The organism is Paenibacillus ginsengarvi (genome assembly GCF_003626695.1).
Lineage (GTDB): Bacteria > Bacillota > Bacilli > Paenibacillales > NBRC-103111 > Paenibacillus_AB > Paenibacillus_AB ginsengarvi.
The window spans coordinates 115,344-346,029 of record NZ_RBAH01000002.1; the positions used below are offsets into that span (position 1 = coordinate 115,344).

Below are 230,686 nucleotides of genomic sequence, written 5' to 3' on the forward strand. Positions count from 1 at the left end.
AGGCTTATCCCGGCAGTCATTATGAGAGGTGGGCCTGGCTCATTCAAGCGCCGGACGGAGAAAACGCCTATGTCGTGGATCACTTTCTCGTCTCTAAGGGGCATAGGTTCGATTACAACACTCACGGTTTGGACCTGTCGCTGGATCGGGTCCTGTTCGAGGGGATCGAGAGCTGGGAGCCGCTGTCAGGTACGCTTGCCGGTGCGGATGTTCCGCTATACGGGCAGCCGGGTTACGGCTGGATGAAAGCCGTCCGCAAGGCGAAAGCGGGAGAAAGATTGTCCTGGACGTATCCGTACGGAGACAGCTCGCTCAAAATTACCGCATTAAACGGGAAGGAGCGGGAGCTGATCTGCTGCTTGGGCGAGAAGGGCGGACAAGAAATGAAAAAATCGCCTTGGGACGCCTATGTTTTGCTAAGGGATGAACAGGACGAGCCGGAGGGACACGCCGCATCATTCGTTACTGTGATGGAGCCTTACAAAGGTACGCCTTTCCTGCGGTCCATTTGCGCCATGGAGCGTGTTGCCGGGCATCCTGCGTCCGTTTTCGATGCTATGGGCATTAGCATCACGCATCCGGACGGCAGTCGGGATATCGTCATCTCTGCGCGGCATCAACTTGGTCCGGTTACATTTCGGGACGAAACGGGATTGCTGCATACGACCGATGCTCAAATGCTGTTGATCCGTTATCGCGATAACCGTCCGGAGCTGATCGAAGCGGCGGGATTCACGGTGATCGAGTCGGGAGGTTTGAGATGGGAACGTGCCAACTCGACATGGCAGGGAACTGTCGCTTCGGTCGATGCGGAGCTAAGGCAGATCGAGATCGAATTCGCCGGGGAAACGCCCGACCTGGCCCAGCTTCAAAATGCCGTTGGGTTTATAAACGGTGATGGTTATAAGAAACCGTCTCCGTATTATATCAGGGAACCCCGATTGGAAGGGAACCGGCTCGTGTTCCATACCGATATTACGCTGTTCCGGGGAGAAGAAGGCTGGCAGGGCACGGAAAAAGCGCGCGTGCAGCAAGGCAAGCAGGCCATAGATTACATGGGCAAACGAATGCTGGTCGATGTATGGGTCGGTGACCGGTTTTCGCTTAACAACCGGATCTGTCTCGGTTTCGGTGCGAAAGCGGACTAGAGTTCTCCGCCAGACTCGAATATATGAAGGACCCGACTTCGTTATAGAGTCGGGTTCTGCTGCTTACTTTGAATAAGGAGGGATGTTGAATGAATGAGAAGCTGCTTGAGGCGAAGCTGGAGCTTGCGAAAACTGAAATGGGACTATTCCCTTATCAAACGGTTGAAATCATAACCACAGGCTGTGAGAAAGATGTTGTAATTTTGGACCAAAAAACAGTCATTTCATTTTATCGTGATGGGCTTCTGCTAGCTCCATATCGCGTAAGGCAGGAGCTGGTTCGCAGACTGGGGAATGCAGGGGCAGCTTTGCCCGAATGCTTATATAGGTCTCCAACCCACGATTTCGTGGTAGAGACCTATGTGCCTGGGAATCGAATTACCCCTGAGTATGTAAAGGAGCATCCTGAACATGCAAAACAAATAGGAAGGGCAGTAGGAAGGGTTTTAAGTCAGCTCCATATGGTGTCAAGGCAAGGCTTGGACTTGCAAACCGGCTTTGTGCAGGATGTTCGGGATGACATGGAAGAAGGAATCAAGCTTCTGAAGACTAGACTTTCCAAATACGAGATGAGTCAAGTTATCGATTTTCTGAATAGGTATTACGAAATTTCCGCCTCGGTTCAGACTTGTGTCGTGCACGGTGATTTCCATTCAGACAATATGGTTTGGGACGAAATGAACGGTCGCCTTGGGGTTATAGATTGGAGCGAGGCCGGAATCGAAGATCCGGCTCTGGACTTCATGTACACGTGTTATTATCCCGAATCATTCCGTCATGCGGTGTTCGAGGAGTACGGTTCGAAAGACAGCTCTTTATATGATAGAAGCCAGCTCTATGACAGGATTTACGGATTGTATGATATGGTTGAAACGCTCCAAAATAACCCGCGGAAACCGGATTTTCAAAAGGGGTATAGCAGATTTTTTGAGCGTTGATAGATTAAGGAGGAGCATCGTCTCGCGGTGGCGGCAAAGGCCGGAAAGCGCCAATCGGTAGCATGTGTAAGTTGTCTGCCAGGGCTGTAACGCAACTTATTCTTCCTCTGGGCGTCTAAAAGGCATGGGTATTTTTTACAAATCCACTAAAAAGAAATACACGAAAGGAGCTTCCTTGTGGCTAAACGAATAATCCTGTTCGTTATGGGTATGGTCATCCTGATCGCCTGCCAGCCGGGTACAATCTTGGCGGAGTACCAACCCAAGGCGTTCGTGTATCCGCCGGATACGCTTCGCATTCCCGGCGCAATCACCCTACTTGCCGAGACTCCTTATTATGCCAACCCGTCAGATACGGAAGCCCCGATCGGATCTTTTTCTTCGCAAGCCGAATTACGTGTTCTGGCCGGCGCATATACATGGACTCAGGCTCAAAGCTGGTGGAAAGTAGAATCTCCAAACGGTCCGGTCTGGATCTATCCCCTTCCATGGACCCTGGTCATACCGCCGCCGGAAAGAGTGATGCTCTTCAAAGATACTTCGCTGTATGAGGAGCGCAAGGTTACTTCAGCGTTTGTTAACACAGCTTCTTCTCAGGAAATGAGAGTAACCGAAGCCGATCCGATGTGGTTTTACACCAATGATCCGAACGAGAAGCATTGGCTGCGGATTTGGGCCGGGGATTTGGGCGAACGGTGGGTGTTTCTCCCGGTTAACCAGATCGGCTATATGAAGCCGGTCGATTATTATGCGTACTACATGAATCAAACACTGCTTGATAATCCCAATTATTCAGGACCGCTTGTGTCCAAGGCGGGCCCGATATTCCCCAGCTTGCTCAACCAGACGGTCCATGTAACCGGTGAATATGTGACCGTATATGCCACTAGCTACCTAATTGAGACCGTAGAAGGCGTGAAATATGCAAAGGAAAATGGGAGGAAAGTCATTCGTGGAAAGGAGTCGCTAACGGTAAAGTCCGATACACCACTTTATGCGATCCCCGGAGTTTCTGCGGCTTGGATGCCGATTTTACCGCCGCAAACCGTGGAAGCATTCGAGAAAATGGAGGACGCTCCTTTGTACCATATTCGTACGGAAGTAGGGGATGTCTGGATCAATACGGAGGACTCCGAACCGACCGATTGGGTCGAGCCCGACTATTCTATCGAGCTGAGAGGGACGCATGCGCTGTATCGGTTTCCCAAATCACAATTCCAGATTCGGGGGGCTAGTCTGGAAGGGCGAACCGTTCAGCCGAAAGGATACTGGCGCGATGCGGACGGTACGGACTGGTACCTGCTCGAAACAAAGCTAGGCAACGTCTGGATCACCTCGAACCCGGTGCAGGATCGTTTGCACCCTAGAAATGGCACTCCTTCCACATACGTAACGTACAAACAAACGATTCTGGATACGGTTCAAGTCAAGGGGCGCGAGCTTACGGTTGGAAAGACTCCAATCGGATACATGTCGGAGGATCAATTAACCTACTTCTCGCTGGATTATTTGATACAACGCTTCGGATATGAGCAAGAAGAAGGACTTCTAGCTGATATTGCGATCCGGTCAATCCAACCGTCATCGCAATACTCCATCCGTTTGAATCCACAAAGTGGGGAAGCGACGACCTACTGGGCGGATCAGGAGGCGGAACGTTTTACCCTGCAGCACTCCCTTGTAGTTCAAGACGGACACTACTGGATTGAAGGGGAAGATGCGCAGCGGCTGTTCGGGTTATCGATGGATTGGTGGTCGAGCGGTGAGACGTTTTATTTGTTCAGCGACGAGTACGAGGTGGAGCTATCTCCGTTACCGAAATCAGCTCGCGTTTCTGGGCTGAATTATATAGTAAATCGCTACGAGAGGCCCGTCGGCCCGCACGATGCAAAGCCTAAGGAGCCGCTGCAATTTTTAATCACTAACCGGACCCTATCTTCCTCAGCTCAATGGGATTATTCAGAGACAGTGTCTGTTGCCGGTAACCTTCCGCGAGTTAACCGGATTCAACAAAAGGGAGTCATTCCGGTGACGGAAGGAACTAATCAGTTGCATATTGTAGTTAAGATCGGTTCAAAGATTTTAGCTAATCAAGCGGCAACGATCGCGGGTGAGAACTAGAGTAAGAGAGGGAGACGTTTTCGATTACGCAGACAGCCTATGGAGCAGCTAGGTCGCCGATTATTTCGGCGACCTTTTTGCGGATCAAATCATTTATGGTGAAGCATCTGGGACAAGTCGAATGTAAAATAAACTTGACAAGAAAATGGGTTTAAATTACATTATGTATAGTTCATTTTACATTAGGAGGTCCATATGTCCTATCAAGAGAGAAAAATAGTCGTTTCCATCATCAGCAGTTTACTCATCTTCAGCATTTATACTTTGTACGTGGTCCAACATGCCGAAGAGGGCAGCATGACTTCGGACAGCGACTTCAGTTTCTGGGGCTCCTTCATTCTGGTGCTGCTCCCGGTGTCGATTGCAGCCAAAATAATGATTCATATCGTGTTCGTCATCTTCAATAAGGTTGCTACGAATGAAGATGGGCCTTCTTTTGAAGATGAGCTCGATAAGATTATCGATTTGAAGGCGGACCGGATTTCGCTTTATGTGTTCTTCCTCGGATTTATACTATCCATGATTCCGCTTGTTACGGAGCTCCCCACTTACTTGACGTTTCTTGCGCTTATCTTTTTCGGTTTTTTATCCGATCTGTCGGGACGTATCGCGCAGTTATATTTTTACAGAAAAGGAGTTTGACATGGGCAAGGATGCGATCAGCAATCAGATACGGACGCTTCGCTTTTTTCATAACGAGATGACCCAGCAGCAATTGGCCGATCGGGCCGGGGTCACCAGGCAAACGATTGTGGCTATTGAAAAAGGGAATTATTCGCCTTCCCTGGAACTGGCTTTTCGCATTGCGCGCGTGTTCGGAAAGTCCATCGAAGAGGTTTTTCAATATGAGGGGAAGTAATAAACCGTCCCGCGAACACCTGCCAAGGGCAGTAGGAGGAGAGCCTATGATGCGGAGTAAGCGTTCAAGTTCAGGTAGAAAGTCTGCGGTTATTACCGGGGTATTACTCCTATTCGGGTTGATTGCAGGTATATGCAGCGTTGTTCCCGTTATAGACGGACCCGCTTACCTACTCAAGGCTTCAGCAGATGAAAATCAGGTACTGTTGGGCGCGTGCTCCCAGTTACTCATGGTTGCGGCCTATGTGGGGGTTCCTATTACGTTGTATCCGATTATTAGTAAGGCTAATAAAGGCTTGGGTCTTGGAGCGGTTGCTTTCGGCATTGTTGCTGGAGTGTTCATCATTATTGGAGTAATCCTGCTTCTATTATTGCTGACCTTAAGCCACGAATTTGCAAAAGTCGGAGCTCTGAACGGTTCGTATTATCAGACTCTGGGCGGATTGCTGCGGGAAGCGCGCGATTTGGTGAACCATGTGGCAACGACATTGGCATTTGTTATGGCTATGTTTTTGTTTAACTGCGTATTTTACCAAACCAAAGAAATTCCGCGTTGGTTGTCCCTTTCAGGGATGATTGGGTCGGTCTTGTCCATAATGGCCAGCTTGTTGTTCATGGTTCGCTTCATTGGTTTGGATGCAGTCTACATGCTGTTGAATGGGCCTATAGCCCTTCAACAATTGGTTTTGGCTGTATGGCTGATCATAAAAGGATTCAACCGAGTGAAACAGGAATCGGAAGGTGCGGCGATATGAGCAGATCGGAACGTTTTTGGGACAAAGCTGCTAAGAACTACGATCAATTGGAAAAAGAAAGATGAACAGACCTACAACCGAATAATCCAAAAAACGAAGGCGTATCTGAATGTAAGCAACACAGTTATGGATTACGGCTGCGGGACCGGACTGATAGCCATTGAACTTGCAGAACATGTGAAAGCGATTCATGCGATCGACACATCTTCCTCAATGATCGAAATGGCGGATAAGAAGGCAAAAGAGCGAAACATCGCTAATATAACCTGTGCACATACTGCGATTATGGATACGAGATATGAGGCGGGCTCATTTGATGTGATCCTAGCCTTCCATGTGCTGCATTTATTGGAGGATGAGCATACAGCACTCCACAGAATAAACGAATTGTTGAAACCGGGAGGATTACTGATTTCCGCAACACCATGTATGGGGGAAAAGAAGGCACTGAGTATCTTATTATCGCTCGCCGGTAGGGTCGGTTTAGTGCCGAACATAAAATCATTTCAAATACGCAGCTTAATCGATACGATGGAGAAAGGGGATTTTTCAATTGTCGAATCGGTTTGTTTGAACGAAAGTTCTCAGGAATATTTCATTGTTGCCAGAAAGATTGAATAAGTTGCGTGCCGATCACGTTCGCGAGCTAGCGGGATCACCTCCATAAGCAGCACAGATAACCTTATTCCGCACCCTATTCAGGGTGCTTTTTGGTTTGCTGTGTGAAGGGCACCGCACAAAATGCGGCGGAAACTCGAAACATAATCCCATTTTGCGAATCGGCGGCTCCTGATACTATGGCGTTAGCCCGAAGAATTTGAAGTCAAACGCTCACGTGCCTGGGAAGGAGGATAGCCGTAATGCTGCTGGAATGCCCGGCTAAACGAGTAGGCGTCGGGATAAGAGATCGTCAAGGCGATTTCCGTGAGCGTGAACGTCGTTTCTTTCAGGTAATGCATCGCCTTCTCCATCCGCAGCCGCTGTAAAAACGCCTTCGGAGAACAGCCCATCTGTGCGGTAAACATGCGCGTGTAATGAGAACGCGTCATCCCTGCATGACGGGCTATGTCCTGGATGCGGATACCGTTAGCATAATGCGTATTCATAAATTCGATACTGTCTGTGAGCCATGACGTGCTCGGGGCGTTCTCGTATCCGCGCTGCCGGGACTGCACGAGCAGCTCGTCGAACCAGCCGATGAGGTGCAGCACAAAATGCAAACGATCCGACTTTTCTTCGGATGCGAAAACGTGCTCCATCGATTTCATATGAGGGATAAGCCGGGTTTCATCCCAGCCGGCCAAACAGGGGCGCTCCATGGAAAATCCGATCCGGTTCAGCAGCGACAGAGACTGTTTCCCTTCGAATGTAATCCATGACGTCCGCGGCGGTTCTTCGGCCTCGGAGTAATAGTACTGATGCAGAATGCCGGGGATGAGACAAAACATCGAGTTTTTGCGCAGAAGCTGCTCGTTGCCTCGATAATCGATGAAATGAAGGCCTCCTTGTTCGACATAAACAAGGGCAAACGAAGGAATGGCTCGCGATCCGTTCCGGTAACCCGGCTTCGCTATCGAGTATCCGGTGCTGGTCGGCCAGATGCCCCACATTTTTTCAAGCGGCGTCGGTCGGTGCAGCCAAATGGTTTTCGTTTCTGTCGGGTATTCGATCATGGGCTCCTCCTGTGCATCATATGCAGGCGATTCGATGATTCGTAGAGCGCTTTCATTGTAGCATACCGATTGTGGATGCAACAGATCGAAGGTGAAAAAAGCGCTGAACCAAGGAGGAAGGCGGCATTTTAATTGAATGGTAAAGGGGGAGTAATGCCATGACTTTGGTTATTAAAAGAACAGCGTCGCTAGGTTTGCTGACACTATCAGTTATGCTTATAGGAGCCTGCGGCAGCGGCGGTAGTGGCAGCGGTGCTGCAAACAGGGAAAGCACGAATGGGAACGGCAGCCCTGCGGCAGCTTTGAAAGAACCGGTGAAGCTTACGATCTACTATCCGTGGAGCGGCTATCCGAAAGAAACATTCATGGAGACATACGGCAATTATATGGTCCAAAAATATCCGAATATTTCGATCGAGTATATCCAGAGCGGCCGGGGAACGACAATGGATGAATTGATTGCATCCAAGGCGGAGCTTGATCTGATCATGACTACGTCAAACGCTTATCAGTCTTTGCAGGACCGCGGATTGAATGGAGATATTACGGAGCTGGCCAAGAAGTATCAGTATGATTTCAACAAGCTGGACGAGACCGTATACGAGCTGACGAAGGCGTTGGAACCGGGGAAAATAGCCGGTTTGCCGCTCAAAGTGAATGCACCAGGATTTTTTTACAACAAAGATTTGTTCGACAAGTTCGGCGTGCCCTATGTGAAGGACGGCGTGACTTGGGACGACGTATACGAAACCGCCAAGAAGCTCACTCGCGAGGACGGCGGAATCCAGTATCGGGGATTCGGCATCCGTTCGACCAACTTCATCACCTTCAACCAGCTGTCGCTGCCCAGACTGGATGCCACCTCGAAAGCCGTGTTTAATAACGGCGAATGGAAAAGCTTTCTCGACAATTTTATCCGCTTCTTCCAGTTGCCCGGCTTTGCGCCGACGAAGGACGCCACGGGTATTGCCGGGGCTGCTACGAATATGTTCTTGAAGGATCGCACGCTCGCCATGCTCGTGCAGATGAATTCCGATTGGCCAAAGGCGGAGCAAGGCGTGCAAATGAATTGGGACGCGGCAACGTTCCCGGAGTTCAAGTCGCATCCGGGCGTCGGCCCGCAGCCCGAAGCCGTCTATTTTGTCGTGCCGAATACGAGCAAAAAGCGGGATGCCGCCTTCTTGGCCATGGCGGCTTTGACCGACGAGGAGCTGCAGTTCAAGGCGGCCAAAAGCGGAGCCGCGCCCGTGCTGAAAAGCGCGAAGTGGCGGGACGTTTATGGTTCGGAGGAGCCAAATCTGAAAGGGAAAAACGCAGTCGCACTCGTACCGAAGAAATATGCTCCGACGAACGGCATTAATCAATACAACGTAATCGCGGAAACGAACATAGCCGCTACCGTGAATGGCGTCATATTGGGTGCAACGGATATGAATTCCGCGCTGCGCGTGGCGGAAGAAGCGACGAATAAGGCTATCGAAGAGAAGCTTAGGGCGAAATAAACGAGCCTAACCAAAAGAAGAGGAGTGTTTTCGGATGGAGACCAAACCGCTTACGTACCGGTATGAATTTGAGGGAAACGAGCTGCAAGGCATTCGCGATTGCACGGAGGAGCATGGATTTGCGATCGTTAAACAATTGCTGTCCGTGAGCGCAATCGAACGTTTAAAGGATGAAGTACGCCGTGTGATCGGGCCCATGTTCCAAAACGATACGATTTTGTCCATAACCGATCCGGCTTTTATCGAGAAAAGCCCGGTAATGGCCGAGCTGATGGCTTTCGAGCCGCTTATGCGCATCGCAAGCTACCTGAATGGCGGAGAGCCGATCACGTTAAATCGAAGCGCAGCGATCTACAAAAAGCCGGGCGCGGCGGGAGATGCAGCGAAATCCGGAGTACATGCTTGGCACACGGACTGGGATCCGCTCGAGCATCCATATGGGGCGAATGCGGTGCTCAACAATAGCGGCGCTGCCTCCCTCTGGTTTTATTTGACCGGAAGTTCCCCGCAAAACGGCGGGCTGGCGATTTTGCCGGATTCGCATACCGAGGATTGGGCCGGACCTGCCGGATTTGAATTTACGCCGGGACGCAAATCGTTTTACCGAACCGGAACTGAAGCGGTTCCATATTGCGGCATGGATGCGCCCGGCATGATGCCGGTTTTAACCGAGCCGGGAGATCTCGTTATCTTCGCCGAGCGCACCTATCACGGCGTATATGCACACCGGGGCACCGAAGACCGGCTAAGCTGCGGGCTAAGCTTCCGTTCCTCGGCTCGCGAACTAGGTCCCCTCTGGCCCGTGCCCGAATCGGCGCGCCGTTTTATCGAAGCTTGTCCGCCGGAAAGAAGACATCTGGTTGAAGGGTATACAGGATTTGACGGATCTTGGCGTTCAGGCCTGAATGAGTAAACACGGAAGATAAGCTTTTCGTCACGAGGGCGGCTGGTCAACATCCGACACCCTGGCGGTGAATAAAACCAAGAGACTGAAAAGGATGGCTTACTCAGCTATCCTTTTTTTTCGTAAAGCTTGACAAACGTCCTCCAGTACTATATTTTGATAGTAACAGTTTGATATTATCAATTTGTTACAATCGAGGTGGAGATACATGGACTTACTGGACCGTGACGGATTAACGGAGAAGCAGTTTTTGGAACAATACCGTGCCGGGGATTACGAGCGCCCGTCTGTGGCTGCTGATATGGTAATCTTCACCGTCACAGATACGGATGAGGACAATTATCGGAAGCTGCCTGAGAAAGAGCTGAGGGTTCTACTTATTCAGCGGGGAGGGCATCCGTTTCTTGGCAGATGGGCGCTGCCGGGCGGATTCGTGAGGCCAAACGAGACTACGGAGCAGGCGGCCCAGCGTGAGCTGTGCGAGGAGGCGGGCGTGGATCACGTGTACCTGGAGCAGTTGTATACGTTTAGCGACCTCGGACGCGATCCGCGAACATGGGTTATGAGCTGCTCCTATATGGCACTGATCGACAGCGGGCAAGTCCAACTGAAGGCAGGAGACGACGCAGATAATGCGGCATGGTTCAAGGTGAGCTACCGGCTGCTACGAGAGCAGAAGGAACTGACCGAAACCGGATATGTCCGAACGGTTCGTCACGAGCTGAAGCTGACTTCCGGGCACGGGGAGCTGACGGCCGTAGTGGAGCGCACTGTGACGAACGAGGAGAGGTCCACGGCGGGTTCGTTTACTGTCATTTCCAACGACGGGCTGGCGTTCGACCATGCTAAAATAATGGTTTATGCAATCGAACGTCTGCGCGGGAAAATTTCCTATACGGATATTGCTCTGTATCTGATGCCTGAGTTGTTCACCTTGACGGAGCTGCAGCAAGTATACGAGGTGATCATGGGCAAGGAGCTGCTGAAAGCGGCGTTTCGCCGCAAAATCGCGCACCTTGTCGAAGAGACGGATCATTATACGGAGAATGCCGGGCACCGTCCATCGCGGCTGTACCGGAAAAATCAGGAGGGTTTACAATGATATACGACATAAATAGTTTGAGGAACGCTTGGCAGGCGGGCAATAAGTTCAAGTTTTTGTTTTTCTGGGGCCATACGCCGCCGAATGACGGGAGTGTGAATCAAAGCTGCTTTAGCCAGTGGTGGATATGTCCGTTCGTTGTGGAGGGGATACAGTATTCCTGCGCCGAGCAGTACATGATGGCCGAGAAAGCACGCATGTTCGGAGACGAAGAGATGCTCGCCGCGATTATGCAAGCGAGGCACCCCAAAGAGATGAAGGAGTACGGACGAGCTGTAAAAAACTTCGATAAGGATGCCTGGGAGAACGGGTGCTACGGGATCGTAAAACGCGGCAACCGGACCAAGTTCTCGCAACATGCAGAGCTCGCGGCGTATTTGAAAAAAACGAACAAACGCATATTGGTGGAAGCAAGCCCGCGCGACCGCATCTGGGGGATCGGGATGGGCCAATCGAATCCGGATGCGGAGAACCCGATGAAATGGCGGGGACAAAACCTGCTCGGTTTTGTATTAACCGAGGTGCGGGATGAATTACTGAAGTTAGAAGGGGAAGGGTATGAATCGGAAGGAAATCGCGATTGAGACGCTGCGTTTCACGGAACAGGGATTTTACGAATATGCCGGGCAGCGGGTAAATTTCGCCGCAGAGCAAGCCCGCTCGGAGGTAAACAGCCGCTTGATAACGCCTGAACAAGGGCGGGAGCTTGTAAGAGCGGTTCAAGTGCCGGCAGAGGGCGATCAGGCGGATCGGCTCGTTGTCAATCAGGCGACAGTGAAGGCAATTCTCGACTTTGCGGCGGCGAGGAAGGAACGCGTCGGCGTCCTGAACTTTGCCAGCGCCAAAAATCCCGGTGGGGGCTTCTTGAACGGAGCGATGGCGCAGGAGGAGAGTTTGGCCGCATCGAGCGGATTATATAAAACGCAGCTTCGACATGAAACGTATTATACGGCCAATCGCAACTGCAAGTCGATGATGTACACGGACTATGCGATCTACTCGCCGGATGTAGTGTTTTTCCGCGACGAGCGGTTCCAACTGTTGAAGCAGCCGGTTACGGCTTCGGTGCTGACGCTCCCGCCCGTGAATTTCGGTCAGGTTCTGTTGAAGGGGGAAGACGGCGGGCAGGCGGAGCGTATGATGAAGGAGCGGATGCGTCTCGCATTGGCGATATTTGCCCATCAAGGCGATCCAAATCTGATCCTGGGCGCTTACGGCTGCGGCGTATTCCGCAACGATCCGGTGAAGGTGGCCGGCTGGTGGGAGGAGCTGCTGCACGAAGAGGGCTATGGGAAGCTGTTCGGCAATATCCGCTTCGCCGTGCTCGATACTTCGAAGAGCGGAGCCTGCATTCGCGCTTTCGAACGAGTGTTCGGGTAAGCCGTAAAATTAACGAAACAAATCATCACCTCCGTTTGAGGCCGCAGGCTGGACGGAGGTTTTTCATTTTCCCGAAACCCCGCGTCCCCCAAGGTTTCCCGACGCTCCACAAATATTGCGATGCGATTCAAATATTGTTTGTTGTCCCCGGCAGGAGGCGGACCTTATGATGGGGGCATGCGAACGGCCGTCGCGAATCCGATCAGGCAAAGGGGAGACCAATGAGCGCTAGTGAGGGGCCTTTGATGCTGAAACGCGTCCGAAGGCGCGATAACGTACATTTATACTTGATCATGCTGCCTGTTCTGCTTCACATTTTTATTTTCTCCTACATTCCAATGTACGGAATCATTATCGCATTTCAAAATTATTATCCCGGCCGACCGTTTTTGTCGTTTGACGGAAGCGTCGATTGGGTCGGGTTCAAGCATTTTATCGATTTTTTTACCGGCCCTTATTTTACGAGACTGATGCGCAATACGTTTGTTCTCAGCTTTTTTTTCCTGATTTTCGGGTTTTGGGTGCCGATCCTGTTCGCTTTGCTGCTGAACGAGCTGCGCAGCGGTCTGTTCAAAAAGTTTGTCCAGACATCCAGCTATTTGCCGCACTTTATTTCGAACGTTGTCGTGGCCGGGATGGTGTTATCCTTCATTGACCCGGCGGGGATCGTGAATTCGTTCATCAAATGGCTGGGAGGAGAGGCGATAGCGTTCGGTACCGAACCGAAATATTTTGCCGCGATCTACACGATCTCGACGATCTGGAAATCGTTCGGCTGGAGCAGCATTTTGTACTTGGCCGCGATGTCGTCCATCGACCCGCATCTGTACGAAGCCGCCAGGCTCGACGGGGCGAACCGGTTTCAGCAGATGCTTAGGATTACGCTGCCGTCGATTCGTCCGACCATTTTCATTTTGTTAATTTTTGCGATCGGAAGCTTGTTCTCGGCCAACAGCGAATTTATAATGTTGATCTACAACCCGTCCTTGTACGAAACGGCGGACGTCATCGGCACTTATTTGTATCGCGACGGCTTGCTAGGCGGCAATTTTAGCTCAGGAGCGGCTATCGGTTTGTTTACGGGTATTCTGAACTTTACGCTGCTTTTTTCTGCAAACGCTTTAAGCCGCAAATACAGCGATTACGCCTTATGGTAAGGAGGCCGCGAACAGGATGATCCCAGCACTGAAACGCAACCGGCAAACCGGATATGCCATACGGCAAGGCTCGCGGGCGATGGATGTTATCTTTTATATACTGGCGCTGCTTGTTTGTCTGGCGACGCTGTATCCGTTCTACTTCGTCGTGATCATGTCGATCAGTTCGCCTTCGGAAGTGGCGGCGATGAACGTGTTCTGGTACCCGAAAGGATTTTTCCTCGGCTCGTACGAACTGATTGTCGGCGATGCGAAAATGTGGCGCGCTTATCTCAACACGCTCGTGTATGTGACATGCGGGACGGCGCTAAATTGTCTCATGGCCGTACTGGGCGCTTATCCGCTGACGGTGCGCAGCTTGGTTGGGCGGAAATGGCTCGTGAGGTATTTGCTGATCCCGATGTATTTCGGCGGAGGGCTCATTCCCGCTTACCTGCTCGTCAACAAGCTCGGCCTGTACAACACGATGGGGGCGATCATCATCCCCGGAGCCGTGGGCATATGGAACATTATTCTCGTCCGCACTTATTTCCAGACGATACCGGATTCGCTCAAGGAATCGGCATTTGTGGACGGAGCTTCCCATCTGCAGCTGCTTTTCAAAATTATGATACCGGTTTCAAAACCGATTATGGCTGTCATTGCGATCTATACGATAGTGGGGATCTGGAACAACTGGTTCGATGCTCTCGTATATTTGCCGAACGAGAAGCTGCATCCGCTGCAAATGTACTTGTATCGCGTAGTCGTCCAGCAGACGGTGGATCTGAAGATGCTCTCGATGGAGGATGCTCGCAGCGCCGCCGCCAACATGCTGACGAATTTGCAGCTCAAATACTCGATTATCGTCTTTACGACGCTGCCGGTTTTGTTTACCTATCCGTTCTTTCAGAAATATTTCGTCAAAGGAGCCATGCTCGGCTCATTAAAAGAATAGGCTTCACAATTACGATAACAAGCGATGGAGGATTTGCCCATGATTCCGACGAAACGAAAATGGATCGCTATGACCGCCGCCGCTCTGCTGACCGTACTTCCACTAGCGGCATGCAACGACAAGGACGGCAAGTCCGGCGAAGCCGGCAGCGCAAACGGAAGTGAACCGGTGAAGCTGCGCATGCTGGGGCCGTCCGGCTCGAACAAATATATCCGCTTCGAGGACCGCGAGAAGTATCCGGTGTGGAAAGAAGTGCAAAAGATGCTGGACGAGGCTAACCTGCAGCCAGAATACGAGCTCGTTCCGAACGAACAGTACAACGTTGTGATCAAAACGCGAATGGCTTCCGGAAGCAAGCTGCCCGATATTGTAAACGTATCCGCGCTCGACAATACGACGCTGCTGAATCTGGCGAAGCAGGGCGTCATCGTCGACCTGAACGGGCTGATCGACAAATACAGCAACGGCAATATCAAAAATATGTACACGAAACTGTTCCCGTTCGCGAAAAAAACGACGACGTCCCCCGACGGTAAAATGTACTGGTTCAGCAACCTGCATATCAAGACGTATAAAGAGAAGGAGCTCGCGCCGGTGGCGCTGACGATGACGCTCCGCAAAGACTGGCTCGATAAGCTGAATCTGAAAGTACCTACTACCGCCAAGGAGTATATGGATACGCTGAAGGCGTTCCGCGAACGGGATGCGAACGGCAACGGACAGGCGGACGAGGTGCTCGTCTATGACCCGTCCAATTTCTCGGGAGCGATCGCCCAATGGTTCGGCCTTGGCACCGACATTACGGCTGTCGACGTCGAGAGCAAAAAAGTCGTTTCCCCGTGGTACCAGCCGGGAGTCAAGGACTATTTCGCGTTTATTCAGCAGCTGGTGAAGGCGGGCATTCTGGATACGAGCCTGATCGGCGCCAAGGGAGAGCAGATTTTGCAGAAGGTGACGGAAAACAAAGTCGCGTCCTCGCACGAGTACAACCTCGGTATGCTGAGGGAGCAGCAGATGAAAAGCGGCGAATATCTCCCTCTCATGCCGCTTAAGGCGGTGGACGGCATTACTCCGGCCGCGCAGCTGGAGCCGCCGCATCTCGTCTGGCAAAAATATGCGATTACGAAGGATGCGAAAAACCCGGAGGCGGCGATCCGCTTTTTCGATATGATTTACTCTGAGAAGTATGCCGACCTGCTGTATTGGGGCATTGAAGGGGACACGTACAAAAGGGACACCGACGGCTCGAAAATGTATATCAACATCGGCTCCGACGAGGAAAAAGCTAAAGCGGGAAAAGTGAACGGCAGTCCGCTATTCGGCGACACCGTCTTCCCGCGGGTGCAGTTCGCCAATTTAGAATTCGAACTGAAGCAGATTCCGGCGTATAAAGCCGAGCACGAGCTGAAGATGCTGAAGTATAAGCCTTACTTCGTCAATATGAACCAAAATTACTTGGCGATCCCGGACGACAAGCAGTTGGAGGAGAAGACGAAAATTTTGACCAATTTGACGACGTATTCGACAGAGCTGGCGACGAAGCTGGCGCTTGGCCAGAAATCGCTGGATCAATGGGACACGTACATGGCGGAGCTGAAAAAGCTGGGACTCGACCGCCTGATCGAAATCGACCAGCAGCTGCATGACCGGTACAACAGCTTCAACTGAAGCGATTCGTCAAGAATAGTACACACAATAACCGATCTTTAGGCAGGTGAGATGTTATGGCCCGTAACCGGCTCGGCGGCGGCACGTTTCGCAAAACGTTCTTATCCTATACCGCGATTCTGATTATCCCGATTCTCATCTTTTGCGCGATCAATGTGTACAAAGGCGCATCGGAGGAACAGCGACGAATGTACGACAAGCATCGGGAGGACGCGAAGCGGATCGCAGATAGCGTAGATAACAAGCTGAAAATGCTCAAAGGCATCGGCGAAGTATACGCCGATGAGGCATGGGCGAAAAAGCTGATGCTGGACGCTGACGTTTACGATAACGAAATCGATCTGCTGAAAGATCTGGAGATCCGCAAAGATCTACAGAACGCCGCCTACGGCTCGGGGATAGCCTCGTTCGCCTCCATCGTATATCCGGCAAAGCGGATCGTCGTTTCGCCGTGGGGCGTTTATGATTCGGATTATTTTTTCACCAAGGTGGCGTCATTCGACTCCGATCCGCGCAGCACGCTGTGGAGCACCGCCTTGCAATACCATATTCTCAAGCTGCTGCCGCGTGTGGAGATGAAGCTGTGGGGAGAGGCAAAGACCGTCGTTCCCGTGCTTCAAAGCCTGGAGGTCGTCAACGAACCGCGGGCCGTACTGGCGCTGTTTATCGACAGCTCTTACATGTCGTCCTTTCTCCGCCAATATATGGGAGGGACGGGGCCGGCCGGTTTGTCGGTGATGGCGAACGGCATGCCTGTATTTGAATACGGCGGCGGAGATGAAAGTTCCGGTCGGCCGGGAGAGGAGTATGATACGTTCGCGCTTTCCTCGCAAGTGAGCGAATGGGAGTACGTCATCTCCTATCCCAGCGAACGGATGATCGGCATCGACAGTATGCTCGCTTCGCTGATGGCGGCCGCGGTCTCGATCGTGATCGGCACGATGTCGGCGTATGTCCTCGCGAAGCTGAGTTACCGGCCATTAGGCATCCTGCTCCACAAGCTGTCGAATCGGGCCGGGATCGATCCGCTCCGTAACGGGAAAGGGCTTGTATCGGAGTATAATCTGATAGAAACGTCGATCGACCGGCTGCTGAACGAGAACGAATCGCTGCAGCAAGCGGTGCAGGATTACAAAAGCGCGGCCAGGTCCAATACGCTGCTCCGGCTGCTGAAGGGATACTTCAAGGAAGAGCAGCAGGCGGAACGGCTGATGCAGATCGGACTACGCTATACGGAACAGACGTACTTCTGCACGATGCTGATTGATTTCCGGACCGTGTACGAAAGCTTCGATATGGAGGCGATCCGCAAAATCGAAATTATCGCCTTCATGGCCGTCGAAAAGAGTATGAGTGCGCGCCGGATCGATTACCAGCTGTTCGAGGTCACGAATGCGGAAAAGGCGATCATCGTCTCGGCTGGGGCGCCATTCGGCGGCGAAAGCGCAATCCGCGACATCGCGTCCGAGGTGATGGCCGACATCCGGGCTAACTGCGGCAGCAAGCCCGAGGTGCTATGGGGAACGATCGAGCAAGGGCTGCTCGGCATCAGCAAGTCGTACTACGTTGCCAGCGAGAAGCTACATTACTTGCTGTTCTCCAATGGAAATGATGGCGGAGCCGACGGTTCCGTGCCCGCGATCGAATATTATTATCCTACGGATTGGGAAGTGCAACTGATCAATAACCTGAAGATCGGCAATCTGGACACGTGGATGCAGATCGTCGACGAAATCCGCGAGGAGAACGAGAGTCGGCAGCTGTCGGAAGCGTGCATCGCCAAGCTGATCTCGTCTATGATGGAGACGATGCTGCGGGTGCTGAACGAGCTCAATATCGATGCCGAGTTGGTTTCACGGCAGTTCGCCAGTAAGCTAAGGGAGAATAACGCCGATGGGCTGTGGGGGTATGTGTACGAGGTCGGCACCTTGATATGCGAGCGGATCCGCTATTCGAACACGCCATCGGCGATGGAGCGGGGGAACGATCTGCTTCAATACGTGAACAGCCATTACACGAGCGCCGACATGTCGCTGAAGAAGCTGGCGGAAAAGTTCCACCTGTCGGTTTCCGGCGTATCGAAAATGTTCAAGGAAGTGACCGGCATAAACTTCTACGATTATTTGTGCCGGCTTAGAATGGAGCTTGCCAAGGAGCTGCTCCGTGAGAAAAAGGGCGAGCTCGGTCATATCGCCCAGTTGGTCGGTTACGAAAACGTTTATTCCTTCAAGCGGGCATTCGTCCGTTATGAAGGGATCAAGCCGGATGAATACGTGCTTCTTAGTATATAGCGAAAAACAGATTAGACCCGTATCAGCTAGCTCAAGAAAGAAATAGGGAGGCAGCTGGTTTTTACGATCGGCTGTTTTTCTCATCTATCGGGAGTTATCTTAAAATGTTGTTGCGAAAAGATATAGAAATGATCTATGTTATAACGTATATTTGTTTATTTCATTTATTTCACAGTGTGCCTCATAATTGCTTAGGGGGTGACAAACTTGTCAGGGATGTCAAAGGGAGGTACAAACTTTGAAAAAAATCGATACAGTACTTTTTGATTTGGATCAAACATTGCTTGATAAAGATCAGTCATTAATCAACTTCGCAAAATACCAATATGAAGAGTTCTCATTGGTAAGATTTATTTCCGACAAACAAGATTTTGTAGATAAATTTTTTGAACTAAACCATATTGTGATGCCCAAAGAAGAAGTTTTTGAAAAGTTAGCGGACATTTTCAAAATTGAGAAGAGTTTAAGCACGGTCTTGCTTGATGATTTGAATAATAATTTTCATAATGACTGTGTCGGATTTCCTGGACTACACCAAATGCTTGAAACATTAAAGCAACAAAGCTATAAGCTCGGAGTAATCACAAATGGCAGGGATTTCTACCAAAGAAACAAAATTAACGCTCTAGGGATTTTGGATTATTTCAATGAGATCCTTACATCAGGTGCCATTCATATAAAGAAGCCTGACCATGCAATTTTTCACCTCGCCTTAACTAAACTTAAGTCATCGAGCGAATGTTCGGTTTTTGTTGGAGATAATCTGAAGTCCGATATTATTCCAGCGATGGAACTCGGTATGTATACCATCCTTAAAACTAAAAACTATGATCCATATCCCACTGCATGTTGCGACAATTTGATGGATATTCCCAAATTAATTAAGCATTTTTGCTAGAAAAAGGTGAGGAAAAATGATTCAAATACGGAGAGCGAATAGCAATGATGCCCCAAGGATTGCCTCGATGGTAGCGAAACTACTGACAGAACTAAGAGGATCAAGTGTTGAGGAGCATTCTTTAACCAGTGTAGTGATGGAGTGCATGACTACGGATTCGTACATCGCTTTTCTAGCTTTTTCAGAAAATAAAGAATGTATTGGAATCATATCTGTTTCACAAGTAAGAGCAGTATACGCTGGTGGTTTGATTGGAATCATTCAAGAATTATACGTACAACCGGAAATGCGTTCTATGCATATCGGCCACAAACTGGTAAAGACAGTAGTCGATTATGGCGTTAGCCGACAATGGAAGCGAATCGAAGTTGGAGCACCGAACCAATCAAATTGGCAAAAAACCTTTGACTTTTATGTCAGGGAAGGTTTTAGCGCAATAGGACCTCGCTTGAAAAAGATCTTATAGTCTCGTTGTTTAACGCGATGCCGCCTCTTCGTCCTCTGGCAGCGATTTCATTGACAAGGCCTCGTTCCGGTATTCCCTGGCCGTTTTGCCGGTTACTTTGCGGAACGTCTTGTTGAAAAATCGATAGTTGTTAAAAACTATCCGCGCTGCGATCTCCGTTATAGTAATATAAATAGAAACAATTTTTATAAATTATGGCAGGTGGTGAAAGAAATGATTCAGTATACAAGTCTTATAGTGTTTGTCAGCCCGTTCTATAGGGACAAGGATATCATGCATGATTTGAGTCATATTGAAAGGATCATCCTCTCGGCAAAGAAACTGATGAAATTTTACCCCGAAATCACGGATGAAGATGTAATTGTATACGGGTGTTATTTTCATGGATTTGTTTACCTGAGAGAAGACTTAATAAGAGAGTACTTGTCCGAGCAGGGATTACATGCGGACCAGGTCGAAAAAATCGTTACAGTTTCATGGGAATCGCAAAAGGACGAAATCCCGCAAACGTTGGAAGGAAAACTGTTACACGATGCCCATATGATCGAAGGCGGCAAAACCTATCTAATCGTTAAATCCTTATGTACAGGGACGGCTAGAGGGCAAACCTTGGAAGAGACTCTCGACTATTTCGAGCAAAATGTTCTTGGCCATGGGGAGTGCTATTTACCGGAAGCGAAACCTGTTTACCTCGAAATGCAGCGGTTCGCGAGCGATTTTATCCGCGATCTTCGTGAAGGGTTGAGACCAGAGTAAGCAAGCTAATCCTTTCTCCTAGAAACTGAAATCAGTATCCCCAAGTCCGCAAGAAGCAGATTTGGGGTTTTTGGCATGATCAGTTTTAAAGCAAGCTTCACCGTTTTTTTCGGGTTAAAAGACAAAAACGTCGTGCTAAAAACCAAAGAAACGTTATGCCGTCATCGATATAATGACCTTAACGCCGGACTTTTCACATTAATCACGCTCTATTCATAGGAGGGAAAAGCAATGTCTACACATGGAAACGAATCGGATATGCAAAGCGGAGGCGGGATCAACCTCCCGGTTTCCGGGCCCGATACCGGACTCAAGCTGAGTAGAAGAAAATTGCTGACTGCGCTCGGGGTGGCGGGGGCCGCCGCGGCCACGGCGGAAATGCTGGGGTTGGGCGGTGTCGTATTGGGGAGCGGCGGTACGGACGGGGTAACGGATAACGTATACGGCAATGGGCCTAAGAAACATCATCCCAAGCTGCTGAACGCTAGTTTTGTCATTTCGGTTACGATAGCCGAACTCAGACAACTAACAGTTCCCGAAGAAGATGAAGTGTACTACGTTAGCGACTCCGGCAAGGAGGGATGCTTCTATTACGACTCCGCAGATTCCTCATCCCTGGACAATACGGGAACCGTATTGGTCTCGACCGGCGGAGCCAGATTCAAGCGAATCGTCGCGGGTAACGAGATGAACGTTTCGTGGTTCGGCGCTGCAGGGGATGGGATAACGGATGACGCTCCCGCCATTCAGGCCGCGATCGATGCGGTACCGGCAGGCGGGGGGACTCTGATCATTCCATCGACGGCGTCATTTTATGCGTTGGCAAGCCAAGGAATTATACTGGAGAACCGGAATCATATCGCCATATTGTCCTCTGGGGCAACGCTCAGATTCAAGGACGGCACGCCGGACATCCAGAACAGGGACATGAAGTTCAGCAACATGCTTATGAAAAACTGCCGGCATATTCGCCTGGAAGGGCTTGTCCTGAACGGTAACTTGTCTGGCAGGCAAGCGCATTCCGGCGCGGAAAGCTTTCATTCCTGCCTGAGCCTTGTCAAATGCGAGGATGTCCAAATCCGCCATTGCGCGTTTACGGAAGGGATGACCGACGGAATATACGTGAGCGGGATTTACTCCGGTCCCGCTTCTACCGGCTCGGTTGCGGTCAGCAAGCAGATCCTCATCGATTTTTGCGTCCTTACCTATTGCCGCAGAAACAACATTTCGATCGTGGCGGCGGACGGCGTAACGGTTTCGAATTGCCGCATCAGCGATGCCGGCAAAATTCAAGGCACAGCTCCGAAAGCCGGTGTAGATATCGAGCCGAACAAAGGCTGGTACGGCAGCTGTCAAAACATCGTGCTCCGCAACAACACGATCGAGAACAATGAGGGTACGTACGGGGTAACCGTCGGAGGCAGCGGCAGCCAAAACGTGGTGGTGGACGGCAATCGGATAGCCAAAAACAAAACGGGACTGAATTTCAACAATAATGCGGACGCGGCGGACAATACGAACGTATTGGTGACCCATAACACGTTCAGCGGGAATATCACGGGCATGCGAATGGTCCGTAAAAATGTGGATACGATTAGCGGCAACCTGTTCATCGATAATACGAGTATCGGACTCGTCATGTACACTTTAATCGACGGTTTGTTGATCACGGGCAACAAATTTGTCCGCAACGCCAGCTACGGCATAAGCGGAGGTTATCCGGCGGCCAGCTCAGAGAACAATATTCTCTCGGTGATCATATCGGACAATGTGTTCCTGGACAACGTGTCCGAGTCGACGGCGTCTTCGGGAGGCGTTTCGGTCAGGCTGTATATGCGCGACGCGGCATCGGTGGCGATTTTCAACAACAATACGCAGTTCAATTCGCCGGGCGCCGTTTACAAAATGAAAGGGGTATCGATCGACAAAGACTGCAACGCCCGGGCAACCGGCAACACGTCCTGGAATTTGTACGATAATGACAAACCGCATGACCGTTTTGTCGGAGCGGGCAATTATGCGGTAGTCGCCGCTGCTCCGATGCCGTAAAGCAGTCGAACGCGAAACCCTATATTCCATATAGAAGGATTGATGGATGATGGCAAACGAGAATACCAGCTCCTATTATCTGGTGAAGGAAGGGAAAGCGCAAGCGGTCATCATTAGGTCCGCCGGTAACCTTGGTCAAGAGGCGGTCAAAGAATTTCAAGCCGATATCCTCCGAGCGACTGGGGCCGCGTTGCCGATCGTCGATGCGGACGAGCTGCGAAACGTCCCCGAAGGGTTTGTTTATGTGCAAATCGGTCCCGGGCCGCTGATGGAAGATGAATCCGGTAACGAAGGAACGGCCAACCAGGTTCAGGAGACATATCGCATCGTTTCCAAAGGGAATCGGTTGTTGTTCTCGGGCGGTTCGAATGACGCCATTTTATGGGCGGTCGCCTATTTTCTCGACAGGCATATGGGTGTTCGCTGGCTTTGGCCGGGCGACTTGGGCACCTTCGTACCTCGAACGGACAGCATCGCATTGCCGGAACTTGACATAACCTCCCGGCCGGAGCTGGAAATGCGCCAGTTACGCGTGCGCAAGTCGGCTCCGCCGGAAGGCCATCATTGGCTCCGTCTGCACGGGATGGGAAGCCGCACTACCTATGCGTTCGGACATGCGTTTACGAAATGGTGGGACAAATACGGGGAAGAGCACCCCGACTATTTTGCGTATCCGCCCGAAGGTCAGCAGCAAGTACAGCCCGGCCGGATCAAGCTGGATATCAGCAACGAAGCGGTCGACGAGGCGATTATCCGGGAATGGCGGGAGGCGGGAACACCGGCCAACTGGAACGTATCGCCTAACGACGGGAGCGGTTTTTGCGTAAGTCCGGGCTGCCTCGCGATGGATGTTCCGCAAGGCCAATCCGTGACGGCCATATGGCGGGCCGAAGGCCAGCTAACGGCGCGTTACGTCAAGTTCTGGAACCGGCTGATCGATAAAATGCGGGCGATCCGCCCCGACGTCACCTTGACTACCTTTGCGTATAGCTGCTACAAATCGCCTCCGCCTCCGGGTATAACGCTGAAGGATGGATTTGTGCTGCAAATTGTCGGCTTTTACAACGACTACGAGCAGTGGAAAGGCTGGTTTGACGCAGGAGCGAAGCTTTTTTTGCGGCCGAACTGGTGGCATTCCGGCGCGATCTCGCCCAACCTGCCGCTGCATGCGCAAGGCGAGTTTTTCAAATTCGCGGAGCGGCGCGGGATGCTCGGCTTCGATTTCGATACGATGTTCGGCTATTGGGGAACACAAGGTCCGAATTATTACTTGATCGCGCGACTGTCGGCACGCCCGGATTTATCCGTCGACGACGTCATTGCGGAATATACGTCCGCTTTCGGTAAAGCGGCGCCCGCGATCCAGGATTATCTCGGCTACTGGGAGCGGTTTTCCGAAGAAGCGGGCTTTAACATCCAGCTGTATCCGAAGGGCCGTTATGAGGCGCTGGCCGCTCAATTCGATCTGCCCCGTTCGACGCTGAATGGTGGCTGGTACATTTTGCCTTATTTGATGACCGATGACGTGTTGAATGAAGCGCGGGCGATTTTGAATCGCGCGGAGGAGCTTGCGAGTGGCGAAGGGGAGGCAGGCGCACGCGTCGCATTTCTGCGCGACGGGCTCAAGCATGTCGAATGGACCCGCGAGGTTGTCCGCTACGGGTACGAGAAGAGCCGGCCGAGCGGCGCAACGAAAAACGAATTCATTAGGCTGCGCGAGCGGCTGGATGCATTCAGAAAAGAGCTGTCCGAGCGTCATGTCATCTGGCTCGGCACCTTGAACGAATTCGAGCAACTGAGAGGGATACCGACCCATGAAAGCCGGACGACCGGCTGGGACGAGCAAACCTCGAGCGGTCCCGGCGGCAAAGAGATGGACGAGCAAGTGCTCGGCATGTAATGGTTCTACGCGGTATCTGGCTTTTATTCGCAACGACGAAGAGATTGCATTCCGCCAAAAGCGGATGCAATCTCTTTTTTTGGAGATTCTCGAGCACAAAACGCATCAACTATGGTACGAATTGTTTTTTAAAATGAAACAAAATTGCAACTAAAATAATAATAAAAATGAAAGTATACTGAATATAAGTAAAACCTAACTTTCATTCAAGAGAAGGAGAACCACATTCATGACCGACTTCCATACTGTCAAGTATTACAAACCGACACCGGCCTCCGCCAATCCGCAAACGATCCGGGCGGATCTATGCATTTATGGGGCGTCCTCCGCGGGAATCGCCGCAGCCGTGCAAGCTTCGCGATTGGGGCTTAGCGTCGTCATCGCGGAATTCGGTTCGCACATCGGCGGTTTGACGACCGGCGGGCTGGGGGCTACGGACATCGGCAACAAAGGAGCAATCGGCGGCATTTCCCGCGAGTTTTACCGCGCTCTTGGGACTCACTACGGATCGGACGAAAACGGCGGTACGCACTGGCTGTTTGAGCCGAAGATCGCCTCCCGCATATACAAGGAATGGTTGGAGGAGACTCGGGTGGCCGTATATACCGAGCGTCATTTGCAGCGGGTCGATAAGGTTGGCGGACGCATCAAGCGTATCGTCATGGAAAACGGCGACGCGTTCGAAGCGGGGATGTTCATCGACGCCACGTACGAGGGCGACTTGATGGCGATGGCAGGCGTCTCGTATCACGTCGGCAGAGAAGCGAACGAAGTATACAAGGAGACCCTGAACGGCGTTCACTTCGGCCACCCGAACCACAACTTCAAAACATGGATCGATCCGTATGTCGTACCCGGCAAGCCGGACAGCGGACTGCTGCGCGGCGTAACCGATGCCGAGCCGATGGCGCAAGGTCAGGGCGACTCCTGCGTGCAGGCCTACAATTTCCGGATATGCCTGACGGACGATCCGGACAACAGGCTGCCGTTTCCGCAGCCCCCGCATTACGATCCGGACGACTACGCTTTACTCGCCCGGTACATCCAGTCCGGCATATGGGACGCGCTCAGGCTGCACAAAATGATGAAGCCGACGCGCAAGACGGACTTGAACAACTTTGGCGCCGTATCCACCGATTTTATCGGACGCAATTACGAATGGCCGGACGGCGACTATGCGACCCGGGAACGGTTATTCCAGGAGCACTACAACTACAATTTGGGGATGCTTTATTTCCTGAACCAGGACGACAGGGTGCCGCTCTCCATCCGCCAAGAAGCGGCGACATGGGGGCTTCCCGCCGACGAATACGTGCAGAGCGGAAATTGGACGCCGCAGCTTTATATACGGGAAGCGAGGCGGATGATATCGGATGTCGTTATGACCGAGCGGCATTGCCGCAGCTTCGAGAAGGTCGCGGATTCGGTCGGTCTGGCCGCCTACACGATGGATTCCCATAACTGTCGAAGACTTGTCGTGGGCGGGCGCTGCATCAACGAAGGCAATGTGGAAACCGCGCTGGTCGCACCGTTTCCGATTTCTTACCGTTCGATCGTGCCGAAAGGTGACGAATGCATCAATTTGATCGTACCGGTCTGTTTGTCCGCCTCGCATATCGCGTTTGGCTCGATCCGGATGGAGCCGGTGTTTATGATATTGGGACAGTCGGCGGCGACGGCTGCCGCATTGGCGCTCGAAGGGCAAAGCGCCGTCCAGGACGTCGATTATGGGAAGCTTCGCGAACGGCTGCTGAGGGACGGACAAATATTGGATTGGTCCTGAGACACGCCGGTTCACACGCATAATCTAGGAAGGGGAACGTTGAAATGGAATTGGCGATGAAGAAGATGGATCGCGTCATTGAAATCGACAACATGGTAACCTTCCATTACCGGGAACTTCCGAAGCAGTTTTCCAGCCAAGATCAGCCATATCCTTACTGGGAGATGATGTACGTCGACAAGGGCGAATTCGCCGTGGTTTCGGGCACAGGGGCGGCGCAGTTGAAACAAGGGGACATTGTGTTTTACCCGCCCGGGGAACGGCATGGCGGCACGGCACACGCTCGCACGCCGCCCAGTCTGTTAATTGTCGGATTCGAATGCGCATCGAAGGCGATGAACGATCTGCCGAGATCCCCCTTCCGTCTAGGCGATGCCGAACGCCGCTTGCTGGCCGATATCGTCAGGGAAGGCTTGTATCCCCTTGAGCCTGTTGCGCCGTTTCGCCGGCAGGAGACCGCCGTCCGTTTATCCCGCTCGTCGATCGGACGGGAGCAGCTGGTGAGAAATCAGTTGGAAATATTGCTCATTCGCCTGTTGCGCCACAACGCCTCTTCGGCAGGGGACGGCAAGCTTTCCTCTGTTCAAAAGGAGCATCAGGAAACCGATATCGCGCAAAAAGTCGTTGATTACATCGAACGAACGGACATTTCCGAGCTTTGTCTCGACCGCATCTGCCGCAAGTTTGCGCTCAGCCGTACGCATCTCGGCACCGTCTTCAAGCGTTCGACCGGCTACAGTGTCATGGAGTATGTCCGCAAGCTGAAAATTGCCAAAGCAAAGGCGCTGATCCGCGAAGAAACATACAATTATTCGCAGATCGCCGAGCTGCTCGGCTATTGCAGCATCCATTATTTTTCGAAAGACTTCAAGAAGTGGACGGGAACTGCCCCGTCGGAATATGCGAAGTCCGTCCAAGCACGCATCTGAAGCGGATTTGGTTTTGAGCAAACAAAGTACCAGCCATGACGCGGGCTGCCGATACGATCGGCGGCCTGTTTGGCAATTGCAGGAAAGTAAATTTAAAACAGTATGTTCCAAAGAAATCGTCAAGTATCTATTGTAAGGTTGAGGGAAACCGGGAGGCGGGGGAGTCGATCAATTCGATGTTGGATCAGGGAGGTGATCGCTATAAAATACGAAAATGCGGGTGACGTTTTACCGGAACATCTGTTGGAAGAAGTGAAGAAGTATGCAGCAGGCAAACTGTTATATATTCCCCTCAACAATGAAAAGAAGGGCTGGGGCGAGGTTTCCGGATATCGCCAATTTCTTGTCAGGCGCAATCAATTCATCTTGAACAAGTTTCTTCATGGCGTCGACATTCGCGAGCTTTCCGCAGAGTTTTTTCTTTCCGAGGAGACGATCAAAAAAATAGTGTACTCCAAAAAAAATTCGAACAAATTGGAGTATTATCCAACTATAAAGTCATCCATGGAGTATTCGGAAGCAGGGATGCTGGAAGAATGGATTCATACTTACTTGCTGTTTGACCGCCGTAACAAAGTTTTTTCCGATGGCTTGCGGCTGCTTTACAGATATTATTTGGGTCCAATCCTGATGCCGCTATCGTTATTCGTTCGATCTAGCGGACCTGAGGCGCATATGAAATGGAAGGTACATCCCGTAGTTTTCGAGAATAAAGTCGCATGTTGGGCGGATAAAATCCTGCACAACGAAGATACACCGCCGCTAATCATTAATTTTGAAGAAGGCGAGTTTGAAATCAATTGCAACAATCCTTTGTTTGAAGCGTTGAGGCGAGCCGAGGTGAGGGAGTACCCTGTTATCATCTGGATTTCGGAAAAAACGAGCCACGAGCTTTTTCTAAAGGACTATTCCGTCTATTTATAAGTTTCTGTCGAGAACAACTTAACTCATTCCAGTCATATTTTTCAGAGTCTTCCACCTCTATCATTAGTCAGGTAATCAGTTACCCGGGGATAGAGGGAGCTCATGCAAAAATACGGGGTACAGACATACTTTTTCGCAACGGTAACACCTGGCTTGGAACCTTTCTGGCAGATGAAATCAATGAGCTTGGCATAGTTATACGGGCGATGACTTTAGAGCGAGGTAAAGTCGTATTTCAAGCGTTCGGAGAAATAAGCCGACTGCAAAAACTTCGCTGCGCCGATAATCTTCCTTATGGATTCGCGCCGATCTCGACGGAACCTTATGTAGGCTATCTATCAAATGGACGGACGCACAGTTCCGTTATAGGGGAAATACCCGCTACTTCACCCAAGGCAGCATCAGACCAACCGTAGCAGCCGGGCTCGTGAGAATCAGCAAGCCGGGTCCAAACGATGTGTTTTATGATCCGTTTTGCGGCTCGGGAACGATACCGGAAGAACGCGCGCTGTTTCCCGCCAGAAAAATATTAGCAAGCGATTATAAGCGAGAGGTCATATGGACAGCGGAGCAAAATTGCGAGGGAATAGCCATTGTATTTCAAAGCGATGCGAGGCAAACGCCCTCCCGCTCCGAAAGTATAGATTGTATCGTAACCAATCCTCCTTGGAACAGGCAGATTGCGGTAGAAGACTTGCGTCATCTTTATGCCGCGTTTCTGGCTGAAGCCAAAAGAATTTTGAAACCAAACGGAAAGTTGTGGGTGCTTACGGACTGTCACGAGGAACTGACAATGGCAGCTCGGGAAAACGGATTGTACCGAAACGCCGTGTGCGAGCTTAGTCTTCATGGCCTTCATCTTAAAGTTTATGAAATACGAAAGACCAGCCCCTAATAGGGCTGGCTGTATTCTAGATGGGGCAGTCGAAGGACAGAACAAACATAATGGGGGAATGAGCCATGGAACAATTGCTGCCTGAACGACTTCAATATACCGCAACCGAAGCCCGAATAGTTGCCGATCGCGGACAAATTGAGGATTGGATTCACTTGTACTTGAATTCAGCGGGTCATAACCCGAAACTGTCAGAGGGCCTGAAGCTGCGACAAAGACATTGGGTCGGGCCCATTCTTGTAGATGTGGATCGTTTGCAGCGCTGCCACGGACCCGAAAACGAACCTGACATGGAGTATTATTCATCTGTTGATCATTGGGAGCACAAAGTGAGTCGATATGAACAAATGTTTCGCAGCGGCTGGGATGCCCCGCCTCCAATTGTTGTACATCATCAAGGCAGACTAAGCGTCCGTGACGGCAATCGGCGCACAGCCGCACTTAAACGGGCCGGTATCCGGGCATATTGGGTCATCATCTGGGATGACGATAGCGTGGAAAACATTTTGAACTTTTTGCGCGAATGCTATTAGCTCTTGTTTTGCTGCTACCAAGCAATCGATTGAAAATGCACAGCATCCTTATCGCATTTTGTCCAATTTTATTACAACTGGACAGCGTTACGTCGTTGTATAGGATGGAAGGACATGGTAAACTGGCTTCACCTCCAACTGCTCAACAGCAGGCGAGCCGTTGGAGTGTTCCATTTTCGAAACAGGCAGGAGTGAATGCGATGAAGACGTATGCCAACATCCCGTATGCAGGTGTAGACGATGGGCTCCGGTATATGGATGTGTTCGTGCCGGAACAAAACAAAACCGAAGGCGGTATTCTGTTCATCCACGGGGGAGGGTGGTCAGCGGGTAACAAGGAGAAGTTTCACTCGTTGGCCGCGTTTTTTTGCAGCGAAGGCTACACATGTGCTTCGATGAGCTACCGGTTGAGCGGCCACAGTACGTTTCCGGCACAACTAGAGGACGCGCACCTCGGCATGGCCTACATGAAGCAGAACGCCAGACCATGGAAGCTGGATCCGGAGCGTATCGTCTCGTTTGGTTCCTCGGCCGGTGGACACTTGGCACTCCTGTTGGCGCTAGTCCCTCCAGGCAGCCCGCTCGGTCATAGCGCGCAGTTGGCAACTGATGACACGCTTCCGCGTGCGGTTGTGGCATACTGCCCCGTCACCGATCTGAAGAAGGAAAAGGCATCCTATGCGAAATTGATGGGGGAGCCGTACACGAACGCCAACCAACGGTATTTGACGGCTTCGCCGATCGATTTGCCGCAGCCAACAACGATTCCGATGCTCGTGATCAACGGCGACGGTGATACCGTTACGCCGCTAGAGGCATCCGAAACCTATTGCCGAACTGTGCAGGAAGCTGGCGGTGATGCTCGACTTGTCGTGCTGAAGGGAGTCGGACATGGTTTCGGTTATGGAGTGACAACGGAAGCACAGCAGCAAGCCGTTTATCATGTCCGGCAATTTTTGCACGACGTTTTCCCGGTATAGGATCGGCAATCCGATTCCGAAGCGAAAAAACGATGCGCAGAGAACAACAAGTGTGTCTATTTCGACATGCTTTTTTTTGTTTTCTCTAAGAATTCGGCTTTCCGACGGCTGTTCATTACCGGACTGAGTTCGTATTTCACTTATTTATCACGCTGCCGTGTTTCAACCTATGGAGCCTTACAAAGAACTGACTATGAAGAGACCTTTTAAAGACATGAAGAAAGCCAAAATGTAATTGACTGCGCTTTCAAAAACACGTAATTTATTTATAGGGTCAGTTTAGGGTTAACGAATTTGACCGCTATTTTTCGAATGACTCGAAATCGGAAAGGAGAGTCAGGCCAACCCGTATGGAAGACAGGTCAGCAAATAGCTGGGGCGTTAGAACGATTTATTGGAAAATCATGTGGAACAGGAGTCAATGAGGCATGGTGGCGATTAGAGCAAAAAGCAGGCCGTTGGCGGTGTTTTCGTTTATTCTAATCCTGATGTCGGGCTGCGGAGGCGCACTAAACGGAGAACAGAAGCCAGATCGACGGGAGGCGGAGGCGGAAAAGCCGAAGGAGCCGTATACGATGAAAATTTATGCGGCCGGCGTCGCAGAAACCGAATTCGACGACCGGTTCCGGCAAGTACTCAAGCAGAAGTTTCCGCATATTACTGTGGAATACTTCCCGGGCGTGAAAGGAGCGACACTTCCGAATCTGGTGGCTGAGGGCAACATCCCCGATCTGATTCGCACCGACGTTCCGACGCTGCGGACCGCCTATCTGGATCTGAGTTTAGGCTACGATTTGAACGATTTCGTCAAGAAGTACAAATACGATTTGAGCCGGTTTACCTCAGTGTTTATCGACGAAATCGTCGATGCCGGACGAACCGGTGCGTTATACGGCTTGCCGGTGCCGCCGTATTTTCCGCAGGCGCTGTATTACAACAAGGATCTGTTCGACAAGTTCGGTGTTCCTTACCCGAAGAAGACCGGTATCACATGGGATGAAGTATACGATCTGGCGAAAAAATTGACGCGTGTGGAAGGCGGCGCCGTATATCGCGGCTTCAGTTCCCACCCGGGCAATACACTGCGCGATAACCAGTTTTCGTTGCCGATTCTCGATCCGAGCGCGGATCAACTGGCCGAACCGGAGAAATGGAAAGTGCTGTTTAATAATTTGCTGCGGTTCTATGAAATTCCGAACAACACGATCGAATCAACCGCCACCTTGGACGGATCGGCTTTCGCCAAAGGCAACGTCGCGATGATGACCAACCAGCACAGCGTGTATTTGAAGCTTCCACCGGAATTGAACTGGGATCTGGCCGCTTATCCGACTTTGGAGGGGGCACCCAAGCTGATGCCGCAGCGAGGTCCGGCTTATTGGTCCATCTCGAATACGAGCACGCACAAGGAGGATGCATTCGAGATGATCATGGTCATGCTGGCAGACGAGGTGCAGATGGCCGATTCGAGGAAAGGGATTACGACTACGCTGAACAGTCCAGTAATCAAGAGCGCTTTGGGTAAAGAAAGCCCAGTTTACAGCACGAAAAACATGGACGCGGTCAATGTATACCCGCCGATACCTTACACGAAGAAACGAAAAGCCGGGCTAACCGATGTACCAGGGTTAACGCTGCAAAACTTGCAGAGTCAAACCTTTGTCGACGTTGCGATGGGCAAAATGGACGTCAATACCGCGCTGCGTCAACTGGATGAGAAGCTGAAAGCGGAGCTCGCCAAAGAAAAAAGCAAGTAACTGAACGTTCCGGCTTAGCCGCCGGCAGACGCAAGAGTCGATCTGTTGATCGCTTTGGGAAAGATACCCTGCGGACGGATGAACTGGGATGACGCGTACGAATTGGCAAAGCGGTTATCTCGTACCGGCAGAGAAGCTATTTATCACGGATTTGTTGCTAGCTAAATGAGTCAACGGGGATTGGCATGTTGGAGGGTGACGGCTCAGAGCATACATCAGGAAGATGCGTATTCCGGACCATTCCGTATGAATGGGGCGAGTACGATTGCACCAATCGCCAAGAAGCTTTGCGGCTGGCGTCCATGGCTCATTCAATCGATGAAATGGGGGAGTTATTGACAGTGCTGAACAAAATACTGCAATCTATGTTGGCTTTTTGTATGGTCGTTTCCATGCTGATCGTGGGCGTATCGTCCGCTTCAGCGCAAGCGAAAGCGCCGTCTAATCTTCTTATCAATCCTGGCTTCGAGATGCCTGGGGGGGAGACGACGCCGATCCCCGGTTGGACTCTCAGGTCGAAGTCCGCGGGGATTTCGACGGAAGTAACCGATGCACGAAGCTACGAGGGAACAAATAGTCTGCTCGTGAACGATCAGTCGGCGACTGCAGCGAATGTGACCTACAGCGATCCGATCGAAATTAACGGCGGCGATCATTTGCGCCTGCATGCAAAAGTAACCGGCGCGAGCGGAACCATCTATTTGGGAATCCGAACGTTTAAAAGCCCGGAAGACAATGTTGTCGGGGGCCAACTGGACAGCAAGTACGTTAGCCTACTGCCTGCATCCGAATGGACGGAGTACACCGTCGAGGCAGTTGCTCATAAGGATGCGGCATATGCCAGAGTGCTTATTTACACCGCGAATGCATCGACAGGGAGAGCGGTTCTGGATGACTTGCATTTTAGTGTCGAGGAGGTTGAAACGATTCCTTTTGAGCTGGTAAATCTAGGCCAGACTGTGCATAAGCTTGTCTTTAACCGTGATGGCGTTTATACGGATTCCTCCGGAAAATCGGTCTTTTATGTGATCCAGGATGGTGATCCGAACATCCTGCTAATTCTCGACGTGGATACGGGGCAAGTGATACGTTCGGTTCCGGTCGTGGACACGGTAGATGGGGTAGAGCATAAGGGTGCATATTTGCGCGGCTTTACCATTCAACCGGACGGGACCGTCTATATGGCGGGCACACCTTCAACGCTGTTCAAATACGTACCTGGCGAAGATCGGGTTCATTACTTAAAGAAGCTTCCGGGTTCCGCTACATTCAGTCTGAAGAACGGTCCTCCCGGAATTTTGGTAGGCGGTACGTATAACCGAAACGAATTGTTTGAGTACAACATTCTTACAGACGAACTGACGAATCTCGGCCGCGCAACGCCTGATGAGGCTTATGCTTATTCCGTTGCATATGATCCGGAACACAATGATTACTATATCGGGATCGGCTCTCATGCGCATCTGATTCGATATGACCGGGATACCGGGGAGAAGACCGAGATTCCGCTACCCGTCCGTTTTCCGGATGCTCAGTTCATCTGGGATATGGACGTTCGGCAAGGAAAGATCTTTATGCGGATTACACCGGGGAAATCACTGGCATACGATTTGTCAACCGGGCAGTTTGAGGAGACGGATGCGGTCATTACCTCCCGACTTGTTTCTCCCGTATCGCCTGAAGGAAACCGGGTGTACTTTTCCGACGGTTCCAAGCTTGGATATTACGATTTTGGCAGCAAGCAATACTCGTGGCTACCGGTTGAACTGGAAAATGCCCTAAACATGATGGGTTTTGCCAAACTGTCCGATCCGGAATACCCGGGCTATACCTTGATCGGTATGATGGACGGCTGGATGCTGCATTACAATCTTCAAAACGGAAAATCCAGAAAGCTGCGCGTGCCCGTTTCTGGCGAGGCTTCCACCTTGCAAACGGTCGCAAAAGGTAACGATGGAAGAATGCACACTAGCGGCTACATAACGGGCGGCAACGCAATCTATGACCCGTTGACCGGGGAGAGGGAAGAATATTCGAAGCAGGTAGTCGGTAAGGATAACGTTGTCCCGGGCACTCAAACCGACCGAATCTTCAGCTATAAGGACAAAATCCTTTTTGCGACGTACGGCAACGCCAATATATATGAGTATGATCAATCCAAGCCATGGAACAGACAGGATCCGGTCCACCCGAATCCGAAGATCTTGTTCTCCGTTTCCGACTATCAGCAAGATCGTCCGACGGCGGGTGTAATTGTACCGGATTTAGGAAAATACGTGGTTGGCACCGTTCCGGATTACGGCATGTTGGGCGGAGCGCTTGTTGTCTATGACTTGGAAACGAACGAACGTGAGGTATACCGGAATGTGATCGATCAGCAAAGCGTTACAGCGGTCACTTATAAAGACGGGCTTGTCTATGCCGGATCGAATATTTGGGGCGGCCTGGGCATTCAGCCGACAGAGAAGGAAGCAAAGCTTTTCATCTGGGATATTAAGAAGAAGGAAAAAGTATTTGAGATGGTACCGATCCCGGGAAGAAGAGGAATAACAGAGCTGATCGTTGGTCCGGACGGCATGATCTGGGGGTCGGCTGAGGGCGACTTGTTCATCTTTAATCCGGAGTCGAGACAGATCGTCTATACGGGGCCGCTCGTCTCCCGTTCGTACGGAAGCGCGGTGTGGCGGGACGCACAGTTTGTGATTGGTACGGATGGAAATGTATATGGCGTACAGGCCAACCAGTTTTTCGTCATCGACGCGGTGACGAAGCAGAAGCAAGTCATTCGCAGCGTAGGCAAGCGTAACTGGCTGGGGCAGGACGATTTCGGACGTTTCTATTTGACCGAGGATACGGAACTGCTCCAGCTGACGATTCCCGGGCTTGTCCTGCGGCCGACCGGGGCACGGCTGGACGTTTCGGTAACGGCGCTAACCTACGGCAAAACGGCGGATATCGCCATTACCGGTCTGCTGGAGAAAGGAAGCACCGTTCAACATATGGAGAGGCGAAATCCCCAGTACTTCAGCAGCGATCCGTCGGTTATCGGCTTCGAAGACGGCAAGCTGGTCGCCGGGCGCCCCGGAACCGCAGAGATCTGGGCGCGCGTCGTGATGGACGGCAACGTAGTCGAAACGAACCATGTCGCCATGACGGTAACGGCAACGGTGGATACGCTGGAACGTTCGCTGAACGCGTTCGTTCAGGCCGGCGAGATCCGGAACGCATTGGCAAGCCAGTTGACGAATGCTCTCAAGCAAACGCGCCACTTTCTGAACATGGACGAACGCGACAAGGCGTTAAAGCATCTTGAAGATTTTCACAAGCATTTAACGAATCCGGCGATGGCGGATCAAATGACGCAGCTCGCGAAAGACACTCTACTAGCGGACGTCCAGTGGCTTATAGCGTCTTGGCAGCCGGAATAATAGGCAGCAGGCAAAGCTCTGTTGCCGCTTCTTGCAACCTCCCCAAGCCTTGACGGTTAGGGAGGTTTTCTTTCGATCCGGAGGAGTACACTATCAGCAGAAGCAGGCTCTTCCTGATGGCTTCTTCCGAAGCGGAGTTTCTCCAGTATGAACGCGATCAGCATCCTTTTCCTGCGCGGAGCCTACCGCCCGGGAGGAATCAAGGTCTATATACTCTTGCAAAAAGCCCAGTAATTCGGTGTAATAGTAAAAAAAGAGGAGGTGATAGAAATTATGGGAAACCGGACGTTCTTGAGCGTTACCGCGGACACAGGTGAGGGGCAGTATGAAGACGTAGCCTTTGAGACGAATAATTTTCTTGCACCTTTATGGTTCAGTCTCGTCAGTCCGGAGCAGTATCAACGTTATCGCGAACGGCTTTTGACTACCTGGAATGCAGTGAAACCCCATCTGGACAATGAGGACCTTGAGGATGTACCCGAGTGGGAAGCATTCGCCAACGCGTTAAATTGGCATATTCCGTGGAAAGAAGCCGCAGCGCAATTGCGACAGAGCTTGCCTGTTACGTTGGCGCGGTTCCCGGCGCTCGGACCTTATATGTCAGAATGGTTGGAAACTTTATTTACACATGTGCAAACGTATCAAGCTCCTGTCGTTCATTTAGAGCTGGCCCAGTATTTTGATTTTTACACCGATCCGCTCCCTTTTCTGGAGCATCTTGAGGATTGCCTGCATCTTTGGTGGCGTCCGGACGAGATGGGGTTCGAGCGCTGGAACCAAACCATGACTCCGTATCAATGGGGAGGCGAGCATTTACCCAAGATAGCGAGGACGGGGGACGACCGGATAATAACGGAAACCGCGGTTACGCCGGAGCCGGTGGAGGCGCGGATTGCTGAATCTGCTTCTACAAAGAAACGTTCCTCGAAACGTTCGGAAAATTTGTATTTGTGGCTGCTTGCTATCTTATCGGCGGCGCTTTTTATCGGAACATTGCTGTTGACCTCGAATGCGTGGCTTTCAGTGCTGGCGTTCCTTGTTCCCTCGATCTGTATCGTTTTGTGGGAGTTGTTTATTCGTCCTAAGAGGCCTCCTTCCGTCAGAAAAGAAAGTCCGGTTCCGTCGCTTGCGGCAAACAGGATCGCATATTATGATGGGGATTCGCCGATAAAGCTTCAAGGCATCGAAGCTGTCAATAGGGTTGGAAACGAAGCTTTCACTGTCCTCTGGCATCATATTTTGCGAGCAGAAGTTAGTCGGCCGAATCAGATCGAGCTTGTGCTACATGCTGAATTTGAGCGTTTGTATCCGTCGCCTGCGGTTGTTCCTATGAACGCCCATTTGTCAGCCGAACAGATTGCTTCTGCCGCTGCTTGTATGACCAAGCTTTCACGGTAATAAGATCGGGTAAGTCGAGCCGTATCTGATCTTATCGATAAAATGATAACGAAAAGAGGAAGATCGTGGAAAAGGGTCTTTTGGAACAGCTGGAGCTTTGGCATAAAACGAGGGAATACGGAAAAATCGAAAAACGGATTTTGCAAATTCCCGAGATGGAGCGGGATTATGAGCTGCTCAGTCATTTGGCAAGAGCCATGAACAATATGGAACGGTACGAGGATGCGCTGCAATTGCTGCTAAAGATGAAAGATCAAGGCGAGCAGGACCCTCTTTGGCACTTTCGTTTGGGCTATTCCTTTTACTACCTGAAACGATATGAAGAAGCGGAGAAGGCGTTCGAATTTGCCAGCAACCTGGACCCGGCGGATGAGAGTGCCATGATGTTCTTAGATTGGAGCCGGCAAGAAAGCAAACGCTTGAAACAGAAAGGAAAGCAGTCTGTGCGGGCAAAACGCGAACAGAGCAGCGATACCGGGAAAGAAAAAGACCCCTCTACACCTAATTTGGAGCCGTTTCAGTTAGTGGAACATGAAAGTGGACGCATGTCCGTGATTTTGAATGTGGGTACATATAAAGAGGGGATTTTTCAAGAAAGAGCCGATGAAGGGTTTGAAGGCAGCGGTTACGATTGGGGGTCTTTGGCGGCCGTGTTTCTTGCGGAGAGGATGCCTCAGTTGGCGAGCCTCGTACATTTCGACCCGGAAGGCAGCATGTTCTGTGCTTATGCGGACGATCGGGAGGCCTTGCAAAGCTTTGCGATCGCATTTAAAGAGGCTTGCGAGGACGATGCCGTGATCCGGGATTTATTTTCACGAGCAGAATTGGACTGATCCAGTGGGAATAAGGAATAGAGCATCCAAAAAAGAACCTGGGCAGATTTACCAGGTTCTTTGTATTGCGTACGAATAGTCATGATGGTATAATCAGTTCACGACTGTTTTAATTGCGTTAAATTCGCAAGTATCGCATCTTACAATTTAAGTGTAACATGACGGACAGACTCATGTCAAACGTTTTTCTCAATCTAATGGTTAGGAGAGATGTGGATGAGTTCGTGGGTTCTTGGCTTCCAGGAAATCGAAAAATCGCAGCTTTCGCTCGTCGGCGGAAAAGGGCTGCATCTAGGGGAATTGTCCAACATTCAAGGTATACAAGTACCGGAAGGATTTTGTGTTACAACGGCGGGTTATCAAAAAGCGATTGGACAAAACGAAACATACCGCGACTTGGTGGAGCAGCTAAACATGCTGCGAGCGGAAGAACGGGATCGAATTGCTGAAATTAGCGGGAAGCTGCGTCAAATCATTATGGAAGCTGCGATCCCTTCCGAAGTCGTGGAAGCAGTTGCCCGGTCTCTCTCCAAGTTTGGCGAAGAACATGCTTATGCAGTGCGGTCGAGCGCGACTGCCGAAGATTTACCGCATGCCTCTTTTGCTGGTCAGCAAGATACTTTTTTAAATATGATCGGCCTGGATTCCATCTTGCAGCATATCAGCAAATGCTGGGCCTCCTTGTTTACGGATCGAGCCGTGACCTACCGGATACAGAATGGATTCGATCACAGTTTAGTTTATTTAGCGGTTATTGTTCAAAAAATGGTTTTCCCGCAGGCCTCGGGGATTTTATTTACCGCCGATCCTATTACTTCTAACCGAAAAATACTGTCCATTGATGCCAGCTTTGGACTTGGAGAAGCGCTGGTCTCCGGTCTCGTATCCCCCGATTGTTACAAAGTGCGGGGTGGGGAAATCGTCGAGAAGAGGATCGCAGCCAAAAAATTGGCTATCTATGGAAGGAAAGAAGGCGGAACAGAGATAAGAAAGATCAAGCCTGATCAAATGATGTCTCAAACGCTAACGGAGCAACAAATTATACAGTTGGCGCGTATCGGACGTCAGATTGAATCTTATTTAGGTTGCCCGCAAGATATCGAATGGTGTTTGGCTGATGATACCTTTTATATCGTCCAGAGCCGGCCGATCACTACCTTGTACCCGATCCCTGAAGTCAATGATCAAGAAAATCACGTCTATCTATCGGTTGGTCATCAACAAATGATGACAGATCCCATAAAACCGTTGGGGTTGTCTTTTTACCTGCTAATTACCCCTGCACCTATGCGTAAAGCTGGCGGGAGGTTGTTTGTTGATGTTGCATCTAGGCTACAAACACCTGTCGGCCGGGAATCCTTATTAAATGCCATGGAATCTGATCCGCTCATAAAAGGCGCACTCCTGACCCTAATCGAGCGAGATTTTATAAAATTGCTGCCAAGTGATCAAACGACACCGATTCTGAGCAGAAGTCATACCGATACACCGGCGCAATTCGAGAACGATCCGGCGATCGTTTCGGATTTGATCAAGCGCAGTTTAACATCGATAGAAGAATTAAAGCAAACCATCCAAACGAAAACGGGGCCGGAATTATGTGCTTATATACTGGAAGATATCCAGCAATTAAAGAAGATTTTATTTGACCCCCAAAGCTCGGCTGTCATTATGGCAGCCATGAGTGCATCAGCTTGGATTAACGAACATATGGACAAATGGTTGGGGGAAAAAAACGCGGCCGATACGCTTTCGCAATCCGTACCGGGCAATATTACGTCGGAAATGGGCCTGGCGCTTATGGATGTCGCGGATGCGATTCGTCCTTATCCGGAAATCATCGGCTATTTACAGCATACGAAAGAGGACGACTTTCTGGATGAGCTGGTTCAGTATGAAGGCGGAGCTGAAGTCCGAGAGGTTATTTCTGCGTATCTTGACAAATACGGAATGAGATGTGCCGGTGAAATCGATATATCGAAAACTCGCTGGGGTGAAAAGCCTTCGGTGCTTGTCCCCATGATTCTTAGCAATATCAAAAACTTTGAGCCAGGCGCCAGCAAGCGTAAGTTCGAGCAAGGACGACAGGAAGCTTCGATAAAAGAGCAGGAATTATTGCAGCGCTTGAAGCAGCTGCCCGACGGTGAGCATAAAGCCAAAGAAACCAAACGAAGGATCGACCTGATCCGAAACTTCATCGGGTATCGGGAATATCCGAAGTACGGCATGGTTAGCCGCTATTTCGTCTATAAGCTGGCATTGCTGAAGGAAGCCGAACAACTCGTCCGAGCCGGTGTTATTCAGGAAAAAGAAGATATATTTTATCTTGCTTTCGATGAATTACACGAAGTTGTCCGCACCCATAAACTGGATACCGGGATGATTCGGAAACGAAAAGACGAGTATCGGTTATATGAAAAACTAACTCCGCCGCGTGTGATCACTTCCGATGGCGAAATCGTAACAGGCAAGTACAAACGAGACCATATCCCGTCCGGGGCGCTTATTGGTCTGCCTGTTTCTTCCGGAGTGATCGAGGGACGCGCGCGTGTTATTTTGAACATGGAAGAGGCCGATCTGGAGGAGGGGGACATTTTGGTTACCTCCTTTACCGACCCTAGCTGGACGCCTTTGTTTGTGTCGATAAAAGGACTGATCACCGAGGTTGGCGGGCTGATGACCCACGGAGCCGTGATTGCGCGCGAGTATGGCTTGCCGGCCGTTGTCGGAGTGGAGCATGCGACCAAATTGATTAAAGACGGGCAACGAATACGTGTGCATGGAACAGATGGGTTTGTAGAGTTTTTGTAAATCCCGAGTCTCAAGGCTTTACCGGGCAAACGATGCCTCAGTACAGCGCTTTTCAGTTCAAGGAGCCTCAAGTTGGGGCTTCTTTTTGTTTTACTGATTGACCATCTTTGTGTCGTATTTTGTATGCAATTATTAATTATTTGCTTCTATTGGCTCAATATTATGAGTTTGTAAAGGTATTGACTGGGAACATTCTCGAAAGTAAGATTAAATTGCATAATATCGAACAAATATAAACACATAAGCGCATAAGATTAAAGAAACGGATTCCATTTGCGCGAACAGATTGTATTTAACCTCTAGTTGTGCATTTAAAAAGAAAAAAGGAGCGACGTATGAAAACTTCGATGTATCCCAAAACCATCTCGGTCCTTGCCGTCACCATCGCATTGGCCGGTTGCGGACAAGGTGGAGGTCAAGGTGCAGCGCCTGCCGACGGCAAAGCACCGGTCGAAAGCGTGGAGGCATTCACGAAAGAACCGGTAAAACTGACTCTCTACAATAACGGGGCAGGCATCAATACGGCAACGGACTTACAAAAGGTAATCCTGGACCCGGTGCAAAAGATGTATCCGAATATTACGATCGAGCTGCTTGCAGGAAAGAAATTGGAGGATCTGATCGCCGCCGGGGAAACACCGGATATCATCTCGACCAGCAATTTTTCTCTAGATACCTATATCGGCATGGGCTTAGGTTCGGATTTAAACCAGTTCGTTAAAACATTCAAAATCGATCTCAACCGTTTTGAGCCGGAAACGATCAAAAACCTTCGGTTATATGGTAAAAACGGGGAAATCTATGGATTTCCGTTCGCTATGAACTACGGTATGACCGCATACAACAAAGATATTTTCGATAAATACGGCGTCCCGTATTTAAAGGACGGCATGACTTGGGAGCAAGTCATCGATTTGTCCAAAAAAATGACTCGCAGCCAGGATTCGACGCAAATTCTCGGAATCGACCCTGGCTTCCCTCAGCTTTTTTCGCGCGCTTACTCCATCCCTGCAACGGTTGACGGTAAAGCGGTGCTTGCGACCGACGGGTACAAAAAAATGTTTTCCTATCTGCGGAGCGTTTACGATATTCCCGGGATGGTCGAAACGAAGACGAATTATTTGAAGGACAATATCGATTTTTTCACCAAAGAGCAAAGGGTGGCGATCAAGCCTTATTGGATCTCGGCTTTTACATCCAGGGTGCTGCCGCTTGTCGAACAGAACCAAAACTTCAATTGGGATATGGTTTCCTTCCCCAGCTTTGCGGATAAGCCCGGGTATGGCAGGGAAGTCGATTTCCATCTGCTGATGGTGACCCCCGCCAGCAAAAACAAAGATGCGGCTTACCGCGTGCTGCAAGCGATCCAAACGACGGAAGCGCAATCGATGATTAATAAATTCGGGCGTCTTAGCGTCTTGAATGATCCGGCCATTCAAAAAGATTTTGCATCCGATTTGAAAATTTTCGAGGGAAAAAACTTGGCGGGCATATTCTCTGTCAAGCCGGCGCCGCTTCCGCGCGGCAGCATGTATGACTCCAAAATGTATTCGATCCTGAACGAGGCGAATAAAGATATGATCACGGGCGGAAAGGATATTAACACGGTACTGCGGGAAGCCGAGGAAAAAGCGAATAAATATATCGAGGAAGAGAAGCTGAAGCAGCAAAAATAGCCGAACGAGACTAGCGACAAGTTTGGAATACCGGACAAAAGTTACTTAATAATAAAACTGCTGCTATTAAACAGGCAGCAGTTTTATTTGCAGTTCAAACGGTCGTATATAGTAACCATACGCTGAGCATGAATATTAATCCAAAGGCAAATAAACGGTAAAGGTTGTACCTTGCTCAGGCTCACTCACTACGCGGATGAACCCGCCGTGAGCTCTGATCAAGTGATGAGCGATCGATAATCCGAGCCCCGTTCCGCCTGTATGCCGCGAACGAGCCTTTTCCACGCGATAAAAACGATCGAATAGGTGATTAAGGTCTTCGGCTGGAATACCGATGCCGGTGTCTGCCACTGAAACGCATGTATAGGTTGCAGCTCGATCGAGGACCTTGTCTTCCATTACAACCGAAATCTTCCCGCCTTCCGGCGTATAACGGATTGCATTCGTCAACAAATTGATGAACACCTGCGTGATCCGTCTCGCATCGGCCATTACCGTTATCGGCCTTTTGTTTGAATAGAAGCGTATTTCCAGTCCCTTCTCCTCAGCCTCCATATTCACATCGTCCACGATTTGTTCAAGTTTTGCCGCCAGATCGATCGGTTTGCAATCCAAGGCTAAACGGCCCGCTTCCGCTAATGATAACACATGAAGATCTTCCACAAGCAAACTTAAGCGGATCACTTCATCTTGGAGTCTAAGCAGCATTTCCGGAGGTGCATACTCACCGGACTGTTGAGCGTTTTCTAATTTTAGCTGCATGATAGACAGCGGAGTTCGAAGCTCATGAGCGACATCGGCTACCAATCGTCTGCGGGCGTCCTCAGCTTCCCGAAGGCGTAACGTCATATCGTTGAATGTCTGGATGACTTTGCCGTATTCGTCTTTTGATTGTACAGGAACGGACACGTCCAGATCTCCCTGCGCGACGCGTTCGATAGCAGCAACGAGCTTTCTAAGCGGGAGCGTCAGAACTCCCGAAATCCATAAACTGAGGATCAGCCCGGCTGCTATGAAAAATACCCAATTAAGAAATGCGAATGTCTCCATCTTGCCTGAAACGTAAGTCTTTATAATCTCGATTTGTTCCCCAGGCGTTACATCTAAATAAGCTGCACTCATTTCTTCCTTACGAAATTGATCGAACACGGACTCCATGTAAGCCTGTTTGGTTAGTGCATGAACGCCGCCGATAATAAGAACAAGCAGTCCTATATAAAGAAAAACTTTTTGACGAACCGTCAATGTCATGATTGTTCACCGAATCGGTAACCGAAACCGTATACGGTTTGAATATATCGAGGATTGGCAGGATCGTCACCCAGCTTGCGGCGAAGATTCCGGATATGGGAATCCATCGTTCTTTCGTATCCCATATACTCGTCCTCGAGTGCGGTTTTTAACAACTGCAGGCGGCTGAAAACCATCCCGGGCCGCGAAGCGAGCGTGTACAAAACTTTGAATTCCGTCGGTGTCAGCTGGACCTCCTGACCGTCCTTGAATACTTGACATTTGGCCTCGGAAATGACCAGGTTGTCTCTTTCAAGCAGCATCATCTTGTCCTCAGGTCCGCGCAAGCGGCGAAGTAATGCCCGGATGCGCGAAGAGAGCTCGCGCAGGCTGAAAGGCTTTGTCAAGTAATCGTCCGCACCGATTTCCAGACCGACAATTTTATCCGATTCATCGGATCGTGCCGTGACCATGATGATGCCGCAATTCGATGTTTGCCTTAGTTCGCGGCATACGTCGATGCCGCTTTTCTCAGGGAGCATCCAATCCAGCACGACGAGATCAGGTCGTTCAGACCGGGCAATCGCGAGCGCTTCCTTGCCGGTGCAGGCGGTCAATACCCGAAACCCTTCGCGCTGCAAGTAGTTTTGCATCTCCTCAAGCATGCCCGGTTCGTCCTCCACAAGCAGCAATTTGGGCTCCATTCCAATCACATCCTTCCAATGTAGTCTGCTTCCGGTGCAAGAGCACCACTTACCCCAAATTATACTTGGATTCGAAAGGATCTTGAAGAAATCCACACAAAAAGAGGAGCATCTGCATAAGTACTCGACATTTGTTGTTTAAACTGGCTGTGAAGCGATTGAGGGAGGAGGATACAGTAGTTATAGTCGATACAGGGGATGGAATCATTCAATTCGGATACGAAAGCGAGGATTTAAAGATGAGCAACCTATCTGTAGACCGCAAGGAATCTAAAGCCGAGGATCGCACGGTGGAGCGGACCGCTCTTTCACCTCTTGTGGTTGTAGCGCGTTTGGTATTTAAGGCTGCTGTAAAAATATTTGCAATTTGCATTATGATCCAGGTGTTTCTTGCCGGTCTCGCAGTGTTCTGGAGCCCGGCCCAATGGGCAAGCCATACTGGCTTTGCCAGACTTTTGATTCTTGTTTCGATTCTCTTACTCGCGCTATCGTTTATCGCTCGGCTTCCGCTATCACTTCGAATGCGCAGTGCGGGTTTGTTCGGCATCATTATTTTGATTGCGGTCAGCGCCAAATTACCGTCTGGAATTGGATATTTATCCGCTCTTCATCCAGTACTCGCTCTTTTGTTGTTTTTTGGAACGGTGTCCCTCATACAGAAGACCGATGTCATCACAAAACAAAAAGAATCTGCGAAACAAAGCGGTTGAGCTGTATTATGGATTGCAAATCTTAAAACGAATGGAGGGGACAGATGCCGCCCTAATCGATTTGAGTTTATACTTGTCTTTCTATTCATTATCGCATCTGGAGTATCACTGCATTTGGTTGCTTATGATTATGAGAACAGAACTCATTGGTTTCGCATCCTTGTAATTGTTCTATACGGGATGTCCGGAATCCTGATTCTCACTATTATTTTTCCAAGACAATGACTTCAGTCCGTAAAGAACTTTAATTTAAACGAATTAGGAGGCGAAAGAATGTCATCCATCAAGGTACGTTACATTGTCGACGATGTAGATACGACTATCGCATTTTACACGCGGTATCTGGACTTCATTGTCAAAGCACATCCTGCACCTGGGTTTGCCGTTTTGCAGCGAGGTGACTTGAATCTTCTTGTGAATGCCAAAAGTGGTCCAGGCGGAGCCGCTCAAGCGATGCCGGATGGGCGAAAACCGGAACCCGGCGGCTGGAATCGGATTCAAATCGAGGTTGATAACCTGAACCGCTTAGTCGAGACATTGCGTAAAGCCGGTTTAAGCTTTCGCAATGATATTGTCACAGGTTTTGGCGGCAAGCAGATCTTACTGGATGATCCGGCAGGGAATCCTATCGAACTCTTCGAGCCGCCGAGCAAATGATGGAAAGGAGGAGTAGCTAAACAATGAAAATGAAGCTGGTTTTATACGTAATGCTTTGTGCAGTTCTGTTTATTCCGACGATTGCTTATGCTGAAGCGGCCAACGGAAATGTGGGGTATGGAGTGACCACTCCCGGGCGACTCTGGGCCACTATAGACGCGGTGGCAGGGCTGATCGCAGCAATCTTCGCTGGATTGTCTCTCGCACGCTCCGCCGGCCGTTTCCGCACGGGCGCCGGTAACGGGCGACGCGGGGCCATCCTATCCGGGGTGGCGGGGCTGATCGTCATAACCTATGCCATGCTGCATCTGACCATTTACACTGGTGATTTCGGTACCGGCGACGGGCGGGCAGGAGCGATCATTGCCATTGTGATGGGGCTGATCGGCATGGGCCTCGCGGGGCTAACTATCGCCCGATCCCGCTGAGTCGGCTGATCCTTTCCGCAAGGAGAGCGGAAGCAATGAAAGCCGTACGGCTCATTCCGCCCGTCCGTGTGACCCGTGCGGAGACGATCGAAACGTTGAGGCGGGCAATCGCCTCTCCACATAAGTAATGGTCAGGAAGCCACCACACCGCTGAGCGGCCGATGGGGGCTTTTGACTTTTCCTAAATGAAATATGAATTGACAAATCTGGTGGCGGCATTTACACTAGCCTTGTCGCGGTTGTATCAGACTTTTTTGTTTAGGCAATATGGTCTGACCATATGATGTGTTGAGTCTTGAAACACTAAATTACCTATAAATTATGAAGAGAGTGCTTGTTATGGGTCTTCCGGGGGCTCCTCCAAAAGTATTCGGCGTTGCTGCAACGCTTCGCTTCACTTTTGGGGGACCTGGTTAAGGGAATTGCCGCAGCTTATCGCGGACTACTGGACAGACCATATTATGGGGGGAACCATTCAAACTCGAATGAACTGGCGATGAAGGAGAGTTGAACACATGTCAAAAGCGGAAATCGAATCTTTCAATTGCAAAAACGTCTGGGCGCCGGAATATCTCGGAGCAGCCTTCGGGCCGGAAAGCAGCGCGGTACTCTTGCCGGACGGTGCGATCCGGTTCTTCTATACGGATAAATCATGCAAGCCTTCAATCGTCTATTCGCGAACCTCCTCGGACGGCGGAACAACATGGGGGGAGCCGCAGGCGGAGTTTCAGACCCCTTCGGTCGCATATCCGGAGCCGGACAGTCCCCTGATCGATAGTCAAACCTGGTATGCGACCGCATCTTTGCTCGATCCATACGGGGAGATCCATGTGATGTTTCAAGTTTATTATGGAGCCGGAATGATCGGGGTCACGCGTTTTATGGACGTTTACCACATCCGTACAACCGATGGGCGAACCGCCTGGGCAGCCCCGGTTCCGATCCGCTCCAGAATATGGTGCGGCGCGGCGAAAGGATTGACTCTCATTCAAAGGGACGCGGGCTGGCGACTGATTGCGACTTTTGGCGAATGGATCGTCCCGCGGATTCCGGGGGTAGGGGAACTCAACAGCCGTGTTTATTATTCCGACAATAACGGTGAGACCTGGTTGGAAGCGCTTTATGAGGACGGATTGCCGCTGCGCTCTCCGATATCCGACGATTTCAACGGTGCAAACTATGGGGCGATCGAAGGCTGTGTCGTCGAAATGTCCACGCAAGCGCTGCACATTTATTTAAGGACCCAGACGGGGTATCTATACGAATCGGAATCTGCCGATTCGGGCGGCACATGGTCCATAGCCAAGCCTTCCCGTTTTCGCAGCTCCAGCTCGCCCGCGTATGCTGTCAGGCTGAAAGACGGCCGGGTCATCCTGTTTTGGTGCAATCAGCCGCAGCTTCCGAGAATGGAAGCACCGGGAGGAGGTGTTCTTGGTATATACAGCGGCCGGGATGCGCTGCATGCAGCCATCTCGGACGACGGCGGAGCCACCTGGAAAGGCTACAGGGAGGTGTATCTGGATCCGAAACGAAACGAGCAGGCGGTGAAGGGCGATGTCGGGGTTTCTTATCCGGACGCGATCGAAACGGCGGAGGGGAACATTTTTTTGACATGCGGTCAGGGCAATACAACCGCGATGTTTCGTTTTCGTCCGGAATGGCTTTATGAGACGCGGCATGAGGACGATTTTTCGCAAGGTTTGGACGGATGGTCGACGTTCACCGCTCACTACATGGAGCAAGAGACGCCCGGGCTAGGCAAGAAGCCGATGAGGTCCGAAGGAGCGACACTCGTAGAGCATCCGGAGCGGATCGGCTCGAAGGTGCTGCATGTGCGCAAGGCAGAACCGCAGAAGGCCGCAGACGGCGCCGTCTGGAACTTTCCGGGAGGAAACGGAAACGCCGGAACCGTACAATTGCGCATGAAATTCAACAAAGGCTTCAGCGGCGCCTGGATATGTTTAAACGATGCTTTTTATGACCCGTGGTATTCGGATGGCGAAACCAACGCAATATTCAAGCTGAAGGTAAGCCCGGACGGAACGATCGAGAACGGAGAACGCTTGGAGCTTGACCGGTGGCATACGTTGTCGCTTTCCTGGGATTTGAGCAGGCGGAGCTGTGAAGTTTTGGCGGAAGGCATGGGAACAGTCGTCACGTTAACGCAAATCAATCAGCCGGCCGATGGGGCCCCGATCTGTTACTTGCGATTGAAATGCACCGCAGCCGAGCTTTCGGCGGACACCTTCGGTTTTAACGTCGAATCGGTGTCGTCCGATACGGGTGCAGACAAAACAACAATGATCCATCTTGCGCCAGATGGATCAAATTGACGGGCCGGATTATGCAAAATAGATCAAAACGAGGCTGGGGAAGCATGATAAGATACAGGTATAACACCGAGGGAGGTTGACCTGGCGGCGAGCAGGAGCATACAGCAAAGCAACTGAATGTGTCCAGGGAGCAAATATTATTTGTCGCGCCTGTTCCGGGAAATGACGGGGATGACCATCGTGAACTATTTGTCCTACCGCCGCATCAGTTTGGAGCATTTTAGCCGCGTGTTCAAAAAACATGTTGGCGTCTCACCGGATCATTACCGCAAGGAAGGATAAAACTGCATGGAAGCTGCGGCTAACGGATATGTGGCACAATGGCAACGGTTGTTGTCCTTGTGTCTTTTGTTTTAAAAAAGGAGTCGCAGGGTGCAAAGCCGAATAAACAAACAGGCGGCAGCGGTACTGTGGAAGGAAATTCGGCTGCATCATGCTATCCTATGGATCGTAGAGTGGAGATTGTGCGCTTGAAGGATCGGGACGGACCGGTGAGGGGGGACAGTTGTGACTTTGAAGGTGGGAATAGTGGGCATACGCGGATTGAGTGCAGCGCTCGGGATTCAATCGTACGATGGCGACGCGGAGGTTGTCGCCGTGTGCGATCTACAGGAGACGTTTATGCGGGAACGGTCGGCGATGTTCCGAATTCCGCATACGTACCGCGTGTATGAGGATATGCTGGCGTCAGACATTGATGCCGTCTTTGTCGCGACCCCGATGCACCTTCATGTGCAGCATACGATTCAGGCATTGGAAGCGGGCAAGCACGTGTTTTGCGAAGTAACGGCGGGCGTGACGATGGACGAACTGTGGTGGTTGAAGGAAGCGGTGGAAAAGCACGGCAAAGTGTATATGATGGGTGAAAACTACTGCTACATTCCGCAAAACCAGCTGATTGGGCAAATGATTCGCGAAGGCCGCTTCGGCGAGGTGTATTACGCCGAGGGCGAATATTTGCACAACAACCGGAAGCTGGCTTACGGCTACAACCGGCGCCAACGCGAGCTGGATCCGTGGGCAGATCGAACGTCCTGGCGCCATTACTGGCAGCTTGGAAAACGAGGCAACTTTTACCCGACGCATGAGCTTGGGCCGCTGATGCAATGGTTTCAAGGCGACCGGATCGAAAGTGTCGCCTGCTTCGGGAGCGGCTCCCACACGGCGCCGGAATTCCGGCAGGAAGATACGTCGATTACGATGGTCCGGCTGCGCAGCGGCAAGCTGTTGAAGCTCCGGCTGGACTGTATCTCGAACCGTCCCATTGTATACAGCTACTTTGCGGTGCAAGGGACAAAAGGGGCGTACGAATCGCCGCGCGGTCTCAATGACAGTCATAAAGTGTATTTTCACAAAGAAGGAACGGATCGGGAAGAAGCCGTGTGGGAGCCGCTGGAAAACTATTATGAGGAGTTGCCGGAACGGTACCGCAATGCGACACCGGCGCAAAAACGGGTAGGGCACTGGGGCGGCGATTTTTTTATTGTGCACGACTTTATCGATGCGATTCGTGGGTTGAAGCCGATTCCGATCGACGTGTACGATGCGTGCGAATGGTCGGCGGTGGCGATGTTGTCGGAGTTGTCTATTATGAACGGCGGGCGGGTGATTGCGATGCCCGATTTTCGCCAGGCCAAGACAACACGCGATCAGGAATTGAAGCTGTGGTAAACAGGAAGGAAACGTCCGGCGTCTTTTTCAGGGGCACGTGATTCGCGCTGCCTCTTTTTATTCTGACATCAGAGTTCTTCTTGATCTTCTAAAACAAAGCAAACCCTATCAACTCTCCATCTTGTATTGATCAAGATTGATCAAAGTCTGGAAGCGCATATTTGCTATTCTAAATGCAAGTGCTACCATTCCATGCAAAGGAGAATGTAGACAGGAAGAAGAGCAGAAGAGCGTTTCTATTTGTGGCGTTTGTTATGGTGCTGGCAGCTACAGCAATATGGGCGTCAGCACAGAGCAGCAACGCAGGGACGAAGAGCTGGTGGTAGCCGAGGGAGAACGAGTCCTAGGCTAGTATTAGGAAGAGAAGCCGTTTAGTGAAAGGTGCGGTCGACAAACCGACTTAATCCGTAAAAAGATGGCAGTGTGGATTTATGCGAAAAAGAAAGCTTGGTGAAACTGCCAAGCTTTTTCGACGTATAGTGAAACAAGAGGCGCTGAAAAAAGGAAAATGAGGGAAAATGTCGAATATTCCCCATCAGTCAATCCTTATGGCAGCAATCCGGCTTTGCCCTATGCATGGTTTAGGCCCGGACGTAAATTTTGGAGGGTTATTTTGAAGGGGTAAAGGGGGTGTGCATTTGACTGGGAGCAAATACATAAAACTGCTCGGATTGATTGCCGGTGTGGCGGTACTGAATATTGTTGTGTTCTCTCCCGGATTCGTAGGTCTTTCGATCGGCGGAGGCGCTCTCGCCGCGGCTTCCGGGGTGACCCTGCTGCTGGCCAGCGCTGTTGCGCTGCTGTACGGGAGCTACGTTCTGCTGGCCCGGCAGCCCGAAGCGTTACCGGTCAAGCAGGTCACCACCCACGAAGACTACGTGGAAGCTTTGACCCGTTATGAACGCGTCAAACCGATTGGGAGCGATATTCGCTTCGCTCTGGAGCAGATGGAGCGGATCAGGAAAAAGAAAGAAACGCTGATGGACGTCCTTAACCAGCGGTTCGAACCGGGCGAGCTAAGCTACAAAAAGTTTGCCTCGGTAATCCGCGAGGTTGAAAAGCTGTTTTATCTAAACTTGCGAAGTTTGTTAAACCGGCTCCATGTGTTCGACGAAGCGGATTTCGCTAGCGTCATGACGCAGAAGACCGCCCGTTATTCCAAACAGCTGCTTCAGGAAAAGACGACTATGTACAACGATTTTCTATCGTTCCTGAAGTACTCGCTGGACAATAACGAGGAGATTTTGTTAAAGCTGGATAAGCTGCTGCTGGAAATATCCCGCCTGGACAGCTTCGAGCCCGGCGACATCGAGAACATGCCTTGCATGCAGGAGATTGACTCGTTAATCAAGCAAACCAAATATTACAAACAGTGAGAAGGTGCAGGATTGGCAAAGAAAAAAAACAAGTTTTACCTGACCGCGCTCCTGATCCTGGCGGTTGTGTTCGCTCTTGTCTATTTTGGGATCAATCTGACTTCCAATCTTGGCAAATCGAAGTCCCAGGTTACGCTGGAGGAAGCGGCCAAGCAGCTGAACAAGCTTTACGGCAATATCAAGGTCACGAACGAGCCTACGGTAAAAGGACAAATCGACTTGAACCCGATCGATGTGGCCGAGTCGCTGCCGGACATCTCCAAGTTTCCGGTCACGGTAAACAACTCGACGAACAATTTCGTGGAAATTTTCTCCTCGACGGAAAAATCCGGCACCGGGGTGGACGGATGGCTGACCGACGTGGCGACCGAGTTCAACAAGGCAAACATAACCGTTGACGGCAAACCCGTATCGGTCAAAGTGCGCAATATCGCCTCGGGGACGGCGGCGGACTATATCAAGTCGGGCAAGTATGTTCCGGACGCTTTCACGCCTTCCAACGAGCTGTGGGGCGAGATGGTGAAGGCTAGCGGCGTCAAGGTGCAAAAGGTGACGGACCGTCTCGTCGGCAACGTGCCGGGTATCGTTATTGCCAAGTCCAAATACGATGGCTTGATGGGGACATACGGAGCGATTAATATCAAGACGGTAACGGACGCGATTGCGGACAATGAGTTTTCGATGGGCTACACGGACCCGTTCGCAAGCTCGACCGGTTTGAACTTTCTTGTTACGGCGCTGAACACGTTCGATAGCTCTAATCTGCTGAGTGACAAGGCTGTGAAAGGGTTTGAGAAGTTCCAGGCCAACGTGCCCTTCATCGCGTCGACGACGATACAGATGCGTGACGCAGCTAAATCCGGCGCTTTGGACGGCTTCGTGCTGGAGTACCAAACCTACGTCAACGCGGCCGATTTGAAGGGCGGTTACGTGTTCACGCCTTTCGGCGTCAGGCATGACAGTCCGCTGTATGCACTGGGCGACCTGCCGCAGGCGAAGTTGGACATCATTAAGAAATTTGCCGAATTCGTCACGCAGGAGAAGTACCAGAAAACCGCTAAGGACAAAGGCTTCAATAATCTCGATGACTACAAGTCGGAGATGGCCGTGGTGGACGGCAGTCTGCTGTCGGCGGCTCAGAAGCTGTGGAAAGAGAAGAAAAACGGCGGCAAGCCGATTGCCGCGGTGTTCGTCGCCGACGTGTCCGGCAGCATGGCGGGCGAACCGCTGAACCGCTTGAAGGAGTCGCTGCTGAAGGGGCAGAAATATTTGGGCAAAGATAACAGCATCGGCCTTATCTCGTACTCCAGCTCCGTTTCCGTCCGGCTTCCGATCGGCAAGTTCGATACGAACCAGCAGTCCATGTTCGTCGGTGCGGTGAACAGCCTCCAAGCCAATGGGGGAACGGCGACGTTTGATGCCATTGTCGTGGCGATCAAAATGCTGCAAGACAAGATGCTTGAAAATCCGAATATGAAGCCGATTATTTTCGTACTGAGCGACGGAGAGACGAACGAAGGCTACTCGCTCAAAGACATCAAAGATCTGATCGAAGGCTACGGAGTGCCCATATACACCGTTGGCTACAATGCCAATATCAAAGCGCTGCAAAGCATCTCGAGCATCAACGAGGCGGCCAGCATCAATGCGGACACCGACGATGTCGTCTACAAGATCGGAAACCTGTTCAATGTTCAAATGTAGCTTTGGCAATGAGCCTACTATACCAGGGGAGGAATACGATGTCGTTCTCAATGGAAGTTGCAAGTACGGAAGCGATTAAAGCTGTGATTGAGCAGGAGGTGAAGCCGGTACCCGAAGAAGTTGTGAAGCTGAAGGAGCTGGCGCTTGCCAACGTTTCGGCGATCATGTCGCTGGATGTCGAGTCGCTGGAGAAGCGCAAGGAGATTCTGGTCTCGATCGAATCATTCGGCATGAATACGATGAAGTCGTCTTCGGAGAAAAACGCTTTGCTTCAAATATCCGTCGGGAATTTGTCCAAGGTGGGGGATGACGGCGGTCAAGTGGCCAAGGGCTTAGCGGAGCTGCATATGCAGCTGAAGGATCTGGACCCGAGTTTGATCGATTTCGCCAAGACCGGATTTCTGGGCAAATTGTTCAATCCGCTGCGCGCTTACTTCCTGAAATACCAGAAAGCCGATTCGGTCATTGCCGATATCGTGGTATCGCTCGATAAGGGCAAGTCTACGCTCAAAAACGATAACACCACGCTGGAGATCGAGCAGCAGACGTTACGGGATTTAACCAAAAAGCTGCAGAAGGAAATTCAGCTTGGCGGATTGATGGATGAATCGATTGAAGGGCAGATCGAAGCGGCCAAACAGCGAAACGAAGACCCTGACAAAATCCGCTTCATAACCGAGGAAGTATTGTTCCCGCTGCGCCAGCGGGTGATGGACCTGCAGCAGATGCTGGTCGTCAATCAACAGGGCATTATGGCGATCGAGGTGGTCATCCGCAACAACAAGGAACTGATTCGCGGGGTGGACCGGGCGCAAAATGTCACGATTTCGGCGCTGAAAATTGCCGTAACGGTCGCAAGCGCGCTGTACAATCAACAAATCGTGCTGAAGAAGATCGAACTGCTCAACCAGACGACAAACGAGCTGATCGCCGGCACGTCCCGCATGCTGAAAAACCAGGGAGCTGCGATTCAGAAGCAATCGATGGAGGCGAATATTTCCGTCGATACGCTGAAGCAGGCGTTTGGCGATGTGCTTTCGGCACTTGATTCCATCAGTGTCTACAAGCAGGAGGCGCTGCCGAGAATGCGCCAAACGATCGATCAATTCCGGACGCTGGCCGACGAGGGCGAGAAGCAGATCGTGCGTTTGGAAAAAGGCCACAAGCTGGGGCTATAACCCTGTTGGAAGAGTGAAGAGGACTAAGCAATCATACATGAAATAATAGAGGAGGAAGGCTGCAAAAGCCTTCCTCCTTCCATTTAGTCGCCCAGCATACGCCAACTGTCGAATTCGTGGATGGCATATCCGCTATAGGCCGGATGATCCGACAAAGCGGAGGCAAGCCCGTTAATCGTTTCGTTCATCTTTCGTTGACCCAAGTCGTAAAAGCTGGAGTTCGCCTCGCCGTTGTCCATCGTATCCACTCCGATAACGACGGGTTTGCCCGATGCCGCCGCTTCCTTCAGCTCGTGGCTAACCGCCTGAACGATGCCGAAGGCGTTGTCGATGTAAGCCATCAAGGTGATCTGATCGAGCCGTCCGATCATATAATCGGTCAGCGTCGTCGTGTCGCCTTTTCCGTCCGGCACGAGGAACCATTGCAGCCATACCGGCAAGTCGGCACCGACCGTCAAGTATGAATCGCTCTTGACCTCCTGTACGTATCCGCTGACGGTATCCATCCAATACCCGATGATCGTATCCTGGTCGGTCCGCCACTGCGGAAGAACGTAAGGTTCCACGTCGAGATGGATACCGCTGAACCGTTCGGACGATCGGGAGCTGTTGTTGTACGCCTTCACCCAGTAAATAAATTTGTACAGGTCTCCCTGATGTCCGGGAAGCACCCAATCGGGTTTGCCGGCCAAAGCATGAATGGCGATGCCCCGGGCTCCGGCTTCCCGTATGAAGGAGCGATAGACGTCGAGCGGAATGTCGTCGTCCGCTTGCAAGTAGACGAGGTTGATTCCGTTTTGGGTCAAATAATCGAGCGTCGAATCTTTGTCTCTCCAGATGGCGTACGTGTTCCACATCCACGTTGCCGCGATCTTGCCGGAGCCTTCGGCCGCCGCTTTGGGCGTTACGCCGGTTTGCAGGGGCAGGGAGACGAGACCTTGCACGAGCGCCAGGCTCAAAAGCACCTTAACGGCCAATCGAGAAATTTTGCTGTTCATATCATCCTCCAACTATGTAATAGCGCCGGCAAGACGACTCCTGCCGGCGCGTGTTTATTTGGTACAGACGATAGTGCCGGAATCTTGAAGCTCCATGCCCGATTCGCATTTCGGTTCTTCCTTCGCTTCTTTGTATTCGATCCCGAATTCTTCAAAACGATTTTTGTTCGAGAACGCGTAGGAAAAATAGGCGGTTACCGGCTGCTCCGCTTGCTTCAAGGTTTGTAACTGATGTTTCAAATTCCGATTCGCGTTGGATTGCAAGCTGAAGTACGAGTACGAAACCATGGCGACATTGATGAACAGGACGCCGACCATGAGCGAGCTGATACCCCGGATGACCTTGCGTTCCTGAAAGCTGAAGCCGAGCAGCGCGATGATAAACGGCAGCAGCCACAAGTGAGGGACGTAGCGCGCCCACCAGGCCGCATAATTAATAAAGACGGCCGCGAACAGAATGGCGAGCAAGCCGAGCACGACCATCGTTCGGGGGATATTGAACAAGAACGACATGATCAGCACGAGCAGGCATAGGACGAGCACGCCGCTGAACAGCGGGCCGAATCCACTGATCGCCGTATCCGGGATGCCGTAATACTGCAATTCCTCCATGCTGAACGTAAACGGCGTCTTCAGCTTCGTCTCGTCGCGTTTCGTGCTGTTGCCTTCCGTCTGCGAGAAATAGGAGACGATCGCTTCTTCGAACCGGTTCATCGTCATGAAGCTGGTCGGCGTAAATGCGGCCACGACGTCTTTGGAATCTTCCCCGGCAAGCGGGTAAAACGGATTATGGTCTCTCACCGTATTCGTCACGTACGGATTAAAGCCGAGAATGGCTGCGCCTATAATCGCGCTGGCGGACATGACGATCAGCATCTTTTTAAGCAGGGCGTGCTTTTGCGCAATATAAAGGGCAAGGACGAGCCCGATGCAAAAAATGCCGACATAGGCGATCGCCGTAAACTTGTTGTTGATCGCCAGCGCCATACAAAGCGCATACGCAATCATCAAATAGTGGCTGTACCTCAAGTAGATGAGCACGCTTAGAGACACGAGACAAATGAGCAGCGAACCGAGCTGGCCATCGACGTAAAAGCTGAGGCTCTGGTAAATGCTTACCGGATTGCAGGCGAGCAGCAGGGCAAATACGACGGCAATGCCCCGTTTGCGCGGCAACACTTCGGCCAAGGCCGCAAAGCTCAGGAAAAACGAGGCCAGGATGAGCAGGAAGTTGAACACCTTGCTTAGCTCGATTTGACCGGTCACCGCGTACAGGGCGGCGGCAATCGTCTCTCCGGCCTTCGCGTAGTGGTCGATCCAGATCGCGTATGGAACGCCTTGTTCCCCAAGCGGTTTATCGTAAAACGGGTTCCAGCCTCCGGCCAATTGAAGGATGCCTTCCTGGTGGTACGTCTGGCCGTCATAGCTGAGGTCGTAATAATGGCCGCTGACGCCGATGAACATAAAAAACAGCACGGCCGATAGGAGAAGGCTGATCCCGAAATAAAGCAGGTATCGGTCCGGAAAATAAGTTTTTGCCGCAAACCAGACGAATGCAAGCGTTGCAGCCAGCGCAATGAACAAGTTGGCAGCCGTGACCGTTACGTTCACGAGAAACAGCAGCGTAGTGACCGCGAATACAGCGGCCGTAAAAACGAGCAGGTAAAACCCTGTGAGCAGGCTCGTGTTCTGAATTCGGTCATTCATCTCTATATCTCTCCTTACTCCACGAAAAATTTACACGATCAAGGAAGCCAGCCATCCGATCAACGTTCCGACACCTAACCCGCCGGCGATTTCGATTTTCGAATGCCCCTGCTTTTCCCTCAGCATGGACGACTCCTCGCCGGGATGCCTTCGCGAAATGACGTTGATCCAGCGCGAGTTTTCCCCGACAGCCCTCCTGACTCCCGTTGCATCAATCATCACGATCATGAGAACGGCTACTCCGAGGCCGAACAAGGGGCTGTCCCACCCGGCTGTAAAACCGATCAACATCGTGATGGAGGAGACGACGGAGGTGTGCGTGCTCGGGAATCCGCCATTGCCGATATGCTCCTTCGCCCGTTTCCCGTGTTTGAACGAATTTATTGCAAATTTCAGGCAGCCGGAGGCGACCCAGGCGATCATCGGTACGGCTGCGAATAGGTAGCTATGAACGTCTTTCATAATGTGTAATCAATCCCCCGTGTGCGCGAGTTCGTTCTTCTCAAGCTCTCGAAATGAACGCGACGCCGATCAAAACAAAACCGATGCCGAGCCATTTCATCGCGGTGAACGCTTCGTTGAACATGTAGTAGCCGGCTATCGCCACGATGACATAACTGAGGCTAACCATCGGATACGCGATGCTTATATTCATTTGTTTGAGCGTGAGCAGCCAGAATAAGGAGCTGAGCGCGTAAGCGAACAGTCCGGCCAGCACGGGCCACGAACTGAACATTTTCACGACGGGCGGTGCTTGGCTGAAGAGGGGCTTCGGGCTTACGAGTCCCCACTTCATCATCAGTTGCCCGATCACCCCCAGCAATATGGATGTCAGCAGCCATACGAATTTCATCCCGATACCTCCGTAATATCAGTAGCATGTTTGTTTTTAGGGGGCTCCCCCAAAAGTACTCGGAATCAGCTTCGAAGACCGGCTTCACTTTTGGGGGACCTAATCACTCCAAATAAATCAAAATAAGCACGACCGAGAACGCGTACAGCATAACCGTTACGAGAATATGACGGTCTTCGAACAGCACCTTCTCCGGCTTGCCGCCTTTGTTCTCCATATGAATCAGGTACAAATACCGGAACACCCCGTACAGCACGAAAATTAGCGTCCACATCAAGTGGATCGTATGGCCGGACGTAAAAGTGAACAAGGCGTAGCTCATAATCGTCGCCGTCGTTACAACGCTGTTGAGCTGATTCAGCAGCTCGACCGAATAAAAGTCGAGCACTTTCCGGTGCGCCCCTTTGCCCGTTTGCAGCGAATGCACTTCATGTCTGCGTTTGCTGATCGCGAGAAAGATAGAGAGCAGCAACGTACAGATGAGAAACCAAGGCGTGAGGGCTACGCCGATGACGAGTCCGCCGCCGATGGCGCGCAGTACGAAGCCGGAAGCGACAATCAGAACGTCGATGATGACGATGTGTTTGAACTGGAACGAGTATCCGACGTTCAGCAGGAAGTAGACGAGCAGCAGCAGGCTGAACAGCGGACTGAACGAGAATGCCGCAAACAGCGAGAACACGAGCATCGCCGCCCCGAGCAACAGGGCGCCAGCCGGATGGATCGCGCCGGAAGCCATCGGACGATGACGCTTGTCCGGGTGCTGGCGGTCCGCTTCGCGGTCTACAAAGTCGTTCAGAATATAAACGCAGCTCGAGACGAAACAAAACAAGAAAAAGCCGGCGATCGAGTGGAACAGCATGTCCAGGTTCGACTTTTTAATGGAGAAGATCAGAGCGGCGAAAACCAACAAATTTTTCGTCCATTGCCGCGGGCGAAGCTGAATGAAATACATGTAGAGCGAATAGGGGAACGAAGCCGTCTTCTTTCCTTTGGCATTTACGTTCGAGTTCGGAATACTCATCAGTTAACCATCCTTTTCTCTCGGCTTACAAGCGGGAAATACTCCTTTCCGAAAGGTATCTCTCATTTTTCGATCGATCTTTATAAAGAACACCATGTATGATTATAATGAATAGATCGTTCTTTATAAAGTACGAATGTAGGGAGAAAACCGGGGGAATTTGGAGGAAAACGCGGGATTATGTTCTTTTTATAGAACTTTGTCGACTATTTGCTATTTTTAATTTTGTTTCTTTTGCGCTATACTCGTAATTGGTTCTTTAATAAGAACAATACTATGCAAGGCCGGAATCATCCATGCGACGTTTACCCTTCGGAGGGAAATCTCTTACAAGGAAGTTTTGAGAGTATGATAGGGAAGCGAGTAAAAGATTTGCGCCTTGAGAGAGGCATCTCGTTGTCGGAGCTGGCGGAGTCTGCCGGAGTGGCAAAATCTTACTTAAGCATGATCGAAAGAGACATTCAAACGAACCCATCGATTCATTTTTTGGAGAAGCTTGCCAAAGTACTGCGAGTAAATGTGGAATATTTGCTGCATTCCGAAAGGGGTGACGATTTAGGCCGAATGGCGGACGATTTTCGCGCGCTGCCTTCCGATTGGATCCAGCTGATTCGCGGCGCGATCTCATTCGGGGTAAGCAAAGCCGATGTTGAACATTTTATCGAAAGCAAGATCAAGGAAATGTCTGACAAAACCGATAAGTAAAGTCGCCGGCCAGGGCGGAAGCTCGCTTTACACTTGGTAGGAACGGAAGTTTGGCACGAGTAAAGAGAGATAGAGGAGTACTAGGAGCAGGAGGAAACCGTATGACCGAAAACGCTTCGCACATTATCGTTCTGGCTTATATATTGATAGCACTCATCGTTCTCGTTTTTGTCGGTCTGTTCGGTTTACGGACGCGGGCGATCTGGTTCGATCGAGAGTCCCGGCGATACTCGCTGAAGCATCAAGATTATTTCGATTATGTGAAATCGCATTTGCATGAAGAGGCGCCGCTCGGGAAACCGTCCGGCAAGCTGACGAAAACCGAGCTAAAAGTGATTCAGATCAAGCTGTTCGAATGGATGGAGAAAATCGCTGGAGCCGAACGGGACAAGCTGACCCAGCTTTGCCGCGACCTCGGCCTGGTGGAGCTGAACATGCGCAGGCTGCGCAGCGAAATTCATTGGACGCGGCTGGACGCGGCCCATAATCTCGGCGTCATGCAAGCCAAGGAGGCGGTTCCTACTCTTCTGGAGCTGCTGGATGAGGAGAGCTACGGTTCTCCCGTCTTCGTCATCGCCCGCGCCATATCCAAGAGTGCGTTGTCCGAAGAGGAGCTGGACCGCATGGTACGGTCGATTGCAAAGTTTCGCAAACAATCGCACCGGCTGGTCGCCGAAGTTCTGGCTCTGTCGCGTATCGATAACACGGCGATGCTGATCCGCTATTTGCGGGAGCAGGATGACGAGCTGATGAAGATTGCCTTGACTTGTTTGCAAAATCGGGCGATTCCCGGCGCGCGCGAATTACTGCCGCCGCTCGTTCGTGCTAGCGATCCTCAGCTGCGTCTGCTCGCCGTACAAGCGTTTGTCGGGCAGGCTGAGCAGGTGACGGAAGGGCATATGAAGGAACTGATGCGCCATGGCGATGTGGAGATCCGTCTCGCTGTCGTAGACGCTTTGGGCCGGATCGGGCAGCCGTACACGATCGAACTGCTGAAGACAGGGATGGCGGATGCGGACTGGCAGGTCCGGTTTAACAGCGCGCGCAGCTTGGCGCGGATGGAGGATCATGGCTTTCGCGCTTTATGCGAGCTGGCGAGCGGGAGCGAGTCGGAGGAGGCGGATTTGGCCGGCGATGTCCTTCAAGAGGAGCTGGCGAAAGGTGCTTTGAACTTCGACGATTTTGAGCAAGCGATGCGGCATAGCCGCAGGCTCGGCATTTATCGGCAGTTTTTTGACACATTGCAAACCGAAATGTTGCCAAGCAGCATGGCCCTTAGCTTGTCGAAAGGAGATTCTGCATGAAACAACTGCTTCTTGGCTACGCTTTGTTTGCTTTGTACTCGGTTATCGCCGTATACGTGTTTTATTTGATCATTATGCTTCTCTCGCATAAACGGATCATCCGCATTATTAAAGGTTCGAAGTACGCCCGTTACCGCGAGCTGTCCGGGTCCGAGCAAGTGCCCCCGGTTTCCATACTCGTTCCTTCCTATAATGAGGAGCTGACCATTATCGAAAGTCTCCGGTCTCTCTTGAATCTCGGCTATCCGTCCTACGAGGTGATCGTCATCAACGACGGCTCCAAGGATGCCACGCTTCAGGTGCTGATCGACGAATTCGGCCTTTTGCCGAAGGCGAACTATGCCATGGGAGAAACGCTCGAGGCGAAGCCGATCCGAGGCGTTTATCATAATCCCCGCTACCCGAAGCTTTATGTCGTGGACAAAGAAAATGGCGGCAAGGCGGATGCGCTGAACGTAGGGATTAACGTGTCGCATTATCCGCTTGTGGCGACCATAGACGCCGATTCGCTGCTGGAGAAGGACGCTTTGATCCGCCTGGCCTCCGTTTATATGGAAAAGCCGGAGGAAACGATCGCGATCGGCGGCAACGTACGCGTAGCGAACGGATGCAAAATCGAGAACGGCTGCGTAACGGAAGTGAACCTTCCCCGCAAGCTGCTGCCGATGTTTCAGAACATCGAATATTTGAAGTCGTTCCTCGCCGGCCGGATCGGATGGAGTGCGATCAACGGGCTCATTATCGTCTCCGGCGCCTTCGGGTTGTTCCGCAAAGATTATTTGGTGAAGGTGGACGGCTATCGCGACGGCTTCCCGGGCGAAGATATGAACATCATTATCAAGCTTCACAAATACATGATGGACAACGACTTGCCGTACCGGATCGCTTATTGTCCGGACGCCGTATGCTGGACGCAGGCGCCGGAATCGCTGCGCATATTGCAAAGCCAGCGCAAACGGTGGTCGCGGGGCAACATCAAAAACATTTTCAAGTACAGCAGCATGATGTTCGTGCCGAAATATAGGGCAGTCGGACTGTTGTCCATGCCGTATACGCTCATTTTCGAAACGTTAGGCCCGTATTTGCGAATGACCGGTTATCTCGCGCTGCTCGGGTACGTCTCGCTCGGCATGGCCGACTACCGGATGATGCTGCTGATTATCGGGGTAAGCATGCTCGTGGAAATTTTGTTCAGCTGCGGCGCCCTGCTGATCGAAGAAATTGCATTCCGCCGTTATCCGAAGTTCAAGGATCTCGTCAAAATGATGTTTTATTCCGTGCTGATGACGCTCGGCTACAATCAGATCAATGTGTATTGGAAAATACTCGGTCATATCGACTATATCCGCAACGACGACTCGTGGGGCGTGATGGTCAGGACAAGTTGGAAGCACGAACCCGCCGAACCAAAGGCGAAGGCGGCTATACCGAGCCAGCCGGCTAACAATCAAACCGTGTAGAGGTGACGTGAAATGTATATGCAGCTGTTGCAAGAAAACGTGGAAACCGGCCATTTGTTCGCCATGCTGAACCGGGTGCTTGTAGAGTCGAAGGAGACGGCGTGCGGCTTCATAGCAGCCAAGATCGCGCTGGACGAAAACGGACTGAACCGTTTGAGGCAGCGGCTCGCTTTCCATGCTCCAGATAACGAAGCGCAGTATTTGTACGAAGCGGGCGGCGGAATGCTGGCGATTTTGCTGCCGGATACCAAGCTGAGCCATACGCATTACGTCTCGTTGTCGGTCAAACAATTCATGCTCGACGAGCAGCTCGCCGGCAGTCCCATAGTCATTACGAGTTTTCCGGAATGCGGCGTGCCGAAGGAAGCGGACATTCGAACGATTTATGCGATGACGGCTGACGAAGCGGACTATGAGGACACGATTCTGATCTACAACCAGCCGGCGAACAAACGGAAGCACTTGACGATTCTGATCGTCGACGAAGACGAAACGGTCGGCGAACTGCTCGATACCCGGCTTCGCATGAAAGGTTACGAAGTGTTCATGGCGAACAACGGAGCGGACGGTCTCCGGATGTTTAACGCTTTGACGCCGAATCTGGTCATTACGGAGCTTTCCTTGCCCGCTTTGGACGGATACGACTTGATCCGCAGCATCCGCAATCGGAAGCAAACGAAAGAGGAATGCAGCATCATGGTTTTGTCGGAAAATCGTGTCGAGCGGGATATTAGCGCCTGCTTCGAGCTTGGCGCGGCCGATTACATCCGAAAGCCGTATTCCCCGGTAGAACTGGAAGCGAGGGTTCGCCGGCTGCTCGGCTGACCGGTTTGCGCTGCATGAGGAATCTATCGAAAGTTTTGGTGAGGCGATCATCGGTACAGGAGGTGCGGCACTTTGAAAGCGACGCAAATGACTGCGGATTTGAGCGTACTACGCCAAGAGCTGGAGCGATTTATTTCGGAGGCTCAAAATCTTCGCCACGTCCGGACACAACCCCTTAGCAGGTATGTGGGCCAGCTCAGCGATATTTTGCGCAAGCATATGGATATCGGGGTGGAGCATTCGTGAAACGATTCGATGAATACCCGAAATCATTCAAAAAAATGGTTCGCTTCATTCGCCAGGAAGCGACGATCGAACAAATTCGCGATATGGAACTGATTTTTGCCGATACGGTCGCTTTGCGGCGAAGAAAACTGGAGCCCGATCGCGGGACGCGAAAACCGCATGTTGCATGGGAAGGTCGCGGCAAGTAAGGAGAAACGTAGCCCTATGAAGAGAAACATAAAGCTTCGCGTAAGCCTGACGATTGTTATCGCTTTGCTGATCGGCTACTTCGGATGGCAGCATTTTCGGCCTTTAAGCGCGGAGGGGACGCATGTGAGAAGCGCCAAGCTCAATAACGGCATGAACGTCAAATTTCGCACACAAGGCGATCAGATCGAATTGTACGATGGTCAGGAGTGGCAATCGTTTTTTGCCAAAGGAGTGAATGTCGGTGCGACCGTTCCCGGTCACGACCCCGGAGAGCTGAACATCGACAAAAAAACGTTTATGCGCTGGTTTAGTCAGATTCAAGAACTGGGCGCCAACGTGATCCGCATTTATACGATTCATGAACCCGTATTTTACGAAGCCTTGGTCGAGTTCAACGAAGCGCATCCCGACTCCCCTCTGTATTTCATCCAAGGGGTATGGTCGCCCGAATCGCAAATGATCAAAACGCATGATGCTTTAAGCCCCTTGGTCACCAAGGAGTTCAAGAAGGAAATCATTTACGCCGTCGGAGCCGTATACGGAGACGTCAACATTCCGGAAGAGACGGGCAAAGCCCAAGGCCGGTATAAAACGAACGCGGGACCTTATCTGCTAGGATGGAGTATCGGGACGGAATGGGACCCGGTGCTGGTCCAAGCGACCGACAAGGCGCATCCGGGCATGGAACCGTTTAAAGGCGACTATTTCAGAGCGAAGGCAGGAGCGACGCCGTTCGAGAACATGCTGGCGGAAATGCTCGATACGCTCGCGGCGTTCGAAACGAAGCAAGGCTGGCAGCATCCGTACGCCTTCACGAATTGGGTGTCGACGGACCCGCTCGAGCATCCGGGCGAGATCGACCGAGCCGAAGATTTGGTCAGCGTCGATCCGATGCATATCGAGCCTGTGAACTGGCAAGCCGGGTATTTCGCTTCTTTCCATGCGTATCCGTATTACCCGGAATTTTTCCGAAGCGACGAAACGATCAAAAACGTAAAAAACGACAAAGGCGAGATCGATACGTACAAGGCGTATCTCCGTCTGCTGAAGGAACACCATAAAGACGTTCCGATCATGGTGACGGAGTACGGGGTGCCGGCTTCGCTCGGTATCGGGCATATTACGGGTCTCGGCCGCAACCAGGGCGGACATACCGAGGAGGAGCAGGGCAACATCGACGCGGATCTGCTTCGCGAGATCGTACAGGAGAACTATGCCGGCGCCATATTGTTCATGTGGCAGGACGAGTGGTTCAAGCGGACATGGAATACACAAGATTTCGAGCAGCCGGTCGACCGGCGCAAATATTGGCTAAACGTACTGACGAACGAGAAGCTGTTCGGACTCGTCGGCATGTATTCCAGCAAAGACGGTCCGCTCCTCATTGACGGCAAGCTGGACGATTGGGAGAAGATCAAGGACAAGAAGAAGTTCGATCCCGGCGTGCCCGGATGGAAAACCATGTGGGTTACGCATGACGAGGCGTACGTTTACATTGCCGCCGAGCTGGATCAAACATTCGATCCCGAGAAGCAGATTATGTACATCGGAGCGGATACGATGGAGGGCGGCAACCGGCACGCGAAGGAGCTGGGCGACCGGACGCTCGGCGAAGGACTGGAGACGCTTGTCACGATCGGCAAAACGCTGGAGAGCGAGGTCCGCATCGCCTCCAACTACGATTTCACGACCCGGTTGTGGGGCACGATCAACGGCATGGCGCCGGTTGAGGAAGAGGAGATGCGGGACGACTCCGGCGTTTTTAAGCCGTGGCGGCTAATCGTCGACATGGAATTTAGCCCGCCGGCTGCCAAGATTTACCGCCCTTACAAAGACCTTCCCGCCGGCCAGCTGAAACGGGGAACGACAGACCCGTCGTCGCCGGACTACAACTCGCTTACGATGTGGCAGGCGCAAGGAAACGTTGTCGAGATGCGCATACCATGGATGCTGCTCGGTTTCGCCGATCCGAGCTCGCTGCGTGCAGTCAATTATGTGGAGAAGGACGGCAAGATCCAAAATCAGAAAGTGGACGGCATCCGCCTCGTTCCTTGGATCGTGGACAGAGCGACGAATCAGGTGACTGGACTCGGCGACGGCAGCGCTCCTGTAGACCTATCCAAAATGCCGAAATACAAATGGAAGCCGTGGAACTCGGTGCAATATGAGGAACGGCTGAAACAAAGCTACTACATTATGCAGAAGGCGTTCCAGGACATCGGGGACGGCAGCCAAACGAAATAAAGCAGCAACAACCCGCCAAAATCGCGACGATTTTGGCGGTTTTCTTTCTCCCTGAAATCCTTTGCAAAGTAACATTTTTCGTTGGACGCTCACGTAGAAGCAGCAATGCCGCTCCATTATGATGAGAATATCCGAGGCTTTTAGATGAAATTGGGCGGAAGGTGATGAGGTTGAAGCCGGAAACGTTTACAATCGCTGAAGTGCGGAAGCCGTCCGGAAGGCGGATATGGAGAAGGCTGTCGCTGCAATGGGAGGCGCAACTGATGGTCGTCCCGGCGCTGCTGTTTATTTTTGTTTTCATGTACATTCCGATGTACGGCGTCCTTATGGCTTTTCAGGATTACGACCTGTTCAAAGGCTTTACCCGCAGCCCGTGGGTGGGGCTCAAGCATTTCCGGATGTTTTTCGAGGCGCCGGAATTTGGGAGCGTCGTGCGCAATACGGTTGTCATCAGCGTGCTCAAGCTGCTCGTAGGCTTTCCGGCACCGATCACGCTTGCGCTAATGCTGAACGAGGTGCGCCATATGGCGTTCAAACGGATTGTGCAGACGATCAGCTACTTGCCGCACTTCCTATCGTGGGTCATCGTGTCGGGACTCGTCATTTCGATGCTGTCGGTCGACAGCGGCAGCTTGAACATCGCGCTGGAAAAGCTGCGGCTTATCGGCGAGCCGATCAACTTTTTGTCCATCCCCGACTATTTTTGGGCGATTCTCATTACTGCCGGCGTCTGGAAAGAAGTCGGGTTTGCCGCGATCGTTTATTTGGCCGCGATCGCGGGGGTGGATCCGCACCTGTACGAGGCGGCGTCCATCGACGGGGCGAGCCGCTGGAAGCAAATATTTCTGATTACGATTCCTTCGATTTCCCCCGTCGTCATCATTTTTTTGATTTTGGCGGTCGGGAACATTTTGAACGCCGGATTCGAGGATATATGGCTGCTCGCCCGCAATCCGGTGCTTAGGGACGTCTCCGACGTGATCGACACTTACGTGTACCGGGCCGGCATTCTCAGCTCGCGGTATTCGTACGCGACGGCGGTCGGCTTGTTCAAGGCGGTTATCAGCGTCGGCCTGCTTACGATCGCCAACGCCATCGCCAGAAAGTTCGGCACCAGCCTATGGTGACCCGCGAAAAAGGGGTGAATATGAGACGTGAAGCCTAGCCGGGGTGACCGGATGCTGCAAGCCTGGATTTATTCGCTGCTGGCTTTATTCGGGCTCGCTACGCTGTACCCGTTCTGGAATTCGCTCGTCATTTCGTTCAATACGGGAACGGATACTGCTCTCGGCGGCCTTACGGTATGGCCGCGGCAATTTACGCTGGACAATTACGCGATCGTTTTCCAAGATAAACGGTTGTTGAACGCGTTTCTCGTCTCTGCTGCACGGACGGTCGTCGGCACGACGTTATCGATCTTCTTTACATCCATGTTCGGTTATGGCATGTCGGTCCGAGGGCTGGTCTGGAAAAAAGGGTACATGGTGTTCTGCATCGTCACGCTGTATTTCAGCGGCGGGCTCATTCCGTTTTTTTTGCTGAATCGCGAGCTCGGCATGATGAACAGCTTCTGGGTAATGGTCATTCCGTCCATCATAAGCGTCTGGAACATGATCGTGTTCCGTACGTTTTTTGCCGGATTGCCGCCCGGACTCGACGAGTCGGCGAAAATCGACGGCTGCGGCCATTTCGGCATTTTTTTCAAAATCGTCGTGCCCGTTTCCGGTCCGGTCATCGCTACGTTGTCGCTGTTCACGGCGGTATATCACTGGAACGACTGGTTTACCGCGAGCATTTTCATTTCAAAGCCGGAGCTGCTGCCGATCCAGACGGTGCTGCAGCAAATCATGAACTCGAACATATTGTCGGAACAGCTGATGCAGACGAATTCGGCGGCGCAGGAGCATATGGCGAAGATGATGAGCGTCACGACCAAGTCGCTGACCATGGCGACCATGATGGTGGCCACGATCCCGATCGTCGTCCTGTATCCGTTCCTGCAAAACTATTTTGTCAAAGGAGTGCTGGTCGGTTCTTTGAAGGAGTAAGCGTTAGGCCGCATTTCACGAGTTTATAAACCGACAGGGGGGATGAGCATGAAAGCTGCACACTGTACGATCTCCGCGCTCGTTGCCGCAGCGCTCGGTCTGGTACTTGCCGTCGCCGGTTGCGATAAAGGGGAAGATGGGGATACCCGGAAGCCGGATCCCGCGGAAGGCAAGTTCGTATTTGGCGAAACGCCGCTCTCGTTCAGCTTTTACGGCAGCTACGACTGGTATACGATGCAGCCGTGGGGAGAAGATATCGCCACGAAGTGGATTAAGGAGAACAAGAAGGTGAACGTCACCGCCATTCCGTCCGGCGGCGCGGCGGCGCAGAAGCTTAACACGATGATTGCCTCGGGCGAGCTGCCCGATGTTATCTTCACGGAACGGGGAGCCGACGTGGAGCGGCTTCGCAAAGCCGGCAAGCTCGTGGCGCTTGATCCTTATGTAGAGAAATACCCGAATTTGAAAAAATGGGCATCGACGTCGGCCGTCGGCATGCTGCGCTCCGAGGACGGCAAGCTGTACCAGTTTCCGAACTGGTACACGAAACTTCCGATCGGCAACGGCGGCTATATCGTCAACAAAAAAATATACAAGGAGCTCGGTTCGCCGAAGCTGGAAACGTTCGAAGACTTGTACGCGTACTTGAAAAAGGCGAAAGACCATTATCCCAACGTCATCCCGTTCGAGGTGACGATTGCCGGGCAAGGGATTGATGTTTTGTACTCCGGCTTCGCGAACGACCATCCGGCCCAGTTCGTCACGCAGCAGGCTGTACCGCAGGGAGGGCAGTTGACGTCGATCTTCGCCGACCCGGTCTACAAGGAGTCGATGCAGTTCGCGAGCAAGCTGTACCGCGAGAAGCTGATGACGCAGGACGCGCTGACGCAAACGCTGGACCAGGTAAGGGAAAAAGTAACGACCGGACGGGTTGCCGTCGCTGCGGCGTTTAATGTAACCGATCTCGGCAAGCGCGGCACCGTGGCGCTGCAAGGGAAAGATCCGGAAGCCGGTTATGAGATTTTGTGGCCGCTGCGCAAGCAGGGCGTGGACAAAAGCAAAGTATGGCCGACCGGATACGACGTGCTCGGCTGGAATGTGAATGTCATTACGACCGGCGCCAAAAATCCGGAAGGCATATTCGCCTACTTGGACTGGCTGACCGGGGAAGAAGGGCAGCGCCTCATCAATTTCGGTCCGGAAGGAACGTACTGGCAAGGCACGGACGATCTGGGCGCCCCGAAGCTGAAGAAAGAATATTTCGATCAGTCCGCGGAAATCGCCAAGCTGCTCGGAGTTTGGGACACGTTTACGTGGACGGGCAACTCGTCGTTTCTGAGCGAAATTAATGATCGGGTCATGAAGCAGTATCCCCCCGGCAAGGAAGATTGGGGAGCGGCGGCGCAAAGTGCGGTCACCCGCAAAACGTCGTACAACGTGACGGAATTCATCAATCTCGATCCGGCGCCCGATTCGGAGGAAGGCATTATCGCCCAAAGAGTGCAAGATATTTACACGGAGGCGAGAGCGAAAATATTGTACGCAAAAAGCGACGAGGAGGTAAACGCCCTGCTCGAAAAGGCGAACAAGGACGCGAACCAAGCGGGCTATGCGAAGCTTCTCCAATACAAGACGGACAAATGGAAGGCCAATTTGAAAAAAATGGGCGCGAAGTAGCGGAAGCCGTAAAGATCAAATTCATCGGAACGTATGCCCTTGAAACAACCGGCATACGTTTCTGCACGTAATCGTCAATATTGCGGAAATGAAGGAGGGTTGTTCTTTATAGAGATCAACAAATATTCGTTGTGACTTCTCGATTTTCGAAGAGTATTGACGAAATACCGCATAAGACATACAATCGAGGTAAGGGCTATAGTCCCAATCTGACCCTTGTTGTGCGTTATAATGAACGATAGGAGAGGAACTATGACAATAGCAATCCGTCGGGCGCAACAAGCGGCCGTATGTATTACAGCAACATTGCTCGTTTCCGGCTGCCTGTCTTCAGCCGAACCCGCCCAAACGCAACCGCCCAAGGCGGAGCAAAAAGAGCCTACGGGCGGCGAGCCGGCGGGGAGCGGCAAGTTCCGGCTCGGCCAGGATCCTCTAGCCTTCAGCTTGTTCGGCAATTACGACTGGTATGCGATGCAGCCGTGGGGCGGAGATCCGGCCACGCGCTGGATCAAGGAACATAAAAAGGTAAGCGTTACCAATATAACGTCCGGCGGCAAAGCGTCGCAGACGCTGAATGCGATGATCGTCTCCGGCGGGCTGCCCGACGTTATTTTTACCGAACGCGGAGCCGACGTGGAGAAGCTGCGCAAAGCGGGCAAGCTCGTCCCGCTCGACCCTTATTTGGATGTATACCCGAATTTGAAAAAATGGGCGACGCCGGAGACGATCCGCCTGCTTCGCTCGGAAGACGGCAAGCTGTACCAGTTTCCGAACTGGCATACGTCCACGCCAACCGGCAACGGCGGGTACAGCATCAACAAAAAAATATATGAGGAGCTCGGGTCGCCTCCTTTGGAGACCTTCGACGATTTGTACCGGTATTTGCAGCAGGTCAAACAAAGCTATCCGGACGTCGTTCCTTTCGAAACGAGCATTTTTGGGCAGGGCCTCGATTTGCTGTATTCCGGCTTCGCAGCCGATCATCCGACTTTATTCGTATCGCAAATGGCCGTGCCCGCAGGGGACAAGCTGACATCCATCTTCGCCGATCCCGTCTACAAGGAAACGATGTTGTTCGCCAGAAAGCTTTACCGGGAAAAGCTGATTCCGCAAAATACGCTTACGCAACCGCTCGAGCACGTCCGGGAAAAGGTCACATCCGGCAAAGTGGCGGTCATGGCCGCATATAACGTGACTGATCTGACCCGCCGGGGAAACTTGACCCAGCAAGCTTCCGCTTCGGGAGTCGGATACAAGCTTATTTGGCCGCTGCGCAAAGCCGAGGTGGACAAAACGAAAGTATGGCCGACCCAGTACGATTCGACCGGCTGGAACGCATCCGTCATTACGACGAGCGCCGCCAATCCTGAGGGCATATACGCCTATTTGGATTGGCTGACCGGCGAGGAAGGGCAGCGCATTCTCAATTTCGGTCCCGAGAGCATGTATTGGAGCGGAACCGACGAGTCGGGCTTTCCCTTGCTCAAGCCGAACTACTTCGACGAGACCGAGGAAATCAACCGGTTGCTCGGCGTATGGGATACGTTTCAGTGGGCCGGCAATTCCACCTTCATGAGCAAAGCGTGGGATAGCGTGGAGAAGCAGCGTTCGATGGCGGAGAAGGGAGCTCAGCCGCAGCAGCCGATCAATTTGGCGACGTCTTACAATGCGACGCAATTCGTCAATTTGAACCCCGAGCCTTCGTCGGAGGAAGAACGAATTGCCGAAAAAGTGAGCGAGATTTATGTCGAGGCGAGGGCGAAGGCGCTCGGCGCCGGAAGCGACGCCGAGGTCATCGCCGTTCTGGAGCAGGCGGACAAGGATGCGAAAGCGGCCGGGTACGACAAGCTGCTCGAATTCAAGACCGCCAAATGGCGCGAAAACCGAGCCAAAATGAGCGCCAAGTAGCAGGATAACGGGACCTTGCCGGACGTATAGATGGTACGGGGAGGGAAGGAGTTGACCCCTAACCGAAAACGATTCGGAAAGGACCGACACGTATGTACAAAGTATTGCTCGCCGAAGACGAGCAGCTCGACCTGGAGGGACTTCTCCGTTTTATTCCATGGGAAGAGCTGGAGATGGAAGTCGCAGCCGCGGTAAACAGCGGCTTTGCGGCTCTGGAAGTCCTTGGCCGAGAGTCGATCGACGTACTCGTGACCGATATCCGAATGCCGAATATGTCCGGATTGGAGCTTGCCCGTCAAGCGATCGCGCTGCGGCCGGAGCTGAAGGTCGTGTTTGTAAGCGGCTATGCCGATTTCCAGTACGCGAAACAAGCGATCGACATGAACGCGTGCAGCTACGTGCTTAAGCCGGTCGACGACGACGAGTTGGCTCAGGCGCTGCGGACGGCGGCGGAGACGCTGAACCGGGAGCGGTTCGGCGCGAGCTTGGAGCAGACGTTCCGGCAGTCCGCGCCCTATATGAAAGACGAGCTGCTCGGCCGCCTGCTCGAAGGAAAGGCGGAAGGAGGGCCGGCGTTATCGCTTTTGGAGCCGTACGGATTGGACCGGATTCCGTTTCCCGCAGCGGTCGCTTTGTTCGAGTTCGACGACTTGGATTGGAAGCGGAGCTTGTACCGGGAAGAAGAACCCCCCGATAAGGTGCGGCAATGGTGCAGCGCGCTGCTCGGCATATTCGGCTCGAAGGGGATCGATTATTGCTGCACAACGGAAGGCGACCGGATCGCGGTGATCATAAGCGAATCCGATCCGGCTTCCGAGCTCGAGAATATGATAACGGAAATTAAAGCGGATACGAGGCTGTCCGTGACGGCTGGCCTTGGAGAAACGGCGTCCGGTTTGGACGAAGTTCACCGCTCCTACGTTCAGGCGGCGGAAGCACTAGCGTGCAAAATGTTTTACGGCAAAGGGAGGCTGATCGGACCTGCCGACCGCCGGCCGGGCATCGTGCGGGATGCCAAGGAGCTGGGCGACATTTTGAGCGGGCTGTTCGAGGCCATGTCGCATTATGACCTCGTCCGTCTAGACGACAGTATAGCCGAGTTGTTCGCGCTGGCCAAAAGCTTCGGGACGAAAACTTCGATCTATCATTTCGTCCTGCATGCGATTGCCAAGCTGGATGACTACTTGCTCGGGTTCAACGAAAATTTTTACAAGCTGACCGGCACGGAGTTTCGGAGCATGGAGCTTCTCTTTTATTTTGAAACGGCCGAAGACATGCAGTCTTGGCTGCGCCGCAAAGTATTCGAAATATCCGAGAAGCTTCACGCCAAAAAAATGAAAAAAAACCGCCGGCTGATCGAGGAGATCAAACGGTACGTTGCAGACCATCTCGACCGGAGCATTACGGTGCGCGACGCGGCGAACCTATTCTCGTTCGCTCCGAACTATTTGGGCCACCTGTTCAAGGAAGAAACCGGGATCAATTTCAGCGATTACGTCATCACTCAGCGGCTCGAGAAGGCGAAGCTGCTGCTGCAGGATCCGAAAATGAAAGTATACGAGGTCGCCGACCGGGTCGGCTACCGCAGCTTGCCTTACTTCAGCCGGCACTTCAAGGAAGTGTTCGGCATGACGCCGGGCGAGTATCGCAGGCGGTGCTAGGATGCGGGCGGGGACGATTACATTCGGTCAAAAGCTCATATTGTCCTATCTGGCGTTCGTGCTAATTCCGGTCGTACTGATCGGCACTTATGCGTATACGTCGACGCTTCGCTCGGTCAAGGAGCAGTTTTCCGCAGGCATCCGGGGGACGCTCCGCCAGATGAAGGACAATGTCGCGTATACGCTGGAAGATTTGAAGCGAGTGTCAGAGCTGCTGTATTACGACCAGAAGCTGCAGCAATATTTGCGCAGTTACGAGGAAGGCTGGTACAGCTACGAGGCGACGACGAACTACTTGAAGCCGAAGCTGCTCGGCACGATGAAATCGACCGGCAGTCCGATATGGCTGTCCGTTTATGTCGCCAGCAATACGCTGCCGGAAATTTACTACGTGGGGGACCCGGACGCCGATCCGCTGCGGACGAAGGTCGGCCAGTTCGAGCTGTACCATCTCGACCGGCTTGCGGACCGTCCCTGGTATAAGGAGCTGCCGGAAGCGAAGGAACAGCCGGACGCGAGCTTGTATTGGAGGCAGATCGAAACGGATGCGGCGTTTCGCAACATTTCGCTCGTGCGGCGGCTCAATGACGAATACCGGCTCGACCAGCTCGGATTGATCCGCATTACGCTCAAAATCGGCGATTTGTTCAAGACGATCGACGCGCAAATCGGGGAAGCGAGCTACATAGCCGTACGGAACGAAAAACGCGAGCTGATGTATGCTTCCGGCCAGCCTTACCCGCCGCCGGATAACGGCGGGTCGGCCGACGATTATTTCAGCGTCGAGGAGACGGTTCCGGGACTCGGATGGACGATCGCGGCGTACGTACCGAACCGGCTTATCGAAAGCGGAGCGCTCAAAGTGCGCAGCTTGACTTTGTTCGTCTGCTTCGTCAGTTTCCTGTTCCTCGCCTTGCTCGGCATCGTCGTATCTCGGTTTTTCGCCAGCCGGGTGACGAAGGTTGTGTCGGTGCTCGACGCTTTTGGCGAAGGCGATTTCATGAAACGGACGGCCTATTCCGGTAACGACGAATTCGCCCGCATTTTTCGTGCGTTGAATGAGATGGGAGATCATACAGACAAGCTGATCCGTGAAGTGTACGTCGCCAATTTGCGCAAAAGGGAAGCCGAGCTTGAAGCGCTGCAGGCGCAAATCAATCCGCATTTTTTGTACAACACGCTCTCCTCTATAAGCCGCTTGGCGAAATTCGGGGAAATCGGCAAGCTGCACGAAATGGTAATGGCGCTGGCCCAATTTTACCGTCTTACTTTGAGCGACGGGCGAACGATCATCCCGATTGAGGACGAATGGCAGCAGGCGCGGGCGTACATCGACATCCAGCGCATCAAGCATAAAGACAAACTGGACTTCAGCTTCCGCATGGACGAGAGCATTTTTGAATTCGACACGATCAAGCTCATCCTGCAGCCGTTTATCGAAAACGTCCTGGAACATTCGTGGTACGGCGTCGACCGGATTCATCTGAAAATATGGGGTTATCCGCAGAACGAGGCAATCGTGTTCCAAATTATCGATGACGGCATCGGTATGCCGCGAGGAAGAGTCGACGACATTTTCGATCCGACTGGCATCAAGGCCGGCTACGGCATCCGAAACGTTCACGAGAGGATCAAGCTGCAGTTCGGGGAGCCTTACGGCGTCTCGATATGCAGCGGACACGGCATCGGCACCTCCGTCAAAATCGTCGTTCCGAAATTCAGGAGCGGATAGGACCGGATGGGATGGGCCGCACCCCTTTTTTTTCGCAATCGTTGCAAAGTATAACTTTTCGTTGATTGGTGTGCTAAAACTTTCCTTGTAAGCGCTATATTATGGAGTGGAAAGGAGGTCCAACTTATCATGCTTCGACAGCAAGATTATGGCATCAAGGAGAGGATAAGCGATGATCACACGGAAAGCGGCAAGGCTGTTCATGTTGGTTGTCCTGTTGTCGTCACTGTTTACTCTGACCGCATACGGGCAGGAACCGACGGGTGCACAGACGGTGACGGATACGAGCCTAAGCGGGACCGTGGAATGGACGGTTAAGCGGACGGAGGAGCTGACTTGGAAGCAGACGGAAGAAATTACGTATAAAGCTGAGTCGAAAGTCGACGGGGCCGGGAGCGGAGGTGTCGGAGCCGGTATGGCGCGACAGGTGAACAATACGGCATATTTGAACTCTTACTGGTTTAGCGGGGTCGAGCCTTTGACCGACGCGCAAATGAAAGAACGCGTGCTGGAATTGCAGCAGTATAAGATTAAGTACCAGCTGGCGGATATCGGGATTCTCGTGGACAGCGCGGACGCATATAACGGCACGCTGCCGGAGGATGGCTACGCCGAGCTCGGCCGCTGGATGAAACTATCGCGGGAGACGGATCCCGGTCAAAAAATAATCGCCACGGTCAACTACGGCAAACGATATTTTTGGCGGGACGGCAATCGGGTAAGCAACCCGAATTTCGGGAATGCCGTCTTTAACGACAATTTGCGGGCGTTTGCCGACAAAATCGTTAATCAAGGCGTCCTGTACGAGGGGCAGCGGTATAAAGCGGACGGCATCCAGCTCGATATCGAAGGATTTCTGCCGAACGATCCGGTGTTAAAGGCGACGGCACAGCATGTCCGGGGAGCTCTTAGCGATACCGCTCTTTATTCGATCGCCTCGCCGGCCGATCCGGCTGTATGGTCGGATGCTTATGTATCCGAAATGGCGGGCATTTTCAACATGCTGAACCCGATGATGTATGACCAATTGGGCTGGGGCTCTCCGGTCAATTCCCCGGAAACGTACCAGCAGTTATGGAAAACGACGATTATCCGGTACGCTCACGCCATCGCGAACAGCAGCCGCCCTTCCACGATGCTGAACCCGACGATGCCCGCCTACGAGAAGAAAATTGCGGAAGACGGCACGGTGTACCACGACCCCGCCATCGAAAATATTTACAATGCGGCAAAGGGGTTGAAAATGGCAAGGGATCAGCTTGCGATCGACCGAAGAGCGAACCCGAATATCGTTAAAAACGGCGTGAACGGAGCGGGTATATTTTGGTGGAGCAAATTTATTTGGATCGGACCGGATCCGAACGATCCTTACGGCCACGACTATGCGTTGGATCGAGATTGGTGGATGCAGGGGTGGGTGTCTCAGAAATAGGGCTTGCGAATAGGAACAGCTGATTACCCGTCCCCGGTGGGGCGGGTATTTTTAACGAGTTGGGGACGCAAGTGGTTAGTTCTTTTCACGTATTTTTGCAAAAATCGTGAAATCGCTATATCAAACGGACCTTCTCTTTCCGAAATATGCTATTGTATGGTTAATTAAACATAACCAGAATCGGTCATCAGGAGGAATAGCAGAAATGAAAAGGAAAGCGGTGGTATCGTTCATAACGACGGCCATACTCGCATTCCTGTCGATGTCGCTTGTTGTGTTCGGACAAGAAGCGCGATCGGCGGAAGCGGATTCGCCGGAACTCACCCTGCAAGAAAACAATACCGCCTACTTGAATTCGTATTGGTTCAGCGGGGTCGAACCGATGACGAACGAACAGATGAAGGGGCGTGTTCTTGAGCTTTCGCAATACCGGATCAAATACCAGCTGGCGGATATCGGAATATTGGTCTCGAGCGGCAACAAGCAGAACGGATCGCTGCCGAAGGAAGGATACGCGGAACTCGGCCGCTGGATGAAACTGTCTAGGGAAACGGATCCGAACCAACGCATTATGGTCATGGTTAATGACGGCAGCCGGTATGTTTGGAAAAATGGTAAGCGGGTCGGCAACCCGAACTTCGGAAACGCCGTTTATAACGCCAACCTGCGGGCGGTAGCGGATTTATTCGTCAATCAAGGCGTTTCGTATGAAGGGAAGCTGTATAAAGCGGACGGCATCCAGCTAGATATCGAAGGATTTTTGCCGGACGACCCGAAATTGCTGGAGACGGCACGTTATGTGAAGGGCGTGTTGGGTGATGGCGCGATATTTTCGATTGCGGCTCCGGCGGATCCCGCCGTTTGGTCCGATGCCTACCTACGCGAGATGGCCGGCGTGTTCAACATGCTGAACCCGATGATGTACGATCAGATGGGCTGGGAGTCGAAAATCGTTTCAAGCGAGTCGTATCAAGATTTTTGGAAGACCACCATCGTTAGGTATGCCCATGCGATCGCGAGCAGCGGTCATCCGGAGACGAAGCTGAACCCGACGATGCCGGCTTACGAGCGTAAAATAACCGAGGATGGGATCGTCTACCACGATCCCGAAATCGAAAACGTAAAAAACTCGGCTTTGGGTCTGGAAGCGGCCCGTCAGCAATTGGCGCTGGATCGGATTGCGACTCCCCAGTTGAACCCGAACGGGGTGCACGGTGCGGGTTTGTTCTGGTGGAGCGCGTTCATCCGGCCGGGGGTTGACCCGCGCACCGGATATGACGGTTCACAGGACCGGTACAATTGGATGGAGCTTTGGGTCCACCCTTAACGGATTCTAAATAAAGGCCTACCCCCGTATATCGAAGATAAGGCGCGAATCGTATTACTGCCGCTATTAATTTTTCAAGAGAGCAGACAAGCCCTTTGCCGCCTGAAAAAAAGATATCGGAGGTGCCTTTTTGAAATGAATGCTAGAAAACCGGTTTCTTCCGCGCCGGAGCTGGACGCCGAATGGATCGATTTGATCGCAGCGGCGCAAAGCATAGGGATTCCACTGGAAGAGGTCCGGCACTTCATTCGAGTAAGCGGTAATTCCGAATCCCAGGATCGGGAGGACATCAGAGTCGTCCATTTTCGCAAGACCAGATAGCGCAAGACCATTAGAATCCTTTCTCCTTGGGCGGGAGAAAGGAATTCTTTTTGTGTCCGCTATTAAAAATATTCGATGTTTGATAAAATGCTTGTAGAGATTAAATATAGAATATAACGGTCATCAAGGGGGGAGCATCATGATAGGACAGCGCGTCAAGCAGCTGAGGGCCGAGAAAGGCTTGTCTTTGAACGAACTGGCGGAACGGGCCGGGGTCGCCAAATCCTACCTCAGCAGTATCGAGCGGGACATCCAAACGAATCCGTCGATCCATTTTTTGGAGAAAATATCGAAGGTGCTGGACGTACCGATGCAAACCTTTCTTCCGCCTGCGCCGCCGAATCCGTCAGAGTCGAGGAACGAGGAACAGGAGCTCGATCCGGAATGGACCAAGCTCGTCCGCGAAGCGATGGAGTCCGGAGTAACGAAGGAGCAGTTCCTCGAATTTCTTGAGTTTAATAAATGGCGCACCAAGCAGGTGAAGCATAAATCTTGAACGACAAGCGCGAGCCGCCGTAGGCCGCGGCCTTGTCGTTTTTTTTGGCAACTTTCCCTAGAGCCGCACCAAAACAGGATCATTCATTGGTCGAATGGCGGCACATCATTATAAAAAAGCTCCCGACACGGGCCGAATTTCACACGGGATGAAATCGGCTTTCGGACGCGGAGCTTTTTTTGCCATTACAGCCTTCGCACCGATCTGCGCTCGGTGAAGCGTCCCGGCAGCACGATTTCCTGAGGTTCCATAGCAGGGTTGCGCAGCTGCTGGAACAGCAGTTCGACCGCCATACTGCCCATCAGCTTGCCCGATTGGTTGATGGAGGTAAAAAACTCCTGGTAGCCTTCGGGAACGATGGAGTAATGCTCGTCGAACGTAACGATGCTAATGTGTTCGGGCACGCGCAGGTTATGCTCGCCCAGGACGTCGATAATTTCTCGCAGCATGCCCGTCGAGGCGACGAACAGGGCAGTCGGAGGCTCGTTTTGCATCAGCATGCGGTTCAATTGAGCGGCTAGCGACTCATCTCCTCCGAGCGCCTCGTAGGACTCGGGCATCCAGATTCCACGGTCGAGCAGGGCGAAGCGATATCCCTTCATACGTTCCTTGTACGTGAAATGTTTATTGGGCGAGACGAGCCCGATTCGCGTATGCCCGTGCTCAAACAGATGGGTCATTAGTGTAACGGCCCCCGAAAAATTGTCTCCGCGGACCAAATGGGATTGTAAGCCTTCCACCTTTTGGTCAACAAGAACGAGAGGAACGCCTAGCGACTGCACGTAACGCAAATGCTCAGCCTGCCCGCGCTCCGCGCTCTGGACGATCAATCCTTCCACGCCCCGGCTTGTCATATTGGCCGTTAAGGCCGTTTCGCGCCCTCCATTCGAATTGCCGATCAAAATCATGTAGTCGTGATCGAAAGCTTTTTCCTCCGCCCCCGCCAAAATATCGATGCCGAACGAGTGGCTCCATATATGTTTGCCGAACGGAAGTACGACCCCGAGCATCGAGCTGCTTTCCGGGGCTCTTTTCAAGTTGTGGGACTGAAACTTGAGCGTTTCCATCGCTTCAAGCACTTTTTGCTTAGCCTGAGGAGATACCGCATCGCTGTTGTTGATGACCCTCGATACGGTTGCTTTGGATACGCCGGCCAGTTTGGCGACCTCTAGAAGCTTGGACACAAGCACACATCCCCGTTTCAAATAAATGTTCCATTATTCTAAAAGGAAAAGACGTGGTTGTCAATTTTTTGTTGCATTTGAAAACGGATTCATTGTATGATTGCTTTGTAACGTTTCAGAAACGTTACAAATGTGATTCGGTGTTTGGCTTAAGCAAGCGGCTGAACCTTGTAAAGCAAACGGAGCGGGGGACAAACGGATGAAGAGCTTAGAGCATGAAGCTCCGGCGGCGGATACGAAGCGGCATCAGGGACGTGATCATCGGGTCGTCATGTCGAAGCCTGCGGTCCGTTGGCAAGATGCGCTGCCGAGCGGCAACGGCGCGCTTGGGGCGATGATGTACGGAGGCATCGCGGAAGATACGATCCTGATCAACCATGAGTCGTTATGGTACGGCGGGACGACGAAGGAGCTTCCGGACTTATCCGTACATTTGCCGGAGCTGCGCCAGATGCTTGGCAACGGGAACTATGAGGAAGCGAACCGATTTTATCCGGACAAAATGAAGGAGGTGGGCTACAAAGCCGGCACGGCGAAATTTCAGCCCGGATTCGATTTGAAGCTGTTTACGGAAACGGTAGGGGCATTCCGCGGGTATAGGCGGACACTCGACATGGAAACGGGAGAGCTGGCTGTGTCGTGGGCGGAAGGAGGCATTCATCGCTCCAGAACCGCTTTTGTGTCGCGTCCCGACGATATGTTCGTTTTATGCATCGGCTCCGGGGAAGCGATTACCCCTCGGACCGGCTTGCAGCTTACGATTCACGATCCGGCTGAGGCTGGAACGTACGGATTTACGCACGGCAGCGAAGTATTAGGCGAGTATTTATGCGCATGGGGGAAGCATGCCGACGCCGCGAACTCGTTTTGCGCCGTAGCCCGCGTGATTCCGGGCGGCAGCTCCGCAACGGCGAATGTGAAGAATGGAACGATTCGTGTAGAGCGTGCGGATACGATTTTCGTGCTGCTGAAAGTTAGCGCCGAATCGGGAGAACAAGAAGAGCGCGAACGACTGATGCGCGAATTGGCCGGCTGTACGGACGGTTATGAAACGATTCTGAAACGACATTCCGCCGAGCACCGAGAATTGTTTATGCGCGCCGGCATCGATCTCGATCCTTGCGAGGGGCGGCATGAAACGAACGAAAGGCTGCTGCTCGATACATACGACGGTGATATTCCGCCCGCGTTGCTGGAGCGTATGTACGATTTCGGCCGGTATTTGCTCGTCACAAGCTCAAGGCAGGGCGGATTGCCCGCCAATTTGCAAGGAGTTTGGAACGGGGATTATCTACCCGCTTGGAGCGGCGCCTTTTTCATGAACGAAAACATTCAGATGAACTACTGGCAGGCGCTTGCAGGCCATATGCCGGAAGCGGCCATGCCGCTGTACGATTTCGTCGATACGCTTCTCCCGGATATGCGCTTAAACGCCAAAGCTTTCTACGGCTGCCGGGGCATTTTAAGTCCGCTGTTCGCATCCCCCGAATCGGGGCGGAAAAAAAACTTGCAGCCCCATGTCGTTTATTGGACGGCAGGCGCCGGATGGCTGGCTCAGCATTACTACGACTACTGGCTATACACCGGGGACGAACAGTTTCTTACAACCCGGGTCATCCCGTTCATGAAAGAAGTGGCCGAGTTTTATGAAGATTTTCTCGTCGAAGGTCCGGGCGGCAAATGGTTGTTCTCGCCGTCGAACTCGCCGGAAAATTACGCGAACGGCAGCTTCGAAGGCGGTGGAAAGCTATCCGTTTGTGTAAATGCGGCGATGGATACGGCGGTGGCCAAGGAAGTGCTGTCCAATCTTTGCCGGGTTTGCGCCGAATACGGCCTGGAGCCGGAGAAGCTGCCGCGCTGGCAAAAGATGCTGGAGAAGCTGCCGGATTACGAAGTGAACGAAGACGGGGCGCTGAAGGAATGGCTTCACCCGGATTTCGAGGATAACTACCATCACCGCCATTTATCGCATTTATATCCGCTATTTCCCGGGTTCGAGATTACAGAGGAAACCCATCCCGAGCTGTTCGAAGCTTGCCGGGTAGCGGTGGAGAAACGGCTCGTTATCGGCCTTGGCCAGCAAACCGGCTGGTCGCTGGCTCACATGGCAAACTTATATGCACGTCTCGGCGACGGCGACCGTGCGCTTGAATGTCTGGAGCTGCTTAGCCGCTCTTGTCTCGGCGACAATTTGCTTACGTATCACAACGACTGGCGGCGCCAAGGCGTTACGCTGAATGCGCGCAAAGCACCTTTCCAGATCGATGCCAACTTCGGCTGGACGGCAGCGATGCAGGAAATGCTGCTGTTTTCGGCTCCGGGCCGAATCAAGCTGCTGCCGGCGCTTCCGAAGCGTTGGGAGAGAGGAGCGATTCGCGGTCTGCGCTGTCGCGGCGGCCTCACCGTCTCGATGCGGTGGGATCTGATGGGGCTCTCGGCGGACGTTACAATTGAAGCGGACCGGTCACAGGAGCTGGACATTCAATTTCCGTGCAGGCTCGAGTCGGTCGTGACGGATGACAATAGCCGGATCGACTTGTCCGAAAAGGGACAGTTGTCCCTAAAAGCCGATCTGACGGGCGGAGTCCCGACAACGTGGAAGCTGCAATTTGCGCTTTAATCCTATCTTTGAATTCGTTATCACCTCTTCGGAAAAGCAGGCGGCATGAAAGTTGCGCGATTCCGGGGAGGCATAATTGACATTTAGAAAGCGCTTAATCGATGCGGCTTACAGTGAGGTTGACCGATGTAACGATCCGAAGGGGGACGGTATGAGATGGCTTGCAAACAAAATGTAGGTTTTGCATTAACGGCACTTTCTTTGGCATTTGCTCTCCAAGGCTGCTCGGGTGGAAACGATGCGCCGGAAGGAGGCGGAGCTTCCAGCAAAGAAGGCGTAAAAACGGTCGATATCGGCAATGAGCCCATCGAGCTGAAAATATGGGTAAACATGTCGGACGATCTGTTCCAGAAGCTCGTCGTACAGCCTGTAAAGCTCAAATATCCGAACATTTCGCTGACGATGGTCGGTGTCGATAAAAAAATTCCCGACCTGATCGCCTCCGGAGAAGTACCGGATATTATTACCGATACGATCGGATCGATCCCGAAGTATAAAGACCTTGCCATCATCGAAGAGCTGACCCCCTATGTGAAAAAATTCGGTATGGACCTCGGACGCATCAACCCGGTCGTTTTGGAGACGGTGCAGCGAACGTCGGGCAACAGCCAGCTTCTCGGACTGCCGATATCCGGCAACGTCGTCATGATGTATTACAACAAAGATATTTTCGATAAATTCGGCGTTCCTTACCCGAAGGATGGCTTGACCTGGGACGACGCCTATGAATTGGCGAAAAAGGTAACGAAAACCGACGGCGGCGTCAAATACCGCGGGTTCGATTTCCAGGATTCGTTCCAGTTTACGGCGAATCAGCTATCGCTCCCCGTAGTGGACGACAAGACAAACAAGGCGCTCGTTAATAACGACGGTTGGAAAAAGATGTTTCAAAATTACGCCCGCTTTTTGGCGATTCCCGGCAACGAGGTCGACGACAAGACGTACGGCAAAGGAATGGATCAGTTTTTGAAAGACAAGACGCTTGCACTATATGTGACGAGCTCGATGTTCTCCAGACTTCCGGACGCGATTAACGGCGGCTTGAACTTTGATATGGTAACGCTTCCTTCATTCTCCGAGGTGCCGAATACGACGACTCAGGTGGACGGAGGCGTGAGGATGGTATCGACGACGAGCAAAAAGAAGGATGCGGCGTTCGCGGCTCTATCTGCGATGCTCTCCGACGAGGCGCAAAAGCAAATCGCCATGAACGGCAATACGGCGGTGCTGAAGGACAGCAAAATCAATGAAGAATTCGGCAAAAATATCGAGATTTTGCAAACCCGCAACCGGCTTGGCTTCGTGAAAAACCAGCCGGCCAAGCCGACAGTTTCGATTACGAAGTTCGACAATGACGCTCACTCGATTATGCGTTCGCAATTCAAAAAGATGGTTGTAACGCAGATCGATGTCAATTCCGCGCTTCGTGAAGCGGAGGAACTGATCAACAAGAAAATTGCGGAGACGGCCGGCAAATAAAAGAAGCCGGGCTGGTCGATTTGAAAGAAGTTGCTTTTTACCGACCGGGGGCGAATGCGATCACGTGTCTCGGCCAAGCCGGGCTACAAATTCGGGAAACCGGATTCGTAGTTCGAACCGAAACGTATGGTTGCTTCGCTCCCTTCAAGCGTTTGGAAACGGAATGATTCATCTGGCTGTTACGCTTCCAGAGCCGTATTCGTTTGACGCCGCTTTTTTTGTCCAGATACGTATTTCTTGATCCCACAAGAAATAATACCAATCTTATGGCGATAACCGAGAAGCTGGCCATTCCGCCCCAGAACAAATAAGAGGCTATCGGATAGGAGGCAATCTCGTTATAGGCCCTGGACACAACCTCCAGAAATGCTGGAAATGTGAAAGAAACAAACAAGATCGTAACGATGCCGATGCCGCATACATATATGAGGCTGAACCAAACAGATGCCGTTTTCTCCGCTTTGGGCAGCAATTGTCCTAATATTCCCGTAAACAGGAGCAACACTACAAGCCGCGCCATCATAACGAGAAGCGAATGGTCCGGTAGCCCGATTTGAACGAGCAAACAGAAGAGTATGAGGGTCGCATCCCAAGCCATACCCGCTAGATAAGGAAAGTATCGTTCTTTTTTGGGTTTGGACCAAAGCCCGGTCATTTTCGTTTCGGCGGCGATAAAGATAAATCTGCGCGATAAGCGGATCGTCGCTTTAATGCCTTTGCTGTAGCTGCACATGTAATGGGCCCCCTCGTGCAGGACAATCACTATACAAGTTATCCCCATGACCATTAGCTCGTTAATCCCGATAGCCGACAAAACAAAAATATCTTTGAAAGTTGGAAGCAGTGCTGGTTTAGCCGAAAATAAAAGCAAAACAACGATAGCATTAAAAGCAAATAGTTTCGCCGTCCATGAATTGAACAATAGCTTTGAAATTTTGACGATCCGCTCATGGGAAGGGGAGGGAGGGCTTTCCGATACGAGAACGATATCGTCAACGCTTTTTACGAGTCCGATCGCTAATAGCTTGGTGAAAAAATCCTCCATGTCGACATCGATTTCATGCTCCCGCATCAAGGCGGTTTTGATCTCCTCGATTGATCGGGAACCGTCCGCCACGCTCACGGCGAGAACGGCGGCTTCCGGCACACGGATAAATTTCGGAATGTTCTTTTCCCCGATCGTGTACTTGTTCCCGTCCTTCTGGATCGATAAATGACTTAAGCAGACTTTGCTCCGAATGGTAAGCTTAATGTCCATCCAATGACACCGCTCCTTACTGAACCTTTTTATCTGGAATCGAGTAAAGCCTGTAAATCGATCGGCTCTTTCAGGCCCCCCGCTAAACGGCCGCAGCTCGGACACTCCGAAAGCCTAGGTACTTCGTGATGGCTTAGACCGCTATCATGAAGCCCGATTCTCGTATAGGAGTTTGGAAAAAGCGGGCTAATCTTCGTTATCCATTTGGCAATTTCCGATCCGACAAGCGAAATTAACAAAGCGATATTCGGCGCAAAAGCCGGATTGATTCGAGGGACATGAGCCTCGTTAATCAGCTCGTTTACGAACGAAAGCGCGCTTTCGCTGGAGCGCGTGGAATATAGCCATAAACAATCCGTACAGCCCGACTGAAAGGGAAGGATGCGGTGGATAAAGGCGGAACCGTGTCGCAGGCCGGCAAAAAATAAAGGTTTATTTTCCCGTAGACAGGCGGCATTCACATAACGGGGGCCGTTAATGAGGGGCCAATCTATCGCACCGACTAAGACGTCGGCCTCGCGCACAATATGGATAATCGGTTCCGTCGAAGTTACCTTCTGATGGATCGTTTCGATAACGATATCGCTGTTGATCAGCTCAAGACGCTCTTTTGCAGCATCCGTCTTCAGTCTCCCGACATCGGCTTCGGTGTATAACATTTGCCGATTTAGATTTCCAAGCTCAACGATGTCGTAGTCGATTCCAATAATGCGTCCTACTCCCATGGAAGCGAGCCAGGCTGCAATTACAGTTCCGCCGCCAAGACCTATAACGGCCACAGTGGCGGATTTCAATCTGCTTTGAAACGTGTAGCGGCTTTCCGAGGCTGTTTCGTAAAGCGAGGAGTAACTCCAATTATTTTTGTATCTTAGCAGTTCGCGTTCGCTAAATACAGCTTTGTCTTTATCCGCGTCGGGGCATTCCAACAGCCGGTATTTTTGTAACATGCGAATGCCGGATTCGATTTCCGCGACTGATACAGCGCTGATTTCGGAAAGTTCCTCGATACGCTTGCTGCCGTCCAGCAGCAATAGAAAAGAATAAACTTTGCCGTCTGAATCGGGAATTTCGATGGGCCCGTATTCCGCTTGAATGCGAACCGTATTTTGCTTATAAGTCATTACGCGGCGGTAATGATCCATTAGTTTATAATTCATGTTTGCCTCCTTGTTAGAAGAAGAGGCCGTATATTTCTGTACGACCTTCCTCTTAACCATCAAATGAAGTTGACAATAGCAGTAACGGATAACGTATTCATTGGATATCCGACACAGAACTTTTTCGATTCGGAAATCACTCTATCCAGGGAATGGAAATATTCCGCAAAAGCATTCGATGTGGAAGGAAATATAGTAGCCGTAACAGAATCTTGAATAGTAAATTTGTTAACAAAAGCTGGGAGGGAACGGATTGAGAAAAAGAATTGCAGCAATAATCCCCATATTAATGATGGTTGCAATTTATTTAATAAGTAAGGTTTTTGGAAGAATGATTGCCGAGCCTGGAGAACCGGTGGAATATAGGGATTATGATTATGTAATTAGTGTAATTCCATTTGCAGCTTATTTAGTCGGTTATGCTTCTCATGCGCTTTATAAGAAATTGGCGCAATAACCTATTAGGGGGAACATCTGGTGGAATCCGTTATCGAGTTTTATGACGGCCTTGCCGAAGATTACCATCTTATTTTTCACGATTGGGATACGGCGATTTCCAGACAGAGTGAAGCTTTGAGCAAGATGATCCGTTCAAAATTAGTGGAGCCGCTAAAAGAGGTTTCCATTTTGGATTGTTCTTGTGGGATTGGTACGCAGGCCATAGGATTGGCAAAAAAAGGATTTAAAGTAACCGCTACAGATTTGAGTCCAGTTTCAGTAGCTCGAGCCCAAAAAGAGGCGGAATCTTTTGGTGTAGCCCTACTTTTTGGGGTCGCCGATTTTCGTTCATTGGAAAAGGAAATTCCAGGAGTTTTTGACGTGGTGCTTTCAGCCGATAATGCAATTCCTCACCTGTTAACGGATGAGGATTTAGCTTTAGCTGCCCGCAATTTGTATGCAAAACTGAATAACGGAGGCGTTCTCCTACTAACAATTCGGAATTACGATGAACTGGTAAAAGAAAAACAAAAAGCTACAGTTCCGCACGTTTTCGATGAGGGGAGACGAATTGTTTTTCAAGTTTGGGATTGGGAGAAAGATACCCTTGTCTATACAACAAATCATTTTATTATGCAGAAGATCGGTGGGGAATGGACGACAAAGCAATCAAAGACGAAATACAGAGCCATCTTGCGGGAAGAATTAAACCGGTGTTTAAGTGCCGTTGGATTTGTTGATATCGAATGGCATATGCCGACAGAATCGGGGTTTTATCAGCCAATTGTAACCGCACGAAAATAATTTGATGATTAACACGTTTAGGAGACTCTGCAGCAGAACGAATACAGTTTCTTATACAAAAAGATACCCCCGATAATGGCACCGGGGGCGGTAAGTCATCTATTGCCGATGTCTGGCTTCCATAACCATCGTGAGGCCAGGTTTCGGCCGCAGTGTAACTAGCGGTTCCAGTTCGACCGGAGGATGGCCCTCGGCAAGTCTTAGCTTGTAACGCTGTCCGATCGTTGCGAGTACGAGCGCCGCTTCCATTAAAGCGAAATTATTGCCGATGCACACCCTAGGTCCGCCTCCGAACGGAAAGTAGGCGAACTGCGGAATCGTCTTCAGAAAATCTCCCTCGAATCGTTCGGGCCGAAATTCCTCCGGATGTTCATAATATTGCGGGTTACGGTGCATCACATATTGGCTCATCATGATCGTATCGCCCGGCCGGAACGTATAGGCTCCGATCTGCACCTCATCGACAACCTCGCGGTTAATCGCCCATACGGCCGGATAAATACGCATCGACTCCCAGAGGAGCAGCTGCAAATAGTCCAGCTTGGCCAAATCGTCTACAGTCGGGATCCTTCCCTTTAGAACTGTATCCAACTCCTCGTGAAATTTCCGTTCCGCTTCGGGATTCAAGGCTAGCAAATACCAGGTCCACGAAAGCGTGTTCGCCGTCGTCTCGTGCCCCGCAATGAAAATCGTCATCACCTCGTCACGTATTTGCTCATCGGTCATGGCGCTGCCGTCTTCGTCCCGGGCGGCGAGCAGCATCGAAAGCAAATCTTTGCGCTGCTCTCCTATCCCGTCATCACGCTTACGACGTTCCTCGATGATGGAATAGATGACATCATTGAGCAGCTTCGACGCTTCCTGAAACTTCCGATTGCTTTTTGACGGAAACCCGGCCGGCAGATCGATAATCGAGGAAGCCTTCCTGCTGACATATTTCATGCCGATATCAATGGCTTTGCCGATCTCCTCGACACCGCCTTCAAGCTGTGTGCCGAACATCGTCTCGGTAATAATGTCGAGCGTCAGCTGCATCATATCTTCGGTTATGACACGCTGCTGTCCATCGTTCCAGCCGTCCAGCATTCGAACCGTGTGGCCGACCATCGCATCCCCGTAAGCGGAAATCCGGTCTTTGCGGAACGACGGCTGCATAAGCCGGCGTTGACGGAGGTGCTTGTCCCCTTCGCTGGTCAGGACCCCTTCGCCGACAACCGCTTTTGCTGTCTGCAGCCCTTTCGCTTTGCGGAAATGCTGCTGCTTCGTCAGCAGCACTTCCTTAATCAGGTCCGGATTCGTGAGTACATACAAATGACGGCTAGGTCCAAACCGCAAATGAACGAGCTCTCCGTATTCCCGAAACGATTGCTCCAAAAATTGCAGCGGATTTTTGCGGAACGCCAGCAAATGGCCCGTTAACGGCAGCCCTTTTGGACCCGCTGATGATTTCGTGCTCATTATGAAAAACCTCCTTATAGGTGCGCATGGATACATCATATAGGCTTCGAAAGTGGTTTCTCATTTTTTGGGGGCGTGTAAGTTCATACTTTTTTAACATTTCGATCATAAAGCATCATCGTTCGATCACACTTTGCTCATTTCTCCCCTGTATACTTAGGTCATGTCAGGACACAAGGCCAACCCGGCTGTCCGGACTTTCCGAATACGCAAGCTTGCGAAAAGCAAACTTTGCTTCTCGCAAAGCTCACGGGAGGAGATTCACAATGAAGAAGAAGTTATCCATGGCTTTAATGATCGGCGTGATCGGCGCCGCCATGCTGACGGGATGTTCCGGGGGAGCCGATCCGGCGCTCAGTCCGGATTCGGGCGGAAGCTCGACGAGCGGTTCATCCGGCAGTAAAAGCGGTTCGACGGATACATCCAAATCAGGCAGCACCAGCTCGCCAGGCTCCAGCAGTTCCACAGGTTCCTCGGGCTCCACAGGTTCCGGTTCGACCGGCTCATCTGGCTCGACAGGCTCCTCGGGCTCGTCCAGTTCATCCGGCTCGACCGGTTCGTCAGGCTCTTCGAGCAGCTCGGGCGGCACCGGCTCCTCAAGTTCTGGCTCGACGGGTTCGTCGTCCGGCGGCGCGACGGCTCCGAAATAATTCGCACGGCTCTCTTGAATTAGTTATGGACCTCGCGCGGCAACGGGGCTCCATGTATGCGCAAAGTTTCAACAGGTAGCTTTTCCAATAACCTTTTGCATATCCGCTTTTCTCCACAAATGGCGGCTCCAATCGCTTCAAACCAGCGATCCGGGCCGCTTTTTTATGTCTTTTTCCTAATAAAGACGGCGTCTTATCAATTTCTAATGGAGAAAAGCTTAAAATCGGCCGCTTTTTTCTTTACAATGGTAGGGAGGTGATAGATGCGATGAACCGTATGAAAGTGCTTGTAGCCGATGACGATCCGAACGTGAGGGAAATTTTGCGCATTTTTTTCCAAAGCCATCAGTACGATTTGCTTGAAGCCGAAAACGGTGCGGAGGCGGTTCAGCTCGTGGAGCTCGAGAACCCGGATATCGTCATCCTCGATGTGATGATGCCGGTTATGGACGGATTTACGGCTTGTCGGGAAATATTGAAGAAACGGGACGTACCCATCATAATGCTGTCCGCCAAGGGCGACGAGTTCGATCGTGTGCTCGGTCTCGAGCTGGGCGCCGACGACTATGTGACGAAGCCGTTCAGTCCGAGAGAGCTTATGTCCCGGATCAAAGCGATTTTTCGGCGCATGCAGCGAAAGTCCGGGAACGAAGAAGAAATCCGGACGGTTTACGATTTCGGCGAGCTTGTAATCGATCCGGAGCGTAGGGAAGTGGTCGTAAACGGTGAAAAATGCCCGTTTCGCCCAAAGGAGTTCGACCTGCTCGTCCATCTCGCCAAATCGCCGGGAACGGTGTTTTCCCGGGAGCAGCTTCTCGAGCAAGTATGGGGTTACGATTTTTACGGCGATATCCGCACCGTGGACGTACACATCAAGAAACTGCGCGAGAGGCTGGCCGATCTGAGGAACGGGTACATTCATACGGTGTGGGGGGTCGGTTATAAATTCGAGGCGGTGACGAGCGATGATGCAGGCGATTAACAAAACGATTTTCCGCCGTCTGTTAGTCGGATATTTGCTTACGGTTCTGCTTGGACTCGGCGTCGTTGGCCTGTTAATCTCGTTTTTTGCCAAAAGCTACATTTACAACAGCACGCAGGAGGAGCTTCTTCGCAAGGCGAAAAAAATAAATTTGGCGATCCAGGACACGCGCGTCATCGATCCCTCGGTGGAGTCCATGCTTCTTTTCTTCGATCAAACGTTTGATGCGCGCATTTGGATATTTGATGAAAAAGGGAAAATCATCGCAACGTCGACGAAGGACGAAGTGTTTATCGGCAAGTCGGTCGCTACATCTATCGCCAAAAAGGTCGCAAGCGGCGAAACGGCGATCAGCGAGCTGTCGGTCGAAGGGTTGTCGCAGCCGATGATATCCGTAGCCGTCCCATGGGGAAAAGATGACCGCTTATATGGCGGAATCGTGCTGCACTCGCCGGTCAACGGCATCAAGGAGACGGTCAGTCATATTCGCGAAACGATACTATGGGGAACCTTAATCGGGGTTCTGATCTCCACCGCAATGGTCTCTTATTTGTCTTGGTCCATCTCCCGGCCGCTTCAGCAGATCGACCGCGCCGCTTCGGAAATCGGCATGGGCAATTATGCGAAGCGAATCGAGATCGACTCAGCCGACGAGATCGGCGATTTGGCGCAGACGATCAATTCGATGGCGGGCAAGCTCGAGCTGACGGAGAGGGACCGGACCAAAGCGGATCAAATCCGCACCGAATTTTTGGCCAACGTCTCGCACGAGCTGCGGACGCCGCTGACCGCTATGCAAGGATTTCTGGAAGCGCTGCAGGACGGGCTAATCGACGAAGGGCGCCGTCAGTCGTATTACGGCATCATGGTGCAGGAAACGCTTCATATGAACCGGCTGCTGGACGATCTGACAATGCTGGACAAGCTGAAAAACGGCGAAATCCGGCTTTCGCTGCATCCGACCGACGTTTGCGCGTTTTTGTCCAAAGCGGCGATGAAATTCGAGGCTATCGCGGCTGCCAAGCGGCTGGAGCTGCATGTCGAATGCCAGGCCGTGCTGCCTCCTGTATACGCCGATGACGACCGGCTGGAACAAATCGTCAGCAATGTGGTGAACAATGCGATCAAGTTTACAGAGCTGGGTACGATTCGGTTAAGCGCCCGACAGCTTGGCGCCAGTATCGAATTCGTCGTGGCCGACACCGGAATCGGCATATCCCGAGCGGACCAGGAGCTCATCTGGGAACGGTTTTTCAAAGCCGATCGCGGGAGGGCGAGCAACAAAAAAGGCACCGGCCTTGGACTGGCGATCGTGAAGGAGCTCGTCGAACTGCACGGCGGTTCGATCGCGGTAGAGAGCGAGCCCGGGAGAGGGGCGACGTTTACGATCCGGCTGCCTGCCGTAATTGGATAAACATTAAAAGATAAACCGAACCCATAAAGCTTGCCTGCTTGATTTAACAGGCGGGCTCTTGTTTTTTTCAGGAAGGATCTGGTCGTATCCGCTTGAAAAGGGGAATCAAGATGTTGATGAAACATGGTCGAATTACCTATTCTTTATACTGTATATTGGAAAATGATCGCGGATGTGTTACAATCAACACTATCCAATTTCATATGAGTTTTAGTCGGGTACTACTGATGTAGTTTAATAGGGAAGCTAGTGAGAAGCTAGTGCTGTCCCCGCAACTGTAACGCTGACAAACGTTCACATCCACTGTGCTGTTAGGCATGGGAAGGGAACGCCAGGAGGAAGCGAAGCCAGGAGACCTGCCTGACTAAAACGACTGCATTTCTCCGGGGGCTGGGAAATGAACGATGACCATGTGGATTCTAGCAAAGAGCGCTGTCTGATCAAGCGGCGCGTTGTTTATTGCTGGATTCGGATCGTGCTTTTCGTTTGCAGCACTCTCGGAGATGAGGGTGTTTTTTTGTGCCCGATAATTAGAGAGAAGAGAGGAAAATGAATAATGAAACTTTACACGAAAACCGTATGTCCAAAATGCTTGTGGATTAAGTCGGAGCTGCAGCGATCGGGACTTGAGGTCGAGATTATAAATATCGATCATAATGAGGAAGCGCGCAACATGCTGGTGGAGGCCGGTGTGATGAGCGTGCCTGTTTTGGAAAAGGACGGAGCCTTTATTTTCGATACGAATGAAATGGTTAAGCAGTTGGAGCAGCTAAGCGTATGATCGCTTACGCCAGCCGTACCGGAAACGTCCGCTATATCGTTTCGCGTCTGCAATTGCCCGCATTCGAAATCGAGGAAAACCGCTCCTTTACGGACCCCTATTTGCTTTTTACATATACGGACGGGATAGGGGAAGTACCTAGTAAGGTTAAGCGCTTCTTGGAACAGAACGGCAATTATTGCCGGGGAGTCATTGTCAGCGGCAACAGCAATTTCGGGCATCAGGTGTTCGGTGCTGCCGGCGACGCCATCGCAGCGGAATTACAAATTCCGCTTATTCGGAAAGTCGACATGCGCGGATTTTCGGATGATTACACGGCCATTCAAGACTTTTACGAGCAATGTTTCGGAAAGGAGCGAGTCGGTTGAAATCTTATTTGAAATTAAACAACGAAGTGTTGAATCAATACAGTCGTACGGGGAAACTCGATCTCGTCAAGGATAAGGAAGCTACGCGCCGTTATTTTTTGGAGCATGTAAACGCGAAATTGCGTTATTTTATCGATACGAAAGAAAAAATTCGCTATCTTGTGGATGAAGGCTATTATGAAGCCGAGTTCCTGCAGCAGTACGAGATGGCATTTATAGAGCGGCTCTACGAGAAGGCGTATGCTTATAATTTCCGTTTTCCTTCCTTCATGAGCGCCAGCAAATTTTACGAAAGCTACGCTATGAAAAGCAGGAACAACGAAGAAATTCTTGAAAAATACGAGGATCGTATCGTCATTATTGCTCTGTATCTGGCCCAAGGGAATGAACAGCTGGCGGAACGAGCCGTAGAAGCTATGATGTCGGCTTACCAGCCTGCGACACCTACTGCGCTGAACAGCGGCAAAAAGGCACGCGGCGAGCTCGTCAGCTGTTTCAAATTAACGATGGATGATTCGATGAACAGCATCGCCGAGAATATCGGGTATTGCTTGGAGCTGTCTCGCCTTGGAGGCGGGGTAGGGGTGAACGCAACCGATTTGCGGCCGCTGGGCGATCCGATTAAAGGGATTCTGAACCGCGCGAGCGGCGTCATGCCGGTTGCCAAGCTGCTTGAGAATTCGTTCTCCTATTCGAATCAATTGGGTCAGCGCAACGGCTCCGGAGTCTTATATTTGAATATTTTCCATGCCGATATTGAAAGCTTCATCTCCGCCAAAAAACCGAATGCCGACGAAAAAATTCGTCTCGCAACGTTATCTACCGGCATCATTGTGCCCAGTATCTTTTTCGAACTGATGAAACGGGACAAGGATATGGTGTTGTTTAGCCCCTACGACATCTATAAGGAATACGGCAAGCGGATGTCCGAGATCAGCATTAGCGAGATGTACTATGAATTGTTGGACAATCCGAACATTCGCAAGATCAAACGGATCAATGCGCGGAAGATGTATACGGAAGTCAAGAAAGCTCAGTTCGAATCGGGATATCCGTTCGAAGTATTCGACGATCATGTGAACGAACAGCATGCGCTGCGCAACTTGGGACGCGTGAAAATGTCGAACTTATGCACGGAAATTTTGCAGGTTCAGAAAACTAGCGTCATAAACGATCATGATGCGGAGAACGAGTATGGATTCGACGTATCCTGTAATTTGGGCTCTCTGGACATCCATAAGGCCACGCAGAACGAACAGTTCGAGTCCTTGATCGATACGGCCATGCGTCTGTTAACGAACGTATCGCTGATGACCAATATCAAAAATGTGCCTTCCGTCGCAAAAGCGAACCGCCAGATGCATTCCGTCGGACTTGGCTTCATGAACTTGCACGGACATTTGGTCTCCCAAGGATTGGCCTACGGCTCGCAGGAATCGATCGCGTTTCTTGATGCCTTTACCGAGGCTGTCAACTATTACTCGCTGCTTTCGTCCATGAAGATCGCTCAAGAAAGAAAGGAAACGTTTTATGGCTTTGAACAAAGCGATTATGCGAATGGAGCTTACTTCGACAAGTACATCTCCAAGCCGGCTTCGAACTTGCCGGTAGAAGTTCGTAACGCTTTGGGACATGTTCCGACGATTACGCAGGAAATGTGGCTGGAGTTAAAGGAACAAGTCATGGCAAATGGCTTGTTTAATGCCTACCGCTTGGCGATTGCACCTACGGGGAGCATTTCCTATATCCGCAACAGTACGGCTTCCATTGCTCCTTGTACGGAAAAAGTCGAAATTCGCGACTATGCCGACAGCCGGACCATTTATCCGATGCCCTTCTTGAATAATGACAATATCTCCTTGTATAAGGAGGCTTACGAAGTCGATCAGTACCGAATGGTCGATTTGTATGCTGCGGCACAGCAGCATATTGACCAGGGAATTTCCATGACGCTGTATGTGACCGATCAATGGACGACCGAGCAGCTCGCCCGCCTTTACATCTACGCCTGGATGAAAGGGATCAAAACCGTATATTATGTGCGTCAGCGGCTGCAAACGATTGAGGAGTGTGTATCGTGCTCGATATAAAACCATTTGAAGCGGTCAATTGGAACAAAAATCAACATGAACTGACCAAAGTATTCTGGGACCAGCAGTGGAAGCAAATCTGGTTTCCGGAAGAGATTGCCGTCAGCAAAGATATTAAACAGTGGCAGGATTTTGCGCATCAAGACACGTACAAAAAAGTGTTAGGCGGCTTAACCCTGCTCGATACGATTCAGACGAATATCGGGATGAATGAAATCGCGCGTTTCGAGACGAATCTGCAAGAGAAGGCGCTGTATACGGTGTTTGCTTCTTTTGAAGCCATTCATGCGAAGTCCTATTCGTATATTTTCACGACCTTGTGCACGAACAGCGAAATCGATGCCGTATTCGACTGGGTTAAACGCAATGAATATTTGCAATATAAAGCGAAACGGATCAGCGATGTTTATCTTTCGATCGAAGCAGGCAATGAAGTATCGCTGTGGAAAGCCATGTTTGCTTCGGTCATGCTCGAATCGTTTTTGTTTTACTCCGGCTTCTTTTTTCCGCTTTATTTAGGCGGGCAAGGCGTGCTTCGGAACAGCGCGGAAGTGATTTCCTTAATATTGCGAGATGAATCCATCCATGGGGTTGCGATCGGCTATTTCGCTCAACAACGGTTTAAGCAGTTTACCGCTGAGCAGCGGGAGCAGTTGACGGTCTGGGGCTTCGAGTTTCTGCTCGATCTGTACCATAATGAGATGAATTACACGAACGATTTATATGCCGAAACCGGATTAAGCCCGGACGTGAAAAGTTATGTCCGCTATAACGCGAACAAAGCCTTGATGAATCTGGGCCTTGAAGTGATGTTCCCGGAAGAGGAAGTTAATCCGATTGTAATGAACGGTATCCGCAACGAAGGCTCTACGTACGATTTCTTTTCCCAGAAGGGTTCGACTTACGCCGTGGCGAAGGTAGCCCCGATTACGGACGATACGTTTCGTTTTTGAGAAAAATTTTATAGGCGCAAATCGAGCAGGCTGCATCGCGGCCTGCTTGTTTGTCGTATTGCGAGATACGGAGAAATTCTGGAAAAAAAAGAGAAATTAAAACGAACCGGACTGCCCGCTGCTCCATCTAATCTTTAGTGCAAGGAAGGGGCATGTAAAAGGAGGTTTCGGAATGTGCGGCTGGAAGACGAAGTAATCCTAGCCCGGGAAGGCGACCGGGAAGCTTTTATCCGCTTGATCAAGCAGTTGGAGACGAATCTGTACCGCGTAGCCCGGGCGATTGTGAAGCGGGATGAGGACTGCGCCGATGCGATCCAGGAGACGATATTGAAGGCTTTCCAGTTTATAAGCGCGGTTCGGGAGCCGGTTTATTTCAAATCATGGCTGCTGCGAATCTTAATCAACGAATGCAATCAGATCATTAGAAGACAACAACGAATGGTGTTGGCCGAACCCGATCTAACTCTGTCCGCATGTTCAAGCGAATATGACAAAATCGATGTGAAAGAGGCGGTCGATCGACTGGAGGACAAGCTCCGGATGGTGGTCACCCTGTACTATTACGAGGATTTGCCCCTGAAGCAAATCGCCGAGCTATTGGAGACGACGGAGGGTACCGTCAAATCCCGGCTGCATCGTGCCCGATTGACTTTGGCGGAGTGTCTGCGTATTCCTGCCATTGAAAGGAAGGTCGGCTATGAAAGATAAGAAGGTGGATCAGGAGCTGAAGTTGCTGATGGAGGGGCAAGCCGCACAGCTGCCTGATGTAGTCAGGCAACGAGTTGATCAAACGCTGTCGTCTTTGCCTGCTGCGGATGTACGGACCGTTCCCGCCGAAGTGGCTCCTTCCCGAACAAGACGAAGGACGTGGCGTATTGCGCTCGGAGCGGCTGTGCTTCTGTTCATTGTCGGCATCGTGTCCGTCTTCACCGTTCCTTCGCTGGCCGAACGGATACGATCCCTGTTTACCCGCGATAATATCGATATCGGATTGCTCCGGGCTCAAGAGTTCGGACTGGTGCAGCACCCGAATATCAAGGTGAAAGATAAAGGGTATACGGTCAAGATTGATGAGGTCGTAGCCGATCCAACGCGTGTAGTACTGGCACTGCAGCTTTTCGGGCCCGACGGCCGGCATGACCGCAATAGTCTCGTTTTTTTGCAGGAAAACCAGGTGACGATTAAGGATGATAAGGGACGAATTGTCGGAAGCTTATATGACTATGGGTTAACCCCTGATTTTTATTACTTGGTTGCTTTTTTCCCCGAACCGCTGCAGACGGATTCGATATCGCTGGAGGGACGGCTTACGCAGCTTGGAAACGATATTCAGAAAATACCGGTTACCCGCGGAGATTGGAGCTTCCGCTTTTCGGTCGACATGAAGGAAGCGAAAAAGCATACGAAGGAGACGCCGTTTGAAGGAAGCTACACGTCGCCGGACGGAATGACGATCCGCTTGAAACGTTTGACCCAAATGGTTCAAGGTGTTCGTCTCGAGATGGAGACGCAGTTAAGCGAAGAAGCCTTGTCCCGTTCTCCGGGCGAGCTATGGAAAAAACAAATGCTGAAATTTCATTTTGAGGATGCTGAAGAGAATGAAATCCATAGCGTCAATACGACTAAAACGCCTCATATGGATAGCTTAATGAGTCATATAGGCATTCCGGGAGACAAGCCGGGTCTGATGCACTGGAGCTTTACGTTCCAATATTTGCCTCACGATCAGCCGTACCGGTTCGTCTTTGACGGGTATTCGATCCCAGAGACGGACGGAACTTCGATCGAATTCGAACCGGCCAAGCTGATCGATCAACCGATTACGTTCCGATCGCTCGGAGATGAGCTCATTTTGAGGAAATTTACGGTCGAGTCTCCTCCCGATACGAACGGAAACGTACCAGAGGGTGCTTTGCATGTAAACGGCAGTTTGCGCAACGAAAAAAAATATAGCGAATATGTCATGTTAGGCACCGACGGTAAGCAGTATACGGTTACAGGTCGCGGTACCTCGAGCGGAAGAGGATCGGGTTGGAAAGATCAGGAGATTACGTTATCCGGCTCCCGGCCGGAGCTGTTTTACCAATTCCGCATGGCAGAGCTGCCAACGATACCGGATAAGCTCATCCTCAAGCGCACAGTCGTAGATAGGTTGTATAACAATGTAGATTGGGCGTTGCCGGGCCCGGTTTTACGGAAATAGGAGTTTTTTATCGCAGGAATGTCAACTCTTACTCGAACACCCTAACTTACCGAAACTAAAACGAGGCTGCCGACATGGATCGGTGCCTCGTTTTGCTTAAGGGAGTGCGGATTTACTTGTATTTCTTTAAGGGTCATTCAGATTTAAATTCAATTATTTGCAATACCTTTGGTTCTATAGCTTTTAATTGTTGTTCATACGAACGATTGCTTTTCGAAGCATCGCTTTCGCCTTGAATTTGTAGTTCAACCTGTGTCTTTGCAATGACATCAATTACTTGTTGTTTCGAGACATGTTTCGATGCTGCAACCTCCACAACAGATTTACCTTTTGCTAATTCTTGTTTTAATTCCGTTGGGCTTATTTGTAATAAAGCAAACAGCTCAGGATCATTTAAATAGGCATCAGCAAAATAATTAGGCTTGCCATTGGAAGAGAAGAAGCCCTCTACTTTCATGGCAGATGGTGTAGTCTCGCCTCCGATCAGAGAAACACTGATCGAGTTGCCCTGAACAAATACCTGGTAGAACGGTGTTGTCGATCCCTTTTTGGAGTAATTGAGCATAAACGTTTTTTGATCCGGGTTCTGCATAGGTTCCATTGCAAATTCGTACTCATCGATGTCGCCATACATTTTCTTAATTAGAACATCTACCTTCGATTTGATATCTTGATCGGTTGAAGCAGTGAGAGGCTTCTCCTTAGGCTCCCAATTTTCTTGAATCACGTGTTCAATTACACCCGTTGTACCATTTGCATGAAGGGTTATCTGTTTGCCGTTGTCTCCTTTTTCCTTCAATACAATGCTTGTTTGGACACCCTGGACGCTGCTAGCATCGATAATCTCAAACGATTTTGTTTCGGGAAATGCGCGATACAGCTTCTCAATCGCTGCTTTGCCAACCTCATCCACCTTGACTTGCTCGGCAGTCATCGGTGTTCTGGTAAGCATATCGATGAGGGTAGGGGCCGCAAATGCAGCAGTCGGAATCAAAATCACAGCAGCAACCAGTCCGCTGATGAGTCGTTTTTTCATCGTTGTTTCGCTCCTTTTTCGTTGCAAGTAATGGGAATAGGATTGTTCTATTCGTTTGGAAATGGCCGGTGGGCATTTCATCGATTCTGCTTCCTTGTGCAATTGTTCGCGAATGCTGTGTTCAATAGTCATGGATTTGTTCCATCCTTTCTGGCGGGAGATTCCAAAAGTTTTTTCGAAGCGCCTGCAAGCCGGCATGATACCTGGACTTGACAGTACCTAGTGGAATATCGAACAGCGCTGCGATTTCCTCAAGCGTATAGTCGTGAAAAAAGCGGAGGATAATCACCGTTCGCTGTTTATCGGTCAGTTTTTGGAGCGCCTGCGATATCATTTGGTTCGTCCCATCCGTATGTACCGTAGGCTGATCCCAATGAGACTCCTCCCGAGAGAAGATACGGATGCGTTCAAAAATTCGGAATCTCCGCCAGCTTTTGACCCGAAATCTCTGCACTTGACGGATCACCAAGCCATGCAGCCAGAAGTGGAAAGGCCGGTTCGTATCGTAGTTGGCAAGGGATCCCCACATTTGCATGTAAATCTCATTCATTACGTCTTCCCGGTCCTGCGGATGATCCACCAGAAAGGAGACGGTCCGATATACATCCTGATAGGTGGCATCATACAGGGAATGAAACGCTTGTTGATCACCATCTTTCATTTTTATCAGTAATTGGTACATAGACTCGTTTTGCATTTCAGAAGGCCCTCCTGAGTAAGCAGCTTACACCTTATATTGTCCCTCTATCGAAAAAGGGTTCGGTTCTCTTCTTATTTTCGGCAAAAGTTGTATGTAGGAGGGGTTCCGGTCCAAAAACAACCGGGAATACCACGACCCGTCATGGGCAAATATCTTAGTCAATCGCCTTGGGCTTGTCAACCTATGGAGAAATACAAATTAGATGCAAATCAATAATTCGGATGAAACATACACCATTTAGTGAAATAGTCGCTATTGATAAAAATTGTATTGGTTATTTACAATAACTAGCTTTTAAAATATATTCAAGTTGAACTTATAAGTATTAGTTGCGTATTAGATTCATTAAAACAAGATGTCTGCTCCGCAGGTCAACGCAGCAAGCGGTCGTCTTGATCTACCCAGTAAAGGAGGCTATGTAAGCGCTTATATCCAATTTTTATCCAGTATGATGGCAACCAGATGCCAGGAAAGGAGCCCGATAGCGATGACATTCCTCCTCATTACGAATCCAAGGAGATGTATCTATGATTATCGGCAAAAAGCTCATCCAACGTTTGAGCGCGCTGCTGTCGTTCTCATTAGTATTCGGGCTGGTGAACACGATGGCCCTGAATCCTGTTGTTAGAGCTGCGGATGCCGGATGGCCGGCATCGGTCTTGCACGGGTTGAACATGCCGTTCCGGCCCGCAGACTCGCTCGCTACCACCCAAAATCCGCCCGACTTCAGCTGGCCTTACATATCCGGGGCGGACAGCTACCACTTGCAACTGAGCCGCGATCCAGCGGTTACGGAAGTGGTATATGAACAGCAAGCGCTGACGGTCAATTTTTATAATTTCCCTCATGTGTTTGATGCAGGGACGTGGTATTGGCATGTTCGCTTCCACATCCCGGATACGGGCTGGTCGGCCTGGAGCGATATCCGGTCCTTCCGCATCGACCCGCAAAATGTACCTTTTCCCGTTCCGCCGATCGACTCGATTATGGCAGGTATCCCTTTGACGCATCCTCGCGTATGGACGACACAAGCTACTCTGGCGGAATTTAAAGGGCTGGCTCAGACGGTAGGCAGTACGGTGTATGAAACGAAACGGACCTCGGTGATGGCTAACCTGAACAATCCGCTGCCTGCGGAGCCGACGTTCCCTTACCCGCCAACGTATCCGAAGAACGACCCCGCCTATGTGAAAGCCCAGCAGGCGCTTCTCACCCAGTCCAATGCAGCGGTCAACAAGATGCTGGATGCGGCCTTTATTTACCTCTTGACCGGATCGCCGGAGATCGGCCAGCATGCGAAAGCCCGGCTGCTCGGCATCGCGTCCTGGAATCCGAACGGGGCAACCGGCTATGAAGTGCACGATCAGGCGCATCGTTACATCACTTACTGCTCGGCTATGGCGTATGACTGGCTGTACGATCTGCTGTCGGAAAGCGAGAAACAGCAAGTGCGCAGTATGATCATGACTCGCACGGAAACGATGATGCGGGATATTGTGCAGGCGTATCCGATTCAGAAATATCCATATAATTCGCACGGCTGGACTGCATTTGGATATATCGGCATTATCGCTACCTCTCTGCTTCATGACATCCCCGAGGCCGAAGACTGGTATCGTCAAACGGTGCCGGCCTACATCAATATTATGCCTCCCTGGGGCGGGGAGGACGGCGGCTGGTCGCAGGGCACCGGATATTGGCAATGGTCTTCGATGTTCGGTAAAGAATTTATGGATGTGCTGCTCAGCTCCAGCGGGTTCAATCTATACAGTAAAGCCTACTCCCGCAATGAAGGGCTCTATCCGCTGTATGCCTTCCCGCACGGCAGCCCGAAAGGCATATTCGGCGACGACAGCGAATACGCTCCCGGCCCTACAAGTGTCAGCATGCTGAACCGGCTGTCACAAGTAAACGGCGATCCGAGGCTGAAATGGGAAGCTGGGGCGATCGGAGCATCGCCGCGGCCGGAGCTGTTCAATTATTTTTACGGGGATCCTGGTCTCGCTTCCAGACCGCCGGCCGATTTGCCGAGAGCGAGGTGGTTCAAGGATATAGGGCTTGTCGCCATGCATTCGGAGCTGTACGATCCGGACCGGATATCCCTGTATTTCAAATCCAGCCCGTATGGAAGCTATAATCACAGCCACGCGGATCAGAACAGCTTTGTTATCAATGCTTTCGGGGAGTCGCTTGCGATTGAGGGCGGCTATTACGATTTCTACGGAAGCGTACACGATCTTGGGTACGGGAAGCAAACGTTCGCCTCCAATGCGATCACGTACGACGGGAAGCGGGGGCAGCCGATTGACAACATCGACGCCGACGGACGCATTTTCGGCTTTGCGACGCATCCTGGATTCGACGCGGTAAGCGGGGACGCCGCCGCTGCTTATCAAGGCGGGCTGTCGCAAGCGCAGCGGCACATTTTGTATATTCGTCCCTCGACGTTCCTCGTGATCGACAAGCTGAAGACCGATAAGCCGGGCGGCTCTGAGTTTGAATGGCGCCTGCACGCGGAAGATTACCTGGAGCTGAAGGCGGATCAGTCCGGCGCAACGATTTTCAAGGGAAATGCCGCTCTGCAGGTCGATTTCCATTCCCCGCAGCAGCTGCGGACGACCTATGAAACGAAATATTTAAGTATGAACGGCACCGAGGTCAAACCGACAGGCGCTTATGCTGGCGAAGAGCAGATGCACGCCGCGTTCATTACGGACAGAACGAATGCCGCGACCATCGTCGCCACCATGGAAGCCTACAGGCGAGAAGGCACCCCGCACAATGTCCAAAGCGAAAATTACGGCGACTACATGTTGCTTACGTTCGAGGACGGTACTGTCGTATATGTACGGATGACGGATGGCGGGGAAATTGATGCAGGCAGCATCCGTTTCAATGGAGCGGCTTTGGCGGTCAAAGGAAGCTCCTTGCTCCTGGTCGACGGAACGAAGGCGGTTCAGGACGGCGTCACCATCATCGATAGCGCCCAGCCTGCAACGATCGCTTACGGCGATAACGTGCTGTCCGTCTCCACCCCAACGGGCACCCAGGTTGCGCTGCACGCTCCCGCTGTTTCAAGAGTGCGGGAACAAGAAAGCGGGCTGGATATTCCGCAGGGCGGTCCGGTCGCGGAAGCAGTAGGACTTCGAGGTGTGCATTGGCAGACACAAGGAAGCACGCTTACGTTTCAACTGGAGAAAGGATACCGGGCGTTCAAGCTGAACGAAGCCCCTTTCCCGCAGCCGCTCGGTTCAGTGGTTCTGCCTATCGAGATCGACGGGGCGCAAAGCTCGGTCACTATGCAGGCATACAGCGATATCGAAGGCGTTAGTGTAGCCTGGGGCAAGCTGACTAACGAAGCGGGCTTTTACGATATCGTAGCGGCCCCGAACGGACTAACGTTTGAGAAATACGGCCGGAACCAAAGCTTGTTTCTTGACGCCGACTCCCCGGTTATCGTGCGCGGCGCCATATCGCCGCTGAAGCTGAAACGGGTCGGCTCCGGCAGCGCTTCGGACACAGTATTATGGCAAAATCCGGATGACAAGAGAGCGACCCTGTCCATGCTGTGGCAAGAGGCGGAAGCTTTCGCCGGATCGGGCGGCAAGACGCCAAGCCGCTACACAACGCGTCCTTTCCTGTCCGGCGGAATGGGTATGGGAGACTGGGATCAGACCGGACAGTGGGTAAAATGGAATTTCGCGATTCCGAAAGCCGGAACGTACGACATCGCTCTTAAGTATGTTGCCGGCTGGGATTTGCCGGCAGGAACACAGACGGCGCGTTATGCTATGCTCGGAGATGAGGCCTACTACTTCGAAGCGCCGACCACGGCGGATTATGGGACTGTTCCGGAACATTGGCGCGGGCTGCGAATCCGGACCGGGAAGACTCTGACTCCGGGACCGGTCGAGCTGACGATGTGGAATGGCCGCGGAGGTATGAACCTGGATTGGATCGCTCTCATTGAAGTGAAGGACGACGAACAGGTGCCGACGACGCCGGGCAACCTCCGGCTGGTATCTCAAACGGACGATTCCGCTACGCTTGCTTGGGATGCTTCCAGCGATAATGCTGACATCAGGGAGTACGTCATCTACGCGAATGGAGCTTCCCGATCGGTGGTGCCTGCCGGGACCCATACCGCGACGATAACGGGACTCGCTGCGGGCCAATCGTATACGTTTACGATCAGGGCCGTAGATACGAGCGACAACCGATCGCCCGAGTCGAGCCCGCTGCCCGTTATGCTGGATGATACGACTCCTCCGACATGGGGAGCGGCCGCCTCTCTGCGAGCGGCACGTCTGTTTCCAAACGCCGTAAGGCTCGAGTGGGACCAGGCGGCCGATAATTCCGGGAACGTGGTCACTTATTCCGTTTATCGCAGCGGCGTTTCTGGCTCGTTGGCTTCGACCGTCACCGGAACGACCTACGACGCGACCGGTCTGCAGCCGGGCGGAACGTATACGTTCAAGGTAGAAGCAAGCGATGCGGCAGGAAACACGTCTACGGACGGTCCCTCGATTACGGTAATGCTACCCGTAACAAGTGCCGCCTTCTACGATTCGTTCGATGACTGGGCAATAGGCGAAGCTACGGACGGCGGCGGCTGGACGTACACCAGAAGTGACGGAACAATCGTATCGATCGTGCCGCTGCCGAATGGCGGTAACACTATGAAGCTGACGGATAACTATTATTCGACTTCCAACGAGTATGCGACTAGCCCGGTTGTTATAAGGCAGCATGCGCCCATGAACGGCAAAGTCACAGTCGAGACGCGGACGAAATTTTCCCGGCTTCAGCACAATGTGGGCAACTACCAGATCGACATCTTGGGGAACGGCAAAATAGCGGCGCAATTCATCGGCTTCTCCGACGGCACGTTCGGATACCAGCAGATCGTAAACGGAACGACCAAGTCGATCCGTTTCCCGTCGGCAAGCGGCTATATCCAGCCGCCCGATCAGTGGATGACCGTCCGTTTCAATATCGACTTCACGGCACGGACATACGGAATCACGGTGCAGGCCGACGCGTTCAAAAGTTATGCGGGTTATGTGGATCCTCCGGGAACGCTGGATAAACAAACGGGCATATATCGGGTGGAGGGCATCCCGTTTTATGACAGCAGCCCTTCGATCGTGAATATTGACCATTTCCGGTTCAGAGCGTCCAGGTTTACAGGCATCTACTCGCTCGATTATGTAACGATGTATCCGACGGAATGACTAATCGGCTTTATCTATTTATCGCAAGAAAGTAGTATTGTCGTTCAAAATCAGATGATTTATGAAGGATATAGATTCTTGTCCTCAGCTCTAGACAAGAAACTGTATCCTTTGCTGTATCTGGACAAGAATTTATGTTCTCAACCGGTGAAAATACGACGAAATCATTTATGGTTATGATGAAGTATCCCCTCTTGAACCGAGCTCACGCCGTAACGAAGAAACCGTTCAAGTTCCCATGTGACTTTTAGGCCTAATTTACTGATTGATCACGAACGGATTCTGGTTAAATATATATTACTGCACAATTGTAAGAACCATTACTTACCTGCTATAAACACTTATTTTAAAGGAGGTATAGAGTATGAAGAGCATGTTTACAAGAAAAATGGGAACGATGAAACGTTTTACTCTAGTTGTAGCCTTTCTCCTCTGCATAATGATATTGATACCCCTCACGGCCAATGCAGCATATCACAACACCTACACTACCGTAGCAACGCTCGACAATGCAAATAATGCTTACGCCGCACAGGGATTTGCAGTGGGATCTACCTACACCTATTCCGTAAAAGTTAACAGTGACAACACCAAGGCAGTCATTTATCGTACCAAAATGAGCGACGGAACCACTACACTTATGACAAACGGTGATAATGGGACATCTTATGCTACCTACCTGGGCCATGCCAACGATGTGGTGCTCAGCACAATCGACGGAAATTATTATATGTTCGTCGTCACTATGAACGCCGGCAGTATGAGTCTCGTGAAACTGAAGTATGTAGGAACGAAATATTACAAAGTAGGTAACTATACGATTAAATACAAGGATGTAAACAAGTCCATGTCGGGTGTGAAAATTACAAGCAAAGACGCTAAAAACATAAACTTTCTCTTTAAATCCGGACGAACCCTATACAGGGGCTCACTCCCACTGACAGCAAACAGCGGTACAATTCATGTAACCAACGGCTTTAACCTAAATATTGAAGATGCTCGGGTCAACGGCAGTACCGTACCTAACATCACCTCGTATGCTTTCCAAGGATTCGGTTATTATAACGATACAATATATGTTCCATTGACATATAAAAACATCAGCATTGTACTTGTTTATCGTAATATATCCACTGCCTCGGGTACAATAAATGCTGATAATAATCTGTCATTCCGCGTTACTTCCGCTGCATACCCTGACCTTTTTGAGATAGAGGGCGTCGGAATCGCGGGTGGGGATAAACTCTGGTTCAGCACCAATCGAAGAACAAAACCGGGTGATACCGCTCATGACGGAGTGCACTATTTCAACGATTACAGCGCCTCCAAGAAATGAAATAGCCTCCGGGCATTCATCGGGGCAGATGGAGCAAACCAAGGAAGACAAAGACACGGCCGTTGAGGTACGTGTCTTTTTGTCGTATTTTCGCTCGCACGGATGCCGTCAGAGGTGGATCTTAGCGAGTTCAATAGTTGAGATCATACGGACTTAACCATCCAAGTAATATTTGGCACAAATACTTGGCATTTGGATTGAACCATAATACTGATAACTTGTTAATAAGGGGCAGATCGGTTTGAAGCGGACACCATGGATTTCCCTCACAGTTATCGTTATTTTGATGTCGACATGCGGGTGCGGACAAATACTAGATTCTGGGCCGCCGGTTTCTTCAATGCCTATAAAGTCGCAATCGGAGCAGAGTGCTTTACCGGGATCGTTGCAGACCGGTCCTAACGCTCTATCCCTCAATAATGTTCAAAATGCACCCGCTTCCGGCAAAGAGTTGTCCGGCAAAACGACAACAGCAAGCGAACCTCCACGAGAACCAGCGACATTGGCCGATCCGAATCCGAACGGGGCAGCAGCAACGTCCAAAACCGCGTATCTTACATTTGATGACGGGCCATCTGAAAATACGGAACCTATTATTGACATTTTACGTAGATTCAACGTTAAGGCGACCTTTTTCGTAATTGGCGATCCTTCTCAGAAAGGGCGGATGCTTTACCGGAAAATAGCGGAAAACGGTCATGTGATCGGTAACCATACGTATACTCATGACTACTCGGTAGTATACAAATCCGTTGCAGGCTTTAAACGAGATGTCGAGAAGCTGGATGAGCTTTTGGAACAATCGACGGGGAGGCGTCCGGAAATTTTGCGTTTTCCCGGCGGTTCCAACAACCGCCAGGCTCGGAAGTACGGAGGTGCCCGAATCATGTCAGACGTGATCGCCGCTATGGGAAAAGATCATGTTTCTTATTTCGACTGGAACGTTAGCTCTACCGACGCGGCGCTAAGCGTACAAAAACGGGAAGAAATCGTTGAAGCCGTACGGCAAGGAGCATTGGGGAAACCGAACATTATCGTATTGTTTCATGACATGGACAAAAAGAATACGACCGTCGAAGCGCTTCCGGAAATTATCCAAAACTTAAAGGAGCAGGGGTATCGATTCGATGTGTTGAGCAAAGACTCGGTGGCGATTCGATTCTCGCAGCTTTAACCGTAAACGCATGTCACTGGACGATATGGCAATATGTAGAAAGTCGCGTCGGTAGCTGTTCGGGAAACCTGCAGACATCCCTCCTCTTCAAGAGGTGGGATTTTTTACTGCCTGAAAGCTGCATTCTTTTGCGGGTTTCGGCTCGTCTAGAGCCAAGATGAGGTTATTTTCTAAAAAATAGTCGCTTCAATGAAAAATAATCGAGCGCCTGGTTGTATTAAAAGTGAAAGGAGGTGCTGAGGTGTACAATTCATTTGAGCTCAATGAATCTGTGCGACGGGCCTTGGATCTTTATTCGCTAAGCTTGATCAAGATTGCCTTCGCCTACTTGAAGAATACGGCGGACGCGGAAGAAGTAGCGCAGGACGTCTTCCTAGCGTATTTGAAGAAGCGCCCCGTATTCGAAAACGGCGAACACGAAAAAGCGTGGCTAATTCGAACGACCATTAATAAGAGCAAAAATATGTTGAAGGCCGGGTGGTTCCGAAACCGCAACCCGGTTCCCGAAGACCTGAGCTACCTCCCCAAGGAAGAAAGCGACGTTCTGCAGGCCGTTCTAGCCTTGGACAAGAAGTATCGGATTCCGATCCATCTGCACTATTACGAAGGATATTCCATCCAGGAGATCGCAACGATCCTTGAGGCCAAACCCGCCACGGTGGGGACATGGCTGGCAAGAGGGCGCGCGCTCCTAAAGGAGAAGATTGGAGGCATAGAGGATGAAGAAGTCTGTTTATAAGTCCGCGATGTCCCATTTGAAGACCAGCGAAGATTTCCAAGATGCAACCTATATAAAATTGATGAATCATAAGGAGCGGATGCACATGGAGTTGGTGAAAAAGAGAAAAGTAACGGGGTGGACGGCCGGCATCGCGGCGTGTGCAGTGCTCGCGGTGGGCATTCTCGCGTTGAATCATAACGCTCCGGCGACGACGCCTTCGACCCAGCCCGCGGATACCGCGGCGGCGAAGCCTCCGAGCATGGGCAAGGTGGCGGTCAATATCGACGGTGTCATTTCCGAGGTGAGTGCGGACGGCAAGAGCTTCAAGGTCGGCAGTCTCTGGGTCACGGTAACACCGGAGACGAAGATGGGCATCGACGGACCAACGGCCGCCACGCCGTCGGAGGAGTTGCTGCAGAAGGAGTTCAAGGTCGGCAACATCGTATCCGGCTTCACGACCGATGATGTCGGCAAGGGCAAGGTTATCGCGACGAACATCTACAACAACATGGCTCCGCGGCAGTAAGCATCGAATCGATCAGGGCGCCCTCTCCTTAGAGAGGGCCCTCTTCATTTGGAAAGCTATCCCTAAGCCGGCGAGTGTTAATCATTTTCAGTGTACCGATTCAGAAAGTTGGAAATTTGGTCGGTTGTGTTTGACTTTTATAACCGATTCCAACATAATAGGAACAGATTAAGTTTTGGAGCGCTCCCATAAAGCGAAGTTCCTTTCGGAACGATACAGGTGGTTTATGAAGCATACGTTGGAATCGATTGCAAAGCTTGCAGGCGTCTCGAGAGGAACCGTGTCGCGCGTAGTCAACGATCAGCCTGGCGTGAAGCCGGAAGTGCGGGACAAGGTTCTGAGCCTTATAAAGCAAACCGGTTATGTGCCCCATCCTCAAGCGAGAAGTCTTGCCGGCGGCAAAACCGGCAATATCGGCGTGATGGTATTCGGACAAAATCCGAATTTCCTGTCTCACCATATTTTCTATGAAGTGCTGCAGGGCTTACAGATAGCATCCGCCGCCGACGGCTACGATCTGGTCTTATTTGCCAACCGGATGGATTCGGACCGGGACTATTGGAAGCAAATCGCCTTAAGACAAAAAGTAGACGGTCTTATCATTATGGGCGAACATATTCAGCAGGAATATCTGCTCTTTTATCGCCAGCAGCAAATTCCGTATGTACTTGTGGGGAAGAGAAGCTACGACCATCTGCCTCTCGCTTGCGTAACATCCAATTACCGGGACGGTGCGTATCAGGCGACGAAGCATCTGCTGGAGCGGGGGAGAAGGAACATTGTATACATACAGGGACTTCTCCATACCTACCATGAAAACGAACGCTTCGCCGGTTATTATCAGGCGCTGGCAGAGGCGGGCACCCACGTCGATCCCTCGCTTATTATCGACGGATTGGCAGACCAGGCGGCAGCGCGTCTGCAGATGAAGCTGCTGATCGAGAGAAATATCCGCTTCGACGGGGTATTTGCCGCTAACGATTTGATGGCCTTCGGCGCGATGGAATCGCTCTTGGCGCATGGTTTCCGGCTTCCTCAGGATGTTGCTGTCGTTGGTTATGACGATATTCAGGCCGCGCCGTATGTTTCGCCGCCGCTCACAACGGTGCATCAAGATAAGCTGGGGTTAGGCCGGGAGGCGATCAGGCTATTGCTGGATATGCTGCGCGGCGAGCTGGGCGAGAATGAGTCCAAAGACGTTTTCATCAAAAATGAATTGATCGTACGGGGCAGTACGTAACCATGCGGTGCTGAACGGGTAAACAGACGAAACGGGATAGCGTGTTGGGCTTGGCCCGTTTCTTTTTTGCGCGTTTATGGGAGCGCTCCAAATTATCAGAGAGGACTGACAAAGGCCAATTGAACGAAAAACAGCTGCAATACGATACGGCAATACTCGGCGGTGGGCCGGCAGGGGTCGCGGCAGCGGTCAGCGCTGCAAGGAACGGCGCCAAGACGATTCTCATCGAACGTTATGGATTTCTCGGGGGAATGTCCACCATCGCGCTTGTTTATCCGTGGATGACTTTTCATTCCGCGGCAGGAGAGCAGGTCATTCGCGGCATCGCGCAGGAAATCGTAGAGCGGTTAATGGCGCTGGGAGCGTCGCCCGGGCATCTTCGGGATACGATTGGATTCGTTCATACGCTGACTCCGTATCATCCGGAGGTTTATAAGGTAGTAGCGCAAGAAATGCTGCAGGAGGCAGGCGCGGATGTGCTGCTGCATTCGTCCGTCACGGGCGTTAACACGGAGGGGGACCGGATCAGCAGCGTAATGCTGCAGCACAAAGGCGGGACAACGGAGCTCAGGGCCAAGGTGTTTATCGATGCGACAGGCGACGGCGATGTGGCCTATATGGCCGGCGCTCCCTGGGAACAGGGGAATACCGACAACAAAGTTCAGCCTATGACGATGAAGTTCCGCATGAGAGGCGTAGAGCTGGATAAGGTGAAGCGCTACATGCAGATGAACCCAGAGCAATTTTACAAACAATCGATGATTGCGGAGTTGGATGAGCTGCCGCTGACCGGCGTGATGGGCTTCTACAGCAAGTGGCAGGAGGCCGATCTGCCGATCGAGCGGGAAGGCGTCCTGTTCTTCGCTGGACCGAACGACGATGAGGTGCTGATCAACGTATCCCGTGTTTCGGGGCTTGATCCGACGAAGATCGAAGACTTGACGAAGGCGGAAATCGAAGGGCGCAAACAGGTGCTTGTGCTGGAACGCTTTTTCCAGGAGCATATTCCCGGCTTCGAGCAGGCAAAAGTATCGGCTGTCGGCACGCAAATCGGCGTCCGGGAGACCCGCCGAATTATTGGGAACTATGTGCTGCAAGGCGAGGATGTGCTGGACGGAAGAAGATTCGATGACGTGATTGCAAGAAGCGGCTATCCGATCGACATTCATAACCCGGAAGGCAAGGGCGTTACGGCTAATTTCATCCGCGAGGGCGGCGCCTACGACATTCCTTACCGCAGTATCGTGCCTCTGCACATTTCGAATCTGCTGCTTGCTGGAAGATGTATCTCCACGACGCACGAAGCGCAGGCGACAACCCGGCTAACCCCGAGCTGTATGGCGACCGGTCAGGCGGCGGGAATAGCGGCGGCGCTGGCGGCTCGGGATGGCTGCGCTGCGATCGACGTGCCTATCCGCGAATTGCAAGCGTTATTGCTGCAAGGCGGAGCTGAACTGGGAACGGGGGAAGGAGTGCGTTCTACATGAGCTTATCTGCACTTTCGAGAGAGCATCCGGTTTTGGCGTTTGCAGGCGCGGAATGGAACAGGCTGCTGGAGAAGAGCAGGAATCATAAGGAGATCCGGCGTGACGCCGCCCCGGAGCGGGTCTGGATCGGAACCTGGGGAGATCTGGACCATTACAAGCCGGGATTATTACAAACGGCGGTGAACGGAGAAGGCCGTTTTTCGGATGACTTTGTCCTTATCGAGACCGAGGAGGAACTGCTGCTTTCCGGGAGATCGGAAAGAGCCGCGCTATATGCCGTGTACCAGTACGCTCAGGAGGAATGGGGCTTTCACTGGATTTATCCCGTTCAGGAGCCGACCGTTGCCCAAGCGGATTCCTTTCAAGAAAAGCGTATCCCGGGCACGCCGGGAACAGGGACAGAACTGAGACGACACCGGTTCTATTCGCCGAGAATGGAACGCAGAGGCTTCGTATTTGAAACGATTAATGAGCCGGACTATCTGAAATCGATGATCGATTGGTTCGGCAAAAATAAAATCAACGAACTCTTTTTTACATTTTCCTTATGGGATCAAGTTGGCGGGGAAATCGCCCCGGAAATTGCAAAACGCGGTATTTCCGTTACGCTCGGCGGCCACAGCCTCATGTTCTTTTTGAAAAGAGGAATGGAGCGATATGCGAATCAAGCCGCAGATCATCCGTATACGGCAAAAGCGCAAGTCAACTTCAGGGACCCCGAATTGCAGGAGCTTCTGCTAAACGATATCGCGGCTTACTGCCGGAACGTACCGAATTTGAACCTGGTTTCTTTATGGCCGGAGGATATTGCCGCCAAGGAGGAAGGCAGCTTCCTGGGCTCCTATCTTCAGTTTACGGAAAAGCTCGCAAATTGCCTTCATCAGGCGGGATTGCCGGTACGCGTCGAACATATTGCCTACAATGCGGGGCTGTCCTGGAGCATGTTGGAGCGAAACGATACAGAGGCGTCCCGCGATGTTGATACACTTCTGGCCTATTGGGGGCGGGATTACCGGTACGGGTATGACGATAGTCCGCATGATATGGACAGGAGGGCGAAGCAAGCTTTACTGGACTGGAATAACGCTATTCGAAGAACGAAGCGCGAGCTGACGATATTTGAGTATTACAGCGATCACTTTATGCTTACGCAGCTGTTTCCGTTTATGCCTAGCCGGATTGTGGCAGATATCGCTTTTTACGAAAAGCTTCATGTCCATGGGATCGTCAATTTGGTTGTGCCGTACAGGGGGCCGGACCCCTATCCGTGGAAATGGGCGCACAGCTTCAACAGCTATGTATTCTGCCGCGCCTTATGGAGCGACGACTTGGAGGGGATAACCCGGGATTATTACGCCTATTATCCGGAAGGAGAGCGGGAGGCCGTCCAAGCTTTATTCAAGGAGCTGGAAGCGAGACTGGGACAGATCACATACTGGAATATCCCGTTATTCCCGGCAAGGGTTGTCGACCCGGAAAAAGCTAATACGACCGAGGAGCGCAGAGAGCAAATTGTCGTTATGTTAAAAGATCTGAAGGAAAGCATCCGCAAGCTGGTGCAACAGTTCCGTATAACCCCAGGCAGCGAGGCATTGCGATTCGGGGAGCATATCATCGAGAGTGCTGAAACACTCTCCCGCAAATGGGCGGAACAGTAGCCGGAATGACCCGAGAGGCTTAAGGGAGGTGATGATCGATTCCGGGCATCAACTTGAATCGATTATGAAGACGGATGGATTTGTCTTTTTGCGCCGCGGTTCCATGGCATGGCATTGCGTCTTGTAAGTTCATTTTTCGCTTTTAATGGGAGCGCTCCCAACGAAATCAATAAGAGGTGATCCGAGTGACGAAGAAATCTAAAACACGTATACTTGCCTTTTTACTCTGTATCTCGCTCGTGTTCGGAATGATTCCCCTGCCTTCTGCTTCTGCGGCTGTCGATGGGGCGGGCAGCCCGATTGTTAGCGGACTCATGAATCCCGGCTTTGAAATGAATTTGGGGAACGGAGCTATTCCGGGCTGGACTGTCGATGCGTCTACAGCAGCGAACGGTAGCATTGAAATTAGCAGCGCGCGGGCAAGATCAGGATCGAGCAGCTTGCTGTTTCAAGACAAAGTAAGCGGCACCTCGCCTAACGGCGCCTTTCGACTGTTAAGCAACTCCGTTGCGGCATCGGCCGGCGATACGGTGACCTTTGATGTTTATGTGTACAAAGGCGCAGCCGCGGATCAAACGGCTGGCGTTCAGCCGGTTATTCATTACTACACGGCTGCAGGCGTGGAAATCACGCCGAACGCTTTCCTGAATTATGGCAATACTACTGTGCCAGTCGGAAGCTGGTACAACATTACCGTTAATGCAAAAGCGCCTGCAAATACCGCTTACATCAAGGTAGGCGTGTACTCCGGTTCCCTAGCCTGACAAAAATATATCTCGACGACGCAAAGCTAACGATTGTTTCGGCTAATCCGCAGCCTGTACCATCGGAACCGACACTCACGCTGGCCAATCCCGGATTTGAAGGCACCCTGGTGAACGGAGCTATTCCGGGCTGGACCGTTGATGCAACAACTGCAACGTACGGCAGCATTGAACTCAGCAGTACGCAGGCAAGATCAGGAGCGAGCAGTTTACTGTTTCAAGACAAAGTAAGCGGCACCTCGCCTAACGGCGCCTTTCGAATGCTGAGCAACTCCATTAAAGCGTCGGCCGGCGATACGGTGACCTTCGATGTATACGTATACAAAGTGGCTGCCGCCGATCAATCGCACGGTATTCAGCCGGTTATTCATTACTATACGGCTGCCGGCGCGGAAATCACGCCGAACGCTTTCGTGAATTACGGCAATACCGCCGTTCCTATTGGATCATGGCACAAGCTTACCGTCAGCGCGAAAGCTCCCGCGAATACAGCTTATGTCAAAGTAGGGCTATATTCCGGCTTTCCCAGCCTCACTAAAGTGTACGTAGACGACGCGAATATAACGGTCGTACCTTTCACGACTCCTCCACAGGAACAGGGACCCGCCGCTTCTATCGTTAATCCGGGCTTTGAAGCCGCGCTGGATAACAGCAATATTCCAGGCTGGAGTATAGCCGCAGGTACAAGCGGGGAGATCGGACTGGATAGCAACATTGTACGCAGCGGACTAAAAAGCCTGCACTTCAAGGATACTTCCACAACCGCAGGATTAAGGGTGATCAGCAGTGGCGTATCGGTTACTCCAGGCGCGTCCGTCATGTTGAAATCGAACGTATACGTCATCAATCAAACGCATAATATCGTCCCGGAAATTCGCTTTTACAATACGGCCGGGGATCCGATTAGCGTAAAACAAGAGTTGTTTGGCAGTGTGACCTTGGGAACTAACAAATGGACTGAAATGCGTATCAGCAGCACCGTGCCAGCCGGGACGGCTTATGCCAAGGCGGCTTTGTATTCCGGCGACCCAAGCTTGACGGAAGCCTATTTCGATGATATTTCCCTAGACGTCATACCACCGGAGGAGCCCTTGAACCGCGAATATGAAGCGCCAGTGAATCTTGGACCCATGGTCAATGTTAACCTTGGGCAATCGGGAGCGATTCAAACGAATGCCAAAGGCGAGAACGAAGTTTATTTTGTAACAAATGGTTTGCCGGGCACCTTTTATGCTTTGGATGCCGAAACAGGAGCGCTCAAATTCAAACAGGATATTCCCAAAACAGAAGCAACCTGGGCCATGACCGTCGGATCCGATAAAAACGTCTATTTTGCCGCAACGGGCGACGGCAACTTGTACCGGTATGTGCCGGCCGAAAAGAAGGTAGAAGCACTCGGCTACAATACCGCGGACAATTGGGTGTGGGATATTGAAGAAATCGACGGTAAAATTTACGGAGGTACCTACAACCCGGATACGCACGGCAAGTTGTTCGAGTACGATATAGCGACGAAGCAATTCCGCAACTATGGCACAGTAAAATCCGGGCAGCAATATGTGCGGGGAATAGCTGTTGATGAGCAGTACATCTACGCGGGGCTTGGAACGACGGTTCAATTGTTCAAGGTGGATCGCGTAACCGGCGAAAAAACGGAAATCGTCATTCCCGGACATACGGGCGTTACCAATACGATTGCCGACGTATTCAAAGTCAAGAACAAGCTGTTTGTTTCCGTAAGCACGGTGAACATGGTTGTTTGGGATCTGGAAACAAACACGATCGATGCCAGCTTTACCTATAGCAATATGATTTCGGAGCCGAATCCGGGCAATACCGACGAGATTTACTATAAAGATGTGTCGAAGCTGTATAAATACAATATTAGCACGAAAAAATCTACCGAAATTCCGCTCACGGTGCCGCTCCCCGATACGACCCGTGTCAAAGACATGACATGGATCCAATTAAAAAGCGGCGAAAAAGCCGGAAAAACCGTACTCGCTATGGTCACTCAATATGGCGAATATATGCTGTACGATCCGACGGATCACTGGCTTTCGTTCGTGGAGCTGGCGATCGAACCGCAGCCGGTTCGAATCCAGGGCATTGAGCGCGGCTTCGACGGGCGCTTGTACTTTGGCGGCTACCAGCGCGGGATGAGTATCTATAATCCGTTCACGAACAAAATCGATGTAAACGTGTCTTCATTCGCACAGCCGGAAGGCATCGGATTTATGAATAATAAGGTCTATTACGGCACGTATGTATCTGCGATTATGTACAGCTATGATCCGGCTGAGCCCGTCTTGCTGAATAAAAACCCGAAGTACGAGTACAAAGTTTCCCATCAGGACCGCCCTTTCGCGATCACTTCCGGGGATAACAAGCTTTTTGTCGGAACGGTGCCGGATTATGGCTTCCTGGGCGGGGCTCTGGCCATCTATGATGAAGCAACCGATACATGGAAGCAGTACAATCATGAACAAGTTGTAAAAAATCAAAGCATTATCGGATTAGCTTATAAGGATGGGCTTTTGTACGGCGGTACGACCGTTTGGGGCGGACTTGGAATCGAACCTTCCGAACCGCAAGCCAAAATTTTTGTCTGGGATGTTGCAAATGAAAGAAAGATCGACGAAATCACGCTGAACATTCCCGGCATCGACGAGGCTCCTCGTATGATCGGAGAGCTTTCGTTCGGACCGGACGGATTGCTGTGGGGAGCGGTAGACGGTACGATTTTTGCCATGGACGTCCAAACAAAACAGATCGTTAAGAGCAAGATGATTCAACCGAGCACGTACAGCACTAGCAAATGGATGCCGTTCCATCTTAGATGGGCGCCGGACGGTATGCTTTATACGACGCTGTCCCGGAAAATTATAGCGGTTGACCCGGAGACGCTGAAGTACAAAATTATTGTGAATGATTTCCTGAACAGCATGACGATCGGCATAGACGGTTCGATTTTTTACGCGCCGGATGCAGGCGTTTCCTTGTCCCGTATTGCTGTGCCGGAAACCGATGCGACTTTGGCCGCTATAACTGTAAATGGAACTGTGCTGGAGGGTTTCTCTCCGGGAGTACTGGAGTATACGGCTGCGATACCTGCGAATGCCAATATTCAGGCAATGGCGACTGAGGCGTTAGCAACGATTTCGAAAGAAACGATTCAGGATTCGAAACAAACGATCATCCGCGTAACGGCCAAAGACGGCAAATCCAAGCTGGAATACAAAATCAATCACCGGTCCACGCCAACACCAACACCGCTTGAACAAGCGATCGAAAAAGCGAAGGCTGCAATAGCAGATCTGCCTGCCGTCATTACATTGGCGGACAAACCGTCGGTAGTAGCCGCCCGCGCGGCAGTGGCTGAAGCGATAAGTAAAGGCGCGTTAGATACGGATATTACGAATCTATCCGTGCTGATAACGGCTGAAGCTGCTATCGCTCAACTGGAGAAGTCACCGGAGAACCCGTCTCCTGGAACTGGAGGCAACGGTAGCGGTGGCGGAGATAACGGCTCCACTACACCGGGGACGGGCAACGGAGGAGATAACGGCTCCACTACGCCGGGGGCGGACCACGGAGGAGATAACGGCTCCACTACGCCGGGGGCGGGCAACGATGGAGAAAATGGTTCTACAACACCGCCAGCCGGCAACAGTGGGAATAATGGCTCCATCACGCCGCCAGCCGGCACTGGCAGCGGAAATGCTATCCAGGAACAAAAGCATATAGTAGGCAGCAACGAGCTTCAAAAGGCTGCTGTTAATGGAAAAGTTGAGGTTGCGATTCCGCCAAACGCCAATCAAATTGCGCTGCCGGCGGCCCAGGCGCTTGAAGCCCTCGGGCAAAATCAGTTGGCCATCGTAACAGACCAGTTCAAGCTAAACATTCCGCCCGATTTGTTGAAGCAATTAGTCGGCAATTTGTCGAAGGAGACTTTAGAGAACGGCATGATCGAGTTGAAAATGGACGTTCTGCCGCAGTCGGAGTCCGAGAAGCTGATCGGTTTACTCCAGTCTTCCGAGCAAGCTTCCATCAAGCTTTTCGGTGCAGTCATCGATTTTGGATTGTCCTTTGTAGGCAAAAACGGAGAAAAAACCGGTTTGTCGGAATTCAGCGAACCGATCACACTGCATCTCAACGTGGACTCGGCTGCGAACCCGAACCTGGCCGGCGTATACTTCATTGCTGACGATAGCTCACTTACGTATATCGGCGGGGACATTCGTGGCGGTGTATTATCCGTCAGCCTTCACCATTTCAGTAAATATGCAGTACTGGAGTACAAAAAATCGTATGCCGATGTTTCCGCTTCTCATTGGGCCATCGATGTCATTGAAGGGCTGACCGCGAAACATGTTATTTCAGGAACAAGCAGCTCTACGTTTGAACCGGACCGTGCGATCACGCGCGCAGAGTTTACTTCTTTGCTTGTGAAAGCTATGAAGCTGACGAATCCGCCGGGACCGCATACCTTTGCCGACGTAGCGAAAGGCTCATGGTACGAACAGCCGATTTCGATTGCCGTTCAAACGGGAATAGCTAATGGAAAAAGCGACACCGTCTTTGATCCGAACGGTAGTATTACACGACAAGAGATGGTTGCCATGATGATGCGCGCTTACGCGATCCAAAAGGGTGTGAAGCTGGACGGTAGCTTGGCATCCGCCTTCAGCGATGAATCGGCTGTGGCGCCCTGGGCTGTAGAATATGTGAGGGCAGCGGCGTCGTTCCAATTGATCCAAGGTCGCGAAGCGGGTGCATTCGTTCCGCAGGGGATCTCGACTCGGGCGGAAGCGGCAGCGATTATTCAACGAATCTTGCAAAAGCAATAAGAAAAGCTTCTAATCGAAGCCTTTTACACGATGAATGACCCTGTGTAAGTGTAGCTTTTCTTGGTTAAGAAAGTTACGGCAGCCGGTCACGCGATCGGTTACCATTGTTCATCGGGAGACAGGCAAACCACGTCCTGTAAGCAAGTTTGTTTTGCGTCTCGTGTAGAAAAGAACCGTCGGGGACTTTCCCTGACGGTTCTTTTCGTATGTCTAACCCCTCACACCTGATGAGTGCTGCGGTAGAAGGACGGATTCATGCCCATTTCCTTCGAGAAGACGCGGCTCAAATAAAAGGCGTTCTGGTACCCGCACAACTCGGCGATGCTCTCGAGCGATTCATCGGTTTCTACCAGCATTTGTCTGACCTTATGCAGCCGGATTCCCGTCAAATATTTGACCGGCGAGACGCCCAGTTCTTTTTGAAATTTGCGGGTGAATTGGGAATGGCTCAGTCCGACGAGCGAAGCGACCGATTGCATCGAGATGCTCTGGCAAGCCCGTTCGTTGATGTATCGTGCGGCTTCGTCGATGGCGGCATCCCGTGGCTTCATTTCTTTGCGCCGCGCCGCGCGTTCCCCGATGAGCTGGTACAAAATGTCACTGACCAGATGCTCCGAATATTGCATCGATACGTTGCTGCGTGCTGCGCGCAGTACGGCCAGAGTGGACAGCAGGCGGGACGTATCGCGGAAGACGATTTTTCCGAAATACGGAAATTCGACAGGCCCTTCGGACGACCGGGCATCTAGCCGAAAATGCATGTAATGGAAATCCAGCTTCTCTAGCATTTCGCGTTGAAGCAGGGTTCCCGGTGGACAAAGTACGGCCTCTCCGACTTTTACTTCCCCCGATTCGTCGGCAACGGTGTACCGGAACACACCCTTTTCACCGGCGAGCAATACCCAGCCTTCGTACGTTTCCTCCGGCAGCAGGAAGCTGGTTCGGTCCCGGGAATAGGATAGGGCGATCAGTTTCGTTTCGATCGCGATAATGTTCGCATGGTGCATGCGCGTCCCCCCACTTTGCAAAAAAGTGTAAGCAAAATAGTAAAGCAATGCATGTTCTTGATATCCATAAAGATATACGATACGGATATGAAATGGAAGCTAAACAAAAAAGTGAAGGAGCGAGTGGAATGAGGAACACGTTAACGTATGCGGAATTGGACGCATTCAAACAAAATGGCTATTTGGTGCTGCGAGGGGTATTTTCCCGGGAAGAGACGTTATTGTGGAAGGCGGAGACGAACCGGCTGCTCCATCTTGACGAACGGATCATTAATCCGCTCAACGTGCGGGTCGGCTTCCGCAAAAATGGCGACTTGAGTACGATTGAGAAGTTCGACCCGCTGGTTGACATCTCCCCGGTTTTTGACGAGCTGGCTAAGGATGAACGAATTTTGACGCCGCTGCGCGATATTTATCTCGACGAGCCGCTGTTGTTCAAAGACAAGCTTATTTTCAAACTTCCCGGAGTTAGCGGTTATACGATGCATCAGGATGCGGCGTTCTGGCAAGGATTTCCGTTCGAAGGACTCATCTCGGTGATGGTGGCGGTCGACGGAGCATCGCGAGCTAACGGCGGGCTGGAGCTGTTTCCCGGTTATCACGACCGGTTCCGATCCACGCCCGGGGAGCTGCGCAACTTCAACGCCGAAGAAATCGCGCAAATCGATTTGACCACAGGCAATCTGGTCGAAACCGAACCAGGCGACCTCATTCTGTTTCATTCGTTAACCCCGCACCGTAGCGGTCCGAATACGGCCGACTACAGCCGGACGCAGCTTTACTTAACGTACTCGCCGTCCCGAAACGGCCAGTTGTACAAGGCGCACTACCAACACTTCGTCCGTTACGGCTCCCGGCATAAAACGGAGGAAACCGTGAATCAGAGCTATTTTTTGTGATGAAAAAAGATCGTAGCGAAAACCCGGTGCAGGTCGCATCGGGTTTTTCCATGCATACCGACTTATGCAAAAAAGTGTAGGTACATTGCGGATTTATTGAATGTTCGCGCCGCCGCCGCGATTGTATGATGAGATGGAACGGCCGATCAATAGAATACAATTAGGAGGGTTTCTTGTTGAAGGTTTATGAAGCTGAGAAAGTCGCAACAGCAAGGAAATGTATGGTATGGACAATCGGCGGTCTAATGGCGCTGCTCTTGGCCGCATGCGGAAGTACGGCAAGCATCGGCAAGGAAGGCGGCAGCGCGGGGACTGACAGCGCCTCCGGCGTTGAAACGACTCCAAGCAAAGGGCCGGTTAAGCTTGTTTTTTATTCGACGTCGGGCTGGACCCCGGAAGCGTTTAATGAACGGTTCGGCGATGCAATGCGCAAGAAATTTCCGGAATACACGATCGAATACATTCAATCCGGCAAAGGAGCTGGGCTGGCTGATCTGATGGCCGCCGGGCAGCAAATCGACGTATTCTGGCAAGCAGTCGACGTGACCATCCAGCAAATGCAGGAGTACAAGCTGGAGTATGATATGAGCGATCTGATCAAAAAGCACAATCTCGATCTGGGCACGCTCGAGAAATCGTCCATCGACGCGGTTCGCGCTTTGTCGGACGGCAAGATGTATGCGCTTCCTTTGGTGATCAATACAGCGGCTCTCTACTACAACAAGGACCTGTTCGATAAATTCGGAGTCCCTTACCCGAAAGATGGCATGACCTGGGATGAGGTAATCGAGCTGGCGAAGCGGATGAACAGGACGGACGGCGGGCAGACCTATTACGGACTCGGCACTTCGATCACCCACAATCTCAGCTTGAACCCGCAATCTGTACCTTACGTGGACCGTAAAACCGAAAAAGCGACGATTTTGACCGATTCGAGATGGAAAAGCATTTTCGAAAATATGGTGGAAGCGTACAAGACGGCGGGCGGCGCCGGTAAAAACCCGACCCAGTTTGTGCAGGACAAAAACATAGCCATGACGGAAGGGTTGGCCAACCTGTTTTTAAACCTCGACATGACCACATTGAATTGGGATATGATCACGTATCCGACGTACAAAGAAGCGACGGGGAAAGCGCCGCAGCCTTATCCCACCTTGTTCGGCATCACATCGACCAGCAAATTCAAGGATGAGGCGTTCCAGGTGCTTAAGCATATGCTGTCCGAGCAGGAGCAGCTCAGCTTGTCGGAACGAGCGGTCATTCCGGTCTTGCAAAAGGACAACGTGCTCAAGGCGTTCGGCACGAAGAGTAAATACCAGGGGAAAAACTTCCAATCCATCGTCAGCCGGAAATTTTCGCCTATGCCGGACAAGACGAAATACGACTCCAAGGCGCAGCCGATTTACAACAAGTACGTTCCAGACGTGGCGAAAGGGGATCTGGACCTAAACACCGCTTTCCGTAAAATCGATGAAGATATGACCAAAATGATTGCCGAGGAGAAAGCGAGATAATCGGAGAGAGGTAATCGTTTAACCTTAAAAGTGCGAGTCATTTCGTACCATAAAGCAGGAAAATCACGAGCGTAGCATCAAATTCGTGGTTTTTCCTGTTTTATGAGTATGGTTGCAACCAAATAGGGAAGAACGTTCGGTCATAGAGAGGAATGAGCAAATTTCTTATAGTAATAGAACTATTCAAGGTACCGCACTTTAACTACGTTGGCGATTCCATTATGGGATACAAATCTCATATTGGCGCTGGCGTCATACTTTCTAATATGAAGTCGAATAAAACGGAAATCTCGATTCGATTATCTCCAGAAGAAACGATTCATACGGGATTGAGAAAGTTCGGTGCCATCGTCGGTGACGAAGTGGAAATCGGATGTAATGCCGTGATCAACCCGGGTACTCTAATAGGCAGGGGTTCTATCATATATCCTCTAAGTAACCCAAGAGGCGTTATTCCCGAAGGTGTAATATATAAACAGAACGGAATCATAGTGGCTCTTCGTAAAGAAGAATAAAGTATAGAACCAAGCTAACAAGCCGTTATCCAGTACAGGGAGTAGTCCAAAATCGTTATAACGAAACGGTCCATAGCAGGATACTTAACCGTCCCGTATACTAAAAGTATCCTGCAGGAAAGGAGCGTGATGGAATTGAACATGCAGACGAAGGTGATTTCGGTTTAACGACCGACCTGCGTCGGTTCCGATGAACCGATTGAGCCAAAACAACCGCCGTGGCCTTGATGCTGCGGCGGTTGTTCTGTGTGCGCCTTTCTGTAAAGGCAGCGGCGAGCTTTGAACAAAAATACAACTTTTTTGTACGGGTTAGCGAAGTATTGCGATGCCCGTCATGCTATAACTAACTAAACGCTATAGCTTGGAGGGATAACCATTGCAGCTTTCCACATTCGCTCGATCTGATGAAAAAATAAGCAGGCTCGGCTTTGGGGCCATGGGTTTGGACGGCATATTCGGCAAACAAGATGATTCCGCTATGATTCGATCCATTTTGTATAGCTTGGAGAACGGTGTGAATTTTATTGACACTGCCCGGGTATACGGCCGATCGGAAGAAATTATCGGTAAAGCTTTGAAGGAATGGAAGGGGGAGAGGCCGTTTATTGCCACCAAAGCCGCCGCTTCCGCGGTTCCTCATTCGCTTCCGGGAGCGGGCTTCCATTTTCCGACTCCGGTCGATACGACCTATCCGCCAGGCTCGATTCGCGCCAGTGTAGAGAAGTCGCTTCAAGAGATGGACATGGAAACAATCGATCTCATTCAGATGCATGTGTACTGGCCGCAGTGGGACTCGTCCGATTATTGGATGGAGGAACTGCTCCGGCTGAAGGAAGAAGGGAAGGTTCGGTACATCGGTGTTTCTCTCCCGGATCACCGGCACGATCACGCGATTCCGCTTGTGCGAGCGGGAGTTATCGATTCCGTTCAGACGGTCATTAACATTTTCGATTCCGTGGCACTAGATTGTTTGGTTCCGATCTGTCACGAGCATCAAGTAGCAGTCATTGCGAGAGTTATTTTAGACGAAGGCGGATTAACCGGTTTCTTGAAGGAAGATACCGTTTTCCCGAATACAGATTACCGGTATAACTATTTTGATTGCTTACCGAGACATGTATATCTGGAGAAAGTCGAACGGCTCCGCCAGTATATTCCGCAATATGCAGAAACCTTGACCGAACTGGCGATCAAATTCGTGCTTCATCATCCCGGCGTAACGGTGGCCATCTCTTCCATGCAGGTCAAGGAATATGCCGCGCAGAACATTGAAGCAAGCCGCAAGGCCCCTCTTCCGGACGATATGTTCGAACATATCAAGATTCGAGAGCGTTGGATTCGGCACTTCTACCATGCGAGGAGACACTTATGAGAGAGTTACCGGGAGACACTCCGAAAGTATTATGGGCTGAGCTTTTTCCGTCCGAATTCAAAAGCCGGTTGCAGCAATGTCCTCTTGTATACTTGCCGTTAGGATTATGCGAGCCGCATGGGCAAATTAGCGCATTTGGACTGGATACGTTCAAAGCGGAGCACTTGTGCAAGAGCGCTGCCGCAACAACCGGCGGCATCGTAGCTCCGACGATGGGGTATCATGTCCACGAAGTCGGACCTTCGGCGAGATTTTTGGAGCAGAATGTCGGGGAGAACAACCCGCATATGACTTCCGTGCCTTCCTTTATTTTTTACCATTTTTACTTGTACCAGCTGCGGGCGTTTTATAATGCCGGCTTTCAGCACGCTATTGTATTATCCGGACATGGCGGAGCTCATCTGCACGATCTTCAAAAAATAACAAATCTGTTTATGGAACGCGTGAACATGCGGATTTGGTTTGGAACGGACTTTGATTTGGTTCAAGGAACATTCGATGGAGATCATGCGGGAAAGTACGAGATTTCAGCTCTGATGCACATTCGCCCCGACCTAGTCGATATGTCGAGAAAATCGTTGGAAGCTGTTGCAGGTGCCGGGGGGAGGCTTGCTGTCGGACCAGATGCGGAAGAAGCTTCGCGTGAATACGGCGAGCAGATCGTCCAAGCCTGCGAAGCCGCGCTAACGCGAATCGCCTCTAATCTTAATCGACAATCCGTACCTGGCGAAGATATTATCCCGCTCTCTATAGAGCTTATAGAAGAGATCTGGCAGCAGATCGTCAGTTCATCGGAAAGCTCCCCGGCGGAGTGGGGGACGCTACAGCCGAGAGCGGGTCAACAGCCGGTTTCGGAGTTATCGCGTTGGAAGCAGCACGAGCGAATAAAAATGCAATACGGCTCTAATGCGAAAGCGAAGACTTGCGGTCGATGTGCGTGTAAGGCTTGCCAATCATAGCGAATAAGGAAGAACCCCAGCGAGTTTTACCCGATGCTGGGGTTCCTTTTCGTTAACGGGGAATGTTAGACTATGGATACGAACAAATGATTTCAGTATGTGCTCAGTTTGGCGCCCGTTCGTGCGCACTACAGTGGAGGGGATAGGCTTGAAAATGGAAAGGCTCCTGTCCATCATCATTCTGCTGCTGAACCGGAGAATGGTGCAGGCCAAGGAACTTGCGGAGCGGTTTGAGGTTTCCGTACGGACAATTTATCGAGACATCGAAACGATCAACGGGGCCGGCATCCCTATCATTACTTACCAAGGCACCAACGGCGGCATTGGACTGGCTGAAGGTTACCGCTTGGACCGAAATGTGCTGACGAATGACGAGCTTGCTGCCATTGTCTCAGCGCTTCGAAGCATTTCCGCCTCCTACGATAACGAGACGCATCAGCGGTTGGTGGAGAAAATCCACAGCGTTGTCCCGCCGGCGGATTCCGAAGCGTTTCAGCACAAGTCAAGTCGAGTATTGATTGACTATTCGCCTTGGGACGGCAACGAACAGCTTCGCCCGAAGCTGGAACTGTTAGAGAACGCGGTTGATCACTGTCTTATAGCAGAATTCGTTTATTCCAATGCCGATGGTGAAATGTCACATAGGATCGTAGAACCGCACAGGCTCATCCTGAAAGGAAAGCAATGGTACCTGCAAGCCTATTGCTTGGAGAAAGAGCAATTTCGCCTTTTCAAGCTAAAGCGAATGAAGGATCTGGAGATCGTTCAGGGGAAGACATTTATTCGCCGTAAAGTTCCAATACTAACGCGAACTTCTGACCAGCCCCCGTCTGAACCGTATCAGACGACGGAATTCGTCCTGCGATTCCAAGCTGAGGCTCGTCATTTGGCGGAGGAATGGTTCGGTATTGAGGCGCTTTGTCCAGAGGAAGACGGCAACTGGCTAGTAAGGAAGGCCTATCCGGAAAATGAATGGCTGTATCGCTTTATTCTCGGCTTGGGCCATCTTGCGGAGGTGCTTGAGCCTCCACATTTGCGGGCAATCATCGCCGATCGTGCGGAGCAAATTGCGAAAAAATATAGAGAAGCTAAATCAACCTGACAGATAGTTGTCAGGTTAGTTGTATTAAGCTATACCCATAATAATCGTAGGAGAGTGATTCGAGATGAAACAAGACGAATACACAGTAAAGGAACAGGGGATACGGTTTGAACCTATCCGTGTCGAAGAACGTCCCTCTTTCCTGTTAGCCGGCATAAGTGCCGTCACGACAAATGCTGCTGAATTAAAGGGGGAGGGGAAAATTGGCGGACTTTGGGAACGGTTTTATTCAGACAACATGGTTGAGCAATTAAAAGAATACCAACAGCAACCCGGCTACTACAACTGTTACTACAACTATGAAGCAGGCGATGCTGGACAGTATGAGATCATGGTCGGGGTGTGCGTCAAGGAAACATCGCAAGATCAATTGCCGAAGGATATAAGGACATTTACCGTTCCCGCAGCCAAATACGCGGTTTTCGTTACAGAGCGGGGACCGATTATAGATGGGGTACAGCGAGCGTGGTCCCGTATTTGGGAATGGTCGCGGCAGCCGGGCAATGAACGGGCATTTACGGGAGATTTTGAGTATTATGATCCACAGATCGATCCGAATGACGGACAAGTCGAAATTTATATTGCCTTGCGTTAGCAGTTTGACATGTTGACTCGACATGAAAGAACTAAACCCCTCTTTTATCGAGGGGTGTTTGTTTTTTAACGATGTCTGAATTTCCCCGCCCTGTAGTCCTTCGGGGACATGCTCTCCATTTTGTGGAACAGCCGGCTGAAGTAAAGCTGGTTATCGTAACCGATGAGATGCGAGATTTCCTTAATGCTCAGAGAGGTGTTCAAAATATACTCTCAGTGAGAGTCAAGAATGACGTTGTTATTCTGCATAAAAGATATAGCCGATTGGGCTGAACACAAGGAGGGGGAAGCGGAAACAAAAGCGATGTTTTAAACAACGTAATAAACCTAAATTGTAAGCGATACCAAATTTATTGAAATATCACAATTACAAGAAGGGGTGTTCCAAGTTGAAAGAAAAGGCCGCTTTTCTGAAGTGCCTCTTGTTTTTGTTGACGTTGACACCCTTGCTGGGGGCCTGTAACGGAAAGCCGCATACCGCAGCGGAAGGAAACGGTCCACAAACCGAGCGGGCAGATGATTCGCGGGGAGGATTCGAGGAGGCGCTGCTCGATTACGATCTGAAGTACGATATGAGCGACTTGATCCACAAACATAACATCGATATCGGCCAGCATAAAGAAGCGGCGATGGAAGCGATCAAATTTTGGATCTCGCTCGATTTTTTTGTCGAAAATTCGAAGGGCGGCACCTTGATGGCTTCGAGGGCCAAGGAAGTGAGAGAGGCACTTGGATCGAAATCGCCTTTTCCGGATAAAAACTGGAAAGCGGTCACCTATTATCCTTTCGCACCGCTTGCAGCAACAACGAACGTCGATTCCAAAGCGAGGAGCATCTATGAGAAGCATCTGAATGCACTACTTGCCGGAACGGTCGATCTCCATACAGGCTTGCGGATGATGGCGGAAGAGACGCAGAAGATGATAGACGAGCAACCGAAATAATAACTTTAAACTTTGTGCCGTGTGACAACTTAGTCACATCGGCACTTTTTTTGAACAATAAAGAAAGCTTAAGTTCAGTAAAGCATTAAAGCTCCAGGAGTTACACCCCAATATTTGCGGAACACGCGAATAAAATGACTCGTATCCTTGTATCCGAGCTGCAGAGCCGTTTCCGAGACGCTGCTTCCTGCAATTACCAACGCTTTGGCTCGCACCATTTTTCGGACCATCACGTAATCAGAGAATGATTGACCGACCACTTGCTTGAACATCCGACTCAGGTGCGAAGAGTTGACGTGAAGCCGGTCGGCCAACGTATGAAGCGTCATATTGCCGTCGATCTCTTTTTCTACGATTTCGGTTAATTGTTTAATTAACGGGTGGATATTCGATTTTTTGGCAGAGCGCCGGTAATCGATCAATTGTTGTACAGCCCGCCGCATGATTTCGTAGCCTTGCTCTTTCTTGAACACAGCTTGTATATTGACAAAAGCATCGTATTCGTCGTCGAGTACGGTTTGAACGTTCCACCCTTGGCGATTGCAGACACGGACGAACAAGCCGCAAACAAGGAGCATATTTACGCGCGCATCGTCCATATTCGGAATCCGTTCGATCCGTTCGATCCACCATTCCTCCAGCGCCGCGTAAGCTTTTACGCGATCTCCCGTTTCCAGGCCGATTTCCAGCTCGGTTTCCCAAAACGCGTTCGTACCGGGCGAGTCGGATATATCGTTTCGAATCGGTCTCGCCGGGCTCTCCCGATGAAATGAAGCATCATAGCCTATCTCGATCGTCATGTCCGACTGCTCTTGTACGACAAGTCGGACGAGCCGTGAAGCGCGGTCGAAATGCCAGTTGTTAGCCGCCAAGCCGTTTTCCGGCAGGTGAGCCGTTTCTTCTGCCAAGCTTCCGGCTACCGTCACTTGCAGCGGCTTGGCTGGAACATGCAGAACTATATCGTAGCTGCGTCTGCTTGGCATCCCTTCACAGTGGCCCTCGCGGGCATCGATCCGAACTGTAGATCGTTTATCCGTCGTCCGGCAGCTAATTTTCGTTTCGACGACCTGCCGCTCCAAATAGGCGTAAGATACTCCATCGTCTTCAATGAGAACATATTCGCTTTCGCCATACAAATAAAGATGGAGACCGATTCGCTCCGGCGGCTTCGGATCGATATGGCTCATTTCCGGCCAAATGGGGACGATAGCGCCGGCTTTTACGAATAACGGCCCGCTGGCCGGGGCTTCTGCCGCATACTCCATCTGTTTCGGACCTATGTGCCGGTCTCCAGTCCAAAAGTCGAACCAGACGCCCTCCGGCAAATAAACTGTGTTCGTAAACGCAGCAACGAGGAACGAATCCCCAAACATATACTGCTGCAGCAGCTCGTCCGAATAAGGATCGTCAGGGAATGTAAGTGGCATGGCGCGAACAATCGGAACACCGGTCCGGGCGGCGTTGTGAGCGGCCGTATAGATGTAGGGCAGGAGGCTATAGCGCAGTTTGGCATACATTTTGAACGTTTGCAGCAAATCATTCTCCAACAAGCACGGATGACGCCAATAAGCCCAACTGTTCACCTGCGACCATGGCTGCAAAAAACCGAAGTGAATGCCTTCCGGAGTGGATACATCCATATCTTCGGTTGTATGGACGTGACCGGACATTCCGTGATTGAGCATAGAGACGAGAGCCGGCTTCTGCGTGGAGCTTCCGGCCCAAGTAGCGGCAAACCGCTGCATTCCGCTGTACCCGCTGGCCATATAGATCATCGAGCGCCGGCCGGTCTGCTCCTTAAACCCGAGGTGCATCTGCTTGGCGAGCAAAATCGGATACAAATTATGCATCTCTTCGTCGCTCATTCCGTTTCCCCAAGACCGTCCGTGCGGTTCAAGCTCGAAGGGCGCCCCGCTTAACTTGAACGCGCTTACGCCTTGATCGACAAACTTCCACAAATGATCGTACCAAGGCTCCTCGTTCGAGGGCGAGTTTACACTTGAAGCCGAAGACTTTGCTGCGGCCGTTCGTTCTTCCTCTGTACTGATGTCATATGTGCTGGTCAGCCATAAGCTAAGCTTGAAGCCCAGCTTGTCCAATGCGCCGATAAATGTATCGGATTTTTTGGAATAAGAGGGAAGAGCGAATCGTTCCGGATGCCATTTTTTGTGAATAGAATCGCCCGGTACATCCATCCAGCCTCCATCGAGCCCGATCGTATCGCAAGGAATACCCGCCCGGCGGAAATTGAGCGCATCGTCGATCATCTCGCGTGCATTGACTTGACGATGGCAAACGTAAGTTAAGCCGTACGCCCAGATGGGCAGCAATGCCGGCTTGCCGACCACATCAGTATAACGGTCCAGCAGTTCTGCATAGGAGTCGCCGACGATCAAAAAGTAGTCCAGCTTGCCGCGCGCTCCTCTGATACATAAAATGTCACGTTCCGTATGGCCGATATCGAACTCGTGCTTCCAAGTCGTGTTTAGAAATAGCCCCCATTTTCGGCTGCTCATCAAATAAGGAATAGGCGCGTAGCGGTTTAAGTTTTCGATCCACATCTCGACGCGATGTCCCCGGTGCTGAATCCGAAATCTCTCATTGTCGCCCAGCCCGTATATGCGTTCCCCCTCGGCCAGCCAAAAAGACGCTCTGAATCCTTGCACCGAATCGGACCAGCAACGTTCGGCATGACGGGTCATCATTTCGTTGCGCTCGTTGTATAAAGAAAGACAACCGTTTCGCGTATCGATTCTTAACGCTGCTTTGTCCGTGCGAATGGTAGACATAGGACCATCGTGTTCCAACGTATAGTCGCTTGAACTCTGATGAAGGACGATTCCGTAACGTTCGAGAGCAGACTCCGGAAAGTCGTTCGTTTCATGAAGGCGAACCCGGAACGTATTAGGGGATATCGAATCAACACGCAAATATCCGCCGCTGGAAAGTTCGAATACGATACCGTTCGATTTTGCGCACAAATCGTTACCCCTCCTGTATGCGATGATTACTTCTATATATTATATATAAAGTATAGCTGGAGGAGAATACGCATTTTACCGGGAGAGTTTCCATAGATGGAATCCGCACACTCCAAAACAGTCATCGTTAGACTATTCCTTGCAATCGATCGACCTACGAAATGTATGCGATTCCATATACAATAATTGTAAATCAACTAAAGGGGAGAAAACAATGGTCATAAAGGAAGGGAAATCAAGTGCTGCGGCATTGCTATCGCTCATACTGGCAACAGCGATGGTTACAGGATGCACAAGCGGGAAGGATGGCCAGGGGGCGACCGATATAGGAGGTGAAAACGGCGGGAAGGCGGTGAAAGCGAACGAACCGCCTCAAGATCCTATCGAACTGATCTTGTATTATCCGTTTATTAGCGATTGGGATGAAGACGGATTAAATAAGATTATGGGGGAACCGCTCAAGAAAAAATTCCCCTACATCACTCCCAAGTTTATCGTTGGCGGTTCGAAGCCGGGAACAAGCATTACCGAACTGATTGCGGCAGGCCAGAAAATCGACATTATGTTTTTCTCGATCGGAGCGACGCCGCCTACGCTGCTGGATCCGAAAATGGAATACGATATTTCCCCGCTGATCAAAAAGTATGACTATGACCTGAGCAAACTGGAGCCGACGACGGTGGATATGGCCAAGCAAATCGCCAAAGGCGGCATGTATGGACTGCCTGCGTACGTCCCGCCCTCAGCGCTTTATTACAACAAAGATATGTTCGATAAATTCGGCGTTACTTATCCGAAGGACGGCATGAACTGGGATGAGCTTGAAGAATTAAACAAGAAGCTTACGCGTAAAGACGGGGACACGCAGTATTATGGGCTGGCAATGCCGTTCGGACATTTGGCTCTGATGAACGCCCGTTCGCTGAATCCGATCGACCCGGCTGCGGAGAAGGCCGTCATCAATACGGATGGCTGGAAGAAGTTTGCCGATAATTTCATCCGGTATTATACGATTCCCGGCTACGACAAAACGGCGAAAGCGTTGGATGTCGGCGTTCAAAACAATCGTTTTTTCAAAGACCGCAATACGGCCATGTTCCTTGAAATAACCGGTACGCATGCCGCCCAACTGGAAGGAATGAACTTTGACATCGCTACGTTTCCGGTCTTTAAAGATGCGCCATCGGTCGGCCCTCAGCCTTACCCGACGTATTATTACATAACGAATACGAGCAAATACAAAGATCAGTCGTTCCAGGTCATCTCCTACTTCACATCGGAAGAGTTTCAACTGCAGAAGTCGAAGGAAGGGAAAATGCTGACCATTTTGCAAAGCAAGACGGTTAAGGAATCGTTCGGTCAAGACGTTCCGTTGTTCAAAGGTAAAAATACGAAAGCGATGCTGCCGCAAAAATACGGTCCTGCGAGCGCAGTAACGCGATATAACAGCATCGCGACGACCGAATTTTACAATGCGGTTATTGCAACGATTAGCGGTGTGAAAGATCTGAATACAGCGTTTCGCGATGCCGAAGAAACGGCCAATCAAAAAATTCAGACGGCGAAGCCGAAATAAAGGTTTGGAAAGGAGTCCACCGTGGAATAAAATCAGCTTCATCTATCTCTGCAAAAAGGCGAGCAGCTGCGCGTTCAAGTTATCGCGCCGGATACATTCCGCATCCGCATAAGCCCATCGAACGACCCGGGAAATCCGCACCACGTTCAAGGCGATCTCCGGATTTTAAATACGATCAGGTGCCGAAGCATACGTCCGAACTGCGAGACCAATTCAACGTGCGTATAGTAGACAGTTTCGAACGGAAACCGGAAGATATGCATTTTATGCCAAATAGCTCAATAAACACGATAAAACGGCAGCCATAAAGGGCTGTCGTTTTCATCTTATAGGTTGTCATTCTCCAGCATCTCGGATGAGCATACGAACGGCTCATTAAGCTGCAAGCTGTTTAACTCTACAGAAGGAAAAAGGAATCCAGGTCCCGAATTGTCAAAGGAGTGGGTATTGAAAGCTGAGGTGATAATTGTGGGAGAGTTACTTTCACGAATGAAGCATAAACACGGAAGGATCATTGATGGAAAGCGACATTTCTGGGACGTAGAGAAACTGTGGGAATTATCTAAGAGCTTACCGGTTCGTACAATCAAGCTTGATTCCATCAAGGAACTTGATCAGGATTGTTGGTTTCAAGATAGCGGTAGTAGACCCATTCCAACTATACGCAATGTTGCGTTTCATTGTCAGCGGATTATCAACGCAAACATGGAATACCCCATATTATTATGTTCCGAAGGACAATTAATTGACGGGGGTCATCGAATTGCAAAAGCATTAATCGATGGAAAGAGTGAAATTGATGCCGTTTATATCACCTTGCCGGAGGCGGATGTCGTCCAATAAAGGAACTTGTTCGGTGGTGGGAGAGGGTTGTAGGTTAAAGTTGGATTGCAAATCTATTCAGAGGTGAGTGGATGAAAGGACGGTTACCAAAAAAGATCACAAGAAGAACTTTCTTGAGCACCTCCGGTAAATTGGGGCTAGGGGCGGTAGGAATTTTGGCGGGGAGTACCGCTTTATTTTATTATGGAGCGATGAAGAAAAAAGAGAGGGTTACCCCAGAAAGACCAGGGAGCCTTGTAAAACTTGGTGGTCGCAACCAGCTAAGTACAATAAAAAGCTTCGAAAAGATCAGCTACGAGGCAACCATCCGAGACGCCTGGGTCGCAAAATCAGTTCAAGGATTCCTCTACGTGACAAACGATGCGCAAGATGAACTACTCCTGATGTCGCCTTCATGTACACATCTGGGTTGCAGTGTAGAACCTGTTCCAGAGGCGGGCCGGAGCGCAACCGATGGTCTTTTCTTCCGCTGTCCATGTCATGGAGCAGAATTCGATGGATGGGGAAATTCAGTCGGTAGTGTGGCATTACAGGGGTTGGACACCTTTAAACCGGTTATCGTTGACGACGAGGTGTACTTCGATATTTTAGCGCCAATAAAGGGACGCCCTTCCAGTGGGGCTTCGTTGAAGTAACGAAAGCCGGAAATTTAATCATGCAGTTCAGGATGACAGCGAGAAGCGCAAGTTCCGATTCGTCGTTCTTGCGCTTCAAGGTATGTCGTATCACCACGATTGCCGCAGCGCGAACAAGTCGCGAAGCTCGTCGTTCGAGAGCTCGGTAATCCAGCCTTCGGAGGTGGAAATAACGTTTTCGCTCAAGCTCATCTTGCTCTCCAGCATTTCGTCGATCTTCTCTTCCAGCGTGCCGAGGGATATAAACTTGTGCACCTGCACGTTGCGCTTCTGTCCCATCCGGTAGGCGCGGTCGGTTGCTTGGTTCTCGACAGCCGGGTTCCACCAGCGATCGAAGTGGAAGACGTGATTGGCCGCCGTCAGGTTAAGGCCGACGCCGCCGGCTTTTAGCGAGAGGACGAAGATGCCGGGACCCGAAACGTCTCTCGCTTGGAACGTATCGATCATCTTATCGCGCTCGTTTTTGGGTGTGCTGCCATTCAAGTACAGCACAGGTTCACCCCGATGCACCCGCAGCACGTCAGCCAACATCTGACCCATGCCTACGTACTGGGTGAAGATCAGGCAGGAATCGCCCTCGTCCCGCAGCTCGTCGACCATGGCCAACAGTCGTTCCAGCTTCGCAGATCGGTTGACGAACGTTTCCCGGTGCTCTTCGAACTGCAGCACGGTCTCAGAGGGCACAGCTTCCTTCGTCAGCAGCACGGGATGGTCGCACAGCTGCTTGAGCTGAGTCAAGGCAGCGAGAATCGCCCCCTTGCGCTCGATCCCCTCCAGAGTGTTCATCCGCTCCAGCAGCTGCTTAACCGATTGCTCGTAAAGCGCACCCTGCTCGGGGGTCAGATGGATATACACTTTCATCTCCTGCTTGTCCGGCAGATCGAGCTGGATGGCCGGATCGTTCTTCTTGCGCCGCAGCATGAACGGCTTGACGAGCTTCTGGAGCTGTGCCGTACGCTCCGCATCCTGATGCTTCTCGATGGGATTCGCGAAGCGGTGCTGGAACCCGCGCTGATTCCCTAAGTAGCCCGGGTTGAGGAAGTCGTAGATCGACCACAGCTCCGACAAGCGGTTCTCAATCGGCGTTCCGGTCATTGCAATGCGATGTTTGGCTTGCAGCGAGCGGATGGCGACCGATTGCTTGTTCTGCGCGTTCTTGATGTTCTGGGCTTCGTCGAGACAAAGGGAGCTCCATACGATCTCCTGCAGCACTTCCTGATCCAACAATGCCGTCGTATAGGAGGTGATGACGACGTCCGTATCCTCCACAGCCTCAGCAATTTCCTGTTGCGTGAGCCGCCCCCTCCCATAATGAAGTTTAACCCTCAGTTCAGGGGCGAATCGGGCAAGCTCTTTCTGCCAGTTGCCGAGCACCGATGTCGGGCAGATGAGCAGGGCGGGGAAGTCATCCTCCGCCCGGTGCTGAAGCAAATAGGTGATGAATTGAACCGTTTTCCCCAGTCCCATGTCATCGGCGAGACAAGCGCCCAGTCCGAACGTTCTCAGATGACTGAGCCAAGTGAACCCTTCGCGTTGGTAGCCGCGCAGCTCGGCGCGCAGTCCGTCCGGTACGGGTAGCGGAGTCAATTCCGACGGTTGCCCCAGCTGACGAAGTAAGGCCAGAAGGTGGGCATTCAACTCTACCTCCAGTCGAGGTTGATCTTCTTCGTCTTTTTGATCGTCAGCGCCTTCCCGGGATGTCCGTCCGTTCTTGCCTGTTATCTCGGGCTCCGATTCACTTAACAAGTGAAGTTGGAAAATGTCCTGCAGAGTTAAGCCTTCTTCCTGATTCACGCTTGCCATGAGCCTGCGGATTTTCTCCAGCAGAGCCGGATCCAGAACGACCCATTCGCCACGGAAACGGATCAATCGCTCCTTGCGGCTCAACAGCTCTGCGAATTCAGCTTCGCTCAAGTCCGCATGACCGATTGCAATCCGCCAATCGAAGTCGACTAAGGCATTCAGCCCGAATAACGACTGTCCTTTGCCGCCTACATCCGGTGTAACTTGTGCGCGTAAGCGAGGCTTCCGCTTCGAGGCGGCTTCCCACCAGCCGGGCAGCATAACCTCCCAACCGTCAAGGAGTAATTGGCGGCTGTCCGTGGTCAGGAAGTGCCAGGCTGCCTCGTCGTTTAACGGCGCAGCGAACAGTTCACCACGGCTGCTCGCGTCCGGAAGCGTCGTCAGCAGTCGGGTTGCCCATCCGGGTGAACGTTCCCGGATGAACGGGCTCCAGTCGGGCATCCATACGCCGGAGGCATGTCCGTCCGTAGTGAGGCGAATCGGCACAAGTGTCGAACCGTCGCTCTTGTCCTGCAGCACCAGACGCAGGCGCCATTCGTCTTGTTCTTCATCAGGCTCGAGCAATTGCAGCGCTGGGCGGAAGGGAGCCAGGTCCGGCTTCCAGCCGAGCGATACAAGCCATTCCTCCTCTGTCAGCGCCATAGCTGAGTCCGCCTGCCGCGGCCGCTCAAACAAGGCGGGGTATTCCCGCCGCAGATCGGACACGGCGGCTTCGTTCGCATAGTGCTTCATCGATACGGCGGCCGTGAAGGCGGAGCGAAGTCCTGACAGGTTGTCTCCGGAAATATCCAGACTGGTAAGCGCCTCCCAGTTGAGCTGTTGCAGATCGTCCGAATCTGCCTCCCACGTCCATTGCAGCTTTCCGTTCCGATAAGCGCTGTAACTCGGCATATAACGGCCCGCTTGAGCTTCCCGATATAGAAGCGGTGCAGCTTCGAATAACCCCTTGGTTCCTTCGTCCCCGCTTTCCCAGCGGAGAACGCCCATCAGATTCGGCTCGGCGAAGAAGGGGAGTACCATCTCCGAAGGGAGGACCGTCACGTCGAACTCCCCGGCCTGCTGCAGCTCCAGTGTTGTTCCGTAGCAGGAGGGCTCGTGCCAGGCGAACATCAATTTGCGGAACGTATCGCCGCTTACCGTGCGTCCGTCCTTCAGCCCCCATAGCAAGGCATCTCCGGCATCTGTTATTACCGCATGGATCGACATATCGCTTAGTTTCGTACTTGGTTTCTCGCTCATTCCAGCAGCTTTCCTTTCTTTAATTCTTCATGCAGTGCCCGCAGCCGGCTGTTTCTTTCCAGGAACCGAGAGAAAAAACGGTCCCAGCGCTCGAGATGTTTCATCTTTTTGTACACTCTTTCCAGACGTTTCAGCAGCTTGACCGCCGCCTTGTAGTCCTGCCGGTTTTTGAGGGAGACATAATGCTCGATGGCTTGGTGGTAGTAAGGTAGAAGAAGCTCCGGCTCCTCCTTCTCGATGGGCTGCAGCACACTTACCTTATGATAGAAGGGATCGCGTTCCAGCAGGATCTGCATCTCGATCCATGCCTTCCAGTGATGGCGCTCGTACAGCATATCCTCGACAATTTGGGTCGAATGGGGCAGCATCCCTTCCAGCGCGTTCCACAGCGGCTCCTCGGCTTCGGGAACATGTTCGACCGCTTCTTTCCAATACGCTATATAGGCTAAGCGCTCCTTGGTCATGGGGCCATAGAAGTGCGGGGACGTTCGTTTCAACCAATCAACCAACGCGCCCCACTCGCTAGTCCTGGACAGGAGATTCAGATAAGGGAGAAATAGACTCGCCGGTGCTTGGGCTAACGCGCCGCTTGCTTCAAGCGCCGCCCATGCTTCGCCGCTTTTGGCTTGATGCAGATAAAGAAAAGCTTTCGCCGCTGCAAGCGAAGGGGAGCCCCTATCGGCAGTCTGCCGTTCCAAGGCATTCAACTCCTGAGACACCCATTCTTCGGCCCCGGGCTGGGGCATGATCCAGTATCTCCATAGCGCCGTATACAGGCCGTATTCCAGATACTTATGGTCCTTATTCTCCGCTAGCAGCTGTCGGAGGTAACTTAACGTTTGCTTCAGACGTTCTGCAGAGAGCGTGAAAATGAACAGAGCTGCTTTCTGGTTCAGAAGCGCATGCACTTCATCGTACAGCCGAGGCCTCACATAGGAAATATGGTGCACCTGACTGCCTGAAGAACTCCATTCGGATGCTTTGCGCAGCATGAACAAGAGTTGATGCAGATCGAAGTAAATCGAATCTATCTCCGGGAACGGAGAGGGGCCCTTCATGAGACTAGACAACTGATCCCGAAGCGCCTCTATGTACATCCTCTGATCATGGCCGGGTTTCACAACAGATGTAGCCTGGTTCATGAATTCATGCCAGCCGTCGACACTCATATGGGGCAATTCCTTGAGCCGTGCTTGGACAGACGGGGGCGCTGCGGCCCGCAATAATTGTTGTTTGGCATTCACGATGTGGGCAGCCGGGTAACCGAGTCGGTCAGCGAGCTCCATCATAACCGCAGCCTGATGCTTACAGCAGGTGTGGACAGGGCACGTGCAATAGCTGGATCGAAACCGGTCCAGTTGAAGCGTTACCACATAATCTTCTGAGCCGGTTACTTTTGCTTGAATGACGCGATTTTCGGTAACGTTCAGGGAGGTAACGTACTGCTGCTTAAAATATTGAAACCCTCGACTCAGGGTTACTTCATTGAATGAATCGGCTGCATACTTCAGCAACTGCAGCCACTGCTCATCGTTTAGCGGCGGATTGGCATTTTTCATAACAAAGCTCCTTGCAACAAATAGAAGATGTATGCTCCTATTATAGACGATTTAATCCAAACTGGGAAAACCGATAGCTGCACGTACAAAAACAGCCAAACACTCGATTCAGGGTTTGGCTGTTTCTTTTATACTTATTCGATTCAGAATTGCTCCGCCTGCTTCTTTATCTCGAAGCGTTCCTGCTTTTTTCCCAAGCCTCGTTTAACTAACAGAAAGTAAGACAGCATCGCCGCTGCACTCGTTGACAAAATAATGACACCGAGCGGAACGGCCGTGTTTTCCCCGGCAATGCCGACTAGCGGAGAAACGACCGCGCCAAGTAAAAAGGGGATAACGCCCATTAGTGCAGCCGCACTGCCAGCCATATGGCCTTGACTCTCCATCGCAAGCGGAAAAGCTGCCGTGGATGTGATCCCGATGGCCCCTACGAAAAAAACGAGCGGAATCACGAGTGCGTATAGCGGCCCGTGGAACATCGCAACCAATAAGACGGCGATGCTGGCTGCGCCTGCAAGCCATAAACCGAGCTGCAGGAAGGTCTGTTCCGACACGCGGTGAGCCATTCGACCGACCACTTGCGAGCCGATAATCAGAGTGATGCCGTTGGATCCGAACAACAGAGCAAAAACCGTAGGGGAAACCCCGTAAATATTTTGATATATAAACGGAGTTCCGGAAACGTACGCGAAAACCCCCGCGATCATGACCCCCTGCGCGAGCATATAACCCGTAAAGGAGCGGTCACGCAATAGCGATCCATAGTTTCGCAGCTGCTGCGCAAGATCGCTGGGACTGCGGCGCTCTACCGGCAGCGTTTCTTGGAGACTCCATTTGGTCATGGCAAGGAGGTAAGTTCCCAGCAGCGCCAAAGCGATAAATACGCCGACCCAGCTTGTGAGCGCTAGAACGCCGCTTCCCGCTACCGGTGCCACAAGCGGACCCAAATTTCCGACAAGCAAGAGAAGCGAGAAAAATTTGGTGAGCTCGTGACCGCTAAACATATCGCGAGCGATGGCACGGGAGATGACGATTCCGGCCGACGCCACAAACCCCTGCACAAGCCGCGACAGGATCAGCAGCCAAATATTCGGCGAGATTGCACAAGCTACAGCCGCGACAATATAGAGGACCATGGAAATAAGCAGCGGCTTGCGCCTGCCATAGACATCGCTAAGCGACCCCATGACCAGTTGGCCGATGCCAAGTCCCAATAAACAGGCGGTCAGGCTGAGCTGGACGAGGGAAGCCGTCGTACCGAAACGCTCGACAATTTGCGGAAAAGCGGGCAAGTACATATCGATGGTAAAAGGCCCGAGTGTCGAAAATAAGCCAAGCAGCAGAGCCAATCTGAAGACAGCTTGGCTGTTCTTGTTAGTCATCGTTTCTATTTCTCCTGTTCTCCATTCCATATCCGGAACTCTTCTCTCTATTTTGTTAACACCATATCATAACTGTACTTGATTTGACAACAGTTATTTGCTAAAAGAATTCCCACTTACGTTCTATGTAGCTTGGGCTGCCAGAATCCGGATGGAAGGCGTTGTCCATTTGACAAATGATATGGTAAAATTCGGTCGAAAACAGAAGTTGCGAAACGGCCTGCTGACCTGACGGAGGGACTTTGGGATGGAACATGCTCGGATCGACAATTATGTGCCGCGGCTTTTTTACTCCATGTACTGGAGACGCAAGGACCGTTTTTTGTATTACGAAGATTTGTGTCAGCCTTGGACGATTTTTGCCGTTGAGGACGGATCGTTTTATTACGAGTTTGGGGACCAGAAAGGAATCGCGACATTTGGCGATTGGGTCGTGTGCCCGGCTCAGACCGTGCTGCGAAGAGTTGTTATTCAACCGTTAACGTTTTATGTACTCCGGCTGCGGTGGACCGATTTGGACGGGAGGGAAGCGGGACTCCATGCCGAGACACCGCTTATTGCCGGTAAAATCAGTTTCCAGAATACGCAGCGGCTCTCCTCCAATTTCTCGATGATGCGGGAGGCGGAGAAGCGCAGCGAACGCCATCGCATAATGATCCACAACCATTATGTGCAAGATATGTGGTACTTGTATGGCAAAGAATACAGAACCATGCATGGCCTGTCGTCCGGCGAAGCAGGCAGCTCCGCCGCAGATCCCGTCATGGTTCAGGCAGCTGCGATGCTGCAGCAGCGGGCGTTTGAGCCGTTTGAACTCCGAGAGATTGCGTCCGCTTTGCAGCTAAGCCCGGCGCGGTTTACGCAAAAATTCAAACAACAGTTTTCGGTTACCCCGAATGAGTATCTGGTTGCTTACCGGTTGAAGCGGGCTAAAAGCTTGCTGCTGGAAACCAATCTGACCATGAATCAGATTGCGGAATGTATCGGCTACCAGGACGGCTACTATGTCAGCAAGTTGTTTCGTAAATACTTCAATGTGACGCCATCGATGTACCGCAGCACCCATTCTGTCTAACGAATTAAATTGAATACATTCGCGCGTAAATGGAAGCCATTCATAATGAAAACGATTTCAACTATGCTGAAACAGAAGCGTACCCCGGTGGGAAGCGCCCTATTTCATGCAGGGAGGAATCGAGGATGAAGGAACATGAACCAAACAAATGGGAGGACAGTGAACGTTCTCACGCAGGGCTAAGCAGGAGAAAAATGCTTGCTTCTGTCGGCATGGCAGGAGCTGTGCTTGCATCCGGAGCGTTTATGACCGATGTGTTTGCCAAGCCTTCACAGACCGTGACAGAGAATGTGTACGGAACAGGGCAACCGTGGCTGGCGCATTGGGCCAAGCTCGGAGCGGTGAATGTTCTCGATTATGGCGCAAAGGGGGACGGCGTGACAGACGATACGGCAGCTTTTGCTGCTGCTGCCAGCGAAGGGAAGCCGATTCTCGTCCCGAAGACGGCGGCATGGTATGTGCTGCAGACCATGATCCATTTGACCAACTCGATCATCGGCATCGGAATGCCGGACATTCGCATGCAGCAGCCGGACGGATCGGATAGCAAACGGATGTTTTCCGTTTTAGGGTATCGCGGTGGCGGCTTGCATATTGCCGGTTTGCGTTTGGACGGGCAGTATACGGGCGGGGAACTGGGAGAGCAATCGCATCTGCTCCGCATCATTGATTCGCGGCGCGTCCATGTCCATCATAACGTCCTGGTCGACCCTTACGGAGATTGTGTCTATTTGGGTTCCCACAACGGTGTCTCGTTTACGGACCCTTGCGAGCAAATCTACATTTACGACAATGAAATGTCGGGTCCGAGGCGGTGCGTCGTTGCAATCGTATCGGCACGAAACGTCTGGATTCGAAATAACGTGATGAGTCATCCGCACAATTATGTGGCGTGTATCGATATAGAGCCGAATAAAACTTCGACGGGCAAGGAGCTGGTGGAAGATGTATGGATTGAAGGCAATACCTTTTACTCCACCGGGCATTTTGTAAACTCGTTAACGCCCAATGTCGGCCTGCCGAACAAACGGATTACGGTTCACAACAATCAAGGGAGATCCCGCTATTTATTTCGCTGCAATTCCAATTATGAGGGCAATACGGAAGACGTCCGCATTACGAACAATTTGTTTTACGGATCGGTTGGCGAGGCGCGGATGTTATCCATCTCGAAGATTTTAAAAGGATTAGTGATCCGCGGCAATCAGGATTACGCGACAGGCGCTCAAGGATGGGTAATTCAAAATGCGGTCGCACCTGTTATTGCGGACAATAACATCGAGGCAAGCCGTTCTGTGGCGATGGCGTTATGGAACTGCAAGCAGGTCAAGCTGCACGGCAATCAGATCAAAGATGTATATTCGTCGTATGGGGCTGTACAGTTTCTCGGAACTCCATCGAGCGGGCATCACATTAGCTCCAACTCGCTGGTTCATACGGACTACGGTTTTGTGTTCAAGGAAGTGGTGACGGATACGTTATTCGACGGGAATAGCATTGACGCGAAACGGTTTGCGATCAAGATAGAACCGGAGAGCCAATCTTCCGACATCAAGATCACCGGAACCAACTTGTTTACGGGAGAGGGGATTCCTGTCGGAGGCGCGAACACGCTTCCCCGTCTCTATACGCCGGAAGCTCTGTCGAAAGGGGCCGCTGTCACATGGGCAGACGCCATTCCGGTGTCGGGGACATGGAGTCAAGGCAGTCTCGTGATGAACCTCCTTGCACAATCGTCAAGCACGCTGGGTTGGGTTTGCGTGCAGGGAGGTACGCCAGGACAATGGCAGCCGTTCGGCATAGTCGGGGAAGAGCGGCTTGTGCTGAAGGCGCCGGGCGGAAGCCGGTATTCCATCCAAGTTGACAACACGGGTGCGTTATTGACACAGCCGTTGTAACAGATCCGTTTGGCAGCAGGGCGGCAGATCGGCAACAAGCGGTTGGGTAGCGGGTTTCCGCAGCTCAACCGCTTGTTTGTTTGCATGCAGCTCGTGACTCGAACAGGAAAACAGGCCCGTGTCAGGACTGGAATTTCAAGTGCTGCCACAGGCGAGCCATCGCCAGGAACGGGTTATGTCCCAGGTAGTCGCGGCATGGCGTGTTAAACGCCGTATACGGTTTGCGCGTGAGGCTGTCCGGCGCTTCGCCGTGCGGGTGATAAAACTCCCAGATCGCCCCTGTCTGCGCAAATTGCTCGGCTGAGGCGTCAAGTGCCCCCTCCAGCAATTGCAGTGCTGCGTCGAAACGGTTGTAGTGCATACAACCCCGTGCCGCCCAATAAGTCATACTGTTCCATACCGGCCCGCGCCACATCCGCAATTCAAACGCCGGATCGGAAACGGCGACGGTAGCGAGCGGGTGTTTGGTGAAAAACCGCTTCGGGTTTAGCAGATGTTCGTCGATCACCCGGTTCGCTTGTTGCGGCGTGGCTGCTCCTACTACAAGCGGCCACATCCCTTCCTGCGCCCCCGGTTTAGGACCTGATTGCGCCATGGTCCAACTATCGTAAAAGAAACCGGTCTGTTCATCGTACAGCTGCTGTTGAATCGCCAGCTTAAGTTCCTCGCTGCGCTGCACAAAAGGCTCCGGATCGCTGCCGAGCTGCCGGGCCCACTGCGCGGCGTATGTATACAACTGGTAGACGTGGGACGTCGCATCGACACAAGCGGATGGGTGACGGGGGGCTTGGTCAAACCGAATCCCGTCGTCGACGCCGCTTTCCCATTTGCGCGTCATAATGTCCATGTAGTAATAGCCGAAGGGCGCTTTACGCTCCGATTCGAACCAGCCGATTTGCCGCTGAAGCGCATTGTATCCGGTATGAAGCAAATCGTTGTCCGCATATTGCCTCACATATTCGTCCAAAGCAACCGGCCATACCGGCGGGTGGCTCAGTTCCATATTCCATTTGGCATTCCCGTCCCGCATTATAATCGTGCCGGGCAAAACGCCGTTTTCCCCCTGAAAGCCGAGGTAGTTCAGAAACTGCTTTTTGGCGTGGTCCTGGTGGGTAGGCAACCTATCGAATAGGGCATGAATCAGATCCCAATGGCCAAATGCGGGACCGTAGCAGTACCCTGGACCGATTTCCTCCCAATCATACCGGAACGGAGCCACCGCCGGCCGTACGCTGCGTTGATGCAGCTCCCATGTATATTGCAGAAGCGGCTGCCAGGCCGGTTTCCCAGTTTCCTTCCATTTCGTTTCCTCTTGAATCATCGGTATCGTCTCCTTGTCTGCATTCGATATTATCGGACTCAGGCTCATCCTACGGCAAACAACGAGCGGATAAAATGGATGGATTTCCGTTTCGTATGTACAAAATTAAAAAGGGGGGATACGCCAGATTTTTCTGAGACGAATCATGGAACCGGCAGCAATGAAATGACAAAAAAAATCGTTGTTCGGTTGCTCGTGGCAACATACAACGACTTTTTTCAAAAGGAGCTCCTTTATTTTGACGAACATAATTAGCTTTATTCTATTGGTTCGTAATTAACACATCCAGCACGGACAAATGCTTCCTCATGATCGCTTTCGCTTCGTCCACATTTTTTTTTCGGATCTGCTCTACTATTTGCTTATGCTCCTCGAAGGAGACAATCGTATTTCTGATATCGACGAAATGCCGCTCCCGAATATGGTTAAAAAATTCGCCTACCACATCGCTTAATTCGAAAAAGGTCTGGTTGCCCGTCGCCCTGAACAGGGCTCGATGAAACGCTAGATCTTCCTCTACCGGGAGTTTTCTTTTTGTAATGCTATGTTCCATTTGCTTGTTTGCAAGTTCCAGCTGCTCCAACAGATGGAGATCATAATGCTCGATGGCCATTTCAATAGCACAGAGCTCCAGTGCTCTCCGTGTATCGATAAGCTCCTTGATCCTCTGCTCATTATGTTTCCATTGAAAGGATACTTGATCCATAAATGGCTTAAATGAGGGCGCATCCAAATAAATTCCACCACCCGCTTGAATCCGCAAAACCCCCAGCGTCTCCAATATCTTCAGCGCTTCACGGACAACGGAGCGACTGACCTTTAGCATATCGATCAATTGATTCGCGGAAGGAAGCTTATCTCCAGCTTTAAGCTCATGTTCGACAATATATAACTTTATCCGATCAGACACGATTTGTGGCAGTGTTGTTTTCTCGGCTAAATCCATATCCCACACATCCAATTCTATTAATAGGGTGATCGTATCATAAAATGAGGCTGGAATAAATAAGTGTTGACGTGCAGTCCAGGAATGGGTATTATTTGCAGTACGATGGTATAACCACCATACTGGTTTTGAGCATGAATTGCAAATTTCCAATGAATGGATTCAAAAGGTTTCAATGAACGTGGAGGGGGGAAACCATATGCATTCAGGATTTTACATACTCCGGAACTATGTAAGCGTATGCAAAAAAGTGCAGCCGCCGCTGAAATAGGGTTCAGCGTGATCGATGCGTTGTAAGCGGTAGAAGATACTCACTACTACTTTTTTTAAAAGGGGAATTAACATGCCAAAAAGAAGGTACTCGTTAATGTTGGGCTGCGTCATGATTTCATCCATCAGTTTACTCGCTGCATGCGGGGGAAGTAAGCCTAGCGAAGGAGAACAGAAGACGACGGTAATTCCTCAGGAGCCGACAGAGGTGTATTTTCTGAGCACCAGTACCTATTGGTGGGATGAAGCCACTTTTATGAAAGAGTTTGGGGAACCGCTGCAGAAAAAATACCCTCATATTATTCCGAAAACGATCAAGCCCACTGGGATGAACACGAAGGTCATAGAGGGCTACATTGCCGCCAAACAGCCAATTGATGTTATTCTCGCCGCCAATGCGAGTTATCTCCTCTATCTCAAACCGTATGAGTTTTCCTCGGATATTGAACCGTTTGTCAAGCAATATAACATGGATTTGAATCGGTTTGCCCCGGAATTTATCGATATGAACCGGAAGCTTGGCGAAGGTAAGCTGATCGGGCTGCCGCTGCAGGATAGTCCGACGCAAATCTTGTACAATAAAGGGATTTTCGATAAGTTTGGCGTTCCTTATCCTCCTCACGATCAATGGACATGGGATGAGATGTTTGCTTTGGCCAGCAAGGTGACGCGTATGGATGGCGGGACGCAATATTATGGCGTCCGCATGCATTCCACTTTTTTTCGCAGGAATCCCTTTTCTCTTGAATACGTGGATCCAAAGACGAGCAAAGCCATTTTTAATAACGATATGGGTAAAAAGGTATCCGAGATGTACCTCAGGCAATATGAAAAGTCGGATACTGCGGGACTGGCGCCCGATGGAGCGAAAATGTTTTTCGAGGACAGAACGTTGGCGATGTGGATGGGCTTGGGAGCGAGTTACAATACGCCAGAACGTTACAAAGGAATGGAATGGGATATGGCGCCGATTCCTGTACTGCCGGAAAAAGGTCGTATAAGCGTGCAGCCTTATCCGGATTATATGTACTTATCCAGTACAAGTAATCATAAGGATCTGGCCGTGCAGGCGATGGAGTTTTTTACGTCCGATTCGTTCCAGTTGGAACGCTCTAAAAATGCCTATACGACGCCTCTGAAAAGCAACGAGATTAAAGCGGCTTTTGGTCAGAACGCCGATATGTTTAAGGGCAAAAATATAAGTGCCATGAGTCCTGTGAAGTACGCTCCCGTAACTACGTACGATCAGTATACGAACCAGGCGGCGGCAACCATACTGCCCAAATATGTAAATGAAGTGCGGGACGGCAAAACCGATATCAATTCCGCCTTGCGTCAAGCGGAGGAAGAAGTAAACAAGTATATAGAACAAAATCGGAAATAAACGAATCCCAATCGATGGAGGTGTTTGTGGTGAACCCCAAAAAGCTACCTCATACGCAGGGTCGATCATCATGGAGAAGGGTTCGTTTAGAAGCTTTTCAGATCAAGCGCCGAAACATGTTCCTTGTATGGCCGCTTGTCTTTTTTCTCTCGTTTTTTTCGTTGGAATGGAACGGTTTGACGCTGTCACCGCAAAAAGTCGCCGCCGCTGCGGTGGTAGTTCTCGATGATGATGCTTCTCAGTTGGCAGGATCGGGATGGTCGGTAACGAGTGCCAGCAGCGGAACTTACATCACCGATCATACCGGCACGTTGCCGAATCCTAACGGTGTGATGATGAAACCTGTCCCCGAAGGCCAATACTTGATCTACGGAGACGAAGTCGCTGCAGCTGCCAACAAGTACACGTTTATGACCAAAGTATTCCCGATAGGCGCAGGCCCGTGGCTGTTGGAATTTGATGCCCGGATCGATGATCTGATTGAAGTGAATGAGGCGCCGACATTAGGGATCATCAGAGGATTAAGCTTCGAAGTGAAGGCAGCGGGGAAGACGGTGAAGGTAACCCTCCAGCGAGACAAGGTGCTGGTGAAGTCCAGCAGCATTCTGGTTGCGGATTATGAGCATTTAATACCAGACGATGGACTGTTTCATCGGTGGGGGATTGCTTACGATGGCAGCGGAAAAATGTTGCTGTCCATTGACGAGATGAGGATCGTTTCCTTCAACATAGCTCCTCCTGTTTCAAGCGGTGCGGACTCGCTCAAAATCATCAATACTTCGATGAATAGCGTCTCCGGTCATAACGAGGTTTATCTGGATCATCTGAAGATGACGGTTGGAGAACTGCCGCAATGGGCGCAGGTCGAACCGCGAATTAAAGCGTTATCGGCGTCCCCCTATTCCGATTCGCAGGAAGTCGTGCTCGGAGGAGGGGTGGATGATATTCCTCCCAACTGGTTGTCCGGAGGCGAGCTGGAGATTCGGACGAAGTTGATCCAAGACGATCAAATCATTGCACAGATCAGCCAGATCCTTTCATCTACCCGTTTCCAGATTGCGCTTGCACCTGGGGGACAGTCGGGAATCATGACCGCTAAAGCGGAGTTGTATTATAAAAGTCGCAAAGTGAATGAATTAACAAGTGACTTCTATGTATATTCTTCGGTTCATAAGGTAAACCCCGGTGATGCATTGGTATCTGTACCGGGTAGTGTCTACATGTACGACGACATGATCTGGTTGGAAGACAGCCAAGGACTCAAGGCGCCGTATGCCGGCTGGAAGACGGGAAAATATCATGATTTGGGCAGCAATGAGGACGAATTGTGGATCGCAAACGAACCGGGCGCCCATTCGTTGGAACTGCCGCTGGAGCTCCAAGGACGGTATGCCGTCTATGTCGGTTATGTGGCCAAGGCCGGCGGGTTCCAGGTTTCTTATGGAGAGGAAGCAAGCGGACAGGTTGAAGGGATCTCGACAGTGACCGGAACCACTTACGGTCTCAAGGCAATCGAAGAGCAATTTTTATTTGCAGGTCAATTCGCTGGAGAGCGCATACGGATTACTCCGCTGCCGGGTCAGCAGGCTTTCATTACGTATTTTAAGCTTAGAAGCCTGACAGCGGAAGAGTTGACGTTGTATGATTCGCAGAGCGAAGGGGCCGCCGGCAAACGAACCATCTACAACAATGATGGATTCAGTAATTTCTTTCAGGGATTTTTCCCCACGACAAGCAAGCTGGAGGAAAAAGGGGTCGAGATTTACGCTGGCAAGGATGTCGGGCAGATTGACTGGCAGTTGCTCGCCACCTTTACTTTAAACCATAACAGTTTATATGCCGGGGTTCCATTTGCCGGCTCGGAAGCCTATGAGAGTCAGATGAGGGACGGGGATAAGCTGGCACGACAACAAATTACTGCCATCAACGCCAGCGGACGATCACCGTTGCAGATTGTAGCCGAGAAAGCCGACCAACTGGGCTTAAAGACGAATGCCTCCTTGCGAATGAACGCAGTCTATGATCCTGCAACAAACGGATACTTAAACGGTGCAGTTTATTACAATCAAATGCTCCCCTATCGCATCGCGGATAAGAATGGGACCGTGAATTTCAGGGTTGATTACGGGAATCTCGCCGTTCGGGAATATATGAAAAATGTCCTGCTGGAGGCTGCCGCCTTCCCTGGAGTAGATGGAATCAACCTCGATTTTGGCAGGTATCCGAATCTGTTCGGTTATAAGTCCGAACTAACGGATGCGTACCTGCTGCAATATGGAATCGAGCCGAAAAATGAAACATCGGCTGCCGGGCTGGAACGCTGGGATCGTTATAAAGCCGAGGTGATTACGCAGATGTTGCGCGAGCTCCAACAGGCTTTGCCGACGAAACAGATCACGGTACGTTTTCCTTACGACGGGTATAAACAATACGGGTTGGATATTGATGCCTGGATCGCCGAGGAAGTGGTTGATATGATCATCCCTACTACCCTCAGTCATGAACAATTTTTTGACATAACTCCTTTCGTGGAGGCTGTTGGCGATTCTGCCGTCCAATTGTACATCGGTACGACTCATTCCTTAAGCGGGCATGACTTGACGAAGGCGGAAGAAGATTTGATCAAGCAAGGTATTCCGGTTAACCGGGCGAGTACGGTAATGAGTGAGCTGCAATATCGTCTTAGAGCATACGATGCCTATCAGGCCGGAGCAGACGGCATTTACGTGTTCAACAACTGGAGCGGAAACAATAGTTTGAATAAGATCGGCGATAAGATCGACATTGAAAAATGGCATCATTTCGCTTATCCTGCCGATTTGGTCACGAATCTGATTGAAGCGGAAGCGCCTGTCCCCGGAGCCAACTCCAAGCCATTAACACGTAACTTGACGGTTGCTACCCTGTTAAATACAGCAGTCGGAGGGACGTTACGCGCTGTGGATGCCGATGGAGATGAGTTAACGTATAGTCTCGTAGCGAACGGTCAGAAAGGAACGGCGAGTGTGACGGATTCTGCCTATGGGACGTTTAGCTATTTGCCCAATTTGGGCCAGACGGGCCTGGATACCGTAACGTTTCGTGTTTATGACGGTCATGAATACTCGCTTCCAGCTACGATCACGGTAACGATTGAACCGGTCCATGTAAACGGGATGTTGTTGTCCGTAGGACACTTTGCGGCGGAGAACGAAATTCAGTCCAGTTTTGCCGTCAATCTGAAGTATCGGCTGGATCTGATTCAACTGCTCTTGAATCAAGGGGCTGAACAACAGGCGGTTGCTTACATGGAGGACTTTAACCGTTACATCAAAGATCCTTCCGTTCGCGCATTGAATCTGCTATCTACCACGGCTGCGCAGGTTCTTGAACAGCAGGCGAATGCATTCATTCTGGCACTGAACACGATACGATAAGCAACAATAAACTTAAACGGCGATGAGAGGAGCATGTGCACAACTATGAAGGTGAGAAAAGAGCTATATGCCGAATCCCCGGATAAAAAAACGACAGATCAGAGATCGCAGCGTTATGTAGACAGTACGGGACTTAGGAGAGTGGAACGCAGGAGCTTGCAGGGTGAATCGGATTGGAGCAATGCGGCATTCGAGCGATTCTCCGACGATAACGGACGAACCTGGGGGGAATGGCAGGATGTTTACAGCAGAAATGTTGAGGCGAAAGGTGAAGACGAACTCGCTACTTATAATGGGAAAGAGACATTTAATCCTCATTTCGGGCATTTTGTATCGGTTGACATGCGTAGGATTTTCTTTGATGGTCATCATACGGCGTATAAGCGGTTTTGGGGAAGCGGTGAAGTAAGCTTTGTCGACCACAGCTTGCTGTCGATAAGGAAAGAGGGAAGTGATGAGCGTACAACGGAATTGATCAAGTATGAGAAAGGCGCCGATTTTGATCCGGATAACTGGAGAGACCCGGCCTATACCGACAACAATCGGGCCTATCTGGGCTGCGGTGTCGATGTTCTGGATAACGGAGAAATTATATTTCCGATTGGCGCTTCCATGCACGCCTGCTTGCGTATTCGCGGCCTTGACGCAGCTGAGGTTTTCCCCTCTTGTTCCGAAATCATGCACGGCCTGATAGTTGTTCGCGGCATATTCAATGCATCTCGCGGGCGTTATGACCTTACGTTCTCCCGACCGATCGTGATCAGCGACTTACAATCTTCCAGAGGGGTAGATGAGCCGGCCGCCATTATGCTGCCGTCGGGCCGGATCTTGACGGTGTTCCGCGGGTCCAATGTGGAAAACAAAAATTGGAACACACGCATCGAACCTGGAACGCCTGCGCATAAGTGGTACTGTTATTCCGATGACGGGGGAAGAACGTTCACCGACCCTGTGCCGTGGCATTTTGACAATCGGGAGGTGTTCTACTCGGCAGCGACCATTTCCGCTTTTGTCAGGAGCATCAAAAACGACAAGATCTACTGGATCGGCAATATTTCCGATCATGCAACCTATGGCAACTTCCCTCGTCATCCGCTCATCATCGCTCAGGTAGACGACCGCGGTTTGCTGATGAAGAACACGCTTACAACGATAGATAAACGTGAAGAGGGGGATTCCGATAAGCTACAGCTATCCAACTTCAGCATCATACAGGATCGGGAGACTGGAGTGATCGAGGTTTATCTTGCAAAGCTTGGTCAGCGGGAAGGATATACATGGTGGGCCGACTGTTATCGATATTTTATCGATGTAGAATAAATAAGCCGGCCAGTAAGAGCATAACAGTCCAAAAATAACGTTTCATGTTTCGGTTTATTATAATGAGATACTTGTAAGGCAAGATACGCCTGATCGAACGGAACGGTCCGTTTCCTTCAGGTGTTTTTTGCGTTTTCCAAACACAAACTTGTCAAAATATTACAATAAATACCGGATCGTCCACTTCCATGTTATCGTTAAGAAGGTAAAATATGAAAGTCTGTAGAAGCACATAAAACGGTTGGAATCCGATGCCCTTAATTATAAGTGAGCCGTTGACGCTCTAGGGAGCAAAAAACAAAAAAGAATAATTATCGGGAGGATAGCGCTATGAAATTTTTCATTTCGTCCGAATGCTCCGACTCGTCTTTTAACATGCACGACCGAGAGACGTTGAGATCAAGGATGGACGAATATCTGCGAGCTTATGAGCAATTGGACTATTTCAGCGGATCTGTGCTGGTAGCCCACGATGGCGAGATTGTGTTAAACGAAGGCTATGGAATGGCTAACCGGGAGCACGAAGTCAAAAATACACGTGATACGATCTTCCGGTTGGGATCCGTAAGCAAATCCTTTACAGCTGCCGCAATCATTTTGCTGCACGAGCAAGGCGTCCTTAACACGGATCAACCTATTAGCCGGTATTTGGCCGATTTTCCGAATGGGGATACAATTACCATTCATCATCTGTTGACGCATACGTCCGGTCTTTCACATCCCGTGGGCTTGAATACGAAAGTGGCCATGAAGCTGGAGAATGTCATTCAGAAATTCCGCGATCAGCCGCTTGCCTTTTCTCCAGGAGATCAGTTCCAATACGGGAATTCCGGCTATATTTTACTGACCTATTTAATTGAGCAAGTCTCGGGGAAACCGTTCGAATCGTTTTTGCAGGATCATTTTTTTCATCCTCTTGGCATGTTTCATTCCGGTTACGATGTTCATAATCGCATACTGAAGCATAGGGCAGACGGTTACTCTGCGGCGGGCGATGAGGTCGTTCACGGAGAGTATGCGCATATGTCGACCCATGCCGGAGCAGCCGGACTGTATTCCTCTACCGGCGATTTGAGCTTATGGGACCAAGCCCTGCATTCCGAACTGCTGTTCCGCCGGCAAACCAGAGAGCGCATATTTACCCCGTTTCTGCAAAATTACGGATATGGTTGGTATATTGACCGGCAGTCTTTGGGCGGACGCTTAAGAACCCGAATCCATCACGGGGGATTGGGCAATCCCGGGTATGTCACCCGAATGACCAGATTTGCCGACGAACGGCTCTTAATTATTGTGTTAAGCAACTTCTTGTTGTCTCCTCTAGAAAAAATGAATCGGGACTTGGCCGGCATGATCTTCGGGGAAACGGAAGCTTTCCCGGACAAGCCAGAAATTCAGGCACAGGTGCAACCCATGCGTTACGAGGCGTTTGCCGGAATCTACGAAGCCTTTATACGGATTCACGTAACCGTGGAGCAAGAGCGTTTGTTCATCACCATATTCGGATTCAAACTGGAGCTTTTCTTCCAATCCGAAGCTGCGGAACAGATCGATTTTTATGCGAAAGCGGCCTATGTTCGTATTTCCTTCCGGAAAAAATTTTCCGGACAAATCGACGGGGCGACTATACACTGGCTCGGGGAAGAAGCCTATTACGCCAAAAGGCGAGATGGACATGATGACTGAGGTTTGATTCCGACTCGGCCAAATCCCCAGAATTCAGGTAAAAAGTCTGTGGATTCAGGACAAACGATCTTTATAATGGAACGTATGGTCCCGATCGATAGGGTTTCCTTACGGAAAGGAGGCGACAGTTTTGAAGCCTACACAAGACATCGAGTTGCTGGCGGAAGCGGCGAAGTAAGGGCAGGGAAGGAGGTCGAACTATGAACGAGGCGTTATTGGAGAGATTGAAAGCTTTCCTTCACCGGGAAGATCATAAAACACTGGTAGGCACACCGGCGAGCCAAGAGGAAATCGTCACGGCCCAGCAGCGGCTGAACGTCATCTTTCATGAGGATTACCTGCGCTTTATCCGAACGTTTGGAGGAGCCTATGCAGGTCTCGCTATACATGCTTTCTCCAATGGCTCCAGTCTTGGAAAAGAAACGGTTGTCGAGCTGACGCTGGAGTTTCGGGAGCAATTCAACGAACCTCCCTTTGAAGAGGTTTTACGGACCGGTTATGTCATCTCCATGGATGGATCCGGTGATCCGATTATTATCAATCCGGCAGGCCAAGTGGTCATCTGTTATCACGATACCGGAGAGATCAAGCCTTTAGCGGATTCATTCGAGGAGCTCATTGAGGATCATTTTTACGAATGGTGATTGCGTCATCGTTTAGGAAACGGAGGGAGTTTTCATGTATATCGTATCCCGGCAAATTCGGCTGTCCGAGGCCCAAAACCAAACGCTTGCAAACCAGGACGCGGCTATTTACCCACCAGGATACTTTCGGTTTCTGCGGCAATTCGGCCAAGGGACTTACAGAGGGTGGATGAACGTCCAATTGCCCGATCCGGAGGTGTTACAACCTTTTGCCGAATATGGGTTATGGGAATTTGACGACGACAGCCCGATTCAAGAGCAACAGATCGGTGAGTGTATCGCTATAGGGACGACGGTGGACGGCGACTTTTTGGCGGTACATCCCGGGACGGAGGGGCTGCTCTGGCTGCCTCGGCATGCGGAGTGCATAAAGGCGATTTCGCCGCAGGCACGGGAACGGGAGGACGATGGGACATACGCCTTGGTACTGGATGACCTATACCGCGAGGTGTACGGACGCAGCCAAGAGGAGGGCGTTTATTATGAACCGTGGACGGGCACCCGGAGCCATCTCTTTTTGCGTTTACCGCCAGGGCAGAATCAGCTTTCGCTGCCCGAACTGGCCGGAGCGTGTCAGGCGGATTTTCCGCCGGATTTCATCATCGAGACTCCCTATGCCTGCTTGCTGTTCTACCGGCAGCTGGGCGGCTATGTACGATTGAATTATGCCTATCAGCAGGAGGTTGCCGTCTTTTATGAACAGGATGCCCAACCGTTTATGTTCGTGATTAAGCAGTGGCTCTTGTCGAAAGGGTGCGCAACGATTTCATAGGACTTTACGGAAGAAAGGATAACCCGCTGCGTCTCCCGCTCGGCTGCTGATTAACATCCGTTTGCCCGTTTGAATCCCCAGGTAGGAGGGACCTACGAAATATAGAACTACTGCATGTTCCGAAAGGAGGCTATGATAAAGAAAACGCGGGGAGCGAGGGACGGGGGCAAACAGATTGAACAGAAAAGTTGTTTTGGCTGGCGGAACGGGCTTTATCGGAAACTATTTTAAGCGGAGCTTTGAAGCTCGCGGCTATGAAGTAAGGATTATTTCGAGGAAGCCAGGAAATATAGCTTGGAGCAATGTCCATGCGATCGCCGAAGCGCTGGAGGGTGCAGAGCTTTTGATGAATCTGGCAGGGAAGTCCGTGAACTGCAGGTATAATCCTTCGAATAAGGACGAAATTGTAAATTCCCGCACAGAGACCACCTTGCAACTTGGGAAAGCGCTGCTGTTATGCAACAATCCGCCCCCGCTTTGGATCAACTCCAGTACGGCAACCATTTATAGGCATGCGGAAGATCGGGCGATGACGGAGGAGCACGGGGAAATCGGTACGGGTTTTTCCGTCGAAGTAGCCAAAGCTTGGGAGAATGCGTTCTTCTCCTTCACACTTCCGAAAACGAGGCAAGCCGCCTTGCGAATAGCGATTGTTTTGGGAAAAGACGGCGGAGTCCTAAATCCGTTTAAGAACTTGGTTGCCTTCGGTCTTGGAGGTGCGCAAGGGCCGGGGAATCAGATGTTCAGCTGGATTCATGTGGAGGATTTGTTCAGGATCGTCTTGTTCATCATGGAGCATAAAGAGCTGGAAGGCATAATCAACTGCGCTTCCCCGCATCCGGTTACGAACCGTGAATTAATGAGTGAGATGCGATCGGTTTTGAACAAAAAATTCGGTCTGCCTTCCCCAAGATGGTTGCTGGAAATCGGCGCTTTAGTCATCCGGACCGAAACGGAGCTTCTTCTCAAAAGTCGTTGGGTCATTCCGGAAAGACTGCAGAGGCACGGCTTCGCTTTTCAATTTAGCCATATACAAGGAGCCATTCAAGACATTTGCAAGTAAGCAATTCCTAACTTAGCAATTCAAAAGAAACTCTCCTCTTCAGGTTGCCATATAATTGGGGATAAGCTGATCGAGGAGGAGATTGTTTTGAGTACAATACAGGATTTGTTGGAGGAACTGCGGCGGGAGACTCTTTCTACTCGCCGTGTTTTGGAACGCATTCCGGAAGCAAGTCTAACCTGGAGACCGCATGCCAAATCGATGTCCCTCGGGCAATTGGCCTTGCATACGGCAAGTTTGCCCGGCATGCTGAGCGTGCTGCTACATGCTCCGGCTCAAGAAGTGCCGACCGTTCCTCTCCCTGAGGCGGTATCCGTTTCCGAGATTCTCACGATGCTGGAGCAACAAGTAGCCGCAGCGGAGGAGATTGTTAGTTCATGGGACGAGGAAAGCCTGCGCGAGACCTTTAGATGGACTTTGCAAGGCGCAGTCTTGATCGAGACGCCGCGGTTCGAGCAGGTGCGTTCGGTACTGCTCAATCACTGGTATCACCATCGAGGACAGCTGACGGTTTATCTTCGGCTGCTGGATGTGCCGGTTCCAGGTATTTACGGTCCCAGTGCCGATGAGTGAAAAGCGAAAGGCCAAGAGAAGTTGTCTGGGAACAAACTTGAAGCAAAAAAATCGGTTGACCGTACAAAGTTACGGTGATATAGTGGAAAAATAAATTCATAGTAATTACATCGGATAAATAAGATAAAAATGGATTCGACCAGACTGCTGGAGAGACATTCCCTTATGAAAGGGGAGTGTCTTTATTTTTTTACCGATCGAAGTTCGGGGCTTCGCCGACATGTACAGCAGCTAACAGCCACGGCCGAAGCCGGACCTTCCTATAGAAGGATTCGATCGATGGATAGAACAAAGCGATATACACTTCTCGCTTCCGCTGGTGTACAGTATAGTCAATCTCTAATCCCGATAAAACCTATATGTATATTTGGTTTAAAAAAGGAGGAAATTTCATGGCAACACGTCAACTGAAGCTTGGAGCCAATTTGGCAGGTGTAGGCAACAGCATCTCCTTCTGGAGGCATCCCGATGTGCCGATCGACGCCAGCGTCAATCTGGACTGGTACAAGAAACATGCGCAGAAGGCGGAGGAGGGGAAGTTCGATTTGCTCTTTATCGCCGACGGCTTGTACATCAACGAAAAATCGAATCCGCATTTTCTGAACCGGTTCGAGCCGCTTACGCTGCTCTCCGCGTTGTCCGCCGTGACGACGAACATCGGACTGGTCGCCACGCTGTCCACATCGTACAGCGAGCCGTTTACGGTCGCCCGGCAATTCGCCTCAATCGACAAGCTGAGCGGCGGACGCGCCGGATGGAATGTCGTCACCTCGCCGTTAGAAGGCTCCGCGCTGAATTTCGGCAAAGGCGAGCATCCGCACCATGCGTTGCGCTACGAGATCGCGGAAGAGCACCTGAACGTCGTCAAAGGGCTGTGGGACTCGTGGGAGGACGACGCATTTATCGGCGACAAGGCGAACGGCGTCTTTTTTGATCCCGCCAAGCTGCATACTTTGCATCACAGGGGCGCCCATTTCTCTGTGCAAGGACCGCTTAATGTAGCCCGCTCGCGACAAGGCCATCCGGTCGTGTTCCAGGCCGGCTCCTCGGAGCCGGGCAAGGAGCTGGCGGCCCAATCGGCCGACGCGATCTATACGGCGCACGAGACGTTCGAGGAAGCAAGGGCGTTTTACCGGGACGTGAAGGCACGGGCAGCCGCATATGGAAGACGACCCGACGACGTGCTCATTTTCCCTGGCATCGGTCCGATCGTCGGCCGAACGGAGCGGGAGGCGGAGCGAAAGTACGAGGAAATAGCCGGACTGGTGGAGATCGGGCAGGCGCTTGACTATTTGGGGCGGTATTTTGAGCATTTCGATTTTTCCCGCTATCCGCTCGACGAGCCGTTCCCGGATATCGGCGAATTGGGCAGCAACAGCTTCCGCAGCACCACCGACAAGATCAAGCGAGAGGCGAAGGAGCTCGGCCTGACGCTGCGGCAGACGGCGCTGCGCGCTTCGACTCCCCGCTCGGCTTTCATCGGAACGCCAGAGCAGGTGGCCGACCGGATTCAGCAGTGGTTCGAGGGCGGCGCCGCGGACGGCTTTAACGTGCGGACCGTCGTGCCGGGCGGCTTGGACGATTTCGTCGATCTTGTCGTCCCCGTATTGCAGCGGCGCGGGCTGTTTCGCACGGAATACGAGAGCGATACGCTGCGCGGCAACTTGGGCCTGCCCGTTCCGCCGAACCGTTATGCGGCCGCCCGAGCCGAAGCCGCCGCAGGTCTGTCCCGCCCCTAATCGCTTGAGGAGGAAAAAAGACGATGAGTGAAATTGACATCGAAGCGTTTCTGGATACACACGGACAGCTCGTCCGGGCCGTAGCAGGCTTGACCAGAGAGGAACTGACATGGAAGATGTCGCCGCAATCGTGGAGCGTAACCGAAGTGCTGAACCATCTGGCCGATCACAGTATCGTCGTGTCCTTTCGTTTACGCGACGTGTTGGCCGGCACAACCGCGCGGCTTCCGAGCTTCGAGCAGGACGCCTGGGTGAGCGGGCAGCTGGCCAACGAAGCCGAGGTGGCGACTATTCTGGAAACGTTCGAACAGCTGCTCCGCTATAACGGCTTGCTCTTGAGGCGTCTGCCGGCAAGCGGCTTGGAGAAGAGCGGCGTGAACGCCAAAGGCGATACGGTACGCATCGCCGATATCGTGGAGAGCTTCACGAAGCATGTTTACCGGCATCTGGAGCAGATCGAGCGGGTACGCCGAGCGTACCGTGAAGCGCAGCCGGCTGTCTGAACAGATCGATAGAAACTTTCTATCCGAGTATAGAAGATGTCTGGAATCGGACCGATTGACGGTGCGATTGGGCGGTGATAAAGTAAGGACAATAATTCATATATTTCCAATAGGAATTATTTGATTTAAACGAACTACTCCAGGAGAGTGAATACCGAATGAAAACATTCAGATGGGTCAAATATTTGGCTATTGTGTCCGCAGCGTTTCTCGCGCTGGCGGCGTGCGGCGAAGCCAAGCCGGGTCCCGGAGCGGCTGCCGGGACGACGCCCGGCGCCGAGTCGAAGTCTGCGGCCTCACCCGGAGGCGAACTGTCGTTCGCGCTGGCGACGTCGCCGGATACGCTCGATCCGCATCGCAGCGGGCTGGCGGTAGCCGTCCGCGTCATTCGCACCATCTACGACAGTCTGGTCGTGCAGCTTCCGGACAATACGATCAAGCCGTGGCTTGCGACGGAATGGACGATCTCGCCGGACGGCAGAAGCTATACATTCAAGCTGCGCAAGGATGTGTTATTCCACGACGGTACGCCGTTCAACGCCGAAGCGGTCAAATACAGCTTCGACCGCATTCTCGATCCAGCGACGAAAGCGGCCAACGCTTCGGCGCTGCTGAAGCCGTACAAATCGTCGGAGGTGATCGACGACTTTACGATCAAGCTGAATTTGGAGACGCCGTCGGTAGCGTTCCTCGGCAATTTGAGCCAGGCGCTGCTCGGCATCGTATCTCCGACGGCCGCGAAAAAGTACGGCGATTTATTCGGCAAAAACCCGGTCGGCACCGGTCCGTTCCAATACGTGAAGTGGGACGACAATGCGGAGATCAAGGTCGAGCGTTATCCCGACTATGCCTGGGCGCCTGAGCTGGTGGACAACAAGGGCAAATCGTACCTGGATTCGATCGTGTTCAAGATCGTGCCGGAAGAGGCGACGCGCATCGGCAGCGTCCAGAGCGGTCAAGTAAGCGCAGCCGAAACCGTGCCGCCGCAAAACATCGTCTCGCTGAAAAACGACGCCAAGCTGCAGCTGCTGCAAGTCAATACGGGCGGCGTGCCTTACACGCTTTTCTTCAACCAGCAGCGTCCGCCGTGGAACAACGTCAAAGCCCGCCAGGCGGTGCAGTACGCCGTCGACATCGACTCCATCGTCAAAAGCTTGTATCTCGGTACGTATCCAAGAGCTTGGTCTCCGCTTTCCCCGACGACCTTCGGCTACGACCCGTCGCTGGAGAACGGCATCAAGCCCGATCTGGACAAAGCCAACCGGCTGCTTGACGAGTTAGGCTGGGCGAAAGGCGCAGACGGCGTGCGTGAGAAGGACGGCAAGAAGCTGACGCTGCACTATGTCGACGGCTCGCCGAACCGCGAGAAGCGCAACGATATAGCCGCCATTGTCCAGCAGCAGCTTAAGAAGGTCGGCATCGCCGTCGAGGTGGAGATTACGAAGGACACGGCCACCGTCGTTTATACGAATCAAGCTTACGACTTGTACGGCAACAGCCAGGTGAATTCCGACCCGGTTGCGCTGAACGCCTTCTACCATACGCCGGCCCCGAATGCGCGTCCGACGCTGTCCAAGCTGTCCGATCCGGAGATCGACAGTCTGCTGGAGCAAGGCGTTATCGAGACGGACACGGCCAAGCGCAAGGAAATTTACAAGAGGGTGCAGCACTACATTATCGACAACGCGGTCATTTTGCCGATTTACGTGTTCCCGTATACGGTGGCCGCTTCCAAAAGCGTGACCGGGATCAAGTTCGACCCGCTTGGCTATCCGCTGTTCAACGACGTCGCATTGACGAAAAAGTAAGGAGGCGGCGAAGATGACCAAGGCCGTTACGATTCGATTGCTCAGTTCCCTCGGCGTCATTGCGGGCTCCTCCATCCTGGTATTCTGCGTGCTGTACGTGCTGCCCGGCGATGTCGTGATGAATATGGTCGATCCAAGCGCGATGAGCCCGGAGGCGCTTGCCAATCTGCGGCATCAGCTTGGCGTCGACCGCCCCTTTTACGAGCAGTTTGTGAGCTATTTTCTCAACGTGCTGCGCGGCGATTTCGGACATTCGCTGATCAATTCCGAGCCGGTGCTGCCCAAAATCATGACCCATTTCCCGGCTACGCTGGCGCTAACGGCGGCCTCCGCCGTGATCGCCGTTGCAGCCGGCGTGCTGCTCGGCGTCCTCTCCGCGATTCACCGGAACAAGGCGATCGATCTGATCGCGAGAGTGGTCGGATTGTTCGGCATCTCGATGCCGACCTTCTGGTCGGGCATTCTGCTTATTCTGGTGTTCTCCGTTTCGCTCGGCTGGCTGCCGGCGATGGGCTCGGATCGTTTTGCGGCGCTCGTGCTGCCCTCGCTGACACTCGGCTTGCTCGGGGCCGGTTTTATCGTCCGCATGGTGCGCAATTCCATGCTTGAGGTGCTCGGCGAGCCGTTTATTACAACGCTGCGGGCCAAAGGGTTGACGGAGCGCACGGTTTTGTACCGGCACGCGCTGCGTAATGCGCTTATTCCGGCGGTGACGATGATCGGCCTGCTCGTCGGAGAAATGCTGGCGGGGGCGGTTGTGATCGAAACGGTATTTTCGCGGCAAGGCATCGGGCGCATCATCTCCGACGCGCTCATGACCAAGGACCTCCCGGTCGTACAGGGAGTCGTCCTGTTCACGGCCATCGTTTATGTCGTCGTCAACGCGTTGGTGGACATTTCGTATTCCTATATCGATCCGCGGGTCAGGCGCCTGCAAAGCTAGGAGGAGAACCATTCGATGAGAGAAGCAGCAACCGTCAAACCGTTATGGCGAACGAGGAGCACCGCTAAGGCTAACCGGCGTGCGGCGCCGCGAATCGCCTGGTCCAGGGCGCTGGCCTTCACGGCCGGACTGGTCGTTTTGTTCCTTATCTTATGTGCGGTCGCGCCGCAGTGGATCGCTCCATATTCGCCCACCGACATGCAGGCTGACCGGATCTTGCTTGCGCCCGGCGCAGCCCACTGGCTCGGCACCGATTATTTCGGGCGGGACATCTACAGCGTAATCGTCTTCGGCGCGCGCGAATCGCTGTTCATCGGCTTCGCCTCGGTCGTCGTCGGCGGTCTGTCGGGAGCGCTGATCGGCGCCTTGGCCGGCTATGTCGGCAAATGGACGGATACGGTGTTGATGCGAGCCGTCGACATCGTCATGACGATTCCGGGCGTGCTGCTTGCGCTTGCCGTTGCCGCTGCGCTCGGTCCCGGTCTGTGGAACATCATATTGGCCGTCGCCATCGCCTCGGCCCCGAATTACGCCCGAATTATGCGAGGTCAAATTCTCAGCATCAAAAACCGCCCGTTCATAATGGCGTCGCGCTCCATCGGAGCGACCGAACTGTCGCTCTTCGTCCGGCATGTGCTGCCCAACTCGCTGTCGCCGCTGCTCGTTATGGCGTGCATCGGCGTAGGAACGGCGATATTGACCGGGTCCGGGCTCAGCTTCCTGGGTCTCGGCGTGCTGAAGGAGGTGCCGGACTGGGGGGCGCTTCTATCCCAAGGCCGGGGGTATTTGACCGTCGCCTGGTGGATTTGCACATTCCCGGGACTGGCGATAACGTTATTCGTTCTGTCGGTCAACATCATCGGCGACGAGCTGCGCGACAAGCTCGATCCGAAGAAACGGCGCGCTTAGGCCGCGTACAGGAGGAGACGCAGGTGAGTCAATTGCTGAATATGGAAAGCGTAAGCGTCGAATTCGCAACGGCCAAAGGTATCGTGCAGGCGATCCGCGATGTCAGCTTCTCGATAGAGGCGGGCGAAACCGTCTGCCTCGTCGGCGAGTCGGGGAGCGGTAAGACCGTTACATCCAAAGCCGTCATGCGATTGATCGACGACGAGAACGGCTCGATCAGCGCCGGCTCGATCCGGCTCTCCGGGGTGGACATCGCCCGACTTCCCCGGCAGGCGCTCCGATCGCTGCGCGGGAAGAAGATGGCGATGGTGTTCCAGGAGCCTATGGCCGCTTTCGACCCGGTCTTTACGATCGGCCGGCAGATCGTCGAGACGATTGTGCGCCACGACCGCAAAACGACGGCCGATAAAGCCCGGAAGCGGGCGATCGATTTACTCCAGCGCGTCGGCATCCCAGAGCCGGAGCTGCGGCTTAAAATGTACCCGAACGAGCTGTCCGGGGGAATGCTGCAGCGGGCGATGATCGCAATGGCTTTAAGCTGCGGCCCTGAGCTGCTCATCGCCGACGAACCGACGACGGCGCTCGACGTTACGATTCAGGCGCAAATTTTGCAGCTGCTCCAGGAGCTGAAGAGCGAGTTTAACATGGCGATTTTGCTCATCACTCACGATCTGGGCATCGCTGCGGAAATCGCCGATCGGGTTGTCGTCATGTACGCCGGGGAGGTCGTCGAACAGGCCGCCACCACCGAGCTGTTCGCCGAGCCGCATCATCCGTATACGCAGGGGCTGCTGCAGTCGATTACGGCGATGGACAGCGATCGCTCGAAGCGGCTGTATACGATTCCCGGTTCGATCCCGAGCTTGTCCGAACTGCCGAGCGGGTGCCGTTTCCATCCCCGCTGCCCTTATGCCACGGAGCAATGCGCCGGGGAAACGCCGGCGCTGATAAACCGGGAAGGCCGGCAGGCGGCATGCTGGCATGTCGACCGGGTGGTTGCCGCCGCGCGCTCGAAGCCCGAGGCGCCCTCGGAGCGTTCGCCCGTCCCGATATCCTTGTCGGAGTCCGAGTCCGCGCGACTTCCCGCCGGAGAGCCGCGTTCTTCCGCCGACGTGCTGTTCGAGGTGCGGAATCTGACGAAGCATTATCCGTATGGCCGCTCGATGTTTCCGGGAAACCGAAAGGTGATTCAAGCCGTCGACGATGTATCGTTTACGATCCGCAGGGGCGAGACATTCGGTCTTGTCGGGGAGTCGGGCAGCGGCAAGTCGACGCTCGGTCGGGTGCTTTTGCGGCTGGAGAAACCTTCTTCCGGGTCGGTTCGGTTCGAAGGGCGCGAGCTGGGCGCATTGTCCGCAGCCGAACTGCGCGCCGAGCGCAAGCAGATGCAGATGATTTTCCAGGACCCATACGGCTCCGTCGATCCGCGCTGGAAGGTCGGGGACATCATCGGTGAGCCGTTCGCCGTTCATGGCGGCGGGACCGCCGCGGAGAAGAAGGAGGCGGTGCTGGAGCTGCTGCGGCTTGTCGGTCTGGGGCCAAGCGCCTATGACCGGTATCCCCACGAGTTTTCCGGGGGACAGCGCCAACGGATCGGCATCGCGAGGGCGATCGCTCTCCGGCCGAAGTTCGTACTGGCCGACGAAGCCGTGTCTGCGCTGGATGTGTCGGTTCAGGCTCAGATCGTCAATCTGCTTCAGGAGCTTCGGCAGCAATTGGACTTGACGTTCCTTTTTATCGGTCACGGTCTGAATGTGGTTCGCTACGTCTCCGATCGCATCGGCGTGATGTATTTGGGCAAACTGGTGGAAATTGCGCCGAGCGAACGGCTGTTCCGGCAACCGGCTCATCCTTATACGAAGGCGTTGATTGCGTCCATCCCCGTTCCGCTCCCCGACCAGAAGCGCCGGTTTGCCGCCGTGCAGGGGGAAATTCCGTCGCCCGCTAGTCCCCCCTCCGGCTGCCGCTTCCGTACGCGATGCCCGCTGGCAACCGACCGCTGCGCCTTGGAGCAGCCGGAATTCCGGGAAGTAACGCCGGATCATGCGGTGGCGTGCCATTATCCCGCCGACTAGGAGAGGTGTTGCACTTGCGAGCGCCATCGAACGGGGGAGCTGTACATGAATTTCGAGAATATTGAAGCGTTTGTTTATGTCTTTCATTACGGCAGCTTTAACAAGGCCGCGGAAGTACTTTATTTGTCGCAGCCTTCCGTCACGGCGCGCATCCAGTCTCTGGAGCGCGAGCTGGACTGCCGGTTGTTCGACCGCTTGGGCCGACAGGTGCATTTGACTGAGAACGGCGTCAAGTTCCTGCCCTACGCCCAGCAGTTGCTGCAAACGTACCAAAAGGGCAAGCAGCAACTCCAGCGCCCCCGGATGATCCCGCAGGAGCTGCGGCTCGGCTGCACCGGATCCGTGTCGAACTATATCATACCGGAGCTGCTGCCCAGACTGAAGGCGCGTTATCCCGGGCTGCATATGAAGGTGACGACGGCGCTGACCGACGAGATCGTTGCCAAAGTGCTAAACCGGGAGCTGGACGTCGGCTTCGTCCGCAACATCACCCATCCGAACCTGCAATCGCTCAAGTTTTACGAAGATCCGATCCGCCTGTATACGTACGCCGACCATCCGCTGGCCGGCAAAGAGGAGGTCGCCGCCGAGCTGCTCGTCGACGAGCCGTTCGTTTTCTTCGAATGCGGCTCGCTGGACTGGCTCCGCATTCATCGCGTCTTTCAAAGCCTGAACCGGCCGCCTGAAATCGAATTTCATACGGACAATGCGGAGATGGCCAAGAAGCTTGTGCTGAACAAAGCCGGCATCGGTTTCCTGCCGGGCCTGTGCGTCAGCAAGGAAGTGCGCGAAGGGCAACTCTTACCTGTCAATGTGGCCGAGGTGACGGGCGTCGGTCTGCAAACGAACATCATCAGCCTGAACGGCGAGCAGACGGAAGTCGTCCGGTTTCTGCTTGCGAACCGTCCCGGTGAAGTCTAGAACGGAGTGGATAACCTTATGGCCCTCAAGCTCAGCATTCTCGATCAAACCCCGATACTGCCCGGGGAAACGCCTTCGCTGGCTTTCCAGCATACCGTCGAGCTGGCCCGTTTGGCCGAGCGGCACGGGTATTACCGATTCTGGGTATCGGAGCACCACGATTCGGATCGCGTAGCGGGCACGTCGCCCGAGGTGCTGATCGCCCACCTGCTGGCGCATACGGAGAAGCTTCGCATCGGCGCCGGGGGAGTGATGCTCCAGCATTACAGCCCGTACAAGGTCGCTGAAAATTTCAACGTGCTCGCTTCGCTGGCTCCGGGACGCGTCGACCTAGGTATCGGGCGAGCGCCCGGCGGACTGCCCCGTTCGACGAGGGCGCTCCGGCAGAACGAAGGAGAGACGGCGCCATTATCCGACAAGCTATCCGAACTTCGGCGCTATGTGGCGAACCGGGTGCCCGCCGATCATCCGTATGCGGGCATTGTCGCCGCTCCCATCGCCGAGCGCCCCGCCGAGCTGTACGTGCTCGGCACGAGCGTAGCAAGCGCGGAGATTGCCGCCGAAGCCGGGCTGCCCTACGTGTTCGCCCTGTTCATTAACAGCGATGCATCGACGGCGCACGAGGCGTTCCGCACGTATGCGGAGCGGTTTGTTGCGGATGCCGGACGGCCACCGCAGCCGATCTTAGCGCTATCGGCTGCGGTGGCCGATACCGAGGAGGAGGCGCAGGAGCTCGCCCAGTCTTACAAGCTGGTCAAAATCAAGCTGGCCAGCGGACGAACGCTCACCGTCGGCACCGTCGAGCAAGCCGAGGAATTCGGCAGACAGTCGAACGAGGAGTACAAGATCGAAACGCAGCCGGCGCAAATCGCCAAAGGCACGAAGGAATCGGTGCGCGCCCAGCTTCTGGAGCTGCGGCGGGAGTTCGGCGTGGAGGAACTGATCGTCGTCTCCACGCATCTGCGCAGCTTCGAGGCCCGCAAACGTTCCTACACCCTGCTGGCCGAGGCGTTTGCCCAAGAGCTGGCGGCCGCGTCGGTCTGAGCACGGCCAAACAATCCCAATCGAGACGGAGGAGATTTACGATGACCAAGAAGAGACAAATCAAGCTGGGCGCCATTTTGCACGGAGTCGGGGGGAACATTTCCGGTTGGAGGCATCCGGACGCAACTACGAATGCCAGCGTCAATTTCGAACTGTACAAAAAATGGACGCGGAAGGCGGAGGATGGCAAGTTTGACTTCGTCTTCATCGCCGACGGCTTGTATATTACGGAAAAATCGATACCGCATTTTCTCAACCGGTTCGAGCCGCTTACGATCCTGAGCGCTCTGGCCGGGGTCAGCTCGAAGATCGGCCTCGTCGGCACGCTGTCGACCTCGTACAGCGAGCCGTTCACCGTCTCGCGGCAGTTCGGCTCGCTCGATATGATCAGCGGCGGCCGCGCCGGGTGGAACGTCGTCACCTCGCCGCTCGAAGGCTCCGCGCTCAATTACGGCAAGACGGAGCAGCAGCATCCGTCCCATTCGGAACGCTACAAAATCGCCGACGAATATTTGCGCGTAGCGACCGGGCTCTGGGATTCGTGGGAGGACGATGCCTTCGTGCGCGACAAGGCATCCGGTGTCTTCTTCGACCCGGCCAAAATGCACGCGCTGCACCATAAGGGCGACTATTTCTCGGTGAAAGGCCCGCTCAATATCGCCCGCTCGCCGCAAGGGCAGCCCGTTATTTTCCAGGCCGGAGCGTCGGAGTCCGGCAAACAGTTCGCCGCCCAATGGGCGAACGCGATTTTCACCGGCCAGGAGACGGCGGAGGAAGGCAAGCTGTATTACGACGACGTCAAGGGCCGCGCACGTGCATTGGGGCGCAACCCGGATGAGATCGTTATTCTGCCCGGCATCAGGCCGATTATCGGCAGCACCCTGGAAGAAGCGGAGCGCAAGTACGAAGAGATCGCCGGTCTTGTGTCCATCGATAAAGCGCTGGATTTCCTGGGACGCTTCTTCGAGCACCACGACTTCTCCCGGTATCCGCTTGACGAGCCGTTCCCCGAGCTGGGCGATCTTGGACGCAACAGCTTCCAAAGTGGCACGGACCGCATCAAAGCAAGGGCGAAGGAGGAAGGGCTAACACTTCGCCAGGTTGCGCTGCAGACCGCGACGCCGAAACCGACGTTCCTCGGCACGCCTGAGACGGTCGCCAACAAGCTGCAAGCTTGGTTCGAAGCGGGCGCGGCCGACGGCTTCATCGTCGGAGCGGCGGCTCCGCGCGGTTTGGAGGAATTCGTCGATCATGTTGTGCCGATTTTGCAAAAACGCGGTTTGTTCCGCGAAGAATACGAAGCGGATACGCTGCGGGGCAATCTGGGCATCCCCGTTCCGGCAAACCGGTATGCGCCGAAGACGACCGACGCAGCTATTGTTTGACGCAACCGGCACTGTTAGTGAGCGCCGCAAAGAAAGGAGGAAAAACAATACAGTCCACATTTTTGGAAGCCAGGAAAGCGGATATGCTCGACCTGCTTGAGAAGCTTGTCAATATCGATAGCGGGACCTTTTATAAAGCGGGTGTGGATCGGGTGGGGCAGGTGCTGGCCTCCGCTTTTCAAGCTTTGGGATTTCAGGTTGTGGTTGATCGGCAGTCTGAGCGTGGAGATCATTTGATCATTGTTCATCCCGAAGCAATGCATCCGAGCATTTTGATCATTGGGCATTTGGACACTGTATTCCCTGTCGGTACCGCACGAAGCCGCCCTTTTTCATATGACGAATCGTTCGCTTACGGACCCGGCGTATACGATATGAAGGCCAGCTTGGTCATGTCGCTGTTTGCGATACAATCATTGATTGAAGCAGGGGACGAGAGTTTCAAACGGATCAAAATCATTCTGAATTCGGACGAAGAACACGGTTCGATCTATTCCAGGGAACTGATAAAGCGGGAATCGGCAGGCATTAAGTTTGCTTTGATCATTGAGCCAAGCGATATGACGGGGAAGCTTATAACCGGCAGGCGCGGCGGTGGTAAATTCGAATTGCACGTAACCGGAAGGGCGGCGCATTCCGGAGAAGAACCGGAAAAAGGGCGAAGCGCCATAGGCGAACTCGCACATAAAATTATTCAGCTTCATGGGTTGACCGACCCCCATGCAGGCGTGCATGTCAATGTCGGGGTTGTCAGCGGCGGAACAACCAGCAACACGATCGCCGCCCATGCCAATGCTTCTATTGATGTACGAATGGAGACACCGGATCAGGCCATAGAGTTGGAGCGTAAAATCAAACACATTTGCTCGACTGCAACGATTGAAGGAACAACACTAGTATTGGAAGGCGGCATTACTAGACAACCGATGATCAAAAATGCCAACTCTGAGCATTTATTGAATATTGTTCAAGAAGAAGCGATGCAGCTGGGAGAGTCGTTAACGGATAAGAAAGTAGGTTCAGGATCAGACGGTAACCTGACTGCTGCCATAGGGATAGCGACGATTGATGCTCTAGGTCCACGTGGTGGAAACGCTCATACTGCGGACGAATTTCTGGTTATTGAAAGTTTGATACCAAGAACAATACTGCTGGCTAACCTAGTTAAACGACTAAGTCTTGAATAAACGGACAGGAAACGGCTTTCATAATCATTTTTATTAAACAAAGCGGATTACCCGGTTCATGGAGTGCGGGCATGATCTAAGCACCGGCCAGGATATCCTATACAGAGAGGCGAGTGTGTCCGTGGCAATTATTACGATTATATCCGGCAGTCCGAGCCGCCAGTCGCGGCTATATGGTCTAATATCCGCTGCCGAGCGCCAACTGCGCGAGGCGCAGCATGAGGTAACAGTGATACAGGTCACCGACCTGCCGGCATCGGACCTCTTACTAGGGAATTTTAACAGCGAAAGGATCAAGGAGGCGCTGGCGCATGTGGCGGCATCGGATGCGGTAATCGTGGCCAGTCCGGTATACAAAGCCTCCTTCAGCGGCATTCTCAAGACGTTCCTCGATCTGATCCCGGAGAAGGGGCTGGACGGCAAGCAACTGCTGCCGCTGTTCATCGGCGGTACGCCGGCTCATCTGCTCGTGATCGATTACGCGCTTAAGCCGGTATTGTCCGCGCTTGGCGGCCGCCGCTTCCAGCAGGGCGTTTATGCGGTCGATCAATCCGTCAAGCGTCTGGAAGACGGCGGATTCGAGCTGGATGCGAATACGGCTGAGCGCTTGGCGCGGGCCGTTGATGGGCTGCAGGAAGATCTGGGCTGAGCGGTTGAAGGTTTGTTAGATCAGAAAACGATAGTTTAAACCAAAACGACTGCCGCCGGGCAGCCGTTTTGGCGTTAACGGGGCGATAAACCGACCGTAACTTAAACGTTTATACAGATATTACAATTAGATAACATAAATGTTTTAAAACAAATAAAAAATTGCATATTGTACCGAACTTAAACGTGTACTATAATCATCTGTGACAGCGATTACAAAAGGGGTATGAAAAGATGGTCACCATCAAAGATATCGCCACAGCGGCTGGAGTGACATACGTTACCGTCTCCCGAGCATTGAATAACAACCCCGGCGTCAGCGAGAAGATGAGGCAGCGCATTTTAGCCATTGCCGAACAGATGAACTATTCGCCAAATGTAGCCGCCAAAAGATTGGCACAGCAGAAAACGAACTGCATCGGCCTGCTTTGGCCTGCTGTGAACGGTCTCTTTTTTTATAACCTTGGCGTACAAATTCAGAAGGAGGGGGCGAAAAGAGGATACCATGTCATTTTGTCTACTGCCGATCCGGCAGAGGCGCTGCATACGTTTAATCAGCTGCTTGTCGACCACGTCATCCTATGGACGTATACGCAGCCGTCGGGCGAGTTTTACCGGGAGCTGGGAAGGTATCGCGGGGAAATGTTATGGCTGGGCAGCGAAGCTGTGGAATCGAGCCATTGTCTCGGGATCGACAGAAGGCAAGCGCTGCGGGACGGCGTGCGCCATTTGGCCGAATTGGGGCACAGCAAAATCGCTTTCGTGGGCGGAGTAACCGATAAGCTGCACGGGTATACCGAAGGAATGGCGGCTTTCAAGCTCGATTACGATTCGCAGGCGGTCATTCATTTTAAAGATCCCGAGTTCGAGAGCAAGCTAACCGGCGTTTGCAGCGGGTCGAATCGGCGAACGGCTGTTGTAGCGGATTCGCAGCAAGCTTTGTTTTGTACGTTCCGGCTGTTTCGCAAGTTGGGCCTACGCGTGCCGGAAGACGTTTCGCTGCTCGTGTACGACGACGTTCCCGAATTCGAAATGTATGAGATTCCGCTAACAACCGTCGGTCCTTCGATCCCGCTGCTCGCGTGCAAGGCGCTGGATATTTTGACAGGTATTGCGAAGCCGAAGGAAGGTGAACGGTGGGTCCAGGAAACGATGTATACGGAATTGACCATTCGTCAATCGACCCGTTTGAACGACAAGCAGTAACCGGACGTATTGGAAACTTGTTCGGCATGATGCCGGCCGTTTCTTTTCAACTGACAGCAATCGATTTCCTCATGACCAACCAGACAGCCGGACGTTTTGGACAAAGAGCTGACATACCCTAAGGAGTAATAAAACCATATCGATTGATAATGGAAGGGTGAATGGGATGACGGAGACGAGGATAGACGGACATAATGGGCAAAATGGGAGCGAGCATGAGGGAGAAGCCGGACATCGAACGGGCGGGAGCTTGGAAAAACAGATGAGCAGGAGAAGACTGCTCACTTCCATCGGTCTTGCCGGAACGGCGGTCGTTACTGCCGGTGTCTTCCATGGGGCTGAGGCACTTACCGGAAAAGGGGTGTCCGATTCGGTTTACGGCAAACGAGGACACGGCGACCCGCGCCTTATGGCTGCACTGGCCGTTACCGATGCGAAGGATTACGGTGCGACAGGCGATGGGATAACAGACGACTCTTCGTCGCTTACCGACGCGATCGCCGACTTGTCTGACGGCGGGGATTTGCTCTTCCCGCCCGGCCATTACCGGATCGGCTCGAATCTTACCTTTCCGGCGAAGATTACGCTAGTGTTCGCGAATGGCGCTAGGCTGGCGCCGGATGCAGGCATTGTCGTCACGATCGAAGGCTGCGTCGACGCATCTTTGACGCACATCTTCGAAGGAGCCGGGACCGTTCAGGGGCTGCTTCGCGAGGAAGCCGTCTACCCGTAGTGGTGGGGGGCGACAGGCAACGGAACGACGGACGATTCGAATGCGTTCCGTCTTGCTTTGACTGCGGCGAGTCATGTGGTCGTGCCCGAAGGCGGAACATTCCTGATCGGCAATGTCGATTTGGCCGGCAAGAGCATCTCCGGCGGCGGGAAGATCAAGAAGCTTTCTACGGCAGAATGCGCCTTTCATATCAAAGGGGACGGAACCGTTATCGCAGGGTTGACCTTTCAAGGAATGCAAACCAGCGGCCAGCCTAACACCGACGTAAAGCTTGGCGATGGAGCGCGAAATATCCGCATTCACGGCTGTACATTTCGTTCCCCGATTTACAGCGCCATTGCAGGGGCGATAGACAGTTCCTTGCCGGGCGGCGGCGCGTACGCGCAGCAGGCGGAAGGAGTGATCATTGCCAACAACATGTTTCAGGGATATGCCCGGCCGCTTTATTTATACAGTGTGAGCAATTTGACGATCACCGGCAATGTGATCCGCGATTCGCTGTTCGACGGGCTTCGGCTCCGAGAGAACGACGGCTTCTGCCTGATCGACAGCAACCAGTTTATCAATATCGGAGTCCCGAGCTGGCCCGACGATCAGACGCGGGACGCCATAGACACGTATTGGAGCGGCAAAGATTTGACGATCACGAATAATATGGTCGATACGACCGCGTATATCGGCTTCGATCTGAAGGGAGTCGCGCCGGACGGCTCGTACAATTCTAGCCGTGTCATCGTGGCGAACAATCAGATTTATCGTACGCGGTATGAGGGGATCAAAATATCGTCCGGCTCCGAGGATCCGTTAGCTCCGCACGCCGCCTTTTACAACGTCAGCGGAAACATAATTCACGAGTGCAATCAGAACAACCGGGAGGGGAGAGGGGGAGTCGGCAATGCGGGCATTGCGCTGCTCAAGGTGAAGCATGCCAATGTCGTCGATAATTTCGTATTCTCCTGTTACGGCCGCGGCATATTCGTTAACAATCCGAAGTCGCTGGATGCGTCAGGCGGCGACGCGGAGCATAAAAACAAATGTATCCGGATCAGCGGCAACATGTGCATCAACAACGGGCAGGCCGCGAGCGTCTCGAACAGCGCCGGCATTATCTCGCTCGGCACCGGATACATGATCGTCTCCGAGAACATATGCGGGAACGACCCGGGTTACCCGAATTCCAACATGCAGGGAGTCGGCATCAACATTTCAAGCACGGGTACGGGATTTCCCAATTATAAAAATACGATCGTGCGGGACAACATATGCCGAAACAATGTCAATTATCAGATCATTATAACCGGCGCCGACGGACTCGCCGTATTTGAAGGCAATATTCAGGAAGGCACGAATGCCGCATACCGGCCTTGGCACCATCAGCGTACTCACTATGCTGGAAACGGAATACCGTCGGCAAGCGACGGTATGTTCCGCTCGGGCGACAAGATCCAGAACATCGCGGCTACCCGAACGAAGCATATATCCCACTGGTTATGCGTGGAGGACGGAACGCCCGGCAAATGGCGCGCGTTCGGCTGCGGATGGGGGACGACGGCGGAACGTCCGGTTCTCGGCGCAAACGATGCGGGATATCAGTACTTGGATTCGACATTGAATAAAACGATTTTGTGGGACGGCGGGATTTGGCTGGGGGTATAACTGCTTCGTTGAGTATTGAAAAGCCGAGGTGATTCATGTGGAAGAAATATTATCTCGAATGAAGCATAAACACGGAAGGATCATGGATGGGAAGCGGCATTTCTGGGACGTAGAAAAACTGTGGGAATAATCTAAGAACCTACCCGTTCATACAATCAAGATTGATTCCATAAAGGAGCTTGACCAGGATTGTTGGTTTAAAGATAGCGGGAGCAGACCCATTCCAACTATACGCAATGTTGCGTTTCATTGTCAGCGAATTATGAACGCAAACATGTAGTACCCCATACTCTTATGTTCCGATGGACAATTAATCGATGGGGGACACAGAATTGCAAAAGCATTAATCGATGGAAATCGTGAAATTAAAGCCGTCTATATTCCATTGCCGGCGGCGGATGTAATTCAATAATTTACGCTTGTTAGTTTGGAGCGGTAGTTCAACCAGCTAACAGGGGAAACCCTCCTTAACCCATAGGAGGGTTCTTTGGCATGCAAGGATAATAATTAACCTCATTAATTATCCGCGTATCTATATGACAATCGTGCAAATTTATTGTCGCAAAATCCAAAGATTTTTTAATAGGAAACCACTATGCTAAAAGTAATTGAGAACGCTTTCAACAAGAGCATCGCCTGTTCCATTGGTTGTGTACGCAGATGACACAAAAGGAGAAAAGGGAGATGTGTATGAAAGTAAACAGAAGATTTCGTGCTAGCAAACGTTCAGCGGGGTCAGCGGCGGCTGTGCTGCCAGTAATCGCCTTACTCGTCGCCTCATGCAGCGGAGGCAATGCTGCGCCGACCTCCGCAGACAAAACTCCGGATGCGAAACAGCCGGAAGCGGCTGCAACGAAAGATTGGACGAAGGAGAAAGTGGAACTGACGTTTTACTATATGTACGACGACGATATAGAACAAAATTTTCGCGAAGGAAACGGGGCTAGTATACAGAAGAAATACCCGAATGTTACGTTTAAATTTATTCAAAACAAAAAGGGCACTACGCTGGCCGATATTATTGCCACAAAAACGAATGTCGACTTTTTCGGTGATACGCAATCCGGTGTCTCGAAGCTTCGGGATGTCGGCCTAATGGATGATTTATCCGACCTCGTCAAGAAACACAAAGTGGATTTGAGCAAAGTCGAACCGAACGCACTTAATGCGTACACATTTGCGGGCAACGGGGTTTTATCGGGCCTTCCCGTCAAACTAAATTCGACTGCGCTTTACTATAACAAAGATCTGTTCGATAAATTCGGCGTTCCTTATTTAACCGACAATATGACATGGGAGCAAATTTTCGAAACCGCCAAAAAATTGACTCGTTCCGACGGCGGCACCCCTTATTACGGGCTCGGACTCAATATATCCAACATGCTGTATGTAAACGAGAAGCTGCCCAGCTTAGTAAATACACAGACAAGAAAAGCCACGCTTAATACGGACTATTGGAAGAAAATGATGGAGCGCATCGTGCCGATGGCTACGATCTCGGGGAATCAAGCCGCGAACAACGACCTGGCCAACTACGGAAAATCATACATTCAATTTTACAAGGATCGCAATATCGCGATCCAGGTCGGCAACAACACCATTTACAACATCCTCCACCAAAATGGGGATGGCATGAGATGGGATATTGCCACATTCCCCAGCTTCAGCGACATGCCGAATGCAGGTCCGAATTCGAGCCCGTATGGCTATTTTATATCCAAGACGAGTCCGAATCGGGAAATCGCATTTCTGGCCATTGCCGCATTGCTAGAGGAGAGCGCCCAACTGGATGCGGCCCGGATTAGCGGGGCAGTACCTGTCATCAAGAATCGTTCCTTCCTGGATGTGATAGGAAAGGATACGCAATATTTGAAAGGTAGAAATGCTAAAGGGCTGGTGCCGAGAACATATGGTGAAAGCCTTCCGGTTGACCCGCTTTATTCCGCCGCAACCGGCGCTTTGAACACGGCCTTCTATAACGTAGTGGCCGGCAAGAGCGACATCAATACTGCTTTGCGTGAAGCGGAGGAATCGGCAAACCAGAAAATTAGCACGCTTGGCAAATAAGGATCTTTCGGTACGTTTGAAACAAAATCAAAGAATCGCCAGGTCTGTATACGAATGCAGGCTTGGCTTTTTTTGTTATTAGCCAACATGGTTAGAAACTTCAGATGCGGTGGCTTTTCCGGTAATGCGACGGCGTCGTATGCTCGTACTTGACGAACATCCGATGCAAATAAAATCCGTTCTGGTAGCCGCAGTTTTCGGCTATGTGCTCGATCGTCATATCGGTTTCGACCAGCAGCCTTTTTGCTTTTCCCAGACGAAGGGAGGTCAAATAACGAAGTGGCGTCACGCCGAAGGAGGCGGTGAACTTTTTGGTAAGCTGCACTGGACTGATGTCGAGCACTTCGGCGATATCCTTCAGGTTGAGCGCCCGGAAAGCGTGCTGCTGGATCATGAGATGCGCTTGTTGCATCAGCGGCTCAGGCTGCCGATCTTCTTCCGATTCGCCGCTAAGGCTTCCTTCCCCAAGCTCATCGCAGTAAAGCTGCCACAGGTCCTGGAGATAATGTTTGTACTTGCGCGATTTCATCGAAATCGGCCAAGCTTTCCACTTTTTCATCACCGCGTAATTTTGCGCAAGACGCGACGTGTTGCTTATGCTGATACTTCCCGCAGGAATAACCTTCTCCGCACCCGGCCCCTCCCATACCAGTTCGACATAATAAAACGTAAGCGGCGTCACGATCACCCTGCGGAAAACGGTATCCGGCGGGCAAATGACAATATCGCCGAACGTCGCAGTACCCTTCGACTCCCCGATTTCATAATAAAACGAGCCCGATTCGACGACAAACATTACCCAGATTTTATAAATGTCCTCATAAAGCAAAAAAACGTCCTTTTTTTCCCAATAAACGGTATGTTTCACTACCGGCATCAAGCTGGACAGCAGCGCTCCATTCATCCCGATCGCCTCCGCACGTTGTGGAAATTTTGGATAACTCGACAGCTAATAATGTATATGTTCAGATAATAACACTTCATTTATGATATGTATATCGAAGAAATAACAGATATAACGACTGGGAGGCTGCAATGGTTAACACTGCCGCCCTGTGTGAGAGGAGGTGTGCGGGCACAATAAGCTCGAGCGGGACCAGCGGAATTTTCCCGATTGAAAACGTTTACGAATTAAGATTTTAACTTAATAGGGGGACTGGATATGCGTTACCAAAAAGTATGGCCAACTGTCGCGCTGGCGCTTATGATCGGAACGACGGCTGCATGCAGCTCGAACAGTGCGGGCACGGGCGGATTGAAGACGCAGACTGGAGCAGGGAAGCAGGAGGCGCCGCCGGAGCCGGTTACGATCAATATGTTGACGGACTGGAAAATTACCGACGATGACTTGAACCAAATTTTTTATAAGCCGCTTGCGGCCAAATATCCGCACTTGAAGCTCAATATCATTACAGCGTCCAATACGGTTAATATTAAATCGTTGATAGCGGCGGGAGATGTGCCCGATATGCTGCTCACGGGTACAGAGGGCTTTCAGCAAATGCTGGATCTCGGCGTGGCTCTGGATTTGAACGAGCTAATCCGTCTGCAAGGGTTCGATATGAACCGGCTCGATCCGATCATCGTGCAAACGATTAAAGGCTTCGGCAAAAAGGGCGAAATTTACGCTTTGCCCTACGGTATGAATTATAACGCTTTGTATTACAATAAATCGCTCTTTGACCGTTTCGCGGTCAAATATCCGACGGACGGCATGACATGGGGCGATACGATCGAGCTTGGCAAAAGAGTGTCGAGAAACGACGGAGGCGTGTTGTACCGCGGACTCGCCGCAAGCCATCTGGTCAAAATCGCTTCTCCGCTTTCTTTGAATCGTTTCGATCCGGCTACAGGCAAGGTCAGCATCAATACGGATCAATGGAAGCGCGCGTACGAAGTGTTTCAGTCGATCGTTTCGATTCCTAACAACACGAACGATAAGAAGAACGGCGACGAGCTCAACGCGTTTTTGTATGATAAAACGATTGCGATGTATCCATACATTGGCTTATTTCATCGGATGGCAGACGCGGTTAAGGGCGGGCTGGACTGGGATTTGGTCACGTATCCGACATTCCCGGACAAACCCGGCGTGTACGGCGAAGCCGATGCTTATTATTTGTTCGTCACACCGAACAGCAAGCATCAGAAGGAAGCGTTCCAGGTCATCTCCACCGCGTTGTCGGATGACGCGCAGCTTGCTTCCTCCAAGAAGGGTACGATCGTAACCCCATTAGTGAAGAAGGAGGTGCGGGATAGCTTCGGCCAAGAATCGGACGTATTAAAAGGAAAAAATGTGCAGGCGATCTTCAAAAACCGCCCCGTCCCGTATCACAGCAACCCGAAAAAATATGACGCGATAGCGGATAGCGAGCTGAATGCAGGCTCGCTGCAGCTGTACGGCAATGCGAAAGACATCAATACGATCATCCGGGAATCGGAAGAAAAGATTGCCAAGAAGGTAGCCGAACAAGAGGGTAAATAAGAAAAACGTCTATCGACGTATTCCAAAGATGAGCGACCGCGACTGAACCCCACAAAGTGAAGAAGAGCTACGAAGCACATTCCGATTACTTTGCGGGGACCCCATAACCAGCGGAAGTTTATTCTTGGTAAAAAAAGTCGTATTTCGTTTCGCTTTAACGCTTTACTGAACTTAAACTTTCTTTAACGATAAGTAAGCGGTTAACCGCGCAGTCGGGCGAGGGCTGCAATGTTCCTAACGGAAAGGTTCTGTAAGGGATGGCAGCCGTCGCCCGATTGATTCATGCGAGAGGAAAGGGGAGAACCGGGATGAGGTTGGAAACAACTACGGGAACGTCGGTCGAACTGGAAAGCCCCGGCGGCCAGTTGACGGCAACAATCGGAGTCGATAGTGCGGGCAGGCTGCGCTTTGCAGTCGCGAATGCCGGGAGGACGATGATCGAGCCGTCCGAGATGGGCATTATCGTAGACGGGACGGATTTGGGGGAAGGCGTCAGAATCGGACCGACGAAGAAGGAGACGATCGATGAGACGTATCGGACGAGGGGCTGCCATGAGACGGCAATCAACCGCTGTGTCGTCTTAACTCTCGAGGTCGCCCATCAGCCCACTGGACAACGGTACTTCGTACAAGCAAGAGCGTACGATGACGGCTTCGCCTACCGGTATATCGTACCGGGGGATGGAGTGCGGACCGTGGGAGGCGAACGATCGAGCTGGACGATTCCGACAGGGAGCAAAGTATGGTTTTTCGAACGGAACTCCGGCTGGAAGCTGAAAAGCTATGCAGGCGAGTGGATCCACACCGCTCCGGAGAGCCTTTCTGACATTTCGAGTCAGGGGCCGGTTCAAGGGACCCCTTTAGTGCTGGAGTTTCCTTATCCGTACGGCTATGCGGCAATTATGGAAGCCGCCTTGTACGATTATAGCGGTATGCGGCTCGAAGCCGTAGGGAATCGGACGATGCAGGCGAATTTTTCAGAGGGGGCGGCCGGCTTTCCCGTTGCGGGGCGTATCGTTACGCCATGGCGCGTTACTATGGTCGCTTCGGATCTGAACGGTCTTGTGAACAGCGATTTGATCGAGAGCTTGAACCCTCCTCCGCTTCCCGGGTTATTTGCCGACCGGTCGTACATTAAGCCGGGCCGTTCCGTTTGGCGATGGTGGAGCCAGGGTACGGGAACGCCGCAGGAAGAACGCGACTATGTCGATTATGCGGTAAGGCTCGGCTTCGAATATACAACCGTCGATGAAGGCTGGGAGCTTTGGCCCGACTCGTGGAACGAGCTGCGGGAGCTGGCTCGTTACGCGGCTTCCCGGGGTATCGGGGTGTTCGTGTGGAAGCGTTCCAAGGAAATCGACGACCCGGCCGGCGGCTTTAAGCAAATGAGCGATTTTTTTGACGCTGTCCGGGAAGCCGGAGCGGTCGGCCTCAAAATCGATTTTATCGACAACGAAGCGAAAGCGGCGATCGACTTTGAAACGAACGCGCTGCGGCTGGCGGCCGAACGGAAGCTGATGATCAATTTCCACGGCATCTCGAAACCAACCGGCGAAGCGCGCACGTATCCGAACGAAATCACGCGTGAAGGCATTCGCGGACTCGAGCTGAACAAGATGAAGGAAGGGCCGATTCCGGCATTTCACAATGCGGCGCTGCCGTTTACCCGGTTCGTTGCCGGACATGGCGATTATACGCCGGTTGGGTATTCGAATCCCGGTCCCACGACTTACGCGCATCAGCTCGCTACGGCGATCGTCTTCACATCCCCGCTGCAAGTGATCGCGGAAAATCCGGCCATTCTGCTTGAGGATGAACGGGTGATCCTGGCGCTTGACGTGTTGAAGGCGATCCCGCCCGTTTGGGATGAAACCAGGGTGCTCGCTCCGAGTACGATAGCGGAGTTAGCCGTGTTCGCACGACGAAGCGGACTATGCTGGTTTGTGGGCGTTTTGAACGGGACGGAAGAGACGAGAACGATCGAAATGCTCGATTTAAGCTTTCTCAGCCCGGGAACGTATGATGTTATTCTATTGTCCAGTCCCGAGCCTCGGACTTTCGAACGTGTGGAGCGGAGATTGGGCAGTGCGGAACGTTCTCTTGCCGTGACAATGGGACCGGCGGATGGATGGGTCGCCATGTTCGTGCCTTCCGCCTTTTAAGGACCCTTATGAAGGAGGCCAAACCTTGAAAACAAAAACTGCGATGACGAATAGGTTAAAGGTCGTCTGTTCGGTTGTATTGCTGGCTGCAAGCTTTGCCGCTATGCCTGTGCAGCCTGCCCATTCGGAGGAAGGCTACATCGATCAAACCTTTGATCATGCGACGATCGGGCTTATCTCCGGAAAAACCTTTTTATCCGATGAAACCGTTTACGGGGGCAGTTCGACATTATGGCAGCTGAGCCTGGCAAACAGTACGGCCATTATCGCCTCGGATGCGGGGAATAGCACGCCGCATATGCGCGCGCAGGCAGGGAATGTGATCTCCACCGAACCGACCGTGCAAAATGACGGCACACTCGTATTCGAAGCAAGAGTGAAGACGGCGGATGCCCAGACGGCTGCCAATGCGGAAACGATCAAGTTCGTGCTGGACGACACGCAATCGCCAACGCGCAAGAAGCTGTGGTGGTTGTCGCTGTATCCGGATTCGCTCCGCTGGGGAGGCGGGGCCGATTTGGCAACGGCCGGACTGAAGCTGGTAAGCGGTTTATCGCCCGATACTTGGTACTATTTGAGGATCGAGTCCAATCTGGCAACGATGAAAAATAATATCTACTGGGGGACAGACCGTAGTGCGCTCACTCTTGTTAAACAGACGGGAGTGTTTGACACGGCAGCGCCGGTATACAACAACCCGGTTAATCCCCGCTTGCGGCTCATGGCCATGAGACAGGTTGCACTCGACGACATTCGGCTTTCTCATGTACCCGTCCCTGAGGATCCCGATCCGCCGACGAATCCGGATGTGATCGATGTCGATCCGGTTCCCGAATTCGATGTGAGCGGGAATTGGTCTTGGAGCTCGGCCGTCAAAGGCCCGATTCTAAAAAGTCCCGAGACGGTCTGGACAACCGAGCAAGGCGCGACCGCCACCTATAATCCGCATCTGGACCAAGCGGGCAATGTGCGGATTTCCATCTACAAGCTGCATTTGAATGAAAACAATGATCCAAACGTGAGGTTCGATGTTCATCACGGCAACGTCGTCGATACGGTTTATGTCGACTTTACTCAGGGAAGCACGGGATGGTATGAGCTTGGAACGTATCCGTTCTCGGGAAATCCGCAGGAAGAGTTCGTGAAGCTAACCAAGCTGACAAAGACCGGGAGTACGCGCGCTAGTGCAGTTCGGTTCGAGGTTCTAAGCGGCGCTGCCGGCAATCCGGCCGTTACGCAGACCTTGTATGTGAACTCGGATACTATTACGAATAGTAGAGTAACCAATCCTCCCACCAAGTTCGAAGATATTGCCAATCAGGAAGCGAGAAAAGATATCGTCTACTTATCGAATAAAGGCTACGTTCAAGGTACTACAGAAACACTATTCGAGCCGGGCAAGACGATAAGCCGGGGAGAGTTTATTACCGTACTCGTTCGGGCGATGGGACTCGAAGTGAATGCGGCCGGAAACGCCTATCCCGATGTTCCCGCCGGCAGCGCACTTGCAGATGCGGTAGGGGCCGCACAAGCAGCGGGATTGCTTCAGCAGCTTCCGATTACAGGCGGGAATCTTCAGCCGGCCGCCAATATAACCCGGGAAGAGATGGCTCTGCTGCTGGATCACGCCGTAACGTTCAAGGGTAAAAATCTCGACTGGCTGGCATCGATGCATAATCCGTACAGCGGCTATACCGATCTGAGTTCCATTCAGCCTTGGGCGCGGAATGCGGTGGAGCGCATAGTAGGCCTGGGCATCATGGAAGGCTCTACGAATGGCGCCTATGAGCCGGCAGGAACGGTGACGCGCGCCCAGATGACGGTTATTTTGAAGCATTATCTGCAAACGATCGAATGGGCCGGTCCTCCAACCGGCAGCGGCTGGGAGCTTTCCTTTCAGGATGAATTTTACGGAACCGATCTGGATTGGGACGTATGGAAACCGCAGAACGGTTTCCCCGGACATATTTTATCCAGCCGGTGGAAGGAGAATGTCGTTGTCGAAGACGGACTGCTTAAACTTGTGACCAAGAAGGAGCAGCGCGGAGGAGCGGATTGGACCACGGCATCCGTATGGGTGAAAAATACGGTGTTCGAGCAGACCTACGGGTACTGGGAGGCGAAATACCGATACGCCGCAGGCACCGGGCTGAACCAGTCGTGGTGGATGATTGACGGCGCAGACCCCGGAGCCGCGCGAGGCTTGTTCGAGATCGACATCAACGAAGGCCATTACCCCAATCGAATCAACATGAACCTGCATACGTATATCGACGGCGTCAGAAAGCAAAATCAAATCCTGTACAAGTCCGAGGATGACCTCAGTGCGGACTTCCATACGTACGGACTGGAATGGAACGAGCAGGAGCTCATCTATTACTTGGACGGGAACGAAATCGGCCGCCGGCCCGTGGCCAACGCGAACCTGCCGGTCTATCCGATCCTGTCTACGGCTCTGCTCAGCGGGGCGGGACCGATTACCGATGCGCTGGACGGCAAAAGCATGGACGTCGATTATGTAAGAGTGTATCGGAAGAAGCCGGCTGGCGGAAACGAGTAACAGGGAGAAATTCCAGTAGGGTAAAGAAGTGAGAACAAAGCGGCTCCTCGTCCATTTCTGGATGAGGAGCTCTGTGTGTTTGCTCACCGATTCAGAAGCCGGGCAGAGAGGGGACGGCAAACCGCGGCATCGCTCTAGGTTTCACGCTTGTCTTCACGAGGGCAGCCCTGAACAATCAGCGGGATACGACATGCTCCGGCCAGGCAAGCTCCGCTCCATGCGACCTCAGGACGTTCTGAAACTCCTCAAGCAGCGCGGCGTTGTTCCGGACGGCACGCGGCGTTTCGCCGCGATCCAGGCAGAAAGCGGCCAGGGCTCCGGCCGCCTCGCCGATGTTCCATTCCACCGGATGCAAGCGGTAGCAGCCGTTCGTTATGTGCGTTGTTCCGATATTTTTACAAGCCGGCAGCATATTGTTCATCCGGACCGGAATCAGGCTTCCGAGCGGGATTTGGAAAGGCAATGCGGTCAAGTGGATATAATGGCGGTTCCCTGTGCTCGGATGAAGGTCTATGCTGTAATGTCCGATCCCGACGGAATCGGCGAATGTCTCTGCGCGCCCGTCCGGCCGATCCAGCGGGTTGATGTGCTGCTCCAGCACCGTAAACTCCGCTTGGATCCGGCGCGACTCGCGGATGTACGGGAACGGCGCCAGCCCGTCCTCGGTGCCGAATACATCCCCGCGCAAACGGAATCCGGGGTAGCCGCAGCCGCCATCCGGGCGAGGAGCCTCCGTCTGCAGCCAGTAGAGCAGCGACAAGCTGAGTTCTTTGGCCCGCTGAAGATTGCGGGCTTTTTCCACTTCGTCGACATCGATGATCGAGCCGAGAAAGTAATCGTTTTGCGGCCAGTTGACGACCGTAACGTCTCCGGGAAACGTGCCGTCGGCGAAGTTGGTTTTGTCCGCCAGACGCCGGTAGGAGACGAGGGAGAAGCCTTCCCAGAACGACTGTCCCTGCGTGCCCGGAAACAGATCGTAGCGCACCGGCTCCAAGGTGGACGGCCGGACCCCCGACAGGCTGAGCAAATGATCGGGCCAGAAATCGGGACGGAACGAACGCCAGAACGCATAATCGTTCGGCTTGTCGATCGTGTGCGACTCCCCTTCGAGATAGTCGACGACGAAGCAATGCGTAATGGCCTGCATATCCTGCGGATCGGCAGGTCCTTCCAAGGCGTGCCGTTCGTTCGTCTCGGCTTGCGACTCTGATCCGGTGATATACTCCGTACCGGTTAACGGCAGCAAATCCCCGCAGTCGGTCGCGTCGAGAAAATAAGGCGCGGACAATACCGTCAGGGTGCCCGTCTGTATGTGACGCACCGTTACCGAACGGATGCGATCGCCGTCCGTTTCGGCCGATTCGGGACGGCAGCGGGTCATAACGACCACCCGGCCGGCAAGCGTATATGGGGCCAGCATCTCCAGCAAAACGGCGAGGGCGACTCGCGGGTCGTGGCTGATCCGGCTCACTTTGGCATTTCCCGGATTCAGATGGGGAATCGCCGCCGCCGCGGGAGTGAGCGGAACGTTCTGCTGGTAATAGCTGCGCACCCCACGGCGAAATTGGCGATAGCTGGCCGTGCTTCCGAACGTTTCGATCCAGCTGTGCTCGTCGGGAGGGACAGCCTGACTGGTCAGCTGTCCTCCGATCCATTCCGTTTCTTCCGTCATAACGACCGTTTTTCCTTGCCTCGCAGCGGCAAGTGCGGCGGCACAGCCGCCTAAGCTTCCGCCTATAATGACGATGTCGGCTTTTCTTTCACGCATCATACTTGATTCCCCCAAGTTGGTTAGTGATGTCTTCTACATTTATGGTAGCTTGGGAGACGGCTCGGCGTAAGTCAAGTCTGATGACATGTAAGGGTACTCTCATGACCTTGTTGTACGAATGTGTCCAATCAAGGTTTAAGTTATCCGAAGGTAATCAAAGTACCGTCCGGCAGCTATTTCTGTTTCAAGACTTCATTTCGCCTGGGGTAACGCCCCAATATTTACGGAACACACGATTGAAGTAGCTGGCGTCCTTGAAGCCGGTTTGATCCGCGGCGGCGGCGACGGTCGAGCCTGCCAGCAGAAGCTCTTTGGCCCGCCTCATCTTTTTTTCCAGCACGTAATCGGAGAAAGAAAGGCCGAGTTCCTGCTTGAATTTGCGGCTCAAGTAGGAGGAATTGAGGTGGAGCCGTTCGGCGATCGCATGCAGCGACAGCTCGCGGTCGATTTCGCTCATAATGATGTCCGTCGCCTGACGGATGATGCCATAGGTATCGCCTTGCTCCTTGCCGTATTCGATGATGCGAGCCGCGAGTTGCGCAAGCGAGTTGTAGGCGTCCTCGGCGCTGCCGGTCGGTTGAAGCCGGGAGCGGAGATGAGGGTCGCCTCCGGCGATCTCGTGAAGCGTCCGTCCTTTCCGTTCGGCGCCCCTGACGAACAAGCTGTTCATGGCGAGCCAATGCTCGCGCACGCCTTCGGCCGAGCCGGCTTCCGCCATCCGAACGGACCACCAGCGCTCAAGCGCGGACAACATTTTGGCCGTATTTCCCGTTTCTAGCGCGACTTCGATTTCTTTCTCCAGTTCATCCGCCGTGCGCTGGCCGGCGTTTGATCTGGCTGGCGGCCGTTGTTGTTCGGACGTGCGCTGAACTTCGCGGCCGCGGGAGAGGGACATTTCGAGTCGGATCGAATCCGGCCGTTCGGCACTATCAGGGACAAGCAGCCGAAGGGTGCCGGCTTTTCTGTCGTAGGACCAGGAGGCCGGAGACGGTTTCTTGAAGGAGCCGCTGGTCTCGCGCCATTGCTTGCCGTCCACCTTGATGGCCGCCGGCTTGTCGAGCGCATGAACGACAACTTCCCATATCCGGCTCTCCGGCATGTCGGGATAGCGGCCAACGCAGGGCCCGAGCTCGACGCCGATGACACGCCGCTCTTCCCGGCAGGCGATGCTTGTCACAGCTAATTCTCCGTGCGCGTAACCGAACGTGACCCCGTCGTCCTCATACAGCGTAAACTCGCCCGAGCCGCCCGGGTAGACGTGCAGCTCAAGCCGCTCGGCCGGCCGCTGCCCTGCATACTCCATGTCCGGCCACATCGGCACGATCGCGCCGGCGCGGACGAAGAGCGGGCCGCCGGCATGTTTGGGGACGCGGTACGAAATATCGGCAGGGCCGGTGAACTTCTCACCGGTCCAATAGTCGTACCAATCCCCGGTCGGCAAATACACCTGATCCGTGAACGCCGCGACCAGGAAGGCGTCCCCGAACATGTATTGATTTTGCTGTACGACGGCGCGCGGATCGTCGGGAAAGACGAGCGGCATCGCCCTGGCGATCGGTAGTCCGGTACGCGCAGCGACGTGGGCCGCGGAATAGATGTACGGCAGCAGCTGGTAGCGGAGCCTGGCGTATGTTTTGAACAGAAGCAGCAGCTCCTGGTCGAGCAGCAGGGGATGCCGCCAATACGCCCAGCTGTTGACCTTCGACCAAGGCTGGAAAAAGCCGCAGTGGATACCGGCGGCGGTGTGCAGCTCCATATCGACGGCCATGTGCGGAATACCGGAGAGCCCGAGCCCGAGCACGGACAAGTGTGACCTTGACCTTCCGCCCGACCAGACGGCGGCATATTTCTGAATGCCGGTATATCCGACAGGCGTGTAAATCATCGGCCGCAGTCCGGTCTGAGCGGCGAAGCCCTCCCGGATGGAACGGCTGACTGCGGTCGAATGCGGTAAGCTTTCCGCATCCTCGGAACGGTCGTCCGCAGCAACTGGAGCGTTCGCCATCTCCCTGATCGGTATAGGGGTGCACAGGTTAAAGCCCAGCACTCCTTGCGCGACAAACGGCTTCAAATACTCGTACCAATTCTCCGGCAGATGGAGCTGCTTCCCCGCATCGCTATCGTCGCGCAAATACAGTCCGAGGGTTAGTTTGAACCCGGCCGCGCGCAAAGCGCCCATAAACGTGTGAGCCCCTTTTGGCAGCCACTGCGGAATATAGAAACGGTCGGGATTCCAATTGATAGGCCCGTCATAATCGAACGACCGGTCCATCCAGGCTGGTTCCAGGCCGATCATATCGCATGGTATGCCTTCACGCCGAAATTTCATCGCGTCCTCAAGCATGTCCCGCGCCGTCGCCTGTTGGTTGCAGTTGAAAGAAAGTCCGTAAGCCCAGACGGGGAGCAGCGCCGCTGGTCCGGTCAGCTCCGTGTACTTTCGCAGCAGCTCGGCAAGGCCGCCGCCTGCGAACAGGTAAAACGCCAGCTCCCCGCGATTTCCGCGAATCCGCACCACGTCCGGCGAGGAGCAGCCGACATCGAATTCGTGCCGGCGGTCGGTATCCATCAGCAGCCCCCACCTTTCGCTCGACAGAAGCAGAGGAACAGGGGCGTGTACCTCCTTGCCGTTGCGAAAACTAATCGCGATTTTGCAGCCCCGTTTCATCAGCGGTGTATCGAGTTGGTCGCCCAGCCCGTATATGCGTTCTTCCGCGGCAAGTGCAAACTGCATGTCGAAGCCGTCGTCGGAGGCTCCGGCAGGAGCATCTCCGGGATCTGCCTGCGTCTCGTACCCGGAGCGAGGCGGGCGATTTTGCCGGGTGAGCAGCGTGCCGGCTGCGCCGTACAGCGACAGCTCTCCGGAACGGCGGTCCACTCGGAGCGAGGCCGATTCCGTACTCAAGTCCATGTCTTCCTCGCGCATTTTCATTTCCCAGCAAACCGGTGCAGATGAGGGAGCGACTACTCCAAGGCGGACAAGCGGAGAGGGGGCTTCGAAACAGCCCGTCCGATTGATCCGAATGTGAAATGTATGTGGCGCAATCGGTTCGATACGCATGTGCAATCCGGTCGAGGTCAATACGATCATGGCTGCGCGGGAGCTTCCCACAAGTATGCCTCCTCTGTAATGCCGGAAGAAGACGGAAGCCGATCCAGCAGAAGTTTTCTAATCATTTTAGCACATTTTTGCGGTGCTGCGGTGAGGAAGTGGCTTCGCCAGATGAGGACTCCGAACGCCTGCCCGGTTTGCTCCGATTCGACCGCTTCCTCGCGGCTTAATCGCTAACGAATACCGGATATAGGAACGTTATGACCTGCATTCTGCCTATAGTACTTTCATAACTTTTGGCCCGAAACGGTATTCTTATGACCTTCCTTGGCTTAATCGGTCCAGTAAGGCGCCGCCGCGTCACAAGTAACGAAAATGCAGTCCAAAGTCATGAGGGTTTCTTGTTGGAGAAAAATGCGGCTCGATATAATGGAAGCTGTAAGCAGGTGAAAACGTTATCATTTCCGCTTCGTAACCACCTGTTCCTACAAATAAGCAGTTGAGAGGGGAAAGTCCGAGATGAGCGGGACGAAAAGAAAATGGCTGGGTATTACGGCGATGTCGGCATTGTTGCTGTTGGCCGCTTGCGGCAAAGAAGGAGGCGATGGGGGAGCGGCAGGAGAGCCGGTCCGGCCCGGCGATGCCGGAAAAACGGCGGAGGCGGTTGATCCGAATAAAGCGGTCGAGCTGACCGTATATTCGCTTCTGGGCGGCAACTACGAAGGATTCATGAGCTCGGAGGGGCAGTACATCCAGAAGAAGTATCCGAATTTCAAGTTCAACTATATGTTGCCGGGGACGGGGACGACGTTACGGGATGTCGTTTCGGCAAAAACGCCGATTGATATTATCATTTCGTCTCCCGACCTGCAGCAGGTCATCGACGTGGGGCTCGATTCGGATATTTCCGATCTGGTCAAGAAGCATAACTACGACCTGGGCCGGTTTATCCCGGTTACGATCGATATGATGAAGCAGTTAGCCGGCGGCAGGGTGCTCGGTCTACCCGGACGAGTGAGCTCGTATACGCTTTACTACAATAAGGACTTGTTCGACAAGTTCGGCGTGCCCTACTTGAACGACAAGATGACGTGGGAACAAATATTGGACACGGCCAAAAAGCTGACCCGGACCGACGGCGGCGTGCAATATTACGGCTTCGCGGCAGATATTATCGCTATGCTCGATATGAACGAGCGGGCGCCTCAATATGTGGATACGAAAAACGTGAAGGCGACCTTGAACAACGAGTACTGGAAACAAAAATTCGACCGGACCGTGCCGCTTTTCACCATGCTTCCGAATGTTTCCGACCCGGCGCTATTAACGAGCCTGAGCAAGTCCAGAGATTTATTCCTGAAGGAAAAGCGGGCGGCGATCCTTCTCGGCATCAACGATGCCGGCGTTCGGGCAGCCAGCGAAAAATGGGATTTGAACTGGGACATCTCCCCGTATCCTGTCTTTAAAAACGCGCCGAAGGAAGGGCCGCAGCCCAGCACGCGTTATTATTTGATCGCTAACGGCAGCAAATACCGGGAGGAAGCGTTTGCGGCGATTACCCAGTTGGCCTCGGACGACATCCAGCGGGAACTCGTAAAAAACGGATTTACACCGCCGCTGCAAAAAGTCGACTATATTGATACGTTGGGAAGCGGAATTCCGGAGCTGAAAGGAAAAAACGCCAAGGCGCTCGTTCCGCTCAACTACGGCGAAATGAACGTGAAGGACAAGTACTACATCGCGGCAAGGGCTGAGCTGATCACTGCGTTCAACGATGTCGTCGGTGGCCTGAAGGATACGAATTCGGCGCTTCGGGAAGCGGAGGAGCGGGCGGACAAAAAGATCGCGGAATTGAAAAACCAATAACCGGCAATGGGGAGGGGGAGTCCGCATGAATGTTGGCAACCGGAATACTCGCCGAATGTGGGCTAAGCTGCTTATATGGACTGTACTCGCAATGGGATTTCCGTTCGGTCATTTCACGGCAAGCGATACTGTTTATGGGAGCAGCCGTCCTGCGGAAGGCGAGTCCTCCTACATGGCAGGAAAGGATAGGCGTATGAACCAAGTTGGAACGTTTTCGAATATGGAGGAGCGTAAGACTGCGGACTCCCCGCCGGCGAACCTAACAACAGCGCTGGAGATCGTGCAAGCCGGACAGGCGAATGCGGTCGTGGTGGTCGACGATACGGTTTATCCCGAGGCACCGGCCACAAGTCCGGTACAGGGCGTTATTCCCGGGTGGACGCAAGCGTACGGAAAAGGAAACATTGCTGTTACGGATGCGATCAGCCATACGGGCAATTACAGCCTGCACTTCAACGATGTCGATAGCACAGCCTACGGGGTGCTGAGCGATCTGGCTGCGATCAGCGGAGGCGAAACCTACACCGTCTCTGCAATGGTGTATCGCGCGTCAGGCGACGACCCGCAAATCTTTATCCGCTTTTACGACCAAAACAAGGTGCGCATCGGCAACCAGCCTTGGCTCCGGGTGCCGGGCACCGGCGCATTCTGGACCGAGGCATCCGTTACGGGTACGGCGCCCGCACAGGCCGCTTATGCTGCTGCAGGGCTTTATACTGGCATACCGCAGGCAAGCGTTTATTTCGACGATATCAAGCTGCGATCGGGCTCCGGAAACAACGTGCCGCTGGCCAACCCAGGCTTCGAGCCGCAAACTCCGCTTAGGAAGGGACCCGCTGAAACGCTGGTCGACTATGTGCAAAAATCGACGGGAGCGCTGCTGCCGATCGTGACGGAGCAGGTATACAGCGCTGGCGGGGGTGGCGCGCCGGAACAGGTTGTCATTCGCATCGGCACGACGGAAAGCGTATACGGGAAAACGCCGGCACTCGATACGCTGCTCTCCAACCTACACGGAGACGGGTTCGTCATCTACCCGGAAGGCCAAACAATCACGATAGCCGGATCCACCATCTGGGGGACGACGAACGGCGTGTACGACTTTCTGGAACGGTATGCCGGCATTCGCTGGCTGATGCCCGGACCTGACGGCGAGGATGTGCCTGAGCTTAGCGACTTGTCTGCGGAAAGGGAAATCGTGCGAGAACAACCGGCCTTCGGATTCCGGGTGTTTAGTCCGCTGCACGGGAAGCCTGACAACAAGGCGGATGCGAACCAGCAGCTCAATGTATGGGCGCAGCGAAACCGGCTGCAAGGGTTCTATAATGCCCCGGTCAGCTTTCATCACAATATGTACAACCTGTTTTCCGTATCCAAGTTCGGAGCGACGCACCCGGAATTTTATCCAAATGGGCAGCCGCCTGCAGCGAGTTCAATCTCCGGATGGCAGCCGTGCTTCTCGAATCCGGATACGGTGGATGCGGCCGTCGAAGAAATATTGGCCTATTTTCAGGCTAATCCGGACGCGATGTCGTATTCGCTCGGCATCAACGACGGCAATGGTTACTGCGAAAGTAATCCGCTTCCGGTCTACTACGATTGGGTCAATCAGGTTGTGGAGCGCGTACTAACCGTCTACCCGGACAAATGGTTCGGTCTTCTCGCCTATCAGTCGGTGATCCGGCCGCCGTCATTTCCGCTAAACTCGCATGTCATTCCTTTCCTTACCAAGGACCGAATGGCTTGGGCTGACCCGGAAGCCGAGACATTGGGCTACGCGGATGAACAAAGCTGGCTGCAAGTTGCCAGCCAAATCGGCTACTACGATTACATTTACGGCAGTCCATATCTTGTGCCGCGGATATACCCGCACCAGATGGCGGAAACGCTGCGGCATGCGCAGGATAAGGGGATCGACTCGTACTACGCCGAGTTGTACCCGAACTGGGGAGAGGGGCCGAAAGCATGGGTGGCGTCCAAGCTGCTCTGGGATCCCGAACAAGACGTCGACGCGCTGCTGCAGGAATGGTATACGCGGGCGGTTGGAGTGACCGCTGCGACGTATCTGCAGCAATACTACGAGCATTGGGAGCTGTTTTGGACGGAACGGGCCATTCTCGAGCCATGGTTTTTGCCCGGCACGATTTATCAAAACTTCGCCGATCCCGGTTATTTGAACGCGGTAACCGAGGAAGACCTGTCGCTTAGCCGCGAATGGCTGGAAGCAGCTGTCGACGCGGCGGAAACGGGGCCGCAAAAGGCAAGGGCCAATCTTCTCCTTCGCGCGTTCGAGTATTACGAAGCATCCGCTCTGAGCTATCCTCGGATCGAAGGACGGCCGGCCGATACGGCTTCGGCGCTTGCCCTTCTGGAGCATTCGGTCGATCTGTTCGGGCAGCGGATCGAGCTGGCCGGGAAGCGATTCACGCTGCTGGACGATTACAAATCGAATCCCGCCCTTCTGCAGCTTATGGATGCGCGAAGATTCAACCAGCTCGTCTGGTCCGGTTGGAACGCGCCGGAATTTTGGGCGCTCGTCGATTACATGAGGGATCGGGAAGCTGCTGGCGGTCCGGTACGGCTTCGGGCGGCAGAGCTTGCCTCGACACATCCTTCACCGGAGGGGAGACAGTACGCCTCGCTTATGCTTCAGGCATTGTCCCATCCGTCTGTAGTGCAGAATCCGTCCTTCGAGGACGGCGATGAGGTGGCGCCGCCGTGGGAGCTGCTGTCGCGTTCCACGTCGTCCCGCTCCATTCGGCGGGCGGAAGGAACGGCCTTTACCGGTTCAGTAAGCATGCAGGTGTACGGAAAAGGATGGGGCGGACCGAGTCAGGTAATCGCCGTGGAGCCCGGACTGGTAAGCTTGAGCTTCCGTTACCACATTCCGCAGGGCGGCAACACAGCCGGCAGTATCCAATGGGGGTTCGATCTTCTGGACGACCAGGGCGAATGGATCAACTTCAGTACGGTGCGCTCCCCGGTTACATCTCTTGCGGATGCGGAATCGGAGTGGCTGGAAGCGCGACTGGATGGAGAAATTCCGCAAATCATCAGCGGGAAGCAGGTCCGTCAAGCGCGATTGATCGTCCTTGTCTCCACCACCGAGCCGGTCGAGGTTTACTTGGACGACGTCAAATTTTACAGCGTGGCCAAACCATAGGAAAAAAAGCACCCTTAATCGCCAAAAGCGTTGAGGGTGCTTGCGTTATGTACCGTTAACGTGATGTTCGCGACAATCGGCAGATGGTCCGACGCTTTCGTCCGAAGCACTTTCTGGGAGGAAAACTGGATGCGGTCAGCCTTCGCCAACATATAGTCGATTCGCTGATACGGAATTTTCGAATTGGAGGTATTGGCAAAGCTTTTTTTGGCGAAAGCGTCCCAATACTCGGAAAGGATCGGCTTCATCGCCTTGCTTAGCGACCAAGCGTTGAAATCGCCGACGATGATGGAAGGCCCTTTCTGCTGCGATACGAGCTGCATGACCTGCTGCACCTGCAACGTTCGTTCCTCGGGAGTCAGGCCCAGATGGGTCGTATAGAAATGAACCGGTACCCCGTCCACCTGGATCGTCGCCTTCAGCAAGCCTCTTTGTTCTTTCTCGAAGCTGTCCAGATGAACATTTTCGTATGTTTCAATCGGAAACTTGCTTAATATCGCTGTGCCATATTGGCGATTCGCCATCTCCGGAGATTGTGAAACCGGAGCATAATCCAAATTAACGCCGTAGGCGTAATGCATATCCAGCTTTTCGGCCAAATATTTGCCTTGATCCACCCAGTTGCTTCGGCCTGAAAAATGCTTGTCGACCTCCTGCAAGCCGACGATATCGGGATCGGCCTTCGCAATGACTTCCGCAATACGGTCCAGGTCAAGGGAATCGTCCATACCGGCTCCATGATGAATATTGTATGACATGGTCCGAAGCTTCACGGTAGAAGATAGACTCATATCAAGATGTACGGCCCGAGGCTGGGGGGTCAGCAAGGCCGGGCCCCATAACAGGATGGCCGCTGAAAGCACAAGTAACGATATAAAGGTTACTACCACGCGAAACCCCTTCTTTTGCACGGAGACTCCTTCCTCCTTACTATACTGACCAGTCAGTTTATCTCCACTATATTCCATCCATGAATCAATGTAAAGGTTATTTTGACGAAAACAGGGACGGTCACAGTTCACAAGTTATTTATTGGTAGCTCTTGTTTTCATGCTCCAGACAATGGTAAGATTTATAAGAACGTATGTTTGTTTCCCTAAGGAGCCAGAGCGTACATGATCCAATTGACGAACCGCCAGGCACGGCAATTTCTATTATTGAAGCACGGACTGCTGGGCGAGCATCAATTTGCCGGAAAACAGGGAGTATTGGATTTTATGCGGCAGGTTGGCTGTATCCAGTACGATCCCATCGATGTTTGCGGCAAAAACGCCGAACTGGTGCTGCAGTCGCGAATCAAAGGATTTACCAAAAACATGCTCGATGAGTTGCTGTATAAAGATAGATTACTGGTCGATTATCCCGACAAGAATCTGGCTATTATCCCTGTCGAGGACTGGCCGTACTTTGAACGGTATAGGGAGGCAGCCCGGCAGCATGCCAAGCGTTACCCCGAAATGGAAACGTTGTCAGAGCAGGTACGGACTCACATCCAAAAACACGGTGCGCTAAGCTCGGATGATCTAAAGTTGGACGGGCAATTCGCTTGGCAATCGGCTATCCACTGGAGCAGCGGAAACAACTCATCGCGGTCGGTGCTGGAGCAGATGTATTCGACAGGCGAACTGGTTATTCATCATAAAAAAGGAACGCGTAAATATTACGATATCACCGGGAAGCACATTCAGCCAAATCTGCTGAATGCGCCGGAACCTTTGGAGGGCGAGCTTGAGCATTATAAGTGGCGGGTACTGCGTCGAATCGGCGCTGTTGGCCTTTTATGGAATCGTTCATCCGATGCCTGGCTGAACATATGGGGATTAAAAGCGGAGCAGCGCAACGAGGTTTTCCGCCAGCTGCTGCTCGAGGCCCGCATCGTTGCTGTTGCCGTGGAACAAATGAAGGATACACTGTACTGTCGCGTCGAGGATACACCGCTTCTCGAAGCCGTCCTGCAAAATCCGGCGCCCAAATTACGCTGCGAGCTGATTGCCCCACTGGATCATTTCATATGGGACAGAAAGCTGATCAACGAATTGTTCGGATTCGATTACACCTGGGAGATTTACACGCCTGCGAGTAAACGGAAATACGGCCATTATGTGCTGCCCCTCTTATACGGAGAAAGCCTCATCGGACGAGCCGAGATAATCGCGGAGCGAAAAGACGGGACGCTCGTTGTTAAGAACGTCTGGTACGAGAGCGGCGTAAAGCCGACAAAGCAATTGCGAACAGCCTTGGACAATTGTTTTCAACGCTTTGCAATATTCAACGGATGCGAGACCGTTTCGGCCACGTCAATGACAACAAAGCCTGAGGGAACAACATGATTGTGTGTGCAGCTTTAAATATCGTAGAATAAGATATGACTAAAAAAACATCACTTCTTTTGACGACTATTCTGTTTCTTCCATTTTTGGGAGCTAATCTATGGTTTTGTGCGCGCTTTGGGCGCTTCTTGCTCAGGCTTATGTTCGGAGATGCTGCTTTTGATAGTATCTGGCCGTCGGTGGCTCTCTTTTTATTGATCAATCTGGTATTTGTGGCTACAATTTACCAGCTTTGCCGTGGACGCTTGTACAAATGGTGTGTTTGTTTGGAAGGCATCGTGTATGCACTAAGCAGCTTGATTTTTATTCTATTCAAGACTTACGGAGCTGGCATTGCCAGGGTTAATCTGCAGTGGCAGGCGATCTTCTGGAATTCTAATGCAGAAACTTTGGCCAATATCCTGATTTTTATTCCTATCGGCTGGATGTTTTATGTGCTGCTGCGAGGGTTCTGGCGGACCCTGTTCGCGGGATTGGCTTTGGTCCTGCTGATTGAGCTCTCTCAATATGTTTTTCGTCTAGGTGTTACGGATGTTGTGGATGTGATGACCAATATGACGGGGATTTTGGCAGGTTTTCTGATCTTTGCCCTAATCCGGCTTTTTGGCGTCAAGCTTTATGACAGAGGGAGTTATTGGGCATTTAGACAGCAAGGCTAGCAGAGGCGAAGGCGGACGGGGAGGCGGCTCTTTCGCTTCAGACGGGAAGCCCCGACCGAGCAAAAGAGTCCATCCTGCCAGTCTGGATGCCTGGTGAACCGCTCGAATGGCTTTCCGCCGGGGAAATTGCACGGTTTGATTGGGATTGTAGAAATAGCGGGATGGAGCAGCTTCACCTTGGGGTGGGCTGCTTTTTTTTGAAACTTATTCTCGATTCGTAATGCAGCGATATGTTGAAGTAATTCGTCGACACTTTCCCTGCTCCGGTTGTGATATGGTTGGGGTATCCGTTACGTAAGGAACGCACCGGACAAGTCAAAGGAAGAGGGGGTCGTGCATTGCGAAATAAGGAATCGGCAAGGGGGAAAGGAGAAGCCGGCCAAGGGGAGCCGATGGCGGTCGTGGTCAGCCAGACCGACCGATGGTCGATCATTCCGCGGATCGGCGAGGCTCCCACGATCGACGGAAATCTGGACGAGGCGGTATGGAGCCAGGCTTCCAGAATGAGCGGTTTTCGGGCGATTTATGTCAATGAGCCCGTAAGCCAGGACGCGGACACAGAGGTTCGGTTTGCTTGCGATGACAGTTGTCTATACATCGGCATCGCCGGAATGGGAACCATCGGAGCACACGCGGCGGCAGATAGGATCGATATCCTCTTTTCCGCTCCACAGCGGCCCGACCGATTTTTCCATATTCCGTTGGACATTGCGAAGGGGACGCGCGAGATGAGTACGGCGTACGGACACGGTGTTAAGATTTTAGAGCGACCGGAGCACGTCCGTTCCGCTTTACGAAGCGGAAACGAAGGCTGGTCTTTGGAGGTTGCGGTTCCCGTCGCCTCCGTCATGGAGCGGGAGCCGCTGCCGGGCGACGAATGGCGAATCAGCGTCATCCGCTGCTGCGGCATAGGGTCTCAGCAACCTCTCAGCTCGCTCGTTCCCGTCCGGCAGTCCACGATTATCGATCTGGGCCTGCCGGCATCCGGCTACAACGTGAGGATCGATGTGCTGCCGGAAGGCCGAATGGGCCGTCTGTACTGGCAGCGGCTTCCCGGGAATGACGAATCGGCCCGGCCCAAGCCGTGGTTGCCGGCCAAGGCGGAACTGACTTACGAGGGCTATACCGCCAAAAAACTGCATCTGGATGTAGAGGAGCTTGGCGGCTGCGACCTAACTTCTGCCGATTTGACGTGGAGAACGCCTTCCGACGAGCGGATCGCCATCCCGGAGTTCGAGCTGGATGCCGCCGCCGGTATCCTCGCTTTCCGCCACCCGAAGCCGCTCGAGACCGGCTTGTACGAGTTTCAACTCAACGTAACGGACCGGAAAAACCGGCAGCGCCTTCTGATGCTATCCTTCGACAGCCAGGCGCTCATCGAGGCCGGGGAAAGCTTGTACGTCCCGCCTCAGGCAGCCGGTGTGCGGATCGTGGGGAAGGAGGCGCCTTCGGAGGAGGTCATCCGACTGCTGGAGCTGATCCCGCCGCAACCCGGTTTTATTTTCGGAGGAGACCCGGAGTGTCCGGAGCTGTATGCCGGAGACAGGCTGTTCCGGTGGGACCCCGGCGATCCGTTTGCGCTCGTTTCGGCTCGTACGGGAACAAGGCATCCGAACGACAGGTTCCCGGAGCGTGAAGCTTTTGTCGTTCATAACCGGAAGGGAGAAGAGGTGCGTGTTCCGTATTACGAGGACGCCGACGGCAGGCGGTACTCGATGACCGGACGGCTCTGGTACGAGCAGAAAATATATGCTTTGAAGCAGACAAGCCTGCTGGCCAAGCATGACCCGCTGGGAGCCGCAAGATTGTTGAACCGGTGGGCCGACGCCTACTCGGGCTGGGTCCCGACCAACGATTATCCGTGGGGCTGTTATCCGACAGAAGGGCATGCAGGTCCGCCTTATCATTATTGGGGCGGCGTATGGTCCCGCTGGTCCACCTCCGATCTTGGAGAGCTGCGGCATTTGGCGGAGGCGTACGCGGAGGTGAAACGGACGAATGCGTTCGAGGTACTAAGCGGGGAGATCGGGACCGATGTGGAGCGTAAGATTGTGGAAGACATGTTCGGGCCGTCGTACGCGTTTTTCGACAGCTTCTCGAACGGAAACCATAACAACGACTACCACAACTGGCTCGGACTGATCGCGCTAAGCCGGGCAACCGGACACCCGCGATACATGCATCAGGCATTGGAACGCATACGGTTGTTTATCGCCGGCCGCTTTTTGTTCGACGGCTTCTTCGGCGAGGTGTGTGTCTCGTATCACCTCCAGTCGATTGGAGGTCTTCAGGTCGCGATCGAAGCGGCAAAAGGGTGGACCGATCCGGACGGCTACATCTCGCCTCGCTGCGGCCAAAGAGCGGACGATCTCGACCTGGAGCGCGATTATCTGGCGCTGGAGGCTTTCAAACGCGTTATCCGCGGCGTCACGTATCCGAACGGACATTATTTTCCGATTCAGGACACGTGGGCTTTCAGCAAATCGAGATCGCCGGACCCGGCCGGCGAATCATTGTTTCTACCCGCGGCAGGCATCGCCAGACTGACGCTTGGCACGGGAGAACGACAAATGCAGCTGTATATGAGCGGCGTGCCGAAATACGGCCACGACCATCTCGATCCGCTCAATCTGGCGCTGTTCGCCTGCGGGCAGGAGATTTTGCCGGATATCGGCTATACGCATACACTGTACCGGCAATGGACGAGATCGACGATGTGCCACAATACGGTTGTCGTGGACGGCAAAGATATGGACCGGAACAGCGGCGTCGACGGAGGTAGCTTGCGCTTGTTCGCATCGGCTGGCGCGGACGTGCAAGTGATGCGGATGAGTCAGGAGAACGCCTATCCGGGTCTGCGGGAGTACGGCAGAGAGGCGTGGCTGATCGGCTTCGGCGGCGATGCCTGCGGCACTGGCGGAACGGATGACAGATCGGGTTACGTGGTCGATCTGTTCCGGGTACAAGGAGGCAACCGCCACGAATACACGCTGAATGGGGACGCCAACCGGGACAGCGCCATGGAAACGAATGTGCCGCTAAGCCCGTACGGGCCTTATCTGCTTCCGCCGGGAACGAAAGTAACGCCGCCGACCGGCGAACTGGAGCAAGGGGATGCCGATGGTTTATATTACGGATATATGTACGTGCAAGATGTACAACGTGCGGAAACGGGGAGAGGCGGCTATGAAGTGACGCTGAAAACGTCGGGAGAAGGGAGGCTGAAGGTGTTCGGATTGGACGGACATGGACATGACGGCTCGGGTGACTCCGGTGTAAAAAGCGAGCTGTTTCTCGGCAAAGCTCCGTCGCTGCGGGCCACCCGTCTGCACGACAAGTCGATGGATAACAACGTCGAGGCGGTCCGCTATTGGATGCCCAAGCTAATCGTCCGCAAAGAAGGCGCCGATCTGAACAGCCGGTTCGTTCATGTGATGGAGCCGTTTTCCGACAGCCGTGATCCGCGTACTCGGCGAACCGAGCTGCTTCGACCTGAGCAGTCGGGGAATGGCGCTGTCGCGTTGGCCGTCTCTTATGACAGCACGACGGATATCATACTCAGTTCTGGCTCGGCCGGTCCAAGCGAACCTCTGGTCGTAGGCGATATGAGCTTGACGGGCGGCCTCGGCTTCATCCGGATCGAGAATGGCGAGGTAGCGCAAATGGTACTCATCGGCGGCACCTTGCTGCGCAAGGGCGAACTCGCGATCCGTGGCGACGGGTGGGCGGAAGGAGTTGTCGATAGCGTGCTGCGTAAGGCTGATGGCGATTCGGTCGACGCTTTTGTCACAAGTATGGCCGTTCCCTATGATACGGCTGGGAGTTGCGTTATCGTGACCTATCCCGACGGGAGTATGAACGGGTATCCGCTTCGGGACATAAAGCGCGAAGAAGGGCGGACGCTGCTTCTGATCGACGGCGTAGACCCGGGATTTACGATCCGTGAAGACGGTAGCTCGGAAATGAAGTATTATCCGTTCAAGAAATGGTGCGGACCGCTCCGTTTCCGGATCGACAATGTTGTCCGGCTCAGATAGGGCTTAAGTTCGCAGCGGCGGCTGCGAGCGGAATTGACCGGGCGTCATCCCCATATGCTTTTTGAACACTTGGCAAAAATACGAGGAGTTCGGATAACCCGATCGTTCTCCGACCTCCTGAACGGATAAGGAGGTCGTCTGCAGCAGCATCGACGCTTGCTTCATGCGGCGGATCGTCAAGAAATCGGTAATGGTCTTGCCCGTCGTTTTCTGAAACAAGTAGGAAACGTGATTGGGCGACATATGAGCAACGCGCGCGAGCGACTCCAGCTGGAATTCCTCCGGGTAAAACTCGTCGATCCATTTCAGGATGCGCACAACGAACGGATCGGTCGTCGGCTGCTGCACGTCGGCTTGACTGTAAGACTGCCAGATGGGCTGGATATACTGGAATAACGATAGGAGAAAAAGCGCGTTCCGCTCCAGATCGTCGCTGACGGGGCGCGACCGGAAGCGGCGATCGAAGTCCCGGACCCAGTAATCCATCCGCTCGGGAGCCGGCAGCTGCTGGATTTGCAGAACGGAATCGGAGTGAAGCAGGTAATCGTGAAATTTGTATAGGGATGGGAACGGTTTCAAAAATTCCGCGAAGTAGCTCGGACTGTATTTGAACAGCGACCGGATATAAGGCTGCTCCGGGCCCACCTCCATCTGCTGGTAGTGCGGCTGAAACGGCCGGAAAAAGAGCAGGGAGCCGGACTTCACTTCGTACAGATGCTGCTCGACGATCACTTGCCCTGCGCCTTCGTGAATATAAAAGATTTCGGCGCCGGGATGAAAATGGAACACTTCTTTATAGGGGGCGGCCCGATCCACGACAAGTTGAAGCTCGATCGGACGTTTCAGCGTATCTGCAAACAGCATCGTTTTTCGCCTGCCTTCGTACAGTTCGTAATTGAACAACATTATAACAAATGGGATCGAGGTTTGGTCAAGGGGGAGGCTGCCGTCTGGCGACGGCAGTCTCCTCTTTTTCGTAGTTCCCTCTGCACGTTCCAATGGAATCGTAATAGAACAACATAGATTCGTGTCTGAACCAAACCGAGCCGTCGCCAAACGTGATACGCTTGAAGCGTCGAATTTGCGGTCGCTTTAGTAGGCGGCATAACCCAAGCGAGCTGCTGCAATGCGGGAACCGCTGCCGGCCGTCAGGCACCGCAAGATATTCGAATAGGAACCAAAGGGGGATCAGATGTGGCCAAAAAAACGATGCAATGGAGCTTGGCCTCTATCATGCTGGGAACCGTCCTGACGGCTTGCTCGGGCGGGCAGACAGGTGACGGCGCAAGCGAAGGGAAAGCGGCCGGGGAGCAGACGACCGAGAAGAAAGAGCCGGTCGAGCTAGTCTTCTATATCACGTCGAGCGGGTGGTCGGAGGAGCGGTTTATGGAGGAGTATGGGAACGCTATCGTCGCGAAGTATCCCCATATGAAGCTGAAGTTTATCCCTTCCGGCAAAGGAACGCTGATTCCGGAACTGCTCGCCGGCGGCACGACGATCGATGTGGTAATTTCGTCCATCGGAGTCACTCAATCGCAAATATTGGACAATAATTTGCAGTATGATCTGACCAGCTTGATCCAGGCGCACAAGCTGGATCTAAACCGGTTCGAACCGACGACGCTCGAGCTGATCAAGCTGTTTTCAAACGGCGGGATCTACGGATTGCCTTTGAACAATACAGTCGGCCTGCTGACGTACAACAAAGACTTGTTCGACAAGTTCGGCGTACCGTATCCGAAGGACGGCATGACCTGGGATGAAACGTACGAGCTGGCTAAGCGGATGACCCGCGTCGAGAACGGCGTTCAATACCGGGGCTTCATCTCCTCCGTCTCCCATTTGTCGCAAATCAATCAGCTCTCCGTCCCTTACGTCGATCCGAAGACGAACAAAGCGCAATTCGAGCTCGACAATCGATGGCAGCGCTTTACTACCGATCTGGCCCGGTTTTATCAAATACCCGGCAATGAGGTGGACGCGAAGACGGTCAGCTTGAACGAGCAGTACAAGGCGTTTACCGAAACGAAGACGGTGGCGATGATGGCGCATATCGGCACGCCGGGAGCGGAATTCCAGGCGAACTGGGACATGGTGACCATGCCGGAATACAAGGAACGTCCCGGCTACGGTCCTCAGCCGTATCCGACCTATACGTTCGTAACGTCATCGAGTAAGGCTAAGGAGGCCGCTTTCGAGGCCGCCGCTTTCCTGGCGTCGGAGTCGTTTCAGAGGACATTGTCGAAGAGAGGGCTCATGCCGGTGCTGACAGACAAGGCCATTAAGGACGTGTACGGACAGGAGACGGATTATTTGAAAGGCAAAAATCTGATGGCCCGCTTTCCGAAGCAGCTTGCTTCTCCGATGCCGGTTACGCCTTACGACGCGATTGCCAAATCGAAATGGTCGGCGCAAATGGACTTGCTGATACAAGGGCAAATCGATGTGAACACGGCGCTGCGGGTAGCGGCGGAAGAGACGAATAAAGCGATAGAAGCCGAGAAAGCGAAGAAAAAGTAAAGCGTCCGCAGCCGTCCTTGCGGCGGTGAGATCAGCTTCCGAAAAAGAGAATCGCGAAAAGGGCAGCGACAGGTGGAGGGAACCGACTGATGAATGAAACGCGGCAAAATCACGAAATGTTCATTTGGACTCCGTTAATCGGCTTTGACAAGGAGCAGGAGGACAGAGGGGTGGCCGACTACTACGCCAATATCGGATTCCGGCCGGACGGGATCTCCTTGTTCCTGTTCAGTCCCGATATCGTCCATCAGCATGAGGACGGCATGGAGCGGGAACGGGTACTTCCCCCGGACAACTGCAACTACTACGGCAATGTCCGCAACGAAATACGGGATATCCAGCAATGGACCAATTTCGAGCTGAGGGAGCTTGTGGCGGGGCTTGAGGACCGAGGGGCCGCGACGTACATGGGCCTTATGGGTGTATATGTCGATAAAGATCCCAGCCATCCGAGCCATTACAATACGGGACACCGCGAGTGGCTTGCCGATCATAAGGAGCTAATGGGAATATGGACGGTCGGCCATGCAAGTCTGCATGTGCTGAAGCGGTTCAAGGACGGCACGTATTACGAGGACTTTTTTCTCGCCAAAGTACGCCGGGCGCTTAACGATTACGGCTTCTCGGGCTTGCATGTGGCCGACAACTTCTGTCCGCCCGGCTCCGCCGGCTCGGCGAAAAACGGCGACTATTCCGACGATATGATCGACCAGTTTACGACGCATACCGGCATCAAGCTTCCGGCCGAAATCAGCTATTCCGTCGACGACCGGGACCTGGAGGGCATTCAAAGACGCGGGACGTACATTTGGAACCGGTACAAGCGGGAATGGCTGTCGTTTTTGACATGGCGCTGGGCGGCGTTTTGGGAGAAAGTATGCCGGGGTCTGCACGAGGACGGCAAAAAGGTGATCGTCAACAACGCTTGGTGCAGCGAGCCGTTCGAGGCGATATACCGGTACGGGATCGATTACAAGAAGCTGTATGAGGCCGGGGTCGATTATATCGCCGCCGAATCGGTGGCTACGAGTGTGCATATGGCCAGGGAACTGGGACCGTACCGGATGTACAACTATATGACGATGCCGACCCTGATGAAGGCATATGTTCCCGAAGGCAAGCTCATCTGTTTGAACGGCGTGAAGGATTCCACCGAGGAATGGAGCACCGTAGGCCATTTCGCTTCCAATGTGGAGCGGGAAATTTATTCGCTGACTCATTATTTCGTGCATACGCGGGACGGCTTGAAGCGTTCGATGGACGGTTTCCTCGTCTGTCTGGGAGACGGGCTGACGCGGGACGAGTGGGCGTGGCTGAGAGAACGATGGGATATCGGCTTTGCCGAGCTTCCTCGGACCGTATTGACTCCAACGGTCATTTGGTCGGATCGTGCGATGCACGAGCTGCTGCCCGAATATATCGAGACGAAGCGCTGGTCGATGCACAAAACGATTTACGAATTCGCCAAAGCCGGCGGTCAGATCGGGGCCGTTGCTCGAATCGAAGACTTGGACATCGTGTCCGGTCCGATTTTCATCCCGAACATCGATCTGATGTCCGAGGCGGAGATCGAGCGCATTTCGGCATACGATCGCGGACCCATCATTTGCACGAGTCCGTCCGATCGCCGGTTCCGTTTGCCCGGAACGCTTGAGCCCGACATTTCCTTCCAGGACCCGATCGCGGGCTTCAAGTTGCGCATTTCCGGCTACCGGATGGGTTATCTCGATTATGCCGATATTACGGCGACTCTGGGCGAGGATGACGAAAGTCCCGATGTGGAAGGAGATCCGCGTTATGCGGAGGACCCGGGGATATGGCGGCTGGACCTAGTCTACCGCAAAGCGTCGACCGGCTTCGTCCGGGCGTGCGGCAAGCTGCTGCGAGCGGCTTATGCAAGCGCGGGCGACCTTTCCGCCGATACCCAGCACCCGCTGCTGCCGATGCGGATGAGCGACGGGACGATCCGGCTGCTGATCGGCAACGACAACCGGCTTCAATACCGGCTGCCCGTCGTGCGGACGAAGCGTGCCGTCGAGCGGGTTGCGAGCAAAAGCACGTTTCCGGCGCTGCCCGTCAAGCTGGTTGATCGGGAGGGACACACGATCGTGCCGCGATCGGACCGCTCGCACGAATCGATTGTGAGCGGAGGCTTTATCGCCAAAATCCCTCCGGGCGGGATGACGATCTTCGATGTAGCGCTGGCGGAGGAGGAATGAGGCCGGCGTCTGCGATCAAGGAAAGAAAGAAACCAGGAGGCAATCCAGATGTCCGTCATGACTGTAACCGGCAAAGTAAATGCCGATAGCTTGGGTTGGGTGCTGCCGCACGAACATGCTTGTATCGACCTGAGACCGCTAGTGCCCGCGCCGCACCATATCTCGGCCAAAGTGCTGGCGAAGGAGAACGTATCCCTCGCCAACTCAGGCGCGCTGCGCCGCAATCCTTATGCCGTTCTGGATAATGCGGTGATCGACGACGAAGCGGTGATTCGGGAGGAGCTTCTTGCGTTCAAACAAGCCGGAGGCACGACCCTGGTCGACCTGACTTTGCGGGAGATCGGCCGCGATCCGGTTATGCTGGCCCGTCTGTCGCGGACGCTCGATATCCGTATCGTCGCCGGCTGCGGCTACTATATCAAGGCGACGCATCCCCCCGATATGGACGAGAAATCGGTCGAGTCGATCGCGGAGGAGATGCTGACCGACATCCGGCTAGGCATCGACGGAAGCTCGATCAAAGCCGGCGTCATCGGCGAAATCGGCACAAGCGAGATCATCTACCCGAACGAGCGCAAGACGCTGATCGCCGCCGCCGCCGTGCAGCGGGAAACCGGACTCGGCCTGCACGTGCATACGGACTTATGGGCAAGGAACGGCTCCGAGGCGGTTCACATTCTCGTGGGGCACGGGGCCGATCCCGGCAAAATCTGCATCAACCATATCGATGTCGATATCCGGCTCGATTATTTGCAGGAACTGCTGGACCAGGGCGTCTATATCGAGTTCGACAACTTCGGCAAAGAATTTTATGCCGACCGCAGACACCGCAGCGTACTGAGAGGGCTGTTCGCCCGGGACATCGACCGGGTGCGCACGCTGAAAGCTTTGATCGACAGCGGCTACGGTTCCCGCCTGCTCGTATCGAACGACGTCTGTCTGAAAACATGCCTGCACCGCTACGGCGGCTGGGGATACGATCACGTCATTACCAATATCGTCCCGATGATGGAGGACGAGGGCCTAACCCCGGAGCAAATCCGTATGTTGTTTTGCGACAACCCGGCGGCCTTTCTGGACGACGGGAAATAAAGGAGGCGTCCCATGAAATGGATCGATTGCAGCTGCGGAATCGGCTATAGAACCGTCAATTCCGACATCGTCAATCACGAGTTTTTCCTGATCCGGGAAAAAGTCGAACAGGCTCGCCACGCGGAGGAGCTGCTGGAGACATTGGACTTTTGCGGCATTGCGGGCGCCGTAGTCTACCATGCGACGATGATCGATGTCGACCCCGGCTACGGCAACGCGAAGCTTTTGGAGGAAACGGCCAAAGCGCCGGAGAGGCTCCTCCCGACCTGGACGATTTTGCCCGCGATCACAGACGAGGAATTTGCTCCGCAGCCGCTGTTTGGCCGCATGAAGCAAAGCAGCGTACGCCTGCTGCGGGCTTATCCGGAGCGCAATCGCTATATGCTTAATAGGGTGACGATGGGAGAGCAGCTCGATGCGATCGCCGCGGCGCGCATCCCGCTGTATTTGTCCCCGAGTACAGGTTGGGAGCCTATATACAGCGTGCTGGAACAGTTTCCCGAGCTGACGGTCATCATCCACAATTACGGCTTGTGGAGCCACGCCCGCTTTTTGTACCCGCTGCTTCGCACGTACCGCAATGTGTACATCGAGTGCGGCGATATGCAGACAGCAGGCGAATTGAAGCATTTATGCGCCAAATTCGGCTCGGAGCGGATTTTGTTCGGTTCCGATTTTCCAAGCAACAATATAGGCGGCCCGCTGGCGACCGTCATCGGATCGGGGATCGGTCAAGCGGACATCGCGAATATCGCCTGCGGCAATATCGAGCGTTTGTTAAGCGAGGTGCGGTTATGAACAGAGTAGGCATCCAAATGACGAATCCGTCGAAACTGGCCCAAGAGTTTGTGGAGACCGGCAAACTGCGCAGCCTGTCGATCATCGATATGCACACGCATATGGGGCCGTTTTACGGCACGTTTTTGCCGGAAGCCGGGTTGGATCGGATGCTCCGTATGATGGACCAGGAAAACATCGAGTGGATCATCTCAGCTCCGCACAGCGCCTTGTTCGATCCGATTGCCGGCAACAGCGAGATCGTGCAAGCGATGGCCCAGCATCCGAAGCGCATCTACGGCTACTACACGTTTAACCCGAATTACGCCGACGGGCTGGAGCGCGATCTGGCCGATTTCGCCAAGCATCCGGGGTACGTCGGCTTCAAGCTTTTGCCGGATTACCACAAGTACCCGTTGACCGGGGATCAATTAACACCGCTGTACGAGTTCGCGAACGATAACGGATTGCTGCTGCTCTCGCATACATGGGGCCATAGCCCGTATAACCCGCCGGGAATGATTGCAGAGCTGGCTCGCCGTTATCCGAGGATCAAGTTTTTGATGGGACATTCGGCTCCCGGCGAATGCGACCGGGCGATCGAGCTTGCAGCCGAGCTGCCGAACGTGTACTTAGAGCTGTGCGATACGCATCGGCTGAACGGGATGGTGCGGAAGATGGTGCGGGCCGCGACCTCCGAGAAGGTGCTGTTCGGCACCGATATGCCTTGGTACGACCCGCACTACGGCTTGGGCTGTGTCCTGTTCTCGGGCATCGAGGACGTGGAGATCGCCAATATTATGCATCACAATGCCGTTCGTTTATTGGAGGAAATCGGCAAGTAAAGAGACAGTCAAACAGCGGTTGGAGAGGGAGGAACTGTATGAGTGAAGCGATCCATGCAATACCGGAAGCGTCTAAACAGGGAGGGCCAGAGGTGATCGAATCGTTCGAGGTCGCCAAAGGAAACGTATTCGGCGATTTGCTGAGCAAGCGGTCCGAGCCGCGTACATTGAAGGTCGGTTTGATAACGGTCGGTTTTTTTGAATATTGGCGCATGTTTCCAGCCTCATTTCAAGACGAGGTGCGCCACGATATGACGCTTGTGTACGAAAACCTGAAGCGGCATGTGAAACATGTCGTCTGGCCGGGTCTGGTGCATACGCTCGATACGGCGGACGCGGCGGGGCGTCAGCTGAAGGATGATCAGGTTGATCTGGTCGTATATGTAGCCGGAACGTATTGCCCCGACTATATGGCGATCCAGGTATTGTCCCATATCCGGGAAGTCCCGGTCCTCCTGTTCAATACACAGGGATCGAATCGCGTCAATTTGTCCGGAAGCTACGCGCATATGATGCGCAACAGCGGTCTGATCGCGAGTACGCAGCTCTCCGCCACCTTTCGCAAAATGGGCTGGTACCCGGACTTGAAGGTGGTCGTAGGAGCGCATGAGGAAGAGGCGGCTTATGCCGAAATCGGCGCTTATGTACGTGCATACGAGACGTATATCGGCCTGCAAAGCTTGAATATCGGCGTGATCGGTCATGTGTTCCGGGGGATGTACGATTTCGAGTACGACAAAACGAAAATCAAGGGGACGCTCGGACCGAATGTCATCTCGATCCAGGTGGACCACCTGCTGCGGCAGTTCCGGGAGGCCGCCGAAGACGATATTCGAGATATTGTGTCGGCGACGAAAAATCGGTTCAACATTGTCGGTCTCGGCGACGAGGATATCGAGCGCTCGGCGAAGTTTTACTATGCGCTGCGCAGCACGATCGAACGGTTCCGGCTGGATGCCGTCACGCTGCTCGGCCAGCACTACACCGAGGAGAAGACGGGTACGACGCCGTATTTGGCAAACACGATGCTGCACGAGGAAGGCCGGTATGTGGTCAATACTGAAGGCGACGTTCACGGCCTGATCATGATGTGCATCATGAACCGTCTGACCGGCCAGACGCCGGCGTTCGCCGAGTGGGGAGAATACGACGAGACGTTAAACGCGATCCTGATGATCCACCACGGCTATGCCCATACGGACTACGCGACCGATCGCGGCAGGATCAAAGTGAATCGTTCGCCGGAGCAGTGGGGGCTGGCGGGCAAAGGATTCGGTTTCGAATATACGCTGAAGCCGGGCGTCGTTACTCTCGGGCACCTGATCAACGATGCGGATGGCTACAAAATGCTGATCGTCCGCGGTAAAGCGCTGCACGTCCCGGACAGTATCCCTTGCGAAGAAATTACGGCGCTGATCCAACTGGAGAGTCCGGTCAAGTCGTTTCTCGCCGCGTTGATCAAAGAAGGGTTCGCGCATCATTGCATTATCGCCTATGGCGATCTGAGCGAGGAGCTGAGCCAGATTGCCCGGTTTATGAACATTCGGGCATGCGTGTACTGAGGTCTGTCTGGCGAGTCGAACACCGGTCCTATAGATTATCGAACAGAAGGAGCAAATACGATGAGTGCCATTCCGGCCGAAGAATTCGCGGCAAGAGCGGAAAAGCTGAAGCAGTTGATGCGGGAACACGATATGCAGGCATGTTTGATCTACGGGGACGAGTATCGCAAAGAAAACTTGCGCTATATAAGCAATTATTGGCCGTTGTTCGAACGGGGGGCGGCAATCGTACCGTTGGACGGCGAGCCGATCGTGATCGCGGCGCCCGAAGGCGATATGCTTTGCCGCGAAATGAGCGCCTGGACAGATATTCGGCTGCTCCCCGAATTTACTTGCGTCACCGTCCCCGAGCAGATCGATTATCCGTTGGCGCAGTATACGAGCTTGCGGGCCATTTTTCAGGAGCTGGGTGAAAGGCACCAGTTACAGCGCGTAGGCATAGTCGGCTTCGACGCGATGCCGGATGCCCTGCTTCATACGATCGAAAGCAGCCTGGACGGTGTCGAAACCGTCAATGCGGGCCACCTTTTTTTCAAGCTGCGCATGACGAAAAGTGAGCATGAAATCGCTTGTCTCCGGCAAGCGGCGGCGATTGCCGACGCCGGCTACCGGCTGATGATCGAGCAGGTGAAGCCGGGGATGACGGAGCTGGAGCTCGCTTCGCTCGCCTACGGCGAATGCACCCGGTTGGGGGCGGAATGCTTGCCTTTCTGCGTATTGACGAGCGGCGAGCGGGTGAAGACGATTATCGGCAGGCCGACGAACAAGGTCATCGCGAACGGGGATATGGTGATGGCCGCGATTGCCGTGCAGGTCGAAGGTTACGTGGCCACGATCGGCTTCCCGTTCGTCGCCGGCGAGATGAGCGGGGAACAGCGGGCGTTTATCGATACGCTGGTGGAAGCCGAGGAGCTGGCTTTGTCCACGCTGAAGGCAGGAGCCAAGCAAAGCGGGCTGGTACGCGCGGTCAAAGCTTATTTTTCCGACAAAGGCGTGACCGAGTACGATCTGTATCCGCCGCTGCACGGCTGCGGATTGTCCGAAGCGGAATCGCCGTACCCGGATGAACATGCCGCCGCCGTCTTTGAAGCGGGCATGACCGTCAATACGGATGTCAGCCTGTTCGGCCACCCCCACGGTTCGAACCGGATCGAGGAAAGCTTGCTTGTCACCGAAGACGGCTATGAGTCGATGTCGAAGCTGGTGCGGGAATTAAGCGCCGAGTGGCGACGGAACAAAACGGCTGTAACAGGCGGAGCCGACGAGTAAACAAAACGTCCGGTCTCCGGTTTAGCGAAGAGATCGGACGTTTTCCCTAAAACTATTGTTTGGCGTGCATTCTATCATTTGTTTCATCAAACAAGGAGGAATGGTCGATGACGGACGTGAGAGGGACAAGGGTAGAGTCGGGAGAGCATACGGTGGAGGTGCGAATGAACGCGATACTCACCCGAAGAAAACTGCTGGCTTCGTTCGGCATAACGGGTGCGGCGTTCGCGGCGGCCGGGCTGCTGCCCGGAGGGGTACTGGAGGCGGCGGGTCAAAGCGGCAGCGTCGGGATATCTGTCTACGGCAACGGCAACAGCAACAGCAACGGGAACCCGCATTGCGACGACTGCGTTCGGGACATTACGCTGGCGGAATTAAGAGGGACTCCGAATACGTCTGCAGGATACGTGTACTATGTGACCGATGCGGGCCAAGGCGGTCATTATTACTACGATCCGGGCGACACCTCCTCATCCGACGATACGGGGTCCGTTGTCGTTTCAAGCACCGGCCAGCGGTTCAAGCGGATCGTATCGGACGGGACGGTTAACGTAAAATGGTTCGGCGCGAAGGGCGACGGCACGACGAACGATACGGCTGCGTTAACGCTTGCAATCGCTTACACCTCGTCGATCTCCTCTTCGTCCAACATGCCGACACTTTTCTTTCCGCCAGCCGCGGGGTATGCCGTGGACTCGACCGTAACCGTTCCGGCGAACATACACGTGAAGATGGAAGCGCCGCTTGTATATACGGGAACCGCGAATGTCGCATGCCTCGAGATCGGCGGCACCTCTTCGGTCAACTCGCTGCTGACCTTGAAGCTGCAGGTGCAGCGGGCCGTTCAAGCCGATTGGCTGAGCGAGAACAGTGTCGGCATTAGACTGAACAATTGCAACGCCTGCGACATTCATCTCGTCGAAGCGAGAGGGTTTACGATCGGCGTCCAATGCCTGGGCGCTTCGACCGGCTTCGTCTACAACGAAGTGCATCTCGGTGCGCTGACGAATAACAAAATCGCGATTGACCTGACGAACCGCAATATGGGAAGGGGCGTCGGCTGGTGCAACGAGAACGTGTTCCTGAACGGCAGGATCTGGTGCACGAGTACGACGAACCTTGGCATGGGACGTATCGGCGTGCGGATTACGTCGCAGGACGGAACGTATACGAACAATAACAACAACGTATTCTACAAGCCGAGCTTCGAGCTGAACGCCAGCCGGGCGAATCCGGAAGAAGCGCTGCCGGTTCTGATCGAGCATGGCACGGTCAATTTCTTTACGGACATTCGCAATGAAGGCAACAGTCCGGTCACGATCCGCACGAAGAACCTGTCAAACGCCAACGAACTGCAAGTCGGATATGGCAGCGCTAAAGCAGACGATGTGTCCCAATACGCGTCGACCGCCGTGAAGACCCGCCAAAGCCGGCTGATCGAATTCAACGCCATGATCTTTGGTTCCGGACCGCTTCATCGGAAAGCATGTTATTATGACGGGAGCACGGCCGTCCATATCCCGGGCATTGGCTTCGGCTCGTATAGTTCGGCGAACGTGTATCCCGCTTATCAGTTAAGCCTGCATGCGGAATATGTGGCTGTCCCCAGCTCTGCGTACGGTGCCCCGGGCGTGTTCGTCGACACGTCGAAGTGCAAAAGGTTCGTCGTCAAGCAAGATAGCGAGCCGGGATTCGGGGGGCGAATCTTTATCGTTTGTTACGATGCCGCCGGGCAAATTTTGACGCACCCGGGAGGGACCAACCCGGAGCCCTACGTCAAAACCTACGTAAACCGGACTGTGTTTTGGCGAAACAACTATTTCGGCGGCAGCTATTCGACCGGCAGTGACAGCGTAGAGGATCTGTACTTTGCCGTGAACGACGCGGTGAAACGAGTGCGGGTGCTGTTCTGGCGGGGAAGCGCCGACTTGCGGTTGCGCTCGTTCTCCCTGTATGCCTTGGATAAATATTCTCCGGCGGTCTGGTCGGGTTATGACGAGCCCGCGGGCGCGCTGAATATCGGGATCGCCGCGCCGAGCGCCGGAGAATGGGCGAAAGGCAAAGTGGTGATCAACGTGAACCCGGTAACGATAAGCGGTACGGGAGGGACGTATATCGTAGCGGAGTGGCGAAAGGTGACGACAGGCAGCTCAAACGTGCTGGGGACGGATTGGCTCGAGCTCCGTACGCCGGTCGGTCCATGATGGAGGAAGCTATGAGCAAACAAGGAGCAAGAAACTGGTATATCGTTGACGGCTATATGCCCTACAAAAACAAAGTAGACGAGGCCGACTTCGAAGGACACGAAGCGGTCATAATTCTGAACTGCCACGATGCCGACGCGGAGATCGCGATGGACATTTATTACGAGGATCGGGAGCCGGACGCGAACATTCGGATTGTGGTTCCGGCGCGAAGGGTAAAATGCTTGCGTTTGGATCATCCGAACGATATCGGCGGCATCGCGCTGGATAGACAGAGGCAATATTCGCTGCGCTTCAGAAGCAGCATCGAGGTCATTATTCAGTACGGAAGAATGGACATCGCCCAGCCGAATCTGGCTTATATCGGCATGATGGGTTATTCAGAGTAGTTGACCCAAACCAGCCATACACCGAACGAAAGGAAGACCGTCAGCTGGCGGTCTTCCTCTTTCATTCACTGCAATGGGCATACGCTCTAATCCCCAAGCAATCCTTAGGGAAGATTAATTTGCCATGAAACTCCGAACTTATCGACTACCCAACCAAACTTCTTACTGAACGAATAATCACCTAACGGCATCAGGACCGCTCCATTCTCGGATAATTGTTTAAAAAGACGGTCAATTTCTTCCTCCGTGTCGGCTGTAATAAAAAGAGAAAACGAAGGTGTGAAAGTAAAAGCATGCTTCACATGACTATCGATACACCTATATTCCCGGCCCTTTAACGTAAAGGTGGCCTGAAAGACGCTTCCTTCTGCGCCTGCTTGATTGGCTCCGTATCGAGAGATGCTCGTAATCACCGAATCCTCGATGATAGAAGTGTAATAATTCATCGCTTCTTCTGCTTTTCCTTCGAACATTAAGAACGGCGTTATCTTTTCCATGAATGATTATCTCCTTTTTCTTGTTTTTTAGCGGTCGTTTCTATTGACCCACTCGAACTGCGTCCAACCGCGGAAGGTCGGCGAACTTTCAATTTTTCCGCATCTTTTTGCCCCTCGCGATCTCGGTTTCGAGAGCGCTGAGCTTCGGTTCCCAGAAAGCGCGAAAACGATCGAGCCAATCATCGACCTCCTGCAGCAACCGGGCGTCCAGCGAATAGATGCGACGCTGCTTATCTACTTTTACGTTCGCGAAACCGTTATCTCGCAGAACCCGAAGATGCTGCGAAACGGCTGCTTGGGTAATACCAAATTCATGTTGGATAACCTCGACAATATCGCCTGAACGTCGCTCGTTCTCTGCGAGTAGTTCCAAGATGCGACGTCGTACCGGATCGCCGAGAACGTCAAAGGCGTTCATTCGGCCCCCTGCGACCCGTTGCCCGTGTAAAAGGCCGTGACCTGCTTCGCTGCGGCTTCGGCCCAGGAGGAATTCTCTCCGGCTGCAACAGCCGCTCGCCGCCAGTCCTCGCTGCAGTCGGTCATGAAAGCTTTTCCTTCACTTGAGGCGCTAAAGGCATTTTCATCTATACGGTCCGTATCGTTTGACGAAAGGTGGAACGCCAGCCCAACCAAGGCCAGATCCCAGCCGACACCGACCGCACCCGGCCCATACTTGTTCCAGTGATCGTCAATGGGGCAAATGTGAGACAAGGTCAGGCGGGTTCTTTCTTCTCCTTCGGCGGTTAAGCGCAGCTCGACCCAACTTGAACCGCCTCCAAATTCCCAGGTCAAGGAGAAATGGTGCGGCGGTACGCACTCGGTAATTAAACCGCTGGCGTTATCCTTGATTTGATACCGGCCGCCGAGCCTCAATTCACCACTGACCGGTGCAAACCAGCGGAGCAATCGCTCCGGATTGGTCATTGCATCCCAAAGATCGTCAGGCGTCGTGTCGTAAGACCGCTGCAACGTAACATTACGAGCGGGCTTTCCTTCCCGCTCGAGCTCCGACACCGTGCGGGTTACCGCTCCGAAACAAGATTCCAAATGGAACATCCTCACTCAACTCCTTATACAAGGTTTAGTTTATATAAGTTACAACTTATATAAAGTGTAGTTTGTAATTGGGTTTATGTCAAGCTTGTATCGGCGGGCAACCCGTCGTTTTTTGCTATGTCCGCTAGTGGAGACTGCTATTCGCACCAGCCGGGAATACTTTTTGCACAATCATATTAAATTCGCCCAGCAGGGCTGATTGGGGCTTGCCTGCAACCAAATCGTTCTTTAAAAGAGCTGCTTTTTGTACAAAATACGGCTCGGCTGATACATAAATGTTGGCTATACTCGGTCGCATAGCTCTTACTTTTCGGGCAATCGTCGATGTAACATTAACATCCCGATCAAGATCACTTCCGTCTTTAGCCGTGACTGCAATATAGGCGTTCCTATCGCTCAAGAGCACTGTGGCAGACTGAACCGCATCCATGCCCATCAGTTGATTTGCGATATCCGGGGCCACTTCCATTCTTGTGTTGTAATGCATGCCATTTGCACCTGGAACACCGGTTGTATAAATCCAATGGTTCATTTCCCTTTCGCTGTATTTCGGCATCCCATTGGCGCGGTTGTGGCTTAGTTTCATTTCCGCTATTTGCGATTTGATATTTACATTGTCCATACTTTCTTGCCGGTTGTGTGCGCAGCCTGCTGCCGTTACGATTACAACAGCGAAGGGGAGCACGGATCGGATTATTGGGCGCATTGACTAAAATCATCTCCTGCCTAGTTGCATAAGAACATCAATTATCTTACATTGGTTAGAATGCTCAGTTCATGCGGAGACATGCCCCGAATGTCGGATTTATTTGGGGATTCATTCGGCAACATCCGTCGACTTCCGGGTGGAGTCCGTTACAAACGTAGCGGCTTCTCGAATAAACTGTTTCGGACTCGTGCCCGTATGCTTCTTGAAAAATCGCGAAAATAAAAAGGTGTCGTTAAATCCGAGCTCTGCCGCCACTTCGGAAATGCTGTGCTCGCTGTAGCGAAGCAATTGTTCGATTTTTTGAACCCGGACCTCGTCGATATAAGTCTTACCATTTTTTCCTGTAATATCTTTGAACTTTTTCGACAAATGGCTGCGCATATACGATAGCTCCTCAGCCAGCCCGTTCACCGTCACCGCGCACCCGTCACGCGCCAGAACCTTCTCTGTAACCTGCTTAACGAGCAGCGCTGACAAGTCGTCGGCTTTATGGAAATCGTCGGACTGAATATAATAAAGATCGTTTCCAAAAAACCGTTGACGAATATTTTCTCATACTCCTTATATGAAGAATCCGTTATCGCCGCCCTGAATGACGTAATCAGCTTGTTGGTGAACTGGTTGCCGTGAATAATTCCCCCCCCCCCAAACCGGAAAGTCATCAGCCTCCCTCTCGAACTTTATGCAGATCCAAGAAACGCCTGGTTTATTGTAATGGAATCCATGCTCCCAGCCTAGAGGAATAAGCAGCATATCGCTCGTCTCAAGCAAAAGCTCCTCATCAAGCATTAGAGTGATATCGAGGATAGGAGGGGAAGGGATGAATCAAGAACGAGTAGTGGCGCTTGTAGAGCAGGTGATCCGGCAGGAGGGAGCGGCGTTTACTGAATTGTATGATGAGACGGTTCGTAGCGTTTACCGGCTGGTATACCTGTTGGCAGGTTTTCGATCGGATGCGGATGACATTACCCAGGAGACATACATACAGTTATACAAAAGTCTTCCGAAATATGATGTATCCAAGTCGTTTAAACCATGGTTAATAGGATTAATTATTCATGTAGTTAATCAATATTGGCGGCAGCAGCAACGGCTTAATAGAATTCAACGCAAGGCTGCATCGGAAAATGGATATGCCTACTAAAACTTTAAGGTTACTATCCTCATCTTTTTGTCGGAATCGACTAACCAAATAATCCTTTATTCTCCATATCAGGTAATGGTGATACAATGGACTTGGAAGAATCGGGAAGTTGCCAAGCACATTCAAAGATTAGGGCCAAATGGTAAGGGGTGATCTTGCAAATGAACTATTCGATGTTGCGCGAAGGCACACCGGAGCAAGCCGGGATGAGGCCAGAGCGGATAAACGTTTTGCAGAACAGAGTGAAGGAATGGGTTGAGGAGGGAGCGACGCCAGCGGCTGCTATGCTGGTGGCGAGGAAAGGGGTCATTGTTACCCATAACGGCTACGGTCCCCTAACACCGGATGTAGGTGCACCACTCTTGGAGAAAGATTCGTTATTTCCTCTAGCATCCTTAACAAAACCGCTCACAGCGACTTGCATCATGATACTCGTCGAGGACGGGAAATTGGATTTGTTCGATCCGGTGAATCGGTTTATTCCCGAATTTACCGGAGACGGGAAGGCGGCTATAAACCTTCATCATCTGCTGACGCATACATCGGGCTTGCGCCAAGAGGATGTATACGAATTTGTGAAAAAGCAGGAACAGAAAGGGGTCCTTGTTCCTGAGCTAGAGCCGACGTCGCATCCGAATGAGCATACATTTTTTTATCTCAGTTACGGAGCTCCGTTGTGGAAGCCTCCCGGTACGGAAATGCGTTACTTAGGTTACGGCTACAAGCTGCTTGGCGAAATTGTCAGACGCGTTAGCGGTCAACCCTTGCATCAATTTGCTGCAGAACGAATCTTTGCTCCGCTTGGGATGAAAGACACCTTTTACATAGTTCCGGAAGCGCTGTTCGGAAGAGCGGTTAGAAGAGATGAAAGCTTGGCAGGAGGCAGATGGCTGGGTTCACCGGAGGCGCTGCGAGATCCGTCGGCTTCCGGAGGCGCCTATTCGACCGTAATGGATATGGCAATCTTCGGGCAAATGTTTTTGAACGGCGGTCGATATGGCAATGCGAGAATACTAAGTCCGATCACCGTACGCGAAATGGTGAAAAACCAAATTCCCGGCGTTCCCGCCACTTCGAACGGGAGTGTGTTTAGGGAAGCGTCATGGGGCTACGGCTGGAACGTGCGCAGCATGAAGCAGGATGACAGTGGCTGCTTGCGATCAGCTCATGCATATGATCATGGCGGAGCAGGTGGGGTCAGACTACTAATCGAGCCTGAATATGATCTGCTTTGGGCGTATTTTCCGATTGTGACGGATAAGCTCTATACGCGCAATTTATTTCACAATATGGTTGTTAGCTGCATCGACGATTAATCGAACTAGCGGGCAGGACAAGTATAAAAGGGGAGAGGAAATGCGTAAAAAAGAAGCTCTGTTTTTCGTTCTCATTCTGATTGGTCTGCTGCTAATATCCGACACTCACCTCGGCCATTCTTTTGGAGACCGTATATTCAGAGCGGTTGGAATACCGCCGTGGACCAATACCGAGTACGATTCGGGGCTGCATATCTCGGTCATTGTCGGGCTGCTTGTCCTTACTGCCGGCTATATCGGTGCTGTGAAGTTTTATCAATTCCGGTTTCCCAAAATACGAATCCGGATCATACTGGTCTGTATCGCATTCGTATTTCTTTTTCCGATCGTGACCGAGAAAGCCATGATTCTTCTGTATTACAATTCCGGTTCCGTTTCTTCCGTCGCTTTCTCCGAAAAAAACAGCCAGTGCAGCTACCGATCGGAAGAAGGTAAAGTGAAGGCGGACTGCACCGTTACGCTGATCAACTATGGGAAGGAGAAGGCTGTAAATGTTAGGCCTTATCTGAAACGAGGTACAGCCAAGATCAAGTTCGATCCAGTAACGATCACGCTTCCACCTCATCAGAAGGTTGGTGTCGGCACGGTATTTAACGGCATGCTGCTGGATGGAACAAATATCTCCGGTTGGTCGAGCGATATCGGCATGGAAATCGAAGTCGATGACTTGACGAAAAGGTAAGGCAAAGAGTAGCTGCTGATGCGGGGAACCGAAGCGAAGGAAAAACTTCGAACCTGGTAGATGACTCGAGCGAGGAGCTGAAGCAGCCACCTTTGAAAAAAACGAGGTAGAAAGTCAGAACCTGCAGCGTTCTCGCGCTGCAGGTGGAAGTTAGCTAGACCCGATGCGTTTTTCTGAAGGAGGACGGCGTGACTCCCGTATGCTTCTTGAAAATGTGACTTAAATAGTAGGCGTTCTGGTACCCTATGTATTCCGAGATTTGATCAAGCGTCATGGTTGTTTCCAGCAGCAGCTGCCTCGCTTTCTCCAAACGCAAATCGGTCAAAAACTGGCTCGGGGTTTGTCCGAAGCTCGCTTTAAACTTCTGGCATAGCCGTGCCGGACTTAGTTGCAATTGTGCGGCAATCTCCTTCAGATCAAAAGTCTCAAAGGCGTGCTTGCGAATGAGGGAGGAGGCTTCGTTCATGATCGGCTCCGGCTGTTTGCCCGCTTGCCATTTAGCCGGCCAAGGCCATCTGCTGCATTCCTCCCCATATAACAACCAAATGTCCTGCATATAGTGACCGCACAGCCACAGCTTCACTTCCTCGCTGAGTCCTTCGGATTGCTTCATCAAGGCATAGTTGCCTGCCAACCGCTTCGTATCGGCGATTCTCGTCTTGCCGATAAACCGGGGCGCTTCCGCCTGTCCCATGCTCGCCATGTCGTTGATCCGCCATCGAACCCGTATCGCAAAAAAAGTAAGCGGCGATATTACGACTCTGCGCAGAACCGTGTTTGCCGGACAAACGATCAGATCGCCGAATGCGGCAATGCCTTTTTCGTTGTTAAATTCATATTGGAACGACCCGTCTACCACGGCGAAAATGGTCCACTCCTTGCAGGTATCCTCATAAAACAAAAATTTATCTTTGCGCTCCCAATATCTACAGTATGTGAGCTGGGGGATCAGAACATTTCGCCCTTCTTCGGTATGCAAGATCGGCCCCTCCGTTCTGCGAGTCTGAGACTGATTGTATCATACGATTGATCATTAGGGCAGAGCCAGGAAGATCATCCCGGCGCTGCCTGGCTGACATTCATCCCCTCCCTGCTCAGGAAGGGGACTTCTCTCGGAAATCCGTTAAAATTTATATATAGTCCAGTTTAATTCTCCTTATTTTAAAAGCAATCGGGATTAACTATGCTGAATGCAGGATCGGCTTGCTCTTTTATTGTAAACGCTTACCGGTTCTTGAAACCAAAACCTACAGTTGGGAGGTCTACTATGAATCAAGAGAAAGAAATCGGCACCAAGCAACAAGTTGACGATTCGGGAACGGTCAGCGGCAGCAGAAGAAAGCTGCTCGCCTCGATTGGCTTGGCAGGCACGGCATTGGTCGCGGGCAGTCTGTGGAACGCCGCGAATGTCCAGGGGAAACGTGTGACAGAAGCGGTTTACGGGGCAGAAGAGGAAGGGTGTTGTTGGCCCAAGGTGACGATTGCCGAGCTGCGTTCCTTGTCTACGGCTCCTGCGGAATTTTATGAGGTGACAGACCCGGGCCAGGAAGGCGTCTTCCGTTTCGATCCGGCTGACGTGTCTACCGCGGATGACACTGGTCTGGTAATCGTGTCGGCAACAGGAGCACGGTTCAAGCGCATTTTCCATGGAGCGTTTAACGTAAAATGGTTTGGAGCGAAAGGCGACAACGCGTCTGACGATACACAGTCCATACAAGCGGCTGTGAATGCCGCGCAGAACCGGGGGGCGGTCGTCTACTTTCCGTCTTCCGATTTTTATTTGATCTCAAGCCCGATCCAGATTGATTCCAGTAAGCGAGGGATTCGGCTGATCGGGGACGACTACAACCGACGGGTCTATTCTTCCGTCATTCGTCCGCATGCTTCCGTCACGGCGTCGGCTCCGCTGGAAGCCATCTTCAAGTTTACGGATACCGAGGTAGGGAATCAATTCGAATTTTCGAATCTCGACATTTCCGGAGACAACAAGACGAAGTACGGGATATATTCCAAAAAAATCGCGCATTCGCTGTTCCGCCGGATCTCCATCAAAGGAACAACCTTAGCCGCGCTTGCTATCGGCTACGGCTGGTGCAATGACGTAGAGACATGCGAAATATCCTACAACCGCGGCGATGGCATTCAATTGGTTGATGGTGAAGTGAATGTTTTTAATGTTGTGAATACGAAAATATTCACGAATGAGGGAATCGGCATTTATTTGTCCAGAAAAGCGCTTGGCGTCCGGATCAACGGCTGCAATATCGAAGGAAACAAAGTATGCGGCGTTTTCGCCCGCAATTCGATCATGCCCTTCGATCTGTCTGATAACTATTTCGAAAATAACGGCTCGGTCGGTTATTCGTTTACGAATCCGCAGCGGTTGGTGAAAGCGCAGATCATTATAAACGGCACGGTCGCAGCAGCCACGGTCGGCAACACGCAGCCGGTCAGCTCCGTCCGGATCGTCAATAATTTCGCCAGCCTACGGGATGCCGACTGCTTGGTAGCTTGCTATTCCGCTAAGCTTGGACTGGAGATCGGCAACAATAGCATCTCCCGATCTAGTGACTTTCAAAGCTTACACGCTGCTAAGAACAGGGACGAGCAGGACCGGAATGGGAGCATGGGTCAACAATCTGAAGATATACGGGAACGGCATCGCTTACGACGAAACGTACGCTTCGCTGGCGAGTTTGCAAATCGAGGACTTGGCTGCAGCCATGACACACCTTCATAAGGCCGAAATTCAAGGTGTCGCGAGAGTAAACTACTCGCCTGGTCTGGGACAATTCGTTCCCGTCACGACGGGAAGCGGGGCGTTTGTTTTGTCGAGCGCGACTTACCACACCTACGAGGCGTTTGAACTGTCCGGGGCCGCCAATACGAGTGACTGGGGATTCACGATCGATCTGGCACAGTATCCGGAGCTAGCGGGCAAGTACGTTTATTTTGCTTTTTATGCGAGAGCTTCGGAGGCGTCTACGGGTGCTGCGGCCTATTCCAGTCAGTTGGGTCTGAACACGACAGCCTATTTTGACAATACGGATTGGCAGCTCGTCTCTTACGTAGACTTATTGCCGTCCTCGGGAACGGTTTCCTTCGGTATACGGAAACTGTCTGCCCATGCAACCAGTCTCGTTTATGTTGCCCATCCCGTCTTGAGCGAGGTTGGGGTTCCGTACGAATGGTACTGAACGCGGGATTTCAGGAACTGAACTAGGAGGGAAACGGAAGATGAAACTGGCCTGTATGACACTGCCTTATGCAACCTGTACACTGGAAAGGGCTTTGGAAGGAATCGCCCGTGCGGGGTATCGATATATCGGCATCGGGAATCCTCACGGGGGGATTGAATTACCGGATGCGGACGATAGCCATGCCATCGGCCAACTGGCCGGACTGTTTGCCAGGTACAACTTGCAGCCGCTGCAGCTTATGTCCAATGCTCACTTTAAAATCGATCAGCCGATCGAACGGGCGAGACGGCGCATGCAACTGGCGAAAGCGCTGGGAATCCGGGAAATACTTACGATCGGGACGCAAAGCTACCGCTCTTTTCCATCGGCTCCTCTGACAGAGGAGGAAATGCAACCGCTAAACCGGGCCTATATCGAACGGTATAAGCAAATTGCTGAGGAAGCGGCCGCGCTGGACCTTATCATAACGATCAAACCGCATACCGGTAATACGGCAACCGCCGCGTATATGCTGGAGACCTTGCAGCAGATCGATTCCCCGCATATTCGGGGCTGCTACGATCCCGGGAATGTGGAGTTTTACGAAGGAATTGCTTCCTCTGACGATTTTCCCAAGGTGGCGGAGCGCACGTATTCGCTTATCGCCAAAGACCATCGCGGGGAGCGGGGCGCACGCGATTTCCCGATTCCCGGCACAGGAGATGTGGATTTCCCGGCTATTTTTACCGTTTTAAAGAGGGGCGGATTCGAGGGCCCTATATTATTGGAGCGGGTGGACGGGCCGGCTATACCCGAACTGATCGATCAGCGAATCGCAGATGCTCGAATACGCCTGGAGCACATGTTGAAGAACGCGGGCTTTAAACCAGAATAATGGAAACGCGAGGGTGTCCGTATGTCTAAACAGAGAGTTAGGCTGCTAATCCTTCTAGCGGGAACGGCCGCTGTTGTCGGCGCTTGCAGCGGAGGGCCGAAAGGGGGAGCCGATGTTCTTCAAACGGCTAAGGATAATCCGGCCGAGCGTGTTACGCTAACCTTAGTGTCCATTTCCCCTCTGGAGGAGATGGAAGCGGTTTATTTGGAGCCGCTGCGCAACAAATACCCGCATCTCGATCTGCGGTACATTCAAACCTCGAAGGCCGACGGTACGACGATTCCCAACCTGCTGGCGGCCGGCGTCAAGTTCGATTTGTACACCAATTCGCGGGGAGGTTTCGAGGAGGCGCTGCTCGATTACGATCTGAAGTACGATATGAGCGACTTGATCCGCAAATATAACGTGGACATCGGTCATCTGGAGCCTACAGCCATCGAATCGATGAGGCAGATGTTTGGTGGAAAGCTTTACGGCCTTCCCGTAAAGATGAACAGTCTGCTGATGTACTACAACAAGACGCTGGCGGAAGAGACGCAGAAAATGATAGACACTAGCACAGCCACGCAACGATAGCAAAGCTGTCCATGGTCTATTTCGAAATCCTGCGAATAAGCGAGTATTCGTTAGAAAACTGAATCGTACTTATGTAGGCAGCCGGCCTTTTACGATCGGCTGCCTTTCTCGACTAAACGCGAAAGCAATAAGTCTGCTAATTCTATGCTAAAATGGGTGTATTACAGTTCGGAAGGAAACGGCATAATGCGCGAGGCACAGTGGAATCAAATTCGGAATGTAGGCATCTTCGCCCATGTCGATGCCGGCAAAACGACGACGACGGAACACATTTTATACGAAAGCGGACGCATTCGCACGCTCGGCAGCGTGGATGACGGCACGGCGCAGACGGATTGGTTGGACGTGGAGAGGGAGCGCGGTATTTCGGTGCGCGCTGCGGTTACCCGATTCGTCCGGGACGGTGTTCAGGTGAATCTTGTCGATACGCCTGGACACGTGGATTTTCTGTCTGAAGTGGAGCGGTCGCTGCGAGTGATGGACGGAGCGATTCTGATCGTTTCCGCGGTTGAAGGCGTGCAGGCACAAACGGAATTGATCTGGCAGGGGCTGCGAGATCTCCGCATACCAACGATCGTGTATGTCAATAAGCTCGATCGAATCGGGGCCGCCCCTATGCAAACGCTTCAAAGCATCCGCCGCCTGCTGTCGGGCGGAGCCATACCGATTCAGGCGCCGATCGGGGCTGAAGAGGATTTTGCCGGATGCGTGGATTTGCTGCGGGAAGAAACAAGCACACTCCGGGGTGAGGCCGAGTTGTACCGCCAACTGCTGGTCGAGACAGTGGCCGAACGGGACGAAGAGTTGTTGGAGCGTTATATCGAGAAGGGGGATCTAACGACGGCAGAGTTACTGCTGCCGATTAAGCAGGGTATCTACCGTTCGGAGCTATTCCCGGTGCTGTTCGGTGCCTCGAATCGGGGGATCGGCATTCCTGAGCTTATGGAAGCAATCCTGCGCTGGCTGCCTGGCCCGCTAGGAGACTCTGCGGCACCGGTTGCAGGTATCATCTTTAAACTCGAGCGTGACCCGGACATGGGCAGAATCGCTTATGTGCGCTTGTACAACGGCACGCTTCGTAACCGCGATACGGTACATAATGTAACGCAAGATATTCAGGAAAAGGTTACCCAAATCCGCAAAATCGATGTTCGTAAATCGGAGGACGTTGGGATTTTGCAGGCCGGAGATATCGCAGCGGTTTACGGTTTGAGCCGAGCGCGTATCGGCGATATCATCGGCACAGCTACCGGTTTCCCGACGAGCGCAAGCTGGCCGTGCCGCTGCTAACGGTGCAGGTGCGATGGCGCAGCGAGGCCGAGTATCCGAAGGTGGTGACGGCGTTTCAGGAATTGGCCGACGAGGACCCGCTTCTCGACGTGCAGTGGCAGCCGGAGGATCGGGAGCTGCACTTGAAGGTAATGGGACCGATTCAGATGGAAGTGCTCGCTTCGGTGCTGAAGAGCCGGTTCGGGCTCGAAGTCGCCTTCGATCGTCCTTCAGTCATCTATAAGGAGACTCCAACCAAAGCCGGGGAAGGGTTCATTGCTTATACGATGCCAAAGCCGTGCTGGGCCATTTTGCGTTTCCGGATTGAGCCGGGGGAAAGGGGCACTGGTCTGCAGTACAGCTCTATGGCGAGGCCGGAACGCCTGCTCGAGAGTTACCAGAACGAGGTTGCGCGGCGAGTGCCCGAGGCGCTGCAGCAAGGGCTGCACGGTTGGGAGGTCACCGATTTGAAGGTTACGCTCGTGGAAGGCGAACATCATGTGTGGCATACGCATCCGCTTGATTTCGTAGTAGCGACGCCGATGGGCATTATGAACGGTCTCGCGAACACCGGCACCAAGCTGCTCGAGCCGCTTTTGCATTTTCGCCTATCCGTACCGGAGGAATTCGGGGGCAAGGTCATGACCGAACTCGTTGTCATGCGCGGCGAGCTGGATACGCCGGTAATCCGCAGCGGGCGACTGGAACTCGAGGGAGTGCTACCCGTCGCGACATCGCTCGATTTTCCGGCACGGCTCGGATCGATGACAAAAGGGCGAGGCATTTTGTCTACAACGTTTGCGCACTACAGGGAATGTCCGCCGGAAGTAAACGCGGAGCGTAAACGCCAAGGCGTCAATCCGCTAGATCAAGCCAAATATATTTTGTCCGTACGTAATGCGCTTTGATTGTTAATGAATGAAGATTGCTATGCTGAACTCAAACATTTGGATATGGGAGACAGTGCATGGATGCCTAAAATACTGATCGTGGACGATGAAGCGGATCTTCGAAAGCTGTTGACCGACTACTTTGAAATCAACGGGTATTTCGTCATGACGGCCAAGGATAGCCGGGAGGCGCTGCGAAAAGTGGAACAACGACCTGACATCGTTTTACTGGATATCAACATGCCTGAGCAAAACGGCCTCGAATTATGCGAAAAAATCAGAGACTTCGTCTCTTGCCCGATTTTATTTTTAACCGCTCGAATCGAAGATGCCGATAAAATAGCCGGATTTCGGGCCGGAGGCGATGATTATATCCTGAAGCCTTTCAGCATTCACGAGCTGGGAGCCAGAGTAGAGGCGCATTTGCGCAGGGAACAACGAATCCAAACCAAAGCCTCGGTGAGGTTTAACGATGATTTAGTTATTGATTATTCGGCCCGGGAGCTCTACTACCGGAATACGCGAATTCCTTTTGCCAAAAAAGAGTTCGATATTATCGAATTGTTGTCCATGCATCCCGGCATAGTGTTCGAAAAGGAACGCATGTACGAAAAGATTTGGGGCCTGGACGATGAAGGCGACAGCAGCGTAATCGCGGAGCATATCCGGCGCATTCGCTCCAAATTAAAGGAATGCGGCTGTGATAACCGGATCGAGACCGTCTGGGGAGTAGGGTACAAATGGCTAAGCTCATGAACGGGCTCTTGATAAAGCGGCTAACTTTGCTGCAATCTTTTATTCTGTTATTCGTTCTCACGCTTTTTGCCGTGCTGGCCGTCATCACCATGGAGTTCGTATGGGCGGAGAAAATGCGGCAACGTTATGGAGAAACGGATTGGGTGCTGTCCTCCCTCGTCACCGCGGTACTGCTAACCGTGGCCGCCGGAATTGTCGCAATGGCCGTTCTATTTTATAGATGGAAACTAAAACGTCCGCTTGAGATACTAAAGCAAGCATCTGAGAACATTTCGGCCAACAATCTGGACTTCCGCATTACCTATGACAGCCGGGACGAGATGGGCGAGCTGGTCGCCGTATTTGAAAACATGCGCTCTCAATTGGAAAAGAATCTAAAAACACTCTGGCGTTCTGCCCAGGATCGCAAACAGCTCAATGCAATTTTTGCCCATGACTTGAGGACGCCGCTGTCAGTGCTGAAAGGAAACGCAGAGTTTCTCATCACCTATTTGCCCGAGAAGAAATTGTCGGAAGAAAAGGTGTTGGACCTGATCCAAACCATGCACCTTCACATCATACGTCTGGAAAACTATGCGGAGGCCATGAACTCGATTGAGAAGCTGGAGGACGTCCCCGTGCATCGTCAGCCGATGGATACGATTCCGTTGACAGCTTTGCTGGACGACAGCGCCAAACAAATCGCAAGGCAGCTCGGGAAACACGTCGTTTCTTCCATAGAAAACGCTAATACCACAATAAAGGTGGATACCTTTATCATCATGCAGGTATTCGAGAACTTGGTGGCCAATGGGGTGCGATACGCGGCCAATCAGGTGAACGTTCGTTACGTCATACGAGATGACTCTATGAAGATTACCGTCACGGATGATGGGCCCGGCTTCTCGGACGAAGCTTTGCTCAAGGCTGATCTGCCTTTTTACCGCGGCGAGGTGTGGAATGCGAACGAACATCAGGGACTAGGCCTTTACGTTTGCAAGGTGCTTTGCGAGAAACATGCAGGGAGTCTTCAAGTCGATAACGGACCTCGCGGCGGAGGAAGCGTGACGGCAAATTTTGGGATCAGTTGATAAATAGTTGATAATTATCCTGTAGCATTTCCTTATCTTGATTTGAAGGAGTGCTAGGATGCCGAAAACGCAAAAAACAATTTATATCTCGATTTGCTGCTTGCTGCTTTTAGGGTCCGTTTGGGCGAAGTCCGTTTCCGCCGCGGAAGTCCGAGACCGTGCGGAAGTCTGGCGGGACATCGACGCATACATGAATCGGAGCATGGAGGTCAATCACATTGAGGGAGCGTCTCTGGCGATTACCGATAACGAAGGTGTCTTCTACACTAAAGGATACGGTACTTACGCAGGCGGACAAAACATAACGGGTGACACACCTTTTCCCATTGCCTCGTTAAGCAAATCCTTTACCGCTTTAGCCGTACTGCAGTTGGCGGATAAAGGGCAGATTGATCTAGATGCGGCTTACACATCCTATTTTACCGAACTTTCGCCGCGAGACCCCCGTGTGTATGACATGACGGTCCGCCATTTATTGAATCAGACAAGCGGTCTGACTGACAAAACAAATCCCGATATGACAAGGGCTCCGCAATTCCAATCCCTGCATGAGGCGAGCCTGTTGTTAAACGAAGTTCAGCTTGCCCATAATCCCGGAACAACCTACAGCTACCATAATCCCAATTACGTGCTGCTCGCGAACCTCGTGGAAAGCGTCAGCGGAGAGCGCTTTTCGGATTACCTGGATCATCATGTTTTTAAGCCGTTGGGCATGAACCATACCTACAGTGTAGATACGACGCAGCAAATCAATGAGAATGAGGCTGTTCCGCAGGGACATTACTTGATTCTGGGGCGTTCCGTAAGCAGCTCAGAGCCGCTTTGGTTTGTGGATGGTCCCGCTGGCATCGTTTCAACGGCGGAAGACATGTCTCGATGGATGCTTGCCCAATACCGCAGCCGCCTCCTTTCTCCAGCCATGATGAAGCAATATCATACAGCCGGAGCCATCGGTCCGTACGGCATGGGCTGGAATGCAAACCAAGACGAATCGGGCGGCCGAACGATTTCCCATAGCGGTATTTTCTGGACGTACAAGTCGGAAGAAAGGGTTTATTTGGACGAGCAGCTGGGAATCACGGTGATATTTAATACCGGTTTAAACGCTTTTGTGAATTATTCGGCTTTTATCGATGGAATCACGGATATGATGAGGGGGGAAAAGGTCGAAACCTCTTTTCTGAACGGCCGAAACATGGAAACGATCATGGTTGTGCTGATCCTCGCTACACTTCTCTGGGGCGTGTATGCTTATATTCGCATTCGTCGGAGGAACAAACGCCTAACGATCGTTAAATTGATTCTGCTATCGGTCGGAAAGCTGATCCCGGTCCTTATTCTCTTGTCCCTCCCTCAATGGATGACATTTATTGGTGGAGGACGTGTGCTCCCTTGGTTCGGTATATGGACTACACTGTCATCACCAATGATCTGGCTTGTTGTATGGTCGATTGTTAGTATCGCGCATTTGGCTTGCTATTTTTACGTCTATGTTCGGAATACAAACCCAATCCACTGAGGCCAGCTTATGGCTTCTCCCAGCACTAAGGAGGACATGGTAAAGACAACCGGCCATTCGGATGATGTAAAGATTAACCTTACAGGCTAGGAGCAGCTGTTTTTCATGCGATTTCAGCGGGAATGGGCTTGGACGACTTGTTCCTGCCCCGTCAACCGCTCAGACTCTGCCAATTCCGTTTTAGCAGGCGGCGCTTTCTCCAGTTCGGCTTTATTTGCCAGCCGCGACCGGCGCATTTTGAAGAATAGAACCAGAGCCAGCGCGACGACCAGAATCGCCACCGCTATCCGCGAATAAACCGAGATCAGGTGAAGCAACTGCTCCAGCTGCGCTCCGAACAGCCGGCCGATCGATACATAGAAGATAACCCACACCAAGGCGCCGACATGATTAAACAACAGGAATGTGCGGAAACGGATGTTGAGCACGCCCGACATATAACCCGTAAAATGACGGAAGCCCGGAATGAAATAGCTGACCAGCAATATTTTGCTGCCGTATTTGCCGAACCAGTCGGCCAGCTTGGCAAACCGCTGCTTGTTCAGCAATATATATTTGCCGTATTTCTCAAAAAACGGCGTACCGAGTTTACGGCCCAACGCGTACGTAATGGTCGTGCCGAGCGTCGCGCCGGAAAAAGCGTACATCATATCGAGCCAATAGTTCGATTTGCCGAAAAACGCCATATGACCGGCAATCGCCATGGCCAGTTCGCCGGGGAACGGCAGCGCCAGCGACTCCGTAAATAATCCGAAAAACAACAACACATATCCGTACTGCTCAAACAGCTCATTCATCCATTCCATATATTCCAGCTCCTCGGCGGCGATTGATGAGATTTATGACCTAGTCTTAAGTCTTCCTCATCAGTATAACCCGCCGCCTTGCCGTCAAAGAACGGACCCGGGAACAGTATTTCCCAAGACAATAGTCGGGGTACCGCATCCGTAAAAGAGACTCAATCATACCGTGATGAAATGGGACGGCTGTATGTTCATTATGGCCGGAGTCAATTTCTGGCTGAAAGGATAAACCGCTTATGTTACGATTTATCGCTTATGAACCAAGCATGCAAGCAGAATGGGATAAGCTGGCGCTTGCGAAGGGCACCGTCTTTCATACGACGGCATTCCGCGACGTGCTGCTGCGGGCGTACGGCTACACCTGCGGCTACCATGCCGCCATCGATGAGGCCGGACGCATTCATGCGCTCGTGCCGCTCGTCATCGGGCGTAACCTCGGCTTGAAGAAGGCAGGCGTGTCGCTGCCATTCGTCAACTACGTGGACGTTTGTGCGGACAGCGATGACGCGTTTCATTTCGCCGTCGCCGCCACGGCTGGCCTCAAGGACAAGCTGAAGCTCGCTTATGTGCAATTGCGGCTAAAGGAGCAGCAGGTGAGCGATCCGCAGTGGCACGCGAGTCTGCAAAACTTTACTTTCGTTCTCCCACTCGCGGACGACGAGGAGCAGGTGCTGGCACTTTCCTCTAGCAGCAACCGTAACCATACTCGTAAAGTATACAAGAACGACTGGTTCGACGTTTCGTTCGACCATAGCCATCTGGAAGCGTTTCACCGCGTGTATGTGAAGCGAATGAAGCAGTTGGGGTCGCCGGCGGAGCCGTTGCATTTTTTTCGGTTGTTTTTCGAGTGTTTGCCGGACAACAGCACGCTGCTTACGGTGCTGGACAAAGAGACGCGAGAGGTGATCGGCGGCATGCTGCTGCTGACAAGCCCGAGCAACGAGACGCTGTACTACCCGTATGGGGGGACCCTGATACAGTACAACAACAAGTACTTGAATAACTTCATGTACTGGGAGGCGGTCCGCTTCGGTATCCGCAGCAGCATGAAGTATTTGGACCTTGGCCGTTCCCCGGCGGGCTCTAGCCACTATCAATCCAAGGAGAAGTGGGGCGCGAAGCCGCAGCAATTGACCTATCTCGTTTACAACGGGGGAGCGGCTGAGCAGGGTCCGCCCGATCAGGAGAGTTTCAGCTTCTTTATCGAACTGTGGAAAAAGACACCAAGCATCGTGACTGACAAAGTCGGCGGCGTGCTGATTAAATACATTCTGCCGTAAACGAATGCAGTCCCGGGATGCTGTAATGGACCGCCCCATACCGAAACGGGACACTCGCAAGCGAAAGATGTCCGCTTACTTGATTGTTGCTGCCGGTAATTGCGACTATACTTGGGAGCAAAAGGAGGTGAAGCCGGTCGTTGGATCAAAGATCGTCACGGCTGGTCCCGGCTTGCTGCCAGCGCCTGTATGCGGAAGAGGCGTCCTCGGCTTTTCTGACACAGGGAGTAGGACCGGTTGGTAGAGTCGCTGACTTCTCCGCGATCATCTCGACAGGCAAGCCGTCCGCAGCAGGTTCATCGCAGATTTGGCTTGTGCAAGAATTTGTAAGCGATTACATTTTGAATGGAGCTACATCCCGACGACCCGAGCGTGGCGGGCTATTGGAAAAACAAAAAAGCGAGGAGAGTTAAGCATGGATTCACAACCTAATGCGAGCGAAAGAGGCGGATATGGCAAGAAGCTAAGCCGCAGAAAGCTGATCGCTTCCTTTGGCCTAATCGGCGCCACTTTTGCGACCGGCGGATTGATGCGAACTTATGCCAGCCCGGGCAACGAAGAGCCGACCGGCCGAAAAGACGGTGATGCGGAGATTCGCGATGGAATGGACCGGAAAATACCGTTCGTCTCGCCTAACAACCCCTACTTAGTCGAAACGATTGCGCAGTTGCGCGCACTCTCGGGAATGAGCAGCGGGAATACCGCGGTCCTCTTCACTACGGGCCGTGCCGGCTTATTCCGTTGGACATCGCTAAATAAAAGCGGCGAAGTGGCTAATGATCCGCAGATGGGGATTTATGCCCCCTC

183 protein-coding genes and 1 riboswitch (2 of these 184 only partly in view) are annotated in these 230,686 nt (G+C 52.4%); of the genes, 148 read left to right on the forward strand and 35 right to left on the reverse strand.

Annotation, left to right across the window (positions count from 1 at the left end; all coding sequences use genetic code 11):
- From D7M11_RS03740 to D7M11_RS03770, 7 genes are all read left to right on the forward strand, one after another.
- Positions 1-1,148 carry the end of a heparinase II/III family protein gene (locus D7M11_RS03740; protein ID WP_120745826.1) on the forward strand. The gene continues 2,527 nt to the left of window position 1, outside the view, so 1,148 of the gene's 3,675 nt are visible here — the last part of the coding sequence; the start codon falls outside the window, past its left edge; its stop codon occupies positions 1,146-1,148.
- A gap of 89 nt (positions 1,149-1,237) precedes the next feature.
- Positions 1,238-2,086: a phosphotransferase family protein gene (locus D7M11_RS03745; RefSeq protein WP_120745827.1), complete on the forward strand. Its 849-nt coding sequence runs from the start codon at positions 1,238-1,240 to the stop codon at positions 2,084-2,086.
- A 177-nt stretch (positions 2,087-2,263) separates the two neighbouring features.
- On the forward strand, positions 2,264-4,207 hold the full coding sequence (locus D7M11_RS03750) for a hypothetical protein (RefSeq protein ID WP_120745828.1): 1,944 nt from the start codon (positions 2,264-2,266) through the stop codon (positions 4,205-4,207).
- Between the two features lie 195 nt (positions 4,208-4,402).
- Entirely contained in the window at positions 4,403-4,849 is a 447-nt protein-coding gene (locus D7M11_RS03755; RefSeq protein ID WP_120745829.1) for a hypothetical protein, read from the forward strand.
- Between the two features lies 1 nt (position 4,850).
- Complete coding sequence (locus D7M11_RS03760; protein WP_120745830.1) at positions 4,851-5,066, forward strand: helix-turn-helix transcriptional regulator; 216 nt, start codon at positions 4,851-4,853, stop codon at positions 5,064-5,066.
- Positions 5,067-5,112: 46 nt separating this feature from the next.
- Positions 5,113-5,820 (forward strand): DUF4386 domain-containing protein, encoded by a 708-nt coding sequence (locus D7M11_RS03765; RefSeq protein WP_240040943.1) that lies wholly within the window; start codon positions 5,113-5,115, stop codon positions 5,818-5,820.
- Between the two features lie 42 nt (positions 5,821-5,862).
- Positions 5,863-6,441: a class I SAM-dependent methyltransferase gene (locus tag D7M11_RS03770; protein WP_275671656.1), complete on the forward strand. Its 579-nt coding sequence runs from the start codon at positions 5,863-5,865 to the stop codon at positions 6,439-6,441.
- A gap of 182 nt (positions 6,442-6,623) precedes the next feature.
- On the opposite strand, the gene D7M11_RS03775 is transcribed toward D7M11_RS03770, so the two are convergent.
- Positions 6,624-7,493 (reverse strand): helix-turn-helix domain-containing protein, encoded by an 870-nt coding sequence (locus tag D7M11_RS03775; protein WP_120745832.1) that lies wholly within the window; start codon positions 7,491-7,493, stop codon positions 6,624-6,626.
- 158 nt (positions 7,494-7,651) lie between these two features.
- Between D7M11_RS03775 and D7M11_RS03780 the strand changes: the two genes are divergently transcribed.
- The 26 genes from D7M11_RS03780 to D7M11_RS03905 all read left to right on the forward strand — a co-directional run bounded on the left by D7M11_RS03780 (position 7,652) and on the right by D7M11_RS03905 (position 42,450).
- The gene (locus tag D7M11_RS03780) at positions 7,652-8,995 is read left to right on the forward strand and encodes an ABC transporter substrate-binding protein (RefSeq protein ID WP_120745833.1); all 1,344 of its coding nucleotides are present in this window, start codon (positions 7,652-7,654) and stop codon (positions 8,993-8,995) included.
- Between the two features lie 34 nt (positions 8,996-9,029).
- Positions 9,030-9,908 carry a phytanoyl-CoA dioxygenase family protein gene (locus D7M11_RS03785; protein ID WP_120745834.1) on the forward strand — a complete coding sequence of 293 codons (879 nt, stop codon included), beginning with the start codon at positions 9,030-9,032 and terminating at the stop codon, positions 9,906-9,908.
- 199 nt (positions 9,909-10,107) lie between these two features.
- Positions 10,108-11,001 carry an NUDIX hydrolase gene (locus D7M11_RS03790; protein WP_120745835.1) on the forward strand — a complete coding sequence of 298 codons (894 nt, stop codon included), beginning with the start codon at positions 10,108-10,110 and terminating at the stop codon, positions 10,999-11,001.
- On the forward strand, positions 10,998-11,585 hold the full coding sequence (locus D7M11_RS03795; protein WP_120745836.1) for an NADAR family protein: 588 nt from the start codon (positions 10,998-11,000) through the stop codon (positions 11,583-11,585). The genes D7M11_RS03790 and D7M11_RS03795 overlap by 4 nt, the downstream gene beginning before the upstream one ends.
- On the forward strand, positions 11,560-12,381 hold the full coding sequence (locus D7M11_RS03800) for a TIGR02452 family protein (protein WP_120745837.1): 822 nt from the start codon (positions 11,560-11,562) through the stop codon (positions 12,379-12,381). Before D7M11_RS03795 ends, D7M11_RS03800 begins: the two co-directional genes overlap by 26 nt.
- A gap of 245 nt (positions 12,382-12,626) precedes the next feature.
- Positions 12,627-13,538, forward strand: coding sequence for an ABC transporter permease (locus D7M11_RS03805; protein ID WP_240040944.1), 912 nt, complete (start codon positions 12,627-12,629; stop codon positions 13,536-13,538).
- Between the two features lie 16 nt (positions 13,539-13,554).
- Complete coding sequence (locus D7M11_RS03810; protein WP_120745839.1) at positions 13,555-14,475, forward strand: carbohydrate ABC transporter permease; 921 nt, start codon at positions 13,555-13,557, stop codon at positions 14,473-14,475.
- A gap of 39 nt (positions 14,476-14,514) precedes the next feature.
- The gene (locus tag D7M11_RS03815) at positions 14,515-16,143 is read left to right on the forward strand and encodes an extracellular solute-binding protein (RefSeq protein ID WP_120745840.1); all 1,629 of its coding nucleotides are present in this window, start codon (positions 14,515-14,517) and stop codon (positions 16,141-16,143) included.
- Positions 16,144-16,199: 56 nt separating this feature from the next.
- Positions 16,200-18,434: a helix-turn-helix domain-containing protein gene (locus D7M11_RS03820; protein ID WP_120745841.1), complete on the forward strand. Its 2,235-nt coding sequence runs from the start codon at positions 16,200-16,202 to the stop codon at positions 18,432-18,434.
- A 238-nt stretch (positions 18,435-18,672) separates the two neighbouring features.
- Complete coding sequence (locus D7M11_RS03825) at positions 18,673-19,332, forward strand: HAD family hydrolase (protein WP_120745842.1); 660 nt, start codon at positions 18,673-18,675, stop codon at positions 19,330-19,332.
- Positions 19,333-19,399: 67 nt separating this feature from the next.
- Complete coding sequence (locus D7M11_RS03830) at positions 19,400-19,798, forward strand: GNAT family N-acetyltransferase (protein ID WP_158606413.1); 399 nt, start codon at positions 19,400-19,402, stop codon at positions 19,796-19,798.
- A 213-nt stretch (positions 19,799-20,011) separates the two neighbouring features.
- Positions 20,012-20,554, forward strand: a complete 543-nt coding sequence (locus D7M11_RS03835; RefSeq protein ID WP_120745844.1) for an HD domain-containing protein — start codon at positions 20,012-20,014, stop codon at positions 20,552-20,554.
- Between the two features lie 231 nt (positions 20,555-20,785).
- A complete protein-coding gene (locus tag D7M11_RS03840; protein WP_120745845.1) occupies positions 20,786-22,603 on the forward strand; it encodes a right-handed parallel beta-helix repeat-containing protein in 1,818 nt (605 codons plus the stop codon).
- Positions 22,604-22,649: 46 nt separating this feature from the next.
- Entirely contained in the window at positions 22,650-24,503 is a 1,854-nt protein-coding gene (locus tag D7M11_RS03845; RefSeq protein WP_120745846.1) for a DUF4838 domain-containing protein, read from the forward strand.
- A gap of 229 nt (positions 24,504-24,732) precedes the next feature.
- On the forward strand, positions 24,733-26,286 hold the full coding sequence (locus D7M11_RS03850) for an FAD-dependent oxidoreductase (protein WP_120745847.1): 1,554 nt from the start codon (positions 24,733-24,735) through the stop codon (positions 26,284-26,286).
- 44 nt (positions 26,287-26,330) lie between these two features.
- Complete coding sequence (locus D7M11_RS03855) at positions 26,331-27,215, forward strand: AraC family transcriptional regulator (protein WP_120745848.1); 885 nt, start codon at positions 26,331-26,333, stop codon at positions 27,213-27,215.
- A gap of 192 nt (positions 27,216-27,407) precedes the next feature.
- The gene (locus D7M11_RS37890) at positions 27,408-28,139 is read left to right on the forward strand and encodes a CD3324 family protein (RefSeq protein WP_193556097.1); all 732 of its coding nucleotides are present in this window, start codon (positions 27,408-27,410) and stop codon (positions 28,137-28,139) included.
- Positions 28,140-28,476: 337 nt separating this feature from the next.
- The gene (locus tag D7M11_RS38005; RefSeq protein ID WP_420817638.1) at positions 28,477-29,034 is read left to right on the forward strand and encodes a TRM11 family SAM-dependent methyltransferase; all 558 of its coding nucleotides are present in this window, start codon (positions 28,477-28,479) and stop codon (positions 29,032-29,034) included.
- 65 nt (positions 29,035-29,099) lie between these two features.
- On the forward strand, positions 29,100-29,567 hold the full coding sequence (locus D7M11_RS03870; protein ID WP_120745850.1) for a ParB N-terminal domain-containing protein: 468 nt from the start codon (positions 29,100-29,102) through the stop codon (positions 29,565-29,567).
- 200 nt (positions 29,568-29,767) lie between these two features.
- The gene (locus D7M11_RS03875) at positions 29,768-30,547 is read left to right on the forward strand and encodes an alpha/beta hydrolase (protein ID WP_158606414.1); all 780 of its coding nucleotides are present in this window, start codon (positions 29,768-29,770) and stop codon (positions 30,545-30,547) included.
- Between the two features lie 428 nt (positions 30,548-30,975).
- Complete coding sequence (locus D7M11_RS03880) at positions 30,976-32,304, forward strand: ABC transporter substrate-binding protein (protein ID WP_120745852.1); 1,329 nt, start codon at positions 30,976-30,978, stop codon at positions 32,302-32,304.
- Positions 32,305-32,645: 341 nt separating this feature from the next.
- Positions 32,646-35,732 (forward strand): FIMAH domain-containing protein, encoded by a 3,087-nt coding sequence (locus D7M11_RS03885; protein WP_120745853.1) that lies wholly within the window; start codon positions 32,646-32,648, stop codon positions 35,730-35,732.
- 273 nt (positions 35,733-36,005) lie between these two features.
- Positions 36,006-37,130 carry a hypothetical protein gene (locus tag D7M11_RS03890; protein WP_120745854.1) on the forward strand — a complete coding sequence of 375 codons (1,125 nt, stop codon included), beginning with the start codon at positions 36,006-36,008 and terminating at the stop codon, positions 37,128-37,130.
- A gap of 155 nt (positions 37,131-37,285) precedes the next feature.
- On the forward strand, positions 37,286-37,963 hold the full coding sequence (locus D7M11_RS03895) for an Imm51 family immunity protein (protein ID WP_120746073.1): 678 nt from the start codon (positions 37,286-37,288) through the stop codon (positions 37,961-37,963).
- Between the two features lie 216 nt (positions 37,964-38,179).
- Positions 38,180-40,774 carry a phosphoenolpyruvate synthase gene (gene ppsA, locus D7M11_RS03900; protein ID WP_120745855.1) on the forward strand — a complete coding sequence of 865 codons (2,595 nt, stop codon included), beginning with the start codon at positions 38,180-38,182 and terminating at the stop codon, positions 40,772-40,774.
- Positions 40,775-41,109: 335 nt separating this feature from the next.
- Entirely contained in the window at positions 41,110-42,450 is a 1,341-nt protein-coding gene (locus D7M11_RS03905) for an ABC transporter substrate-binding protein (protein WP_120745856.1), read from the forward strand.
- A 135-nt stretch (positions 42,451-42,585) separates the two neighbouring features.
- Here the strand turns inward: D7M11_RS03905 and D7M11_RS03910 are convergent, their stop codons facing one another.
- Positions 42,586-43,701: a sensor histidine kinase gene (locus tag D7M11_RS03910; protein WP_120745857.1), complete on the reverse strand. Its 1,116-nt coding sequence runs from the start codon at positions 43,699-43,701 to the stop codon at positions 42,586-42,588.
- The gene (locus D7M11_RS03915) at positions 43,698-44,384 is read right to left on the reverse strand and encodes a response regulator transcription factor (RefSeq protein WP_120745858.1); all 687 of its coding nucleotides are present in this window, start codon (positions 44,382-44,384) and stop codon (positions 43,698-43,700) included. Before D7M11_RS03915 ends, D7M11_RS03910 begins: the two co-directional genes overlap by 4 nt.
- A gap of 134 nt (positions 44,385-44,518) precedes the next feature.
- Between D7M11_RS03915 and D7M11_RS03920 the strand changes: the two genes are divergently transcribed.
- From D7M11_RS03920 to D7M11_RS03955, 9 genes are all read left to right on the forward strand, one after another.
- A complete protein-coding gene (locus D7M11_RS03920) occupies positions 44,519-45,094 on the forward strand; it encodes a DUF6220 domain-containing protein (protein ID WP_193556098.1) in 576 nt (191 codons plus the stop codon).
- Positions 45,095-45,367: 273 nt separating this feature from the next.
- Positions 45,368-45,751, forward strand: coding sequence for a VOC family protein (locus D7M11_RS03925; protein ID WP_120745860.1), 384 nt, complete (start codon positions 45,368-45,370; stop codon positions 45,749-45,751).
- A gap of 23 nt (positions 45,752-45,774) precedes the next feature.
- Positions 45,775-46,179, forward strand: coding sequence for a DUF6223 family protein (locus tag D7M11_RS03930; RefSeq protein WP_120745861.1), 405 nt, complete (start codon positions 45,775-45,777; stop codon positions 46,177-46,179).
- 515 nt (positions 46,180-46,694) lie between these two features.
- The gene (locus D7M11_RS03935; protein WP_120745862.1) at positions 46,695-48,512 is read left to right on the forward strand and encodes a sialidase family protein; all 1,818 of its coding nucleotides are present in this window, start codon (positions 46,695-46,697) and stop codon (positions 48,510-48,512) included.
- Positions 48,513-48,653: 141 nt separating this feature from the next.
- Positions 48,654-48,794, forward strand: a complete 141-nt coding sequence (locus tag D7M11_RS36285; protein ID WP_158606415.1) for a hypothetical protein — start codon at positions 48,654-48,656, stop codon at positions 48,792-48,794.
- A 225-nt stretch (positions 48,795-49,019) separates the two neighbouring features.
- The gene (locus D7M11_RS03940; protein WP_120745863.1) at positions 49,020-50,183 is read left to right on the forward strand and encodes a Gfo/Idh/MocA family protein; all 1,164 of its coding nucleotides are present in this window, start codon (positions 49,020-49,022) and stop codon (positions 50,181-50,183) included.
- A 632-nt stretch (positions 50,184-50,815) separates the two neighbouring features.
- Complete coding sequence (locus D7M11_RS03945; RefSeq protein WP_338042469.1) at positions 50,816-51,559, forward strand: hypothetical protein; 744 nt, start codon at positions 50,816-50,818, stop codon at positions 51,557-51,559.
- Between the two features lie 12 nt (positions 51,560-51,571).
- Complete coding sequence (locus tag D7M11_RS03950) at positions 51,572-53,263, forward strand: substrate-binding and vWA domain-containing protein (RefSeq protein ID WP_193556099.1); 1,692 nt, start codon at positions 51,572-51,574, stop codon at positions 53,261-53,263.
- Positions 53,264-53,301: 38 nt separating this feature from the next.
- Positions 53,302-54,441, forward strand: coding sequence for a toxic anion resistance protein (locus tag D7M11_RS03955; RefSeq protein ID WP_120745865.1), 1,140 nt, complete (start codon positions 53,302-53,304; stop codon positions 54,439-54,441).
- 83 nt (positions 54,442-54,524) lie between these two features.
- Here D7M11_RS03955 and D7M11_RS03960 read toward each other — a convergent pair whose 3' ends face one another.
- The 5 genes from D7M11_RS03960 to D7M11_RS03980 all read right to left on the reverse strand — a co-directional run bounded on the left by D7M11_RS03960 (position 54,525) and on the right by D7M11_RS03980 (position 58,954).
- Positions 54,525-55,439 (reverse strand): hypothetical protein, encoded by a 915-nt coding sequence (locus D7M11_RS03960; RefSeq protein WP_120745866.1) that lies wholly within the window; start codon positions 55,437-55,439, stop codon positions 54,525-54,527.
- Between the two features lie 54 nt (positions 55,440-55,493).
- Positions 55,494-57,146: a hypothetical protein gene (locus tag D7M11_RS03965; protein ID WP_120745867.1), complete on the reverse strand. Its 1,653-nt coding sequence runs from the start codon at positions 57,144-57,146 to the stop codon at positions 55,494-55,496.
- Positions 57,147-57,176: 30 nt separating this feature from the next.
- Positions 57,177-57,608, reverse strand: a complete 432-nt coding sequence (locus tag D7M11_RS03970) for a divergent PAP2 family protein (protein WP_120745868.1) — start codon at positions 57,606-57,608, stop codon at positions 57,177-57,179.
- 40 nt (positions 57,609-57,648) lie between these two features.
- Positions 57,649-57,999, reverse strand: a complete 351-nt coding sequence (locus tag D7M11_RS03975) for an EamA family transporter (protein WP_120745869.1) — start codon at positions 57,997-57,999, stop codon at positions 57,649-57,651.
- Between the two features lie 103 nt (positions 58,000-58,102).
- The gene (locus D7M11_RS03980) at positions 58,103-58,954 is read right to left on the reverse strand and encodes a decaprenyl-phosphate phosphoribosyltransferase (protein WP_240040955.1); all 852 of its coding nucleotides are present in this window, start codon (positions 58,952-58,954) and stop codon (positions 58,103-58,105) included.
- Positions 58,955-59,371: 417 nt separating this feature from the next.
- On the opposite strand from D7M11_RS03980, the gene D7M11_RS03985 reads away from it, so the two are divergent.
- The 17 genes from D7M11_RS03985 (at position 59,372) to D7M11_RS04060 (ending at position 78,598) form a co-directional block, all read left to right on the forward strand.
- The gene (locus D7M11_RS03985; RefSeq protein ID WP_120745871.1) at positions 59,372-59,728 is read left to right on the forward strand and encodes a helix-turn-helix domain-containing protein; all 357 of its coding nucleotides are present in this window, start codon (positions 59,372-59,374) and stop codon (positions 59,726-59,728) included.
- Positions 59,729-59,829: 101 nt separating this feature from the next.
- The gene (locus tag D7M11_RS03990) at positions 59,830-61,032 is read left to right on the forward strand and encodes a HEAT repeat domain-containing protein (protein ID WP_120745872.1); all 1,203 of its coding nucleotides are present in this window, start codon (positions 59,830-59,832) and stop codon (positions 61,030-61,032) included.
- Entirely contained in the window at positions 61,029-62,492 is a 1,464-nt protein-coding gene (locus D7M11_RS03995; RefSeq protein WP_120745873.1) for a glycosyltransferase family 2 protein, read from the forward strand. Before D7M11_RS03990 ends, D7M11_RS03995 begins: the two co-directional genes overlap by 4 nt.
- A gap of 18 nt (positions 62,493-62,510) precedes the next feature.
- Positions 62,511-63,317: a response regulator transcription factor gene (locus tag D7M11_RS04000; RefSeq protein ID WP_158606416.1), complete on the forward strand. Its 807-nt coding sequence runs from the start codon at positions 62,511-62,513 to the stop codon at positions 63,315-63,317.
- Between the two features lie 72 nt (positions 63,318-63,389).
- Positions 63,390-63,563 (forward strand): hypothetical protein, encoded by a 174-nt coding sequence (locus D7M11_RS36290; protein ID WP_158606417.1) that lies wholly within the window; start codon positions 63,390-63,392, stop codon positions 63,561-63,563.
- Complete coding sequence (locus D7M11_RS04005) at positions 63,560-63,751, forward strand: hypothetical protein (RefSeq protein WP_120745875.1); 192 nt, start codon at positions 63,560-63,562, stop codon at positions 63,749-63,751. Before D7M11_RS36290 ends, D7M11_RS04005 begins: the two co-directional genes overlap by 4 nt.
- Before the next feature lie 16 nt (positions 63,752-63,767).
- Positions 63,768-65,996, forward strand: a complete 2,229-nt coding sequence (locus D7M11_RS04010) for a hypothetical protein (protein WP_120745876.1) — start codon at positions 63,768-63,770, stop codon at positions 65,994-65,996.
- Between the two features lie 263 nt (positions 65,997-66,259).
- Complete coding sequence (locus D7M11_RS04015; RefSeq protein WP_240040956.1) at positions 66,260-67,123, forward strand: ABC transporter permease; 864 nt, start codon at positions 66,260-66,262, stop codon at positions 67,121-67,123.
- A gap of 51 nt (positions 67,124-67,174) precedes the next feature.
- Entirely contained in the window at positions 67,175-68,044 is an 870-nt protein-coding gene (locus D7M11_RS04020; protein WP_120745878.1) for a carbohydrate ABC transporter permease, read from the forward strand.
- A gap of 48 nt (positions 68,045-68,092) precedes the next feature.
- A complete protein-coding gene (locus D7M11_RS04025; RefSeq protein WP_120745879.1) occupies positions 68,093-69,721 on the forward strand; it encodes an extracellular solute-binding protein in 1,629 nt (542 codons plus the stop codon).
- Between the two features lie 252 nt (positions 69,722-69,973).
- The gene (locus D7M11_RS04030) at positions 69,974-71,629 is read left to right on the forward strand and encodes an extracellular solute-binding protein (protein WP_120745880.1); all 1,656 of its coding nucleotides are present in this window, start codon (positions 69,974-69,976) and stop codon (positions 71,627-71,629) included.
- 92 nt (positions 71,630-71,721) lie between these two features.
- Positions 71,722-73,290 (forward strand): helix-turn-helix domain-containing protein, encoded by a 1,569-nt coding sequence (locus D7M11_RS04035; protein WP_120745881.1) that lies wholly within the window; start codon positions 71,722-71,724, stop codon positions 73,288-73,290.
- 1 nt (position 73,291) lies between these two features.
- Entirely contained in the window at positions 73,292-75,022 is a 1,731-nt protein-coding gene (locus tag D7M11_RS04040; protein ID WP_120745882.1) for a cache domain-containing sensor histidine kinase, read from the forward strand.
- A 172-nt stretch (positions 75,023-75,194) separates the two neighbouring features.
- Positions 75,195-76,454 (forward strand): glycoside hydrolase family 18 protein, encoded by a 1,260-nt coding sequence (locus D7M11_RS04045; RefSeq protein ID WP_120745883.1) that lies wholly within the window; start codon positions 75,195-75,197, stop codon positions 76,452-76,454.
- A 205-nt stretch (positions 76,455-76,659) separates the two neighbouring features.
- Positions 76,660-77,781 (forward strand): glycoside hydrolase family 18 protein, encoded by a 1,122-nt coding sequence (locus D7M11_RS04050; RefSeq protein ID WP_120745884.1) that lies wholly within the window; start codon positions 76,660-76,662, stop codon positions 77,779-77,781.
- 135 nt (positions 77,782-77,916) lie between these two features.
- Complete coding sequence (locus D7M11_RS04055) at positions 77,917-78,102, forward strand: anti-repressor SinI family protein (RefSeq protein WP_120745885.1); 186 nt, start codon at positions 77,917-77,919, stop codon at positions 78,100-78,102.
- Positions 78,103-78,241: 139 nt separating this feature from the next.
- Complete coding sequence (locus tag D7M11_RS04060) at positions 78,242-78,598, forward strand: helix-turn-helix domain-containing protein (protein WP_120745886.1); 357 nt, start codon at positions 78,242-78,244, stop codon at positions 78,596-78,598.
- Positions 78,599-78,783: 185 nt separating this feature from the next.
- Here D7M11_RS04060 and D7M11_RS04065 read toward each other — a convergent pair whose 3' ends face one another.
- Positions 78,784-79,782 (reverse strand): LacI family DNA-binding transcriptional regulator, encoded by a 999-nt coding sequence (locus D7M11_RS04065; RefSeq protein WP_147433388.1) that lies wholly within the window; start codon positions 79,780-79,782, stop codon positions 78,784-78,786.
- Between the two features lie 199 nt (positions 79,783-79,981).
- Here D7M11_RS04065 and D7M11_RS04070 point away from each other — a divergent pair, with 199 nt between their 5' ends.
- Both D7M11_RS04070 and D7M11_RS04075 read left to right on the forward strand, forming a co-directional pair.
- A complete protein-coding gene (locus D7M11_RS04070; protein ID WP_120745888.1) occupies positions 79,982-82,402 on the forward strand; it encodes a glycosyl hydrolase family 95 catalytic domain-containing protein in 2,421 nt (806 codons plus the stop codon).
- 201 nt (positions 82,403-82,603) lie between these two features.
- Complete coding sequence (locus D7M11_RS04075; RefSeq protein WP_205127020.1) at positions 82,604-83,881, forward strand: ABC transporter substrate-binding protein; 1,278 nt, start codon at positions 82,604-82,606, stop codon at positions 83,879-83,881.
- Between the two features lie 37 nt (positions 83,882-83,918).
- On the opposite strand, the gene D7M11_RS04080 is transcribed toward D7M11_RS04075, so the two are convergent.
- Both D7M11_RS04080 and D7M11_RS04085 read right to left on the reverse strand, forming a co-directional pair.
- Positions 83,919-85,139, reverse strand: coding sequence for a hypothetical protein (locus D7M11_RS04080; RefSeq protein ID WP_120745890.1), 1,221 nt, complete (start codon positions 85,137-85,139; stop codon positions 83,919-83,921).
- A 29-nt stretch (positions 85,140-85,168) separates the two neighbouring features.
- The gene (locus D7M11_RS04085; RefSeq protein WP_158606418.1) at positions 85,169-86,170 is read right to left on the reverse strand and encodes a HesA/MoeB/ThiF family protein; all 1,002 of its coding nucleotides are present in this window, start codon (positions 86,168-86,170) and stop codon (positions 85,169-85,171) included.
- 379 nt (positions 86,171-86,549) lie between these two features.
- On the opposite strand from D7M11_RS04085, the gene D7M11_RS04090 reads away from it, so the two are divergent.
- Together D7M11_RS04090 and D7M11_RS04095 are read left to right on the forward strand one after the other, a co-directional pair.
- A complete protein-coding gene (locus tag D7M11_RS04090) occupies positions 86,550-86,753 on the forward strand; it encodes a hypothetical protein (protein WP_120745892.1) in 204 nt (67 codons plus the stop codon).
- A 20-nt stretch (positions 86,754-86,773) separates the two neighbouring features.
- Positions 86,774-87,538: a class I SAM-dependent methyltransferase gene (locus tag D7M11_RS04095; protein WP_240040945.1), complete on the forward strand. Its 765-nt coding sequence runs from the start codon at positions 86,774-86,776 to the stop codon at positions 87,536-87,538.
- 99 nt (positions 87,539-87,637) lie between these two features.
- Here the strand turns inward: D7M11_RS04095 and D7M11_RS04100 are convergent, their stop codons facing one another.
- A complete protein-coding gene (locus D7M11_RS04100) occupies positions 87,638-88,996 on the reverse strand; it encodes a cytochrome P450 (protein ID WP_120745894.1) in 1,359 nt (452 codons plus the stop codon).
- 247 nt (positions 88,997-89,243) lie between these two features.
- Positions 89,244-89,585, reverse strand: a complete 342-nt coding sequence (locus D7M11_RS04105) for a hypothetical protein (protein ID WP_120745895.1) — start codon at positions 89,583-89,585, stop codon at positions 89,244-89,246.
- Positions 89,586-89,914: 329 nt separating this feature from the next.
- On the opposite strand from D7M11_RS04105, the gene D7M11_RS04110 reads away from it, so the two are divergent.
- From D7M11_RS04110 to D7M11_RS04145, 8 genes are all read left to right on the forward strand, one after another.
- Complete coding sequence (locus D7M11_RS04110) at positions 89,915-90,628, forward strand: response regulator transcription factor (RefSeq protein ID WP_120745896.1); 714 nt, start codon at positions 89,915-89,917, stop codon at positions 90,626-90,628.
- On the forward strand, positions 90,612-92,042 hold the full coding sequence (locus D7M11_RS04115) for a sensor histidine kinase (protein ID WP_338042471.1): 1,431 nt from the start codon (positions 90,612-90,614) through the stop codon (positions 92,040-92,042). The genes D7M11_RS04110 and D7M11_RS04115 overlap by 17 nt, the downstream gene beginning before the upstream one ends.
- A 199-nt stretch (positions 92,043-92,241) precedes the next feature.
- Positions 92,242-92,420: riboswitch (cobalamin riboswitch) on the forward strand.
- A gap of 178 nt (positions 92,421-92,598) precedes the next feature.
- On the forward strand, positions 92,599-92,823 hold the full coding sequence (locus tag D7M11_RS04120) for a glutaredoxin family protein (protein WP_120745897.1): 225 nt from the start codon (positions 92,599-92,601) through the stop codon (positions 92,821-92,823).
- Positions 92,820-93,191: a class Ib ribonucleoside-diphosphate reductase assembly flavoprotein NrdI gene (gene nrdI, locus D7M11_RS04125; protein ID WP_120745898.1), complete on the forward strand. Its 372-nt coding sequence runs from the start codon at positions 92,820-92,822 to the stop codon at positions 93,189-93,191. The genes D7M11_RS04120 and nrdI overlap by 4 nt, the downstream gene beginning before the upstream one ends.
- Entirely contained in the window at positions 93,188-95,281 is a 2,094-nt protein-coding gene (gene nrdE, locus D7M11_RS04130) for a class 1b ribonucleoside-diphosphate reductase subunit alpha (protein WP_120745899.1), read from the forward strand. The genes nrdI and nrdE overlap by 4 nt, the downstream gene beginning before the upstream one ends.
- Positions 95,278-96,234 (forward strand): class 1b ribonucleoside-diphosphate reductase subunit beta, encoded by a 957-nt coding sequence (gene nrdF, locus D7M11_RS04135; protein ID WP_120746076.1) that lies wholly within the window; start codon positions 95,278-95,280, stop codon positions 96,232-96,234. Before nrdE ends, nrdF begins: the two co-directional genes overlap by 4 nt.
- 174 nt (positions 96,235-96,408) lie before the next feature.
- Positions 96,409-96,942: a sigma-70 family RNA polymerase sigma factor gene (locus D7M11_RS04140; protein WP_120745900.1), complete on the forward strand. Its 534-nt coding sequence runs from the start codon at positions 96,409-96,411 to the stop codon at positions 96,940-96,942.
- Complete coding sequence (locus tag D7M11_RS04145) at positions 96,932-98,437, forward strand: DUF4179 domain-containing protein (protein ID WP_120745901.1); 1,506 nt, start codon at positions 96,932-96,934, stop codon at positions 98,435-98,437. Before D7M11_RS04140 ends, D7M11_RS04145 begins: the two co-directional genes overlap by 11 nt.
- 133 nt (positions 98,438-98,570) lie before the next feature.
- Here D7M11_RS04145 and D7M11_RS04150 read toward each other — a convergent pair whose 3' ends face one another.
- Both D7M11_RS04150 and D7M11_RS04155 read right to left on the reverse strand, forming a co-directional pair.
- Positions 98,571-99,605 (reverse strand): hypothetical protein, encoded by a 1,035-nt coding sequence (locus D7M11_RS04150; RefSeq protein WP_193556101.1) that lies wholly within the window; start codon positions 99,603-99,605, stop codon positions 98,571-98,573.
- Positions 99,595-100,170, reverse strand: coding sequence for a sigma-70 family RNA polymerase sigma factor (locus D7M11_RS04155; protein ID WP_120745902.1), 576 nt, complete (start codon positions 100,168-100,170; stop codon positions 99,595-99,597). The genes D7M11_RS04150 and D7M11_RS04155 overlap by 11 nt, the downstream gene beginning before the upstream one ends.
- A 530-nt stretch (positions 100,171-100,700) precedes the next feature.
- On the opposite strand from D7M11_RS04155, the gene D7M11_RS04160 reads away from it, so the two are divergent.
- The 10 genes from D7M11_RS04160 (at position 100,701) to D7M11_RS04205 (ending at position 119,163) form a co-directional block, all read left to right on the forward strand.
- Positions 100,701-105,407 carry a DUF4962 domain-containing protein gene (locus D7M11_RS04160; protein WP_120745903.1) on the forward strand — a complete coding sequence of 1,569 codons (4,707 nt, stop codon included), beginning with the start codon at positions 100,701-100,703 and terminating at the stop codon, positions 105,405-105,407.
- A 364-nt stretch (positions 105,408-105,771) separates the two neighbouring features.
- Positions 105,772-106,743, forward strand: a complete 972-nt coding sequence (locus D7M11_RS04165; RefSeq protein WP_120745904.1) for a hypothetical protein — start codon at positions 105,772-105,774, stop codon at positions 106,741-106,743.
- A 241-nt stretch (positions 106,744-106,984) separates the two neighbouring features.
- Positions 106,985-107,917 (forward strand): polysaccharide deacetylase family protein, encoded by a 933-nt coding sequence (locus D7M11_RS04170; protein ID WP_120745905.1) that lies wholly within the window; start codon positions 106,985-106,987, stop codon positions 107,915-107,917.
- A 241-nt stretch (positions 107,918-108,158) separates the two neighbouring features.
- On the forward strand, positions 108,159-108,656 hold the full coding sequence (locus D7M11_RS04175) for an RNA polymerase sigma factor (protein ID WP_120745906.1): 498 nt from the start codon (positions 108,159-108,161) through the stop codon (positions 108,654-108,656).
- Entirely contained in the window at positions 108,637-109,164 is a 528-nt protein-coding gene (locus tag D7M11_RS04180; protein WP_120745907.1) for a hypothetical protein, read from the forward strand. Before D7M11_RS04175 ends, D7M11_RS04180 begins: the two co-directional genes overlap by 20 nt.
- A gap of 226 nt (positions 109,165-109,390) precedes the next feature.
- Positions 109,391-110,404 carry a LacI family DNA-binding transcriptional regulator gene (locus D7M11_RS04185; RefSeq protein WP_120745908.1) on the forward strand — a complete coding sequence of 338 codons (1,014 nt, stop codon included), beginning with the start codon at positions 109,391-109,393 and terminating at the stop codon, positions 110,402-110,404.
- 119 nt (positions 110,405-110,523) lie between these two features.
- Positions 110,524-111,891 (forward strand): FAD-dependent oxidoreductase, encoded by a 1,368-nt coding sequence (locus D7M11_RS04190; protein ID WP_120745909.1) that lies wholly within the window; start codon positions 110,524-110,526, stop codon positions 111,889-111,891.
- The gene (locus tag D7M11_RS04195) at positions 111,888-113,549 is read left to right on the forward strand and encodes a hypothetical protein (RefSeq protein ID WP_120745910.1); all 1,662 of its coding nucleotides are present in this window, start codon (positions 111,888-111,890) and stop codon (positions 113,547-113,549) included. Before D7M11_RS04190 ends, D7M11_RS04195 begins: the two co-directional genes overlap by 4 nt.
- A 185-nt stretch (positions 113,550-113,734) precedes the next feature.
- Positions 113,735-114,313, forward strand: a complete 579-nt coding sequence (locus D7M11_RS04200; protein ID WP_120745911.1) for a hypothetical protein — start codon at positions 113,735-113,737, stop codon at positions 114,311-114,313.
- 110 nt (positions 114,314-114,423) lie between these two features.
- The gene (locus D7M11_RS04205) at positions 114,424-119,163 is read left to right on the forward strand and encodes an S-layer homology domain-containing protein (protein WP_120745912.1); all 4,740 of its coding nucleotides are present in this window, start codon (positions 114,424-114,426) and stop codon (positions 119,161-119,163) included.
- Between the two features lie 218 nt (positions 119,164-119,381).
- Here the strand turns inward: D7M11_RS04205 and D7M11_RS04210 are convergent, their stop codons facing one another.
- Positions 119,382-120,170 (reverse strand): helix-turn-helix domain-containing protein, encoded by a 789-nt coding sequence (locus tag D7M11_RS04210; RefSeq protein WP_120745913.1) that lies wholly within the window; start codon positions 120,168-120,170, stop codon positions 119,382-119,384.
- A 128-nt stretch (positions 120,171-120,298) separates the two neighbouring features.
- On the opposite strand from D7M11_RS04210, the gene D7M11_RS04215 reads away from it, so the two are divergent.
- From D7M11_RS04215 to D7M11_RS04245, 7 genes are all read left to right on the forward strand, one after another.
- Positions 120,299-121,069: a phytanoyl-CoA dioxygenase family protein gene (locus D7M11_RS04215; protein WP_158606419.1), complete on the forward strand. Its 771-nt coding sequence runs from the start codon at positions 120,299-120,301 to the stop codon at positions 121,067-121,069.
- A gap of 221 nt (positions 121,070-121,290) precedes the next feature.
- Positions 121,291-122,583 (forward strand): ABC transporter substrate-binding protein, encoded by a 1,293-nt coding sequence (locus tag D7M11_RS04220; protein WP_193556103.1) that lies wholly within the window; start codon positions 121,291-121,293, stop codon positions 122,581-122,583.
- 152 nt (positions 122,584-122,735) lie between these two features.
- The gene (locus tag D7M11_RS04225; protein ID WP_120745916.1) at positions 122,736-123,098 is read left to right on the forward strand and encodes an LbetaH domain-containing protein; all 363 of its coding nucleotides are present in this window, start codon (positions 122,736-122,738) and stop codon (positions 123,096-123,098) included.
- Positions 123,099-123,474: 376 nt separating this feature from the next.
- A complete protein-coding gene (locus D7M11_RS04230; RefSeq protein ID WP_120745917.1) occupies positions 123,475-124,470 on the forward strand; it encodes an aldo/keto reductase in 996 nt (331 codons plus the stop codon).
- Positions 124,467-125,429 (forward strand): creatininase family protein, encoded by a 963-nt coding sequence (locus D7M11_RS04235; protein WP_120745918.1) that lies wholly within the window; start codon positions 124,467-124,469, stop codon positions 125,427-125,429. The genes D7M11_RS04230 and D7M11_RS04235 overlap by 4 nt, the downstream gene beginning before the upstream one ends.
- A gap of 154 nt (positions 125,430-125,583) precedes the next feature.
- Positions 125,584-126,531 (forward strand): helix-turn-helix transcriptional regulator, encoded by a 948-nt coding sequence (locus D7M11_RS04240; RefSeq protein WP_338042473.1) that lies wholly within the window; start codon positions 125,584-125,586, stop codon positions 126,529-126,531.
- A 64-nt stretch (positions 126,532-126,595) separates the two neighbouring features.
- Positions 126,596-127,126, forward strand: a complete 531-nt coding sequence (locus D7M11_RS04245) for a GyrI-like domain-containing protein (RefSeq protein WP_120745920.1) — start codon at positions 126,596-126,598, stop codon at positions 127,124-127,126.
- Between the two features lie 65 nt (positions 127,127-127,191).
- Here D7M11_RS04245 and D7M11_RS04250 read toward each other — a convergent pair whose 3' ends face one another.
- Positions 127,192-127,329 (reverse strand): AraC family transcriptional regulator, encoded by a 138-nt coding sequence (locus D7M11_RS04250; RefSeq protein WP_240040948.1) that lies wholly within the window; start codon positions 127,327-127,329, stop codon positions 127,192-127,194.
- 227 nt (positions 127,330-127,556) lie between these two features.
- Here D7M11_RS04250 and D7M11_RS04255 point away from each other — a divergent pair, with 227 nt between their 5' ends.
- Positions 127,557-128,069 carry a hypothetical protein gene (locus D7M11_RS04255; protein WP_205127021.1) on the forward strand — a complete coding sequence of 171 codons (513 nt, stop codon included), beginning with the start codon at positions 127,557-127,559 and terminating at the stop codon, positions 128,067-128,069.
- A gap of 74 nt (positions 128,070-128,143) precedes the next feature.
- On the opposite strand, the gene D7M11_RS04260 is transcribed toward D7M11_RS04255, so the two are convergent.
- A complete protein-coding gene (locus D7M11_RS04260) occupies positions 128,144-131,050 on the reverse strand; it encodes a TIM-barrel domain-containing protein (RefSeq protein ID WP_120745923.1) in 2,907 nt (968 codons plus the stop codon).
- A 214-nt stretch (positions 131,051-131,264) separates the two neighbouring features.
- Here D7M11_RS04260 and D7M11_RS04265 point away from each other — a divergent pair, with 214 nt between their 5' ends.
- The 3 genes from D7M11_RS04265 to D7M11_RS04275 all read left to right on the forward strand — a co-directional run bounded on the left by D7M11_RS04265 (position 131,265) and on the right by D7M11_RS04275 (position 134,104).
- Entirely contained in the window at positions 131,265-132,626 is a 1,362-nt protein-coding gene (locus tag D7M11_RS04265) for an ABC transporter substrate-binding protein (RefSeq protein WP_120745924.1), read from the forward strand.
- Between the two features lie 489 nt (positions 132,627-133,115).
- On the forward strand, positions 133,116-133,469 hold the full coding sequence (locus D7M11_RS04270; protein ID WP_205127022.1) for a hypothetical protein: 354 nt from the start codon (positions 133,116-133,118) through the stop codon (positions 133,467-133,469).
- 71 nt (positions 133,470-133,540) lie between these two features.
- Positions 133,541-134,104: a QcrA and Rieske domain-containing protein gene (locus tag D7M11_RS04275; protein WP_120745926.1), complete on the forward strand. Its 564-nt coding sequence runs from the start codon at positions 133,541-133,543 to the stop codon at positions 134,102-134,104.
- A 90-nt stretch (positions 134,105-134,194) separates the two neighbouring features.
- Here the strand turns inward: D7M11_RS04275 and D7M11_RS04280 are convergent, their stop codons facing one another.
- From D7M11_RS04280 to D7M11_RS04290, 3 genes are all read right to left on the reverse strand, one after another.
- A complete protein-coding gene (locus D7M11_RS04280) occupies positions 134,195-137,146 on the reverse strand; it encodes a DEAD/DEAH box helicase (protein WP_240040949.1) in 2,952 nt (983 codons plus the stop codon).
- A complete protein-coding gene (locus D7M11_RS04285; protein ID WP_120745927.1) occupies positions 137,143-138,705 on the reverse strand; it encodes an SWIM zinc finger family protein in 1,563 nt (520 codons plus the stop codon). Before D7M11_RS04285 ends, D7M11_RS04280 begins: the two co-directional genes overlap by 4 nt.
- Positions 138,706-138,848: 143 nt before the next feature.
- Positions 138,849-140,087 (reverse strand): multidrug effflux MFS transporter, encoded by a 1,239-nt coding sequence (locus tag D7M11_RS04290; protein WP_120745928.1) that lies wholly within the window; start codon positions 140,085-140,087, stop codon positions 138,849-138,851.
- A 247-nt stretch (positions 140,088-140,334) separates the two neighbouring features.
- Between D7M11_RS04290 and D7M11_RS04295 the strand changes: the two genes are divergently transcribed.
- Together D7M11_RS04295 and D7M11_RS04300 are read left to right on the forward strand one after the other, a co-directional pair.
- A complete protein-coding gene (locus D7M11_RS04295; protein WP_120745929.1) occupies positions 140,335-141,162 on the forward strand; it encodes a helix-turn-helix domain-containing protein in 828 nt (275 codons plus the stop codon).
- Between the two features lie 125 nt (positions 141,163-141,287).
- A complete protein-coding gene (locus D7M11_RS04300; RefSeq protein WP_158606420.1) occupies positions 141,288-143,060 on the forward strand; it encodes a glycosyl hydrolase family 28-related protein in 1,773 nt (590 codons plus the stop codon).
- Positions 143,061-143,181: 121 nt separating this feature from the next.
- Here D7M11_RS04300 and D7M11_RS04305 read toward each other — a convergent pair whose 3' ends face one another.
- Entirely contained in the window at positions 143,182-144,381 is a 1,200-nt protein-coding gene (locus D7M11_RS04305; protein WP_158606421.1) for an MGH1-like glycoside hydrolase domain-containing protein, read from the reverse strand.
- Positions 144,382-144,643: 262 nt separating this feature from the next.
- On the reverse strand, positions 144,644-145,336 hold the full coding sequence (locus D7M11_RS04310; RefSeq protein WP_240040957.1) for a FadR/GntR family transcriptional regulator: 693 nt from the start codon (positions 145,334-145,336) through the stop codon (positions 144,644-144,646).
- Positions 145,337-145,709: 373 nt separating this feature from the next.
- On the opposite strand from D7M11_RS04310, the gene D7M11_RS04315 reads away from it, so the two are divergent.
- The 23 genes from D7M11_RS04315 to D7M11_RS04425 all read left to right on the forward strand — a co-directional run bounded on the left by D7M11_RS04315 (position 145,710) and on the right by D7M11_RS04425 (position 175,279).
- Positions 145,710-146,981, forward strand: a complete 1,272-nt coding sequence (locus D7M11_RS04315) for an ABC transporter substrate-binding protein (protein WP_205127024.1) — start codon at positions 145,710-145,712, stop codon at positions 146,979-146,981.
- A 29-nt stretch (positions 146,982-147,010) separates the two neighbouring features.
- Complete coding sequence (locus D7M11_RS04320; RefSeq protein WP_158606423.1) at positions 147,011-150,397, forward strand: FIMAH domain-containing protein; 3,387 nt, start codon at positions 147,011-147,013, stop codon at positions 150,395-150,397.
- Positions 150,398-150,442: 45 nt separating this feature from the next.
- Positions 150,443-151,717, forward strand: a complete 1,275-nt coding sequence (locus tag D7M11_RS04325; RefSeq protein WP_120745935.1) for a sialidase family protein — start codon at positions 150,443-150,445, stop codon at positions 151,715-151,717.
- Between the two features lie 330 nt (positions 151,718-152,047).
- Positions 152,048-153,403 (forward strand): serine hydrolase domain-containing protein, encoded by a 1,356-nt coding sequence (locus D7M11_RS04330; RefSeq protein ID WP_120745936.1) that lies wholly within the window; start codon positions 152,048-152,050, stop codon positions 153,401-153,403.
- A gap of 200 nt (positions 153,404-153,603) precedes the next feature.
- On the forward strand, positions 153,604-154,047 hold the full coding sequence (locus D7M11_RS04335; protein ID WP_120745937.1) for an SMI1/KNR4 family protein: 444 nt from the start codon (positions 153,604-153,606) through the stop codon (positions 154,045-154,047).
- 34 nt (positions 154,048-154,081) lie between these two features.
- Positions 154,082-154,819 (forward strand): hypothetical protein, encoded by a 738-nt coding sequence (locus D7M11_RS04340; RefSeq protein ID WP_120745938.1) that lies wholly within the window; start codon positions 154,082-154,084, stop codon positions 154,817-154,819.
- A gap of 175 nt (positions 154,820-154,994) precedes the next feature.
- Positions 154,995-155,882 carry a TIGR01777 family oxidoreductase gene (locus D7M11_RS04345; RefSeq protein ID WP_120745939.1) on the forward strand — a complete coding sequence of 296 codons (888 nt, stop codon included), beginning with the start codon at positions 154,995-154,997 and terminating at the stop codon, positions 155,880-155,882.
- Between the two features lie 87 nt (positions 155,883-155,969).
- Positions 155,970-156,455: a DinB family protein gene (locus tag D7M11_RS04350; protein ID WP_120745940.1), complete on the forward strand. Its 486-nt coding sequence runs from the start codon at positions 155,970-155,972 to the stop codon at positions 156,453-156,455.
- A 392-nt stretch (positions 156,456-156,847) separates the two neighbouring features.
- Complete coding sequence (locus tag D7M11_RS04355; protein WP_120745941.1) at positions 156,848-158,194, forward strand: LLM class flavin-dependent oxidoreductase; 1,347 nt, start codon at positions 156,848-156,850, stop codon at positions 158,192-158,194.
- 23 nt (positions 158,195-158,217) lie between these two features.
- Positions 158,218-158,697: a DinB family protein gene (locus tag D7M11_RS04360; RefSeq protein WP_120745942.1), complete on the forward strand. Its 480-nt coding sequence runs from the start codon at positions 158,218-158,220 to the stop codon at positions 158,695-158,697.
- 158 nt (positions 158,698-158,855) lie between these two features.
- A complete protein-coding gene (locus D7M11_RS04365; RefSeq protein ID WP_120745943.1) occupies positions 158,856-160,505 on the forward strand; it encodes an ABC transporter substrate-binding protein in 1,650 nt (549 codons plus the stop codon).
- 13 nt (positions 160,506-160,518) lie between these two features.
- Positions 160,519-161,448, forward strand: coding sequence for an ABC transporter permease (locus tag D7M11_RS04370; protein WP_120745944.1), 930 nt, complete (start codon positions 160,519-160,521; stop codon positions 161,446-161,448).
- Between the two features lie 15 nt (positions 161,449-161,463).
- A complete protein-coding gene (locus D7M11_RS04375; protein ID WP_120745945.1) occupies positions 161,464-162,357 on the forward strand; it encodes an ABC transporter permease in 894 nt (297 codons plus the stop codon).
- Between the two features lie 23 nt (positions 162,358-162,380).
- Positions 162,381-164,432: an ABC transporter ATP-binding protein gene (locus D7M11_RS04380; RefSeq protein WP_120745946.1), complete on the forward strand. Its 2,052-nt coding sequence runs from the start codon at positions 162,381-162,383 to the stop codon at positions 164,430-164,432.
- Positions 164,433-164,477: 45 nt separating this feature from the next.
- A complete protein-coding gene (locus tag D7M11_RS04385; RefSeq protein WP_120745947.1) occupies positions 164,478-165,353 on the forward strand; it encodes a LysR family transcriptional regulator in 876 nt (291 codons plus the stop codon).
- Between the two features lie 18 nt (positions 165,354-165,371).
- Entirely contained in the window at positions 165,372-166,397 is a 1,026-nt protein-coding gene (locus D7M11_RS04390) for an LLM class flavin-dependent oxidoreductase (protein WP_120745948.1), read from the forward strand.
- Between the two features lie 41 nt (positions 166,398-166,438).
- A complete protein-coding gene (locus D7M11_RS04395; protein WP_120745949.1) occupies positions 166,439-167,782 on the forward strand; it encodes an LLM class flavin-dependent oxidoreductase in 1,344 nt (447 codons plus the stop codon).
- Positions 167,783-167,865: 83 nt separating this feature from the next.
- On the forward strand, positions 167,866-168,969 hold the full coding sequence (locus D7M11_RS04400; protein ID WP_420817641.1) for a M20 family metallopeptidase: 1,104 nt from the start codon (positions 167,866-167,868) through the stop codon (positions 168,967-168,969).
- 121 nt (positions 168,970-169,090) lie between these two features.
- Positions 169,091-169,618: an NADPH-dependent FMN reductase gene (gene ssuE / locus D7M11_RS04405; protein ID WP_120745950.1), complete on the forward strand. Its 528-nt coding sequence runs from the start codon at positions 169,091-169,093 to the stop codon at positions 169,616-169,618.
- Positions 169,619-169,851: 233 nt separating this feature from the next.
- Positions 169,852-170,823, forward strand: a complete 972-nt coding sequence (locus D7M11_RS04410; protein ID WP_120745951.1) for a LacI family DNA-binding transcriptional regulator — start codon at positions 169,852-169,854, stop codon at positions 170,821-170,823.
- A 166-nt stretch (positions 170,824-170,989) separates the two neighbouring features.
- Positions 170,990-171,556 carry a glycosyl hydrolase family 28-related protein gene (locus tag D7M11_RS04415; protein WP_120745952.1) on the forward strand — a complete coding sequence of 189 codons (567 nt, stop codon included), beginning with the start codon at positions 170,990-170,992 and terminating at the stop codon, positions 171,554-171,556.
- 57 nt (positions 171,557-171,613) lie between these two features.
- Positions 171,614-173,212: a right-handed parallel beta-helix repeat-containing protein gene (locus D7M11_RS04420; protein WP_193556105.1), complete on the forward strand. Its 1,599-nt coding sequence runs from the start codon at positions 171,614-171,616 to the stop codon at positions 173,210-173,212.
- 690 nt (positions 173,213-173,902) lie between these two features.
- Positions 173,903-175,279 (forward strand): ABC transporter substrate-binding protein, encoded by a 1,377-nt coding sequence (locus D7M11_RS04425; RefSeq protein ID WP_158606424.1) that lies wholly within the window; start codon positions 173,903-173,905, stop codon positions 175,277-175,279.
- A 100-nt stretch (positions 175,280-175,379) separates the two neighbouring features.
- On the opposite strand, the gene D7M11_RS04430 is transcribed toward D7M11_RS04425, so the two are convergent.
- A complete protein-coding gene (locus tag D7M11_RS04430) occupies positions 175,380-176,183 on the reverse strand; it encodes a helix-turn-helix domain-containing protein (RefSeq protein WP_120745955.1) in 804 nt (267 codons plus the stop codon).
- Between the two features lie 258 nt (positions 176,184-176,441).
- Here D7M11_RS04430 and D7M11_RS04435 point away from each other — a divergent pair, with 258 nt between their 5' ends.
- The 3 genes from D7M11_RS04435 to D7M11_RS04445 all read left to right on the forward strand — a co-directional run bounded on the left by D7M11_RS04435 (position 176,442) and on the right by D7M11_RS04445 (position 182,486).
- Entirely contained in the window at positions 176,442-177,764 is a 1,323-nt protein-coding gene (locus D7M11_RS04435; protein WP_120745956.1) for an ABC transporter substrate-binding protein, read from the forward strand.
- A 308-nt stretch (positions 177,765-178,072) separates the two neighbouring features.
- Positions 178,073-179,926: a glycoside hydrolase family 97 protein gene (locus D7M11_RS04440; protein WP_158606425.1), complete on the forward strand. Its 1,854-nt coding sequence runs from the start codon at positions 178,073-178,075 to the stop codon at positions 179,924-179,926.
- A gap of 25 nt (positions 179,927-179,951) precedes the next feature.
- Complete coding sequence (locus D7M11_RS04445) at positions 179,952-182,486, forward strand: S-layer homology domain-containing protein (protein WP_158606426.1); 2,535 nt, start codon at positions 179,952-179,954, stop codon at positions 182,484-182,486.
- 175 nt (positions 182,487-182,661) lie between these two features.
- On the opposite strand, the gene D7M11_RS04450 is transcribed toward D7M11_RS04445, so the two are convergent.
- Together D7M11_RS04450 and D7M11_RS04455 are read right to left on the reverse strand one after the other, a co-directional pair.
- Entirely contained in the window at positions 182,662-184,257 is a 1,596-nt protein-coding gene (locus D7M11_RS04450) for an FAD-dependent oxidoreductase (RefSeq protein ID WP_120745959.1), read from the reverse strand.
- 184 nt (positions 184,258-184,441) lie between these two features.
- Positions 184,442-187,366: a helix-turn-helix domain-containing protein gene (locus D7M11_RS04455; RefSeq protein WP_120745960.1), complete on the reverse strand. Its 2,925-nt coding sequence runs from the start codon at positions 187,364-187,366 to the stop codon at positions 184,442-184,444.
- Positions 187,367-187,825: 459 nt separating this feature from the next.
- Here D7M11_RS04455 and D7M11_RS04460 point away from each other — a divergent pair, with 459 nt between their 5' ends.
- Both D7M11_RS04460 and D7M11_RS04465 read left to right on the forward strand, forming a co-directional pair.
- A complete protein-coding gene (locus D7M11_RS04460; protein ID WP_120745961.1) occupies positions 187,826-189,172 on the forward strand; it encodes an ABC transporter substrate-binding protein in 1,347 nt (448 codons plus the stop codon).
- Between the two features lie 193 nt (positions 189,173-189,365).
- Positions 189,366-192,335: a DUF4838 domain-containing protein gene (locus D7M11_RS04465; RefSeq protein WP_158606427.1), complete on the forward strand. Its 2,970-nt coding sequence runs from the start codon at positions 189,366-189,368 to the stop codon at positions 192,333-192,335.
- Between the two features lie 14 nt (positions 192,336-192,349).
- Here D7M11_RS04465 and D7M11_RS04470 read toward each other — a convergent pair whose 3' ends face one another.
- Entirely contained in the window at positions 192,350-193,093 is a 744-nt protein-coding gene (locus D7M11_RS04470) for an endonuclease/exonuclease/phosphatase family protein (protein WP_158606428.1), read from the reverse strand.
- Between the two features lie 357 nt (positions 193,094-193,450).
- Between D7M11_RS04470 and D7M11_RS04475 the strand changes: the two genes are divergently transcribed.
- From D7M11_RS04475 to D7M11_RS04485, 3 genes are all read left to right on the forward strand, one after another.
- The gene (locus D7M11_RS04475; RefSeq protein WP_120745964.1) at positions 193,451-194,665 is read left to right on the forward strand and encodes a winged helix-turn-helix domain-containing protein; all 1,215 of its coding nucleotides are present in this window, start codon (positions 193,451-193,453) and stop codon (positions 194,663-194,665) included.
- A gap of 35 nt (positions 194,666-194,700) precedes the next feature.
- Positions 194,701-195,324 (forward strand): VanZ family protein, encoded by a 624-nt coding sequence (locus D7M11_RS04480; RefSeq protein ID WP_120745965.1) that lies wholly within the window; start codon positions 194,701-194,703, stop codon positions 195,322-195,324.
- A gap of 338 nt (positions 195,325-195,662) precedes the next feature.
- The gene (locus D7M11_RS04485; RefSeq protein ID WP_120745966.1) at positions 195,663-199,361 is read left to right on the forward strand and encodes a heparinase II/III domain-containing protein; all 3,699 of its coding nucleotides are present in this window, start codon (positions 195,663-195,665) and stop codon (positions 199,359-199,361) included.
- Positions 199,362-199,364: 3 nt separating this feature from the next.
- On the opposite strand, the gene D7M11_RS04490 is transcribed toward D7M11_RS04485, so the two are convergent.
- Positions 199,365-200,267 (reverse strand): AraC family transcriptional regulator, encoded by a 903-nt coding sequence (locus D7M11_RS04490; protein ID WP_120745967.1) that lies wholly within the window; start codon positions 200,265-200,267, stop codon positions 199,365-199,367.
- 288 nt (positions 200,268-200,555) lie between these two features.
- On the opposite strand from D7M11_RS04490, the gene D7M11_RS04495 reads away from it, so the two are divergent.
- From D7M11_RS04495 to D7M11_RS04535, 9 genes are all read left to right on the forward strand, one after another.
- Entirely contained in the window at positions 200,556-201,881 is a 1,326-nt protein-coding gene (locus D7M11_RS04495) for an ABC transporter substrate-binding protein (protein ID WP_120745968.1), read from the forward strand.
- Between the two features lie 89 nt (positions 201,882-201,970).
- Positions 201,971-204,100, forward strand: a complete 2,130-nt coding sequence (locus D7M11_RS04500; protein ID WP_120745969.1) for a hypothetical protein — start codon at positions 201,971-201,973, stop codon at positions 204,098-204,100.
- A gap of 48 nt (positions 204,101-204,148) precedes the next feature.
- The gene (locus D7M11_RS04505; RefSeq protein ID WP_120745970.1) at positions 204,149-205,192 is read left to right on the forward strand and encodes a phosphotriesterase family protein; all 1,044 of its coding nucleotides are present in this window, start codon (positions 204,149-204,151) and stop codon (positions 205,190-205,192) included.
- Between the two features lie 12 nt (positions 205,193-205,204).
- A complete protein-coding gene (locus D7M11_RS04510) occupies positions 205,205-205,990 on the forward strand; it encodes an amidohydrolase family protein (protein WP_120745971.1) in 786 nt (261 codons plus the stop codon).
- The gene (locus D7M11_RS04515; RefSeq protein WP_120745972.1) at positions 205,987-206,814 is read left to right on the forward strand and encodes an amidohydrolase family protein; all 828 of its coding nucleotides are present in this window, start codon (positions 205,987-205,989) and stop codon (positions 206,812-206,814) included. Before D7M11_RS04510 ends, D7M11_RS04515 begins: the two co-directional genes overlap by 4 nt.
- A 38-nt stretch (positions 206,815-206,852) precedes the next feature.
- Complete coding sequence (locus D7M11_RS04520) at positions 206,853-208,376, forward strand: hypothetical protein (RefSeq protein ID WP_120745973.1); 1,524 nt, start codon at positions 206,853-206,855, stop codon at positions 208,374-208,376.
- 60 nt (positions 208,377-208,436) lie between these two features.
- Positions 208,437-209,645: a M24 family metallopeptidase gene (locus D7M11_RS04525; protein ID WP_120745974.1), complete on the forward strand. Its 1,209-nt coding sequence runs from the start codon at positions 208,437-208,439 to the stop codon at positions 209,643-209,645.
- A gap of 107 nt (positions 209,646-209,752) precedes the next feature.
- Entirely contained in the window at positions 209,753-211,849 is a 2,097-nt protein-coding gene (locus D7M11_RS04530; RefSeq protein WP_120745975.1) for a hypothetical protein, read from the forward strand.
- Between the two features lie 11 nt (positions 211,850-211,860).
- A complete protein-coding gene (locus tag D7M11_RS04535; RefSeq protein WP_158606430.1) occupies positions 211,861-212,238 on the forward strand; it encodes a sensory rhodopsin transducer in 378 nt (125 codons plus the stop codon).
- 104 nt (positions 212,239-212,342) lie between these two features.
- Here the strand turns inward: D7M11_RS04535 and D7M11_RS04540 are convergent, their stop codons facing one another.
- The 5 genes from D7M11_RS04540 to D7M11_RS04560 form a co-directional block, all read right to left on the reverse strand.
- The gene (locus D7M11_RS04540; RefSeq protein WP_120745977.1) at positions 212,343-212,735 is read right to left on the reverse strand and encodes a VOC family protein; all 393 of its coding nucleotides are present in this window, start codon (positions 212,733-212,735) and stop codon (positions 212,343-212,345) included.
- A gap of 88 nt (positions 212,736-212,823) precedes the next feature.
- Complete coding sequence (locus D7M11_RS04545; protein ID WP_120745978.1) at positions 212,824-213,153, reverse strand: ArsR/SmtB family transcription factor; 330 nt, start codon at positions 213,151-213,153, stop codon at positions 212,824-212,826.
- The gene (locus tag D7M11_RS04550) at positions 213,150-213,782 is read right to left on the reverse strand and encodes an SRPBCC family protein (protein WP_205127025.1); all 633 of its coding nucleotides are present in this window, start codon (positions 213,780-213,782) and stop codon (positions 213,150-213,152) included. Before D7M11_RS04550 ends, D7M11_RS04545 begins: the two co-directional genes overlap by 4 nt.
- A 133-nt stretch (positions 213,783-213,915) precedes the next feature.
- Positions 213,916-214,413, reverse strand: coding sequence for a YhcN/YlaJ family sporulation lipoprotein (locus D7M11_RS04555; RefSeq protein ID WP_193556107.1), 498 nt, complete (start codon positions 214,411-214,413; stop codon positions 213,916-213,918).
- Positions 214,414-214,608: 195 nt separating this feature from the next.
- A complete protein-coding gene (locus tag D7M11_RS04560; RefSeq protein ID WP_147433390.1) occupies positions 214,609-214,977 on the reverse strand; it encodes a helix-turn-helix domain-containing protein in 369 nt (122 codons plus the stop codon).
- Positions 214,978-215,320: 343 nt separating this feature from the next.
- Here D7M11_RS04560 and D7M11_RS04570 point away from each other — a divergent pair, with 343 nt between their 5' ends.
- The 3 genes from D7M11_RS04570 (at position 215,321) to D7M11_RS04580 (ending at position 217,642) form a co-directional block, all read left to right on the forward strand.
- Entirely contained in the window at positions 215,321-215,644 is a 324-nt protein-coding gene (locus D7M11_RS04570; RefSeq protein WP_120745983.1) for a sigma-70 family RNA polymerase sigma factor, read from the forward strand.
- A 161-nt stretch (positions 215,645-215,805) separates the two neighbouring features.
- On the forward strand, positions 215,806-216,960 hold the full coding sequence (locus D7M11_RS04575) for a serine hydrolase domain-containing protein (RefSeq protein ID WP_120745984.1): 1,155 nt from the start codon (positions 215,806-215,808) through the stop codon (positions 216,958-216,960).
- A 40-nt stretch (positions 216,961-217,000) separates the two neighbouring features.
- Entirely contained in the window at positions 217,001-217,642 is a 642-nt protein-coding gene (locus tag D7M11_RS04580; protein WP_120745985.1) for a hypothetical protein, read from the forward strand.
- A gap of 154 nt (positions 217,643-217,796) precedes the next feature.
- Here D7M11_RS04580 and D7M11_RS04585 read toward each other — a convergent pair whose 3' ends face one another.
- A complete protein-coding gene (locus D7M11_RS04585; RefSeq protein ID WP_120745986.1) occupies positions 217,797-218,621 on the reverse strand; it encodes a helix-turn-helix domain-containing protein in 825 nt (274 codons plus the stop codon).
- Between the two features lie 288 nt (positions 218,622-218,909).
- Here D7M11_RS04585 and D7M11_RS04590 point away from each other — a divergent pair, with 288 nt between their 5' ends.
- The 9 genes from D7M11_RS04590 to D7M11_RS04625 all read left to right on the forward strand — a co-directional run bounded on the left by D7M11_RS04590 (position 218,910) and on the right by D7M11_RS04625 (position 227,796).
- Positions 218,910-220,382, forward strand: a complete 1,473-nt coding sequence (locus D7M11_RS04590; protein WP_158606431.1) for a glycosyl hydrolase family 28-related protein — start codon at positions 218,910-218,912, stop codon at positions 220,380-220,382.
- Complete coding sequence (locus D7M11_RS04595) at positions 220,366-220,839, forward strand: hypothetical protein (RefSeq protein ID WP_120745988.1); 474 nt, start codon at positions 220,366-220,368, stop codon at positions 220,837-220,839. Before D7M11_RS04590 ends, D7M11_RS04595 begins: the two co-directional genes overlap by 17 nt.
- A gap of 40 nt (positions 220,840-220,879) precedes the next feature.
- Entirely contained in the window at positions 220,880-221,716 is an 837-nt protein-coding gene (locus tag D7M11_RS04600; protein WP_120745989.1) for a sugar phosphate isomerase/epimerase family protein, read from the forward strand.
- A gap of 21 nt (positions 221,717-221,737) precedes the next feature.
- A complete protein-coding gene (locus tag D7M11_RS04605; protein ID WP_147433391.1) occupies positions 221,738-222,292 on the forward strand; it encodes a hypothetical protein in 555 nt (184 codons plus the stop codon).
- A 144-nt stretch (positions 222,293-222,436) separates the two neighbouring features.
- Positions 222,437-223,582, forward strand: a complete 1,146-nt coding sequence (locus tag D7M11_RS37215; RefSeq protein ID WP_240040950.1) for a GTP-binding protein — start codon at positions 222,437-222,439, stop codon at positions 223,580-223,582.
- Positions 223,570-224,469: a translation factor GTPase family protein gene (locus tag D7M11_RS37220; protein WP_240040951.1), complete on the forward strand. Its 900-nt coding sequence runs from the start codon at positions 223,570-223,572 to the stop codon at positions 224,467-224,469. Before D7M11_RS37215 ends, D7M11_RS37220 begins: the two co-directional genes overlap by 13 nt.
- Before the next feature lie 63 nt (positions 224,470-224,532).
- On the forward strand, positions 224,533-225,207 hold the full coding sequence (locus D7M11_RS04615; RefSeq protein ID WP_120745991.1) for a response regulator transcription factor: 675 nt from the start codon (positions 224,533-224,535) through the stop codon (positions 225,205-225,207).
- Complete coding sequence (locus tag D7M11_RS04620) at positions 225,192-226,277, forward strand: HAMP domain-containing sensor histidine kinase (protein WP_120745992.1); 1,086 nt, start codon at positions 225,192-225,194, stop codon at positions 226,275-226,277. The genes D7M11_RS04615 and D7M11_RS04620 overlap by 16 nt, the downstream gene beginning before the upstream one ends.
- A gap of 58 nt (positions 226,278-226,335) precedes the next feature.
- Positions 226,336-227,796 carry a serine hydrolase domain-containing protein gene (locus tag D7M11_RS04625; RefSeq protein ID WP_120745993.1) on the forward strand — a complete coding sequence of 487 codons (1,461 nt, stop codon included), beginning with the start codon at positions 226,336-226,338 and terminating at the stop codon, positions 227,794-227,796.
- 113 nt (positions 227,797-227,909) lie between these two features.
- On the opposite strand, the gene D7M11_RS04635 is transcribed toward D7M11_RS04625, so the two are convergent.
- Entirely contained in the window at positions 227,910-228,602 is a 693-nt protein-coding gene (locus D7M11_RS04635; protein ID WP_120745994.1) for a DedA family protein, read from the reverse strand.
- A gap of 233 nt (positions 228,603-228,835) precedes the next feature.
- On the opposite strand from D7M11_RS04635, the gene D7M11_RS04640 reads away from it, so the two are divergent.
- Together D7M11_RS04640 and D7M11_RS04650 are read left to right on the forward strand one after the other, a co-directional pair.
- Positions 228,836-229,879: a GNAT family N-acetyltransferase gene (locus D7M11_RS04640; protein WP_120745995.1), complete on the forward strand. Its 1,044-nt coding sequence runs from the start codon at positions 228,836-228,838 to the stop codon at positions 229,877-229,879.
- A gap of 415 nt (positions 229,880-230,294) precedes the next feature.
- Positions 230,295-230,686 carry the beginning of a right-handed parallel beta-helix repeat-containing protein gene (locus D7M11_RS04650; RefSeq protein ID WP_120745997.1) on the forward strand. Its footprint extends 1,576 nt past the window's final position, so the window shows 392 of its 1,968 coding nt (coding positions 1-392); the start codon lies at positions 230,295-230,297; its stop codon lies off the right edge, out of view.

Coding starts and splice junctions, on each gene's coding strand:
- D7M11_RS04245 (WP_120745920.1), top strand. CDS start 126,596: ATGAAACAAGACGAATACACAGTAAAGGAACAGGGGATACGGTTTGAA.
- D7M11_RS03990 (WP_120745872.1), top strand. CDS start 59,830: ATGACCGAAAACGCTTCGCACATTATCGTTCTGGCTTATATATTGATA.
- D7M11_RS03905 (WP_120745856.1), top strand. CDS start 41,110: ATGAAAACTTCGATGTATCCCAAAACCATCTCGGTCCTTGCCGTCACC.
- D7M11_RS03830 (WP_158606413.1), top strand. CDS start 19,400: ATGGTAGCGAAACTACTGACAGAACTAAGAGGATCAAGTGTTGAGGAG.
- D7M11_RS04375 (WP_120745945.1), top strand. CDS start 161,464: ATGAGAGAAGCAGCAACCGTCAAACCGTTATGGCGAACGAGGAGCACC.
- D7M11_RS03985 (WP_120745871.1), top strand. CDS start 59,372: ATGATAGGGAAGCGAGTAAAAGATTTGCGCCTTGAGAGAGGCATCTCG.
- D7M11_RS03815 (WP_120745840.1), top strand. CDS start 14,515: ATGATTCCGACGAAACGAAAATGGATCGCTATGACCGCCGCCGCTCTG.
- D7M11_RS03810 (WP_120745839.1), top strand. CDS start 13,555: ATGATCCCAGCACTGAAACGCAACCGGCAAACCGGATATGCCATACGG.
- D7M11_RS03870 (WP_120745850.1), top strand. CDS start 29,100: ATGGAACAATTGCTGCCTGAACGACTTCAATATACCGCAACCGAAGCC.
- D7M11_RS04520 (WP_120745973.1), top strand. CDS start 206,853: ATGAGTGAAGCGATCCATGCAATACCGGAAGCGTCTAAACAGGGAGGG.
- D7M11_RS04025 (WP_120745879.1), top strand. CDS start 68,093: ATGAAAGCTGCACACTGTACGATCTCCGCGCTCGTTGCCGCAGCGCTC.
- D7M11_RS04115 (WP_338042471.1), top strand. CDS start 90,612: ATGATGCAGGCGATTAACAAAACGATTTTCCGCCGTCTGTTAGTCGGA.
- D7M11_RS04475 (WP_120745964.1), top strand. CDS start 193,451: ATGATCCAATTGACGAACCGCCAGGCACGGCAATTTCTATTATTGAAG.
- D7M11_RS03850 (WP_120745847.1), top strand. CDS start 24,733: ATGACCGACTTCCATACTGTCAAGTATTACAAACCGACACCGGCCTCC.
- D7M11_RS04160 (WP_120745903.1), top strand. CDS start 100,701: ATGATTATCGGCAAAAAGCTCATCCAACGTTTGAGCGCGCTGCTGTCG.
- D7M11_RS37215 (WP_240040950.1), top strand. CDS start 222,437: ATGCTAAAATGGGTGTATTACAGTTCGGAAGGAAACGGCATAATGCGC.
- D7M11_RS03890 (WP_120745854.1), top strand. CDS start 36,006: ATGGGAAACCGGACGTTCTTGAGCGTTACCGCGGACACAGGTGAGGGG.
- D7M11_RS04225 (WP_120745916.1), top strand. CDS start 122,736: ATGAGCAAATTTCTTATAGTAATAGAACTATTCAAGGTACCGCACTTT.
- D7M11_RS04385 (WP_120745947.1), top strand. CDS start 164,478: ATGAATTTCGAGAATATTGAAGCGTTTGTTTATGTCTTTCATTACGGC.
- D7M11_RS04530 (WP_120745975.1), top strand. CDS start 209,753: ATGACGGACGTGAGAGGGACAAGGGTAGAGTCGGGAGAGCATACGGTG.
- D7M11_RS03775 (WP_120745832.1), bottom strand. CDS start 7,493: ATGATCGAATACCCGACAGAAACGAAAACCATTTGGCTGCACCGACCG.
- D7M11_RS03855 (WP_120745848.1), top strand. CDS start 26,331: ATGGAATTGGCGATGAAGAAGATGGATCGCGTCATTGAAATCGACAAC.
- D7M11_RS04060 (WP_120745886.1), top strand. CDS start 78,242: ATGATAGGACAGCGCGTCAAGCAGCTGAGGGCCGAGAAAGGCTTGTCT.
- D7M11_RS03970 (WP_120745868.1), bottom strand. CDS start 57,608: ATGAAAGACGTTCATAGCTACCTATTCGCAGCCGTACCGATGATCGCC.
- D7M11_RS04155 (WP_120745902.1), bottom strand. CDS start 100,170: ATGCAAAACGAGTCTATGTACCAATTACTGATAAAAATGAAAGATGGT.
- D7M11_RS03805 (WP_240040944.1), top strand. CDS start 12,627: ATGCTGAAACGCGTCCGAAGGCGCGATAACGTACATTTATACTTGATC.
- D7M11_RS04070 (WP_120745888.1), top strand. CDS start 79,982: ATGAAGAGCTTAGAGCATGAAGCTCCGGCGGCGGATACGAAGCGGCAT.
- D7M11_RS04590 (WP_158606431.1), top strand. CDS start 218,910: ATGAATCAAGAGAAAGAAATCGGCACCAAGCAACAAGTTGACGATTCG.
- D7M11_RS04300 (WP_158606420.1), top strand. CDS start 141,288: ATGAAGGAACATGAACCAAACAAATGGGAGGACAGTGAACGTTCTCAC.
- D7M11_RS04275 (WP_120745926.1), top strand. CDS start 133,541: ATGAAAGGACGGTTACCAAAAAAGATCACAAGAAGAACTTTCTTGAGC.
- D7M11_RS04465 (WP_158606427.1), top strand. CDS start 189,366: ATGAACCAAGTTGGAACGTTTTCGAATATGGAGGAGCGTAAGACTGCG.
- D7M11_RS04315 (WP_205127024.1), top strand. CDS start 145,710: ATGATTTCATCCATCAGTTTACTCGCTGCATGCGGGGGAAGTAAGCCT.
- D7M11_RS04410 (WP_120745951.1), top strand. CDS start 169,852: ATGGTCACCATCAAAGATATCGCCACAGCGGCTGGAGTGACATACGTT.
- ppsA (WP_120745855.1), top strand. CDS start 38,180: ATGAGTTCGTGGGTTCTTGGCTTCCAGGAAATCGAAAAATCGCAGCTT.
- D7M11_RS04265 (WP_120745924.1), top strand. CDS start 131,265: ATGGTCATAAAGGAAGGGAAATCAAGTGCTGCGGCATTGCTATCGCTC.
- D7M11_RS04395 (WP_120745949.1), top strand. CDS start 166,439: ATGACCAAGAAGAGACAAATCAAGCTGGGCGCCATTTTGCACGGAGTC.
- D7M11_RS04400 (WP_420817641.1), top strand. CDS start 167,866: ATGCTCGACCTGCTTGAGAAGCTTGTCAATATCGATAGCGGGACCTTT.
- D7M11_RS04215 (WP_158606419.1), top strand. CDS start 120,299: ATGAGGAACACGTTAACGTATGCGGAATTGGACGCATTCAAACAAAAT.
- D7M11_RS04000 (WP_158606416.1), top strand. CDS start 62,511: ATGCAGCTGTTGCAAGAAAACGTGGAAACCGGCCATTTGTTCGCCATG.
- D7M11_RS04440 (WP_158606425.1), top strand. CDS start 178,073: ATGAGGTTGGAAACAACTACGGGAACGTCGGTCGAACTGGAAAGCCCC.
- D7M11_RS04620 (WP_120745992.1), top strand. CDS start 225,192: ATGGCTAAGCTCATGAACGGGCTCTTGATAAAGCGGCTAACTTTGCTG.
- D7M11_RS03925 (WP_120745860.1), top strand. CDS start 45,368: ATGTCATCCATCAAGGTACGTTACATTGTCGACGATGTAGATACGACT.
- D7M11_RS03880 (WP_120745852.1), top strand. CDS start 30,976: ATGGTGGCGATTAGAGCAAAAAGCAGGCCGTTGGCGGTGTTTTCGTTT.
- D7M11_RS04325 (WP_120745935.1), top strand. CDS start 150,443: ATGAAGGTGAGAAAAGAGCTATATGCCGAATCCCCGGATAAAAAAACG.
- D7M11_RS04640 (WP_120745995.1), top strand. CDS start 228,836: ATGTTACGATTTATCGCTTATGAACCAAGCATGCAAGCAGAATGGGAT.
- D7M11_RS04055 (WP_120745885.1), top strand. CDS start 77,917: ATGAATGCTAGAAAACCGGTTTCTTCCGCGCCGGAGCTGGACGCCGAA.
- D7M11_RS04570 (WP_120745983.1), top strand. CDS start 215,321: ATGAATCAAGAACGAGTAGTGGCGCTTGTAGAGCAGGTGATCCGGCAG.
- D7M11_RS04280 (WP_240040949.1), bottom strand. CDS start 137,146: ATGAGCGAGAAACCAAGTACGAAACTAAGCGATATGTCGATCCATGCG.
- D7M11_RS04470 (WP_158606428.1), bottom strand. CDS start 193,093: ATGTCATACAATATTCATCATGGAGCCGGTATGGACGATTCCCTTGAC.
- D7M11_RS04045 (WP_120745883.1), top strand. CDS start 75,195: ATGATCACACGGAAAGCGGCAAGGCTGTTCATGTTGGTTGTCCTGTTG.
- D7M11_RS04210 (WP_120745913.1), bottom strand. CDS start 120,170: ATGCACCATGCGAACATTATCGCGATCGAAACGAAACTGATCGCCCTA.
- nrdI (WP_120745898.1), top strand. CDS start 92,820: ATGATCGCTTACGCCAGCCGTACCGGAAACGTCCGCTATATCGTTTCG.
- D7M11_RS03845 (WP_120745846.1), top strand. CDS start 22,650: ATGATGGCAAACGAGAATACCAGCTCCTATTATCTGGTGAAGGAAGGG.
- D7M11_RS04235 (WP_120745918.1), top strand. CDS start 124,467: ATGAGAGAGTTACCGGGAGACACTCCGAAAGTATTATGGGCTGAGCTT.
- D7M11_RS04515 (WP_120745972.1), top strand. CDS start 205,987: ATGAACAGAGTAGGCATCCAAATGACGAATCCGTCGAAACTGGCCCAA.
- D7M11_RS04595 (WP_120745988.1), top strand. CDS start 220,366: ATGACACACCTTCATAAGGCCGAAATTCAAGGTGTCGCGAGAGTAAAC.
- D7M11_RS04555 (WP_193556107.1), bottom strand. CDS start 214,413: ATGGACAATGTAAATATCAAATCGCAAATAGCGGAAATGAAACTAAGC.
- D7M11_RS03840 (WP_120745845.1), top strand. CDS start 20,786: ATGTCTACACATGGAAACGAATCGGATATGCAAAGCGGAGGCGGGATC.
- D7M11_RS03760 (WP_120745830.1), top strand. CDS start 4,851: ATGGGCAAGGATGCGATCAGCAATCAGATACGGACGCTTCGCTTTTTT.
- D7M11_RS03790 (WP_120745835.1), top strand. CDS start 10,108: ATGGACTTACTGGACCGTGACGGATTAACGGAGAAGCAGTTTTTGGAA.
- D7M11_RS03780 (WP_120745833.1), top strand. CDS start 7,652: ATGACTTTGGTTATTAAAAGAACAGCGTCGCTAGGTTTGCTGACACTA.
- D7M11_RS04120 (WP_120745897.1), top strand. CDS start 92,599: ATGAAACTTTACACGAAAACCGTATGTCCAAAATGCTTGTGGATTAAG.
- D7M11_RS04480 (WP_120745965.1), top strand. CDS start 194,701: ATGACTAAAAAAACATCACTTCTTTTGACGACTATTCTGTTTCTTCCA.
- D7M11_RS03765 (WP_240040943.1), top strand. CDS start 5,113: ATGATGCGGAGTAAGCGTTCAAGTTCAGGTAGAAAGTCTGCGGTTATT.
- D7M11_RS04305 (WP_158606421.1), bottom strand. CDS start 144,381: ATGATTCAAGAGGAAACGAAATGGAAGGAAACTGGGAAACCGGCCTGG.
- D7M11_RS04290 (WP_120745928.1), bottom strand. CDS start 140,087: ATGACTAACAAGAACAGCCAAGCTGTCTTCAGATTGGCTCTGCTGCTT.
- D7M11_RS04035 (WP_120745881.1), top strand. CDS start 71,722: ATGTACAAAGTATTGCTCGCCGAAGACGAGCAGCTCGACCTGGAGGGA.
- D7M11_RS04010 (WP_120745876.1), top strand. CDS start 63,768: ATGAAGAGAAACATAAAGCTTCGCGTAAGCCTGACGATTGTTATCGCT.
- D7M11_RS04285 (WP_120745927.1), bottom strand. CDS start 138,705: ATGAAAAATGCCAATCCGCCGCTAAACGATGAGCAGTGGCTGCAGTTG.
- D7M11_RS03915 (WP_120745858.1), bottom strand. CDS start 44,384: ATGGAGCCCAAATTGCTGCTTGTGGAGGACGAACCGGGCATGCTTGAG.
- D7M11_RS04635 (WP_120745994.1), bottom strand. CDS start 228,602: ATGGAATGGATGAATGAGCTGTTTGAGCAGTACGGATATGTGTTGTTG.
- D7M11_RS04365 (WP_120745943.1), top strand. CDS start 158,856: ATGAAAACATTCAGATGGGTCAAATATTTGGCTATTGTGTCCGCAGCG.
- D7M11_RS04185 (WP_120745908.1), top strand. CDS start 109,391: ATGAAGCATACGTTGGAATCGATTGCAAAGCTTGCAGGCGTCTCGAGA.
- D7M11_RS04030 (WP_120745880.1), top strand. CDS start 69,974: ATGACAATAGCAATCCGTCGGGCGCAACAAGCGGCCGTATGTATTACA.
- D7M11_RS03795 (WP_120745836.1), top strand. CDS start 10,998: ATGATATACGACATAAATAGTTTGAGGAACGCTTGGCAGGCGGGCAAT.
- D7M11_RS04100 (WP_120745894.1), bottom strand. CDS start 88,996: ATGAGCACGAAATCATCAGCGGGTCCAAAAGGGCTGCCGTTAACGGGC.
- D7M11_RS04545 (WP_120745978.1), bottom strand. CDS start 213,153: ATGAACGCCTTTGACGTTCTCGGCGATCCGGTACGACGTCGCATCTTG.
- D7M11_RS04015 (WP_240040956.1), top strand. CDS start 66,260: ATGGTCGTCCCGGCGCTGCTGTTTATTTTTGTTTTCATGTACATTCCG.
- D7M11_RS04150 (WP_193556101.1), bottom strand. CDS start 99,605: ATGACTATTGAACACAGCATTCGCGAACAATTGCACAAGGAAGCAGAA.
- D7M11_RS04425 (WP_158606424.1), top strand. CDS start 173,903: ATGAAAGTAAACAGAAGATTTCGTGCTAGCAAACGTTCAGCGGGGTCA.
- D7M11_RS04415 (WP_120745952.1), top strand. CDS start 170,990: ATGACGGAGACGAGGATAGACGGACATAATGGGCAAAATGGGAGCGAG.
- D7M11_RS04165 (WP_120745904.1), top strand. CDS start 105,772: ATGAAGAGCATGTTTACAAGAAAAATGGGAACGATGAAACGTTTTACT.
- D7M11_RS04040 (WP_120745882.1), top strand. CDS start 73,292: ATGCGGGCGGGGACGATTACATTCGGTCAAAAGCTCATATTGTCCTAT.
- D7M11_RS04180 (WP_120745907.1), top strand. CDS start 108,637: ATGAAGAAGTCTGTTTATAAGTCCGCGATGTCCCATTTGAAGACCAGC.
- D7M11_RS03965 (WP_120745867.1), bottom strand. CDS start 57,146: ATGAATGACCGAATTCAGAACACGAGCCTGCTCACAGGGTTTTACCTG.
- D7M11_RS04460 (WP_120745961.1), top strand. CDS start 187,826: ATGAGCGGGACGAAAAGAAAATGGCTGGGTATTACGGCGATGTCGGCA.
- D7M11_RS04525 (WP_120745974.1), top strand. CDS start 208,437: ATGAGTGCCATTCCGGCCGAAGAATTCGCGGCAAGAGCGGAAAAGCTG.
- D7M11_RS03930 (WP_120745861.1), top strand. CDS start 45,775: ATGAAAATGAAGCTGGTTTTATACGTAATGCTTTGTGCAGTTCTGTTT.
- D7M11_RS04535 (WP_158606430.1), top strand. CDS start 211,861: ATGAGCAAACAAGGAGCAAGAAACTGGTATATCGTTGACGGCTATATG.
- D7M11_RS04575 (WP_120745984.1), top strand. CDS start 215,806: ATGAACTATTCGATGTTGCGCGAAGGCACACCGGAGCAAGCCGGGATG.
- D7M11_RS04360 (WP_120745942.1), top strand. CDS start 158,218: ATGAGTGAAATTGACATCGAAGCGTTTCTGGATACACACGGACAGCTC.
- D7M11_RS03745 (WP_120745827.1), top strand. CDS start 1,238: ATGAATGAGAAGCTGCTTGAGGCGAAGCTGGAGCTTGCGAAAACTGAA.
- D7M11_RS04355 (WP_120745941.1), top strand. CDS start 156,848: ATGGCAACACGTCAACTGAAGCTTGGAGCCAATTTGGCAGGTGTAGGC.
- D7M11_RS03835 (WP_120745844.1), top strand. CDS start 20,012: ATGATTCAGTATACAAGTCTTATAGTGTTTGTCAGCCCGTTCTATAGG.
- D7M11_RS03935 (WP_120745862.1), top strand. CDS start 46,695: ATGTCAAAAGCGGAAATCGAATCTTTCAATTGCAAAAACGTCTGGGCG.
- D7M11_RS04435 (WP_120745956.1), top strand. CDS start 176,442: ATGCGTTACCAAAAAGTATGGCCAACTGTCGCGCTGGCGCTTATGATC.
- D7M11_RS04510 (WP_120745971.1), top strand. CDS start 205,205: ATGAAATGGATCGATTGCAGCTGCGGAATCGGCTATAGAACCGTCAAT.
- D7M11_RS03910 (WP_120745857.1), bottom strand. CDS start 43,701: ATGACATTGACGGTTCGTCAAAAAGTTTTTCTTTATATAGGACTGCTT.
- D7M11_RS04240 (WP_338042473.1), top strand. CDS start 125,584: ATGGAAAGGCTCCTGTCCATCATCATTCTGCTGCTGAACCGGAGAATG.
- D7M11_RS04145 (WP_120745901.1), top strand. CDS start 96,932: ATGAAAGATAAGAAGGTGGATCAGGAGCTGAAGTTGCTGATGGAGGGG.
- D7M11_RS04600 (WP_120745989.1), top strand. CDS start 220,880: ATGAAACTGGCCTGTATGACACTGCCTTATGCAACCTGTACACTGGAA.
- D7M11_RS04220 (WP_193556103.1), top strand. CDS start 121,291: ATGGTATGGACAATCGGCGGTCTAATGGCGCTGCTCTTGGCCGCATGC.
- D7M11_RS04335 (WP_120745937.1), top strand. CDS start 153,604: ATGAACGAGGCGTTATTGGAGAGATTGAAAGCTTTCCTTCACCGGGAA.
- D7M11_RS04490 (WP_120745967.1), bottom strand. CDS start 200,267: ATGTTGTTCAATTACGAACTGTACGAAGGCAGGCGAAAAACGATGCTG.
- D7M11_RS04020 (WP_120745878.1), top strand. CDS start 67,175: ATGCTGCAAGCCTGGATTTATTCGCTGCTGGCTTTATTCGGGCTCGCT.
- D7M11_RS04195 (WP_120745910.1), top strand. CDS start 111,888: ATGAGCTTATCTGCACTTTCGAGAGAGCATCCGGTTTTGGCGTTTGCA.
- D7M11_RS04050 (WP_120745884.1), top strand. CDS start 76,660: ATGAAAAGGAAAGCGGTGGTATCGTTCATAACGACGGCCATACTCGCA.
- D7M11_RS03785 (WP_120745834.1), top strand. CDS start 9,030: ATGGAGACCAAACCGCTTACGTACCGGTATGAATTTGAGGGAAACGAG.
- D7M11_RS03995 (WP_120745873.1), top strand. CDS start 61,029: ATGAAACAACTGCTTCTTGGCTACGCTTTGTTTGCTTTGTACTCGGTT.
- D7M11_RS04450 (WP_120745959.1), bottom strand. CDS start 184,257: ATGATGCGTGAAAGAAAAGCCGACATCGTCATTATAGGCGGAAGCTTA.
- D7M11_RS04080 (WP_120745890.1), bottom strand. CDS start 85,139: ATGGACATTAAGCTTACCATTCGGAGCAAAGTCTGCTTAAGTCATTTA.
- D7M11_RS04110 (WP_120745896.1), top strand. CDS start 89,915: ATGAACCGTATGAAAGTGCTTGTAGCCGATGACGATCCGAACGTGAGG.
- D7M11_RS03975 (WP_120745869.1), bottom strand. CDS start 57,999: ATGAAATTCGTATGGCTGCTGACATCCATATTGCTGGGGGTGATCGGG.
- D7M11_RS04615 (WP_120745991.1), top strand. CDS start 224,533: ATGCCTAAAATACTGATCGTGGACGATGAAGCGGATCTTCGAAAGCTG.
- D7M11_RS03800 (WP_120745837.1), top strand. CDS start 11,560: ATGAATCGGAAGGAAATCGCGATTGAGACGCTGCGTTTCACGGAACAG.
- D7M11_RS04340 (WP_120745938.1), top strand. CDS start 154,082: ATGTATATCGTATCCCGGCAAATTCGGCTGTCCGAGGCCCAAAACCAA.
- D7M11_RS04580 (WP_120745985.1), top strand. CDS start 217,001: ATGCGTAAAAAAGAAGCTCTGTTTTTCGTTCTCATTCTGATTGGTCTG.
- D7M11_RS04370 (WP_120745944.1), top strand. CDS start 160,519: ATGACCAAGGCCGTTACGATTCGATTGCTCAGTTCCCTCGGCGTCATT.
- D7M11_RS04430 (WP_120745955.1), bottom strand. CDS start 176,183: ATGAATGGAGCGCTGCTGTCCAGCTTGATGCCGGTAGTGAAACATACC.
- D7M11_RS04330 (WP_120745936.1), top strand. CDS start 152,048: ATGAAATTTTTCATTTCGTCCGAATGCTCCGACTCGTCTTTTAACATG.
- D7M11_RS03980 (WP_240040955.1), bottom strand. CDS start 58,954: ATGTATTTCATTCAGCTTCGCCCGCGGCAATGGACGAAAAATTTGTTG.
- D7M11_RS04295 (WP_120745929.1), top strand. CDS start 140,335: ATGGAACATGCTCGGATCGACAATTATGTGCCGCGGCTTTTTTACTCC.
- D7M11_RS03955 (WP_120745865.1), top strand. CDS start 53,302: ATGTCGTTCTCAATGGAAGTTGCAAGTACGGAAGCGATTAAAGCTGTG.
- D7M11_RS03960 (WP_120745866.1), bottom strand. CDS start 55,439: ATGAACAGCAAAATTTCTCGATTGGCCGTTAAGGTGCTTTTGAGCCTG.
- D7M11_RS03875 (WP_158606414.1), top strand. CDS start 29,768: ATGAAGACGTATGCCAACATCCCGTATGCAGGTGTAGACGATGGGCTC.
- D7M11_RS04625 (WP_120745993.1), top strand. CDS start 226,336: ATGCCGAAAACGCAAAAAACAATTTATATCTCGATTTGCTGCTTGCTG.
- D7M11_RS04500 (WP_120745969.1), top strand. CDS start 201,971: ATGAATGAAACGCGGCAAAATCACGAAATGTTCATTTGGACTCCGTTA.
- D7M11_RS03755 (WP_120745829.1), top strand. CDS start 4,403: ATGTCCTATCAAGAGAGAAAAATAGTCGTTTCCATCATCAGCAGTTTA.
- D7M11_RS04390 (WP_120745948.1), top strand. CDS start 165,372: ATGGCCCTCAAGCTCAGCATTCTCGATCAAACCCCGATACTGCCCGGG.
- D7M11_RS04605 (WP_147433391.1), top strand. CDS start 221,738: ATGTCTAAACAGAGAGTTAGGCTGCTAATCCTTCTAGCGGGAACGGCC.
- D7M11_RS03895 (WP_120746073.1), top strand. CDS start 37,286: ATGGAGCGGGATTATGAGCTGCTCAGTCATTTGGCAAGAGCCATGAAC.
- D7M11_RS04540 (WP_120745977.1), bottom strand. CDS start 212,735: ATGGAAAAGATAACGCCGTTCTTAATGTTCGAAGGAAAAGCAGAAGAA.
- D7M11_RS04270 (WP_205127022.1), top strand. CDS start 133,116: ATGAAGCATAAACACGGAAGGATCATTGATGGAAAGCGACATTTCTGG.
- D7M11_RS03820 (WP_120745841.1), top strand. CDS start 16,200: ATGGCCCGTAACCGGCTCGGCGGCGGCACGTTTCGCAAAACGTTCTTA.
- D7M11_RS04505 (WP_120745970.1), top strand. CDS start 204,149: ATGTCCGTCATGACTGTAACCGGCAAAGTAAATGCCGATAGCTTGGGT.